This is a genomic window from Clostridium malenominatum, assembly GCF_039521365.1.
Lineage (GTDB): Bacteria > Bacillota > Clostridia > Clostridiales > Clostridiaceae > Clostridium_AW > Clostridium_AW malenominatum.
Map to the genome: position 1 here is coordinate 519,043 of NZ_BAAACF010000001.1, position 230,686 is coordinate 749,728.

225 protein-coding genes, 1 tRNA gene, 1 other RNA gene, 3 riboswitches and 1 other annotated feature (2 of these 231 running past the window's edge) are annotated in these 230,686 nt (G+C 30.8%); of the genes, 195 read left to right on the forward strand and 32 right to left on the reverse strand.

Annotation, left to right across the window (positions count from 1 at the left end):
* The 7 genes from pheT to ABDZ69_RS02660 all read left to right on the forward strand — a co-directional run.
* Positions 1 to 584: the 3' end of a phenylalanine--tRNA ligase subunit beta gene (pheT, locus tag ABDZ69_RS02630; protein WP_343766209.1), read on the forward strand. It extends 1,795 nt beyond the left edge of the window; the window shows 584 of its 2,379 coding nt (coding positions 1,796–2,379); its start codon lies beyond the left edge, outside the window; it ends in the stop codon at positions 582 to 584.
* A gap of 76 nt (positions 585 to 660) precedes the next feature.
* Positions 661 to 1,248 (forward strand): cell division protein ZapA, encoded by a 588-nt coding sequence (locus ABDZ69_RS02635; protein WP_343766212.1) that lies wholly within the window; start codon positions 661 to 663, stop codon positions 1,246 to 1,248.
* A 96-nt stretch (positions 1,249 to 1,344) separates the two neighbouring features.
* Positions 1,345 to 2,334, forward strand: coding sequence for a glycosyltransferase family 4 protein (locus ABDZ69_RS02640; protein ID WP_343766215.1), 990 nt, complete (start codon positions 1,345 to 1,347; stop codon positions 2,332 to 2,334).
* A gap of 81 nt (positions 2,335 to 2,415) precedes the next feature.
* On the forward strand, positions 2,416 to 4,770 hold the full coding sequence (locus tag ABDZ69_RS02645) for a U32 family peptidase (RefSeq protein WP_343766218.1): 2,355 nt from the start codon (positions 2,416 to 2,418) through the stop codon (positions 4,768 to 4,770).
* Entirely contained in the window at positions 4,770 to 7,127 is a 2,358-nt protein-coding gene (locus tag ABDZ69_RS02650) for an endonuclease MutS2 (protein ID WP_343766221.1), read from the forward strand. The genes ABDZ69_RS02645 and ABDZ69_RS02650 overlap by 1 nt, the downstream gene beginning before the upstream one ends.
* Positions 7,124 to 7,579, forward strand: a complete 456-nt coding sequence (locus ABDZ69_RS02655) for a 2-thiouracil desulfurase family protein (RefSeq protein ID WP_343766223.1) — start codon at positions 7,124 to 7,126, stop codon at positions 7,577 to 7,579. The genes ABDZ69_RS02650 and ABDZ69_RS02655 overlap by 4 nt, the downstream gene beginning before the upstream one ends.
* 11 nt (positions 7,580 to 7,590) lie before the next feature.
* On the forward strand, positions 7,591 to 8,418 hold the full coding sequence (locus tag ABDZ69_RS02660) for a hypothetical protein (RefSeq protein WP_343766226.1): 828 nt from the start codon (positions 7,591 to 7,593) through the stop codon (positions 8,416 to 8,418).
* A 20-nt stretch (positions 8,419 to 8,438) separates the two neighbouring features.
* Here ABDZ69_RS02660 and ABDZ69_RS02665 read toward each other — a convergent pair whose 3' ends face one another.
* Complete coding sequence (locus ABDZ69_RS02665) at positions 8,439 to 9,905, reverse strand: aminotransferase class I/II-fold pyridoxal phosphate-dependent enzyme (protein ID WP_343766229.1); 1,467 nt, start codon at positions 9,903 to 9,905, stop codon at positions 8,439 to 8,441.
* A gap of 283 nt (positions 9,906 to 10,188) precedes the next feature.
* On the opposite strand from ABDZ69_RS02665, the gene ABDZ69_RS02670 reads away from it, so the two are divergent.
* The 17 genes from ABDZ69_RS02670 (at position 10,189) to ABDZ69_RS02750 (ending at position 30,642) form a co-directional block, all read left to right on the forward strand.
* Entirely contained in the window at positions 10,189 to 11,265 is a 1,077-nt protein-coding gene (locus ABDZ69_RS02670) for a tetratricopeptide repeat protein (RefSeq protein ID WP_343766232.1), read from the forward strand.
* Positions 11,266 to 11,334: 69 nt separating this feature from the next.
* Complete coding sequence (gene galU, locus ABDZ69_RS02675; RefSeq protein ID WP_343766235.1) at positions 11,335 to 12,210, forward strand: UTP--glucose-1-phosphate uridylyltransferase GalU; 876 nt, start codon at positions 11,335 to 11,337, stop codon at positions 12,208 to 12,210.
* Between the two features lie 142 nt (positions 12,211 to 12,352).
* Entirely contained in the window at positions 12,353 to 14,194 is a 1,842-nt protein-coding gene (locus tag ABDZ69_RS02680) for a polysaccharide biosynthesis protein (RefSeq protein ID WP_343766238.1), read from the forward strand.
* A gap of 2 nt (positions 14,195 to 14,196) precedes the next feature.
* Entirely contained in the window at positions 14,197 to 15,375 is a 1,179-nt protein-coding gene (locus ABDZ69_RS02685; protein WP_343766241.1) for a glycosyltransferase, read from the forward strand.
* A gap of 117 nt (positions 15,376 to 15,492) precedes the next feature.
* Entirely contained in the window at positions 15,493 to 16,809 is a 1,317-nt protein-coding gene (locus ABDZ69_RS02690) for a nucleotide sugar dehydrogenase (protein ID WP_343766244.1), read from the forward strand.
* A 54-nt stretch (positions 16,810 to 16,863) separates the two neighbouring features.
* On the forward strand, positions 16,864 to 17,967 hold the full coding sequence (locus ABDZ69_RS02695) for a Gfo/Idh/MocA family protein (RefSeq protein ID WP_343766247.1): 1,104 nt from the start codon (positions 16,864 to 16,866) through the stop codon (positions 17,965 to 17,967).
* Between the two features lie 3 nt (positions 17,968 to 17,970).
* The gene (locus ABDZ69_RS02700; protein WP_343766249.1) at positions 17,971 to 18,711 is read left to right on the forward strand and encodes a DapH/DapD/GlmU-related protein; all 741 of its coding nucleotides are present in this window, start codon (positions 17,971 to 17,973) and stop codon (positions 18,709 to 18,711) included.
* A gap of 27 nt (positions 18,712 to 18,738) precedes the next feature.
* On the forward strand, positions 18,739 to 19,842 hold the full coding sequence (locus ABDZ69_RS02705; protein WP_343766252.1) for a glycosyltransferase: 1,104 nt from the start codon (positions 18,739 to 18,741) through the stop codon (positions 19,840 to 19,842).
* A 14-nt stretch (positions 19,843 to 19,856) separates the two neighbouring features.
* Entirely contained in the window at positions 19,857 to 21,401 is a 1,545-nt protein-coding gene (gene murJ, locus ABDZ69_RS02710; protein ID WP_343766254.1) for a murein biosynthesis integral membrane protein MurJ, read from the forward strand.
* A gap of 24 nt (positions 21,402 to 21,425) precedes the next feature.
* Positions 21,426 to 22,769: an ABC transporter substrate-binding protein gene (locus ABDZ69_RS02715; RefSeq protein ID WP_343766256.1), complete on the forward strand. Its 1,344-nt coding sequence runs from the start codon at positions 21,426 to 21,428 to the stop codon at positions 22,767 to 22,769.
* Positions 22,770 to 22,804: 35 nt separating this feature from the next.
* Entirely contained in the window at positions 22,805 to 24,208 is a 1,404-nt protein-coding gene (locus tag ABDZ69_RS02720) for an O-antigen ligase family protein (RefSeq protein WP_343766259.1), read from the forward strand.
* A 12-nt stretch (positions 24,209 to 24,220) separates the two neighbouring features.
* Positions 24,221 to 25,252, forward strand: a complete 1,032-nt coding sequence (locus tag ABDZ69_RS02725) for a glycosyltransferase family 2 protein (protein WP_343766262.1) — start codon at positions 24,221 to 24,223, stop codon at positions 25,250 to 25,252.
* A gap of 98 nt (positions 25,253 to 25,350) precedes the next feature.
* Positions 25,351 to 26,601 carry an O-antigen ligase family protein gene (locus ABDZ69_RS02730; RefSeq protein WP_343766264.1) on the forward strand — a complete coding sequence of 417 codons (1,251 nt, stop codon included), beginning with the start codon at positions 25,351 to 25,353 and terminating at the stop codon, positions 26,599 to 26,601.
* A complete protein-coding gene (locus tag ABDZ69_RS02735; RefSeq protein WP_343766266.1) occupies positions 26,588 to 27,706 on the forward strand; it encodes a glycosyltransferase family 4 protein in 1,119 nt (372 codons plus the stop codon). Before ABDZ69_RS02730 ends, ABDZ69_RS02735 begins: the two co-directional genes overlap by 14 nt.
* Positions 27,703 to 29,256 carry a murein biosynthesis integral membrane protein MurJ gene (gene murJ / locus ABDZ69_RS02740; protein WP_343766268.1) on the forward strand — a complete coding sequence of 518 codons (1,554 nt, stop codon included), beginning with the start codon at positions 27,703 to 27,705 and terminating at the stop codon, positions 29,254 to 29,256. The genes ABDZ69_RS02735 and murJ (ABDZ69_RS02740) overlap by 4 nt, the downstream gene beginning before the upstream one ends.
* A gap of 11 nt (positions 29,257 to 29,267) precedes the next feature.
* Positions 29,268 to 29,921, forward strand: a complete 654-nt coding sequence (locus ABDZ69_RS02745; RefSeq protein ID WP_343766270.1) for a sugar transferase — start codon at positions 29,268 to 29,270, stop codon at positions 29,919 to 29,921.
* A 1-nt stretch (position 29,922) separates the two neighbouring features.
* Entirely contained in the window at positions 29,923 to 30,642 is a 720-nt protein-coding gene (locus tag ABDZ69_RS02750; protein WP_343766273.1) for a WecB/TagA/CpsF family glycosyltransferase, read from the forward strand.
* Between the two features lie 51 nt (positions 30,643 to 30,693).
* On the opposite strand, the gene pdaA is transcribed toward ABDZ69_RS02750, so the two are convergent.
* Complete coding sequence (pdaA, locus tag ABDZ69_RS02755; protein WP_343766276.1) at positions 30,694 to 31,707, reverse strand: delta-lactam-biosynthetic de-N-acetylase; 1,014 nt, start codon at positions 31,705 to 31,707, stop codon at positions 30,694 to 30,696.
* A gap of 79 nt (positions 31,708 to 31,786) precedes the next feature.
* Between pdaA and ABDZ69_RS02760 the strand changes: the two genes are divergently transcribed.
* The 7 genes from ABDZ69_RS02760 (at position 31,787) to spoVAE (ending at position 37,183) form a co-directional block, all read left to right on the forward strand.
* Positions 31,787 to 33,547, forward strand: a complete 1,761-nt coding sequence (locus ABDZ69_RS02760) for an Eco57I restriction-modification methylase domain-containing protein (protein ID WP_343766279.1) — start codon at positions 31,787 to 31,789, stop codon at positions 33,545 to 33,547.
* 129 nt (positions 33,548 to 33,676) lie between these two features.
* Positions 33,677 to 34,012, forward strand: a complete 336-nt coding sequence (gene spoIIAA / locus ABDZ69_RS02765) for an anti-sigma F factor antagonist (protein WP_343766282.1) — start codon at positions 33,677 to 33,679, stop codon at positions 34,010 to 34,012.
* A 21-nt stretch (positions 34,013 to 34,033) separates the two neighbouring features.
* Positions 34,034 to 34,462 (forward strand): anti-sigma F factor, encoded by a 429-nt coding sequence (gene spoIIAB, locus ABDZ69_RS02770; RefSeq protein WP_343766284.1) that lies wholly within the window; start codon positions 34,034 to 34,036, stop codon positions 34,460 to 34,462.
* Positions 34,463 to 34,471: 9 nt separating this feature from the next.
* Positions 34,472 to 35,230 (forward strand): RNA polymerase sporulation sigma factor SigF, encoded by a 759-nt coding sequence (gene sigF, locus ABDZ69_RS02775; protein WP_343766286.1) that lies wholly within the window; start codon positions 34,472 to 34,474, stop codon positions 35,228 to 35,230.
* A gap of 78 nt (positions 35,231 to 35,308) precedes the next feature.
* Positions 35,309 to 35,764 (forward strand): stage V sporulation protein AC, encoded by a 456-nt coding sequence (gene spoVAC, locus ABDZ69_RS02780; protein ID WP_343766288.1) that lies wholly within the window; start codon positions 35,309 to 35,311, stop codon positions 35,762 to 35,764.
* A 30-nt stretch (positions 35,765 to 35,794) separates the two neighbouring features.
* Entirely contained in the window at positions 35,795 to 36,817 is a 1,023-nt protein-coding gene (spoVAD, locus tag ABDZ69_RS02785) for a stage V sporulation protein AD (protein ID WP_343766290.1), read from the forward strand.
* 3 nt (positions 36,818 to 36,820) lie between these two features.
* Entirely contained in the window at positions 36,821 to 37,183 is a 363-nt protein-coding gene (gene spoVAE, locus ABDZ69_RS02790) for a stage V sporulation protein AE (protein ID WP_343766292.1), read from the forward strand.
* Positions 37,184 to 37,211: 28 nt separating this feature from the next.
* Here spoVAE and ABDZ69_RS02795 read toward each other — a convergent pair whose 3' ends face one another.
* A complete protein-coding gene (locus ABDZ69_RS02795; RefSeq protein ID WP_343766295.1) occupies positions 37,212 to 39,560 on the reverse strand; it encodes a transglycosylase domain-containing protein in 2,349 nt (782 codons plus the stop codon).
* 197 nt (positions 39,561 to 39,757) lie between these two features.
* Between ABDZ69_RS02795 and yunB the strand changes: the two genes are divergently transcribed.
* Positions 39,758 to 40,432 (forward strand): sporulation protein YunB, encoded by a 675-nt coding sequence (yunB, locus tag ABDZ69_RS02800; protein WP_343766298.1) that lies wholly within the window; start codon positions 39,758 to 39,760, stop codon positions 40,430 to 40,432.
* A 32-nt stretch (positions 40,433 to 40,464) separates the two neighbouring features.
* Here the strand turns inward: yunB and hpt are convergent, their stop codons facing one another.
* Positions 40,465 to 40,992, reverse strand: a complete 528-nt coding sequence (gene hpt, locus ABDZ69_RS02805; protein WP_343766301.1) for a hypoxanthine phosphoribosyltransferase — start codon at positions 40,990 to 40,992, stop codon at positions 40,465 to 40,467.
* 159 nt (positions 40,993 to 41,151) lie between these two features.
* On the opposite strand from hpt, the gene hflX reads away from it, so the two are divergent.
* From hflX to ABDZ69_RS03035, 46 genes are all read left to right on the forward strand, one after another.
* Positions 41,152 to 42,930: a GTPase HflX gene (gene hflX, locus ABDZ69_RS02810; RefSeq protein WP_343766304.1), complete on the forward strand. Its 1,779-nt coding sequence runs from the start codon at positions 41,152 to 41,154 to the stop codon at positions 42,928 to 42,930.
* Positions 42,931 to 43,017: 87 nt separating this feature from the next.
* On the forward strand, positions 43,018 to 43,179 hold the full coding sequence (rd, locus tag ABDZ69_RS02815) for a rubredoxin (RefSeq protein ID WP_343766307.1): 162 nt from the start codon (positions 43,018 to 43,020) through the stop codon (positions 43,177 to 43,179).
* Between the two features lie 268 nt (positions 43,180 to 43,447).
* On the forward strand, positions 43,448 to 46,891 hold the full coding sequence (locus ABDZ69_RS02820) for a pyruvate carboxylase (RefSeq protein ID WP_343766310.1): 3,444 nt from the start codon (positions 43,448 to 43,450) through the stop codon (positions 46,889 to 46,891).
* A gap of 73 nt (positions 46,892 to 46,964) precedes the next feature.
* Complete coding sequence (locus ABDZ69_RS02825) at positions 46,965 to 47,183, forward strand: hypothetical protein (RefSeq protein ID WP_343766313.1); 219 nt, start codon at positions 46,965 to 46,967, stop codon at positions 47,181 to 47,183.
* A 126-nt stretch (positions 47,184 to 47,309) separates the two neighbouring features.
* On the forward strand, positions 47,310 to 48,206 hold the full coding sequence (locus ABDZ69_RS02830) for a nucleotidyltransferase domain-containing protein (protein ID WP_343766316.1): 897 nt from the start codon (positions 47,310 to 47,312) through the stop codon (positions 48,204 to 48,206).
* Between the two features lie 199 nt (positions 48,207 to 48,405).
* Positions 48,406 to 52,128, forward strand: coding sequence for a phosphoribosylformylglycinamidine synthase (locus ABDZ69_RS02835; protein ID WP_343766319.1), 3,723 nt, complete (start codon positions 48,406 to 48,408; stop codon positions 52,126 to 52,128).
* Positions 52,129 to 52,139: 11 nt separating this feature from the next.
* The gene (gene purE, locus ABDZ69_RS02840) at positions 52,140 to 52,619 is read left to right on the forward strand and encodes a 5-(carboxyamino)imidazole ribonucleotide mutase (RefSeq protein WP_343766322.1); all 480 of its coding nucleotides are present in this window, start codon (positions 52,140 to 52,142) and stop codon (positions 52,617 to 52,619) included.
* Complete coding sequence (gene purF / locus ABDZ69_RS02845; protein ID WP_343766324.1) at positions 52,619 to 54,028, forward strand: amidophosphoribosyltransferase; 1,410 nt, start codon at positions 52,619 to 52,621, stop codon at positions 54,026 to 54,028. Before purE ends, purF begins: the two co-directional genes overlap by 1 nt.
* 18 nt (positions 54,029 to 54,046) lie before the next feature.
* The gene (gene purM, locus ABDZ69_RS02850) at positions 54,047 to 55,045 is read left to right on the forward strand and encodes a phosphoribosylformylglycinamidine cyclo-ligase (protein WP_425544638.1); all 999 of its coding nucleotides are present in this window, start codon (positions 54,047 to 54,049) and stop codon (positions 55,043 to 55,045) included.
* The gene (purN, locus tag ABDZ69_RS02855) at positions 55,033 to 55,641 is read left to right on the forward strand and encodes a phosphoribosylglycinamide formyltransferase (RefSeq protein ID WP_343766330.1); all 609 of its coding nucleotides are present in this window, start codon (positions 55,033 to 55,035) and stop codon (positions 55,639 to 55,641) included. The genes purM and purN overlap by 13 nt, the downstream gene beginning before the upstream one ends.
* A gap of 12 nt (positions 55,642 to 55,653) precedes the next feature.
* Positions 55,654 to 57,153: a bifunctional phosphoribosylaminoimidazolecarboxamide formyltransferase/IMP cyclohydrolase gene (gene purH, locus ABDZ69_RS02860; RefSeq protein ID WP_343766333.1), complete on the forward strand. Its 1,500-nt coding sequence runs from the start codon at positions 55,654 to 55,656 to the stop codon at positions 57,151 to 57,153.
* Between the two features lie 13 nt (positions 57,154 to 57,166).
* Positions 57,167 to 58,417, forward strand: a complete 1,251-nt coding sequence (gene purD, locus ABDZ69_RS02865; RefSeq protein WP_343766336.1) for a phosphoribosylamine--glycine ligase — start codon at positions 57,167 to 57,169, stop codon at positions 58,415 to 58,417.
* Between the two features lie 105 nt (positions 58,418 to 58,522).
* Positions 58,523 to 59,929, forward strand: a complete 1,407-nt coding sequence (pdxR, locus tag ABDZ69_RS02870; protein WP_343766339.1) for a MocR-like pyridoxine biosynthesis transcription factor PdxR — start codon at positions 58,523 to 58,525, stop codon at positions 59,927 to 59,929.
* Between the two features lie 12 nt (positions 59,930 to 59,941).
* The gene (locus tag ABDZ69_RS02875; RefSeq protein ID WP_343766342.1) at positions 59,942 to 60,607 is read left to right on the forward strand and encodes a HEAT repeat domain-containing protein; all 666 of its coding nucleotides are present in this window, start codon (positions 59,942 to 59,944) and stop codon (positions 60,605 to 60,607) included.
* A complete protein-coding gene (locus tag ABDZ69_RS02880) occupies positions 60,595 to 61,239 on the forward strand; it encodes a YigZ family protein (protein WP_343766345.1) in 645 nt (214 codons plus the stop codon). The genes ABDZ69_RS02875 and ABDZ69_RS02880 overlap by 13 nt, the downstream gene beginning before the upstream one ends.
* 246 nt (positions 61,240 to 61,485) lie before the next feature.
* Positions 61,486 to 62,226, forward strand: a complete 741-nt coding sequence (locus ABDZ69_RS02885; protein WP_343766347.1) for a YebC/PmpR family DNA-binding transcriptional regulator — start codon at positions 61,486 to 61,488, stop codon at positions 62,224 to 62,226.
* A 105-nt stretch (positions 62,227 to 62,331) separates the two neighbouring features.
* On the forward strand, positions 62,332 to 62,838 hold the full coding sequence (locus ABDZ69_RS02890) for a GNAT family N-acetyltransferase (RefSeq protein ID WP_343766350.1): 507 nt from the start codon (positions 62,332 to 62,334) through the stop codon (positions 62,836 to 62,838).
* 16 nt (positions 62,839 to 62,854) lie between these two features.
* Entirely contained in the window at positions 62,855 to 63,496 is a 642-nt protein-coding gene (locus tag ABDZ69_RS02895; protein ID WP_343766352.1) for a lactate utilization protein, read from the forward strand.
* Between the two features lie 149 nt (positions 63,497 to 63,645).
* A riboswitch (cyclic di-AMP (ydaO/yuaA leader) is annotated at positions 63,646 to 63,794 on the forward strand.
* Between the two features lies 1 nt (position 63,795).
* Positions 63,796 to 64,407, forward strand: coding sequence for a C40 family peptidase (locus ABDZ69_RS02900; RefSeq protein ID WP_343766356.1), 612 nt, complete (start codon positions 63,796 to 63,798; stop codon positions 64,405 to 64,407).
* A gap of 98 nt (positions 64,408 to 64,505) precedes the next feature.
* The gene (locus tag ABDZ69_RS02905) at positions 64,506 to 65,216 is read left to right on the forward strand and encodes a hypothetical protein (protein ID WP_343766359.1); all 711 of its coding nucleotides are present in this window, start codon (positions 64,506 to 64,508) and stop codon (positions 65,214 to 65,216) included.
* Between the two features lie 184 nt (positions 65,217 to 65,400).
* Positions 65,401 to 65,979: a Maf-like protein gene (locus ABDZ69_RS02910; RefSeq protein WP_343766362.1), complete on the forward strand. Its 579-nt coding sequence runs from the start codon at positions 65,401 to 65,403 to the stop codon at positions 65,977 to 65,979.
* 14 nt (positions 65,980 to 65,993) lie between these two features.
* Entirely contained in the window at positions 65,994 to 66,680 is a 687-nt protein-coding gene (gene radC / locus ABDZ69_RS02915; protein ID WP_343766364.1) for a RadC family protein, read from the forward strand.
* Positions 66,681 to 66,698: 18 nt separating this feature from the next.
* Positions 66,699 to 67,715 carry a rod shape-determining protein gene (locus tag ABDZ69_RS02920; RefSeq protein ID WP_343766366.1) on the forward strand — a complete coding sequence of 339 codons (1,017 nt, stop codon included), beginning with the start codon at positions 66,699 to 66,701 and terminating at the stop codon, positions 67,713 to 67,715.
* Between the two features lie 2 nt (positions 67,716 to 67,717).
* Positions 67,718 to 68,560, forward strand: a complete 843-nt coding sequence (mreC, locus tag ABDZ69_RS02925) for a rod shape-determining protein MreC (RefSeq protein WP_343766368.1) — start codon at positions 67,718 to 67,720, stop codon at positions 68,558 to 68,560.
* A 9-nt stretch (positions 68,561 to 68,569) separates the two neighbouring features.
* Positions 68,570 to 69,061, forward strand: coding sequence for a rod shape-determining protein MreD (mreD, locus tag ABDZ69_RS02930; RefSeq protein WP_343766371.1), 492 nt, complete (start codon positions 68,570 to 68,572; stop codon positions 69,059 to 69,061).
* Between the two features lie 14 nt (positions 69,062 to 69,075).
* Positions 69,076 to 71,886, forward strand: coding sequence for a penicillin-binding transpeptidase domain-containing protein (locus ABDZ69_RS02935; RefSeq protein ID WP_343766374.1), 2,811 nt, complete (start codon positions 69,076 to 69,078; stop codon positions 71,884 to 71,886).
* Positions 71,887 to 72,005: 119 nt separating this feature from the next.
* Positions 72,006 to 72,638 (forward strand): septum site-determining protein MinC, encoded by a 633-nt coding sequence (minC, locus tag ABDZ69_RS02940; protein ID WP_343766377.1) that lies wholly within the window; start codon positions 72,006 to 72,008, stop codon positions 72,636 to 72,638.
* A gap of 14 nt (positions 72,639 to 72,652) precedes the next feature.
* Positions 72,653 to 73,450, forward strand: coding sequence for a septum site-determining protein MinD (gene minD, locus ABDZ69_RS02945; RefSeq protein ID WP_343766379.1), 798 nt, complete (start codon positions 72,653 to 72,655; stop codon positions 73,448 to 73,450).
* Between the two features lie 11 nt (positions 73,451 to 73,461).
* Positions 73,462 to 73,728, forward strand: coding sequence for a cell division topological specificity factor MinE (gene minE / locus ABDZ69_RS02950; RefSeq protein ID WP_343766381.1), 267 nt, complete (start codon positions 73,462 to 73,464; stop codon positions 73,726 to 73,728).
* 84 nt (positions 73,729 to 73,812) lie between these two features.
* Positions 73,813 to 74,934 (forward strand): rod shape-determining protein RodA, encoded by a 1,122-nt coding sequence (gene rodA / locus ABDZ69_RS02955; RefSeq protein WP_343766383.1) that lies wholly within the window; start codon positions 73,813 to 73,815, stop codon positions 74,932 to 74,934.
* An 11-nt stretch (positions 74,935 to 74,945) separates the two neighbouring features.
* On the forward strand, positions 74,946 to 75,320 hold the full coding sequence (gene mgsA / locus ABDZ69_RS02960) for a methylglyoxal synthase (RefSeq protein ID WP_343766385.1): 375 nt from the start codon (positions 74,946 to 74,948) through the stop codon (positions 75,318 to 75,320).
* 106 nt (positions 75,321 to 75,426) lie between these two features.
* On the forward strand, positions 75,427 to 76,194 hold the full coding sequence (locus tag ABDZ69_RS02965) for a M23 family metallopeptidase (protein WP_343766388.1): 768 nt from the start codon (positions 75,427 to 75,429) through the stop codon (positions 76,192 to 76,194).
* Between the two features lie 13 nt (positions 76,195 to 76,207).
* Positions 76,208 to 77,068, forward strand: coding sequence for a M50 family metallopeptidase (locus tag ABDZ69_RS02970; RefSeq protein WP_343766390.1), 861 nt, complete (start codon positions 76,208 to 76,210; stop codon positions 77,066 to 77,068).
* Positions 77,069 to 77,134: 66 nt separating this feature from the next.
* Positions 77,135 to 78,979 carry a TIGR03960 family B12-binding radical SAM protein gene (locus ABDZ69_RS02975; RefSeq protein ID WP_343766393.1) on the forward strand — a complete coding sequence of 615 codons (1,845 nt, stop codon included), beginning with the start codon at positions 77,135 to 77,137 and terminating at the stop codon, positions 78,977 to 78,979.
* The gene (locus ABDZ69_RS02980; protein ID WP_343766396.1) at positions 78,957 to 79,676 is read left to right on the forward strand and encodes a TIGR03936 family radical SAM-associated protein; all 720 of its coding nucleotides are present in this window, start codon (positions 78,957 to 78,959) and stop codon (positions 79,674 to 79,676) included. The genes ABDZ69_RS02975 and ABDZ69_RS02980 overlap by 23 nt, the downstream gene beginning before the upstream one ends.
* Before the next feature lie 28 nt (positions 79,677 to 79,704).
* Entirely contained in the window at positions 79,705 to 81,147 is a 1,443-nt protein-coding gene (locus ABDZ69_RS02985; RefSeq protein WP_343766398.1) for an Rne/Rng family ribonuclease, read from the forward strand.
* Positions 81,148 to 81,264: 117 nt separating this feature from the next.
* Positions 81,265 to 81,579 (forward strand): 50S ribosomal protein L21, encoded by a 315-nt coding sequence (rplU, locus tag ABDZ69_RS02990; RefSeq protein WP_343766401.1) that lies wholly within the window; start codon positions 81,265 to 81,267, stop codon positions 81,577 to 81,579.
* A gap of 5 nt (positions 81,580 to 81,584) precedes the next feature.
* Positions 81,585 to 81,914 carry a ribosomal-processing cysteine protease Prp gene (locus ABDZ69_RS02995; RefSeq protein WP_343766404.1) on the forward strand — a complete coding sequence of 110 codons (330 nt, stop codon included), beginning with the start codon at positions 81,585 to 81,587 and terminating at the stop codon, positions 81,912 to 81,914.
* A 1-nt stretch (position 81,915) separates the two neighbouring features.
* Entirely contained in the window at positions 81,916 to 82,224 is a 309-nt protein-coding gene (rpmA, locus tag ABDZ69_RS03000; protein WP_343766407.1) for a 50S ribosomal protein L27, read from the forward strand.
* Between the two features lie 57 nt (positions 82,225 to 82,281).
* Positions 82,282 to 82,824, forward strand: a complete 543-nt coding sequence (locus tag ABDZ69_RS03005) for a Spo0B domain-containing protein (protein ID WP_343766410.1) — start codon at positions 82,282 to 82,284, stop codon at positions 82,822 to 82,824.
* Between the two features lie 28 nt (positions 82,825 to 82,852).
* A complete protein-coding gene (gene obgE / locus ABDZ69_RS03010; protein WP_343766413.1) occupies positions 82,853 to 84,127 on the forward strand; it encodes a GTPase ObgE in 1,275 nt (424 codons plus the stop codon).
* Positions 84,128 to 84,152: 25 nt separating this feature from the next.
* Entirely contained in the window at positions 84,153 to 84,443 is a 291-nt protein-coding gene (yhbY, locus tag ABDZ69_RS03015) for a ribosome assembly RNA-binding protein YhbY (RefSeq protein ID WP_343769564.1), read from the forward strand.
* A gap of 25 nt (positions 84,444 to 84,468) precedes the next feature.
* On the forward strand, positions 84,469 to 85,071 hold the full coding sequence (nadD, locus tag ABDZ69_RS03020) for a nicotinate-nucleotide adenylyltransferase (RefSeq protein WP_343766416.1): 603 nt from the start codon (positions 84,469 to 84,471) through the stop codon (positions 85,069 to 85,071).
* Positions 85,072 to 85,100: 29 nt separating this feature from the next.
* Positions 85,101 to 85,673, forward strand: a complete 573-nt coding sequence (gene yqeK / locus ABDZ69_RS03025) for a bis(5'-nucleosyl)-tetraphosphatase (symmetrical) YqeK (RefSeq protein WP_343766419.1) — start codon at positions 85,101 to 85,103, stop codon at positions 85,671 to 85,673.
* 1 nt (position 85,674) lies between these two features.
* Positions 85,675 to 86,919, forward strand: a complete 1,245-nt coding sequence (locus tag ABDZ69_RS03030) for an LCP family protein (protein ID WP_343766423.1) — start codon at positions 85,675 to 85,677, stop codon at positions 86,917 to 86,919.
* A 16-nt stretch (positions 86,920 to 86,935) separates the two neighbouring features.
* Positions 86,936 to 87,838: an RluA family pseudouridine synthase gene (locus tag ABDZ69_RS03035; RefSeq protein ID WP_343766425.1), complete on the forward strand. Its 903-nt coding sequence runs from the start codon at positions 86,936 to 86,938 to the stop codon at positions 87,836 to 87,838.
* A gap of 38 nt (positions 87,839 to 87,876) precedes the next feature.
* On the opposite strand, the gene ABDZ69_RS03040 is transcribed toward ABDZ69_RS03035, so the two are convergent.
* Positions 87,877 to 89,100, reverse strand: a complete 1,224-nt coding sequence (locus ABDZ69_RS03040; RefSeq protein ID WP_343766428.1) for a D-alanyl-D-alanine carboxypeptidase family protein — start codon at positions 89,098 to 89,100, stop codon at positions 87,877 to 87,879.
* A gap of 132 nt (positions 89,101 to 89,232) precedes the next feature.
* Between ABDZ69_RS03040 and ABDZ69_RS03045 the strand changes: the two genes are divergently transcribed.
* The 6 genes from ABDZ69_RS03045 (at position 89,233) to ABDZ69_RS03070 (ending at position 96,786) form a co-directional block, all read left to right on the forward strand.
* Positions 89,233 to 89,805: a helix-hairpin-helix domain-containing protein gene (locus ABDZ69_RS03045; RefSeq protein ID WP_343766431.1), complete on the forward strand. Its 573-nt coding sequence runs from the start codon at positions 89,233 to 89,235 to the stop codon at positions 89,803 to 89,805.
* Positions 89,806 to 89,846: 41 nt separating this feature from the next.
* A complete protein-coding gene (selD, locus tag ABDZ69_RS03050; RefSeq protein ID WP_343766434.1) occupies positions 89,847 to 90,872 on the forward strand; it encodes a selenide, water dikinase SelD in 1,026 nt (341 codons plus the stop codon).
* Between the two features lie 11 nt (positions 90,873 to 90,883).
* Positions 90,884 to 92,281, forward strand: coding sequence for an L-seryl-tRNA(Sec) selenium transferase (gene selA / locus ABDZ69_RS03055; RefSeq protein WP_343766437.1), 1,398 nt, complete (start codon positions 90,884 to 90,886; stop codon positions 92,279 to 92,281).
* Entirely contained in the window at positions 92,282 to 94,189 is a 1,908-nt protein-coding gene (gene selB / locus ABDZ69_RS03060) for a selenocysteine-specific translation elongation factor (RefSeq protein WP_343766440.1), read from the forward strand.
* A 74-nt stretch (positions 94,190 to 94,263) separates the two neighbouring features.
* Positions 94,264 to 94,360: transfer RNA gene (locus tag ABDZ69_RS03065), tRNA-Sec, on the forward strand.
* Between the two features lie 251 nt (positions 94,361 to 94,611).
* Positions 94,612 to 96,786 (forward strand): type IA DNA topoisomerase, encoded by a 2,175-nt coding sequence (locus ABDZ69_RS03070; RefSeq protein ID WP_343766443.1) that lies wholly within the window; start codon positions 94,612 to 94,614, stop codon positions 96,784 to 96,786.
* Between the two features lie 320 nt (positions 96,787 to 97,106).
* Here ABDZ69_RS03070 and ABDZ69_RS03075 read toward each other — a convergent pair whose 3' ends face one another.
* A complete protein-coding gene (locus tag ABDZ69_RS03075) occupies positions 97,107 to 97,730 on the reverse strand; it encodes a phosphatase PAP2 family protein (RefSeq protein ID WP_343766446.1) in 624 nt (207 codons plus the stop codon).
* A 181-nt stretch (positions 97,731 to 97,911) separates the two neighbouring features.
* Here ABDZ69_RS03075 and ABDZ69_RS03080 point away from each other — a divergent pair, with 181 nt between their 5' ends.
* The 7 genes from ABDZ69_RS03080 to holA are packed head-to-tail and all read left to right on the forward strand — an operon-like array spanning position 97,912 to position 107,082.
* Entirely contained in the window at positions 97,912 to 99,036 is a 1,125-nt protein-coding gene (locus ABDZ69_RS03080) for a glucose-1-phosphate adenylyltransferase (protein WP_343766448.1), read from the forward strand.
* Between the two features lie 16 nt (positions 99,037 to 99,052).
* Positions 99,053 to 100,162: a glucose-1-phosphate adenylyltransferase subunit GlgD gene (gene glgD / locus ABDZ69_RS03085; protein WP_343766451.1), complete on the forward strand. Its 1,110-nt coding sequence runs from the start codon at positions 99,053 to 99,055 to the stop codon at positions 100,160 to 100,162.
* Between the two features lie 13 nt (positions 100,163 to 100,175).
* Positions 100,176 to 101,588, forward strand: a complete 1,413-nt coding sequence (gene glgA, locus ABDZ69_RS03090) for a glycogen synthase GlgA (RefSeq protein ID WP_343766453.1) — start codon at positions 100,176 to 100,178, stop codon at positions 101,586 to 101,588.
* A 35-nt stretch (positions 101,589 to 101,623) separates the two neighbouring features.
* Complete coding sequence (locus tag ABDZ69_RS03095; protein WP_343766456.1) at positions 101,624 to 101,905, forward strand: DUF503 domain-containing protein; 282 nt, start codon at positions 101,624 to 101,626, stop codon at positions 101,903 to 101,905.
* Positions 101,906 to 101,949: 44 nt separating this feature from the next.
* Entirely contained in the window at positions 101,950 to 104,331 is a 2,382-nt protein-coding gene (locus tag ABDZ69_RS03100) for a P-type ATPase actuator domain-containing protein (RefSeq protein WP_343766458.1), read from the forward strand.
* A gap of 50 nt (positions 104,332 to 104,381) precedes the next feature.
* Positions 104,382 to 106,055, forward strand: a complete 1,674-nt coding sequence (locus tag ABDZ69_RS03105) for a ComEC/Rec2 family competence protein (protein WP_343766460.1) — start codon at positions 104,382 to 104,384, stop codon at positions 106,053 to 106,055.
* A gap of 1 nt (position 106,056) precedes the next feature.
* On the forward strand, positions 106,057 to 107,082 hold the full coding sequence (gene holA, locus ABDZ69_RS03110; protein ID WP_343766462.1) for a DNA polymerase III subunit delta: 1,026 nt from the start codon (positions 106,057 to 106,059) through the stop codon (positions 107,080 to 107,082).
* A gap of 33 nt (positions 107,083 to 107,115) precedes the next feature.
* Here the strand turns inward: holA and rpsT are convergent, their stop codons facing one another.
* Positions 107,116 to 107,382 carry a 30S ribosomal protein S20 gene (gene rpsT / locus ABDZ69_RS03115; RefSeq protein WP_343766465.1) on the reverse strand — a complete coding sequence of 89 codons (267 nt, stop codon included), beginning with the start codon at positions 107,380 to 107,382 and terminating at the stop codon, positions 107,116 to 107,118.
* A 204-nt stretch (positions 107,383 to 107,586) separates the two neighbouring features.
* Here rpsT and gpr point away from each other — a divergent pair, with 204 nt between their 5' ends.
* The 28 genes from gpr to ABDZ69_RS03255 all read left to right on the forward strand — a co-directional run bounded on the left by gpr (position 107,587) and on the right by ABDZ69_RS03255 (position 136,011).
* The gene (gene gpr / locus ABDZ69_RS03120; protein WP_343766467.1) at positions 107,587 to 108,561 is read left to right on the forward strand and encodes a GPR endopeptidase; all 975 of its coding nucleotides are present in this window, start codon (positions 107,587 to 107,589) and stop codon (positions 108,559 to 108,561) included.
* 69 nt (positions 108,562 to 108,630) lie between these two features.
* On the forward strand, positions 108,631 to 109,698 hold the full coding sequence (locus ABDZ69_RS03125; RefSeq protein WP_343766469.1) for a stage II sporulation protein P: 1,068 nt from the start codon (positions 108,631 to 108,633) through the stop codon (positions 109,696 to 109,698).
* A gap of 66 nt (positions 109,699 to 109,764) precedes the next feature.
* Positions 109,765 to 110,091, forward strand: coding sequence for a hypothetical protein (locus ABDZ69_RS03130; protein ID WP_343766471.1), 327 nt, complete (start codon positions 109,765 to 109,767; stop codon positions 110,089 to 110,091).
* 62 nt (positions 110,092 to 110,153) lie between these two features.
* Positions 110,154 to 111,962 (forward strand): translation elongation factor 4, encoded by a 1,809-nt coding sequence (gene lepA, locus ABDZ69_RS03135; RefSeq protein ID WP_343766474.1) that lies wholly within the window; start codon positions 110,154 to 110,156, stop codon positions 111,960 to 111,962.
* 64 nt (positions 111,963 to 112,026) lie between these two features.
* Positions 112,027 to 113,151, forward strand: coding sequence for a radical SAM family heme chaperone HemW (gene hemW, locus ABDZ69_RS03140; RefSeq protein WP_343766477.1), 1,125 nt, complete (start codon positions 112,027 to 112,029; stop codon positions 113,149 to 113,151).
* A 261-nt stretch (positions 113,152 to 113,412) separates the two neighbouring features.
* Positions 113,413 to 114,429 carry a heat-inducible transcriptional repressor HrcA gene (gene hrcA / locus ABDZ69_RS03145; protein ID WP_425544639.1) on the forward strand — a complete coding sequence of 339 codons (1,017 nt, stop codon included), beginning with the start codon at positions 113,413 to 113,415 and terminating at the stop codon, positions 114,427 to 114,429.
* A 21-nt stretch (positions 114,430 to 114,450) separates the two neighbouring features.
* Entirely contained in the window at positions 114,451 to 114,996 is a 546-nt protein-coding gene (grpE, locus tag ABDZ69_RS03150; protein ID WP_343766482.1) for a nucleotide exchange factor GrpE, read from the forward strand.
* Between the two features lie 40 nt (positions 114,997 to 115,036).
* Entirely contained in the window at positions 115,037 to 116,884 is a 1,848-nt protein-coding gene (gene dnaK, locus ABDZ69_RS03155) for a molecular chaperone DnaK (protein ID WP_343766484.1), read from the forward strand.
* A gap of 71 nt (positions 116,885 to 116,955) precedes the next feature.
* Positions 116,956 to 118,077: a molecular chaperone DnaJ gene (gene dnaJ, locus ABDZ69_RS03160; RefSeq protein WP_343766487.1), complete on the forward strand. Its 1,122-nt coding sequence runs from the start codon at positions 116,956 to 116,958 to the stop codon at positions 118,075 to 118,077.
* Between the two features lie 90 nt (positions 118,078 to 118,167).
* On the forward strand, positions 118,168 to 119,109 hold the full coding sequence (prmA, locus tag ABDZ69_RS03165; protein WP_343766488.1) for a 50S ribosomal protein L11 methyltransferase: 942 nt from the start codon (positions 118,168 to 118,170) through the stop codon (positions 119,107 to 119,109).
* Positions 119,110 to 119,123: 14 nt separating this feature from the next.
* Entirely contained in the window at positions 119,124 to 119,876 is a 753-nt protein-coding gene (locus tag ABDZ69_RS03170) for a 16S rRNA (uracil(1498)-N(3))-methyltransferase (RefSeq protein ID WP_343766490.1), read from the forward strand.
* Positions 119,876 to 121,177 (forward strand): tRNA (N(6)-L-threonylcarbamoyladenosine(37)-C(2))-methylthiotransferase MtaB, encoded by a 1,302-nt coding sequence (gene mtaB / locus ABDZ69_RS03175; protein ID WP_343766492.1) that lies wholly within the window; start codon positions 119,876 to 119,878, stop codon positions 121,175 to 121,177. Before ABDZ69_RS03170 ends, mtaB begins: the two co-directional genes overlap by 1 nt.
* Positions 121,178 to 121,240: 63 nt before the next feature.
* Positions 121,241 to 121,585: a histidine triad nucleotide-binding protein gene (locus ABDZ69_RS03180; protein ID WP_343766494.1), complete on the forward strand. Its 345-nt coding sequence runs from the start codon at positions 121,241 to 121,243 to the stop codon at positions 121,583 to 121,585.
* 144 nt (positions 121,586 to 121,729) lie between these two features.
* Positions 121,730 to 121,906: a 30S ribosomal protein S21 gene (gene rpsU, locus ABDZ69_RS03185; protein WP_027625040.1), complete on the forward strand. Its 177-nt coding sequence runs from the start codon at positions 121,730 to 121,732 to the stop codon at positions 121,904 to 121,906.
* A gap of 22 nt (positions 121,907 to 121,928) precedes the next feature.
* Positions 121,929 to 122,381 (forward strand): GatB/YqeY domain-containing protein, encoded by a 453-nt coding sequence (locus ABDZ69_RS03190; protein WP_343766499.1) that lies wholly within the window; start codon positions 121,929 to 121,931, stop codon positions 122,379 to 122,381.
* Positions 122,382 to 122,508: 127 nt separating this feature from the next.
* The gene (gene yqfC / locus ABDZ69_RS03195) at positions 122,509 to 122,793 is read left to right on the forward strand and encodes a sporulation protein YqfC (RefSeq protein WP_343766501.1); all 285 of its coding nucleotides are present in this window, start codon (positions 122,509 to 122,511) and stop codon (positions 122,791 to 122,793) included.
* Positions 122,786 to 123,931, forward strand: a complete 1,146-nt coding sequence (yqfD, locus tag ABDZ69_RS03200) for a sporulation protein YqfD (protein WP_343766504.1) — start codon at positions 122,786 to 122,788, stop codon at positions 123,929 to 123,931. Before yqfC ends, yqfD begins: the two co-directional genes overlap by 8 nt.
* Before the next feature lie 33 nt (positions 123,932 to 123,964).
* A complete protein-coding gene (locus tag ABDZ69_RS03205) occupies positions 123,965 to 126,058 on the forward strand; it encodes an HD family phosphohydrolase (protein WP_343769566.1) in 2,094 nt (697 codons plus the stop codon).
* A complete protein-coding gene (gene ybeY, locus ABDZ69_RS03210) occupies positions 126,055 to 126,558 on the forward strand; it encodes an rRNA maturation RNase YbeY (protein ID WP_343766506.1) in 504 nt (167 codons plus the stop codon). Before ABDZ69_RS03205 ends, ybeY begins: the two co-directional genes overlap by 4 nt.
* 29 nt (positions 126,559 to 126,587) lie before the next feature.
* Positions 126,588 to 127,292, forward strand: a complete 705-nt coding sequence (locus tag ABDZ69_RS03215) for a diacylglycerol kinase (protein WP_343769568.1) — start codon at positions 126,588 to 126,590, stop codon at positions 127,290 to 127,292.
* A gap of 70 nt (positions 127,293 to 127,362) precedes the next feature.
* Complete coding sequence (locus tag ABDZ69_RS03220; RefSeq protein WP_425544623.1) at positions 127,363 to 127,770, forward strand: cytidine deaminase; 408 nt, start codon at positions 127,363 to 127,365, stop codon at positions 127,768 to 127,770.
* Between the two features lie 9 nt (positions 127,771 to 127,779).
* On the forward strand, positions 127,780 to 128,661 hold the full coding sequence (gene era / locus ABDZ69_RS03225) for a GTPase Era (protein WP_343766508.1): 882 nt from the start codon (positions 127,780 to 127,782) through the stop codon (positions 128,659 to 128,661).
* 27 nt (positions 128,662 to 128,688) lie between these two features.
* Complete coding sequence (gene recO, locus ABDZ69_RS03230) at positions 128,689 to 129,435, forward strand: DNA repair protein RecO (RefSeq protein WP_343769571.1); 747 nt, start codon at positions 128,689 to 128,691, stop codon at positions 129,433 to 129,435.
* Positions 129,436 to 129,975, forward strand: a complete 540-nt coding sequence (locus tag ABDZ69_RS03235) for a DUF4342 domain-containing protein (protein WP_343766510.1) — start codon at positions 129,436 to 129,438, stop codon at positions 129,973 to 129,975.
* Positions 129,976 to 130,175: 200 nt separating this feature from the next.
* Positions 130,176 to 130,817, forward strand: a complete 642-nt coding sequence (ccpN, locus tag ABDZ69_RS03240; protein WP_343766513.1) for a transcriptional regulator CcpN — start codon at positions 130,176 to 130,178, stop codon at positions 130,815 to 130,817.
* Positions 130,818 to 130,854: 37 nt separating this feature from the next.
* Entirely contained in the window at positions 130,855 to 133,494 is a 2,640-nt protein-coding gene (ppdK, locus tag ABDZ69_RS03245; RefSeq protein ID WP_343766516.1) for a pyruvate, phosphate dikinase, read from the forward strand.
* A 304-nt stretch (positions 133,495 to 133,798) separates the two neighbouring features.
* On the forward strand, positions 133,799 to 134,377 hold the full coding sequence (locus tag ABDZ69_RS03250; RefSeq protein WP_343766519.1) for a hypothetical protein: 579 nt from the start codon (positions 133,799 to 133,801) through the stop codon (positions 134,375 to 134,377).
* Between the two features lie 26 nt (positions 134,378 to 134,403).
* On the forward strand, positions 134,404 to 136,011 hold the full coding sequence (locus ABDZ69_RS03255) for a flotillin family protein (protein WP_343766522.1): 1,608 nt from the start codon (positions 134,404 to 134,406) through the stop codon (positions 136,009 to 136,011).
* A gap of 52 nt (positions 136,012 to 136,063) precedes the next feature.
* On the opposite strand, the gene ABDZ69_RS03260 is transcribed toward ABDZ69_RS03255, so the two are convergent.
* A complete protein-coding gene (locus tag ABDZ69_RS03260) occupies positions 136,064 to 137,128 on the reverse strand; it encodes a CotS family spore coat protein (protein WP_343766525.1) in 1,065 nt (354 codons plus the stop codon).
* Positions 137,129 to 137,277: 149 nt separating this feature from the next.
* Between ABDZ69_RS03260 and ABDZ69_RS03265 the strand changes: the two genes are divergently transcribed.
* The 7 genes from ABDZ69_RS03265 to rnpB all read left to right on the forward strand — a co-directional run bounded on the left by ABDZ69_RS03265 (position 137,278) and on the right by rnpB (position 144,255).
* On the forward strand, positions 137,278 to 138,306 hold the full coding sequence (locus tag ABDZ69_RS03265; RefSeq protein ID WP_343766528.1) for a deoxyguanosinetriphosphate triphosphohydrolase: 1,029 nt from the start codon (positions 137,278 to 137,280) through the stop codon (positions 138,304 to 138,306).
* A 228-nt stretch (positions 138,307 to 138,534) separates the two neighbouring features.
* A complete protein-coding gene (gene dnaG / locus ABDZ69_RS03270; protein WP_343766530.1) occupies positions 138,535 to 140,298 on the forward strand; it encodes a DNA primase in 1,764 nt (587 codons plus the stop codon).
* A gap of 22 nt (positions 140,299 to 140,320) precedes the next feature.
* Positions 140,321 to 141,385, forward strand: coding sequence for an RNA polymerase sigma factor RpoD (gene rpoD / locus ABDZ69_RS03275; protein WP_343766532.1), 1,065 nt, complete (start codon positions 140,321 to 140,323; stop codon positions 141,383 to 141,385).
* Positions 141,386 to 141,446: 61 nt separating this feature from the next.
* The gene (locus ABDZ69_RS03280; RefSeq protein WP_343766534.1) at positions 141,447 to 142,331 is read left to right on the forward strand and encodes a PH domain-containing protein; all 885 of its coding nucleotides are present in this window, start codon (positions 141,447 to 141,449) and stop codon (positions 142,329 to 142,331) included.
* A 19-nt stretch (positions 142,332 to 142,350) separates the two neighbouring features.
* Positions 142,351 to 143,031, forward strand: a complete 681-nt coding sequence (locus tag ABDZ69_RS03285; RefSeq protein ID WP_343766536.1) for a tRNA (adenine(22)-N(1))-methyltransferase — start codon at positions 142,351 to 142,353, stop codon at positions 143,029 to 143,031.
* Positions 143,031 to 143,834 carry a Nif3-like dinuclear metal center hexameric protein gene (locus ABDZ69_RS03290; protein ID WP_343766539.1) on the forward strand — a complete coding sequence of 268 codons (804 nt, stop codon included), beginning with the start codon at positions 143,031 to 143,033 and terminating at the stop codon, positions 143,832 to 143,834. Before ABDZ69_RS03285 ends, ABDZ69_RS03290 begins: the two co-directional genes overlap by 1 nt.
* 75 nt (positions 143,835 to 143,909) lie before the next feature.
* An RNA gene (rnpB, locus tag ABDZ69_RS03295) (RNase P RNA component class A) lies at positions 143,910 to 144,255 on the forward strand.
* A gap of 332 nt (positions 144,256 to 144,587) precedes the next feature.
* On the opposite strand, the gene ABDZ69_RS03300 is transcribed toward rnpB, so the two are convergent.
* The 3 genes from ABDZ69_RS03300 to ABDZ69_RS03310 all read right to left on the reverse strand — a co-directional run bounded on the left by ABDZ69_RS03300 (position 144,588) and on the right by ABDZ69_RS03310 (position 145,539).
* Positions 144,588 to 144,806 (reverse strand): hypothetical protein, encoded by a 219-nt coding sequence (locus tag ABDZ69_RS03300; protein ID WP_343766542.1) that lies wholly within the window; start codon positions 144,804 to 144,806, stop codon positions 144,588 to 144,590.
* A gap of 111 nt (positions 144,807 to 144,917) precedes the next feature.
* Positions 144,918 to 145,229, reverse strand: coding sequence for a hypothetical protein (locus tag ABDZ69_RS03305; RefSeq protein WP_343766544.1), 312 nt, complete (start codon positions 145,227 to 145,229; stop codon positions 144,918 to 144,920).
* Between the two features lie 70 nt (positions 145,230 to 145,299).
* Positions 145,300 to 145,539 (reverse strand): PF20097 family protein, encoded by a 240-nt coding sequence (locus ABDZ69_RS03310; protein WP_343766547.1) that lies wholly within the window; start codon positions 145,537 to 145,539, stop codon positions 145,300 to 145,302.
* A 223-nt stretch (positions 145,540 to 145,762) separates the two neighbouring features.
* Between ABDZ69_RS03310 and ABDZ69_RS03315 the strand changes: the two genes are divergently transcribed.
* Both ABDZ69_RS03315 and ABDZ69_RS03320 read left to right on the forward strand, forming a co-directional pair.
* Positions 145,763 to 146,305 (forward strand): RNA polymerase sigma factor, encoded by a 543-nt coding sequence (locus ABDZ69_RS03315; protein WP_343766549.1) that lies wholly within the window; start codon positions 145,763 to 145,765, stop codon positions 146,303 to 146,305.
* 108 nt (positions 146,306 to 146,413) lie between these two features.
* Positions 146,414 to 146,563 carry a YvrJ family protein gene (locus ABDZ69_RS03320; protein WP_343766552.1) on the forward strand — a complete coding sequence of 50 codons (150 nt, stop codon included), beginning with the start codon at positions 146,414 to 146,416 and terminating at the stop codon, positions 146,561 to 146,563.
* Between the two features lie 46 nt (positions 146,564 to 146,609).
* Here ABDZ69_RS03320 and ABDZ69_RS03325 read toward each other — a convergent pair whose 3' ends face one another.
* Positions 146,610 to 147,011 carry a helix-turn-helix domain-containing protein gene (locus tag ABDZ69_RS03325; RefSeq protein WP_343766555.1) on the reverse strand — a complete coding sequence of 134 codons (402 nt, stop codon included), beginning with the start codon at positions 147,009 to 147,011 and terminating at the stop codon, positions 146,610 to 146,612.
* A 107-nt stretch (positions 147,012 to 147,118) separates the two neighbouring features.
* On the opposite strand from ABDZ69_RS03325, the gene ABDZ69_RS03330 reads away from it, so the two are divergent.
* The 4 genes from ABDZ69_RS03330 (at position 147,119) to ABDZ69_RS03345 (ending at position 149,179) form a co-directional block, all read left to right on the forward strand.
* On the forward strand, positions 147,119 to 147,340 hold the full coding sequence (locus ABDZ69_RS03330) for a DUF1659 domain-containing protein (protein ID WP_343766558.1): 222 nt from the start codon (positions 147,119 to 147,121) through the stop codon (positions 147,338 to 147,340).
* A gap of 17 nt (positions 147,341 to 147,357) precedes the next feature.
* Positions 147,358 to 147,576: a DUF2922 domain-containing protein gene (locus ABDZ69_RS03335; protein ID WP_343766560.1), complete on the forward strand. Its 219-nt coding sequence runs from the start codon at positions 147,358 to 147,360 to the stop codon at positions 147,574 to 147,576.
* 310 nt (positions 147,577 to 147,886) lie between these two features.
* Positions 147,887 to 148,516, forward strand: a complete 630-nt coding sequence (locus tag ABDZ69_RS03340) for a peptidoglycan recognition protein family protein (RefSeq protein WP_343766561.1) — start codon at positions 147,887 to 147,889, stop codon at positions 148,514 to 148,516.
* A 264-nt stretch (positions 148,517 to 148,780) separates the two neighbouring features.
* The gene (locus ABDZ69_RS03345) at positions 148,781 to 149,179 is read left to right on the forward strand and encodes a hypothetical protein (protein WP_343766563.1); all 399 of its coding nucleotides are present in this window, start codon (positions 148,781 to 148,783) and stop codon (positions 149,177 to 149,179) included.
* A gap of 175 nt (positions 149,180 to 149,354) precedes the next feature.
* Here the strand turns inward: ABDZ69_RS03345 and ABDZ69_RS03350 are convergent, their stop codons facing one another.
* Together ABDZ69_RS03350 and ABDZ69_RS03355 are read right to left on the reverse strand one after the other, a co-directional pair.
* Positions 149,355 to 149,765 (reverse strand): hypothetical protein, encoded by a 411-nt coding sequence (locus tag ABDZ69_RS03350; RefSeq protein ID WP_343766565.1) that lies wholly within the window; start codon positions 149,763 to 149,765, stop codon positions 149,355 to 149,357.
* A gap of 101 nt (positions 149,766 to 149,866) precedes the next feature.
* Positions 149,867 to 150,103: a hypothetical protein gene (locus ABDZ69_RS03355; RefSeq protein WP_343766567.1), complete on the reverse strand. Its 237-nt coding sequence runs from the start codon at positions 150,101 to 150,103 to the stop codon at positions 149,867 to 149,869.
* A 1,131-nt stretch (positions 150,104 to 151,234) separates the two neighbouring features.
* Here ABDZ69_RS03355 and ABDZ69_RS03360 point away from each other — a divergent pair.
* Entirely contained in the window at positions 151,235 to 151,441 is a 207-nt protein-coding gene (locus tag ABDZ69_RS03360; RefSeq protein ID WP_343766570.1) for a DUF4177 domain-containing protein, read from the forward strand.
* A 1,471-nt stretch (positions 151,442 to 152,912) separates the two neighbouring features.
* Here the strand turns inward: ABDZ69_RS03360 and ABDZ69_RS03365 are convergent.
* Both ABDZ69_RS03365 and ABDZ69_RS03370 read right to left on the reverse strand, forming a co-directional pair.
* On the reverse strand, positions 152,913 to 153,788 hold the full coding sequence (locus tag ABDZ69_RS03365) for an alpha/beta hydrolase (RefSeq protein ID WP_343766572.1): 876 nt from the start codon (positions 153,786 to 153,788) through the stop codon (positions 152,913 to 152,915).
* Between the two features lie 88 nt (positions 153,789 to 153,876).
* Positions 153,877 to 154,461 carry a manganese efflux pump MntP gene (locus ABDZ69_RS03370; protein WP_343766575.1) on the reverse strand — a complete coding sequence of 195 codons (585 nt, stop codon included), beginning with the start codon at positions 154,459 to 154,461 and terminating at the stop codon, positions 153,877 to 153,879.
* Positions 154,462 to 154,842: 381 nt separating this feature from the next.
* Here ABDZ69_RS03370 and ABDZ69_RS03375 point away from each other — a divergent pair, with 381 nt between their 5' ends.
* Both ABDZ69_RS03375 and ABDZ69_RS03380 read left to right on the forward strand, forming a co-directional pair.
* Positions 154,843 to 155,760: a DUF2935 domain-containing protein gene (locus ABDZ69_RS03375; protein WP_343766578.1), complete on the forward strand. Its 918-nt coding sequence runs from the start codon at positions 154,843 to 154,845 to the stop codon at positions 155,758 to 155,760.
* A 63-nt stretch (positions 155,761 to 155,823) separates the two neighbouring features.
* A riboswitch (Fluoride riboswitch) is annotated at positions 155,824 to 155,883 on the forward strand.
* Between the two features lie 58 nt (positions 155,884 to 155,941).
* Positions 155,942 to 157,129 carry a cation:proton antiporter domain-containing protein gene (locus ABDZ69_RS03380; protein WP_343769573.1) on the forward strand — a complete coding sequence of 396 codons (1,188 nt, stop codon included), beginning with the start codon at positions 155,942 to 155,944 and terminating at the stop codon, positions 157,127 to 157,129.
* Between the two features lie 43 nt (positions 157,130 to 157,172).
* Here the strand turns inward: ABDZ69_RS03380 and ABDZ69_RS03385 are convergent, their stop codons facing one another.
* Entirely contained in the window at positions 157,173 to 157,766 is a 594-nt protein-coding gene (locus ABDZ69_RS03385; protein WP_343766580.1) for a TetR/AcrR family transcriptional regulator, read from the reverse strand.
* A gap of 285 nt (positions 157,767 to 158,051) precedes the next feature.
* Between ABDZ69_RS03385 and ABDZ69_RS03390 the strand changes: the two genes are divergently transcribed.
* On the forward strand, positions 158,052 to 159,854 hold the full coding sequence (locus ABDZ69_RS03390) for a flavocytochrome c (protein WP_343766583.1): 1,803 nt from the start codon (positions 158,052 to 158,054) through the stop codon (positions 159,852 to 159,854).
* A gap of 86 nt (positions 159,855 to 159,940) precedes the next feature.
* On the opposite strand, the gene ABDZ69_RS03395 is transcribed toward ABDZ69_RS03390, so the two are convergent.
* Positions 159,941 to 161,290, reverse strand: a complete 1,350-nt coding sequence (locus tag ABDZ69_RS03395; RefSeq protein ID WP_343766586.1) for an aspartate aminotransferase family protein — start codon at positions 161,288 to 161,290, stop codon at positions 159,941 to 159,943.
* 253 nt (positions 161,291 to 161,543) lie between these two features.
* Between ABDZ69_RS03395 and ABDZ69_RS03400 the strand changes: the two genes are divergently transcribed.
* From ABDZ69_RS03400 to ABDZ69_RS03415, 4 genes are all read left to right on the forward strand, one after another.
* Positions 161,544 to 162,245, forward strand: a complete 702-nt coding sequence (locus tag ABDZ69_RS03400; protein ID WP_343766588.1) for a response regulator transcription factor — start codon at positions 161,544 to 161,546, stop codon at positions 162,243 to 162,245.
* A gap of 12 nt (positions 162,246 to 162,257) precedes the next feature.
* The gene (locus ABDZ69_RS03405) at positions 162,258 to 163,802 is read left to right on the forward strand and encodes an ATP-binding protein (RefSeq protein ID WP_343766590.1); all 1,545 of its coding nucleotides are present in this window, start codon (positions 162,258 to 162,260) and stop codon (positions 163,800 to 163,802) included.
* Positions 163,803 to 163,989: 187 nt separating this feature from the next.
* Positions 163,990 to 164,799, forward strand: a complete 810-nt coding sequence (locus tag ABDZ69_RS03410; protein ID WP_343766592.1) for a sensor histidine kinase — start codon at positions 163,990 to 163,992, stop codon at positions 164,797 to 164,799.
* A gap of 26 nt (positions 164,800 to 164,825) precedes the next feature.
* Entirely contained in the window at positions 164,826 to 165,707 is an 882-nt protein-coding gene (locus tag ABDZ69_RS03415; RefSeq protein WP_343766594.1) for a DMT family transporter, read from the forward strand.
* Positions 165,708 to 165,727: 20 nt separating this feature from the next.
* Here the strand turns inward: ABDZ69_RS03415 and ABDZ69_RS03420 are convergent, their stop codons facing one another.
* Together ABDZ69_RS03420 and ABDZ69_RS03425 are read right to left on the reverse strand one after the other, a co-directional pair.
* Positions 165,728 to 166,081: a hypothetical protein gene (locus ABDZ69_RS03420; RefSeq protein ID WP_343766596.1), complete on the reverse strand. Its 354-nt coding sequence runs from the start codon at positions 166,079 to 166,081 to the stop codon at positions 165,728 to 165,730.
* Between the two features lie 70 nt (positions 166,082 to 166,151).
* Positions 166,152 to 166,397, reverse strand: coding sequence for an AbrB/MazE/SpoVT family DNA-binding domain-containing protein (locus tag ABDZ69_RS03425; RefSeq protein WP_343766598.1), 246 nt, complete (start codon positions 166,395 to 166,397; stop codon positions 166,152 to 166,154).
* Positions 166,398 to 166,618: 221 nt separating this feature from the next.
* On the opposite strand from ABDZ69_RS03425, the gene ABDZ69_RS03430 reads away from it, so the two are divergent.
* The 6 genes from ABDZ69_RS03430 (at position 166,619) to ABDZ69_RS03455 (ending at position 176,072) form a co-directional block, all read left to right on the forward strand.
* Positions 166,619 to 169,546 carry an insulinase family protein gene (locus ABDZ69_RS03430; protein ID WP_343766601.1) on the forward strand — a complete coding sequence of 976 codons (2,928 nt, stop codon included), beginning with the start codon at positions 166,619 to 166,621 and terminating at the stop codon, positions 169,544 to 169,546.
* Positions 169,547 to 169,733: 187 nt separating this feature from the next.
* Positions 169,734 to 171,488, forward strand: a complete 1,755-nt coding sequence (locus tag ABDZ69_RS03435) for a flavocytochrome c (protein WP_343766603.1) — start codon at positions 169,734 to 169,736, stop codon at positions 171,486 to 171,488.
* Between the two features lie 57 nt (positions 171,489 to 171,545).
* Positions 171,546 to 171,787, forward strand: a binding site (T-box leader).
* Positions 171,788 to 171,871: 84 nt separating this feature from the next.
* A complete protein-coding gene (locus ABDZ69_RS03440; protein WP_343766605.1) occupies positions 171,872 to 172,372 on the forward strand; it encodes a tryptophan transporter in 501 nt (166 codons plus the stop codon).
* 51 nt (positions 172,373 to 172,423) lie between these two features.
* Positions 172,424 to 173,728 (forward strand): M48 family metallopeptidase, encoded by a 1,305-nt coding sequence (locus tag ABDZ69_RS03445; protein ID WP_343766607.1) that lies wholly within the window; start codon positions 172,424 to 172,426, stop codon positions 173,726 to 173,728.
* A gap of 20 nt (positions 173,729 to 173,748) precedes the next feature.
* The gene (locus ABDZ69_RS03450) at positions 173,749 to 174,219 is read left to right on the forward strand and encodes a hypothetical protein (RefSeq protein ID WP_343766610.1); all 471 of its coding nucleotides are present in this window, start codon (positions 173,749 to 173,751) and stop codon (positions 174,217 to 174,219) included.
* Between the two features lie 86 nt (positions 174,220 to 174,305).
* Entirely contained in the window at positions 174,306 to 176,072 is a 1,767-nt protein-coding gene (locus ABDZ69_RS03455) for a putative bifunctional diguanylate cyclase/phosphodiesterase (RefSeq protein ID WP_343766612.1), read from the forward strand.
* 196 nt (positions 176,073 to 176,268) lie between these two features.
* Here ABDZ69_RS03455 and ABDZ69_RS03460 read toward each other — a convergent pair whose 3' ends face one another.
* Entirely contained in the window at positions 176,269 to 177,195 is a 927-nt protein-coding gene (locus ABDZ69_RS03460) for a DUF4349 domain-containing protein (protein WP_343766615.1), read from the reverse strand.
* A 112-nt stretch (positions 177,196 to 177,307) separates the two neighbouring features.
* Here ABDZ69_RS03460 and ABDZ69_RS03465 point away from each other — a divergent pair, with 112 nt between their 5' ends.
* The 15 genes from ABDZ69_RS03465 to ABDZ69_RS03535 all read left to right on the forward strand — a co-directional run bounded on the left by ABDZ69_RS03465 (position 177,308) and on the right by ABDZ69_RS03535 (position 192,698).
* Positions 177,308 to 178,468 (forward strand): amidohydrolase, encoded by a 1,161-nt coding sequence (locus ABDZ69_RS03465; protein ID WP_343766617.1) that lies wholly within the window; start codon positions 177,308 to 177,310, stop codon positions 178,466 to 178,468.
* Positions 178,468 to 179,157: a nucleotidyltransferase domain-containing protein gene (locus ABDZ69_RS03470; protein ID WP_343766620.1), complete on the forward strand. Its 690-nt coding sequence runs from the start codon at positions 178,468 to 178,470 to the stop codon at positions 179,155 to 179,157. Before ABDZ69_RS03465 ends, ABDZ69_RS03470 begins: the two co-directional genes overlap by 1 nt.
* A gap of 74 nt (positions 179,158 to 179,231) precedes the next feature.
* Positions 179,232 to 179,405, forward strand: a complete 174-nt coding sequence (locus ABDZ69_RS03475) for a MarR family transcriptional regulator (RefSeq protein ID WP_343766623.1) — start codon at positions 179,232 to 179,234, stop codon at positions 179,403 to 179,405.
* A gap of 48 nt (positions 179,406 to 179,453) precedes the next feature.
* Complete coding sequence (locus ABDZ69_RS03480; RefSeq protein WP_343766626.1) at positions 179,454 to 181,274, forward strand: MutS-related protein; 1,821 nt, start codon at positions 179,454 to 179,456, stop codon at positions 181,272 to 181,274.
* A gap of 7 nt (positions 181,275 to 181,281) precedes the next feature.
* Positions 181,282 to 181,887 carry an SOS response-associated peptidase gene (locus ABDZ69_RS03485; protein ID WP_343766629.1) on the forward strand — a complete coding sequence of 202 codons (606 nt, stop codon included), beginning with the start codon at positions 181,282 to 181,284 and terminating at the stop codon, positions 181,885 to 181,887.
* Between the two features lie 134 nt (positions 181,888 to 182,021).
* The gene (locus tag ABDZ69_RS03490) at positions 182,022 to 182,891 is read left to right on the forward strand and encodes a ComEC/Rec2 family competence protein (RefSeq protein WP_343766632.1); all 870 of its coding nucleotides are present in this window, start codon (positions 182,022 to 182,024) and stop codon (positions 182,889 to 182,891) included.
* Positions 182,892 to 182,897: 6 nt separating this feature from the next.
* A complete protein-coding gene (locus ABDZ69_RS03495; RefSeq protein WP_343766635.1) occupies positions 182,898 to 184,496 on the forward strand; it encodes an ATP-binding protein in 1,599 nt (532 codons plus the stop codon).
* On the forward strand, positions 184,489 to 185,166 hold the full coding sequence (locus ABDZ69_RS03500; protein WP_343766638.1) for a response regulator: 678 nt from the start codon (positions 184,489 to 184,491) through the stop codon (positions 185,164 to 185,166). Before ABDZ69_RS03495 ends, ABDZ69_RS03500 begins: the two co-directional genes overlap by 8 nt.
* Before the next feature lie 158 nt (positions 185,167 to 185,324).
* A complete protein-coding gene (locus ABDZ69_RS03505; RefSeq protein ID WP_343766641.1) occupies positions 185,325 to 186,497 on the forward strand; it encodes an NAD(P)-dependent malic enzyme in 1,173 nt (390 codons plus the stop codon).
* A gap of 30 nt (positions 186,498 to 186,527) precedes the next feature.
* On the forward strand, positions 186,528 to 187,781 hold the full coding sequence (locus ABDZ69_RS03510) for a dicarboxylate/amino acid:cation symporter (protein WP_343766644.1): 1,254 nt from the start codon (positions 186,528 to 186,530) through the stop codon (positions 187,779 to 187,781).
* Positions 187,782 to 187,803: 22 nt separating this feature from the next.
* Positions 187,804 to 188,496 carry a cysteate racemase gene (cuyB, locus tag ABDZ69_RS03515; RefSeq protein WP_343766646.1) on the forward strand — a complete coding sequence of 231 codons (693 nt, stop codon included), beginning with the start codon at positions 187,804 to 187,806 and terminating at the stop codon, positions 188,494 to 188,496.
* A gap of 46 nt (positions 188,497 to 188,542) precedes the next feature.
* Complete coding sequence (locus ABDZ69_RS03520) at positions 188,543 to 189,955, forward strand: aspartate ammonia-lyase (RefSeq protein ID WP_343766650.1); 1,413 nt, start codon at positions 188,543 to 188,545, stop codon at positions 189,953 to 189,955.
* A gap of 192 nt (positions 189,956 to 190,147) precedes the next feature.
* The gene (locus tag ABDZ69_RS03525) at positions 190,148 to 190,690 is read left to right on the forward strand and encodes an NADH peroxidase (protein ID WP_343766652.1); all 543 of its coding nucleotides are present in this window, start codon (positions 190,148 to 190,150) and stop codon (positions 190,688 to 190,690) included.
* A 188-nt stretch (positions 190,691 to 190,878) separates the two neighbouring features.
* Positions 190,879 to 190,985: riboswitch (TPP riboswitch) on the forward strand.
* Between the two features lie 103 nt (positions 190,986 to 191,088).
* Positions 191,089 to 192,402 (forward strand): phosphomethylpyrimidine synthase ThiC, encoded by a 1,314-nt coding sequence (gene thiC / locus ABDZ69_RS03530; protein WP_343766654.1) that lies wholly within the window; start codon positions 191,089 to 191,091, stop codon positions 192,400 to 192,402.
* Positions 192,403 to 192,497: 95 nt separating this feature from the next.
* The gene (locus tag ABDZ69_RS03535) at positions 192,498 to 192,698 is read left to right on the forward strand and encodes a DUF4177 domain-containing protein (RefSeq protein ID WP_343766657.1); all 201 of its coding nucleotides are present in this window, start codon (positions 192,498 to 192,500) and stop codon (positions 192,696 to 192,698) included.
* A 148-nt stretch (positions 192,699 to 192,846) separates the two neighbouring features.
* On the opposite strand, the gene ABDZ69_RS03540 is transcribed toward ABDZ69_RS03535, so the two are convergent.
* The 3 genes from ABDZ69_RS03540 to ABDZ69_RS03550 all read right to left on the reverse strand — a co-directional run bounded on the left by ABDZ69_RS03540 (position 192,847) and on the right by ABDZ69_RS03550 (position 195,698).
* Complete coding sequence (locus ABDZ69_RS03540; protein ID WP_343766658.1) at positions 192,847 to 193,179, reverse strand: HesB-like protein; 333 nt, start codon at positions 193,177 to 193,179, stop codon at positions 192,847 to 192,849.
* A 98-nt stretch (positions 193,180 to 193,277) separates the two neighbouring features.
* A complete protein-coding gene (locus tag ABDZ69_RS03545; protein WP_343766661.1) occupies positions 193,278 to 195,389 on the reverse strand; it encodes a methyl-accepting chemotaxis protein in 2,112 nt (703 codons plus the stop codon).
* Positions 195,390 to 195,539: 150 nt separating this feature from the next.
* Entirely contained in the window at positions 195,540 to 195,698 is a 159-nt protein-coding gene (locus ABDZ69_RS03550; RefSeq protein ID WP_343766664.1) for a hypothetical protein, read from the reverse strand.
* Positions 195,699 to 195,825: 127 nt separating this feature from the next.
* On the opposite strand from ABDZ69_RS03550, the gene ABDZ69_RS03555 reads away from it, so the two are divergent.
* The 18 genes from ABDZ69_RS03555 to ABDZ69_RS03640 all read left to right on the forward strand — a co-directional run bounded on the left by ABDZ69_RS03555 (position 195,826) and on the right by ABDZ69_RS03640 (position 211,071).
* Entirely contained in the window at positions 195,826 to 196,839 is a 1,014-nt protein-coding gene (locus tag ABDZ69_RS03555; protein ID WP_343766665.1) for a LacI family DNA-binding transcriptional regulator, read from the forward strand.
* 99 nt (positions 196,840 to 196,938) lie between these two features.
* Positions 196,939 to 197,955, forward strand: coding sequence for a LacI family DNA-binding transcriptional regulator (locus ABDZ69_RS03560; protein ID WP_343766668.1), 1,017 nt, complete (start codon positions 196,939 to 196,941; stop codon positions 197,953 to 197,955).
* A gap of 142 nt (positions 197,956 to 198,097) precedes the next feature.
* Positions 198,098 to 198,991, forward strand: a complete 894-nt coding sequence (locus tag ABDZ69_RS03565; protein ID WP_343766670.1) for a dihydrodipicolinate synthase family protein — start codon at positions 198,098 to 198,100, stop codon at positions 198,989 to 198,991.
* A gap of 3 nt (positions 198,992 to 198,994) precedes the next feature.
* Positions 198,995 to 199,984, forward strand: a complete 990-nt coding sequence (locus ABDZ69_RS03570; RefSeq protein ID WP_343766672.1) for a tripartite tricarboxylate transporter substrate binding protein — start codon at positions 198,995 to 198,997, stop codon at positions 199,982 to 199,984.
* A 66-nt stretch (positions 199,985 to 200,050) separates the two neighbouring features.
* Entirely contained in the window at positions 200,051 to 200,494 is a 444-nt protein-coding gene (locus tag ABDZ69_RS03575) for a tripartite tricarboxylate transporter TctB family protein (RefSeq protein WP_343766674.1), read from the forward strand.
* Positions 200,495 to 200,509: 15 nt separating this feature from the next.
* The gene (locus ABDZ69_RS03580) at positions 200,510 to 202,003 is read left to right on the forward strand and encodes a tripartite tricarboxylate transporter permease (RefSeq protein WP_343766677.1); all 1,494 of its coding nucleotides are present in this window, start codon (positions 200,510 to 200,512) and stop codon (positions 202,001 to 202,003) included.
* 6 nt (positions 202,004 to 202,009) lie between these two features.
* Positions 202,010 to 202,762 carry a fumarylacetoacetate hydrolase family protein gene (locus tag ABDZ69_RS03585; protein ID WP_343766680.1) on the forward strand — a complete coding sequence of 251 codons (753 nt, stop codon included), beginning with the start codon at positions 202,010 to 202,012 and terminating at the stop codon, positions 202,760 to 202,762.
* A 17-nt stretch (positions 202,763 to 202,779) separates the two neighbouring features.
* The gene (locus ABDZ69_RS03590; RefSeq protein WP_343766683.1) at positions 202,780 to 203,391 is read left to right on the forward strand and encodes a KpsF/GutQ family sugar-phosphate isomerase; all 612 of its coding nucleotides are present in this window, start codon (positions 202,780 to 202,782) and stop codon (positions 203,389 to 203,391) included.
* A complete protein-coding gene (rbsK, locus tag ABDZ69_RS03595) occupies positions 203,392 to 204,336 on the forward strand; it encodes a ribokinase (RefSeq protein ID WP_343766686.1) in 945 nt (314 codons plus the stop codon).
* Positions 204,333 to 204,728: a D-ribose pyranase gene (gene rbsD / locus ABDZ69_RS03600; RefSeq protein ID WP_343766689.1), complete on the forward strand. Its 396-nt coding sequence runs from the start codon at positions 204,333 to 204,335 to the stop codon at positions 204,726 to 204,728. The genes rbsK and rbsD overlap by 4 nt, the downstream gene beginning before the upstream one ends.
* Before the next feature lie 21 nt (positions 204,729 to 204,749).
* Positions 204,750 to 205,751 carry a dihydroxyacetone kinase subunit DhaK gene (gene dhaK, locus ABDZ69_RS03605; RefSeq protein ID WP_343766692.1) on the forward strand — a complete coding sequence of 334 codons (1,002 nt, stop codon included), beginning with the start codon at positions 204,750 to 204,752 and terminating at the stop codon, positions 205,749 to 205,751.
* Between the two features lie 10 nt (positions 205,752 to 205,761).
* Positions 205,762 to 206,400: a dihydroxyacetone kinase subunit DhaL gene (gene dhaL / locus ABDZ69_RS03610; RefSeq protein WP_343766694.1), complete on the forward strand. Its 639-nt coding sequence runs from the start codon at positions 205,762 to 205,764 to the stop codon at positions 206,398 to 206,400.
* Positions 206,401 to 206,483: 83 nt separating this feature from the next.
* The gene (locus ABDZ69_RS03615) at positions 206,484 to 207,284 is read left to right on the forward strand and encodes an inositol monophosphatase family protein (protein WP_343766697.1); all 801 of its coding nucleotides are present in this window, start codon (positions 206,484 to 206,486) and stop codon (positions 207,282 to 207,284) included.
* Positions 207,285 to 207,304: 20 nt separating this feature from the next.
* Positions 207,305 to 207,808 carry a GAF domain-containing protein gene (locus ABDZ69_RS03620; protein ID WP_343766699.1) on the forward strand — a complete coding sequence of 168 codons (504 nt, stop codon included), beginning with the start codon at positions 207,305 to 207,307 and terminating at the stop codon, positions 207,806 to 207,808.
* A gap of 253 nt (positions 207,809 to 208,061) precedes the next feature.
* Complete coding sequence (locus ABDZ69_RS03625; RefSeq protein WP_343766701.1) at positions 208,062 to 208,961, forward strand: HD domain-containing protein; 900 nt, start codon at positions 208,062 to 208,064, stop codon at positions 208,959 to 208,961.
* A 171-nt stretch (positions 208,962 to 209,132) separates the two neighbouring features.
* Positions 209,133 to 209,564, forward strand: coding sequence for a MarR family winged helix-turn-helix transcriptional regulator (locus ABDZ69_RS03630; RefSeq protein WP_343766703.1), 432 nt, complete (start codon positions 209,133 to 209,135; stop codon positions 209,562 to 209,564).
* 73 nt (positions 209,565 to 209,637) lie between these two features.
* Entirely contained in the window at positions 209,638 to 210,327 is a 690-nt protein-coding gene (locus tag ABDZ69_RS03635) for a hypothetical protein (protein WP_343766704.1), read from the forward strand.
* A 126-nt stretch (positions 210,328 to 210,453) separates the two neighbouring features.
* Complete coding sequence (locus ABDZ69_RS03640) at positions 210,454 to 211,071, forward strand: hypothetical protein (protein ID WP_343766706.1); 618 nt, start codon at positions 210,454 to 210,456, stop codon at positions 211,069 to 211,071.
* 151 nt (positions 211,072 to 211,222) lie between these two features.
* On the opposite strand, the gene ABDZ69_RS03645 is transcribed toward ABDZ69_RS03640, so the two are convergent.
* Positions 211,223 to 212,107 carry a nucleoside hydrolase gene (locus tag ABDZ69_RS03645; protein ID WP_343766708.1) on the reverse strand — a complete coding sequence of 295 codons (885 nt, stop codon included), beginning with the start codon at positions 212,105 to 212,107 and terminating at the stop codon, positions 211,223 to 211,225.
* Positions 212,108 to 212,308: 201 nt separating this feature from the next.
* Between ABDZ69_RS03645 and ABDZ69_RS03650 the strand changes: the two genes are divergently transcribed.
* Genes ABDZ69_RS03650 through ABDZ69_RS03695 form a run of 10 tightly spaced genes read left to right on the forward strand, consistent with a single transcriptional unit; the run spans position 212,309 to position 220,107 of the window.
* The gene (locus ABDZ69_RS03650; RefSeq protein WP_343766710.1) at positions 212,309 to 213,010 is read left to right on the forward strand and encodes a YeeE/YedE thiosulfate transporter family protein; all 702 of its coding nucleotides are present in this window, start codon (positions 212,309 to 212,311) and stop codon (positions 213,008 to 213,010) included.
* A 10-nt stretch (positions 213,011 to 213,020) separates the two neighbouring features.
* Positions 213,021 to 213,248 carry a sulfurtransferase TusA family protein gene (locus ABDZ69_RS03655; protein ID WP_343766712.1) on the forward strand — a complete coding sequence of 76 codons (228 nt, stop codon included), beginning with the start codon at positions 213,021 to 213,023 and terminating at the stop codon, positions 213,246 to 213,248.
* An 11-nt stretch (positions 213,249 to 213,259) separates the two neighbouring features.
* Entirely contained in the window at positions 213,260 to 213,781 is a 522-nt protein-coding gene (locus ABDZ69_RS03660) for a YeeE/YedE family protein (RefSeq protein WP_343766715.1), read from the forward strand.
* Between the two features lie 15 nt (positions 213,782 to 213,796).
* Positions 213,797 to 215,038, forward strand: a complete 1,242-nt coding sequence (locus tag ABDZ69_RS03665; protein WP_343766717.1) for an ABC transporter substrate-binding protein — start codon at positions 213,797 to 213,799, stop codon at positions 215,036 to 215,038.
* Positions 215,039 to 215,902 carry an ABC transporter permease gene (locus ABDZ69_RS03670; protein WP_343766719.1) on the forward strand — a complete coding sequence of 288 codons (864 nt, stop codon included), beginning with the start codon at positions 215,039 to 215,041 and terminating at the stop codon, positions 215,900 to 215,902.
* A gap of 4 nt (positions 215,903 to 215,906) precedes the next feature.
* A complete protein-coding gene (locus tag ABDZ69_RS03675) occupies positions 215,907 to 216,713 on the forward strand; it encodes an ABC transporter permease (RefSeq protein ID WP_343766721.1) in 807 nt (268 codons plus the stop codon).
* A 24-nt stretch (positions 216,714 to 216,737) separates the two neighbouring features.
* Positions 216,738 to 217,751 (forward strand): ABC transporter ATP-binding protein, encoded by a 1,014-nt coding sequence (locus tag ABDZ69_RS03680; RefSeq protein WP_343766723.1) that lies wholly within the window; start codon positions 216,738 to 216,740, stop codon positions 217,749 to 217,751.
* On the forward strand, positions 217,741 to 218,424 hold the full coding sequence (locus ABDZ69_RS03685) for a TIGR04283 family arsenosugar biosynthesis glycosyltransferase (protein WP_343766726.1): 684 nt from the start codon (positions 217,741 to 217,743) through the stop codon (positions 218,422 to 218,424). The genes ABDZ69_RS03680 and ABDZ69_RS03685 overlap by 11 nt, the downstream gene beginning before the upstream one ends.
* Entirely contained in the window at positions 218,424 to 219,128 is a 705-nt protein-coding gene (locus tag ABDZ69_RS03690; protein WP_343766728.1) for a TIGR04282 family arsenosugar biosynthesis glycosyltransferase, read from the forward strand. Before ABDZ69_RS03685 ends, ABDZ69_RS03690 begins: the two co-directional genes overlap by 1 nt.
* A complete protein-coding gene (locus ABDZ69_RS03695; protein ID WP_343766729.1) occupies positions 219,103 to 220,107 on the forward strand; it encodes a phosphotransferase in 1,005 nt (334 codons plus the stop codon). Before ABDZ69_RS03690 ends, ABDZ69_RS03695 begins: the two co-directional genes overlap by 26 nt.
* 39 nt (positions 220,108 to 220,146) lie before the next feature.
* Here the strand turns inward: ABDZ69_RS03695 and ABDZ69_RS03700 are convergent, their stop codons facing one another.
* The 7 genes from ABDZ69_RS03700 to ABDZ69_RS03730 all read right to left on the reverse strand — a co-directional run bounded on the left by ABDZ69_RS03700 (position 220,147) and on the right by ABDZ69_RS03730 (position 225,950).
* Positions 220,147 to 220,962, reverse strand: a complete 816-nt coding sequence (locus ABDZ69_RS03700; protein WP_343766731.1) for an ABC transporter permease subunit — start codon at positions 220,960 to 220,962, stop codon at positions 220,147 to 220,149.
* The gene (locus ABDZ69_RS03705; RefSeq protein ID WP_343766733.1) at positions 220,963 to 221,847 is read right to left on the reverse strand and encodes an ABC transporter ATP-binding protein; all 885 of its coding nucleotides are present in this window, start codon (positions 221,845 to 221,847) and stop codon (positions 220,963 to 220,965) included. It abuts the gene before it with no gap.
* Positions 221,844 to 222,299: a hypothetical protein gene (locus ABDZ69_RS03710; protein WP_343766735.1), complete on the reverse strand. Its 456-nt coding sequence runs from the start codon at positions 222,297 to 222,299 to the stop codon at positions 221,844 to 221,846. The genes ABDZ69_RS03705 and ABDZ69_RS03710 overlap by 4 nt, the downstream gene beginning before the upstream one ends.
* 12 nt (positions 222,300 to 222,311) lie before the next feature.
* Positions 222,312 to 222,749: a LytTR family DNA-binding domain-containing protein gene (locus ABDZ69_RS03715; protein ID WP_343766737.1), complete on the reverse strand. Its 438-nt coding sequence runs from the start codon at positions 222,747 to 222,749 to the stop codon at positions 222,312 to 222,314.
* A 164-nt stretch (positions 222,750 to 222,913) separates the two neighbouring features.
* Positions 222,914 to 223,963, reverse strand: coding sequence for an XdhC family protein (locus ABDZ69_RS03720; RefSeq protein WP_343766740.1), 1,050 nt, complete (start codon positions 223,961 to 223,963; stop codon positions 222,914 to 222,916).
* 19 nt (positions 223,964 to 223,982) lie between these two features.
* On the reverse strand, positions 223,983 to 224,657 hold the full coding sequence (locus ABDZ69_RS03725) for a uracil-DNA glycosylase (RefSeq protein ID WP_343766742.1): 675 nt from the start codon (positions 224,655 to 224,657) through the stop codon (positions 223,983 to 223,985).
* A gap of 102 nt (positions 224,658 to 224,759) precedes the next feature.
* A complete protein-coding gene (locus tag ABDZ69_RS03730; RefSeq protein WP_343766745.1) occupies positions 224,760 to 225,950 on the reverse strand; it encodes a coenzyme F420-0:L-glutamate ligase in 1,191 nt (396 codons plus the stop codon).
* A 134-nt stretch (positions 225,951 to 226,084) separates the two neighbouring features.
* Between ABDZ69_RS03730 and ABDZ69_RS03735 the strand changes: the two genes are divergently transcribed.
* From ABDZ69_RS03735 to ABDZ69_RS03760, 6 genes are all read left to right on the forward strand, one after another.
* Entirely contained in the window at positions 226,085 to 226,969 is an 885-nt protein-coding gene (locus ABDZ69_RS03735; protein ID WP_343766747.1) for a LysR family transcriptional regulator, read from the forward strand.
* A gap of 107 nt (positions 226,970 to 227,076) precedes the next feature.
* Entirely contained in the window at positions 227,077 to 227,841 is a 765-nt protein-coding gene (locus tag ABDZ69_RS03740) for a MerR family transcriptional regulator (protein WP_343766749.1), read from the forward strand.
* A gap of 51 nt (positions 227,842 to 227,892) precedes the next feature.
* A complete protein-coding gene (locus ABDZ69_RS03745; RefSeq protein ID WP_343766752.1) occupies positions 227,893 to 228,624 on the forward strand; it encodes an ABC transporter ATP-binding protein in 732 nt (243 codons plus the stop codon).
* Positions 228,611 to 229,354 carry an ABC transporter permease gene (locus ABDZ69_RS03750; protein ID WP_343769575.1) on the forward strand — a complete coding sequence of 248 codons (744 nt, stop codon included), beginning with the start codon at positions 228,611 to 228,613 and terminating at the stop codon, positions 229,352 to 229,354. Before ABDZ69_RS03745 ends, ABDZ69_RS03750 begins: the two co-directional genes overlap by 14 nt.
* Before the next feature lies 1 nt (position 229,355).
* On the forward strand, positions 229,356 to 229,481 hold the full coding sequence (locus ABDZ69_RS03755) for a hypothetical protein (RefSeq protein ID WP_343766754.1): 126 nt from the start codon (positions 229,356 to 229,358) through the stop codon (positions 229,479 to 229,481).
* 162 nt (positions 229,482 to 229,643) lie between these two features.
* Positions 229,644 to 230,686, forward strand: the 5' portion of a protein-coding gene (locus tag ABDZ69_RS03760) for a L,D-transpeptidase family protein (RefSeq protein WP_343766757.1). The gene runs 352 nt beyond the window's last position; only the first 1,043 of its 1,395 coding nucleotides appear in the window; it begins with the start codon at positions 229,644 to 229,646; its stop codon lies off the right edge, out of view.

A 230,686-nucleotide genomic window follows, 5' to 3' on the forward strand; every position in this document is an offset into this window, starting at 1 on the left:
TTCTTACCATAGGAATGTATGGAGGAGTAGACTACCTAGACTTAAAAGGTATTTTAGAAAATATAGTAGAAGCCTTAGGAATCAAAGGAGTAAGCTATAAGAGGGAAAGTGAAAATCCTTCTTATCATCCAGGAAAAACTGCTAAGGTATATATTGGAGAAAAATTACTAGGAACCTTAGGAGAAATTCATCCAGATTTAAGCGATAATTATGAAGTAGAAGAAAGATGTTATGTTGCCGAAATTAATTTAGATGTACTTTATAAAAATTCAAATATAAATAAAAAATATATTCCTCTTCCTAAATATCCAGCGGTGACTAGAGATATGGCAATGATAGTTGATGATGAAGTGTTAGTTCAAGACATCGAAGAAATAATAGTTAAACAAGGTGGAAAAATGGTAGAGAGCTTTAAATTATTTGATGTATATAAAGGAAAGCAAATACCTGAAGGTAAAAAGAGTATTGCATACTCAATAGTTTATAGAGTAGAGAATAAAACTTTAACAGACGATGAAGTAAATAAGGTCCACGATAAAATTGTTAGAACACTAGAAAATAGATTAGGAGCCAATCTTAGATAATCGGATAAATTCATATATTAACAAAGGAAAAAGTATGATAAAATATATATAAGAATTTATCTGAGAGGGTGTTTTCATGAACATAGTATCTGTTTGGATAAATGGTGTTGAATACAACTTAAAAGGGAATGAAAAAGAGGAGTATCTACACAGAGTAGCAAGTTATGTAGATAAAAAGCTTAAAAATATTATGGATAATAATAGTAAATTAAGCACCTCCTCAGCTGCCATATTAACTGCAGTTAATGCTGTTGACGATATGTTGAAATTTCAAGATAGTAATCAACAACTTTTGAATAAGTTATCTTTAATAGAAGAAAATGAAAAAAAACACATAAATAACATTGAGGATTTGAAAAGTAGAATTTTAGAATTAGAAAACCTAGTTCAAGAATTACAGGAAAAAAGTCAATTAAAGGAATATCAAGAAATACTTAAAAATAAGGAAATAATTTTAAGTAGTGTGGAAAAAGAAAAAGATGAGCTTAAAGGTTCCTGCAAAAAATACTTAGAAGAAAACAATAATTTAAAATTAAAGTGTAAAGAATATAGATTTGAACTACAATCCTCAAAATATAAGGTGTTAGATTTACAACATAAACTTATTGAAACAGAAGTTAAATTGGCAAAAGAAAAGAAAATCAATAATCCTTTGGTAAAGTAAGGTACATTAATTTGTACCTTATTTTATTTTATGGTGATAATAATATTTTAACTTGCATAATAATAATTTAAACATAGAGAAATTTAGGGGGATATTATGAGAGTTATTTATTGCATTAGAAATGATTATTTAAGAAATTTTGCAGGAGATTCTATGCAGGCTTTAAAATCTGCTGAACATTTAAGGAAAATGGGGGTTCACATAGATATTAATAATGGTCATATTGAGGACTATTCCTCTTATGATTTAGTTCACTTATTTAATTTAACTAGAACAGGAGAAACTTATAAATACTACAAAATTGGAAAGTACTACAAAAAGACTATATTATTATCTCCAATGTATTGGGATTTAAAAAAATACTATGACTATGAAAAAGATTTAGAAGGCATAAGAATGTGGGGAAAATGTGCTCACTACAGAAGTGAAATATTAAAGGGGTGCAGGATTATATATCCTAATAGTGAATCTGAGGGTGAGTTACTTAGAAAAGAATTCGGTAAATATATAAAGTATGAGGTCATACATGATGGAGTAGAAGTTGAGGATGATCAGGTACCATTATATAATTTTAAAGACAGATATAATCTTGAAAATTATATTCTTTGTGTAGGGAGAATATGCAAAATAAAAAATCAATTAACCTTGGCTAAGATATGCAATAATTTAAATTTAAGATTAGTTCTTATAGGTAATATTGATGATAAAGACTATTTTAATGAGTGTATGAAATATAAGAATGTAACTTACTTAGGATTTATGGATAGTTATAATATTTATAATGCCTATAGATTTGCAAAGCTTCATGCGTCCCCTTCCTTCATTGAAATTCCAGGCATATCTTCTCTTGAGGCTGCTGCCAGTGGGTGTAACATACTAACCACAAAAGAGGGAAGCGCCTATGAATATTTTGGAGATGAGGCTACGTATTGTAATCCTTTTCAAGAAGAGTCCATTACAAAAGGTGTATTAGAGGGAATTAATAAAAGAAAAGATAATAATCTAAAAAATCATATTTTAGATTATTATAATTGGAATAAATGTATAGAAAAATTATATGAAAGTTATAAGGCTATCCTTGGATAAAGGATGGCCTTAAATTATTATTAGTAACAATGGGCAATATATTGTATAATAAATCTAGATTAAATTAGGAGAGATGCGTTTATGAAAAAAATTGAACTACTAGCTCCGGCGGGTAGTATTGAAAGCTTATATGGGGCAGTTAATAGTGGAGCAGATGCGGTATACTTAGGAGGAAATAAATTTTCTGCAAGGGCATATGCTTCTAATTTTGATGAAGAAAATATGATTAAGGCAGTAGATTATTGCCATATATATGGAGTGAAAATTTATGTTACGGTAAACACTTTACTGAAAGAAGAAGAACTAGGAGAAGCTTTAGATTATACTAAGTTTTTATATGAAATAGGAGTAGATGGATTAATTATACAAGATGTGGGTTTGGCAAAGCTTATAAAAAGTGAGATGGCTGATTTTGAATTACATGCTTCAACCCAAATGACTGTACATAATTTTGAAGGAGCTAAACTTCTTCAAGATATAGGTTTTAAAAGAGTTGTTTTATCTAGGGAGTTATCTTTAGAAGAAATAAAGTATATATCAAACAATTTAGATATTGAAACGGAAATTTTTATACATGGAGCCTTATGTATTTGTTACTCTGGCCAATGTCTTATGAGTAGTTTAATTGGGGGAAGAAGTGGGAATAGAGGAAGATGTGCTCAACCCTGTAGATTGCCATACTATTTAATTGAAGAAGGTACTGAGAAAGAAAAAAAGGGATATTTACTAAGCCCTAAAGATATTTCAACCTTTAGTAGCATAGAGGATATAGTTTTAAGTGGAGCTACATCTTTAAAAATTGAGGGAAGAATGAAAAGACCAGAATATGTAGCAGGAGTGGTAGATACCTATAGAAGAGCTATAGATAAGGTACTGAGCAAAGATGACAAAATAGATTACACTTTAGAAAATAAAAAATTAATGCAATTATTTAATAGAGAAGGCTTTTCAAAAGCTTATTTATATGGGAATGAAGGAAAGGATATGATGGCCTATAATTTCCCTAAAAATACAGGTTTACTTCTTGGAAAAGTGGAAAAGGATTTAAATGTAATTTTAAAAGAAGATATATCATTAAAAGATGGAGTGAGAAATGGAGAGGGTGGTTTCACAATTTCCAAGATAATAAAAGGACATAAAGAGGTTGAAAAAGGACATATTGGGGAGAAGGTAAAGATACACCCAATTAATTATAAACCAGGGGATGTATTATTTAAAACTTCAGATGTGGAGCTATTAAAATCCTATGAAGGGTTTTATGAAACTTCTTATAGGAGAAAAGTAAAACTATCTTTAAGTGTAGATTTTAAAGTAAATTCTCCTATAATTATTTCTACTGAAATAAATGGCGAGAAGTTTCATGCAGAGGGAGAGATTGTACAAAAGGCTTTAAAAAGGCCCTTGGATAAAAATAAAATCCTAGAGAATTTAATAAAAACTGGAGATACTCCCTTTCAATTTGAAGAAATTGTATTTAATAGCTATGAAGAGGGATTTTTGCCACTATCATCAATTAACGAGGTTAGAAGGAGTTTATTAGATAAGGTATTAAGCAAAATTGCGGATTCTTATAAGAGGCAAATTAAAAGAGATAAAAGTAATAATAGAAAATATACTAACAATGCAAAAGAAAAGGAAATGCCAGAAGTTTTAGTGTTTTTAACTAAAAAAGAACAGTTGAAAGGGGCATTAGAACTAAAAGTTAAGGATATCGCTATAAATCCTTTCATAAGAAGCAATGAAATAGATATGGAAAATTTAAAAAATGAAAATATAAATATATACTTAAAAATACCTAATATTATTAAAGGAGAGTTTGAGTTTGTATGTAGTTTTATAGAAAAAAACCTTCCATATATTAAAGGAATAATAACAGGGAATTTGGGTATAGTAGGAAAATTTAAAGAAAAAATTTCTATTATAGGAGATTATAAGATAAATGTATTTAATAGTGAAAGTTTAAATTTTTACAATGATTTTATTCAAGGAAGCTGCATAAGTGTGGAATTAAATAAAAAAGAAATAGAAAAAAGCTTTAAGCAAAGCCATAATTCTCAAATTTTACTATATGGTAAAATTGAAGTTATGATAAGTGAATACTGTCCTATAGGAAGCACCTTCGGTGGGAAGAATAAGAACAGTGGATGTGATAATTATTGTAATAAAAAAGAGTTTAAATTGATGGATAGAATGGGAGAAAAGTTTTTAACTTGTACTGATAAATTTTGCAGAAGTTATATATATAACCCAGTTGCGTTAAACTTAATTCCTAATATAAATGAAATTAGTAAAATGGGTATAAATAATTTTAGATTAGATTTTATAGATGAAAATTATGAAGAAGTGGTAGAGGTAATAAAGTCTACCTTAAATAAAACCTGGAATAAAGAATTTAATAATTATACCAGGGGACATTACAAAAGAGGTGTAGAATAATGAATGATAGAGCTTTAAGAGTACTGGAATTTAATAAAATAAAGGAAATTTTAAAAGGCTTTACTCATACAAAGGCAGCTAAGGATATGATTGAGGATTTAAAACCGTATAGTAATTTGTATGAAGTAAGAGAGCATTTACAAGAAACTAAGGAAGCGTTAAGTCTACTCATGAAAAAAGGATCTCCTCCCTTTGAAGGAGTCTATGACGTAAGGGAGGAAATAGAAAAGGCTGGTAAGGGATTTACTTTATTTCCAGGGCAGTTGTTGAGAATTGCCAACATAATGAGAACTGGAAGAAAATTCAAAGACTATATTTCTCATAAAGAAGAGGAAGAAAGCTATAGAGTTATAGAAGATATATGTGAAGGTATTTACCCGTTAAAGGGGTTAGAGGACGCAATATATAATGCTATTATTGGAGAAGAAGAGGTTTCCGATAGGGCAAGTACTGCTCTTTATAATATAAGAAGGGCATTAAAGGATAAGAATTCATCTATTAGAGATAAGGTTAATTCTTTAATGAGAAGTTATTCCTCCTATCTTCAAGAAAGTCTTTATACTATGAGAGGAGATAGATATGTTTTGCCAGTGAAGGCTGAACATAAGGGAGCGGTGCCGGGACTAGTTCATGACCAAAGCTCTTCAGGAGCCACATTATTTATTGAGCCTATGAGCTTAGTAGATTTAAATAATGAGATAAAAGAGCTAATGCTGAAAGAAAAAGCTGAAGTGGAGAGGATATTAAAAGAATTATCCTCAAAGGTTGGGGACAATATAACTTATGTAAGAAATAATGCCAATATAGTTTGGGAACTAGACTTTATATTTGGTAAGGGAAAATTTGGGAGTAGTATGAATGGAATTTGCCCCCATGTAAATGAAGGGGGGTTTATAGATATTGTTCAGGGGAAGCATCCCTTAATAGATCCTAAAGTAGTTGTTCCAACTGATATTTATTTAGGAAAGGATTTTACATCCCTTGTTATAACAGGTCCAAATACGGGAGGAAAAACTGTAACTTTAAAAACTGTAGGACTTCTTCATATTATGGCAATGAGTGGACTTTTAATTCCTGCTAGAGAAAACTCTACAGTAAGTTATTTTAATGAAATATATGCAGACATCGGGGATGAACAAAGTATAGAGCAAAGTTTATCAACCTTCTCTTCTCATATGACAAATATAGTAAATATAATAGGGAAAGCAGATGAAAAATCATTAGTATTGTTCGATGAATTAGGAGCAGGAACAGATCCTACAGAAGGAGCGGCACTGGCTGTATCAATTTTAGAGCATTTAAGAAAAAAGAAGGTTAAAATTGTAGGGACTACACACTATAGCGAGTTAAAAGGATATGCTTTAAAAACTGAAGGAGTAGAAAATGCATCTGTGGAGTTTGATGTAGAAACTTTAAAACCAACTTATAGGCTGCTTATAGGAATACCTGGAAAGTCAAATGCTTTTGAAATATCTAAAAGATTAGGACTTCCAGATTTCATAATTGAGGAAGCTAAAAGTAGCATAGCTAGTGAGAGTCTAAGATTTGAGGATTTAATACAAAGCCTTCAAGAGAAAACCATTAAGGCAGCAGAAGATTGGAGAAAGGCAGAAATATTAAAAGAGGAAGCTAACAGATTAAAGGAAGGCTATGAAGAGAAACTATATAATTTAAATAAAGTAAGGGAAAAAGCTCTTATTGATGCTCAAAGGGAAGGTAAAAGTCTTATAAAAGAAGCAAAAGAAGAGGCGGATAATATCTTAAGAAATATTAGAGAGTTAGAAAGAATGGGTTATGCTTCTGATACAAGACAAAAGCTTGAGAATGAAAGAAAGAAATTAAAGGATAAGTTAGATAGATTAGAGGCGCAGGGAGAAAAATTAGAAACGGAAAAAGGAAAAAAGATAAAGGACGTAAAGCTAGGAGAAGAGGTTTATTTACCTAAGTTAAATCAAAATGTAATATTACTTACAAAGCCTGATAATAAAGGAGAAGTTCAAGTGCAGGCTGGAATAATGAAAATAAATGTGAAGCTAGAGGATTTAAGGGTATCAGAGAAGACTAAAGTAGAAAAAAAGGCAGTAAAAAGAGAAGCTAAGTTAAATTTAAAATCTGTAGCTACTTCCATTGATTTAAGAGGTATGGATTCAGAGGAAGCTATCTATTCCACGGATAAATATTTAGATGAAGCCTATATGGCAGGATTAAGTGAAGTAACGGTTATTCATGGAAAAGGCACAGGGATACTTAGAAAGTCTATAAATGATATGCTAAAAAAACACTCTCATGTAAAATCTTATAGATTAGGGGAATATGGAGAGGGCGGTACTGGAGTTACTGTGGTGGAGTTAAAATGATATTAATAAGTGCTTGTCTTTGTGGAGTTAATTGTAAATATAGTGGAGGCAATAATGAGCATAGAGAAATATTGGATTTGTTTAAAAATGAAGAAGTAGTTCTTGTATGTCCTGAACAATTAGGGGGAATGGAAACTCCGAGGTTGCCTCATGAAATAGTTGGAGGCACAGGGAAAGATGTAATAGAACATAGGGCGAAGGTACTTAGTAAAGAGGGCGATGATTCTACAGAAAAGTTTTTAAAAGGAGCATATGAAACTCTAAATATTGCTAAACTTTATAATGCTAAGGTAGCAATATTAAAGGCAAAAAGCCCTTCCTGTGGTGCGGGTAAAATATATGACGGTACATTTTCTAGTAATTCTATAAATGGAAATGGTGTGACAGCTGAGCTTTTAATCAAAAATGGTATAAAAGTTTATACAGAAGAAAACTTTAAGTTGATGAGGTGAAATATTAGTTTATGTATAAGGATATAGATAGAGCAACAGAGGAGATAATAAAACCTTTTTATCAAAAAGGAGAAGTAGCTAAAGCTGTGTGGGTACAGTATAAAGGTAAGATATATAAGGAAATTAATTTTAGAAAAAAAGGTTTTGGAAAAAATCATTATATTTTAAGGGGAATTTTATTTCTCACAGAAGAAAATGAAGTGGTAAAAGATAATATTCTTCTAGAAGAATTAGAAAAGCTAGTATATTACTATAAAATTATATTTAATAGTCAAAATAAAAATTCTATTATTTCTACTTATGAAGATAAAAGTAGTATTAATAGATATGAAGATGATAATAATAGAGCAGTAAGAGCCTTAGATTTCTTAAAGGAAGATGGATTTGAAGAAACTTTTAAAATAAAGGAAACCATGACTAGGGTTGTAGAGATGAGAAAAGAAAAAAACAGAAAGATAGAGGAAATAAAGAAATTAGAAGAGTTAATTAAAGCTAATGGAGATATTTTTAGTGATGATATATTGTCTAAAGCCTATGTGCAGTATGAGGAGGTTATAAAAGCTAACTTTCAAAGTATAAAGTTAATAAACTCACAGAGAGCCCATTATGAAGAGTTAATTAAGCTAGTGAAAAAGAAAAAAAGAAGTCTTACTGTTAGATTTAATAAAGATATATATGTGGGTATGTTAAAACTAGAATATATAAGTTCATATTTTAAAAGACTTTTAACCACTTGTGAATCAATAGTAGGAATGGACCAAAATTCTTACATGAAATATTTAAGAAATAGTCATAGAGAAATAATAAAGGAAAATTTAAAAGGATTAAGAGCAACATAAAAAATAGTACCCTAAGGGTACTATTTTTTATCTACAACTTTTATAAAGTTTACTTCAGGGTCTTCTGTTCCTTGTACATATAGGCCTGTAGCCTTAAGTCTTTGAACGTAATTGATTATTTCCTCAGTGATTATTTCCCCAGGGCATAATATAGGAATTCCTGGAGGATAAGCTAGTAAAAATTCTCCGCTAATTCTTCCAATGCTATCTTTTAAAGCTATACAAATTTTTTCGCTATTAAAAGCTTCTCTAGGAATTTGATATTGCTCGGGTATAGCCGGAATATCTATGAAGTCAGGCTTTGTATGTCCTTTACCATAGAAGTCTTCGCTAATTTCATTTAAAGCAGAAAGTAATTTATCAATACTTTCTTTAGTATCACCAAAAGATCCTACAGCCAAAACATTGTATAGATCTGAAAGTTCCATTTGTATGTGATATTTATTTGTTAGAATCATATCTAAATCATAACCAGTTATTCCAAGATCTCTGCAGGTTATAGTTAGCTTTGTTGGATCAATAGCATAGGCTCCTGGTCTATTTAATATTTCCTCTCCAAAACAATAAAAACCAGGTATTTTGTTTATTTCACCCCGTGCGTAACTTGCAAGTTCAATAGTGCTTTGTATTAGCTCCTTACCTCGTAAGGCTATTTGCTTTCTAGCACAATCTAAGGAAGCCATTAATATATAAGAAGGAGATGTGGTATGCAATAGGTTTAATATTTGTTGAACGCGATTAACATCAATTCTTTCTGAGCATACGTGTAATAATGAACATTGGGTTAAAGCACCAATTATTTTATGGGTACTCTGAGCACACATATCTGCACCCGCTTCAATGGCAGATATAGGCAAGTTGTTATTAAAACCAAGGTGTGGTCCGTGAGCCTCATCTACTATTAATGGAATATCATAGCTATGAACTATTTGAGCTATTTTTTTAATGTCTGTAGCAACCCCATAATAGGTTGGATTTATAATTAAAACAGCTTTAGCATCGGGATTTTCACTTAAAGTTCTCTCAACGGTTTCTGGAGCTACTCCGTGAGCGATTCCAATTTCTTTATCTAATTCTGGTTGCATATATACAGGAACTGCTCCACTAAGTATAATTCCAGCAGTAACAGATTTATGGACATTTCTAGGAATAAGTATTTTATCCCCTGATTTTACTACTGACATTATCATTGCTTGAATGGCACCGGAAGTTCCATGTATTGAGAAAAACGCCGCTTTGGATCCGTAAGCATCCGCAGCAAGTTGTTGAGCCTTTTTTATTGCTCCAGTGGGATGATGTAAGCTGTCCACTAATTTAAAAACAGTAACGTCAATTTTAAAGGGATTTTCGCCTATAAAACTTTTAAATTCCTCATCCATTCCAACGCCTTTTTTATGACCAGGCACGTGAAATGGTATTGTTTCTCTGTTTACATACTCTCTTAAAACATCAAATAATGGAGTTTCATTTTGATTTAATTTATACACCTTGATAAACACCTTCCTTCAATAAATACACCCGTGAAACTTTGAGGAATCAATGGTTTCCGTGGATTTACATAAAACAATATAATTATAAGATAAATGATAATCAAATGCAATATAAATAAAAATATTATTTTTTCATTTTTATTGTATGCAAAACTGAAATCTTTATAAGGGTATTTATAAAAAAAGAGAAAAGTTTCTAGACTTAAAAAAATTAAATGTTACAATTAATAATAGTATATTGTGTATAAAACAAAATGGCATAAGAAAGGATGAGTGAGATTTGGATATTAAATCTAGATTTTCAGAAAGACTTAGTAACATATTATTTTTAGAGATTAATAAAGAAAAATTAAGTAAAATATTTAAGATTGATGCAGATGATGAAGTTTACATGCCAATAAAATCAGAAGATATAATTAATAAGATAAAATCAGGTGAGGATATGGATAACATATCAGTAAACCATTTTATAGAAGCTATGTTCTTTGTTTTAGGAGCAGATGAGAATTTTAAATATAATAAATATTACATAGATTTTATTAAAAATATACCTCAGAGCATTAGTTTTATAAAGGGAAAAATATTTAAGGCAATAGATGAAAAGTTATATGAAGATGGCTATATAATGTTAAAAGGGCTTACTCTTATAGAAGAAAATAAGGAAAACTACGAAAGACTTTTGCTTCTTTGTGATAATTTAAGAGGTTTAGATAAAATATATAAAGATGAGGAAATGTTTCTTATAAACAAAACAAAAACTCTTTTTAAAGATTATTCATTACCTTATTTTTATGAAGCTTTAATTAAATGGGAAGAAGGCAGTTTTGAGGATGCTTTAATTTCTATCAATAATTATACTGCTGTAGGGGGAGAAGAAACAAAACAGGTCACAGATATAAAGGTTTCTTTAAAAGGAATAGTTAATTATGAAAAAGGGAAAGAGTTAATTTACGATGATCCTAAAACTGCTCTATCATACTTACTACCTCTAATAGAAATTTATAATGAGGATGGGGTAATGTTCTATTATATTGCTATAGCTTATAGAGTGTTAGAAAACTATGAAAAAGCTATATTTTATTTAAATGAGGCTTTAGCTATTGATAATAACATGCCTCAGGTGCTAAATGAATTAGGAATTTGCTACGCATCTTTAGGTGACTTTAAAAAATCTATAGAATATTTAAGAAAGGTTTTTGAAGTTACAAAATCCGTAGAAGTATGTACAAATTTAGTGGTAGGTTACTTAAATATGGGAGATATAGAAGGAGCTAAAAAACATTTGAAAATCGCAGAGAAGATAGATCCAAAAGATGAGCTTGTATTACAACTTAAGGATATACTAAAGCAGGTATAAATTTCTCTAATTTGTAAAGTATATAGTAATGATTATACAATAAGGAATGGGAGAAAGGAGATAGCTTTAATGAGGGTAAAAAAAGCTATAATACCTGCAGCGGGGTTAGGAACAAGGTTTTTACCTGCAACTAAGGCGCAACCAAAAGAAATGCTGCCAATAGTTGATAAACCAACTATTCAATATATAATTGAGGAAGCAGTAGCTTCAGGTATAGAAGAAATACTTATAATAACTGGAAGAAATAAAAGAGCTATAGAAGATCATTTTGATAAATCTGTAGAATTAGAACAACAACTAGAAAGCAAGGGAAATGAAGAATTATTAACTATGGTAAGGGACATATCGAATATGGCAGACATATACTACATAAGACAAAAGGAGCCTAAGGGGCTTGGTCATGCAATAAGCTGTGCTAAAACCTTTGTAGGAGATGAGCCTTTCGCAGTAATGCTTGGTGACGATGTAGTAGATAGTAAAGTTCCTTGCTTAAAGCAGCTAATAGATTGCTATAATGAATATAAAACCACTATATTAGGTGTTCAAGAAGTACCTTGGGAAGATGTACATAAATATGGAATCGTGAAGGGCATGCATATAGAGGACAGAGTGCATAAGGTTAAAGATTTAATTGAAAAACCTAAAAAAGAAGAAGTAACTTCTAACATTGCTATACTAGGAAGATATATTATAACCCCTCGAATATTTCAAATTCTAGAAAATACAATTCCGGGAAAAGGTGGAGAAATACAATTAACAGATGCTTTAAAAACTCTAGCTACAGGGGAAGCTATTTATGCTTATAATTTTGAAGGTAGAAGATATGACGTAGGAGATAAGCTAGGCTTTTTAGAAGCTACAGTAGAATTTGCTCTTAAAAGAGAAGAGTTAAAGGAAGGATTTATGAACTATTTGTTAAATATAACGAGTAATAAAAACATATAAAAGGTTAGAAAAGGCTTGTAGACAACTTTTACAAGCCTTTTCTATATAAATACAATTATAGATTGTATATTACAAAAACATACATCTTGTGGTATATTTAGAGTAGACAGCATAAAACTAATGAATCTAGGGTGTGATAAATATGAAAAAAGATAAGAAATTAATTATTGTGGATATTTTACTACTAATGTTTTCCCTATATTTTGCTTTACTACTAAGGTTAGATTTTAATATTACTAAGGAGTATATGTATTTCTTTAAAATTTCAATTATTCCAGTGATTATAATAACTTTAATTGTAAACAAAATATTCAACTTATATAATAACATTTGGAAATATGCTTCTATTGAAGAGTTGATGTCAATAATTTACTCTTTATCTTTATCCAATGTAATTTTTATAGTTTATAGTTATTTTATAAATTATAAGCTTTTAGAAAGCAGATATTTTAGGTTTCCTTTCACTGTGCACATAATTTTTTGGATTATATCTGTAGCTTCTCTAGGAGGAACTAGATTTATAGCTAGAGTTATAGAAGAAAAGTCTATGAGCAAGGATTGTGTTAAAAGTAAAAAGAGATTATTAATTATTGGTGCTGGAGATGCAGCGGCTTTATTAATAAAGGAAATAAAAAGAAGTAATAACTTGAATTATGAAACCATTGGATTAATAGACGATGACAGAAGTAAAATTGGAAAGCTTATTAGTGGAGCAAAGGTAATTGGAACTAGAGAGGACATTATACGATTATGTTTAGAGTTAAAGGTAGAAGAAATAATTTTAGCTATTCCTTCTGCTAGTGTTGAAACTAAAAGAAATATTATAAATATATGCAAAAATACTAATGCTAAATTAAAAACTCTTCCAGGAATTTATGAAATTATAGATAATAAGGTAAATGTAAGCAAAATTAGAGATGTAAATATTGAAGATTTGCTTGGAAGAGAAGAGGTAAGATTAAATAGTGAAAATATAAATAAATATATTAAAGATAAAGTAATATTAGTTACAGGTGGAGGAGGCTCCATAGGTTCTGAACTTTGCAGACAAATTGCTAAGTTTAATCCTAAAAAACTTTTAATTTTAGATATATATGAAAATAATGCATATGATCTTCAAATGGAATTAAATTACAATTTTCCAAACTTAAATAAGGAAGTAATTATTGCTTCCATAAGAGATGAAAAGAGATTAAAAGATATATTCCAAAAATATGAACCAGAGGTGGTTTTTCATGCGGCAGCACATAAACATGTGCCTCTTATGGAAAATAATCCTGGTGAAGCAATTAAAAACAATATAATAGGAACCTATAACGTGGCTAAGTGTAGTCATTTATATGGGGTTAAAAAGTTTGTTCAAATTAGCACGGATAAGGCAGTAAATCCAACCAATGTAATGGGTGCTACTAAAAGATTTAGTGAGATAATGATACAGGCTTTTGATAGTGTAAGCGAAACAGAGTATGTAGCTGTTAGGTTTGGGAATGTATTAGGAAGTAATGGTTCTGTTATACCATTATTTAAAAAACAGATTGCCCATGGGGGACCAGTTACAGTAACTCATCCTGAAATAAATAGATATTTCATGACTATACCAGAAGCTTCCCAGTTGGTTATTCAAGCTGGAGCTATGGCCAATGGTGGAGAGATATTTGTACTTGATATGGGTGAACCCGTAAAAATTGCAGATTTAGCCAAAGATTTAATAAGGCTCTCAGGTTATCAACCAGAGGTTGATATAAAAATAGAGTATACGGGATTAAGACCAGGAGAAAAGCTATATGAAGAACTTTTAATGGATGAGGTGGCTTTAACTTCCACTGATCACGATAAGATATATATAGAAAAACCGACAAATAATAGTATGGAATTCATAGAAAAGTCCATAGGGGAATTTAGAGAAGTTTTAGGAAAAGATAGAGAAATGATATTCAAATTAATAGAAGAAAAGGTTCCTACGTACCATAGAAAGGATTGTTAAGTATGAAGGTTTTAGTTATTTCACATATGTATCCTTCAACTTTTAATAAAATGTCTGGTATTTTTGTCCATCAGCAAGTAAAGGCTCTAGTAGAGCAGGGCTGTGAGGTAAAGGTTATAAGCCCTGTTCCTTGGGCACCTTTCCCTCTTAATAAAATAAGTAATAAGTGGGAGAAATACTCAAATATACCTAAGAAAACTATTATGGATGATATTGAAGTGTATTATCCAAGATATATTGAATTTCCTAAAGGGATGCTTTTCCATAAGTCTGGAGAATTCATGGGAAAGGGAATAGAAAATATTGTAGAAGAGGTTTATAAAGAATTTAAATTTGAAATAATTCATTCTCATGTAGCACTTCCAGATGGATATGCTGGGAATTCGATAAATAAAAAGTATAATTGCCCTCATATAGTAACTATTCACGGACAGGATTTTCAAAATACACTGCATAAAAATCTTAAATGTAAAAAGGCTTTATTTGAAACCTTGACAAAGGTAGATAAAATAATAACCGTTAGTAGTAAGCTAAAAAATATAGTTAAAGATGAGAGATTTTATAACAAAATTGAAGTCATAAATAACGCTATTGAAAAGAAGTATATATGTAGAGAAGATATGGATAATAATAGCAATAAAATTGAAGTTTTAAGCGTTTCTAATTTAAAGGAAGCAAAAGGAATTCAATTTAATATAAAAGCAGTGGGAGTATTAATAGAAAAATATCCTAATATACAATATAATATTGTAGGGGATGGTGAATATAAAGAGGAATTAGATAAGCTAATAAAAGAATTAGCATTAGAAGAGAATATTAAATTCCTTGGAAAACTCCCTTATGACGAAGTAATTGAAAATATGAGAAAATGTGATATTTTTTCTTTGCCTAGTTATAAAGAAGGTTTTGGTATGGTTTATATTGAAGCCATGGCACAAGGTAAACCAGTTATAGGGATAAAGGGTGAAGGCATAGCAGATGTAATAGATAATGGAGTCAATGGATTTTTGGTACAGGGTAAAAATATAGAGGAGCTAACAGAAACTTTAGATTATCTCATATGTAATGAAGAAAAAAGAAAAGAAATAGGGCATAATGCTAAGAATGAAGTAATAAACAATTATACTTGGGACATGAATGCAGAAAAACTTATAAATACATATAAATCTTTAATAAAATGAAAAGAATGTAAATAATTAAAAATTTAACATAAAAAAGTTTGACCAAAACTATTAACAAAGTGTATAATTTTAATGGTTAATGGTTGAAAATCTTAAAAACCTAGGAGGTTAATAGAAATGTCACAGATAAGAGACGTATTAATTAAAAAATTGGAAGATAAAACAGCTAAGTTAGGAGTAGTAGGATTAGGCTATGTAGGCTTACCTCTTGCTGTAGAAAAAGCAAAAGCAGGATATGAGGTAATAGGTTTTGATGTTCAAGATAGCAAAGTGCAAATGGTTAATGAAGGTCATAACTATATAGGCGACGTAGTTGATTCAGATTTAAAGGAAATAGTGGAAAATGGAAAGTTAAAAGCAACTACAGACTTTAGCTTTGTAAAAGATGTAGATGCTGTTTGCATAGCAGTGCCAACACCACTTGATATATATAAACAGCCAGATTTATCCTATGTTATAAAATCAACAAAGGATGTAGCTAAGTATTTACAAAAGGGAATGTTAATTGTACTTGAAAGTACCACATATCCAGGAACTACAGAGGAAGTATTAAAACCAATACTTGAAGAAACAGGACTTAAATGTGGAGAAGACTTTTTCTTAGCATTCTCCCCAGAGAGAGTTGACCCAGGTAATAAGAGTTTTAATACAAAAAATACTCCAAAAGTAGTTGGAGGATGTACTGAAGAATGTACAGAAGTAGCAGCAGCTCTTTATAAGAGTGTGCTTGAAGGAGAAATACATTCAGTGTCTTCCCCAGCAGTAGCTGAAATGGAAAAGATACTTGAAAATACCTTCAGAAATATAAATATAGCTTTAGCAAATGAAATTGCAATACTTTGTAATAAAATGAATATAGACGTTTGGGAAGTAATTGATGCAGCAAAGACTAAGCCTTATGGATTCATGGCATTTTACCCAGGACCAGGACTTGGAGGCCACTGCATACCACTAGACCCATTCTATTTAGAGTGGAAAGCAAAAGAGTATGATTTCCATACAAGTTTAATACAAACTTCAGGAAGAATAAACGACAGAATGCCTGAATATGTAGTAGAAAACATAATGAAATTATTGAATAGAGAAAAGAAAGCAATGAATGGTGCTAAGGTACTTTTAATGGGAGTAGCTTATAAAAATGATATAGACGACTTAAGAGAATCTCCAGCATTAAAAGTAATAGATGAATTAAATAAACATGATGCAGATATAACTTACTGCGATCCATTCATTCCTGAATTTGAACACAAAGGAAGAAAATATTATTCTGTTGATTGGAGAGAAGTAGCAGGAGATGCTGATGTAGTAGTTATCACAACTAATCATAGTGATATCAACTACGAAGAATTAGTAGGAAAAGCTAAATTAGTTTACGATACAAGAAATGCTACTAAAGAAGTTAAAAATGGTAGAGAAAAAATATATAAACTTTAATTAAGAGGATAAGCCATTTTGGCTTATCCTATAATATAATATGAGGTGATTTTGGTGAAGAAGTTAAGATTTGCTATAATAGGATGTGGAAGAATTTCTTACAAACACGTAGAAGCTTTAGTAAATAATAAAGAAGAAGCTCTACTAGTTGCAGTTTGTGATGTTATAGAAGAAAAAGCGAAAAAAGAAAAGGATGAGTACTTAAGCAAGATAGGTGCGCCATTGACTGTTGGAGTATACACAGATTATAAGGAAATGTTAGAAAAAGAAGATATAGATGTGGTTGCCATAGCTACAGAAAGTGGATATCATCCAGAAATAGCTATTTTCTCAATGAATAAAGGCAAACATGCTATAGTAGAAAAACCAATGGCTCTATCAATGAAGGACGCAGATGAAATGATTAAAGTGTCTAGAGAAAATAATGTAAAGCTTTGTGTAAGCCATCAAAATAGATTTAATGCTCCAATTCAAAAATTAAGAGAAGCAGTAGAGAAAGATAGATTCGGAAGATTAGTTAACGGCACAGCTAGAATACTTTGGAATAGAAATATGGGATATTATGAGCAAGCACCTTGGAGAGGTACTTGGGAACTAGATGGTGGAACACTTATGAATCAATGTATCCACAATATAGATTTACTGCAATGGATGCTTGGAGGAGAAATAGATACAGTATATGCTCAGTGCGATACTTTCTTAAGGGATATAGAAGGTGAAGACTTTGGAGCTATAATTATAAGATTTAAAAATGGGGCTATTGGTATGGTAGAAGGAAGTGCTTGTGTGTATCCAAAGAACTTGGAAGAAACATTAAGTATATTTGGAGAAAAAGGAACAGCTTGTATTGGTGGCCTTGCAGTTAATAAGATAGAAACTTGGAGATTTGCAGATGAATTAGATAATGAAGATGAAATATTAAAGGCTCAGGGAGAAGATCCAGATAGCGTGTATGGCTTTGGTCACACATATTTATTTAAGGATTTCATAGATGCAGTTAATGAAGATAGGGAACCATTAATAAATGGAGAACAGGGAAAAAGAGCTATGGCTATAATTCTTGCAGCCTACAAGTCAAGACTTACAGGAATGCCAGTTAAATTCCCGCTAGAAGATTTCTCCACAATGGAAATGGTAGGAATAGAAAGGAGAAAATAATTCATGAATTATGTATCTTCTAAAGCAGTAATAGGGAACAATGTAGAAATTGGAATGTTTACCATAATAGAAGATGATGCGGTTATAGGAGATAACTGCATCATCGCAAATAATGTAGTTATAAAAAAAGGAAGCAAAATAGGAGCTAGAATTAGAATAGATGACAATACTGTCATAGGAAAGGAACCTATGAGGGCAGTAAACAGCATTTTTAAAGATGAAAGAAAATTATCTCCTGCAATAATTGAAGATGAGTGTTTAATAGGAGCAGGAGTAATAATTTATGCAGGATGCCAAATAGGAAATAAAACTTTAGTGGCAGACTTAGCTGTAGTAAGAGAAGATGTAACTATAGGAGAAAGAACCATAATTGGTAAAGGAGCTACTATAGAAAATTTCTGTAAGGTAGGAGCTAATTGTAAAATCCAAACTAATGTATATTTAACTGCTTATTCAGAAGTGGAAGATTACGTTTTTGTTGGACCATGTGTAGTTACTTCAAATGACAATTACGCAGCTAGATCTAAAGAAAGATTTGGAAAATTTAAAGGAGTAACTATAAGAAAAGGCGGAAGGATTGGAGCTGGAGCAACTATACTTCCAGGAAAAACAATAGAGGAAGATGGTTTTGTGGCTGCAGGCAGTGTAGTGACGCGGGATGTAGCCTCAGAAATGGTGGTTGCAGGAAGTCCTGCAAAAGCTTTAAGAAAAGTTCCAGAAGATCAGCTATTAAAAAATCAATAATTAATAATAACCTATGAGGTGTAATAAATGAAAATATGTATGCTCACATCTGGCCATGATGTATATGACAACAGAATATATTATAAGGAAATATTATCACTGCAAAAGGTATATGATGAAATTTACATTGTAGCTCCTGGGGATAAGGATTTTATTACAGAGGATGGGGTTATAGTAAAATGTTTTCCTAAAAGAAAAAATTGGCGTGATAGATTCAGACCTATGAAGGATATGTATAATATTGCTAAAAAAATAGGAGCAGAGGTTTATCATGCCCATGAGCCAGATTCTTTTCAAGTGGCTGTGAAGCTGAAAAAAAACTTTGGAAGTAAGATAATTTATGATTCTCATGAATACTATCCCGAGGCTTTTTCAGAACATTTTCCAAAGATAAAAGGATTGATGGAGAAGGTTATATACACTTATGAAAAAACCTTAGCTAAAAAAGCAGATTGTATCATAACTGTAAATGATATATTAGTAGATAAATTTAAAAAATATCATTCTAATGTTCAATTATTACCTAACTATCCCGTATTGAAGGATAAAGAAATAGTAAAAGAGTATAATGATATTCCTACGTTTATTTATGTAGGAGGGCTAAGGGAAGATAGAGGTATCTATAAAACTTTAGAAGCTATTAAATTAGTAAAAGTGCCTTGTAAATATATATTTATAGGACCTTTTGAAAGTGAAATTTTTAAACTAAAATGTGAGGAATACATAAGGGAGAATTTAAATAATAAGGATATAGTATTCACTGGTAAGATACCTCATATAGAGGTTTTCGAATACTTAAAGTCTTCTCATGCGGGCTTTGTATTATTACAGCCTAATAATTGGAGATATGTAAATGCTGAACCTATTAAATTATTTGAATATATGATAACAAAAAATGTTGTCATAGGAAGTGATTTCCCAATGATAAGAAACATAATAGAGCCATCGGGGAGTGGGCTATTAGTTGATCCCTATTCTCCAGAGGATATAGCTTCTGCAATGGAAAGATTAGCAGAAAATATTGAAGAAACAAAGCTTATGGGAGAAAAGGGTTTTATAGAGGTTAATCATTCTTATAATTGGGCAGTATGTGAAGAAAGGCTACTTAGTGCATATAGTGCATTAAAATAGCGTTTGGAGGATTTATGGCTGAAATAAAGAAAGATGTAAAGAATGTGGCGAAGTATGGAATGATAATTACCCTTCTTTTAATACTAAGTAAACTTACTGGTTTTATAAGAGAATTTATTGTTGCAATACAATTAGGAACTACTAGAGAAGCGGATATATTTAAAACAGCAAGTACCATGCCACAGGTTTTTTTTAGTGCTGTAGCAGCGGCTTTAGTTACAACCTTCATTCCCATATTTTCAAATATCAAAAATGATAAGGAACAGGGGAATAAGTTCTTTAATAATGTATTAAATATTGTAACTATAGTATGTATAATATTGTCCGTAATCGCTATAATTGTTTCACCGCAGCTGGTATCATTATTTGCTAGTGGCTTTAAAGGAGAAGATTTTAAAACTACAGTAGCATTAACTCAAATACTTATGCCTTCCATAATATTTTTAGGGATGAGTGGGTTATATACGGGATACTTGCAATCTTATGGAAAGTTTGTTCAACCTGCTTTAACAGGTATAACAGCAAATATAGTTATAATTATAGGGCTTATAGTTTTTTATAATAAATATGGACTTACAGCGGCTATTATTTCTGTTTTTGTAGGAGCTATAGCTCAAGCCTTTACACAAAGGCCTTTCATGGGAAATGATTATAAGTATAAATTTTACATTGATTTTAAAGATGAAAATGTAAAAAAAATGATTGTATTATCCATACCTATACTCATAAGCAGTGCTGTATCTCAAATAAATTTAATGGTAGCAAGAAACTTTGCTTCTAATTTAGTGGAAGGAAGTATATCTGTAATAGACTATGCAAGTAAGTTTAGTACTATTATAAATCAAGTATTTATAGTATCTATAACCACAGTACTCTACCCAAAGCTAACAGAAAAATTTGCAGAGAAGGATTTGGAAGGCTTTAAAGAGCTATTTATTAAATCTGTTAATCTAGTTATTATGGTAGCAATACCTTTAATATTTGGACTTGCAGTTTTAAGTAAGCCTGTTATCCAGTTAGTATTAGAGAGAGGAAAATTTGATAGTACTTCAACGGAGCTAACCTCCATGTGTTTAAAATATTTAGCCTTTTCGGCCCTAGGATATTCCTTGATGGATATTCTTGGCAAGGTATTTTTTGCAATGAAAAACACTTTGACTCCAATGATTAATGGTTTTATTCTTGTGGTAGTAAATATAGTTTTTATCATAATTTTAGGACCAAGAATGGGTGTTAATGGGTTGGCCTTGGGAACCACTCTTTCTGTTACCATACTTGCTCTAATATTATTCATTGAAATAAAAGTTAGAATAAAGGGTGTAAATTACAGAAAAATCTTTATAAGCTTTATAAAGATGATGATATCAGGATTTATTATGGCTTTAGCAGTAGGAGGAGGCTTTAATGTTCTTTCCAAAATACTGCCTAAAGGGGATTTGTTTTTAGCTGTAAACATAATGATATCTACCATAATAGGTGTATGTGTATATACTATTATGCTTATAATATTAAAAGTAGATGAACTAAAAGAATTAATAAACTTAAAAAGGAAAAAATAAGAAGTGTTTAGGAGAGGAAGATAAATGAAAAATAAGAAAGTTATTTTTTATACTGGATTGGTAATTTTGTTCCTATTAGCTTCTTCAATTTATAGAATAAAATTCTATAAAAGCTATGCCTCTGACGAGGCAACATTACCACCAGAATTAAAAGATAAAACCATTGTTAGGCTATGGGCCAAAAAAAGTGTTATATCTCCTACTAGATCCTATCAAATAGATAAATTTAATATTGAAAATAAAGATAATATACATATTATCTTTGAAGAATATAAAGAGGATTACTATAATGCATTGAGAACTACCTTAGCAGCTGGACATGGGGCAGACTTGTTTGAATATGGTTATAGCACATTGATGAAGAATAATCAAATAGCAGATTTGAATTCATTGGGAATGAACCTAGAAAATATAGATAAATCCAATGTTGTTTATTATAAAGATATGGCGTTAGGTATAAAGCTATTTGAAAATAGTGGTAAGCTTATTTGGAATAAGGAGATTTTTAAGAAGGCAGGGATAGATCCAAACAAACCTCCGACCACGTGGGAAGAGGTAACAGACTATGCCTTAAAGATTAAGAAAGCTTTTCCAGAGGTGACTCCATTTGCATTTCCTATTAAGGAATATGAGGATATGAAGATTTCTATTGGAGAGCCTAGTGTCAATAATGGAAGTTTATACACAACCTTCTGGGATTATAAAAAGGGAGAATACAATTTTAATGGTGCAAAAGACATATTAAGTGTGTATAATAAGCTCTATGATTCAGGCTTTATTGATGAAGAGTTTGATAAAAAGAGTAAAAATCAATTAAGAGGAGAGTTTTATAGGGGAGAAATTGCTATGATGATAAGTACCTTTGAGGATAAGGGTTATTTCTCTAATATACTTCCTCTAAGTTTTGATATTGGAATTAAGGATATAATTCAAACCAATAAGGGAGAAAAAAATAAGTATTATTATACTACAAATTCTAATTTTTTAGTAGTGAATAGTGAAGCTATTAAAGAAAATAAAAAGAGAGAAGCGGTAAAAAAGGTATATGAGTTTTTAGTAAATGAAGATGCTAACAGAGAAATATTAGAAACAAGATATGCTATGCCTCTTAACTTAAAAAGTAAAGAAGTAAAAAATGATATATATAAAGAGTATAATAATTTAGAAAAATATTATAGTGAAAGCTATGACCCTACCTTATTTTTAAGCAGAAATTCTAGAGCTGAGATAAACTTAGTGTTAGAAGCTATAAGAGGAAATAAAACTGTAGATGCAGCAATAGAAGAACTAAATAAACAATATAAAAATTATTGCAAATTTGCCGTAGAAAAAGAAGGATTTGATTTTAAATATTATATAGAAAAATAGCTATAATGCTATTTATGATTGGAGAAGTGACACAGATGTTTGAATATATACATAAAAATTTAAAGGAATACTATAAACTGCTGTCTGTATCATTCTTGCTATCTGCCATAGTTTCAGTTCTTTTGATTAGCAGTATAGGAATGAGAACTGCAGCTATGCTTTTTGCAGCCTTATTTTTTTTAACAATGAATATATATTTAATTTTTAAAGATAGGAAAAAATCTATACTTTTATTTTTAGTATTGCTTCCTATTTATACAACAGTAAGAAGAATATGCTACTTTGATTTCTTTTTCATTAAGATTACCTTTGAAACTATATATGTAGCTATACTTTTTATCTTTAGTTTTAAGGATATAGTTAAAATCAAGTTAAACCGTAGCTTTTTATATTTGATACTGGTATTTTTAATACTGTGTATAAATAGTAGCTTTTTTTCATCAGATATAATGAGAAGCTTAAGGGAAGTCTATATAGGATTATTAACGCCAGTAATGCTTATGATGACTTTCATCACGTATTTTCATAAGGAAGATAAATATAAGGTATATTATTCAGTAATATCTGCAATGAACTTTAGTTGTATTTATGGATACTTGCAACTTTTAATGAAAGGAGCACGTAGCTTAAGTACAATAAAAAGTAATAGAATATTTCTTACTTTTGGATTTCACAATGTTAATATTTTTGCTGGTATACTTATTACCATATTACCATTATTATTAGAAATGATATTATATAAGAAAAATACAAAGAAAGAAAAACTATATATATATTTATCATTTTTAAATTATACTCTAGCAATAATATTAACCTTTACAAGGGGAGCATGGCTCACTTATATTATGGTTATATTTTTATCTTTAATGGGTAAAAAATATAGAAAAATACTGTATTTAGCTTCTATACCAGCAGTGTTTTTAGCTAAACCAGTGTTATCCTATATTATAAATAGAGGTACCTCTACTTCATTTTTGAATAACTCCTCTGCGGTGGCTAGGTTACAATCAATATTTACAGATATAATAATTATGAATAAATATCCCTTTGGTATAGGGGGAGGAAGCTTTGCCGAAGCATATAAAAGATTTTCTTTTGAAGGATATTTACTTATGCCAGAGAATATAAGATTTAATGCCATAGTAGCGCCTTATCCATTGGAGCATGCTCATAACTTACTACTTCAAATAGGAGTAGAGTTTGGTATAGTGGCTGCCATTATATTCGTATTAATTATAATTAATTGCATAAAGGCCTCGTGGGCGGATTTATCTTATAGTAGTGGAGCCCTTATCGGTATTGTTATATATTTTATATTTTCTGTAATAACAGGAAATGAGTTTAATCATAAAGGTGTTATTACAGGTACAGTAGTAATATTTATTTTATTTGGGATTGTTCATTTAGGATCTAAGAAGAATAAGTGTAAAGCTAATTAGGAGATTTTGATTATGAAAGAGAGAGAAAATTTAACAGTATCTATAGTTGTTCCTTGTAGAAATGAAATTAACTATATAAGAAAGTGCATAGATTCTTTTATTAATCAAACCTATCCTAAAGAATTGTATGAAATACTTATTTGTGATGGCATGTCTACAGATGGAACTAGAGAAATAGTAAAAGAATATGAAGTGATGCATGGGAATGTAAAGCTCCTTGATAATGTAGGTCTATCAGCCCCTAAAGGTATGAATTTAGGTATAAAAACTAGTAAATCAGAGGTTATAATAATTTTCGGTGCCCATGCCTATGCAAAAGAAGATTTTATTGAAGAAAACATAAAAGCTTTAATAAATAATGAAGTAGGATGTGTAGGTGGTCCTATAGAAACAATTAATGAGGATAGCAAGGGAAGAGCTATATCCATGGCTATGAGTTCGCCCTTTGGTGTAGGTAATGCACTTTTTAGATATGCTAAAGAAGAAACCTATGTAGATACGGTGGCCTTTGGATGCTATAGAAAATCTGTTTTAGATAAAATAGGATATTTTGATGAGGAACTAGTTAGAAATCAAGATGATGAATTAAATTTTAGGGTTATAAAGAACGGATATAGAATACTATTATCTCCTAAAATAGGCTCATATTATTATAGTCGTTCCTCTATAAGTAAGCTATGGAAACAATATTATCAATATGGATTTTGGAAGGTTAGAGTAATGCAAAAGCATGGGAAAACTGCGTCCATTAGGCATCTTGTTCCTGCAGCTTTTGTAATTACAAATGTTTTAGGGCTAACTTTGGGATTAATTTATAGATGGATATTATATTTATGGTTTTTAGAATTAGCCTTATATATAATTGGAGATGTTTTTTCATCAATAAAGCTAATTAAAAAGGATAAAACCATTTGGAAATATATATTTTTAATTTTTCCCATACTCCATTTTAGCTATGGATTAGGGTTTTTAAAGGGGTTATTTAATTTTTATATTTTAAAATCTCAAAAGGCTCTAGAGAAAAATACAAAGATGTCTAGATAAAAAATAGCACATGATTATTGAAAAAAACAATACTCCTGTGCTTTTTTATGTATAATTAATATTTAGATGGACTAAATAAAAGAAAGAAGGATGAAATTATGGAAATTGCAAGTAAAGTACTTAGTCTTTTATTATATTCCTATATTTTATTGCTACCTATATTACCTAGTAAATTTAATATTGGAGGAATTCCTTTAAATGGAGATATAATTTTAGCATTAATTATACTTGTTTACCTATTGATGGTAGTTATAATTAGTGATTATAGAAAAAGATTTTTTAAGGGACTTAAAGGATTTTTTTCTAACTATTTAGATTTGTTTATATTTGCACTAATAGCAGTGATGGTTCTTTCTATAAGTTATTCTACAGATAAAAAAATTGCTATAGGAGAAACAGCTAGATTTGGTACATATATTGCATTATACTTTATAATAAAGTATGAACTGAATGAAAAAAGAATTTTAGATAATATATTAAAACTTTATATTATCATAGGAACTATTATTAATATAATAGGAATAATAGAGTATTTTAAAGGAGTAGGATATATACAGCAAAGTGAACATGGAGTCATGGTTAGGATATTTTCAACCCTAGAAAACTCAAATAACTTAGGAGCCTTCATGGTTATTTACATTTTTCCTTTAATTATGCTTGCTTTAAGAGAGAAAGATAAGAGGAAGAAAACAATTTATTTTTTACTTTCTTTACTTCCTTTAGTGAATATAGTATTGAGTTTTTCAAGAAATGCTTGGGTTGGACTGGTTATAGGGTGTGTTATTTTAGCCCTTACTTATAATTGGAGAATAATCCTAGGGCTCTTTGGATTAGGAGGAGTATCTTTGTTTATACCACAAGTGTGGAATAGGGTAAGAGAAATAACTGATGTAAGTCAAAATCTATCTAGAATAAAGCTTTGGGATATAGCTTTAATGATGATAAAGGATCATCCAATTAAAGGTGTGGGAAATGGAAATTACAGAGCTTTGTATGAAAAATATAGAATACTATATAAAAATAAAATAGAATACTATCCAGGACAAAATTTTCATCCTCATAATATTTTTATAAAAATTCAAACGGAATTAGGGATTTTTGGAACTCTAGCTTTCCTAGCCATGGTTTTATCTATAATATATAGATTAATAAACTTTATAAAAAAATCTAGAGATGAATTTTATAAAAGTTTCTATAAAGGATTTTTAGCTTCCTTTGTAGCTTTTATTATCATGAATCTTATAGATAACTTCTTTTCGGCCCCTAAAGTTATAGCCTTCTTTTGGATATTAATAGCTGTGTTTGAAGGGAATAGGTATAGAGAAGAGGAAGTAGGTGTTTACTATTAATATACTACAAGTTATTTCAGGAAATGATAACGGTGGAGGAGGAAACCACGTATTAAATATATGCAAAAATAACATTGAAGACATGAAATGTGAAATAGCATGTATTGGTGATGGGCCATTATATAATAAAGCTAAGGAAGCAGGAATTTCTGTAGTTTCTATGGGATTAAAAGATATGATTAATGGAAAGTTACTACAGCTTATTGAAAAAAATAAAATAGATATAGTTAATTTTCATGGAGCTAAATCTAATTTTATATATATATTTATTAAAAATAAGATTAAAATACCTGCAGTAGCTACCATACATAGCGACTATAGATATGATTTTTTAAATAATAAAATAAAGAAATATTTATATACACCTTTATCTACTATGGGACTTAAGAAATTTAATAATTATATATGTGTATCAGATTATCTAAAAGATTTACTTAACAGTAAAAGTTTTGAAGGACAGAAATATGTAGTGCCAAATGGCATAGAATTAAAGGATTATATACAAGAGATAAGCGTAGAGGAATTAAAAAACAGATACAGTATTTCAAAAGAAGATTTTGTATATATAATGATTGGAAGAATGCATCCCATAAAAAATCATATAGGTTTAATTAATGCATTTTACAGGCTATCAAGAGAGTATGAAAATGTAAAACTTTTTTTACTTGGTGATGGAGAACTTAAAGAAGAATTGATGGAAGTTGTAAATAAATTAAATATTAAAGACAAAGTAATTTTTATAGGTTTTGTTCATAATGTATTAGATTATCTTAATGCTTCACATATAAGTGTATTGACCTCATTTAACGAAGGGGGAGCGCCACCACTGGTTGTATTAGAATCTGCTTTAGTAAGAAAAACTGTTATAAGTTCAGAGGTTGGAGACATGCCTTTTATAATAAAAAAAGATAATGGATTTTTAATAGACCCACGTTTAGAAGAGGATATTTATAATAAGATGAAAGAAGCTTATTTAATTAAAGACAAATTAGAAGAAATGGGTAAAAACCTTTATAATTTTGTATGGAAAAATTACTCTATAGAAAATTTTTGGGGAAATTATTATAGTGCATATAAGCATATATTGGCTGGAGAAAAGAAATGAGTAAGGATAAATTTGTTAAAAAATCTCTATGGGTAATGTTATTTATAATTTTAGGTAAAATTTTTGCAATTATAAGGGATGCTCTAGTGGCTGCAAAATTTGGAGCCACCTATACTGCAGATATATACAATTTTTCCATAGGTATAGTGTACTTGCTTACAACGGTGAGTTATGGTTTAACTACTACCTTTATTCCTTTAAATACAAATCATATTAGTAATTACGATAGAGAAAAGAGAAATAAGTTTGTACATAATGTAATAAATTCTTATAGTATATTTACTATACTTATAACTATAATTATGATGTTTTTATCAAGATATATAGTTATAACCTTTGGTGGAGGTTTTACTAATAATATAGAGAACTTTAATATATCAGTGAAGGTTATAAGAATAATGCTTTTATCGTTGATATTTATAAGCTTACAGAGTGTAATTACAGGAGTACTACAATCTCATAATGAATTTTATGAGCCAGCAGCTATGTCCTTAGTATCAAACCTAGTTTTTATCATATATTTAGTTTTTTTTACAGAAAAGTATGGAATATATGGTTTTGCATTTGCTACGGTAATAAGCTTTTTAGCCCAGTTAATTATAAACCTTCCTAAGTATAAAAGTTTAGAATATGGATATAAACCATATATAAACTTAAAAGATAGTGAACTTATAAAAATGGTCTCTCTTATGATGCCAGTAATAATAAGCACATCTTTAATTCAGTTGAACAACTTTATAAATAGAGCCTTCGCAGCAAACATATATGAAGGGGCAGTTACTACTTTAGATTTATCTAATAAGTTAAATACTTTGGCTTATGAAGTATTTGCTATAGGGATTGCTATGGTTATCTATCCTACCTTAGCAAAATATGCTGTAGGAGAAGATTTGTATCAGTATAAAAAAGCTTTGCTTAAGGGTATAAATGTAATATTTATAATAATGATACCGGCAGCGGTAGCTATTAGTATACTGAGAGTGCCTCTAACTACTTTATTGTTTAAAAGAGGAGCCTTTGATGAGAGAGCAGTAAATTTAACTTCCAATGCATTGTTGTTTTATGCTCCTGCAATGATAGCATATGGACTAAGAGATATTTTAAACAAAGCATTTTATTCAATAAATGATACAAAAAGCCCTATGATAAATAGTTTTATTGGGATAATAATAAATATAATTTTAAATGTATTTTTAGTAAAACTCATGGGAGTGTCAGGTTTAACTCTTGCCACATCTATATCATCAACTATAATTACAGTAGTTATGCTTTTAAAGTTACATAAAAAGCTAAAGGGGATAAATATTATATATATTCTTAAGAGTTTTTTAAAAATTTTATTTGCTGCTGCAGTAATGGGAGTTATAATATTTATTATTAATAATAGAATTATAATGTTTTTAGGTATGAATATGATGGGAAGCTTAATCTCCTTAGTAGCTTGCCTTATAGTTGGAAGTCTATCTTATTTTCTTATAATATATGTATTGAGAATTGAAGAAATTTTATATATTATTAATTTAGTAAAGGTCAGGGTGAATAAAAATTAGGGAGGAAAACTATGCAAAATAAAATTATAGAAATAGATATGAAAAAACATATTGATAATAAAAAGTGGCAATTTTTTATAAAAAGAATAATGGATTTACTTTTATCTACCATAGGAATAATAGTATTATCACCTGTTTATTTACTAATATGTTTAGCTATAAAATTAGACTCCAAGGGGCCTGCTATATTCAAACAAGTTAGAGTAGGGAAAAATGGTGAAGATTTTGTTATCTATAAATTTAGAACTATGGTGGTAGGTGCAGATAAAAAAAGAAGTTTAGAAATAAATCCTGAAGATATAGGAAATTTTGTTTTTCAAAGTAAATCAGATAGTAGAATAACAAAAACAGGAGAGTTTTTAAGAAAAACTAGTTTAGATGAAATCCCTCAACTTTTTAATGTTTTCCTGGGAAATATGAGCCTAGTAGGTCCTAGACCAGAGATACCAGATGTGGTTAAATATTATCCTCTAGAATATAGACAAAGATTATTAGTACCACCGGGAATAACTGGACTTGCACAGGTAAGCGGAAGAGGAGAAATTGAACTTGGGAAGACCATTTATTATGACTTAACTTATATTCAAAATTTCTCAGTATTTTATGATATAAAAATATTATTTAAAACTGTATTTTCAGTATTTAAAAGAGAAGGAGCATTTTAAATTGGGAAAAGAAACTTTTACTAAAATATTAGGATATAAGATATTTAATAAAAATAAAGAGGAACTTCTAAATTATATAAAAAGCTTTAATAAAGTTCATATAATATCTGGTAATCCTGAAGTATTGAGTAATGGTTTAAAAGATGAGTTGCTTTTTAATAATTTCACTGGAGAGTCTTCAGTAATAATACCAGATGGTGTAGGCACTGTTATAGCATCAAAGATAGTCAAATCTCCTGTAATGGAAAAGATTGCAGGAATTGAATTAATGGAAGAGATTATAAAAGAGTGTTCTAGGGAAGGTAAAGGGATATATTTATTAGGAACTAAAGAAGAAGTATTGAATAAATGTATAGGTAATTTAAAGATTAAATATCCTAGCTTAAAGATATTAGGATGTCACAATGGTTTTTTTGATTTGAATAATTGTGAAGAAATCCTAGAAGAAATTAATAATTTAAAGCCTCATGCCTTGTTTGTTGCAATGGGCTGCCCTAGACAAGAAATTTTTATTAGTAAATACATGAAAAGTATAAATTCTAGTATATTCATGGGAGTTGGGGGAAGCATTGATGTATTTGCTGGAGAAGTTAAAAGAGCTCCTAAATGGATGATAGATATAGGAATGGAATGGTTTTATAGAGTAAGTAAAGAACCTTGGAGAATAAAGAGATTATCTTCTATTCCTGAGTTTTTAATCAAAGTTATGAAAAATAAATAATTAATAAAAATTAAGAGGCTGTGCTTTTAAAAGCATAGCCTCTTAATATATTTAAGATAATTCTTCTAAGGATGCAAATCTATATCCCTTAGATTTAGCATCTTTGATAAACCAATCTAAAATTTCAGCGTTAGTTTTAGATACTGAATGTAATAGATATATTCCACCACTGTGAGCTCTTTCTAGTAGTACTTTTTTTGCATATTCATGAGTTGGTTGTTTATTAACATCCCAATCGTTATAAGCGAAACTCCAAAATATAGATTTATATCCTAGCTCTTTAGTGTATTCTAAGGATAATTCGCTATATTTACCCATAGGTGGTCTGAAAAACTTAGCCATTTTCTTTCCAGTTAAATCCTCAAAAGCTTTTTCAGTAGCAGTAAATTCTGCTTCAAAGGCTTCTTTGCCTTTTAAAGCCTTCTGAGCCATGGAAGGGTGAGTGTCAGAATGATTAGCTGCTATATGACCTTCATCTACCATTCTCTTTACTAAATCTTTGTTGCTAGTTATATAAGGCTTTACTAAAAAGAAGGTAGCCTTAACATCATTTTCCTTTAATGTATCTAGGATTTTTCCAGTATATCCATTTTCATAACCTTGGTCAAAGGTTAAGTATATAACTTTTTCCTCTGTATTACCTAAATAATAACCGCCATGTTTTTTTATTATTTGGGCTACATCATCAGGGATGCCAGAAGGAGTACCATCCTTTTTAATAATATAAAACCAATCACGTTCTTTTGTACCTAGATTAGCAGTTCCAGTAGTAGTTTTTGTATCTTGAGAAGTATCCTTCTTTTCCTCTGGTTTTTTATCCACTGGTTTCTTTTCCTCTACTTTAGGTTTCACGGGGGCTTTTTCAGGTTCTTTTACAAGAATAGCATCATTTTTAGCATCATCTTTTTTATCTGTAACAACTATGGATTTATCGTTATTATACTTATCAGTTCTGTTTCTAAATTGGTTTATTTTGCTGGTAAATGCCCCCAAGGCAGAAGCCGATATAAGCACTAATAAAACTAAACCAAGAGAAGATCTTTTCTTTTTTCTTTTTCTTTTCAACTTTAAATCACCTACCATTAATGTTATACTTTAGTTAATTTGCTAACTTATATACTTTAATACGATGGAGAGAGGAAAAATGTTAGATTTATTTATAAAAAAAATTGAGGAATTATATAATATTATTCTACAACCTATAGACTATATATTCAAGGAAATAGCTGTTATGAAATATAAACAATTATTTTATATGTCTAAAGAAGAGAACTTTGGTGAAAAATATTTAACTATATTAAAAGATAATAAAAATAATGGAGTTGTTTACACCCCTTTAGAAATATCAAATTATATGATAAAAAACACAATAAAATTAGAAGAAATAATAAATAATCCCTTCATTAAAATTTTAGACCCTTCTTGTGGCTGTGGTAATATTATAATTCCCTTATACAAGTGTTTATATGAGTTATATAAGGAAAACTTAGATGAAATAAATATAAAAAATAACATTAAATTAAATGATTCAAATTTAAAAGAACACATAATTAAAAATAATATATTTGGAATTGATATTGATGAAATTGCTATAAAGGTACTTTGCATTGATTTATACATGGTAAGCAATGTTGTTTTTCCTAGTAATTTTAAATGTGAGGACTTTTTAGAGAGAGAAGAAGAGGGGAAATTTAATATTATAATTGGAAATCCACCCTATGTTGGACATAAAACTATAGATAAAGAGTATTCAAAAAACCTTAAAGAAAAATATGGAGAGGTTTTCAAAGATAAAGGAGATTTAAGCTATACTTTTTTTAAAGGAGCTTTAATGAATTGTTCCTCAGATGGAAAAGTTACCTTTGTTACTTCAAGGTATTTCATTGAAGCACATAATGGAAAGGGACTTAGAAAGTACATAGTTGATAATTATAAAATAAATAAAATTATGGACTTTTATGGAATAAGACCCTTTAAAAATATTGGAGTAGATCCCGTTATATTATTTTTAGAGGTAAAAGGAAGAAAGATAGATTTAGATTATTCAATAAATATTATCAAACCTAAAAGTAGAAAAAGTAAAGAAGAGTTTATTAAATATCTATTCTTAGGAAAAGAGAAAAAATTTAATAGTTTTTATTTAACTAGCAAGGAATTAAATACTGAAAGATGGCTGCTAATAGAGAAAAATGAATTAAATATAGTGAAAAAGATTGAGAATAAATGTAACTTAAAGCTAAAAGAAATTTGTGAAAGCAACCAAGGTATAATTACAGGTTGCGATAAAGCTTTTATTGTAAATTCAGATTATATAGAAAAGAATAATTTAGAAAAAGATATAATAAAACCTTGGATAAAAAGTAGTAATATTGATAAATATAAAGTAGATAATGGGGTAAAATTTATAATTTATTTAGATAAAGAAGAAAATATTGAAAATTTTCCTAATATAAAAAAACATTTGGAACCATATAAAGAAATTTTAATAAAAAGAAGGGAATGTAAGAAGGGTGTTAGAAAATGGTATGAGCTTCAATGGGGAAGGAAATCATCTATATTTGAAGAAGAAAAAATAATATTCCCTTATAAGTCTAAGGAAAATAAGTTTGCTTTAGATTTAGGAAGTTATTATAGTGCAGATATATACTCTATAAAATTAAAAGATATTGACAAATATGATTATAACTTTCTTTTAAGGATTTTGAATAGCAGAACCTACCAGTTTTATTTTCAATGTTTTGGTAAAAAGTTAGGGGAAGATTTGTACGAATACTATCCCAATACTCTTATGGAATTATTTATTCCTGAAATTTTTCCTATAGAAAATAATAATGAAGAAGATATTTATAACTATTTCGATTTTAGCGAAGAAGAAATTAAAATAATTGGAGAAGATTATGTATAAAAATTATTTTATTGGTAATAATATCTAATGTAATTAATAAGGAAAAAGAGGAAAAATATGTAATATGTAGAATAGTTATATTATGCATATGAAAAATATGGACAAATAATATAAACTGGGGGGAAAAATATGTACTTAAAATTTGACAATAAAGAGGATAAGCTATTGGTTTATATGATGGGAGAACTAGACCATCACAGTGCAGAAGAAGTAAGAAATAAAATAGATGATAGGCTTAGCAGGGAAGATATAACCAAGCTTATAATGGATTTTTCTGATGTTTCTTTTATGGATAGTTCAGGTATAGGTGTAGTAATAGGTAGATACAAGAAACTAGCTAGTAAAAATGGTAAGGTATGTATAACAAATGTAAGTGATTCTGTAAAAAGAGTTTTTGAGTTATCGGGAATGTTTAAGATAATTCAACTATACAATACCAATAAAGAAGCATTAGAAAATATTTAATTTTAACGGGGGGAAAAGATAATGTACGATAACATGATGAAGGTAGAATTTCTTAGCAAATCTGAAAATGAAAGTTTTGCTAGAGTGGCAGTAGCAGCATTTGCATCACAATTAGATCCTACAATTGACGAGCTGACTGATGTTAAAACTGCTGTGTCTGAAGCAGTTACAAATTCAATAATTCATGGATATGAAAATAGAAGAGAAATAATAAAAGTGGAAGCCTATATAAAGGATAAAGAATTAACTGTGATAATTAGCGACAATGGGGCAGGTATTGATAATATAGATTTAGCTATGCAACCATTATACACTTCTAGGCCGGATTTAGAGAGATCGGGTATGGGGTTTACCGTTATGGAATCGTTTATGGATAGTTTAATTGTGGAATCAGAGAAAGGTAAGGGAACTAAGATCACAATGAAAAAAGTTTTTAAATCCTTAAGTTAGGTGGAAAAAATGAGTGAAGAAAGGGTAAAAAACGCAACTTACGATTATGATGATAACGTAGAGCTAATAAAAAAAGCTAGAAATGGAGATAAAGATGCTTTAAATTATTTAGTAGAGATGAATTTGCCTTTAGTCTCTTCTGTAAGTAAAAAGTTTTTAAACAGAGGGTATGAGTATGAGGATATTTATCAAATTGGTTCTATGGGATTAATTAAGGCTATTAATAATTTTGATTCCAGTTATGGTGTTAAATTCTCTACATATGCAGTTCCGATGATAATGGGAGAAATAAAAAGATTTATAAGAGATGATGGAATAATTAAAGTTAGCAGAAGTATAAAAAATACTGCAAGGAAATTACATTATGATAAAGAAGCACTTGCAAAAAAACTTAACAGAGAACCTACTATTGAGGAGCTTTCTGAATACTCAGGAGTTAAAACTGAAGATATAATATTTGCATCTGAATCAGTTAACAATATGCAGTATTTGTACGACACTATTCATCAAGATGACGGTTCTCCTATAATGCTCATGGATAAAATAAGTCAGGACTATGAAGAAGATACTGAGATAGTAAATAGAATTGCTTTAAAAGAAGCTTTAAGCAAGTTAGATATAAAGTCCAGGCAGATAATAATGTTAAGGTATTTTAAAGATAAAACCCAGGTAGAAGTGGCTAAAATGCTAGGAATAAGTCAAGTACAAGTATCTAGAATTGAAAAAAGAGTATTAAAATCTATGAAAGATAAGCTAAAAATAGGATAAAACATATATCCTATTTTTTTGCATTAAAAAAAGGTTTATGAGCAGAATATAAATAGTATTTGTTTAAGGGGTGAAATTATGAAAGCTAATGAAAAACAAATTAAAGAAAAGTTTAAACAACTATCCACAGAAATTGAACCTAAATATAGTACACTAAAAAATTGTTTTTTTGCTTTTATTGTAGGTGGGATCATTTGTTGTATTGGACAGTTTTTTAATAATTATTTTTTAAGTAAAGGAATACCTAAGGAGGAAGTTGGTACCTATGTATCAATAATAATGGTATTTATAGGAGCCCTTCTTACGGGACTTGGAGTATACGATAAAATTGCTACCTTTGCAGGAGCCGGAACTGTTGTACCTATTACGGGATTCTCTAATTCTATAGTATCCCCTGCTATAGAATTTAAAAAAGAAGGATATGTGTTTGGAGTAGGGGCTAAAATGTTTACCATAGCAGGGCCTGTACTGGTATATGGAATAAGTAGCTCTGTTATAGTTGGATTAGTATATTATTTTCTAAAAATGCTATAGAGTCGTAGAACTATTTGATGAGGTGGTAATGTGATTAAAAAAGTTGGAAAACAGACTATTAGAATAGATAGTAAACCAAGAATTATATCTGCATTTAGTATTGTTGGACCAAAGGAAGGAGAGGGGCCTTTAAAGGATTATTTCGATAAGGTAATAAGTGACGATTTAGCTGGAGAAGAAAGTTATGAAAAGGCAGAAAGTACGTTGCTTTATACAGCAGTAACTGAAAGTATAAAGAAGGCTAAATTAAAGGAAGAAGATATAGATTTTTTATTTGCAGGAGACTTATTAAATCAATTAACTTCGTCTAGTTTTGCGGCAAGGGATATGAATATTCCCTTTTTTGGCCTATATGGGGCATGTTCTACTATGACGGAATCTCTATCACTAGCTTCAATGGCTATGGATGGTGGCTTTGCAAACTATGTAGTTGCTGCTACGTCATCTCATTTTTCTTCAGCAGAAAGACAGTTTAGATATCCTTTAGAGTTTGGAAGTCAAAGACCTGCCACTGCTCAATGGACTGTAACAGGTTCAGGGTCTATAGTACTAGGTAGAGAAGGAAATTATCCCTATGTAACCTATGTCACCGTTGGTAAAGTAAAAGACTATGGCATAATTGATGCTAATAATATGGGAGCAGCCATGGCGCCAGCAGCTGTGTCCACCATATATAGTCATTTTAAAGATACAGGAAGAAACCCTAGTGATTATGATGTAATAGCAACTGGAGATTTAGGTAAGGTAGGAAAGCAAATAACCATAGAATTGTTAAAAGACTACGGTTATGACATTTCTAGCAATTACATAGATTGTGGAGAAGAAATATTCGATCATGAAAGACAGGGCACAGATTCAGGTGGAAGTGGATGTGGATGTTCTGCTGTTGTATACTGTGGATATCTTTATAAAAATATGTTAAGCGGTAAATTTAAAAGGATATTAGTTGTTTCTACAGGGGCGTTATTAAGTACTACGTCTTCCTTGCAAGGAGAAAGCATACCTGGAATAGCCCATGCAGTGGCAATAGAATATGGTACTGGAGGGGTGTAATTTATGATAGGAGACTATATAAATGCTTTTATTGTAGGAGGAATTATTTGTGTAATAGCTCAAATACTAATCGATAAAACAAAACTTACACCAGCAAGAATATTAGTAAGTTTTGTAACATTAGGAGTTATATTAGGAGCTCTTAATATTTATGATTATGTAGTAGATATAGGAAAAGCTGGAGCTACAGTACCTCTTCCGGGATTTGGATTTACTTTAGCTAAAGCAGCTATTAAGGAAGTGGACCAAAAGGGGTTAATTGGAGCTTTTACTGGAGGAATAAAAGGAGCTGCAGGCGGTATAACCGCAGCAATACTATTTGGATATATAATGGCATTGATTTTTGATCCAAAAACAAAAAAGTAATATACCCAAAATATGGGTATATTACTTTTTAATTAGTAGAAGCTTCACTATTAGTGTTTGAATCAGTATTATCTAAATCTTCATCATCTTCTAATAAATCATCTTCGTTTTTTTTTCCATTTCCCTTATCTTTGTTTTTATCCTTATCCTTATTTTCTTTATCCTTATCTTCAGAGTCATCCTCTTTTACAGGCTTTTCTTCTTCCTTATGAACGTCACATAATTCTGTTGGAACAGTGCCTTCCATAAACATTTCAGTCTTAATTGATTCTTTAGGGCAAAGGATATTAGGTGATTTTCCGGATATAGTACATATTTGAGCTTCTACTATTCCAGAAGGTTTAGCAATTTCTTTATAAGGTAAATCTTTATGAGCTTCCTTCATAAGTATTCCCCAGATTTTTGCAGCATCATTACTGCCTATATATCTTCCAAACTCATAATTGGCGTTAAAACTTGAGTGATCGTCTTTACCAATCCAAATTGCAGCAGAATAGTAAGGAGTAAGTCCAGTAAACCAAAGGTCTATAGAAGCATTTGTAGTTCCTGTTTTACCTCTTGCCATAGGACCAAAGTTTGCACTAGAACCTGTAGCACCAGGGGCATAGCTTACAGGACCTTTTAATAAATCATATACTATATAAGCTGCTTGTGGAGATATTACTTTAGAGGAAGTATATTTAGGCTCTAAAAGTACCTTTCCGGTTCTATCCACAACTTTTCTATATATAATTGGCTCAACTCTCATACCGCTATTTCCAAAAACTCCGAAGGCAGCAGCCATATCTAAGGTGTTAGTACCACTAACTCCAGCCTTTCCTGTTAACTGTCCTAAGGAAAGAGCAGACATACTGGTTTCATCAGAATTTTTTTCTAGCTTTAAACCAAATTTTCTTCCATAGCTAGCAGCGTTTTTTAGGCCAACTTGATGTTCTATTCTTACAGAAATTACGTTTTTAGATTTTAATAAAGCTTCTCTTAAAGTCATATTTCCTTCGTATACATTAGGGCTATTTATAGGACTATAAGGGGCTCCGTTTACAGGATAAAACTTTCCTATTTCTGCAGGTACAGGAGCATCTTGATAAATTGATGCAGCTGTAGCAATCTTCATATCAATTGCTGGTGCATAAACTGTAAGAGGTTTTATACTTGAACCAACGGCTCTATAAAACTCTGTAGCTCTGTTGAATGAAAGAGGGGGTTGAACTCCCCTTCCCCCAATCAATGCTTTAACTTCACCAGAATGGTAATCCATTATGGTAGCAGAGGACTGAGGTTGAGATATTTTATTATTAGTCTTAGACTTAATACCAAGTAGACTATCTAAGTTGTTAAGGGTAGTTTGTGTATAATCTTGAAGAGTTTTATCCATGGTTGTGTATATCTTCAAACCACCATAAGTTAACATCTTGTCAGCTTCTTCACTACTTATTTTATATTGAGCTATTAAATCTTTTTTTACTTGCTTTATAGCTTCCCTTGAGAACCATTCATATTTAAGCTTAGTACCCACAGCGGTATTAATATTAAATACTAATTTATTGTTATTTAAATCTTCTATGGCCTTATTATATTCATCACCTGTAATATATCCAAGATCATGCATTTTTCCTAGTACAGACTTTGTCCTATTCATGTAAGAAGAGGAGTTTTTTCCGGAAGTCACAGCAAAATAAAAAGTAGATGGACTTTGCGTAAGACCAGAAATAAACGCACTTTCAATTAAGTTTAAGTCCTTTACACTTTTATTAAAATACTGCCTTGCACCAGCTCCTATACCATGAGCAGGGCCTCCTAAAGGTATTGTGTTCATATAAGCTTCTAAAATTTGTTCTTTAGATAATACATCATCAAGCTGCAATGCTAAATATATTTCTTGTACTTTTCTTTTTATTTTAACTTCATTTGATAGCATAGTGTTTCTTACAAGCTGTTGAGTAATAGTGGATGCACCTTGCAATTTATTACTTCCACTTAGCTTATTCAAAACGTTTCTTACGGTAACTCCAAAAAGTCTTTTTATGTCTATACCATTGTGAGTTTTAAATCTTTCATCCTCAATACTTATAAAGGCATTTACTAAATTATTAGGTACATCTTTATAAGAAACCAAGGTTCTACTAGTATCAGACACAACGGTATCCATAAGTTTTTCTTTATCATCAAATATAACAGAGGGCTCGTTTAAACTTAATACCTTATTTACATCCAAAGGGGGAGCGGTTTTTATCATTGCAAGACCTACTCCAAGGAGTGCTACAGATGCAAACAAAAATACTAAAAACAAGCTTATTATAGTAGTTTTTATAATTTTACGTCGGTTTTTCTTTTTCTTTTTACCTGCCTTCGCTTTATTGTTATTATTATTATTCATAGTTATCCTCCTGAATATGAAAAAATGAAAAGGTCAATTTCTTTATTATTATAACATAAAATAGAGTTTTAATAAAATAGTTATAACAATATGTAATGTTTGGGAGATTCCGTTGAAATAAGAGCTTAAAGAATATTTTAATATGAGAATATTTCTTAGGAATCATAAATATATGTAATTAAACAGGTTTAAGAGGAGTGAGGAATATTAAAAGGGTAAGAGCTAAATATATAATTTTTTTTGTAATATCTTTTACGATTATATCCTTTGCAGTTTTTATATATGTTTTTGATAGTATAATAACTCCAATTGTATTAAATGTAGCAGACGGAGAAATGAGGGGAAAGGTAATTGACACTATAAATAGTACTACAATTAAAGTATGCTCCGATAATTTTAAATATGAAGATATAATAAATATAGAAAAAGATAATGAGGGCAATATATCATTAGTGAAAGCAGATACTTTGAAAATGAACAAGGTAGCTTGTGATGTTGCCATTGAATCACAAAAGGAATTAAGGGAAATAGGAATGATAGGAATAAAAATTCCATCAGGATTTGTATTTAAAAACAATTTACTTTCATATTTTGGACCGGATTTTACTGTGAAAATGAGACCTATAGGGTATATAGAAACAAAGTATAGTTCAGATTTTGAAAGTGCTGGAATAAATCAAACTAGGCATAAAATATATATAAAGGTTAGGAGCAACTTAAGAATAATGATGCCTGTAAGAAGTAAGGATGTGGAGGTATATAGTGAAATACCTATATCTGAAACTATTATTGTAGGAAAAGTTCCTCAAACAGCTATAGATTTGGGAATTGATAATGCAGGATTTAGACTAAAAGCAATAGAAGGCGATTAACTTTTAAAGGTTAATTGCCTTCTAAATTTTCTTTATTTATCTTCCCAGTTAAAAACATAAGGAATATTTCTGTAATAATCTCCATAGTTTAATCCATAGCCAACTACAAAAACATCTGGTATTTCGAAGCAGCAATAGTCAGGAGAAATAGAGGCAACTCTTCTTTCAGGCTTATCTAAAAGTACACAAGACTTTACAGAAGAAGCTCCTAAGCTTTTAACATGATTAATTACATGTTCCATAGTTATACCTGTATCTACAATATCGTCAACCACTAATACATCTAATCCTTCTACATTGTCAGGAATATCATTTACTATATTAACTTGGCCGCTAGAGTTTTCTAAGTGACCATAGCTAGAAGTTGTCATAAAACCTATTTGAGTTGGAATAGTTATAGCTCTTACCAAATCCGCAGTAAAAATAAAGCTTCCTCTTAATAGAGAAAGAACGTATAATTTCTTACCTTTATAATCCTCTGAAATTACTTTACCCATATCTTTGATTCTCGCGTTTATTTCCTCTGTAGAAATTAATATGTTTTCTTTTTTATCTTCCATATTAGACCTCCATCTAACAAATCTTTATGTTATTTTCAATATTGTTTTTATAGTATAAAATAATAGGAAGGTTGTCAAGGAGTTAGTGGATTATATTATAATGCAAAGGCTTTTGTAGTATAATAATCATATGGTGGAAGTTGAATAGGAGATGATGATATGATAAAAGGTAATGTTGATGGAGTAAAGAATATTTTTCTAGAAAGACTAGAAAGTTTATATGATTTTAAAATACCTAAAGATGAAGTTTTTAATTATGAGTTAATGTATGAAATTTCGGAAGTAACTCGTGAACTGGAAAGAGAAGTAAGCGTTGCTATTGATAGAAAAGGTAATGTTATTAGTATTGCTCTAGGGGATAGCACTTCTGTGGAAATGCCTATGATTGATATTAAAGAAAAAAGACTATCTGGTATAAGGGTGATCCATACTCATCCTAATGGTAATTCTAGATTATCAGCTTTAGATACCTCTGCTCTAATAAAACTAAAATTAGATTGTATTGTAGCAATAGGAGTAGATTCTTTTGGCACTACAGATATAACCTTTGGATTTTGCAACATAGAAAACAATGTTTTAACTTATGAAATGACAAAGAAATATTCACCAGAGGAAGCTATAGAATTTGATTTATTAGACAAAATAAAGTACATAGAAGAAATACTAGAAGTAAATAATATAGAAGAAGATGAAAGTGAAAGAGCTATTTTAGTTGGAGTTGAAACAGAGGAAAGTCTAGAGGAATTAGAGGAGTTGGCAAAGGCTTGTAATGTAGTTGTGGTAGATAAAATTTTGCAAAAGAGAATTAAAATTGACTCCGCCTTTTATGTGGGAAAAGGAAAGGTAGAAGAAATTGCTATGTTACGCCAAGCTAGAGCTGCGAACTTAGTAATATTTGACGATGAGTTAAGTTCCTCTCAAGTTAGAAATTTAGAGGATTTTATTGGAGTAAAGGTAATAGATAGAACTACTTTAATACTAGAGATATTTGCAAAGAGGGCAAAGAGTAAGGATGGTAAAATTCAAGTTGAGCTAGCTCAATTAAAGTATAGACTTCCTAGATTAATGGGACTTGGGACTGTTCTTTCAAGAATGGGAGGAGGAATAGGAACTAAAGGACCAGGAGAGAAGAAGCTAGAAACAGACAGAAGACATATAAAAGAAAGAATATATGATTTATCAAAAGAGCTGGAGAAAGCAAAAAAAGTTAGAGAAACTCAAAGGGAAAGTAGAAGCGAAATTCCTAACATTTCTCTTGTGGGGTATACTAATACAGGAAAGTCTACATTAAGAAATCTTATTTATAGTATGTTTCCAGCAAAAGAAGGAGCTCAAAAGGAAAAAGTTTTTGAAGCAAATATGCTTTTTGCAACCTTAGATACTACTACTAGAGCTATATTATTGTCAGATAACAGAGTAGCTACCCTTACAGATACCGTTGGATTTATAAGAAAACTTCCTCATGATTTAGTAGAAGCCTTTAAGTCCACATTAGAAGAAGTAATTTATGCAGATTTGCTCTTACACGTTATAGATATTTCATTAGAAAACTATGAAGAGCAAATAGAAGCGGTGAATAAAGTTTTAGAAGAGATAGAGGCTTTAAATAAAGAGACTTTATTAGTATTAAATAAGGTAGATAAGGTTAGTGAAGAGAAATTAACAGAAATAAGAGAAAAGTTCCAGGGAAAAAATTATATAGAGATTTCAGCAAAAGAGAGCATAAATATTAATGAATTAATTAAAAATATAGAAGATAAACTTCCAAATAAATTAACTAAGGTAGAGTACTTAATACCATATACGGATGGAGCAACAGTATCTTATCTTCATAACAATGCTAGAATAAACTTTGAAGAATATAGAGAAGAAGGTACTTACATAAATGCTGAAGTTAATGAAAAAACTTACAATAAATGTAAAAACTATCTAGTTTAGAATATTAATATTTTAATATATGGTTTTACAATCATAATAAGTATGGTAAAATTATTATACTAATATTATACATAGGAGGTAGAAATTATGGATAAGTATGTTTGTACAGTATGTGGATATGTTTATGACCCAGCTATAGGAGATCCAGATAACGGAGTAGCCGCTGGCACATCTTTCGAAGCAGTACAAGGAGATTGGGTATGCCCACTATGTGGAGTAGGAAAAGAAGATTTCGAAAAAGAAGCATAAAAAAAGGATGGTTGAACCATCCTTTTTTTATTTTTGCAAGTTATTCTTGTAATCCGTTTCAATATTAATTTTGATATTATTTTAACTAAATGAAAAATCCTTATAAAAGCTTATTTCTTGGAGAAAATAATAATAAAAATAACAATGAATTTATGAAAAATGAAATTGAAAAAAAAATTACTTTCATATATAATGGCTATATGGAACTTTAAACGTATATATAATAGTAAATATTAATTTATTAGTAAAAATTAAAGGGGCTGAAAATATGGTAAATAAATTTAAAAGAGTTCTTGTAGCAAATAGAGGGGAAATAGCAATAAGAGTATTTAGAGCCTGTCAAGAATTAGGCATAAGAACCGTAGCTATTTATTCAAATGAAGATAAATGCAGTCTTTTCAGAACGAAGGCTGATGAATCTTATCAAATTGGTAAAAATAAAGGGCCTGTAGAGGCCTATTTAAGCATAGACGAAATTATAAGCTTAGCAATTAAAAAGGGAGTAGATGCTATACATCCAGGTTATGGATTCTTATCTGAAAACCCTGAGTTTGCAAAAAAGTGCGCTGAAGCTGGCATTGAGTTTATAGGGCCAACTGCAGAAATGATGGAGTATTTGGGAGATAAAATCAACTCAAAAATTATTGCTAAAAAAGTAGGTGTTCCTACAATCCCTGGAGTTAATAGATCTATAGCTACCGAAGAGGAGGCATTGGACATAGCAAAGCTTTGTGGCTATCCTGTTATGATTAAGGCTTCAGCTGGTGGTGGTGGTAGAGGTATGAGAATTGCAAGGGATGAAGAGGATTTAATTAACACCTTTAGAAGTGCAAAAGAAGAAGCAAAAAAAGCTTTCGGAATAGATAGTTTGTTTATAGAAAAATATTTAGAGGGACCTAAGCATATAGAGGTACAGGTTTTAGGTGATAAGCAGGGAAATTTAGTACATCTGCATGAAAGAGATTGTTCAATCCAAAGAAGACACCAAAAGGTTATTGAATTTGCACCAGCTTTTTCAATACCAGAGGAAAAAAGAAGGGTAATTTGTGAAGATGCCTTGAAAATAGCTAAAGCAGTGGGATATGTAAATGCTGGAACTGTAGAGTTTTTAGTAGATAAGTATGGAAATCACTATTTTATAGAAATGAACCCAAGGGTGCAAGTAGAGCATACTATAACTGAAATGATAACAGGTATAGATATTGTCCAGAGCCAAATACTTATAGCTCAAGGATATTCATTAGACTGTGAAGAGATCGGGATAAAATCTCAAAGCGATATACAAACTAGAGGATACGCCATACAATGTAGAATTACTACAGAGGATCCTATGAATAACTTTGCTCCGGACACTGGAAGAATAGATGTTTACAGATCTGGTTCTGGATTTGGTATAAGACTTGATGGAGGAAGTGGATTTACTGGTGCTATCATCAGCCCTTATTATGATAGTCTTTTAGTAAAAACTACAGCTTGGTCTAGAAGTTTTTATGATTCAGCAAGAAAAGCTATTAGATCTATTAAAGAATTAACGGTTTCTGGGGTAAAAACCAACGTAGACTTCATTATAAATGTGTTAAACCATCCAACATTTTTAGATGGAGAGTGTACCACAACCTTCATAGTTGACAACCCAGAATTGTTTGAAATATCTCCTAAGGCTGATAAAGAACTAAGGCTTTTAAAGTATATAGGAGAAAAAGTAGTTAACGATACCCATGGTAACAAGTCAAGCTTTGACGTCCCAGTGGTTCCCAAACTGACCTTAGATTCTCCTTTAAGTGGGACTAAGCAAATACTTCAGGAAGAAGGAGCAGAAGGATTAGTTAACTGGATTAAAAATCAAAAGAAATTACTTATAACAGATACAACTATGAGAGATGCTCATCAATCCTTAATGGCAACTAGGATGAGAACTAAGGATATGGTTAAAATATCAAAGGCTCAATCCATACTAGCAAAGGATTTATTTTCTATGGAGATGTGGGGGGGAGCTACTTTTGATGTAGCTTATAGATTCTTAAAGGAAGACCCATGGGAAAGGTTAGAAAAAATTAGAGAAAAAGTTCCTAATATACTTCTTCAAATGCTTATTAGAGGATCAAATGGTGTTGGATATAAAAATTATCCTGACAATGTAATAAGAAGCTTCATAAGAGAGGCGGCCAGCTCAGGAGTAGATATGTTTAGAGTCTTTGATTCTTTAAACTGGATTAGAGGAATGGAAGTTGCCATAGATGAAGTGCTAAAGGCTGGCAAGGTAGTTGAAGGATGCATTTGCTATACTGGAGATATATTAGATAGTTCAAGGGATAAATATTCTCTTCAATATTATATAAATAAGGCTAAAGAAATTGAGAAAGCAGGAGTTCATATTCTTGCTATAAAAGATATGTCTGCACTATTAAAACCTTATGCAGCAGCAAAATTGATTAAAGCTCTTAAAGAAGAGATATCAATTCCAATACATCTTCATACCCATGATACTACTGGTAATGGAGTAGCTACCATATTAATGGCAGCGGATGCGGGAGTGGATATAGTGGATACTGCTTTTAGTAGTATGGCAGGATTAACAAGTCAGCCAGCATTAAATTCCCTAGTAGCAGCCCTAGAAAATACTGAAAGAGATACAGGGTTAAAACTAGATAACCTTCAAAAGATATCTGATTATTGGGGAGCAGTAAGACCGGTTTATGCGCAGTTTGAATCGGATTTAAAATCAGGATCGGCGGAAATTTATAAGTATGAAATTCCTGGAGGGCAATATTCAAATTTGAAACCCCAAATAGAGAGCTTCGGACTAGGTTATAGATTTAATGAGATTAAGGAAATGTATAGAAAAGTAAACTATATGTTAGGGGATATAGTGAAGGTTACTCCATCCTCTAAGATGGTAGGGGACTTAGCAATATTCATGGTGAAAAATGACTTAACTCCTGATAATATATATGAAAAGGCTTATGGCATGGCGTTCCCAGATTCAGTGGTAGCTTATTTTAAGGGGATGATGGGTCAGCCTGAGGGTGGATTCCCAGAAGATTTGCAAAGATTAGTGCTAAAGGGAGAAGATCCTATAAATGTGAGACCAGGTGAATTGCTTCCTGATGAAGATTTCTTAAAAATCAAACAACACCTTAAGGATAATTATAATAAAGAAGCTACAGATAAGGAAATATTAAGTTATGCTCTTTATCCAGAGGTTTATGAGGATTATTTAAAGTATTTAGATAAGTACGGAAATCTAAGTCACATGGGTAGTGATGTATTCTTTCATGGACTAGGAGAAGGAGAAACCAGTGAAATAGAAATTGGTGAAGGTAAAAAACTTATTGTAAAGCTATTACAAATAGGTAAACTAAGCAACACAGGTAAGAGAACCTTAGTATTTGAGGTTAATGGAAATAGAAGAGAAATAGAGGTAGAGGAAAAATCTAGTAAAATGTCTGCTTTGAAAGAAGAGAAAACTATCGAGTTTGTAAATAAAAAGGATAAACTACAAATTGGAGCTAGCATTCCTGGAACCATCGTAAAACTTTTAATTAAAGAGGGAGATATGCTAAAGGAAGGGCAAAATATAGCTGTAGTTGAAGCTATGAAAATGGAAACAAATATAGTGGCTTCTACAGCAGGAAAAGTCGAGAGAATTTATGTAAAGGAAGGTCAAATTGTAAAAGCTTCTCAGCTTATAGTAAAATTATCATCAATATAATATTTTTAGAGCTAGCAGTATATAATAATGCTAGCTCTATTTTTCATTAATGCTCAAAAAGGAGTAGATAGATATGATAGTATGTCCTATTTGTAATGAGGTGGATATGATAACTTATAAATGTAACGAGTGTAATGGAGAGATGGTAGATAAAGGAAGAGTTCAAGAGTTTATGGATCCTTATGGTCCCCAACATCCAGTAGTTGATACAGAGGGAAATTGTCTACATCTCTTTGAATGCTTAAATTGTAGAAAATTAGAAAGAAAAAACATTAAAAAAGTAAGTGTATAATGAAAAGTTGCATTAAATGAAGGAAAAAATTCATTTTTTCTGAAAAGGTATTGTATATGCAGTGGCTAATATTATATAATAGAATTTAATTTAGGTGGCATTAATAAAATATTAGGGGGGACAAATATGGAGAAAACCATAGTACAATATCAAAAGGCTTTTAATGGTCTTGTGGAAAAATTGAAGGGGAATAGCTCAATTTTAGCCGTTATGGTTTTTGGATCAGTGGTTACTGGGGATTTGTGGGATGAGTCAGACATAGATTTATTCGTAATTACAAAAGAAAAGATGTCTAGCATCAGAAACATATATACAGAGGAAAAGGGAGTACCTGTGCATATAAAGCTAATGAGCAAGTCTAAACTTATTCAAATGTACGATGAGGATTTGAAAGGAGGATATATGCATAGAATATTTGCCTCTTCTAGGTTGGTTTTTTCTAGAGACCAAGAAATAACTCATACCTATGATAATGGAAGATATTACCCAGATGTAGATAGAGAAAGATGGAATATGGTATATTTGGGAAATTTATTAAAAAGTATAGGTGTATGTAAAAAATATCTATATAATAATGGAGTATATACTGCGTATTCTTCCGCTATTAAAACTGCAGAGGAGTATGCAAAATTGTATGTAAACTCTGTAGGATATATGATAAGTAAAGACGCTATGATAATGGCTGTTAACTTAAATGATAAGTTTAAAGAAAAGGTAGATAATTTATTTTTTAATAAGGAAAAAGTAGATACTTCTATTGAGGACTTAATAAAATATGTAGAGGAAAATATTGATTTGAATTTAAAAAATTTAACTTCTATACTGCTAGAATATATAAAGGAAAAAGATGCCTTAGTAAGTGGTGAAGATATTAAGAAATCTACATTATTCAATAACTTTGACATACATATTGAGGCAATATTAGAGAAATTATGTGAAAAGGGTATATTGAAAAAGGATACTAGAGATTATAAAACTCTAGACGGAAAGGTTTTATTCAAAGAAAATGTATATTTTCTTTAATGATGAAAAGCTATCTTAGAAATAAGGTAGCTTTTTATTATCCTTAAAATAAGAAATATATAAAACGAACAAATGATTAATATTCGTTATAATATGAAATATATAGCTATAAATAAAATAAATATTCGTAAAAACTATTTATTTTATAGGTTTTTTATATTATAATCAAATTGAAGATATATTTTAGGGGTGATTTATAGTGAGTAACCATATAAGAACTCTCTTTGTAGAAAAAAAAGAAGGTTTTAATTTAGAAGGAGAACAACTATTACAAGACATAAGAGTAAATTTAAACATAGCAGAAGTAAAAAGTATAAGAATATTAAATCGTTACGACATGTCAGGAATGAATAACGAAGAATATGAAGTAGCTAAGAATGTAGTTTTTTCTGAGAGAAATGTGGACAATGTTTATGAAGAGAAATTCTCTTTTTCAAAAGAAGATAAAATCTTTGCTGTAAGCTATCTGCCAGGACAGTTTGATCAAAGGGCTGACTCTGCAATTCAATGTGTGAATTTATTAATTGGTAAAGAAATAGAAATTTTAAGCTCAAAGGTTATTATTTTAAATGGCTCTATTAGTGAAGAAGAATTTGCAAAAATTAAAAGTTATTATATAAATGCTGTAGACTCTGGTGAAATATCTATTCAAAAGCCAAAGACGTTGACAATGCCATGTAATTATGTGGAAGATGTTAAAGTCTTAGAAAATTTTATAGAATATAAACAAGAAGAATTATCAAATCTAAAAGAAACAGAGAACTTTTCCATGACCATAGAAGATTTTAAATTTGTTCATAATTATTTTAAGAATGAAGAAAAAAGAAATCCTACTATAACTGAAATGAAGGTTATAGATACTTATTGGTCAGACCACTGTCGTCACACTACCTTTCATACAATTTTCAAAAATGTAAAAATAGAAGATGGATTTTATACAACATCTATAAAAGATACCTATAATTACGATGAGGACAAGCCTGCTTGTCTGATGGATTTAGCTACAAAAGGAATGAAAGAGCTAAGAAAAAGAGGCTTATTAGATGATCTAGATCAATCAGAAGAAATAAATGCTTGTAGTATTAATATAAAAGTAGACGTGGATGGCGTGGAAGAAGATTGGCTTTTAATGTTTAAAAATGAAACTCATAACCATCCAACAGAAATTGAGCCCTTTGGAGGAGCAGCAACTTGTATTGGTGGAGCCATAAGAGATCCTCTTTCAGGAAGAGCGTATGTTTATCAAGCCATGAGGGTTACAGGTAGTGGAAATCCAAAGATGAAGGTAGAGGACACCATTGAAGGAAAACTTCCTCAAAGGAAAATAACATTAGGTGCTGCTAGCGGATATTCTTCATACGGAAATCAAATAGGACTTGCTACAGGACAAGTGACAGAAATTTATCACGAAGGATATGTGGCAAAAAGAATGGAAGTTGGTGCAGTTATAGGGGCAGCGCCAAAGGAGAATGTGGTAAGAAAAGCGCCAATGAAAGGGGATTTAATTCTTTTACTTGGTGGAAAAACAGGAAGAGATGGATGTGGAGGAGCTACAGGCTCTTCAAAGGAGCATACTGAAGAATCTATAAAGACTTGTAGTGCTGAAGTACAAAAGGGGAATGCTCCTATGGAGAGAAAAATTCAGAGATTATTTAGAAATCCAGAGGTAAGTAAAATCATAAAAAAATGCAATGATTTTGGAGCTGGTGGTGTATCTGTAGCTATTGGAGAACTATGCGACGGGGTAGAAATTAATTTAGATTTAGTTCCTAAAAAATATGAAGGATTAGATGGAACAGAGCTTGCTATATCTGAGTCCCAAGAAAGAATGGCAGTGGTTATAGAAAAAGAAAACCTTCAAAAGTTTTTATACTATGCCAATGAAGAAAATTTAGAGGCTACTGTAGTGGCAGAAGTTACCGATGATAACAGATTAAAAATGAGTTGGAGAGGAAACTATATAGTTGATTTAAGCAGGGATTTTTTAAACACCAATGGAGCGAGAGATTATGCTGATGTAAAAGTGACTTCACCAAAGAAAGAGAAAAATTTCTTTAATAATGTAACTAAAGAAAGAATTAGTGGAAACATTAAAGAAGATTGGATAAAGCTTTTAAGTGATCTAAATATATGCAGTCAAAGAGGATTGGTGGAAAGATTTGATTTTAGCATTGGAGGAGGAACGGTACTTGCTCCTCTAGGTGGTAAATATGGCAGAACTCCTATAGAAGGAATGGCGGCAAAAATTCCACTAATAAAAGGAGAAACAAATACAGGCTCTATAATGACATTTGGATTCAATCCAAGGCTTTCAAGTTGGAGCCCTTATCATGGAGCTATGTATGCAGTAGTAGAATCCTTAACTAAAATTGTGTGCTTAGGAGGGGACTATAAAAAAGCAAGGCTAAGTTTTCAAGAGTATTTTGAAAGATTAAATAAAGAACCTGAAAAATGGGGAAAACCTTTTGCGGCTCTACTTGGAGCGTTAAAAGCTCAAAGAGAATTTAACGTGGCTTCCATTGGAGGAAAGGATAGTATGTCAGGTACTTTTAAGGATATAGATGTACCACCAACTTTAATTTCCTTTGGTGTAACTACAGTGGATGTAAGAAAGGCACTGTCTCCAGAATTTAAAAAAGCAGGCAGTAAAGTAATTTGGTTGCCACATATTAGACTGGAAGATGAAACTGCAAACTTTAAATCCCTAATAAATAATTATGATAAGGTAAAGGATTTAATAGATAAGGGAGCAGTACTGGCAGCTTCAAGTATAAAATATGGTGGATTAGTAGAAGCTTTAAGTAAAATGAGCTTTGGAAATGAAATAGGTTTTAAATTTACATTAAATATCAGTGAAGAAGAGTTGTTTGCTCCAAGCTATGGAGGAATTCTTTTAGAAATAAAAGATGAATTTAATGCAGAGGATTTAGTGGTGATAGGAGAAACCATTGAAAATTTCCAAATTAAATTTAGAGATGTAAATATAGATTTAAAGGAAGTTTTAACTTCTTATGAAGAAACTCTAGAGAGTATATTCTCTACAAAAGCTAAGGAACCTAAAGGGGAGATAGAAGAAAAATTATATAAAGAGGGAATAAAGGTATCGCCGGTTATAAAAATAGCTAAGCCTAGAGTTTTCATCCCAGTATTTCCTGGTACAAACTGTGAATATGATTCTGCAAGAGCTTTTGAAAAAGCTGGAGGGGAAGTTTCTACATTAGTATTTAGAAATAAAAATTTAAAAGAAATAGAAGAATCAATTGAAGCTATGGTAAAACAGATACAAAAATCCAATATAATCATGATACCTGGAGGATTTAGCGCTGGGGATGAACCCGATGGTTCAGGAAAGTTCATTGTAGCAGTATTTAGAAATCCTAAAATTAAAGAAAGTGTAATGGAATTATTAAAGAATAGAGATGGATTAATGTTAGGAGTATGTAACGGCTTTCAGGCATTAATAAAGCTGGGGCTAGTACCTTATGGAGAAATAGTTGATATGGAAGAAAATTCTCCTACACTAACCTATAACAATATCGGAAGACATGTAGCTCAAACTGTAAGTACTAAGATTGTATCTAATCTTTCCCCTTGGTTTTCAAAGGTTAAGGTAGGGGATGTTCACACAATGGCCCTTTCTCATGGAGAAGGAAGATTTGTTGCTCCAGAGAAAATGATTAAAGAGCTTATTGAAAAGGGACAAGTAGCTACACAGTATGTAAATTTAAACAATAGTCCAAGTTATGATATAAAATTTAATCCAAACGGTTCTATGTATGCTGTGGAAGGATTAACTAGTCCAGACGGAAGAGTACTTGGGAAAATGGGTCACTCTGAAAGAAAAGGACAGGATATTTTAAAAAATATCTGGGGTGATAAAGAACAATTTATATTTGAATCTGGTATAGAGTATTTTAAATAGGAGGTAGTAATATGAAGGTTGCAATTATTTTTGGAAGTAAATCAGATATAGAAAAAATGAAGGGGGCTGCTGATGCCTTAAAGGAATTTGGTGTAGAGTATACTGCTCACGTTCTTTCAGCTCATAGAGTACCTGAAAAGTTAAGCGAAACTTTAAGTGAACTAGAAGTTAGTGGTGTGGAAGTAATTATTGCAGGAGCAGGTCTTGCAGCTCATTTACCAGGGGTAATAGCTTCTCAAACTATACTACCTGTAATTGGGGTACCAATAAAAGCTGCTTTAGATGGATTAGACTCACTTTTATCTATAGTACAAATGCCTAAATCCATACCAGTAGCTACTGTGGCTATTGATAATAGCTATAATGCAGGAATGTTAGCAGTAGAAATATTAAGCATCAAATATGATGATTTAAGAGAAAAGTTAAAAGCTTATAGAGTCAACATGAAAGAAAAGTTTATAAAAGAAAATGGTCAAGGAGTTGAGATATAATGATGTTCCTTGAAGATGATAAATTTAAAGATGAATGTGGAGTTTTTGGAATATATTCTAAGGATAATTTAGATGTGGCTACTATCACCTATTATGGCCTTTATGCTCTTCAGCATAGAGGTCAGGAAAGTGGTGGAATAGCAGTTTCAGATATGAACACTATTAAAATTGAAAAAGGTATGGGATTGGTTAGTGAAATATTTGATGAAAATAAATTAAATAAATTAAAAGGAAACATTGCTATAGGTCATGTAAGGTATTCTACTACAGGGGCAAGTAATATTTTAAATGCACAACCCCTGTTAAGTGAGTTCAAATTAGGATCCCTTGCTATAGCCCACAATGGAAATTTAGTTAATGCAGATATAATTAGGGACTTATTAGAAGATGGGGGATGTGTTTTTCAAACTGCTATAGACTCTGAAGTTGTTATTAATTTAATAGCTAGAGCATATAAAAAGGGAATTGAAAAAGCCTTATTAGATGCGGTGCAAGCTATTAAAGGATCTTATGCTATTGTGATTTTAACAGAAGATAAGTTAATAGGAATAAGAGATCCTTATGGAATTCGCCCATTATGTATAGGAAAAATTGGGGATAGTTATATATTATCTTCAGAAAGCTGTGCTTTAGATTCTATCGGAGGAGAGTTTATAAGAGATGTAGAACCTGGAGAAATGGTGGTAATAGATGAAGATGGATTAAAATCTATTAAATATCACGAAAAAACCAATTGTAAAACTTGTGCCTTTGAATATATATATTTTGCAAGACCAGATACTACTATCGATGGTATAGATGTATATGAGTCAAGAATTAGTGCAGGGCATGAACTATTTAAGGAACATCCTGTTGATGCAGATATAGTAATAGGTGTACCTGATTCAGGGTTGGTTGCTGCCATGGGATTTTCTCAAGCATCAGGAATTCCCTATGGTGTTGGGTTTATAAAAAATAGATATGTGGGTAGAACATTTATTGCTCCCACTCAAGAAATGAGGGAAAAAGCCGTTACTGTAAAACTAAATGTATTAAAGGTAAATGTTCAAGGTAAGAGGGTAGTATTAGTAGATGACTCCATAGTTAGGGGAACTACTAGTAGAAAATTGATATATCTTTTAAAAAGAGCAGGGGCAAAGGAAGTACATTTTAGAATTGCTGCTCCAGTGGTAGAATATCCTTGTTACTTTGGAATAGATACACCACATAGAGATGGACTTATAGGAGCTAGGATGAGCGTAGAAGAAATAAAAAATGAGATAGGCTGTGATTCCTTAGGATATTTAAGCAAGGAAGGTTTATTAAATAGCTTAGGAAAAGAAAAGGGATTTTGTCTTGGATGTTTCGATGGAATATATCCAGTATCGGTGCCTTTAGAAGTATCAAAAGACCATCTTGAAGAAAGGTAGGTATTAATTATGAGTAGTATGTATAGTGAAAGTGGAGTAAATATTGAAGAAGGCTATAAATCAGTTTCTATATACAAAGAACATACTAAAAAAACCATGATTCCTGGTGTTTTAAATGGATTAGGAAGCTTTGCTTCTATGTTTAGATTAAAGGATTTTAAGGATTATAAAGACCCGATTTTAGTATCTGGTACTGATGGAGTAGGTACTAAGCTTGATTTAGCTTTTAGATTAAATAAATATGACACTATTGGAATTGATGCCGTTGCCATGTGCGTTAATGATATATTATGCCATGGGGGTGAACCTATATTTTTTCTAGATTATTTAGCCTGTGGAAAGCTTAATGCAGAAGTGGCAGGAGAAATAGTAAAGGGAGTAACAGAAGGGTGCATTCAAGCCGGTTGCGCTTTAGTAGGTGGAGAAACTGCTGAAATGCCTGGTTTTTATAAAGAAGGAGAATACGATATAGCTGGTTTTGCTGTGGGAGTAGTAGAAAAAGAGGATGTAATTGATGGAAGTGAAATTAGAGAAGGGGACATTTTAATAGGGATAGAATCTTCCGGGGTACATTCCAATGGTTTTTCTTTAGTTAGAAAGTTAATTCCAGATTTAACTATTGATTTAAATGGTAGACCTATAGGAGAAGTTTTACTAACTCCAACTAAGATATATGTAAAGCCTATAATAAAATTAATAAATAACTTTAAGATAAAGGGCATGGCTCACATTACCGGCGGAGGGTTTTATGAAAATATTCCTAGAATGTTTAAAGGAAATTTTACAGCTATAATCCAAAAGGATAAATTACCTATTCCAGAAATCTTTAAGTATATACAAAGTCTAGGAGTACCAGAAAATGAAATGTTCAATACTTTCAATATGGGGACGGGTTTTGTTCTATGTGTAGAAGAGGATAGGGCTGATGACATTATAAACTTCTTAAGCGATGAAGGATTAAAGTCTTATAAAATAGGCCATGTTCAGGCTGGAGGAGAGGATGTATGTATAAAATAGCAGTACTTGTATCAGGCAGCGGTAGTAATCTTCAGGCTTTAATAGACAATATAGAAAGTGGATTTTTAAATTGCAAAATACAGTGTGTTATTAGTGATAAACCAGGGGTTTTTGCTTTAGAGAGAGCTAAAAAGGCTGGTATAGATACTTATGTAGCTGATAAAAAAGAATACAAGGATGAATTAAGCGATAAGATATTAAGCTTAATAGATGGAAAAGTAGATTTAATTGTGCTAGCGGGATATTTATCTATATTAAAAGGAAAGATTATTGAACAGTTTAAAAACAGAGTAATTAATATACATCCTTCTTTAATACCATCCTTTATGGGCAATGGTATGTATGGATTAAAGGTTCATAAAGCTGCCATTGAATATGGAGTAAAGGTTACGGGGTGTACCGTTCATATTGTAGATGAAGGGACAGACACAGGACCTATAATTCTTCAAAGAACAGTGACTGTATTAGAGGGCGACAGTGAAGAAACTCTTCAAAAGAGAGTTTTAGAGGAAGAACACAAAGCTTTATCGGAAGCGGTTAAACTTTATATAGAGGGAAAAATTAAGGTTCAGGGAAGAAAAATATTTGTTATTTAGTGGAGGTGCATTATGATAAAAAGAGCTTTGATAAGTGTTTATTATAAAGATGGAATATTAGAGCTTGGCAGTTTTCTACAGGAAAATAACGTGGAGATTATATCCACTGGAGGGACTTATAAATATTTAAAGGACAATGGAATAAAAGTAATAGACATAAGTGAAGTTACCAATTTCCCAGAGATGTTAGATGGAAGGGTAAAGACATTAAACCCATATATTCATGGGGGAATTCTTGCTATAAGAGATAATGTTAGCCATATGAAAACCATTGAGGAGCATAATATTACAACTATTGATATGGTAGTGGTAAATTTATATCCCTTCTTTGAAAAGGTTAAAGAGGATATAAGCTTTGAAGAAAAAGTAGAGTTTATAGACATTGGTGGACCTACTATGCTTAGAAGTGCGGGGAAAAACTTTAGAGATGTAATAGTTTTATCGGATACTAAGGATTATTCAAAAATAATAGAGGAATTAAGAGAAAAGGGAGAAGTAAATTACGAAACTAGAAAATATTTAGCTGGCAAGGTATTTAATCTAACCTCTGCCTATGATGCAGCCATTAGTAATTTCATGTTAGAAGAAGAATATCCTGAGTACTTAAATTTATCTTATAAAAAAGCTATGGATTTAAGATATGGAGAAAATGGTCATCAAACTGCATCTTATTATGTATCTACAGTAGAAGAGGGTGCTATGAAGGATTTTTGCCAGCTTAACGGAAAAGAACTATCCTATAACAATATTAAAGATATGGATATCGCTTGGAAGGTGGTAAATGAATTTGAAGAAGTAGCCTGCTGTGCGGTAAAACACAATACTCCTTGTGGTGTTGCTTTGGGAGAAAATGCTAGAGAAGCCTACCTGAAAGCTTTTGAGGGTGATCCTATATCCATATTTGGAGGAATAGTTTCCTTTAATAGGGAAGTGGATGAGGATACGGCAAAAGAATTATCAAAGATTTTTTTAGAAATAGTTATAGCACCTGGTTTTTCAGAGGAGGCATTAAAAGTATTAAGTGAAAAGAAAAACTTAAGGGTGATTAAGTGTAACTATAAACCAAAGGATAAATATGAGCTTTCTAAAGTAGATGGTGGAATTTTAGTTCAAAGCGTGGATAACAAGCTTATAGAAGATATAAAGATAGTAACTGAAAAAGCTCCTACAAAAGAGGAGTTAAAAGATATGATTTTTGGTATGAAGGTTGTGAAGTATGTAAAATCCAATGGCATAGTTGTAGTAGAAAAAGGGCAAACTCTTGGCATTGGTGGAGGACAAGTTAATAGGATTTGGGCAGCAAAAGAAGCTTTAGAAAGAGCAAAAGGAGGAGCAATTCTTGCCTCAGATGCATTCTTTCCTTTCAATGATGTAGTAGAAGAGGCCGCAAAATATGGAATTAAAGCTATTATACAACCAGGAGGAGCTATTAAAGACAAGGATTCCATAGATGAATGCAATAAGCTAGGAATTGCCATGGTATTTACAGGAATAAGGCATTTTAAACATTAGGAGGAATTTGATAATGAAGATTTTAATAATAGGTTCTGGTGGAAGAGAACATGCTATAGCTTGGAAGGTTTCACAAAATCCTTCTGTAGAAAAAATATACTGTGCACCTGGAAATGGGGGAACAGCTTTAGAAGAAAAATGTGAAAATATAAATTTAAGGGAAATAGAAGAATTACTCTCCTTTGCATTGGAGGAAAAAATAGATTTAACCATAGTAGGACCAGAAGTGTTTTTATGTGAGGGTATAGTGGATGAATTTAAAGATAAAGGACTTAAAATATTTGGACCTTCAAAAGAAGGAGCTAAACTTGAGGGAAGTAAAAGCTTTGCAAAAGACTTTATGAAAAAATATGGTGTAAAGACCGCAGCTTACGAAGTATTTACTGAGGTTGAAAAGGCTATTAGTTATTTAAAAGAATGTGACTACCCTGTGGTAATTAAGGCTGATGGATTGGCAGCAGGTAAAGGGGTTGTAATTGCTAGTACCTTAGAGGAAGCAGAAGATACAATAAACTCCTTTATACTAGACGATATATTTGAAGGCTCAGGGAAAACCGTAGTTATAGAAGAGTTTCTTCAAGGAGTGGAGGCGTCAATTTTATCCATAACCGATGGAGAAACCATAATACCTTTTATATCTGCTAAGGATCATAAAAAGATTTTTGATGGAGAAAAGGGGCCTAATACTGGTGGCATGGGAGTTATAGCACCAAATCCATATTGCAGCGAAGAGGTAATGAAGGAATTTGAGGAAAATATAATGAAATCTACCCTTAAGGGAATAAAAGAGGAAGGCATAGATTTCATAGGAATTATATTTTTCGGTTTAATGATTACCTCTAAAGGGGTATATCTACTAGAATACAATGTGAGAATGGGGGATCCTGAAACTCAAGGGGTTCTACCACTGATGGAAAGTGATTTTGTAGAATTAATAGAGAGAGCTTTAGATAAAAAACTAAAGGGTTTTAATGTAGAATGGAAAAATCTTAGTTCCTGTTGTGTTACGCTAGTTTCAGGAGGATATCCTGGAGAGTATAAAAAAGGCTTTCCTGTTACCTTAGAAGAGAGGGAAGATGGAGGTAAAAATTTTATTGCAGGAGCAGTATTTAAAGATGGAGAGTTAGTTACATCCGGTGGAAGAGTAGTAAATGTAACTGCTTTAGGAAAAAGCCTTGGAGAAGCTAGAGAGAGGGCTTATTCTAATATTCATAAGGTTCACTTTGAAGGAGCATATTTTAGAAAAGATATAGGGGAAATTTAAGTAAAAATACACGCCAAATTATGTTGTAGGCGTGTATTTTTGTTTTGAATATGCAATTATAGTGTATAATTAATGTAAGAATTAATAAGGATGGGAGGGAGAACTTTGAAAAAGTACCTAGTAAATTTAGAGGGAATTGGAATTCCTAAATACAAAAAAATTGCAATTCATATTAAAAAATTAATAGATGAAAATAAAATAAAAGATGGAGAGAAGCTTCCCCCTATAAGAAAATTAGCGGAAGAATTAAATGTAAACAATGTAACTATTGTTAATGCTTATAATAAATTAGAGAGTGAAGGATACGCTGTTCAGAAGATAGGAAGCGGTACCTATGCTAAGAGAAAAGAAGTGGCAATAAATTTCAAGAAGAAATATAGTAATGTGGTGAGAAGAATAAGCAGTGAAAAGCTTAGAAATTATATAGACTTTTCAGGGGAAGCTGCCAGTAGTGAGCTCTTTTCTGTATCTTCCTTTAAAGAAGTTATTAATAAAGTATTAGATAGAGATGGTACGGAGGCATTAGTTTATCAAGAGGCTCTAGGTTATGAAGGGCTTAGGGAAAGTATAGATAAATATTTTTGGAGAAATAGTGTAGATAGTGATAATATTTTAATTGTTTCAGGTGCACAGCAAGGGATTGATATAGTGTCTAAGGCTTTGATAAATGTAAATGATAATGTAGTAGTTGAAAAGCCAACTTATGGAGGGGCTTTAACAGTCTTTAAGTGGAGGAGAGCAAATGTTGTTGAAATAGAATTACAAGAAGATGGAATGGATTTAGATGAATTAGAAAAAGTTTTGAAGAAAAATAAGATAAAATGTGTTTATATAATGAGTTATTTTCAAAACCCCACAGGAATTAGCTATAGTAGCATTAAGAAAAGAAGATTATTAAATATGGCAGAAATTTATGATTTTTACATTATAGAAGATGATTACTTATCTGAACTAATATATAATGGTGATGAATATGTAAGCTTTAAGAGCATGGACACCAATGATAGGGTCATATATATAAAGAGTTTTTCTAAGATATTTCTTCCAGGTATAAGATTAGGTTATCTTATAAGTCCCCATGATTTTAAAGAAAATATACAAAATTCTAAGGTGAATACAGATATTGCCACCTCTAGCTTAATGCAAAGAGTTTTAGATATGTATATAAAGGACGGAATGTGGAAAGGGCATATAAAGAAGCTAAATGAAATTTACAGAGAGAGGTATGAATTTTTTAGAAATGCCTTAGAGGCTTTAGAAGAATATGTAGATTTTATACTTCCTGGTGGAGGGCTTCACTTTTATGTGAAAATTAAAGAGGGGCTTATAGATAGTATGGAATTGTTTTATCAGTGCGAAAAAGACGGGGTATTAATAACTCCAGGAATAATTTTTTACAAAAACCCTAAAGAAGGAAAAGAGTACTTTAGGCTTAGTTTTTCACAAACGGATTTATATTCTATTGAAAAGGGATTGGGAATAATTAAAAATATATTTAAACAGTGTAAATAGGGAGAGAGAATTTTGAATAAAGGTTTAATAAATTTACAATGGGATAAAATTGAAAGCTATTCTGAAGAAGAAATTACATACTTTTTATTTCTAGAAGGAAAAGGAATTGAAGCTATTTGCAAAATTAGAAATATAACAAAGGAAATAGCTCAAAGTCACATTATAGAAGGGAAAATAAAGTATGGCATATTAGCTAAAAGTGAAAATGAAAAAGAATTATTAAGAAATATTTCTAAAGCAGGTAAAAATGATAAACTAGAAATAATTAATTCTATTGGAGAAGGAATGAAAAATAACCTTATAAATTATATAAAAAATAACTATGTAGAAATGTATCCTAAGGAAAAGGAAACGGCTATATGGATTATTGGAGAATTAAAAGAAATAAGTTGCAAGGATATATTATTGAAGGCTTCTGTTCACAAATTTGTGAATGTAAGAAGAATGGCAATTTCAGCTATGAGTAAAATAGAAGATATAAGTTTAGAAATGCCTTTAATTAGGGCGTTAGAGGATGAAAACCCTCAGGTAGTGCTTTATGCAATAACTGGATTAAGCAAGTTAAATAGTGAAAAAGCCTATGATAAGATAAAAGTAATATTAGAAACTTCACCAAAGGAATATTTAAAAAGAGCGGCTTTAAAATACATGGAGGAATTTGAAAAATGGCGTATTTAACTATTAAAGATGAGGTAAGTTCACAATTTGAAGAAAAAAAATCAATATTTATAGGTCATGCTAAAAGAGTTTATACTGAAGATGAAGCTAAAGAATTTGTGAATAAAATAAAGAGTGAGCATAATCAAGCCACTCATAATGTCTATGCCTATATTATAGGAGAAAATATGGGAATTCAAAGATATAGTGATGATGGAGAACCCCAGGGAACAGCTGGAGTACCAGTATTAGATGTTATTAAGAAAAATGGCATAACTAATACCGCTGTGGTTGTTACAAGGTACTTTGGGGGGATTCTACTAGGAAAAGGAGGACTCGTTAGAGCCTATAGTAAAGGTGCAGCTGAAGCTATTAAGGATGCAGGCGTGGTAGAAAGAGTAAAAGGATATGCACTACATATTTTTATAGATTATGACCTTCTAGGAAAAATTCAGTATTTATGCGGACAAAATAACTGGCATATAGAAGACACTATATATACTGATAAGGTGGAAATCATAATCTTATGTACAGAAGATTCAGGAGAAATAATAAAAAAGGAAGTAGTTCAGTGTACTTCAGGAAAAGGTGAATTCACAAAAGATGAAGAGAGATATTATTTCAAAATTGAAAATAGATTATATGAAGAATAAAAATTTGAGTTTATATAGGGCAATATGGTATAATATTTTCGGTTTTTAGAAAAATTACGTAGTAATTTTTCAGATATCTAGATAACTAGATTTTTAGATTTATAGATATTGTGAAAACTCCTGAGGAGTTTTATTATTAAAGAAATTCCGTGAGAATTTCCCCATTATCTAATCATCTAAACATCTATGGATCTAAACATCTGAAAAGTTGCGTCGCAACTTTTAAAGTTTAAGGAGGAGAAAAATATGTCAGGACATTCTAAGTGGCATAATATACAAAATAAAAAGGGGAAAGCAGATGCTAAGAGAGGGAAGATATTCACTAAAATAGGGAAAGAATTAGCTCTTGCATCTAAAAATGGTGGTGCTAATCCTGAAACTAATAGTAAGTTAAGAGACGTTATTGCAAAAGCAAAAGCAAATAATATGCCTCAAGATACTATGATGAGAGCAATCAAAAAGGGCGCTGGAGAATTAGAAAACGTAAATTATGAAGAAATAACTTATGAAGGATATGGTCCTTTTGGAGTTGCAGTAATAGTAGCTGCTTTAACTGATAATAAAAATAGAACAGCAGGTAATGTAAGACCAGCTTTCACAAAATTCGGTGGAAACCTTGGAGCTAATGGTTGTGTAGGATGGATGTTCCAACAAAAAGGACAAATAGTAATTGAAAGAAAAGAAGATATGGATGAAGAAGAAATAATGATGGCAGCAATAGAAGCTGGAGCAGAAGACTTTCAACCATCAGAAGAAGTATTTGAAATAATAACTTCCGTTGAAGATTTTGGAGGGGTAAGAGAAACTTTAGAGGGAATGGGCTTTGAGTTCTTATCAGCGGAGTTTACAATGATTCCAGATACTACAGTTAGTCTTTCTATGGAAGAATCTGAAACTATACAAAAACTTATAGATAAACTAGAAGATGATGATGATGTTCAAAACGTTTGGCATAATGGAGAATTCCCAGAAGAATTCGAAGGGTAAGAAGTTCCTCAATGAGGAATTTCTTTTTTTTATTTAAAATTATTAAATAAAAAGGAATTTATTTATTTTTGTAGAATAAAAATAAATAAGGAATGAGGTGAAGCTATGTTAGACTTAAATGTACAGTGGCAGAATATAAAAGTTGTGAATATTCAAAAAAATGACGTAGATGATATAAAAAAATGGCTTTATAAACAGAGTGAATTTGCGGAAGAAAGTGTATATCCCATAGAAGTAAGCGAATTGTACGATAGATTTTTAGAATATTATATAAGTGAAAATGAATTTTTTAGTAAAATACAGTTTGAAAACAAGACCATAGGTATACTGAAAGGAAGAGTGGAATTTAAAAACCCCTCAGAGGCCTGGATATGGTGTTTAATGATAGATTATGAATATAGAGGAAAAGGTATTGGAAGTAGAGTAATTGATGAGGTTAATAGTTATTTAAATAGAGAATATAATATAGAGTATTTTTATACAACAGTTATGAGAGATAGTTTCAGAACCATAGAATTTCTTAAAAAAAACGGATACAAAATTAAAAGAGTTTCTAAAAATTATTATGACATAAATGGCAAACAAATGGATATGCTCATTTTAAAAAAATAATTTGGAGGGGATTTGAGTGGACAAGAATCTTTTATGGTATTTAGAGAAGAAAGTTCAAAGGACTATTGAAGGATTAAAGAAAAATAATATGGAAGGATATTATGTTAAAGATGAAGTAGAGTTAAAAGAAAAGTTAAAGGAATTGTTAAAACAAAATTCAACAGTTACAGTTGGTGGCTCAATGACTTTGTTTGAAACAGGAGTCATTGATTACTTAAGAAGTGGAGAATATAATTTTTTAGATAGATATGATGAGGAATTATCTCCAGCGGACCTAAAGAAACTATATAGGGATGCTATTTCAGCAGATACCTATATTTGTAGTACAAATGCTTTGACTGAATCAGGTGAGCTATATAACATTGATGGGAGAGGCAATAGAGTGGCAGCAATGATGTTTGGTCCTGATCAAGTAATTATAATAGCAGGAGTTAATAAGATAGTAAAAAATCTAGAGGAAGCAGAAACTAGAATTAAAACATTAGCTGCTCCTGTGAATGCAAGAAGACTTAATAAAAACACCACTTGCGCTAAGTTAGGATATTGTGCTGAATGCACTACAGACGAAAGAATATGCAGTGCCTATGTAGTTTTAAAAAGACAGCTAATTAAAGGAAGAATAAAAGTAATAATTGTTGGTAAAGAATTAGGGTATTAATTATAAGGGTATTAAGTGTACTGCTTAATACCCTCTTTTATGAAAATACATTGTTATACGATTAAAATACATAAAAGTTCTATAAATAAATAGATAATTCTTAAAAATTTCTTAAATATTGTTGACTTTATATTACAATTTCAATTATAATGGAAGAGGTGCTGAATCTTAAGATTATCTTAAGTACGGAGGAACCAGTTAAAAAGGGGTTAATCTTAGCAATATATTAATACTGCTAAGTAGGGTAACCTTTGCCCGAACCCGTCAGCTAACTTCGGAGGCAGGAAAGGTGGAAGAAAATGAATTTTTCAAGACAAAAGTTAAGTTCAATTGCAGTGTTTTTTCTATTATTTCTAGGATTGACAATAATAAGAGTAGATTTTGTAAAAGCAGATGCAACTATTGATTTAAACAGCAAAGGAATGGCAGTAAGATCAGCTACAGTGAAAACAGACAAAGTTATAATAGTTCCAAAGAAAAATGATGAGTCAAAGGGCTCTAATTCGGCGTCAGGAATGTCGGTTTCATACAGTAGAGGTGGAAGTGGAAGAAGTGATGTTGTGTCCTATGCCTATAATTTTTTAGGTAGACCCTATGTATGGGGAGCAGCAGGACCAAAAGCTTTCGACTGTTCAGGTTTCACTCAGTATGTTTACGCTGCATTTGGAGTAGGAATGGGTCACTATACAGGAACACAGTTCGGAGTTGGACAATCGGTTAAGAAAAGTGAATTGTTAGCAGGTGACTTAGTGTTTTTTAATACATATGGTAGTATATCCCATGTTGGTATATACATAGGGGGAGGACAATTTATTCATGCCTCTTCAGGAAGTGGAAAAGTTACCATAAGTGATCTTTCAGGAAGTTATTATGTTTCTAGATATGCAGGTGCTAGAAGAATACTTAGATAATTATTTGCCCCACAAATTATGTGGGGTTTATTTTTTAGTGTCATAAAAATCCCAAGTTATAAATATTATTTATAGAGATAATATTTTAAAACGGGGTGATGAAAATAAGATACACTAGATATGATATAAAAAGAAAAAAGAAAAACAAAGCTATTTCTTTTATTATTACGTTTATATTCATGATTTCATTAGTCTTCGCGGGAGGAGTTATTCTAAAAAATATAAAAGATAAGACTTCTACCACTGAAAAAGAAAATAAAATAGGAATTAATGATGATAAAAAGGATAAGGAAGTAGTTTTTACAAAGGGTGAGATTGTCAAATATGCTGCCGTTCAAGGCGGTATGTTCAAGAATGAAGAGTATGCAAAGGAAAATAAAAATAAATTAGTACCCTTTGGAAGTCCCTTTGTAGTAACGGAAGGGGAATTTAAAAGAGTAATTCTAGGAGTATATGGTGAGGAAGAAAGTAAAAAGATTATTGAAGAATTAGCAAAGGAAAAAATAGAGAGTTCTAGATTAATACTTCAAATAACATATAACGAGGCTTCTGATTTTCAAAGAGCTCAAATAGTAAATGCATATTTGCAGATATTAAGTAAATTAGGTGAAAAAAATGTTAAGTCTATACAAACAAAAGAGCTGAAGGCATGGGTTGCTTCATTGAATGGAATAGATAAGTCAGGCAAAAACATAGAAAAGTTAAATGAAATAAAAAATAAAGTACAATCTCTTCCAGAACAAATATATAAGGAGAATCTAGAAGAAAATTATATATTTCTATACAATTATTTGAATAAAGTAGATTAAAAGTAGACAGCCTATTGCTCATAAATTTGAGTGAAATGGCTGTTTTAATTTGCAAAAAAATTATTAACAATGTAGTATACATACTTGTTAATGAATTATATAAATGATAAACTATATAAGGTAAATGATATATTTTTTTATAATTTGGCAATAATAACTAAAAACTGATATAGGAAGTGGAAAAATGAGAATTATTTTAGCATCAGCTTCAGAAAGAAGAAAAGAGTTATTAAATAGAATACTATCAGACTTTGAGGTTATAGTAAGCCAATTCGATGAAGACTTAGTACCTTATGATGGAAATACTTCTTCTTATGTAGAGAAACTTGCAAAAGGAAAATGCATGAATGTAGCACATAGTACAGAAGAATATGATACTGTAATTATTGCATGTGATACAGTAGTGTCATTAAAGGACAAAGTTTTAGGAAAACCAAAAAACAAAGAAGAAGCTTTTCAAATGCTTAGAGAATTAAGTGGAAATGTTCATCATGTTTATTCAGGTCTTTGCGTTTATAATAAAAAAAATAACTCTATCATTACTAAAAGTGTATGTACGGAAGTTAAATTCTCTTCCCTTTCCGATGAACTAATAGAAAAATACATAGAAAGTGAAGAACCTTTCGATAAAGCAGGAGCCTATGGAATTCAAGGCTTTGCAGGAATATTTGTAGAAGAAATTAATGGGTGTTACTACAATGTGGTAGGGCTTCCCATAAATACTTTGTATTTCGTTTTAAAGGAGATGGGGGTAAATCTTTAAAAGGGAGTAGTTGAATGAAAGAGAACTTGAAATTAAAAGATTTACCAAAGAACGAAAGACCCAGGGAAAGGCTTTTAAGATATGGAAGCAAAAGTCTTTCTAATATTGAACTATTAGCAATTTTATTAAGAACTGGTAGTAAGAGTGAAAATATTTTAAATTTATGTGGAAGAATAATAGAAATTTCTGGAGGCTTAAACGGAGTTTTAGAATTATCTAGAGAAGAATTAATGCAAATTAATGGTGTTGGAGAGGCTAAAGTATGTCAACTTTTAGCTCTATCAGAGTTGTTTAAAAGATTTAAGTCTTTTAAGTCGGGAGATAGCTATAAAATAACTAAACCTAATGATGCGGCTTATTTAGTTATGGAAGAAATGAGATATTTAAAGCAAGAATATATTAAATTAATTATGTTAAACACGAAAAATGCTGTTATTAAAATTAAGGATATATTTATAGGAAGTCTCAATAGCTCTATTCTTCATCCAAGAGAAATATTTTCTGAAGCAATAAAAAATAATAGTTCATCAATAATAATTTGTCATAATCATCCTTCTGGTGATCCATTACCAAGTAATGAAGATATTAACATTACCAAGAGAATAAAGGAATGTGGTAAAATTATTGGTATAGACTTATTGGATCATATAATAATTGGAGATGGAGTTTATATAAGTTTAAAAGAAAAAGATATGATGTGATTGAAAGGAGAAATGTTAATGGGAATGTTTGGAATATCTAAAGATATGGGAATAGATTTAGGGACAGCTAATACTTTAATATATGTAAAAGGAAAAGGTGTTGTTTTAAGAGAGCCTTCTGTTGTTGCTATTAATAGTGATACAAAGAGAGTTTTAGCAGTAGGTGAGGAAGCGAAGCAAATGATAGGAAGAACACCTGGAAATATAGTGGCTATAAGACCTTTAAGAGATGGGGTAATTGCGGATTTTGATGTTACTCAGACAATGCTTAAGAAATTTATTGAAAAAGTAAGTGCAAAAAGTGCTTTTACAAGTCCAAGATTAGTAGTGTGTTTCCCGTCTGGAGTTACAGAGGTAGAAAAAAGAGCCATAGAAGCTGCTGCAAAGCAAGCAGGAGCTAGAGAGGTATTGCTTATGGAAGAACCTATGGCAGCGGCAATAGGAGCGGGACTTCCAGTTAATGAGCCTACAGGAAGCATGATAGTTGATATTGGAGGAGGTACTACAGAAGTTGCAATTATTTCCTTAGGGGGAATAGTAACTAGTAAATCCTTAAGAGTTGCAGGAGATGAATTTGACCAAGCAATAATAAGCTACATTAAAAAGAATTTTAATTTAATGGTTGGAGAAAGAACAGCTGAGAATGTAAAAATTCAATTAGGATCAGCGTATGATGTTGGAGAAAACGAAATAATTCAAATAAGAGGTAGAGACTTAATAAGTGGTTTGCCTAAGGTTATAGAGATTTCAGAAAATGAAGTAAGAGAAGCTTTATCAGAACCGATAGCTTCCATTATAGAAGCTATAAAAAGCACCTTAGAAAAAACACCACCAGAACTGGCTTCAGATATTATGGATAAAGGAATAATGCTTGCAGGTGGAGGAGCCTCACTTAAAGGATTAGATATACTTATTAATAAAGAAACCCACATGCCCGTTCACATAGCAGATGCTTCTATAGATTGTGTTGCCATAGGAGCAGGGAAAGCATTAGATACTTTAGACCAATTATTAGGTAGCAAGAGAAAAAGATAAATATGGGCTTTTTAAAAAACAAACTGGCAGTAACTATAATTGTACTGTCAGTTACATTTTTAAGTTTAATTAACTATAGTGCTAAGAAGAACAAGGTGTCTTTTGTGGAAAATGGTGTGGGAACTACTATAAATCCTGTGCAAGGATTTTTCTATAATTTTAATACTAAAATTAAAGGGTTTACTGGTTTTATAACTAACTTTTCTGAGGTTAAAAAAGAAAATGAAGAGTTAAAAAAAAGAAATTTAGAATTAGAAGATAAAGAAAAAGATTATGATGTACTAAAATCGGAAAATGAAAGACTTAGAGAAATGTTGAATTTTAAGAATCAAAATTCTCAATACAATTATATAGGCTGTGATATTATTGGTAAAAGCGGAGGAACATTTCTAGAAGAATTAATTATTAATAAAGGTAGAAAAGATGGAGTTGAAAAACAAATGGTGGTTCTCACAAAGGATGGACTAGTTGGTCAAGTGGCTTCCATAGGAGATAATTGGGCAATAATTCAAACCTTGTCTAGTGAGAATATAGCGGTTACAGGCATAGTACAAAGATCTAGGGAGAGCGTAGGAGTAGTTAAGGGATATAAGGATAGTAGGAATAAAAAACTAGCTAAACTTTATTATCTACCATTAGACTCTGATATTAAAGTTGGGGATTCCATATTGACATCAGGAAGTACTCTATATCCAAAAGGCATTAAAATAGGGAATGTTGTAGATGTGGAAGAAGATAAAGGTAAGGTTATGAAAAATGCTCTTATACAACCTTTTGTTGATTTTTCTAAATTAGAAGAGGTTTTTATAGTAATTCCTAAAAATAAATTAGATATAAAGTATTAGGTGATTGACATGAAAAAGATAGCAACATTATTTTTTATAACACTTATTCTTTTTATTGCAGACAATTCAATAATCCCTTTTTTATCTATTGGCGGGTATATTCCTAGTCTTGTTTTTGTATTTGTTATAAATTACTCAATTATAAATGGAAGTCATGAAGGCTTATGGCTTGGTGCTTATGCAGGTTTATTACAGGATGTTTATTTTAATAATGTTTTAGGAGTAAATGCTTTTGCCAATATGATTTGTTGTGTTATAGCAGGGTATATTGGTATAAATATATTTAAGGAAAAAATTTTAATTCCAGTGGTATCCACTTTTCTTTTAAGTATATTTAAAGGATTAATTCTATTTATATTATTATATATTGTTAAAGTAAATACTTCATTGAGAAGTATCTTAGTTAATTCTTTATATAATATGCTTTTGTCTATTGTAGCATATAGATTTATATTTAAGTTGTGTAGCAAAGATTTTATGGAGAAAAGATGGAAATTTTAAAGGAATGGTGAAGTATGAAAGATAAAAAAACAAAGTTTAATAGATTTACAGCCTTCTTTCTTATAATAGCTGTAATATACTCCATTCTGGTTACAAAATTGGGAATACTTCAAATAAAAAACACCGAATATTATAAGGAAAGGGCAAATGCTACGGCTATAACAGAAGTTCCTGATTCAGCTCCTAGAGGACCTATAATAGATAAGAAAGGTTCCCTATTAGCTACGAATATTCAAAGTTATATATTGGTATATAACGAAACTAGTGATAATAAAAAGTACTTTTTTGAAACTATGGATAAGGTGTTTAAACTTTTAGATGAAAATGGTGAAAAAATTCAAGATGATTTTGAACTGAAAATTAATCCTTTTAGATTTGAATTTAAAACAAATGATGCAGATGCAAGAAAAATATTAGAAGTTAGATTTAAGAGAGATAGAGGATTAAACGAAGCTATTGAGAAAAAGTTATTTCCAGATAAAAAAGATTCCTTTACTAATGAAGAGATAAAAAGAGTAAATGAAGAATTATTAAAAATTACTCCGGAAGAAACTTATAAATTATTGATAGAAGGATATAAAATTTATCCGAAAGAAGATTTTAAAAATCTTTTAGAACAATATAGAATTACTCCAGAAGAAGCTTACACTATAATGATTAAGAGGTTTAATATTAAGGATACTGCAGGGTTTAAAAAAAGGGCGGAAGAGTACAAAAGTAGTAAAGTTAAAGATAGACCAGAAATTTTACAAAGCATTATTATTGACTATAGTGTAGATAAAATTAAATATCCATTAGAAAAGGAGAGGAAGTATCTTATTATAAAAGATACAATGAAAATGCAGAGCTTTTCAGGATACAAGCCTGTGATTATAGGAAATAACATTAAAAAGGAAGCGGCTTTTGCTTTTTCAGAGAGATTAAATGATCTTCCAGGAATAGATGTTACTACTCAACCGGTAAGATATTACCCAAATGGAGAGTTAGGATCAGCATTTCTTGGGTATATTTCAAAAATTAGCGGAGAAGTAGAGAGATATAAAGAAAAAGGATATGATGTTAGTACGGATTATGTAGGAGTTGCAGGATTAGAATCAGTTTTTGAGGACAGATTAAAGGGTTCAAAGGGTGGAAGGATTGTTAAGCTAAATAAACAAGGAAGAATCATCGAAGAATTAGGAAGAAGAGAACCTTATCCAGGGCAGACTATGAAACTTACTATTGATAATGGGGTTCAGCTAGCTGCAGAAAAAACCTTGGATAAGGTAATGGAAAACTTAAGAAAAAATCCTAATCAAAGTTATGATGGGGTTATTACTGCCAATGCTACAAGAGGTGCAGCGGTAGTTGTGGATGTAAAGACTGGAGGAGTTATAGCACTAGCTAGTAGACCTGGTTTTGATCCTAACATTTTTTCCATACCAGGAAAGCTAACCAGTGATTTATACAATAAGTTTTTCAATCCTAATTATGAGGAGTTTGCTAAAAACTATATTAGTAATAGAGGACTAAATATTGAAGTAGATTCATTATTTCCCAGCGTAAAAACAAAGGACGGAAATTCTATGAGAAAAGATGAGTACGATATATATCCAAAGCCTTTTTTTAATTACGCAACTTCTTCCTTTACAGCACCAGGTTCTACTTTTAAACCATTAACGGCAATAGCAGGTCTAGAAGAGAATGTTTTAGGACCAAATGAAAGAATATATGACAATTTAGTTTATACTAAATACGGATACAGGGGTAGAAGCTGGAATGCCGTTAGTAAGGGAAATATTGATGTAGTGGAAGCACTAGCTTATTCTAACAACTATTTTTTCTATGAAGTGGGAGATAGATTGTATAATAAAGGATTAGATACTTTAGCGGAATATGCTTGGAAGTTTGGACTAGGAGCACCTCATGATGTTGATAAGCCTACTACGGGTATAGAGATACCAGAGTTGTTTGGCCAGGTATTTAATGTTCAAACAGAAAAAAATAAAGCTTCAAATATACTTATATGGTCTCTATACGATGAGCTATTTCAACTTAAAAAGAGCATTGATTTAAGAGTTAGAGCTGAGGATAGTAAAGAAATAGAAGACATGAAGAAAGATATTCAAAGTACTATAATAAAGCATATGAGATATAGAAATGTAACTAATTTTTCAGAGGTTTTAAAATCAAAGTTAAAGGAGTTAGTTCAAAAAGCCCCTACAATGAGTAGTAAGAACTTTACTGACGGAGATATATCTTCTGTAATGAGTAAGGTTTATAAATATGTTTATGCTGTAGAAGAGGAAGCTTTAAGACCAGGTAATGTATATAATGCTTCAATTGGTCAGGGTTCTAATAACTTTACACCATTACAATTGGCTAATTTTGCAGCAATGATAGCTAATGGAGGAACAAGATATAAATTACATCTTATAGATAAATTTTTAGACTCCGAGGGAAATGTAATTCAAGAAGTTAAACCAGAAATACTAGACAAAGTAACGCTTAAGCCTGAAACTCTTAAAGCTGTCAGGGAAGGCATGTTTGCGGTTACATCTTTTGATGAGGGTACAGGTTCTTCGGTACTTGGAGATTTCCCTATACCTACAGCAGGTAAAACAGGTTCGTCCACTTCTAGTGAAAATCAAGAAAGAGTAGGAAGAACGTCATCTGGCTTGTATATAGGATATGCCCCTTATGACAATCCGCAAATTGCTGTTTGTGTTATAGTCTTTGATGGTGGTCATGGAGGTTATGTTACTCCTGTAGCTAAGGCTATTTATGAGGCGTATTTTAAAGAAGAGTTAAGTAAAATAAACTATAAATTTGAACATGTTAATTGATGATAAAGGCGTATACTTTCTTTGTATATGCCTTTATTTAAAAAATAATATAATAAATAGAAGGAATTAGGCAATATTTGTTGAAATATAAACTTATACCTACTTTGGAGGAGAAAAGCATGTTAGATGATGGAATTATAATCAAAGGAAACAAAGAAGGAATAAATGCAATAATAAATATGAATAAATTTAAAGATTTTGAAGAAATGCTCGATTCTTTAATAGAGAGATTATCTAAAGGCAAGGTATTTTATAAGGGGTGTACTTTAAAAATTACTACAGAATTAAAATACATAAATGATAAAGATTTAAGAAAGCTTAGAGATGTGCTCTTTGACGAAATACTTATTAAAGATTGTATTTTTGAGAATGAAGAAGACAAAAATGATAAAGTTTTTTCAGGCATTTATGAGGGAAGAACAAAGTTTATTAGAAGAACAATAAGAAGTGGACAAGTTATTAACTATGTTGGCAACGTAGTTATAGTTGGAGACGTTAACTCGGGAGCAGAAATTTATGCAGGAGGCAATGTAATTGTTCTTGGAGCTTTAAGAGGACATGTCCATGCAGGTAAAGGTGGAAATGAAAAAGCCATAGTTGCAGCCTTTAGCTTAGAGCCTCAAATACTTCAAATTGGAGGGGTTGCTACAAGGGCCCCTGAAGAAAGTATAAAACCTCAATACCCTGAAGTAGCAAGAATTAAAGGAAGTACCATAGTCGTAGAACCTTATTTGCCTAACAAATTTATATAACGGAGGGAAATTATATGGGAGAAGCTATAGTAATAACATCAGGCAAAGGTGGAGTTGGTAAAACTACTACCACTGCCAATATAGGAACAGCTTTAGCCTCAATGGGTAAAAAAGTTGTTGTTGTAGATGGAGACACTGGATTAAGAAATTTAGATGTGTTAATGGGACTTGAAAATAGAATAGTTTTTACTCTTATGGATGTAATAGAAGAAAATTGTAAATTAAAGCAAGCGCTTATAAAAGATAAAAGATTTCCTAATCTATTTTTGCTTCCTACAGCTCAAACAAGAGATAAAGATGATATTAAAAAAGAAGATATGGTAAAAGTCATTTATGAACTAAAAGAAGACTTTGACTACGTATTAATTGATTGTCCAGCAGGTATTGAACAAGGCTTTGAAAATGCAGTAGCTGCTGCAGATAGAGCGCTAGTAGTTGTTAATCCAGAAGTCACTTCTGTTAGAGATGCAGATAGAGTAATTGGTAAATTAGAAGCTAAGGGGGTAGAAGATCCTCAGCTTATTGTTAATAGAATCAACAGTGATATGGTTAAAAATGGAGATATGTTAGATGTAGATGACATATTAGATAGTTTAGCTATAAGATTAATAGGAATTGTTCCAGATGATAAGAATATTACAATTTCAACAAACAAGGGAGAACCTATAGTTTTAAATGATAAGGCACTATCCGGAAAAGCATTTAGTAATATTGCCAGAAGAATTACAGGAGATCAAGTGCCATTTATAGCAATGGAAACTAGTGAAGGCGGTCTCATACATTCATTAAAAAAACTCTTTGGAATTAAGTAGGGGTGATATTAATGGATTTATTAGGGTTTTTCTCAAAGAAAGCTTCAAAGGATACAGCAAAGGAAAGATTAAAATTAATATTAATACATGATCGAGCTACTGTATCTCCTGAATTATTGGAAAATATTAAAGAAGAGATAATGAATGTAATATCTAAGTATGTTGAAATTGATAGGGAAGAGTTAGAAATAAAAATGACTACTTCCGATGAAGATGAGGGCAATTCTCCTGCCTTAGTTGCAAATATTCCTATTAGAAAAATGTTGAAAAGAAGATAATTTTTAAGGCTATGTGTAAATTTACACATAGCTTTTTTTGTTTTACATTGATATAATCATATTTGTATTGGAGGGATATTTGAGATGTTTGAAAAACTAAAGATTAATAGAAAATTGTTAAGAGAGTTAGATTTTGGATTGATATTTGTGGTTTTAATCATAGCTTTCTTTGGATCTTTAAATATATATAGTGCAACAAAAACCTGGGCGGGAATAGCTGTTTTTAAATCTCAAATAGTATGGATAGGCTTAGGATTATTTGTAATGTATTGCATTTTGCTAGTTGATTATTCTGTGATACAAGGTTATGTAAAAATAATATATTGGTTTGGAATAATACTGTTATTTTTAAATGATACAATTTTTAAATCTACTGTAAATGGAGCAAGTTCGTGGATGAAGATAGGCTCTGTCACTATTGGACAGCCTTCAGAATTTGCAAAGCTTGGTATGATACTTATGATAAGTAAACTGTTAAATGATATGGAAGGAGATATTAATGATTTTAATAATTTTATTAAATTAGCCTTTTATGCTATTCTTCCTATGATTTTGATAGTAATACAACCGGATATGGGAATGACAATGGTTTGTTTTTTTATAGTCCTGGGAATGTTTTTTGCCGCTGGACTAAACTTAAAAGTTATTGTGGGAGGTTTCGCCTCGGTGATTGGACTTATAGCTTTGATTTGGAATACTCCTTTAATGTATGGTTATTGGAAGGTTAGATTAATATCTTTAATAAATCCTGGAGCTGATGAACTGGGAGCAAATCTTCAACTTATACAATCGCAAATAGGTATAGGATCTGGTGGCATAATAGGTAAAGGATTCGGTAAAGGTACCCAAGTTGCTGGAGGATTTATACCAGAAGTTCATACGGATTTTATATTTTCTGTAGTTGGAGAAGAGTGGGGATTTATTGGAGCTATATTTTTATTATTAATGTATGGCATATTACTCTATAAATTTATTAATATAGCTAAAACATCAAAGGATATTTTTGGGTCAATGTTATGTATAGGAGTAACCTCTACTTTCATATTTGGTATACTTCAAAACATAGGCATGACAATTGGTGTTATGCCCATCACTGGAATAACGCTGCCCCTTATGAGTTACGGAGGAAGTTCGTTAACCTCTACCTTTATGTCTATAGCGCTGATTTTAAATGTTGGTATGAGAAGAAAAAAAATAAATTTTTAGGAGGAATTAATTTGAGAATTGCTTTAATAGCCCATGACAAGAAGAAAGAAGATATGATTGAATTTGTGAAAAGATACAAAGAAGTATTTGAGGAACATGAACTTTTTGCCACAGGCACAACAGGAAAGCTTATATCAGAAAATACTGGTTTAGAGGTTTATAGATTTTTATCCGGCCCCTTAGGTGGAGATCAACAAATAGGAGGAAAACTGGCAGAGGGTAAAATTGATTTTATTATATTTTTTAGAGATCCTCTTACAGCACAGCCACATGAACCTGATGTTACTGCACTAATAAGATTATGCGATGTGCATCATATACCGCTAGCTACCAATGTAGGCTCGGCAGAAATATTTATAAAGGCTTTAAAGGCTCATAACTTTTAAGAGTTTGTTATTTAGACAAGCTCTTTTTTTATTGAAGAAAAGGTTATATTTAAAAAAAATTTCAATATATATTTGATATATTGTATTTTGAAAAGGAGTGAAAAACATGGGGAGTTATAACTCACAGTATGAGGAATATTATAAAAATTTAAAGAAAAGAAAAGATGTAGGAAAAGTTTACTACAACAGAGGCAAGAAGGATAATTTTATTTTAAATTATATAAGTAAAAGAATAATAAGAGATTTAGCAGGAGCTACAATACTACTATTTCTAGTAGTTTTATGTAAGGTTATAGTAACACCCAAAACCCAAAGTTTATATAATTATTCAAAGGAAATTATGAATAAAAACACAGAAGTATCAGCTCTTTATGAAAAGGTAAAAATGTTCAGTATTGCAGGATTAGAAGAAAAGGTTACAAATTTTATTGAAGAGAGTAAAAGTAAAATAACAGGTAAAAAAACAATTACTCAAAAAATTAGCGAAGAATTCATTCCTCCAGTAAGTGGAACTATAACATCTAGCTATGGATATAGGTTAGACCCAATAGATAATAAAAATAAATTTCATCATGGAGTAGATATAGGGGTAGCCGAGGGTACAGACGTAAAATCCTCTTATGGTGGCAAGGTAAAAGAAGTTGGAGAAGATAGTGAACTAGGAAAATATATATTGATAGATCATGGGGATGGTATAGAAACAAAATATGGTCATCTTAGCTCTATAAATGTAGTGAAAGATCAAACTGTTAGTAAAGGAGAAGCAGTAGGCAAGAGTGGAAAGACTGGAAAAACCACTGGGGAGCATCTTCATTTTGAACTACTTTTTATGGGGGAAAGTAGAAATCCAGAAAACTATTTAGCAATAAAATAGGATGGGGAAAATCTTGATAAAAATTAATAAATACTTCATTCCGTATTTACTAATACTATTCTACATAGGATATGAAAAAAAGTTTATAATCTCATTGATTATTGTGTTTTTGCATGAAGGTATACACTATATAGTTGCTAGATATTTTGGATTCTCTGGGTTCCAAATAGAAATCTTGCCTGTGGGTACAGTGCTAAAGCTTAGAGATATAGAGGAAGCTTCCATTAAGGAAAATTTAATAATATCTCTCTCTGCACCCTTAACAAATCTTATTCTAGCAGCTATATTTTATGTGATTTTTAAATTCAAGCCCTCAATGAATATATATTTATTGCTATATGAATATAATTTAATTATAGGGTTATTTAATTTAATTCCAGCGTACCCTTTAGATGGAGGTCGGATAATAAGAGATCTATTAAATTGCAAATATATTTATAAGAGGGCAAATTTAATTACCATTTATATTAGTTTATTAATAGGTATATTGTTAATACTTACTTACCTATTTTTATTTTTTGGAGGTAAAATTAATATAAGTATAGGACTTATAGGATTATTTATTATTATTTCTTCTATAAAAGAACGAGAAAGGATAACTTATATAATTATGGGAGACATTATAAAAAAGAAAAATATATTCTTAAAAAGAGGCTATATTGAAAATAGAAGTATTTCTGTTAATTATAAAATAACTTTAGTTAGTATTTTAAGTATAGTTGAAAAAAATAAGTACAACATTTTTTATGTATTAGATGACGAAATGAAAGTAATAGATTTGATTTTTGAACAGGAAATTATAGAAGGGTTAAAATTATATGGTAACATAACCATAAGAGAATTCATGGATATTGAGGATAGAAACTATAGATAAACCATTTTCAATTTTAAAGTTAATATGGTATTATATTTAAATAAGAACTTAAGAGGAGGATTACTAATGAACTTAATTCCTGATGATATTCTTTTTAGAGTAGAGAAACCAGCAAGATATATAGGAGAAGAATTTAATTCATATAAAAAAAATAAGGATGAAATAGACATAAGATTTGCTTTTTGTTTTCCTGATGTTTATGAAGTAGGAATGTCTCATTTAGGCACGAAAATACTTTATTATATATTAAACGAGAGAAAAGACACTTATTGTGAAAGAGTTTTTGCACCTTGGCCAGATATGGAAAAACTAATAAGAGAGAAAAATATTCCGTTATATGGCTTAGAAAGTAAGGATTCTATTAAAGACTTTGATTTCTTAGGATTTACCCTTCAATATGAAATGAGTTATACTAATATATTAAATATGTTAGATATGGGTGGAGTAACTATAAGAGCATCAGAAAGAGGAGAAGAAGAACCAATTGTTATTTGTGGAGGGCCTTGTTCATATAATCCAGAACCTCTTTATGATATAGCAGATTTATTCATTTTAGGAGAAGGAGAAGAGGTTTTACATGAAGTTTTGGACCTTTATAAAGATTATAAAGGAAGAAAAAGTGAGTTTTTAAAAGAGGCATGCAAAATACGAGGAGTATACGTACCTTCTTTATATAAAGTAGATTATAAAGAAGATGGAACTATAAAAGAATTTACTCCTTTATATGAAGATGTTCCAAGCAAGGTAAGAAAAAGAATAGTAAGAAACTTTAATGAAGTGGCGTATCCTGATAAATTAATTGTACCTTATACAGAAATTGTTCACGATAGGATTAATTTAGAAACCTTTAGAGGATGTACAAGAGGATGCAGATTTTGCCAGGCAGGAATGATTTATAGACCCATAAGAGAAAAGAAAAAAGAAAAGCTTATGGAGTTAGGAGAAAAACTGCTTAAAAGCACGGGATACAATGAAATATCATTAACTTCCCTAAGTATTTGTGACTATTCAGATATACGAGGATTAATTACCTCCTTAATAGAAAAACATGGAGGGGAAAAAGTAGGAGTATCTCTTCCTTCCTTAAGAATTGATTCCTTTTCTGTTGACTTAATAAATGAAATTCAAAAGGTTAGAAAAACAGGGCTTACCTTTGCACCTGAAGCAGGAACTCAAAGAATGAGAGATGTTATAAACAAGGGGGTTAATGAGGAAAACTTATTGACGGCCACAAGAAGTGCTTTTGAATCAGGTTGGTCAACTATAAAGCTTTACTTCATGATAGGGCTTCCTTATGAAACGGAAGAAGATGCAAAGGGTATAGCACTATTATCAGAAAAAGTAGTTAATGAGTACTACCAAATACCTAAGGAAGTAAGGAAAAAGGGATTAAAGGTAACAGCGAGTGCATCTATATTTGTTCCAAAGCCATTCACTCCATTCCAGTGGGTACCTCAACTAAAGGAAGAAGAAGTAATGCAAAGGGTGTATACTGTAAAAGACAATATAAAGTCTAGGGCCATTTCATTTAATTATCATGCTTCCAAAGTAAGCTTTATGGAAGGAGTTTTTGCTAGAGGAGATAGAAGACTTTGTGATGTGCTTATAGATGCCTTTAAAAATGGAGCGAAATTTGATGGATGGTCAGAGTTTTTTAACTACGATATATGGATGAATGCTTTTAAAAATTGTAATGTAGATCCAGAGTATTATACTTATAGAGAAAGAAGCTATGATGAAATATTACCTTGGGACTTTATAGATATAGGTGTAAATAAAGAGTATTTAATTAAAGAAAATGAAAAAGCAAAGCTTGGAACTATAACTCCTGATTGTAGAGAAGGATGTAGCGCCTGCGGAATAAATAAGAATTTAGAAGGGAAGTGTTTTGAAGGTGAGATATTTAGTTAAGTTTACAAAAGGAAGCAATATAAAGTTTGTATCTCATTTGGATTTAATGAGAACCCTTCAAAAAATAATTAAAAGAGGAAATCTCCCCATTGAATATTCTCAAGGGTTTAATCCCCATATGAGTATTTCATTAGCTCAACCTCTTTCAGTAGGAATGTTTTCAAAGGGCGAATACATGGATATTAATCTTAGTGAAAACCTAGATACGTGGGTTGTTAAAGATAGATTAAATGAAAATTCATCTTCTAATATAAAGTTTATTAATGTAGTAAAGATAGACAAAGAAAGTAAAGATGGAAAGAAAATACCTCAAGCTATGGCAGCTATAGAAGCTGCTTCCTATTCCATAAATATTAAATATCATAGTTTAGATAAGATAGAAGAAGATATAAAAAACATATTTAAAATGGAAGAATGGAAGGTCTTGAAAAAAGGTAAAAGTGGAGAGAAAGAAGTAGATATAAAACCTATGCTAAAGAAGTTTAATCATAAAATAGAAAATAACTCTTTAATATTAGAGGTATTAGTTAGCGCGGGAAGTAGAGAAAATCTATCAGCAGACTTATTAAGTAAATTTATTTTGGATAATACTCATAATGGAGATAAAGAGGGATTTGTTCTAATAGAAAGACAGGAAATATACGGTGGAAATGAAGATAATCTTGTTTCTCTAGATAAGTACTTAGGAAATATGTAGTACTCTAAATTAGCTAGGGGTGTTGAAAATGAAGGAAATATTCGTAGAACGGAATGGTTCTGTACTAAGAATTGCTATAAAGAAAAATAACAAGCTAAAGGAATGCTTTATAGAAGAGGATTCAAAGGAACCTTTTCCAGGGGAGATATATAAAGGAATAGTAAAAAACATTATCCCTGGAATAAAGTGTGCCTTCATAGATATAGGACACAGAGAAAACTGTTATATGTATATAGATAGAAAATTTAAAAATACACATTTAAAAAAGGGCGACGAACTTTTAGTTGAAGTAGTAAAGGAAGCTATAGGTAAAAAGGGCCCTAAGGTTACCAATGCAGTAGCTATACCAGGTCGATACTGCGTGCTAAATACCCTTGATAATAATATAAGCTTCTCTCAAAAAATTAAAGATGAAAGAGTGAAAGATTATATAAAACAGGGAATAAAGAAACCAGAGGATGCTGGACTTATGATTAGAACCAATGCATCAAAGGTAACTTTAGAAATGATAAACGAAGAAGTAGATTTTCTAAATACCACATATAAGGATATAAAGAGAAAGGGAACATACTCTTTAAAACCAGGGTTGCTTTATAGAGCAGGAGGAATATTAGGTAAAATTTTAAGAGATAAGCTAGATGAAGTAACTACTAAGATTTATGTCAATAGCGAAGAAGACTATGAAGAAGTAAAAAACTACATAACAAACGCAAAGGATGTAAATGTTTTTCTTCAAATACATAGAGAAGAGTTGGACTTATTTCAATTTTATGGAATCGAAGGGGAAATATTAAAGCTTAGAAATAATAAAGTACAGTTAAATTGTGGTGGATATATTATAATTGAAAAGACTGAAGCCATGTATACAATAGATGTAAACTCAGGGAAAAATATAAAGGGTGAATCCATGAGGAAAACTGCCTTTATAACTAATATTCAAGCTGCTGAGGAAATAGCTAATCAAATAAGACTTAGAAATTTAAGTGGTATAATATTAGTAGATTTTATTGACATGCAGGATGAAGAAGACAAGGAAAATGTATTTTTGAAATTAAAAGAAGGCTTTGAAGAAGATAAAGTTAAAACTGTTATTTATCCTTTTACAGAGTTAAACCTTGTGCAAATTGCAAGAAGAAGAGTAGGAAAAGCAATAAATGAATACATGGAAGAGGCTTGTCATTGCTGTAATGGTAAAGGAAATAGATTAAAACTATCCTATATAAATTTACTAATTAGAAATGAAGTTAAAAAAGTAAAAGAAAATAATAATATTAAAAACATTTATATTGAAGTTAATGATGGTTACAAAAAACACATAACAGAAGATATAATTTCTTTTATTAAAGAAATAGACTCCTTAGATATATCTGTATACTTAAAGTTTACCCAGGGAGAAGAATATTACAAAGTAGAACCTTTATTATTTTCTAATCAACTAGAAAATTTAAAAATGTATAAAATATACGGGTAAAAAACTTTACAAAGCTAGCTGGATATGTTAAAATGGCTTTTGTAGACCGCACAGAAAAGGTTGAAACATGGAAACATGTACCTTAAATGGCGAGACTGGTTAGAGGAGGTGTGTTTAATGTACGCTATAGTTTTAACTGGAGGAAAACAGTATAAAGTTTCTGAAGGAGATGTAATCTTCGTTGAAAAGTTAGAAGCAGAAGTTGATGCTACTATAGAACTTGATAATGTTCTAGCAGTTAGCAAAGAAAACGGTGAGTTCGTTGTTGGAAGCCCAGCAGTTGAAGGAGCTAATATTACTGCTAAAGTTTTAGGTCAAGGAAAAGCTAAAAAAGTTGTTGTTTTCAAATATAAGCGTAAAAAGCATTATAGAAAAAAACAAGGTCACAGACAGCCATACACTAAACTTCAAATAGAAAAAATTAATGCTTAATTATCATGATTAAAGCAGTATTTGAAAAAAGAAAAGGCTGTATAGTTTCTTTTGATATTAAAGGACATGCAAATTCAGTTAGTGAAGGATATGACTTAGTTTGTGCAGCTGTTTCAGCAATATCAATTACTATGGCTAACGGAATTACTGAAGTTGCAAAAGTAAATGCAGATATTCAAACTATAGATGGTTTTTTAAGTTGTAACTTAAAGAAATTAAGTAGTGAGCAAATACATAAATGTCAATTATTATTAGAGACTATGTTAATTGGTTTAAGAAGTATAGAAAAAAGTTACGGTAAATATATAAAGGTTTTAGTAGAGGAGGTGGAGTAGTATGTTACTAATGAACCTTCAGTTATTTGCTACGAAAAAAGGTGTAGGTAGCTCAAAGAACGGAAGAGACAGTGAATCTAAGAGACTTGGAGTTAAATCTGCAGACGGTCAATTCGTTTTAGCAGGAAACATTTTAGTTAGACAAAGAGGAACTAAGATTCATCCAGGAAACAACGTTGGCAGAGGAAGCGACGATACTTTGTTTGCTAAAGTTGATGGAATAGTTAAATTCGAAAGAGTTGGAAAAACTAAAAAAAGAGCTTCTGTTTATCCATTAGAAATAATAGAAGATGTTGTTGTAGCTGAATAATATAAAGCACCCTGGTTTAGGGTGCTTTTTTTAAAATTAATGTGGTGAGGATTAACTATGGGGGAATTTGAGAAAACAATTGAAGTTTTAAGAAAACAAAGGCACGATTTCATGAATGACCTTCAAATTATATATGGATATCTCCAAGTAAATAAAGAAAATGAAGCTAAAAAATTTATAGATAAATTAAGCATACACAATGAAGTCATAAGTGAATTATACAATTTAGGGGATAGTTTATTAGCTTATAACTTAGAAAAAAATATTATAAGAATGTTTAGAAAAGATATTGGTATAACAGTAAATATTGAAATATCTAAATTTAAAAAAAGACTTTTACATAGTGAAAAAGATAAAAAAATTAATTTAGTAAATAATATATTTAATGAAATAGAAGAAAAAGAACATAAAAACATACATATATACATATTTGAGGATAAATTAGGAGAAAGTCTTTTTATATCTAATAATGAAGAATTAACAGATGAAATTAATTGGATGGAATCTTGGGATAAATTAAATATAGAAATAGAAGATATTTCGGTATATCGATGTATTTATGGGGATAATATTGCTTATAGAATTATATTTTGTAAGTAAAAACAAAGTTATTTAAGAGGTGAGAATATTGTTTATAGACAGAGCAAAAATATTTGTTAAATCGGGAGATGGTGGAAATGGTGCCATATCTTTTAGAAGAGAGAAGTATGTTCCATTAGGAGGACCAGACGGAGGAGACGGAGGTAAAGGTGGAGATGTTATATTATTAGTAGACCCAAATATGACAACTCTTTTGGACTTTACATATAAGAGAAAATATGTTGCAGAAAGAGGCAGTGATGGTTCTAGTGCAAAATGTTACGGTAAGGATGGCAAAACTTTAACAATAAAGGTACCAATGGGTACAGTAGTGAAAGATGAGCTTTCTGGAAAAATTATGGCTGATTTAGCTCATGCAGGAGATAAGTATGTAATAGCAAAAGGAGGAAAGGGTGGAAAAGGTAATGTAAAATTTGCTACACCTACAAGACAAACTCCTAGCTTTGCTGAGCCTGGAATGCCAGGAGAAGAAAGAAGTATAGTATTAGAACTTAAACTTCTTGCAGATGTAGGATTAATAGGGTTTCCAAATGTAGGAAAGTCAACAATGTTGTCAATTGTAAGTAATGCAAAACCTAAAATTGCAAATTATCATTTTACTACCTTAACTCCAAACTTAGGTGTGGTAGGACAGTCTGGAATAGAACCCTTTGTAATAGCTGATATACCAGGAATTATCGAAGGTGCGTCAGAAGGAGTAGGATTAGGGCTTGATTTTTTAAGACATATTGAGAGAACAAGACTATTAATTCACGTGGTTGATATATCAGGAATTGAAGGAAGAGATCCTTATGAAGATTTCCTTAAAATAAATGAAGAATTAAAAAAATACAGCGTAAAGTTATGGGATAGACCTCAGATAATAGCAGCAAACAAAAGTGATATGCTTATGGATGAAAAGGTTTATGAAGATTTTAAAGAAAAGGTTGAAAAGCTAGGATATAAAAGCATATTTAAAATTTCAGCAGCTACAAATTCGGGATTAACAGAGTTGATTAAGGAAGCGGCAAGGGTTTTATCTACTATACCTGTAATAGATTTGCAAATAGAAGAAAAGGATATGTTTGTACCAGAAGAAAAGAGATTCACTTATACTATTAAAATTGAGGATGGAATTTATGTTGTAGAAGGAAGTTTTGCAGATAGGCTTCTTCAAAGTGTTAATGTTAATGACCCAGACGGACTAAGATATTTTCATAACGTATTAAAGAATAAAGGTGTCATGAGCGAATTAATAGAAATGGGAATTGAAGATGGAGACACTGTAAGATTTAAAGATTTTGAATTTGATTTTATACTGTAGAATTGAAAGGATTGAGAGTAAAGTAATGATAACGTCAAAGCAAAGAAGCTATTTAAGGTCACTTGCCCATAATATAGACCCTATATTTCAAGTTGGCAAGGGTGGAGTAGAAGAAAACTTCCTAAAACAGGTAGATGATGCCTTGGAAGCTAGAGAACTTATTAAAATATCAGTATTGAATAATAGCGGTTTGGAAGCAAGAGAAGCTTCAGATATTATTTGTGAAGAATTAAAATGTGAAGGGGTTCAAGCAATAGGAAATAAATTTGTTCTTTATAGAAGATCAATGAAAAAACCTAAAATAGAGCTACCTTAAAACATGGTGAGAGGGTAAAGAGTATATGGAGAAAAAAGCTATATTTGGAGGAACCTTTGATCCAATTCATAATGGTCATCTTCATATAGCCTATGAGGCTTTATACAAATTAAATTTAGATAAGATTATTTTTGTTCCATCAGGAAATCCCCCTCATAAACAGGGGGGAGTTATTGTAAACTCAAATTTGAGATATGAAATGGTTTGTATGGCTATAAGAGAAGAGATCAATTTTGAAATAAGTGATTATGAAATAAATAAAAAAGATATTAGCTACACTTATGAAACTTTGACATATTTTAATGAAACATATCCACATACTCAGTGGCACTTTTTGACTGGTGTGGATTGTTTAATGGAATTAGAAACATGGAAAAACCTTAAGGATATTATGAAGATATGTAAATTCATCGTTTTTAATAGACCCGGGTACAATAAGAATGAAATAATGGAGCGAAAGTATATACTAGAAAAAAAGTATGGAAATGAAATAATATTTTTAGATATACCTTTGCTAGAAATATCATCTACTGAAATAAGAAAAGCCTTAAGGGAAAATAGAAATATAAGATACTTTTTACCTGAAGGGGTATATAATACTGCAAAAGAATTAAAGTTATATGAATAACTTTTATATTGTGTCTAGGAGTGATTTTAATGTGGAGCCAAGAGTCTATGGAGGTCTTTTTAAAGGAAAAATTAGACCCCAAAAGATATCAGCATAGTATAAGTGTGAAAGAAACAGCAAAAAGTATGGCAAAATATTTTAGAGTTAATGAAGATAAAGCAGCTATTGCAGGATTAATTCACGATTGTGCTAAAGGATTAAATAGCTATGAACTAATAAATTTAGTTAGAAAAAATGGATATAAGATAGATGAAGTTTCTGAAAGAAGTCCTCAGCTTTTACATGGATTAGCAGGGGCTATAATTGCTAGAGATACTATGGGAATTAGAGATGATGAAATTTTTAATGCCATAGCTTATCATACTACAGGAAGAAAAAACATGACAATGTTAGAAAAAATCATATATCTTGCCGATTATATAGAGCCGCTTAGAAGATATTCAGGTGTAGAAGAAATTAGAGAATTAACCTATAAAAATATAGATAAAGCCATGGTTAAATCCTTTGATTTGACCATAAAATATATAGTGGAAAGAGGGCAAATGTTGCATATTAACACTGTAGAAGGTAGAAACTATTTATTGAAAATTGTAGGTGAATAAAATGGGTAATAAGAAAAAAAGTAAAAAAAGTAGTAAAAAAGGTAGTAAAAGAAAATTTATACTACTGGGGTTACTGTTTATAGTAGCCTTTGTTTCTAGCTACTTATATTTTTACTTATTGAGCTTTAGTAATAATTCAATATCAGAAAATAAATTAGCTATAGTTGAAAGAAAAGAAACTACAAATAAACAGCCTATTAACATATTAGTTATGGGAGTGGATTATGGAGGACCTTATAGTAAAAACGATCCTAAAAGAACAGACACTATGATTTTGCTAAACTATAATCCAAAGAGTGATAAAATAAAAATGGTATCAATTCCTAGAGATACTAGAGTTTTAATAAATGGGAAGGTGCAAAAAATTAATGCAGCTCATGCTATTGGTGGGCCTGAGTATTCAATAAAAGCAGTAGAAAATTTGCTAAATATAAATGTTAATTACTACGCTAAATTGGACTATGAAGGGTTTAGAAAGGTAATTGATAGTATAGGTGGCATCGAAATGAAAATAGAGCAGAATATGTATTATGATGACCCTACACAAAATTTGCATATAAAATTTAAAAAGGGTGAAGTTGTTCAACTAAATGGTAAAAAAGCAGAAGAGTTTTTTAGATGGAGACAAAATAATGATGGTACGGGACTCTCAGAAGGAGATTTAGGAAGAATTAAAAATCAGCAAATGTTTATAGGAAAGGTTATTGATAAATTCAAAAGTCCGTCTATAATAACTAGATTACCTTCAATTATTTCTACCTTACCTAAATATATAGAAACTAATATGAAGCCTGATGAAATATTAAAATATGGATATACATTTATAAAAATTGATAAAGAGGATATGGATATTTTAACTGTTGGAGGAGAGGCTAAATATATCGGTGGGATTTCCTACTTTATATACGATGAAACTTTAAATAAAGATTTAGTTTCAGAACTACAAGGAATAACTGCTGAAGTTAAACTTCAAAGGGGAAAAATTAAAATACAGATTCTAAACTGCACAAATAAAAATGGAATAGCTTCAGAGTATTCTTCTTTATTAAAAAGTAAGGGCTATAGCAATATAGATATTGGCAATGGAGATAATTTAAAAAAATCTAAAATTATATTTAGGGGTATAAATAAAAGTTTGATTAAGGATATAACAAAAGAATTTAATATAGATAATATAGAAAATAATAGCTATAAAGAAGGGGATTATAATATTACCGTGCTATTAGGGGAAGATTATACTAAGTAGATAAAAGGAGTTATTGATGGGTAGTGAATTAAATTTTTCATTTGAAAAGGATGAGAGTATACTTCTAAATAAATATTTGAAAGACGTTTTAAAATTATCATCAAGGCTCATTAGAGGAGCAATTAGAGAAGATAGAATAATGGTAAACGGAAAAGTTGCTAGATTAAGATATGAGCTAAAAAAGGGAGACTTAATACAAGTTTTCATTCAAAAAGAAGAAGAACAAAACATTGAACCTGAAAAAATGGATTTAGATATAATCTATGAGGATGTAGACATTATTGTTATAAACAAAAGTCCGGGAATGGTTGTTCATCCAACTAAAAGATTTCAAAGTGGTACCCTAGCTAATGGACTACTATATTATTTTAAAAGCAAGGGTGAAAATTGTATAGTAAGATTAGTTAGTAGATTAGATATGGATACTTCAGGGCTGATATTAATCGCAAAGAATCAATACTCTCATATGGCTCTAGCAAGAGAAATGAGCGGAGAAAGCTTTAAAAAGGGGTATATGGCAGTGGCTCACAATAAGCTTTCACCTAATGAAGGCACAATGGATTATCCTATATATAGAGTAGGAGAAGGTACAATTAAGAGAGTTATAGATCCTAGGGGGCAGGAAAGCATTACTCATTATAAGGTGATAGAGGAATATGAAAAGGGTAGCTTAATTCAATTAAGGTTGGAAACCGGTAGAACTCATCAAATTAGGGTTCATTTAAGTCATATAGGAAATCCTTTATATGGAGATATACTTTACGGTGAAGCCTATGATGATAGTAGCTTAATAAGCAGGCAAGCACTTCATGCTAATACATTATCTTTTCCACATCCAAGGACAGGAAAGATAATAAATTTAGAATGCGGATTACCAAAGGATATAAAAAATTTAATAGAGAAATTAAAAAATAGCTAGCCTAAAAAGAGGGTAGCTATTTTTATATATTATTTTGATTATAATCTTAATTTGCGATTTCTAACAATTATTATTGAGGCTATAGTAATTAAAGTTATTAGTATAGACAAAATTGTAACTGTAGTTTTACTAAATTTAGACATGGCCTGGGCAGTTGCATCAGCTTTTATTATATGATCAGAATCACTTAAAAGAGGCAAGGTCCCTAGGTCTTTATCCTTATAAAAAATAGAAGCATTTAATACTTTTTCGTCTTTTATAAAGGATTGAGAACTTAAATCTTTATTTTCTAAGGTAAATATAGCATTATCACTACTAGTTTTTTCTTTAATGTAATAGAAATCTTCTGAAGCTTTTAGCTTAATATTTAAATTTTTTTCATTATACTCTGTAACTACATCACCTTTTTTAAACATTTTTATTAATGAAAAGTTATTGAAGCCGTAATTAAATAGGTTAATTGTATCTTCAAAGTAAGTTTTATTCTTATCATATATTAAAGCAGCTACAAGTCTATGACCGTTTCTCTGAGCACTTGCCACATAAGAGTGCTGAGATTGAACAGTGTACCCGGTTTTCCCACCTTCAATTCCATCATAATAATAACTAGAATATTTTTGAATTAATTTATTCTTATTCCAAAGGGGTCTACCTTCTTTAGATTTATTTGTAGGATCAATTTTATAGGATAATGAAGTAGCTATTTCTATATATTCTGGATATTTTACAAGCTCTCTCATTATAAGGGCTAAATCCTTAGCTGATGTTCGATGCTTACCATCATAAAGACCACTTGGGTTAACAAAGTTTGTATTTTCACAACCTAGCTCTTTGGCACGTTTATTCATAAGTTTTGAAAATTCCTCTACAGAGCCACTAATATGTTCTGCTAAAGCTTCAGCAGTATCATTGGCGGATTCTAATAGAAGTGCATATAGTAAATCTTTAACAATTATATTTTCTCCTTCAAAAATATATATTTTGCTACCGTCAGCAAAGGGAGGTTTTTTTCCAACTACCACCACATCATCCAGCTTTGTATTTTCAAAAGCAAGCAATGCTGTCATGATTTTTGTTGTGGAAGCAGGGGGGAAAGGCTTGTTTATATTTTTTTGAAAAAGTATTTCTCCAGTGGTAGCATCCATAAGAATTGCACCTTCAGCAGAAACAGTAGGCGGATTGGTTTTAGCTTTAGCGATATTCCAATTTGTAATTATTAAAAAAGACAAAATAAATAATAATAAATTACGTAACGTTCTCATTGTATCCTCCTTAGTTGTGCTTAAAGACAATTATATCAAAAAATACCCAAAACTGCGATATTAATTAATAAATTTGTCAATAATTATAACAAATTAAATTCTCTGTTATTTGTAAAAAAGGAGGTACTAAATGTGAAAAATAAAAAGAAAATAATAGGATCTACCGTAATTTTATTTTTATTTATATGTTGGTCAGCCATTGGGTACTTTAGAGATGGAGGTAATGATAGTAAAACTGAAGATATATTTATAGAAGCTACCAATGAAGCTACAGAAAGTTATATTACTATTTATGTAAATGGAGAAGTGGAAAATCCAGGAGTATATAAACTAAAAAGCAATAGCAGAATAGAAGACGCAATTAAAATTGCAGGAGGATTTACAGAAAAGGCAGATAAGGATAAACTAAATCTAGCTAAAAAAATTAAAGATGAAGATTATGTTTATGTTAGCGGAAAAGTTGATAAAGATAATATTGAAAGTGGAAAGCTAAATGTTTCTACAGGGGAAAAAAAGGTAAATATAAATGATGCCTCTAAGGAAGAGTTAAAAACTATTCCTGGCATAGGGGATGTGACAGCCCAAAATATTATAGATTATAGAGAAGAAAAGGGAGGATTTAATTCTATAGATGAAATTAAAAACATCAATAGAATTGGAGAAAAAACCTTCCAAAAATTAAAGGATAAATTAGATATAAGATGATATAATTAATAAGTATATAAGTGGAAAGGTAGGTGTTTTACATGGTAAGATTAACTACATTGTCAAAAACAGCTGGATGAGCAGCTAAAATAGAACCAGGAAAACTTTCGGAAATTTTAGGTAGGTTACCTAAGATGGAAGATAATAATTTAATTGTAGGAATAGAGACCTCAGATGATGCTGCAGTTTACAAATTAAACGATGATACGGCAATAATTCATACATTAGATTTCTTCACTCCAATAGTAGATGATCCTTATACCTTTGGACAAATAGCTGCAGCAAACGCTCTAAGCGATGTGTATGCCATGGGTGGAACCCCTATTACAGCTTTAAATATTGTATGTTTTCCTAGCTGTTTACCGTTAAATATATTAGAAGAAATTTTAAGGGGCGGTGCGGACAAAGTAATTGAGGCCGGTGCCATTATAGTTGGTGGACATTCTGTAGAGGATGACGAGCCTAAATATGGGTTATCTGTTACAGGAGTAGTTCACCCAAATAAGGTTTTAAAAAATTATGGATGTTTAGAGGGCGACCTTTTAATACTGACAAAACCTTTAGGCACTGGTGTTATAAGTACTGCATTAAAAGGAGATATAGCTTCTAAAGAAAGCTACGAAACCTCTGTAAAAGTAATGTCCACACTGAACAAATATGCCAGCGAGATAATAACTCCCTATCCAGTCACGGCTTGTACAGATATAACGGGCTTTGGTTTCATGGGCCACGGCTATGAGATGGCTAAGGCTTCAAATGTAACCTTTAGAATATATAAGGATCTTATCCCTTTTATACCTGAAAGCAAGGAATATGCTGAAATGGGTATAGTACCAGCTGGGACCTATAGAAATAAAGATTATTTAAAAGATAAATATGAACTTAAAAATGTTCCTACTTGGCTTGAAGATATATTATTTGACCCACAAACATCTGGTGGACTACTATTTTCTATTCCAAGGGAATATGGGGAAGAAATACTGGAAAAGTTAAATAAGCTTAGCTTAGAATGTTCTATAGTGGGAGAAGTAATTTCCCTAGAGGAGAGATTTATAATTGTGGAATAAGGTGAGAATGCGTGAAGAAAAATGAGTTGTTAAGAAATTTGCCAAAGATGGACGTTATGCTTAATGAAAAAAAAGTGATGGAATTAAGGGAGAAGTTTTCAGAGGAGCTAATCTATATTTCTATGAAAGAGAGTATAGATTATTTTAGAGAGAAAGCTTTAAGAGAAGAAATAATAAGTTTTTCAAAGGATGATATTTTTAATAAGTTCTACGACCTTGTTAAAAATAAAAACACACCAAATTTAAGAAGGGTTATAAATGCTACAGGAGCAATATTACATACTAATTTAGGAAGAGCACTTTTATCTAAAGAAGCTCTAGAGAGCGTACTCCAAGTAAGCATGGGATATAGTAATTTAGAATTTAATCTAAAAGATGGTTCTAGAGGTTCTAGATATGATCATGTGGAAAAACTTTTGATGGACTTAACAGGTAGTGAAGGGGCAGTGGTTGTAAACAATAATGCAGCGGCTGTACTTCTTGTTTTAAATACCTTATGTAAGGACAAAGAAGGGGTAGTTTCTAGAGGAGAGTTAGTAGAAATAGGAGGCTCCTTTAGAATACCTGAGGTAATGAGTTATAGTGGAGTAAAACTTGTAGAGGTGGGAACCACTAACAGAACTCATTTAAAGGATTATGAAAATGCCCTAGGAGAAAATACTGGTGCATTACTAAAAGTACATACTTCAAACTATAAGATATTGGGATTTACTAAGGAAGTCAATATAGAAGAGTTAGTAAAACTAGGAGAAGAAAAAAATATTCCTGTAATTTCAGACATTGGTAGCGGAACCTTAATAGATTTTTCAAAGTACGGGTTGAGATTTGAGCCTACAGTTCAAAGCTACGTGGAAAAGGGAGTAGACATAGTTACCTTTAGTGGAGATAAACTTCTTGGGGGGCCTCAGGGAGGAATTATTGTAGGGAAAAAGAAATGGATAGAAAAGATTAAAAACAATCAATTAACTAGGGCTTTAAGAGTAGATAAAATGACTCTAGCGGCACTAGAGGCCACTTTAAAATCCTATCAAGATGAAGAGAGAGCGATAAAAGACATACCTACTCTTAGTATGATGACAAGTTCAAAGGAAATACATAAAAAAAGAGGAGAAAAATTAAAAAGAAGCTTAAAAAGTAAGTTAAATAACTTTAATATAGAGCTTTGCGAGGATTATTCTGTGGTTGGTGGAGGGGCCATGCCAGAGGAAAAAATAGAAACCTATGTGATAAAGGTTAAAAGTGATTTGTATAGTTCGTGCCAAATTGAAGGAAAATTAAGAAATAATAAAATCCCTATAATTACAAGGATATATAAAGACTATGTAATTATGGATTTAAGAACAATAATGGATGGAGATTTTCCTGTAATAGTGGAAGCTTTTATGGAAATTGAAGGGGAGAAGATGTAAATGAAGCATATTATTGTGGGAACAGCAGGTCATATTGACCATGGTAAAACTACATTAATAAAGTATTTAACGGGAAGAGATACAGATAATTTAAGAGAAGAAAAGGAAAGAGGCATATCCATTGACTTGGGGTTTACATACTTTGATTTGCCTTCAAGAAAAAGAGTTGCCATAATTGATGTACCAGGCCATGAAAAATTTGTAAAAAACATGCTAGCTGGAGCTAGCGGCGTTGATTTAGTTTTAATGGTCGTTGCTGCAGATGAGGGGGTAATGCCTCAAACAGAAGAACATTTAAATATTTTAAACCTTTTAGCTATTAAAAAAGGTGCAATTGTGCTAACCAAAAAAGATTTAGTAGAAGAAGAATTATTAGAATTTAGAATGAAAGAAGTTAGAGAAGCCTTTAAAGATAGCTTTTTAAAAGACTCCACCATCTGCCCTGTTTCCTCTAAAACTGGGGAAGGTATGGAAGAGCTCATAAAAACCATTGAGAATTTAATAGAAGAAACACAAAGCAAGAATATAGAAATGCCATTTAGATGTTCAGTGGATAGGGTGTTTTCTATAAGTGGTTTTGGTACTGTAATAACAGGTACAGTGATTAGCGGAAGGGTTGAAGAGGGAGAAACGGTGGAGATATACCCTTCAAATATAAAGACTAGAATAAGAGGCATTAGAGTTCATGATGAAAAAGTAAAATTTGCTGAAGCCGGTGAAAGAGCTGCCATAAATCTACAAGGGGTTAAGGTAGAAGAGGTATCCAGGGGAGATGTAGTTGGTGAAATAGGAACCATGGAAAACTCTTTTATTGTGGATTGTAAGCTATACTACTTAAAAGAGGAAGAAAAATCTTTAAAAAATAGGCAGAGAGTAAGAATACATCATGGAGCAAAGGAAGTAATAGGAAGAGTTCACATTCTCTCTAAAGAGGAATTATTACCTGGAGAAGAGGTCTATGTACAGCTGAGATTAGAAAATCCTTTACCATGCAAAAGAGGGGATAGATTTATCATAAGAAGTTACTCTCCTGTGCATACCATAGGTGGAGGAGTTATTTTAGAGCCTTTAGCTAGGAAAGAAAAAAATATGAAAGAAGAATACATAAAGGATTTAGTACTTAAAGAAACAGGAGATACTAAAGCTCTAATAGAAAAAACAATTTTAAAATATAGCTCTCAATATCCAACAATTAATTTTATAAAGAAATATATAAATATAAAAGAAGAGATTTTAAAAAAGGAATTTAAGGTCTTAGAGGAAGAGGATAAAATTTTAGAATTAAATAAGGGTGGAGAAAGTGTATATCTACATAAAAATTATATTGAAGAGATTATATATTCAATAAAATTGATTTTAAAGGACTATCACGGAAAAAATCCACTGAAACCAGGGGTAAAAAAGGAAGAAATAAAAGGGAAGATCCTTAATAATGACACTAAACAAAAGATATATGATAGCATTTTAGAAGTTATAAAAGATATGGGAGTCATAGATATAAGAGAAAATTACATAAGCTTAAAGGAATTTACCATAAGCTATAATGAAAATGAAAGAAAAATTAAAGAGTATATACTAGAAGAACTTAATAAAAATCCATTCTCTCCACCCTCTTATGAAGAGTTAAGTAAAAGCGAAAAGAATTTAAGGGATTTCAAAGGGGTATTTGACTCATTGGTGGAAAAGGGTGAAATATGTAAAGTTAGCGATAATATATTTTTTTCAAGGGAAGCTATAGATAGGGGAAAAGAGATAATTAAAGCTCATATAGAGGAAAATGGAAATATAACCTTAGGACAGATAAGAGATTTATTTGGTACTACTAGAAAATATGCTTTCCCTCTAGCTGAATACTACGATTATATTAAATTTACTAAAAGATTGGGAGAGGGAAGGATTTTATATTAACAATATATTGACTTATAATAAAAAGTGTATTAAAATCTTAGAATATATACCTTAAAGATATATATTCTAAATATGGGAGTAGATAAGTGCTGGTGTGCTTGGTAGTCTTCAAAACTATACTGTGGGGCTAATACCCTCATGGGTGGGTTCGATTCCCACATATTCCCGCCAAATTTATTAGATATGAATAGAATTCCTATGGAATTTCTCTGAGTAAGAAAATTCTGTGGGAATTTTCTTTGATTTATGAGCTTTTATAATTTAATCACAATATACCTTTATGACTTATCGAATCTAGTATTTTTAGGAGTCACCTATGGTGTATATGAAAAATAGATAGTAGAATGATTAGAAAAAGAAGACACGATAATGTATAATAAAATATTAGAACAAGAAAAAACAAACAATAAGGGGCAAGTACATTGAAAAAAGTAATTATTGCAGAAAAACCCTCTGTTGCAAAAAATATTGCTGATGCTATGGGTATTAAGCAACGTAGAGAGGGATACTTCGACGGAGAAGATTATTTAGTAACTTGGGCATTTGGACACTTGTTGCAATTATATGATGCAAAAGATTATGATGAAAATATGAAAGGTTGGAGAATGGAGAAGTTTCCATTTATACCATCAGATTTTAAATATAAGATTAAGAGTGATAATTTAAATAGAAATGTTATAGACAAGGGTGCAGAAAAACAAATTAATATAATAAAGTACTTAATAGATAGAGAAGATGTGGATGGCGTAATATCTGCAACAGATTATGATCGAGAAGGGCAAGTTATTTCCGATGAGCTATTCATACATTTTCATATTAAAAAACCAATTTATAGGCTTTTACTTAATGAATGGACTGAAGATGAAGTAAAAAAAGGTATGAGCAATTTAAAACTTAATAGTGAAATGCAACCACTTCAAGATGCAGGAATAGGGAGGCAAATAGCAGATTGGGTAATTGGAATTAACTTAACATCAGTAGCAACCTTAAGATATGGTGCTAGTGAGAAAAAAATAATAAATATTGGCAGAGTATTATTACCAACACTAAAGATAATTTATGATCGTGATAAGGAAATAGAAAATTTTCAGTCTAGTTCATATCACAAGTTAATAATAAAAGTTAAATCCAAGGATAATATAGAGTTTGAAAGTTTATATTATGAAAATAATAGTGAGCAGTTTACAGATAAAGAATATTTAGAGGAAATAAGTGGGGATTTAGTTAATAAAAGAAGTGTAGTTGTTGATAAAGAAGTGGAAAAAAAGCGAGAATACCCTGGGCCTTTGTTTAATTTATCTAATTTGCAAGGATATATTACAAGTAAATATAAGGGATGGACATCAGATAAGGTGTTAAAAGTAGCTCAAAGTCTTTATGAAAAAAAATACATAACTTATCCAAGAACAGCTAGTGTGGTATTAGATGAGAGTTTAGAAGATAGAGCTAGAAAAGTATTAGAAAACCTAAAAAAAGGGTTGCCATATGAGAGTCAAGTTGAGTTTATTAAAAACAAAAGAGTATTTGATAGTTCAAAAGTAGAAAGTCATAGTGCTATAATACCAACATATGTTATTCCCAAGGGAATAAGTTTAGAAGAAGAACATGTTTATAATGCGATAAAAAATAGATTTATTATGCAATTTATGCCTGTAGCTGAATTCGAAGAAACTAAAATTACTCTTAAAGTTAATGATGAAAAATGTAGTGGAGAATTTATATCTAAAGGAAGAGTAGAAGTTATTAGAGGCTGGAGGGTAGTTGAGAAAATCGAAACAAAAGATACTATATTACCCTTAGTAGAAAAAGGTGAAAACCTTGATATTACTGATAGTAAGGTAAATACAGTTACAAAGAAACCACCGAAACACCACACAGAAAAAACCTTGCTAAGATTCATGGAGACTTGTGGAAAAGGTTTTAAAGAAGATAAAGAAGATGATGAAAATAGTTCTGATGAAATGATGCAAGCTATATTAAGTGGATTTAGTATAGGTACACCTGCAACTAGAGCGGAAACTATAAAAAGGTTAAAAGATATAGGATATATACAGTCAAAAGGAAAAAATCTAATAACAACAGAACTTGGAAGAACAATAGTTGAGATATTTCCAGCTAAGGAATTACTAGATTTAGAATATACAGGCAAACTTGAAAAAACTTTATCTGATATAGAAAAAGGTAAGTTTATGAAGAGTGACTTTTTAAACTTAATCTTTGATTTTATAAAAGCCTCCGTGGAAAAAATTAAGAAAGATGATTCTATTCTTAGTAAATTTAAAATTGAACCTCCAAAAGAAATTGAAATAATAGGAAAATGTCCTGTGTGTGAGAATGCTGTTATAGAAAGTGAAAAGGGCTTTGGATGTATTAATTGGAAGAATGGATGTAAGTTTACAATATGGAAAAGCGATAAATATATTTCTTCTTTTGGGAAAGTTGTTTCTAAAGAAATGGTTAAATTATTACTTCAAAACGGTAAAGTTGGATTTAGGAATCTAAAGAGTAAAAATGGAAAGATATTTAGTGCATATTTTAGATATGAAAAAAATGAAGAGTCAGGTTATTTTAATTGGAAAATAGAATTTATAAATTAATTGTTTTTCATACATAAATTATTAAAAAAAGGTAACAATACTATTATGATAACCTCTTCATTTTGTCCCCCTCATGGGGGATTTTTTTTATATAATTTATATAATATAGAAAGGAGATATATGTATGCATAGAGAAGGTAAGAAGGAAGCTAAAAAAGGGAGCAATAAGACCTCAAGTCCAGAGGTAATACATTCAGATGAAATCAAGAAGCATGATGCCAATAAAAAGAATTTAAAGTAGTAGTGTTTTAATGTAAAAAAGTCGTAAAAATGATATAATAAAATAAAAGAATAAGGAGTATGGAAATATCCATTACTCCTTATTCCATATCCGGAATGAACGGTACTCTTAATTTAACTTTACCCGCTAAAAAGAAAACAACCTCTCCCAATAAAATTGCTGATACTAAATCTAAAACTACGTGTTGCTTTACAAATAAAGTTGAAATTATTATTAGAGAAGATACTGTATATACAAAAACTTTTATAAGAAGATTATCTTCAAAGTTAATGCCTTTTATCATTAAATAAGAAGTTAATACATGTATGCTTGGAAAACAATTGAAGGGCTTATCAAAATAATATATAACTTTAGTCAGTTTAGTAAAGGTATCATCTCCATATAAAACTGGTCTTGGCACTGTAGTCTGAAAAACATAATAAGTTACATAGCACAACAGTAATCCTAAAATAATGCTAAATAAAGTTCTGTAATAAGTTTTTAAATTTTTCATACATAAGTAAAATAATGTAAATATAATAAAAGGATACCAGATTATATATGGAATAATGAATTCCTTAAGAAAAGGTATGTTCCTATCAAATTCAGTAATTATTGTATAAACACCTCTATTGGAATTGTTTAATAAAGTATAAAACACATTAACTATGGGTATGGAAATTAATGATAGCATATGAAAAATATTAGTTTTAAATTTTCTCATATTTACCTCCTTGGTTTATTATTCCATCTTCCATTATTTTAATACATATATATTAAAAATGTATATATTAAAAGCTTAAGAAAATCTTAACTTTATAAAATTAAGTTCTTCTTTTAGTAATATATACTACTAGTGCACAATAAGATTATATATAAATGATTAATAGGTAGGTGATTTTATCATGTATAAAAAAGAAATAATTGCTATGATACTAGCTGGTGGACAAGGTGCTAGACTAAAAAATTTAACAAAACATAATGCTAAACCAGCGGTTCCTTTTGGGGGGAAATATAGAATAATTGATTTTACTCTTAGTAACTGCTCTAATTCGGCTATAGATACTGTAGGAATACCCACTCAATATCAACCTTTAATATTAAACTCTCATATTGGGATAGGAAGTCCTTGGGATTTAGATAGAATACATGGGGGAGTAGCCCTGTTGCCACCTTATCAAAGTATCACCGGAGGAGATTGGTATAAAGGTACAGCTAATGCTATTTATCAAAATATTAATTTTATAGAGGAATATGAGCCTGAATATGTTTTGATATTGTCAGGAGATCATATTTATAAAATGGACTACTCTAAAATGTTAGATTTCCATAAAGAAAAAAAGGCTGATGCTACCATAGCTGTAATAAATGTTCCTATTGAAGAGGCTAGCAGGTTTGGTATTATGAATGCAGATGAAGATGGATTAATATATGAATTTGAAGAAAAGCCTGATAGTCCTAAAAGTACATTAGCATCCATGGGTATATACATATTTGATTGGAAGTTATTAAAGCAATTTTTAATAGAGGATGAGAATAATAAGGACTCCAGCAATGATTTTGGTAAAAATATTATACCAACCATGATTAATAGTGGGAAAAAACTATTTGCCTATTCCTTCGCAGGGTATTGGAAGGATGTAGGAACCATTGAAAGTTATTGGGAAGCTAATATGGATTTGATACAGGACAACAAAGATTTAAATATATATGATGATAAGTGGAAAATATATTCTTCTAATCCCATAAGACCTGCTCAATATATAGGGGATGGGGCGGAAATATCTAATTCTTTAATAACAGAAGGCTGTTCCATTTATGGACAAGTAATTAACTCTGTAGTTTTTCAGGGAGTTCATGTGGGGAAAAATGCTATAGTTAAAGATTCTGTTATAATGGCTAACAGCATAATCAATGAAGGAGCTTACATAGAAAAAGCAGTAGTTGGAGAAGGAGTAGTAGTAAATGAAGGTACAAGAATTGGAAATAAAAATACTATCACATTGATTAGCGAAGGAGAAACACTATAAAAAGGGGGCATTTTTAATGATTAAAGATTACATGGGGATTTTAAATTTAAATGAAAATGAAGACAATATAAAACCTCTTACGGTAGTAAGGCCGTTAGCTTCAATTCCAATTGGAGGAAGGTATAGAATTGTAGATTTTATCTTATCTAACATGGTAAATGCGGGTATAGAAAATGTAGGTATTTTTACTAAAACAAAATCTAGATCCCTATTAGATCATTTAGGCTCAGGCAAGCCATGGGATTTAGATAGAAAAATCAATGGTTTATTTATTTTTAATTTTGGCCAAATGTCTTCTTATAGTGAGGATGTAGATTTGTTAAAGACCAATATGGAATACTTTAATAGGAGCAAACAAAAATATGTAATTTTAGCTTCTTCAGATATGATATGTAATATAAACTTTAAGGAAGTAGCGCGCTCACACCAAAGTAGTGGCAAAGATGTTACTATGGTTTATAAAAACATAGATGATGGTATTTCAAATTTTATTGGATATGATTCATTGAATATGGACAAAGAAGGTAATTTAAGTAGTATAGGTAAAAATATAGGAAGAGAAGATAATATAAGCATATTTACTGGAATTTTAGTAATGAAAAAAGATTTTTTGGTAGAAATATTAGAAAAAGCTCTTCAGACGGGTTCAGCTAAGAATGTTAAAGGTTATGTGAAAAAAAACTTTAAGAAAATGAGTATAAATCTTTATAAGTTTGAGGGATATTTGCAATGTATAAACTCAATTACTACTTACTATAAGGCTAATATGGATATTCTTCATGAAGAAGTAAGAAAAGAGTTATTTTATAAAAATGGACTAATCTACACTAAGGTAAAGGATGAAGCTCCAACTAAATACGGGGAGGCTTCTAAGGTTAAAAACTCTTTAGTGGCAAATGGATGCATTATAGAAGGTGAAGTAAAAGATAGCATTATTGGTAGAAGAGTAAAGATAGGCAAGAGTGTAAGGATAGAAAACTGCATCATAATGCAAGGAAGTGAAGTAAGGGAAGGGGCAATATTAAAGAATGTAATTATTGATAAAAATAATATTATAGATATCAGTAAAGAACTCATTGGAGATAGAGAAAACCCACTAGTTATAGAGAAAAGAGTTTTAAAGTAGGAGGAGGGTTTTAATGAGAGTTTTATTTGTATCTTCTGAAGCCTATCCCTTTATAAAAACAGGGGGACTCGGTGATGTAGCTTATGCATTGCCAAAGGCTTTAAGGAAGCTAGGGATTGATGCTAGAGTGATTATACCTAACTATTCTAATATAAATGAGGAATATAAAAAAGATATGGTAGATATAGGGGAATTTAATCTTCAGCTGGGATGGAGAAATCAACATACTTCCCTATATTTTTTAGATGGAGAAGTACCGTGCTATTTTATAGACAATGAATATTATTTTAGTAGAAATGATTATTATGGATATTATGATGATGGTGAAAGATTTGCTTATTTTTCTAAAGCTGTATTAGAAAGCATCAAATACATAAAAGAATTTGCTCCAGATATAATTCATTGCAATGACTGGCATAGTGGCATTATACCAGTTTTATTAAAAGATAAGTATTACAATGAACAAGAATATAAAAATATAAAGACTGTTTATACCATACATAACTTAAGGTATCAGGGGATTTTTGGGAAAGAAGTTTTAGGAGATATTCTTTCCTTGGATGAAGAATATTACTCCGAAGATAAATTGAAATATTATGATGGAATTTCCTTTATGAAGGGTGGAATAATTTATGCAGATAAAGTTTCTACTGTGAGTAAAACCTATGCCGAGGAAATTAAAACAGAAGAGTATGGGGAAGGACTCCATGGACTATTAAGATATTATGAGGGAAAATTAAGAGGCATAGTAAATGGTATTGATTATGATTTGTATGATCCAGAGAAAGATGAAGAGCTCTTCGTAAACTATGGTTATGATAATTGTTATTTAAAAGAAGAAAATAAATTATCTCTTCAAAAGGAGTTAAATCTAAAAGTTGATAATACTATACCAATGATTGGGATGATAACCAGACTAGTAGATCAAAAGGGTTTAGATTTGGTATCTAAAATTATGGATGAATTAATTAAAAAGCCTATTCAACTAGTGGTTTTAGGAACTGGATTTAAAGAGTACGAAGATATGTTTAAAAGATATGCGTATATGAATCCTGAAAAAGTATCTATAAATCTATTTTTTAGTGAGGCTTTAGCAAAAAAAATATATGCGTCCTCAGATATATTTTTAATGCCGTCAAGATTTGAACCCTGTGGAATTGGCCAACTTCTAGCCATGAGATATGGAAGCATACCTGTGGTTAGAGAAACGGGAGGCTTAAAGGATACTGTAAATATAAATAATGGATTTACTTTTAAAAACTATTATGAATGGGATTTTTTCTACGTTTTAGATAAAGCTTTAGAAGCTTATTACGATAAAAGTAAATGGAAGGATAAGATTAAATCTGCCATGATTTCAGAGAATAGTTGGAGCAAATCAGCAAATGAGTACTTAGCTTTATATAATGAATGCCTTTGGGGATAATAAGTATATAATTTGTTTTGATAGGAGAATAGGATATGATTATTGGCACAGGGAGAATTTGCTTAAGAGCTAGCTGGGTACATTCCTTAAAGGAAAAAAGAATGATAGTACAAAGTCTTACTACAAGAGTTAAAAATAAATTTAATGTATCCATAGCCGAAATAGAAAATCAAGATATTCACCAAACTATAGTTTTAGGTGTAGCATGTGTAAGCAATGAAGTAAGGCATGCAAATAGCGTAATACAAAAGGTAATGGATTTTATAGAAGGTAGCACAGATGCAGAAGTAGATGATGTTTTTATTGAAATAATATAGAGAAATTGCGGTGCAATTTCTCTAGTTTTTTTGGAGGGTAACTTATGACAGAATGGTATAATTTAAGCTGGAGTGATGTGGTAGATCAGCTTCAAAGTGATGCATACAATGGATTAACTGAGGACAAGGTTGAGAAATTTAAAAAATTATATGGTAAAAATACTATTTCAATTCCTAAAGGAAAGAATATATTGTATACATTCATTAGTCAGTTTAAAAACCTATGGATACTTTATATGTTTATTATAATAGCTATACACGTTTATTTGGGATATATAAATGAGGGCATAACATTATTTGGCATTATAATGTTAAATATTATTTTAATTTCCTTTAGAGAAAACGAAAGAGAAAAAGAAATTATTGAACTACAAAAGCTTCAATCATCACATGCCACTGTCATACGAAGCGGGAAAAGAATGAAGATTTCATCAGAAGACTTAGTAGTAGGCGATATAGTGCTAATTAATGATGGGGATATTGTTCCAGCAGATATTAGAATAATTGAAGGAAATGACCTGATAGTGAAAGAAGGAGCAGTAACTGGTGAAGGTGACAGTGTAGAAAAATATAGTACAAAGATAGAAGAAAAAGAATTAGCATTAACAGAAATAAGAAATGTACTATTTAAGTCATCCGCTGTTATTCAAGGCGATGGTAGAGGTATAGTAATTGCGACGGGGCAACATACAGAAATTGCAGGTATCATTGGCCTTATACTAGATAGTACTATTGAGATAAATATGATTAATAGAAAATTGCATAATATATTAAATATTTTTACCACAGTTTCAATTATAATTTCAGCATTTTTAGCTATGATGAAATTATATGTATTAGAACATAACATAGAAAATATATTATATATATTTGGATGGATTCCTGCTACTTTTATACCTTTTAGTTTATTTATTCTTATTGAAATAATAGCATATTTTATAATTAAGGATTTTAAGGGAAAAGGAGTGGTTTTCAAAAATTTATCTGTTATTGAAAACCTATCAAAAACTAATATTGTATGCGAAGATAAGGTAGGAGTTTTTTCACAAAATGTTTACTATATAGATAAGATTTATGCTGATGAAGATATATTGGATATGCAAACCTTAAACATAAATGAAGAAAGGGTAAAAAACCATACATTAAAAAGAGTTATAGATATTGGATTAATGTGCAATGAAGAGGCTTTGTTAAAACTTTACAAAGAAAGTCCAGGTGAAAGAGTTTTTATAATTCCCTTTGATAAGGGAAGAAAATTGATGACTACTGTGAATAAAATAGATGGAAATTATAGGGCTGGCGTTAAAGGAGCTCCTGATTCGCTGCTAAATAGTTGTACTCATTTAATGAAAAATGGATTGGAAAAGGAGATTACAGAAGAGGATATAAGAAAAATTAAATATGCAGATGTGCAAATGTCAACAATGGGATTAAATGTTGTTGCCTATGGGTATAGAAATTATAATTATGAGCCAAGTATTAATGAAAACTTAGAAAGTAATTTAGTTTTTGCAGGATTAATTGGGTTTTACAACCCTCATATAGAGAATATTGGGGATATAATAAAAAGAGGTAAAAGCTTAAATGTATATCCTATTATATTTACTGAGGAAAATAAATTAACAGCGGAAACCTTTGGAAAAGAAATAGGATTAATTAATAGAGTAACTAGGGTTTTATCTGCAGTGGAAATGGATAATATGCCTGAGGAAGATTTATTAAAAACCCTTGGAAAAGTTCCTATATTTTCAAGACTTCAATCCAGTCATAAAACCACCATAGGTAAATATTATAAAAAATTGGCACAGAACACAGTAATGTCAGGAAAAAGGGTTTCGGATTTGCCGTACTTAAGAGTTTCAAAAGTTGGAGTATCTGTAGAGGGAAGAAATATAGTTAATAACTTATCAGATATAGTAATGAGTAAAAGAAGCTATGAGGACATTTTAAATTTAATAATTTCATCAAGAAAAATTATAAATTCTATTGTAAGTATAATAGTTTATATTTTGATTATATCTTTAGCTGGAGTTATGCTGAATATAGCTTATAATATATTAGGTTTTGGATATGTTTTAACCACTTACGGAGCATTATGGGTTAATAGCATTACCGCTATAATTTCTTCCATTGCCATAGCCTTGAATTATGAAAATGAAGATGAGTATAAAATAACTTCTATTGATAAAAAGTTATTTAAAGGCATAGCTTTAAAGTCTATTGTTAAAGCTATGATTCTAAGTGGAATAGTCATAGGCTCATTATTTTTAAATGAAAAAATACCATTTTTAATATTAAATTTAAGTTTAATATTATTAGCATTAGGAATAAATAAAAAACATACATTAAAAAGCAAATTATGTTTTTTAATAAACATAATAATACAAGTATCATATTTTATAATTAATATAAGACCTAATATATAGTTTAAACTCCATATTATTGGATAAGATGATAATATGGAGGTGGGATCAATTTGACGAAAAGACCTATAGTAATGTATAGTTTATCTTTTTTCATGGGTTGCCTTTCTTTTTTGTTTTACATAAATAATGTTTATTTGGGTGCAGTTTTAGCTGCATCTTTTTTATATATAATTTTTATTAAGAAAGAAATAATATATTTTTTAATAATTACATCTTTCTTTCTAACGGGTTTTTTTAGAATTACCACTTATTTTAATTATCATCCTAATGGGGAAGAAAGAATTAGAATAATAAAAGCTAATAATAACTATATAGTGGGAGAAGCAAGGGGAAGAAAGTTAAATATTACAGGAGAAATAAATGAATTAGAAGAAGGAAGATTAATCCTAGCAAGGGGTGAATTCTCTAAGGATATAAATTATAAAAGAGGTGTAATTGGAAGTTATAATATTACAAAATACAAAAATCTAAAGGAGGACTTAATATATAAATTTTCAAATTATAAAAGTAATGTTATAGAAAAGTTAAGTGAATACTTAGATGAAGATGAGCTTTCACTGGTGGTATCCTTATGTTTTGGCGACGTAGAAGGATTACATGAAATAGACAAATTCAAATTGCAAAAGTTAGGAGTAATACATGCTGTTAGTGTATCAGGTTTTCACATATCCATAGTTTATAAGTTTATAGAAATGCTAGTAGGTTCTGGGGGAGCATTACTCTGTACCTTGTTTTATGCAATATTTACAGGTCTTAGTTACTCAACCTTAAGAGCATTCATAATGATATTTGTACTATATCTTTCAAAGAGGGTGTATAAAAAATATGATGGGATATCTTCTTTATCACTAGCCTTTATATTGATTCTTTTACATAAACCATACTCTTTCATGGAGATGGGATTTGCATTATCATTTTTGGCAACCTTAGGGATAATATTGCATGATAAGCAGGTGAAAAGTTTTTTAAAAGGATTACCTAAAAAGCTTCAAGATTCTTTGAGCATCACCTTATCTGCTCAAATATTCACATTGCCTTACATAGCTTTTACCATAAATAGCTTTAGCTTAGGATTTTTACTAGGAAATATATTTTTAGTTCCTATATTTTCTTTTGTTGTAGTGCTAGGGAATATGTCTTTATTTTTAATTAAATTTCCTATATTGTTTAAATTTTTATCCTATATACTCTATGGTTTTTGTAATTTAATACAATATATTTCCTATCTGTTAATAAGGATAAGTCCTTCCATGTATTATTTAGGCTTCTATGAAGGGGTTTACTTTATGATTTTATACTTTAGTTATATAATGGTTAGAAAGGGAAGGGATAAGTTTAAATTCTTACCACTTATATCCTTCATTGTAATACTTTTTAATATAATTACTATTTTTCCAACCATAAACTTTATTAATAATGAATATGTAAAGGGAGCTATTATAAGGTATAATAGTGAATGTATTATGGTGTGTAATTATAATTTAGAGCAAGGCAAGGAACTAACAGATATAAAAGATAGATACAAAGTAGCTAAAGTTATAACAGATATAGAAAAAAATTTTGAGATAAATTTAAAAAAATATAAAGCTAATATCATATATGGACAAGAAGATATACTAGGAATTAAATTTAAAAAGAAAAATGACACATTATTTATACCTGCTGACAAGGGAGATAATACTTATAGAATAATTTTCGGAAGGATTTTTAGGTGGAGGGATTAGAGTGATTAATTTATCTGCATTTGAAGATAAAATTAAAAAAGGAATAATAGACAATTGTTATATATTTTGTGGATTAGATGAAGAGATGATTAAGGATAAAATAAAGTTATTACAAAAGAAAGTTTTGTCAGAGAACTTTATGGATTTAAATTTAGTAAGATTTGATGGAGACACTTTGACGAGCTTTGATCCAGTAATAAATGCCTGTGAAACACTGCCTTTTATGGAGGAGAGAAAAATTGTAGTGGTTTATAGGGGTAATTTTTTGGGAGATAAAGATGATGGAGGTAAAAAAACTTTATATAATGAACTAAATAATTATATAAAAAGCATTCCGACCACTTGTATTTTAATAGTTTATTATGTTTTTAAGGATAAAAGAGAGAAACCTAGTAGCAAAATTTATGCATTAGACAAGAAAACAATAGTTGTAAAAGGAGATAAAATTTATGGAAGGGAGCTAGAAAGCAAAGTTAAGAATATTTTTGCAAAAAAAGACAAGGATATTGGAAATGTAGAACTAAAACTATTTTGTTCGCTACTACCAACAGATATGGGAATAATAGAAAACGAAATAGAAAAACTCTGTTGCTATGTGTTAGACAGGGAAATAAAAAAAGAAGATATATACGCTCTTTTAAATAAAAAGGAAGATGATGATATATTTGATCTAGTAGATTTAATCGGAGATAAGAAGGTAAAAGAAGCTATTAATTCCCTAAATGAACTGATGTATAAAGGGGATAAGGCTAATGAAATATTGTTCATGGTGGAAAGACAGTTTAAACTTCTATATAAAGTTAAGTATTCTCTAGAAAGAAGAATGAGTAGAGAAGAAATTTGTGGGGAAATTAAACTTCCTTCTTTTATATGTGAAAAATTAATAAATCAAAGCAACAAATTTACTCTGTCTAAACTTCTAAGAGCATTAGAAATCTGTTTACATTGGGAAAAAACTATGAAAAGTTCATCTTTAGATAAAAAAATTCAGATGGAACTTTTAATAATAGAAACTATGACTGCGTAAAAAATAAAAACCGGTGTAATCACCGGTTTTTTTTTATGCGTTTAAACCATTAAGTTTTGAAGATAATCTTGATTTAACTCTTGCTGCTTTATTCTTATGTATAACTCCCTTAGAAGCAGCCATATCTAATGCTCTTGCGGAAGCCTTGAATTCAGCTTTAGCAGCTTCAAGATTGCCACCAGCAACAGCAGCTAAAAACTTCTTTATAGTTGTCTTTAAAGCTGACTTAACCATTCTATTTTGTAATGTTTTAGTTTCAATTACTTTTATTCTTTTCTTAGCTGATTTAATATTTGCCATTTGTTTTCACCCCCTTATAGATTTTAATAGGGTATCAGCAGTTTTTGGGGAAATCTGCGGATCAGTCCAAATTATTAACAAAAGTTATTATAACATTTATTTCGCATGACTTCAAGGGTATTTACTTATATTTTCATTAGAATATGAATGTTCATTAATGGAAAAGCTATATTGAAAATATAATTAATGAAAGGAAGAGGGTATATGATAAGTGTTAGAACGGATTTAGCTGTGGAAGCAAAAGAGCTTTATGAAGAGAAAAGTAATAGTAAAATACCTGGAGTAGAGGTAGATGAGTATAGAGAGGGAAGTATTAAAATAACAAATGTGAAAGTACTAGATGATTATGGTGAAAGGGCAATGAATAAGCCAAAGGGAACATATATAACCTTGGATATTCCTGAAGCTAGTATATATGATGAAGAAACTATGACTAATGTAAGTAAAACTCTAGCGAAAACTCTAGACCCTTTAATTAATTTAGATGAAAGTATGACTGCTTTAGTTATAGGACTTGGAAATTGGAATGTGACTCCTGATGCTTTAGGACCAAAGGTTGTGGAAAAATTAATGATAACAAGACATTTAAAACAGTTAATACCCAATGAAATAGATGAAGGAATTAGGCCTGTGTGTGCATTAGCACCTGGAGTTCTAGGACTTACTGGAATAGAAACAGGAGAAATAGTTAGCGCTGTAGCAAAAAAAATAAAGCCAAATTTAATAATATGCATTGATGCTTTAGCTTCAAGAAGGTTAGAGAGAATAAATAGAACAATACAAATAGGAAACACAGGTATTTCACCAGGGTCAGGTGTAGGAAACAAAAGAATGGAAATAAGTGAGAGAGTTTTAGGGATACCTGTAATAGCCATTGGAGTTCCAACGGTAGTAGATGCTGCAACTATTGCTAATGACACTATAGATTTAGTTGTAGACGCTATGATAAGTCAAGCAGAAAAAGATTCAGGATTTTATGAGATGTTAAAGTCAGTGGAAAAAAATGAAAGACAAAAACTTATTGAAGAGGTATTAAATCCTTATATAGGAAATCTTATGGTTACACCTAAGGAAGTAGACAGCGTTATTGATAGTATATCAAAAATAATCTCTACTGCAATTAACATAGCTCTTCAACCTGCCTTGGAATTAAAAGAAATTAATACTTATATAATGTAAATATCATATATAAGTTCATCCCCTCATATAATAGGAACATATAACTTTTTACATATGAGGGGGTGCATTATGGATATCAAAGGAGGAAGGGGAAGAAGCAATATACTTGCCTTTATATTAACGTTAACCTTAGTGTTTTTCATAGTACTACCTTTTGTAGCTAAAGCAAGCTCTAAAAGTGAAGGAATAAAGGAAAACTTTTTTTATGTACAAGTATTAAATAATACAATGCCATTAGTACAAGCTACAGTTTTTAATGAAGAGGATTTAGCGGAAAGCAGATTGTCTATTAAGGATAGTATTTTTCATTTCTTTAATTTAGATATTAAGAATCCTATATCCTTAATAAAAAGAGAGATAGCTTACATAACTCCAGAGGAAACGGGAGAAGAGGTGGGGGAAAACAAGGTAAATATCATATTCAACCCATTTAAGTTAAAGGATACAGATATATCTATTAATGACGATGATAATTTAGATATTCCAAATAAGAATGTAACGGTGCAAGAGCCAACTTTAAAAAAAACCTTAAACAAAGCAAAGCCTGAAATATTAATATATCATACTCATACCAGCGAAAGCTTTAAGCCTATAGGAAAAGACAGCTTGGATTTAACTAAAAATATTGCAGCTATAGGAGATTTATTAAAACGTGAACTTGAGGAAAATTATGGGATATCTGTAATACATGATAAAACTATTCACGACGCTACGGCATATATGCAAAGCTATGAAAGATCTGGAGCAACTTTGGATAAATATTTAAAACAATATGGTGATTTTAAGATGGTAATAGATTTGCATAGAGATGCAGTAGATAATAAAAAAGCTGTAACTACAAAAATGAACGGAGAAGAAGTAGCTAAAATTATGTTTGTTATGTCTAAGAAAAATCCCAATTATAAAAATAATTTAGCATTAGTAGAAAATTTAATAACTATATCAGATAAGTTATATCCTGGTTTTTCTAGGGGAATATTTTATTACAATACAGGTACTAGATATTTTAATCAAAATAAAAGTAAAAATGCAGTATTAATAGAAGTAGGAGCTCATACTAATACTTTAGATGAAGCTAAGAATTCAGCAAAATATTTAGCTAGAATAATTGCGGAACGGATTAATGGCAAAAAATGAATAAAATCATACATAAAGGACACCCTTATAATAGATATTTATTCCATTATTAAGGGGTGTTTTTTATTGAGAAAAAGTAAGTATGTAGTAATAATAGGTTTATCCTTAAGTATAATATTCTATGGTATTTTAAAGGTTAGTAGCACTTTACCTACCTTTGTAAAGAATAAATCAAATTTTAAAGTTTATTTTACTGAAAGGCCCTTTGATTTAACCTTTGAAACTAAGAATTATATTATATTTTTAAATGAAAAAGCAATAAATAATATTCAAAATAGTATAGGGGATGTATTTAACCATATAATGCAGTGGTCACAAGACAAGCTTGAAGAAAGTGTAGATGCCGTAGAAAGCAAGGGAGTAGAGGTAATTAGGAGATTTAAAAGGTATTGACATTTCCCCTTCGATTTATGCTATAATTTAGTTTGTACTATTTTACGATGGAGGTATAGTTAATGCAGAGCAAGAGACAAAAATATATAAGAAATTTTTCTATTATAGCACATATTGATCATGGCAAATCAACACTTGCAGATAGATTACTAGAAACAACAGGAACTCTTAAAGAAAGAGAAATGGAACAGCAAATATTAGATTCCATGGATTTAGAAAGAGAAAGAGGAATTACAATTAAGTCTAAGGCGGCTAGGCTAATTTATAAAAGAAAAGATGGAGAAGAGTATACATTAAATCTTATAGATACCCCAGGACACGTAGACTTTAATTATGAAGTTTCAAGAAGTCTTGCTGCCTGTGAAGGAGCAATACTAGTTGTAGATTCAACTCAAGGAATTCAAGCCCAAACCCTTGCAAACTGTTACCTTGCATTAGATAATGACTTGGAAATAGTACCTGTAATAAATAAAATTGATCTTCCTAGTGCTAGACCAGATGAAATAAAAAAGGAAATTGAAGACATTATAGGTATAGATGCATCATATGCACCAATGATTTCAGCAAAAACAGGATTAAATATAGAGGATGTTTTAGAGGCTGTTGTAGAACATGTCCCAGCACCAGAGGGTGATGAAGATGGACCATTAAAAGCTTTAATATTTGATTCATACTACGATACATACAGAGGAGTAGTTTGTCATATAAGAGTAAAGGAAGGAACAGTAAAGGCCGGTACAAAAATTAAATTAATGGCCACAGGAAAAGTTTACGAAGCTACAGAAGTGGGGGTATTTGTACCACAATACATGAAAGTAGATGAACTTAGAGCAGGAGATGTTGGATATTTAACTGCATCTATAAAAAATGTAAGAGATGCTCGTGTGGGAGATACTGTTACAGAGGCAAATAGACCAGCGGAGACATCACTTGAAGGATATAGACCAGCAGTTCCAATGGTGTTTAGTGGTATTTATCCAGTAGATGGAGCAAAGTATGAAGAGTTGAAAGAAACTCTTGAAAAGCTTCAGATAAATGACGCAGCCTTATCCTTTGAACCAGAAACTTCCCTTGCGTTAGGTTTTGGTTTTAGATGTGGATTTTTAGGACTATTACACATGGATGTAATTCAAGAAAGAATAGAAAGAGAATTTAATTTAGATATTATAACAACAGCGCCATCAGTTATATATAAAATAACTAAAACTGATGGAGAATATTTAGAAATTACTAATCCTACAAACCTTCCTGAGCCTACAGAAATAGCTGAGATGGAAGAACCAGTAGTAAAGGTAGGAATAATTACTCCTTCAGACTATGTGGGCCCAATAATGGATTTAGCTCAAAATAGAAGAGGAACTTTTAAAGACATGCAATACTTGGATACGGCTAGAGTATCTTTAAATTATGAAATTCCTTTAAATGAAATAATATATGACTTTTTTGACGTGTTAAAATCAAGAAGTAGGGGATATGCATCTCTAGACTATGATTTAATTGGCTATAAAACCACAGAATTAGTTAAGTTAGATATACTTTTAAATGGGGATGTAGTGGATGCTTTATCTATGATAGTTCCTAAAGAAAGAGCCTATGCGAGAGGTAGGTTCATGGCAGAAAAACTTAAGGAAATTATCCCAAGACAAATGTTTGAAATACCAATACAGGCAGCTGTAGGAGCAAAAGTAATAGCTAGAGAAACTGTAAAAGCTCTAAGAAAAGACGTTTTAGCTAAATGTTATGGTGGAGATATTTCAAGAAAGAAGAAGCTTTTAGAGAAACAAAAAGAAGGAAAGAAGAGAATGAGACAAGTAGGTACTGTTGAAATACCACAAGAAGCATTTATGGCAGTACTTAAAACGGAAGACTAATATAAAAAAGAAGAGTTAGCACTCTTCTTTTTTATAGTTTTTTAGATTTTATACGAGGTGTTTTATGAAAAAAGTTGCTTTATACATACACATTCCTTTCTGTAAACAAAAATGCTTATATTGCGATTTCCCATCCTATGGAGGAATGGATAATTTAATGGATGAATATACTAGAGCATTAGTAAAAGAAATTGGAACTATTCCTAAAGATGTTATTATAGGAAGTATTTTTATTGGCGGCGGAACCCCATCTTATTTAAAAATAGAAAATTTAAAGATTTTAAAAAAGGGCATACTAGGTTTAAATAGGGATAAAGACATGGAATTTACGGTAGAAGTAAATCCAGGGACTATTGACGAAGAAAAAATAAAAGAATTTAAAGATATGGGCGTAAATAGAGTTAGTATTGGTCTTCAAGCTTGGCAACAGGACTTATTAAAAAAAATTGGGAGAATTCATAGTTTAGAAGAATTTTTAAAAACCTATAACATGTTTAGGTCCCAGGGATTTAATAATATTAATGTTGATGTAATGTTTGGATTACCAAATCAAACTAAGGAGCAATGGGTAGAAACCTTAGAAAAAGTAGTGGAGTTAAATCCAGAACATCTATCCTGCTACAGTTTAATTATTGAAGAAGGTACTCCTTTTTATAATCTATATAAAGAAGGAAAATTAACTTTACCCAGTGAAGAGGTAGAAAGAGAGATGTATTCTTACTGCATAAAATTTTTAGAGGAAAAGGGATATAATCATTATGAAATATCAAACTTTACAAAACCTACTAAAGAATGTCAACATAACTTAGTTTACTGGAACTTGGAGGATTATATAGGATGTGGAGCGGGAGCACACTCTTATATTAATGGATTAAGATATAGACATGCAGAAGACCTTTCAGAATACATAAAAGCTTTAAAGGACGGAAAGAATATCAATTTAGATATGCATGAAAATTTATTAAAAGACGAAATGGAAGAGTTTATGTTCATGGGATTAAGAAAAAGAGAAGGAATAAGCATAAGAAAATTTGAAGATAGGTTTAATATAGATATAAATAAAGTTTATGGTGAAATATTAAAAAAATATTTACAATTAGGCCTGCTTGTTGAGAAAAATGGATATATTTCCTTGTCTATTAAAGGATTAGAGGTATCTAACGGCGTGATGTGCGAGTTTATATTATAGTAATTTAAATAGAAAACAAAAGTAATATAGAGATTTATTAAGAAAAACCTATGAATTTATTGAATAATTAGATATTAGGAGAAATAGTCAATATATTAATTAATATTTGCAGTTGACAAATGAGAGAGAGAATGATATTTTTTAATCATAGCAGTTAGCACTCAGTGAAGTTGAGTGCTAATAAAGTGGAACTTGATTCAGATGGAGTTGTAACTCTAACTGAATCTTAGTTATGGGATAAATCGAGGTGATAAGATGGAAATGGATGAAAGAAAAATTAGAATACTTCAGGCTATTATAAATGATTACATCGATACAGCTGAGCCTGTTGGGTCCAGGACCATAGCTAAAAAGTATGATTTAGGTGTTAGCTCTGCAACTATAAGAAATGAAATGGCAGATTTAGAGGAAATGGGTTATTTAGAACAACTTCATAGTTCATCAGGGAGAAAACCTTCTGATAAAGGGTATAGGCTCTATGTTGATAAACTAATGAGAGTTCAAAGCTTATCTCAATTAGAAGTGAATGCAATTAAAGCTCATATGATAAGTTCAGCTATTTATGAAATGGATAGGATTATAAAAGAAGCTACTACCATTCTTGCAGAACTAACAGGACTTACGTCAATAGTTAAATCACCTTCAGTAAAAAAGAGTTCAATAAGAGCTATACAATTAATTAATATAGACGGAACCAGTATATTATCTGTTATAATAACAGATTCTGGGATTATAAAAAATAATATAATTCGTCTTAAAAAAGCTGTTAATGTGGAAACTTTGGTTAAACTAAGCAATGTATTAAATGCAAGGCTTATAAATTTGACCGTAGAAGAAATTAATTTAGAGGTTATAAATAACCTTAAAAATGACTTAAAGGGATATGATGACATTTTTAATGCAATAATACCTGCTCTTTATGAGGGTTTAAATAATATAGATGCATCTGAAATATATATGGAGGGAACTACAAATATATTTAATTTCCCAGAATTTAATGATATTCAAAAGGCAAAAAGTTTTTTATCCTTAGTAGACAATAAAGATAAGATTAAAATTCTTATAAATAATAGTGACAATATAGCAATAAAGATAGGGGAAGAAAACTTTTTAGAAGATGCAAAGGATTGTACTGTAATATCGGCAGTGTACAAATTAGGAAGTAGGCCCCTTGGAACTATAGGTGTTATTGGACCTACAAGAATGCCTTATTCAAAGGTTATATCTATTTTAGGTGGAATAGTCAAAGAGATTAATAAGGCTATAAATGACAAATGATTTAGATTGGAGGAAGGGTTAATGGAGAGGGATGAAAGTTTAAAGGAGGAAACTCCAATTGAGGCAGAGGTAAAGGAAGATGAGGAATTTGAAAATATTTCTTTAGAAGAGGATGAGATTACTTTGCTTCAAAATGAAAATCTAAAGTTAAATAATGAGATAGAGGCTCTAAAGGAAAGATTGCTTAGAACAACAGCTGAATATGAAAATTATAGAAAAAGAACAGCAAAAGAAAAAGAAGGAATATATTCTGATGCTTGTGAAGATGTTTTAAAGGAAATGCTTCCTGTTTTAGATAATTTAGAAAGAGCAATGTCTGTTGAAGGTGAATTAGAAGACCTTAAAAAAGGGATCGATATGACCTTAAAACAGTTTAAAGATTCTTTTAATAAATTAGGAATAGAGGAAATATCTACAGAAAACGGATTCGATCCAAAATTACATGAAGCCGTAATGCATGTGCAAGATGAAAGTTTTGGACCAAATCAGGTAGTTGAAATATTCTTAAAGGGATATAAAAGAGGAGATAAAGTTATTAGATATTCAATGGTAAAAGTAGCTAACTAATTAAATAAAATTGAAGTTAACCATAAGGAGGTAATTTATAATGGCAAAAGTAATAGGTATTGATTTAGGTACCACAAACTCATGTGTATCAGTTATGGAAGGTGGAGAACCAGTTGTAATTACAAACTCTGAAGGAGCTAGAACAACACCATCAGTTGTATCCTTCCAAGCAAATGGAGAAAGACTTGTAGGTCAAGTTGCAAAAAGACAGGCAATAACAAATCCTGATAAAACAATAATGTCAATAAAAAGAGAGATGGGAACAAACCATCAAGTAAATATAGATGGAAAAGGCTTTTCACCACAGGAAATATCAGCAATGATACTTCAAAAACTTAAGGCTGACGCAGAAAGCTATCTTGGAGAAACTATAACTCAAGCAGTTATTACAGTTCCAGCATATTTTAATGATAGCCAAAGACAGGCTACAAAAGATGCTGGTAAGATAGCTGGTCTTGAAGTTTTAAGAATAATTAATGAACCAACAGCAGCATCTCTAGCTTATGGTTTAGATAAGAATCATGAAAATCACAAGATATTTGTTTATGACTTAGGTGGAGGTACTTTTGACGTATCAATACTTGAACTAGGAGACGGAGTATTTGAAGTTAAATCCACAAATGGTAATACAAAGCTAGGTGGAGATGACTTTGACCAAAGAATAATAGATTATATAGCAAGTACTTTTAAATCTGACACTGGTATAGATTTAAAAAATGATAAGATGGCTTTACAAAGATTAAAAGAAGCTGCTGAAAAGGCTAAAATTGAACTATCTTCATCGATGCAAACTAGTATTAATTTACCATTTATAACAGCAGATGCAACAGGACCAAAACATATAGATATAAACTTAAGTAGAGCTAAATTCAATGAATTAACTCATGACTTAGTTGAAGCTACAATTGAGCCAATGAAAAAAGCTTTAAAAGACGCAGGTCTTTCAATAAATGAAATAGACAAGGTTGTTTTAGTTGGTGGTTCCACAAGAATTCCAGCGGTTCAAGAAGCAGTTAAAAACTTTACAGGAAAAGATCCATCAAAGGGAGTTAATCCAGATGAATGTGTTGCTATGGGTGCAGCTATTCAAGCAGGAGTATTAACAGGAGACGTTAAAGACGTATTACTTCTTGATGTAAGCCCATTAACTCTTGGTATTGAAACTTTAGGAGGAGTTGCTACTGCATTAATTCCAAGAAATACAACTATTCCTACAAGAAAGAGTCAAGTGTTCTCCACAGCGGCAGATGGTCAGACTTCCGTTGAAATTCACGTAGTTCAAGGGGAAAGACCAATGGCTGGAGATAATAAGACATTAGGAAGATTTACTTTATCAGGAATAGCACCAGCTCCAAGAGGAATTCCACAGATAGAAGTAACTTTTGATATAGATGCTAATGGTATAGTAAATGTTTCTGCAAAGGATAAAGGAACAGGAAAAGAAGCTAACATTACAATCACAGCATCAACTAACCTTTCTGATGATGAAATCGAAAAGGCTGTAAATGAAGCTAAAAAATTCGAAGAACAAGATAAGAAGAGAAAAGAATCTATCGAAATAAAGAATAACGCGGATCAAGCTGTATACCAAACAGAAAAAACTTTAAAGGATTTAGGAGATAAGGTATCAGCTGAGGATAAAGCCACTATAGAAGAAAAAATGAAAGCAGTAAATGCAGTAAAAGATGGAGAAGATTTAGAAGCTATAAAGAAAGCTACTGAAGAATTAACTCAAGCTTTCTATGCGGTATCATCTAAGATGTACGAAGCTGCAGGCGGAGCGCCAGGAGCTGAGGGCTTTGATCCAAACAATATGGGTGGAGCAGGAACAGGCCCAGCAGATGACAATGTAGTAGATGCTGAATATAAGGTTGAAGAAGATAAATAATTATTTAGAATTAATTAAGGGATGAGTGGTCACTCCTCCCTTAATTTTAGTGAAAAAGAGGTGGTGAAGGGATGGCTAAAAAAGATTACTATGAGGTACTTGGGTTGCAAAAGGGAGCAAGTGAAGATGAAATAAAGAAAGCATTTAGAAAGCTTGCTATACAATACCATCCAGACAAAAATCAAGGGAACAAAGAAGCAGAGGAAAAGTTTAAAGAAATAAACGAAGCCTATCAGGTATTATCTGATCCTCAAAAGAAAGCCCAATATGATCAATTTGGAACAGCAGATTTCCAAGGATTTGAAGGCGGCGGCTTTGGAGGTTTTGATTTTTCTGATATGGGTGGTTTTGGAGATATATTTGATTCTTTCTTTGGTGGCGGTTTTGGCGGCGGAGGAAGAAGAAGAAATGGCCCTCAAAAGGGTGCTGATTTAGAATATACAATTAATTTAACCTTTGAAGAAGCCGTGTTTGGAGCAGAAAAAGAAATTAACTTAACTAGAAGTGAAACCTGTGAAACTTGTACAGGTTCTGGAGCTAAGCCAGGAACTCAACCTAAAGTTTGTCCGAAGTGTAATGGTTCAGGACAGGTTAAAGTACAGAGAAATACTCCTCTAGGAAGCTTTGTGAGTGTAAGCACTTGTGATACTTGTAGCGGAAAGGGAAATGTTGTATCAGATCCATGTCCAGAGTGTAGGGGTAAAGGAACTCTAAGAAAACAAAAGAAAATAAAAGTAAAGGTTCCAGCAGGTGTTGATAATGGCAATGCTATTCCAATTAGAGGTCAAGGAGAAGCAGGAACTAATGGAGGACCTTCAGGAGATTTATATGCTAGTATAAGGGTAGCTCCTCATCAATTCTTTAAGAGAAAAGGTTTTGATATTTATATAGATACTCATATTAGTTTCTCAAAAGCAGCTTTAGGAGCAGAACTTAAAATAGAAACCGTAGACGGAGAGGTTAAATATACTGTGCCTGCAGGTACTCAGCCAGGAACTGTATTTAGATTAAAAGGTAAGGGTGTACCCTTTGTTAATGGAAGGGGTAGGGGAGATCAATATATTAATGTAATTGTTGATATACCTAAAACACTCAATGCAAAGCAAAAAGAAGCACTACATGCTTTTATGGAAGCTAGTGGAGAAGTTGAAGAGACTGAAAAATGGGGTATCTTTGGGAAAAAGAAAAAATAACTGTAAATTAAATTGCGGAGCAATAAAAATTGCAACGCAATTTTTTATGTTGTATAATTGATAAAAAAGTCTCAGAAAGGAAGTTTACATATGAATGATAAGGATTGGTTGGAAGTAACTATATTAACTAGTAGTGAGGCTGTAGAAGCGGTTTCAGGTATATTATATAATACTGGAGTTCAAGGAGTTTCCATTGAAGATCCAGAAGATGTAGAGTATAAGAAGAAAAATCCAGGGGATTGGGATTATTTTGATGAAGATCTTCTTCAAGTTAAAGAAGGAGCTATAATAAAAGGATACTTTAAAGAAGATGAAAAATTTGAAGAGTATTTAAAATATATAAAAGAAAGCATAGATAATTTACAAGAATATGGCATCGATAAAGGCAAGGGAAATGTATTTGTAACTAAGGTTAATGAAGAGGATTGGGAAAATAACTGGAAAAAGTATTATAAGCCAACAAAAGTAGGAGATAAGGTTGTTGTAAGACCTATATGGGAGGAATATGAAGCCCTAGAAGGGGAAGTGATAATTGACTTAGACCCAGGAATGGCTTTTGGTACAGGAACTCATGAAACTACAAGAATGTGCATTAAAGCTTTAGAAAAGTATGTTAATCCTGAATCTATAATTTTTGATATAGGAACAGGCTCAGGAATACTTGCCATTGCTGCGGCAAAGCTTGGAGCAAAAAAGGTAATAGGGGTAGATTTAGATCCTGTAGCAGTTACATCAGCAAAAGAAAATGTAAGCTTTAATGATTTAGATAATATAGAAATACTTTATGGGAACCTTATGGAAGTTGTTAATGGAAAAGCTAACATAGTAGTAGCAAATATTATAGCAGATATTATAATATTACTTACAGAAGATATTAAGACCTTTATGGAGAAGGGTTCATATTTCATATCTTCAGGTATAATTAAGGAAAGAAAAGATGATGTAGCTAAAAAACTTGAAGAATGTGGATTGGATATTGTAGAGGTAAACTCAGAAGGTGAATGGGTTTGCATTGTATCAAAACTAAATTAAGGAGTGTTAATGGAGTGCATAAGTTTTTTGTTCCAGAAGAATTTATTTTTGAAGAGGAAGCAATTATAGAAGGTGATGATGTAAAACATATATATAAGGTTTTAAGATTATCATTGGGAGAAAAAGTTACAATAAATAATTGCAATGGACAGGAATATTTAGGAGTTATTAAAGAAATAACTAAAAAAGAAGTAAGAGTAGAGCTGAAAGAAAAACTCCATATAAATAATGAAAGTTCTGTAGAAATATATTTATTTCAAGGATTACCTAAGTCATCTAAAATGGATCTAATTGTTCAAAAGAATTGTGAGTTAGGCATAAGAGAAATTACTCCTATAATTACAGAAAGAGTTATAGTTAAAAGTGAAATTGGTGAATATAAGAAACTAGATAGATGGGTTAGGATAGCTCTAGAAGCTAGTAAACAATCAAAGCGAACCTTAATACCAAAAATAAATTCTCCTATAGAATTTGAAGAACTACTAGATAAATTAAAAGAGATGGATTTAATAGTAGTGCCTTATGAAAATGAAGAGGGCTTTGGAATTAAAAATCTTGTAGGTACACTAAGAGATAAAGAGATAAAAAAAGTAGGGGTTATAATTGGTCCTGAAGGTGGCTTTGAAGAAAAGGAAATACAGGTATTAAGAAGTATAGGAGCGCATATAGTAACCCTTGGTCCAAGGATATTACGAACTGAAACTGCAGGCTTTGTATGTACCTCTCTTATTATGTATGAATTAGGAGACTTAGGAGGAAAGATATAATGAAAGTTGCTTTTACCACGCTTGGTTGCAGAGTTAACCAATATGAAACAGAAGCTATGTCGGAAAAATTTACAAAGGCTGGCTATGAAATAGTAGATTATGAAGAATACGCAGATGTTTATGTTATAAATACCTGTACTGTTACTAATATGAGTGACAAGAAATCAAGACAGATGATAGGAAGAGGAAGAAGAATTAATGACAATGCAGTTATTGCAGTAGTAGGATGTTATTCTCAAATAGCCCCTGAGGCTGTAGCTGGAATTGAAGGAGTAGATGTAGTAGTAGGCACGAGAAATAAAGGGGATATTGTGCATTTAGTTCAAAAATATATGAATGAAAAAAATCAGATAGTTCAAGTGGAAGATGTGCTTAAAAATAATGTTTTTGAAGAATTAAACATAGAACAATATAGAGATAGAACTAGAGCTTTTATAAAAATACAAGATGGATGTAATAATTTTTGTTCTTACTGTGCTATTCCATATGCTAGAGGAGCGGTTTGTTCAAAAACACCAGAAAAAATTATCGAAGAAGCTAAGAAGTTAGCCTCCCACGGTTTTAAAGAAATTACACTTTCGGGAATTCAAATATCTTCTTATGGCGTAGATATAGAAGGGAATTGGGATTTACTTGCAATTCTCGAAGAATTAGATAAAATAGAAGGTATAGAAAGAGTTAGAATAGGCTCTATTAGTCCTAAGTTTTTTACTGAAGAGAGAAGAAATAGAATTTATAATTTGAAAAAACTGTGTCCACATTTTCACTTATCCCTTCAAAGTGGGTGTGATGTTACTTTAAAGAGAATGAATAGACATTACACTACTGAGGAATATAAGAGTGTAGTAGAGGGACTTAGAAATAATATAAAAGATGTATCCATTACAACGGATATAATAGTAGGGTTTCCAGGAGAAACAGAAGAAGAGTTTACTTCTACCTATAATTTCTTAAAAGAAATTAAGCTGTCAAAAATGCATGTATTTAAATACAGCCCTAGAGAAGGAACCAAGGCTTCTTCCATGAAAGAACAAATTCATGGAAATATTAAAGAAGAAAGAAGCAGTAAGCTTATAGAGTTAAACAAGGAATTAGAAAAAGAATTTATGAGTAAGTTTATTAATAAAACCTTTCCTGTATTATATGAAGAAAAATCTAAAAACAAACATAGTTCATGTGAAGGATATACTCCTAACTATATAAAGGTGATTTGTCATAGTGATAAAATAGTGGAAGGTGATATAATAAATACTACAATTGTTCACGTGGAAGAAGAACATTGTGTAGGAAATTTAATATAATATATAGAGGATATTAACATAAAATGTTGAATATTATTTATAGGCTAAATGGGAGGTGAAATTGTGGATAGTTGTATATTTTGCAAAATTATAAAGGGAGAAATACCTTGTAATAAAGTTTATGAAGATGAAAAAATTTTAGCATTTAAGGATATAAGTCCAGAAGCACCAGTACATATACTTATCATACCTAAAAAGCATATTGAAAGCCTGAGTACCCTTGAAGAAGATGATAAGGATGTAATTTCCCATATTTTTATAAAGGCCAAGGAAATAGGTGAAAAAATGGGTATAGCTCAAAGTGGTTATAGAATTGTAAATAACTGCGGTGTAGATGGAGGGCAAACAGTTTCCCATATGCACTTTCATATACTAGGTGGAAGAAGCCTACAGTGGCCACCTGGCTAAGATGCCTGAAATATAAAAGTAAAACAATTAATGAAATTGTTGACAGGGGCTAGAGTTGTATTATATAATAAGCTATGTGCTATGTCACCCATATTGCCTGTTTAATTTAGGAGTAAATTGAGCTAGCGGAGGGAGGGAGATCAAATGTCAGAAATCAGAGTTGGAGAAAACGAATCACTAGAAAATGCATTAAGAAGATTTAAGAAAAAATGTGCTAGAGCTGGGGTTCTTTCAGAAGTTAGAAAAAGAGAACACTATGAAAAACCAAGCGTAAAGAGAAAGAAAAAATCAGAAGCAGCAAGAAAGAGAAAATTCAAATAAACTTTGAAAGAAGGTACAGTATATGGCCCTTAAAGGAAGATTGCAAGAAGATTGGAAGCAAGCTTTAAAGGCAGGAGATAAGTTTAAAGCTACTACTCTTAGTACAGCCAGAGCAGCTATATTATTAGTAGAAAAAACTGATGGAAGAAAACTAGATGAAGATGATGAACAAATCATTGAAATCTTGGCTAAGGAAGTAAAGCAAAGACGTGAAGCTATCCTTGAGTTTGAAAAAGGAAACAGACAAGATTTAGTAGAACAAACAGAAAAAGAAATTGAGATCTTGTTAAGTTACCTTCCTCAGCAGTTAACAGAAGAAGAAATCGTTGAGATTGTCCGTCAGGCAATAGATAAAACGGGTGCTAGTAGCATAAAAGATATGGGCAAAATTATGGCTGTAGTTGTACCAATGACAAAAGGTAGAGCAGATGGAAAACTTGTTAGCGATATTGTAAAGAGAAATTTAAATAAATAAAAAAAGACTGACATAAAATCAGTCTTTTTTATTTATTTAAAGCCTCCTATTTAAATAGGAGGCTTTTGTCATTTTATTAATATTTACTTCATAAATTAATATGAAAGTACTTATAAAAGGTGAGAAAATGGAAAATAAAATTAATGAAGTAAAGAATAGTTTTGCAGACAAGTTAGATTTACCAAGAGATCTAGTGTTAGACTTACCTAAAATAGCTATAACGGGAGACAATGAAATAATAATTGAAAATCACAAAGGAATAATTATTTTTGATGAAAAACAAACTAAAATAAATACCAGGGTTGGACTAGTAACTATATATGGAGAAAATTTAGAAATACTGTTTTTAGGAGGAACCACCATAACTCTAAAAGGAAGATTTAGATCTGTGGTGTATGAGGGAGATGAGTAAAGTAAATTTAGGAAAATATGAGGGAAGTATTATTACCCTGGAAATACAATCTCTCATGCCAGAAAAGTTTTTAAACTTACTTTGGAGAAATGGCATACAAATCAAAAATATAAAAAGAAAGGATATAAGTACTTTTACCCTAGAAATGAGCTTAAAGGATTATAGGAAAATAGAAGGTTTAGCTAAAAAAACTGATAGTAAAATAAAAGTTATAAATAGAAAAGGATTAGGATTTTTTCTTTTAAAATTAAGAAGAAGAAGAGCATTGACTGTAGGAGTGTTTCTTTTTAGTGCAATAATATATGTTCTATCAACTTATATTTGGATAATTGATATAGAAACCGATAAAACTCTATCACCATATGAGGTAAGGAGAGAGCTTCTTTCCTATGGTATAAAAGAAGGTATAAAAAAAGATAGCTTTAATGTGATGTCTATTGAAGAAAAGCTAATAAAAAACAATGAAAACATCATGTGGGTAAGAGTAAGAGTGGAAGGTGCTATATTAAAGGTTAAAGCCACAGAAAGGCAGAGTCCACCTAAAATTATCCAAGAAGAAGAGCCTTGTAATTTGATAGCGAAAGCTGACGGCGAAGTGGTTAGGGTATTTACAACAGCTGGTACTGCGGTAGTGAAAAAAGGGGATATTGTAAAAAGAGGAGAACTGCTAGTTAAAGGAGAACAAGGGAAAGAGGGAAGTGTATATTTGGTACATGCTAAGGGAGAAGTTATTGCTAGAACTTTTTACGAAGAAGTTAAAAAGGTAAAGATTAGTGAGGTTAAAAGAGAGAGGACAGGTAATAAATCAAATAATATATATATAGAAATTGGTAAAAAGAAGTTGTTTTTAAAAAAATCTGTGAATAATTTTGATAAGTATGATAAAATAGAATCTAGAAAAGGACCTATAGTTTTCCAAGATTTCTTTGAGGTGAATGAGAAAGTACATTCTTTAGATAAAAATAAACTCATTGAAGAGACCTCAGAAGAATTGTTTAATAATATTAAAATTAATTTTGACAAGAGTATTACCATAGTTGACAAAATAGTAGATTACAGTGAAGAAAATGATACACTTAGTGTTAGGGTGTTAGTAGTTGCTGAACAAAATATTGCATTGCCTGAAAAAATTCAATAGAGAGCAGTAATGTGATGAAAAGGAAGGTTTTGTATTATGAATAATACTTTAGATAAAACTTTTAAGCAGGACAATTTTAAAAGATTTGCTTTGTTTGTATTTATATTTGTTTTTTTATATTCAGTACTTATAACTTCATTGGTAACTAAAAAATATAGCTTAAATGAAGGGGATATCCCTAAGATTGATATTAAAGCCCCGAGGGAGATAATCGATGATGCTGCAACAAAAGCAAAAATACAACAAGCTGTACAATCTGTTCCCTTGCAGTATAATAAAAATCCAGAAGTGAAAATAAATGTAATTGAAAATATAAACTTTTTGTTTTCAAAAGTAAAGGAATTAAAAAGTTCTACCTTATCAAAGGATGAAAGGCTTGAACAATTAAAGGCCTATCCTAAATTTAATATTATGGATGAAGAGTATGCATTTCTAATGAATCTTAATGAAGAGGAACTAGAGATGTTAAGTAATGTTTTGGTAAGTACCATGTCTCAAATGTATGATTCTATTAACATTGCAGATAGTGGAGAGAGTAAAAATGATGATATAAAAAAGTCTCAAGAATTTATAGGGACTAAAATTAACGCATCTAATCTCCCTAAAAAAGCTTTAAAAGATTTAGGCATATCTATAGGGTACTCTCAAATTAAAGCAAACTTTTTCTATGATGATGAAAAAACAGAGGAACTTAAAAGTGAAGCTAAAAAGAGAGCTCCAGTAATCATCAAAAAAGATCAGACCATTATAAAAGAAGGAGAACCTGTAACAAAAGGCCAGTTAGAATTATTAGAAAAGTTAGGTCTTTTAAATACAAAAGAAAACTTTCAATGGTATATTTATTTAGCTTTAGGAGGACTGATTTTTTCTATATTATCTTTGCAATGGTATTATATAAGGCGATATGACAGAGCAATTTATAACGATATAGGAAAATTGATATTAATTAATATATTAACCTGTATTTCCGTATTGTTAGCTAGAGTACTGAGTGGAGTTCCCTTCTTAATTCCTTTAGCTTGTGTTCCTATGCTATTTGCTTTATTAATTAGCAGTAGATTGTCTTTAATTATAAATGGTTTAAGTTGTATATTAATTACTTGTGCTGTTCAATTTAATGTAGAAATAACTATTTTGGCATTAGTAAATTCTGTAGCAGGATCAATAATATTGAAAAGAATGCAACAGAGAAATGATATTATTTACTCAGCCATGATCTTAGGATTGATAAATATTACTACTACTTTTTCAACAGGCTTTCTATTAAGCAACAATACCATGGATGTAGTAAAAAAAGCTTCCTATGCAGCTATAGGGTCATTTATATCTGGAATATTAACTACGGGCTTCCTACCTTTTTTTGAAAGTATATTTGATATTGTAACTACTATAAAATTGTTGGAATTGTCAAATCCCAATACTCCATTATTAAAGAGACTTCTTGTAGAGGCGCCAGGAACATATCATCATAGTGTTTTAGTGGGAAATCTTGCAGAGGTTGCAGCAGAAGAAGTAGGTGGAAATCCAGTGCTTGCAAGAGTAGCATCTTATTATCATGATATAGGTAAGATAAAAAGGCCTTATTTCTTTAAAGAAAACCAATTAGGCAATGATAATCCTCATGATAAAATTAATCCTGATTTAAGCACTCAGATAATAACTGCTCATATAAAAGAGGGTGTAGAATTAGGAGAGGAGTATAAGATTCCAAAAATAATAAGAGATGTAATTGAGCAACATCATGGTACTACTTTAGTGAAATATTTTTATATAACTATGAAAAATTCAAGTGATAATCCTGAAGAAATTAAGGAAGAAAATTTTAGATATCCGGGACCTAAACCAGTAACAAAAGAAGCGGCAATAATTATGCTTGCTGACAGTGTAGAGGCAGCAGTACGTTCTATAAATGATCCTACAAAAAGTAAAATTGAGGAAATGGTTAATAAGATAATTAAAGATCGATTAAACGAAGGTCAGTTAAATAATTGTGAATTAACCTTGAAGGATATTGATAAAATTAAAGATGCCTTTACAAAAGTATTTATGGGAATTTATCACCAAAGAATAGAGTATCCTACAGATAAATGGGAAAGCAAGGGAGAAGGAAAGGAAGATAAACTTTGATATATATAGAGGATGAGCAAGTAGTAATAAAAACAGATAAAGAATTAGAAATATTAATAGAAAAGTTAGTAGAGTATACCCTAAAGGAAGAGGGTGTAACCAAGGAATTTGAATTAAGCATTTTATTTGTGGATAATGAAAGAATTAAAGATATAAATAGAGAGGAAAGAGGAAAAGATATTGAAACAGATGTATTGTCTTTTCCAATGCTTCATTATCCAAAAGGCAAAGTATTTAAAGAAGTATATTTAAACTATGATTTTTTACCGGAGGATTTATATGAAGGAAGGTTAATTTTAGGAGATATTGTTTTATCCTTAGAAAAGGCCGAGGAGCAAAGAGGAGAGTTTGATCATTCCTTCAAAAGAGAAGTATGTTATTTGATAATACATTCAGTTTTACATCTTTTGGGATATGACCACATGGAAGAAGAAGAAAAAGCATTAATGAGAAAGAGGGAAGAGGAGATATTACAAAAATTTAATATAATTAGAGAATAAATACCTTTAAAGTTGGTGTTGTTATGAATATAAAAGTGAGAAAATTGATTGATAGCTTCAATTATGCAATAGAAGGATTATTATATGCAGTAAGAACTCAGAGAAATATGAGAATACATTTGATACTTACTCTTTTAGTTCTTACTGCTTGTTTCTTTTATGATATAAGTAAAATTGAACTTCTGATTTTATTTATAACAATAACTATAGTTATTGTTACAGAGCTTATTAATACAGCTATTGAGTTTGCAATTGACACCACTACAAATTACTATCATCCTCTAGCTAAAATAGCTAAAAACGTAGCAGCAGGTGCAGTTTTGGTTACCGCGTTAAATGCTATGGTGGTGGGATACATAATATTTTGGAATAAACTTGAATATGTGAATTTTATAGTGATAAATAAAATTAAAAATTCAAATCCTTATATGATATTTATAATATTATTTATTGTATCCATTATAACCTTGGTGATAAAGGCAATTTATGGAGAAGGTACACCTTTAAAAGGAGGTATGCCAAGTGGCCATAGTACCATAGCCTTTGCTATAGCAACTACAATAGCACTGCTTACAGAGGAGACTATAGCAATAATTTTAAGCTATTTATTAGCTTTAATAGTAGCTCAAAGCAGAGTGGATTCTAAAATACATTCTATTTTAGAAGTTATTGCAGGAGCTTTATTTGGAACTTTAATTACCATATTATTATTTAAATTTTTGGGCAAAATATAATATATTGAAATGAAAAAAATTAATGCTATAATTTATTTACGAGAGTAAACTTTGGAAGGGGAATTAAAGGATGGTAAATATAGATTATAATGCATTAGTTCTTGAAGCTTTAAAAGGAAGAGAGAGTGCCTATGTACCTTACTCAAATTTTAAAGTAGGAGCCGCTATTTTAACAGGTAGTGGAAAAATATATAATGGATGTAATATTGAAAATGCTTCCTATGGAGCTACTAACTGTGCTGAAAGAACTGCTATATTTAAAGCTGTTTCAGAAGGTGAAAAGGAAATTAAAGCTATAGCTGTAGTGGGAAGTTTAGAAGAGTATACTTTTCCATGTGGGATTTGCAGACAAGTGATAAGCGAATTTGGGAAGGAAGATACTCCTATAATAATCGCTAAAAATGAAAATGACTTTAATGTATATAGGTTAGATGAAATACTGCCAGGTGCATTCACAAAGAAAGATTTGAAAAAATAAGGAGGATATATGTACAAATCAGGATTCGTAACTATTATTGGAAGACCAAATGTAGGAAAATCAACACTATTAAATAAGATAATGAATGAAAAGTTATCTATAGTTTCAAACAAACCTCAAACTACAAGAAATAATATTCAAACCATATTAACTGGAGAGGATTATCAATTTGTATTTGTTGATACTCCAGGTATGCATAAGCCAAAACATAAACTTGGAGAATATATGGTAAAAAATGCGGAAAGCTCATTAAAAGAAGTGGATATAGTTCTTTTTTTAACTACACCAGAAATGGCTGCTGGTAAAGGAGATTTATATATAGTAGAGGAGCTGAAAAAAACAAAAACTCCAGTTTTCCTTGTAGTAAATAAAATAGATGAAAATACTCAGGAAAGAGTAGCAGAAACCTTAAAAAATTACTCAGATATAATGGAATTTAAAGAAATAATACCTATCTCGGCGATGAATGGGAAAAATGTTGATAAGTTAATAGAGCTTATGAAAAACTATATTCCAGAGGGTCCGCAATATTACCCTGAAGATATGATAACGGACCAGCAGGAAAGATTCATTGTAGGAGAAATAATAAGAGAAAAAGCTTTAAGATTATTAAACGAAGAGGTTCCACATGGAATAGCTATAGATATAATGACAATGAAAAAAGATGAAAAGGGAATATATCAAATAGAAGCTTATATGCTGTGTGAAAAAGACTCACATAAGGGAATAATAATTGGGAAAAATGGATCTATGCTTAAGAGAATTTCTCAATATGCAAGAGAGGATATTGAGAAGTTTTTAGGATGTAAAGTATATTTAAAAGTATGGGTTAAAGTAAAGAAAGATTGGAGAGATAGCCAATTTATACTTAAGGAATTAGGCTACAAATAGATTTGTTAAAGGTTAGGAGATGATCTTCTGTCTATCTTTGATACAAGAGCTGTAGTAATAAAGACTCAAGATTATAAGGAATCTGATAAGATAGTTTGGTTTTATAGCGAAAAATTAGGCAAAATTTCCACTATTGCAAAAGGTGCTAAAAAGAACAGAAGTAAGTTTTTCTCCTCTACCTTGTCCTTTTGTTTTGGTAACTATACTTTTTACAGAGGGAAGGGTATGTATACTTTGAATGAAGGTGAAGTAGTAGAGTCTTTTCAAGGACTATTAATGGATTTAGAAACCATAACCTATGCCTCTTATTTTTGTGAACTAATAGATATAGCTGTTGGTGAAGAAGAAAGTGATAGAGAGCTTTTTAAAGATATGATTACCGCCTTTTATTTTATGAAGAATAAAGTGGGAGATTTAGAAACCTTAGCTAGGATATTTGAGCTTAGAGTATTAAGAGCTACGGGATATAATTTAAATCTTCAAAATTGTACTCAGTGTAGAAGTAAAATATCTTCAGCAGATTATATAAGCTTACAGTATTTGGGTGGTATATGTAATGATTGTGAAAAGAAAAATGGAATAAAGATTACTAATGGTGTATACAACATATTAAAATATTTAAATGAAATTTCTTTAGAAAAAAGTTATAGAATTACCATTCCAGATAATTTAAAAGAAGGAATCTATGAAGTTTTAAACCAAATAATTTCCCAAAACTATTTCAGAAAACCTAAAAGTTTAGAAACCCTTAATTTATTAAAAGGAGTGAAATAAATGAGTGAAATTACTATCGAGAAAATTGATATTATAAGAGAAAGAACAAAAGTTAGCTATGCAGAGGCTAAGGAAGCATTAGAAATCTGCAATGGAAATGTGGTAGATGCCTTAATCTATGTAGAAGAAAATAAAAAGAAAAAAAGAGAAGAAATGTATATAGGAAAAGATGAATTTATTAATTGGATAAAAGATTTAATTAATAAAGGAAATGTTAATAGAATTAAAATTAAAAAAGGGGATAAGGTTATAGCAGATATTCCAGTAACGGCTGGAGTTGCAGTAACTATTGCAGGATTATGGGCATCACCTTTTATAGCTTTAGCTCTATTTGCAGCAGCATTAACTCAAATAACCATTGAAATTACTAAAACTGATGGTACTGTTGAAGTGATAAACAAAATAATAAAATCCACAGTGGATGATGTAAAAGATAAGGTTCAGAATAAGTTTAACAATGAAAATAAGGTTGATGAAGATACTGTTTATACTTACTCAGTAGATTTTGAGGAAGTAAAAGAAGAGGATGATAAGCAATAAAGTAAAATAAAGTCAGCAGTTAAGAGCTGCTGACTTTTATAATTATGTATTAATAATAAAAAACTTAAGTAAGGCTAAGAAAACGAGACATATTATATAGCATATTTGAAATAAATAAGCATAATAAGCTTAAAGTGATATACTATTTCCTTCTATATGATGATATAATAGATTATATGATGTAAAATACTTGGAAGAGGGTGAACAATATTAAACTATCGCAAAGACAGGAAGAGATTATTCAATTAGTAAAAGAAAATGAACCTATTACTAGCGAACAGTTAGCGGCGAAGTTAAATTTGACTAGAGCTGCATTAAGACCAGATTTATCTATACTTACTATGACAGGCATATTAGATGCAAAGCCAAAAGTAGGATACATATATTCACAAAAGCCCTCCTATAATGCAGTAAACGAATATATAAGAAAAATAAAAGTTGAAGACATAATGTCAAAACCTGTGATAGTTAGTGAATCAACTACTGTTTATGATGCCATAGTAGATTTATTTTTACATGATGCAGGAACTTTATTTGTAGAAAACAATGGAGTTCTAGTAGGAGCTACTTCAAGAAAGGATTTTCTCAAATTTGCCATGGGAGGTACAGACATGCATAAAGTACCTGTGGGAATTATTATGACGAGAATGCCAAATATAATTGTTGTAGATAAAGATGAATTAGCTTACGATGCAGCATGTAAAATAATAGAGCATGAAATAGATAGTTTGCCAGTAGTAGAAAAGGTAATAGATAATAATAAAGATGGATTAAAAATAATTGGAAAAGTATCAAAGACTAATATAACTAAGTTATTTGTTAAAATGGGAAAAAACATATAATCATAAAACTATTTTATCGGTGAAGGGATGTTTGACTATGGAAAATATTAAATATGTATATCTTTTTAATGAAGGTAATGCTTCAATGAAAAATTTACTAGGTGGAAAGGGTGCTAATTTAGCAGAAATGACTAATTTAGGAATACCTGTTCCAGAAGGATTTACTGTTAGTACAGAAGCATGTACTAAGTATTATAAAGACGGAAAAGTGATTTCAGAAGATGTGGTTGAGCAAATATACGAAGCTTTAAATAATTTAGAAGAAGTTACAGGGAAAAAACTTGGAAGTATAGAAAATCCATTATTAGTATCTGTTAGATCAGGAGCTAGGGCTTCAATGCCAGGCATGATGGATACAATACTTAATTTAGGTTTAAATGATGAAGTTGTAGCTACTTTAGGAAAGCTGACTAATAACGATAGATTCGCTTATGATTCTTATAGAAGATTTATTCATATGTTCTCAGACGTAGTAATGGGAATGGATAAAAGAAAATTTGAAGATATACTAGACGAAGTTAAAGAATCTGTAGGAGCAAAATTTGATACAGATTTAACAGCAAGTGATCTTAAAGAAGTAGTAAAAAGATATAAAGCTGCTTATAAAAAGGAAATGAGAGAAGAATTTCCACAGGATCCTAAAGTACAGTTAATAGAATCCATTAATGCAGTATTTAGATCTTGGGATAATCCAAGAGCAATAATATATAGAAGATTAAACGATATACCAGGAGAATGGGGAACAGCTGTAAATATTCAAAGCATGGTATTTGGAAACATGGGAGAAACTTCAGGTACAGGAGTTGCATTTACTAGAAACCCAGCTACTGGTGAAAAAGAAATGTTTGGAGAATACTTAATAAATGCTCAAGGTGAAGATGTAGTAGCAGGTATAAGAACACCTCAGTCAATATCAAGACTTGAAGAGGATTTACCAGAATGCTACAAGCAGTTTTTACAGATAGCTGATAGATTAGAAAAGCATTATAAAGACATGCAAGACATGGAATTTACTATAGAACAAGGAAAGTTATATTTCCTACAAACTAGAAATGGAAAAAGAACAGCGCAGGCTGCATTGAAAATTGCTGTTGATTTAGTAGAAGAAGGATTAATCAATAAAGAAGAAGCGATGCTTAAGGTTGACCCAAAGCAGTTAGATTCACTACTTCACCCAAACTTTGATGAAAATGGATTAGAAAATGCTAGAGTAATAGCAAAAGGACTTCCTGCTTCTCCAGGGGCTGCTTGTGGTAAGGTATACTTCAATGCTGAGGATGCAAAAGCTCATGGCGAACTAGGAGAAAAGGTAATACTTGTAAGAGCAGAAACTTCACCAGAAGACATAGAAGGAATGGTAGTTGCAGAAGGAGTTTTAACTGTTAGAGGAGGAATGACTTCACATGCTGCTGTTGTAGCAAGAGGAATGGGAAGATGCTGCGTTGTTGGATGCGGAGATATAAAGGTTAATGAAGATGAGAAAACTTTTGAAGTTAACGGTGAGATATTTAAAGAGGGAGATTATATTTCCTTAGATGGCAGCACTGGATTTGTTTATGGCGATGCAATAAAAACTGTTGAACCAGAAATAAGTGGACACTTTGGAATTTTCATGTCCTGGGCAGATGAAATAAGAAAATTAAAGGTTAGAACTAATGCAGATACTCCAAGAGATGCTGCTCAAGCAATAAAATTTGGAGCTGAAGGTATAGGATTATGTAGAACAGAGCATATGTTCTTTGATGAAGAGAGAATATTTGCAGTAAGAGAAATGATAGTAGCTGAAAATGAAAACCAAAGAAAAAGGGCCTTAGAAAAATTACTACCAATGCAAAGAGAAGACTTCGCAAGTATATATGAAGCAATGGAAGGAAGAGCAGTTACTATAAGACTTTTAGATCCACCACTACATGAATTCTTACCGACAGAAGATGAAGACATAGCAGAGCTTGCAAAGGACTTAGGAATAACTTTTCAAAGCTTAAGATTTAAAATTGAATCTTTAAAAGAAGTTAATCCAATGATGGGACATAGAGGGTGTAGATTAAGCATATCCTATCCTGAAATAGCTGAAATGCAAGGAAGAGCTATAATTGAAGCTGCTATTGATGTAAATAAGAGAAAAGGATTTAATATAGTTCCAGAAATAATGATTCCACTAATTGGCGATGTTAAAGAATTAGAATTTGTTAAAAATATAATTGTAAAAGTAGCCAATGAGGTAATTAAGGATTCAGGAGTAGAATTACAATATAAAATAGGAACCATGATAGAAGTACCAAGGGCTGCATTAACTGCAGACGAAGTTGCTAAAGAAGCTGAGTTCTTCTCCTTTGGAACAAATGATTTAACTCAAATGACTTTTGGATTTTCAAGAGATGATGCTGGTAAGTTCTTAAACAACTACTACGATAAGAAGATTTACGAAGCAGATCCTTTCCAAAAGCTAGATCAAAATGGTGTAGGTAAATTAATGGAGATGGCTACAAAGCTTGGAAGACAAACAAGAAAAGACTTAAAAGTTGGAATTTGTGGTGAGCACGGAGGAGATCCTTCTTCAGTTGAGTTTGCTCATAAATTAGGATTAGAATATGTGTCTTGTTCACCTTATAGAGTTCCTGTAGCAAGACTTGCTGCAGCTCAAGCAGAAGTTAAAAACCCAAGATCAACTAAATAATAATAGTACAAACGTAGATTAAAAGGCCTTATACAATGAGTATTTTAGGCTATGCATACTATAAAAAGTATAGGGTATTGTAATTTGAAATTATTATTAATTTTAATTACAATACCCTATTTTTATTAGAAATTCATATTTTTGAGCAAAAAGAGAATAAAAAGATGATTTTGATATTACTAACTTTACATACAATAATTGGGATGATATACTAGAATCAATATTTGAGAAACCAACTATTGAAGATGTAGGAGATATGGAGAGAATGGGTATTAAGAAATAAAATAGGTGGTGGGGATATTTGGTGAGCATGAATTTATTAAAAAGGATATTAGAGATATGTTTATTCATAGGTTTCATAATTCCTTTATTAGACATCTTATTAGGCACAACTACCTCATTAATTAATTTAGATTTCGATGTTGATGTAAATTTTGATGGACTTATTCCATTTAATATAATGTGTTTTTCATTTGCACTGATAGTATTTAGTTCATTTGGATTATTTTTAATGAAGTTTATGACTAATACTATAACAGTTGTATTACTACTAGGAGTATCTTTAATAGCTTCAATAATAGCATATACAGCTGTATATAAGTTTATAGTATGTAAATTAAAATCAAATAATCCCAGAGCATTAAAATCTAATGATTTAATAGGTATGGTAGGTATTGTAGTATTGAAAATAACACCTCTCAACGATGGTGTTATATCATTAACAGACAGTACAGGAGCTATTATAACTTATAGAGCAACATTAAGTCCTTATGCAGGTGTCCAAGGTGAATATGTTATAAACCAAGGACAAGAAGTAATAATATCAGATTTTGATAGTGAGAAAAAAATTTGTTTCGTTATATTACCGAAAGGTAAGCAATAAAAATCAAATAAATGGGGGTTATATCAATGGCAGACGTTATTTTTGGTTCAGTATTTGGAACAGTTGGACTTATAATAATTGGATTAATACTAGTCCTTGCTGGAATATTAAGTACATGGAAAAAGGTGCCTTCAGACAAGGCAGCAGTAATTGTAGGTTTTGGGAAACCTAAAGTAGTAACTGGTGGTGGAACAGTTGTAATACCAGTAGTACAGAGAATGGATATAATTACTTTGGAAAATATTATGTTTCCAGTGGAGATTAAGCAAACAAAGACAGCGTTAGGGGTTACCATTAACGCAGAAGGTGTAGTAGTTATAAAAGTAAAGAATGATGAGATTAGCATATTAGCGGCAGTACAGCAGTTTAATAGTAACAAAGAATCTGAAACGGTTAATACTATAAGAACACAAGCATCTGAGGTATGTAAAGGTAAACTTCGTGAAATTGTATCATCAATGAGTGTTGAGGATATATACAATGATAGAGAAAGTTTTGCGGCTAAAGTTCAGCAAGTAGCAGGAACTGAGCTTGGTGATATGGGATTAGAGTTAAAATCATTTACTATAAATGATATTACAGATGATGAGGGATATATAGAGGCATTAGGTAAAGAGCAAATAGCTAAGGTGAAATCAGCGGCGGCTATAGCTGAAGCTGAGGCAGATAAGGAAAGAGAAATAAAAACAGCTGAAGCGGCTAAAGAAAAGCAAATAAGAACAGCTGAAGCACGTAGAATAGGTAAGCAAGCAGAATTAGAGGCTGAAGCTCAGGTGGCAGAGGCAGAGAAAAATAAACAATTAAAAATTTTAGCATATAAGAAAGAGCAAGAAGGATTGAGAGCTGTATCTGACGCGGCTTATCAAATTCAATCTAATATAACATCCAAAGAAACAAAGAGTACTGAAATGGATGCTAAGCTTCTTGAGAAGCAACGTGATAAAGAAATAGCTGAAGCTGAAGTTCAAATAGAAATTGCATCTGAGCAAAGAAGAATAGAACTAGCGGAGAAAAAGGCAGAAAGAAAACAAGCAGAATTATTAGAAACAGTTGTTAAACCTGCTGAAGCAGAAAGAAAAAGAAGAGAATTAGAGGCAGAAGCTAATAAGTTTGAACAGTTAAAGAAAGCTGAGGCTGAAGCTGAGAAATTGAGATTAGAGGGAGAGGCACAAGCTAAAGTTATAGAGTCAAGAGGTTTAGCAGAAGCAGATGCTATAAGAGCTAAAGGTTTAGCTGAAGCAGAAGCTCTTGAAAAGAAAGCTGAAGCCCTTGCTAAAATGGATGAAGCAGGAAAATTACAGATGGTTATTGAAAAATTACCAGAGATTGCAAAAGCTGTTGCAGAGCCATTATCAAAGATTGGAAACATTACTATTATAGGTGGTTCTGGAGAGGGCTCAGACGGTGTATCTAATGTAACGGGTTATACAGTTGGAGCACTTAAAGCAGTTACTGAAGCAGTTAAAGAAACTATAGGATTTGATTTAACTGATGTTATGAGATCAAATACAATTAAAGCTAAAACTGATAAAGAGATTAAGATTGATATTCAAGGATTACCTAAAAACACCAATGAAGCTTTAGAAAAATATAATAATGCAATAAAAGATATGAAAGATGGTAGTGAAGAATAGAAAAACAATAAATAATAAGAGTAGGAATTCCATATTGAAATTCCTACTCTTATTATAACTTTGCAGAAAATCGTTCTTGTATATACTTACCAAATTGATACATGAATTCTAGCTGCTTATCATTATCTTCGACAGATTTTTGTAGAATTTTAATAAAGGATTTTTTATTGCACTTAGTAATGTTTTTGTAATAATCCCTAGAAATTTTCCAATATTTTTGAGGAAAGCTTAAGTATACTAAAAGGTATTTATATTCGTCTTCGTTTAGAGGTTTAATGCTTTCATAAGCATGAAGACATTCAAGGGCTAATTTTATGTTCCAAGCAGTATTATCTCTTCTTAAAAATCTTCTCATATAATATCCTATGTCATGTACACAATAATCAATTTTGCATTTATCAAAATCTATCACCCATATATCATTATTTTCATCTATTATCAAATTTTTATTAACATAATCTAGATGACATAAAGACCTTGATAGATTAGATTTATTAATGGTGGAGCCAAGAGTTAAAGAGCCTTGAGCTAATTTTATATTTGTATCGAAATTTTGTAAAAATATCTTAGAGAATTTGTCCTTATAGTTAAAAGCAAGGTTAGAACAGTTAAGTAGCTGATGAAAATGTTTTTGTATAGATTTATATATATCATCTTCATTGCTTCGCATTTCGCTTCCATCTATAGGAGAAAAACTTTCTCCGTATTTATGCATCTTAGCTAAGTTTATAGCAGACATTTTAACATGTAAGCTATTATCATAATCGCATTTGATTCCATCAATCCAAGGAGTCAATATGAATAACATATTATTAAAATGGACAAATCTATTTCTATCAGAGGTTGGCAGTATTTTTGGAACTTTAATACTATGTCTATAGAACCATTCTATAGCAGAATACACAAAAAGTAGTCCGTCCTCCTTAAAATATACTTTCTTTAAGCAATAGCTTTCATCTTCGAGATATACTTTGTAAACAGCTCTTTGTTTATCTGTATTTTTAAATTTAATTTGAGTTATAAAGTAATCATCTAGTCCATAGTAGGGTAGTATATATTTTTTAATATTTTCTTCAGCTAATATATCAATATTATATCCTTGAGCCAAATTAGGCATATAAACACTCCTTACTTAAGTTTTCTCTTTATAATCATATTATTTAATATTTAATAATATACATAGACTCATTAATATATTTATAATGGGAATGCTAAATAAAGGACTTTTTAATTAAAATATAGAATAGATAATATGGTGATGATTGTATGGAAATAAGAAAAAAAATTCAGTATAATGAAGAATTAAGCTTAATAAAAGAAGCCTCTCATTCAAAGTATTCTTTAGGAAGAACAGTAGAAGAAAAAGAGGATGAAATAAGGACTTATTATATGATTGACAGAGATAGAATAATTCATAGTAAGTCATTTAGAAGATTAAAGCATAAAACACAAGTATATATAAAAACTTCAGGAGATCACTATAGAACAAGGCTTACTCATACGCTAGAAGTTTCTCAAATAGGGAGAACTATTGGAAAGGGTATAGGGCTAAATGAAGATTTAATTGAAGCTATTGCATTAGGTCATGATATAGGCCATGTAGCCTTTGCTCATAATGGAGAAGAAGTTTTAAATGAATTGCTTCCAGAAGGCTTTAAACACAATGTAAACAGCGTTAGAGTGCTTACAAGGATAGAAAGACAAGGTAAGGGGCTAAATTTAACTAAGGAAGTTTTAGACGGTATATTAAATCATAGCGGATTTTCAAAAGATAATAAAAAAGCATTTACTTTAGAGGGTCAAATAGTTAAATATAGCGATAAAATTGCCTATGTAAACCACGACATAGATGATTCTATAAGAGCTGGTCTTTTGAAAAAAGAAGATATTCCAAATTATATATTAGAGATTTTAGGAAATACTCATGGAGAGAGAATTGATACATTAGTAAAGGACTGTGTATATACCAGTATAAAAAACATAAGTAGAGGAAAAATTGAAATATCTCTAAGCGATAATATAGAAAAGGCATTAAGGGATTTAAGAGACTTTATGTTTGTAAAGGTATATAAAGGTACAATATTAAAGGAAGAAAGAGATAAAGCTAAATTTGTTTTAAAACAGGTGTTTGAGTATTATTTAAAATACCCAGAAAAAATGCCTGAATTCTATAAAACCATAGTTAAAGAAGAGGGGCTTTATAGAGGAGTTGCAGATTATATTGCTGGAATGAGCGACGATTACTGTTTGCTTTTATTTAATAGCATATATGTGCCTAAAATTGTAATATATTAGAAAATTGTAGAATAAATATTGAGCTATTATGGCAAAATATAAGTATTATGTTATTTTATAAAATAACTATAACTTGAAGGATATTTTCGTTTTATAAAGAATATATATCCTATAAGATGATAATAAAAATAAGATTTTTTAAAATAAAAGAGGATTTATGAATTATTTGTCGAATAAAATAAAACTTGGCGAGTAATTATAATTATGAAGGATAGGTGAAATATACAATTGATATCGGAAGATGTCATTCTAAGAGTAAAAGAGTTAAATAATATAGTAGATGTTATTTCAGAAACGGTGAGACTAAAAAAATCTGGAAAATACTATACAGGATTATGCCCATTTCATAATGAGAAGACCCCATCCTTTACCGTTACTCAAGATAGACAAATCTATAAATGCTTTGGTTGTGGCGAAGCAGGAAATGTAATAACTTTTGTTATGAAGACCAAGAACTTGACTTATATAGATGCAATTAAAAACTTAGCAGAGAGAGCTAACATAGTTATAGACTATAATGAATCTTCTATTACTGATAATAGCGAAAAGCTATATAGAATTAATAGGGATGCGGCTAGATATTTCTATTATAATTTAAGAAAAGATAAAATAGCTATGAACTATTTACTAAAAAGGGGTTTAGCTCCTAATATAATTAATAAGTTTGGTCTAGGTTATGCATTGAATTCATGGGACGCCCTTTTAAAGTTTCTAAAGTCTAAAGGTTATACTGAACTAGATATGTTATCAGCAGGATTAATACTTAAAAATAATAATAATGGATACTATGATAGATTTAGAAACAGAATAATATTTCCTGTATTTGACTATAGGGGTAAGGTAATAGGTTTTGGAGGAAGAGTAATGGATAATTCCAATCCTAAGTATTTAAACTCTCCTGAAACCTCCATTTTTAAAAAGGGTACTAATCTTTATGGAATAAACTATGCAATACAAGATAACAAGGAAAAAATTTTTATAATAGTAGAAGGTTATATGGACTGTATTTCTCTTCATCAACATGGAATAAATATGGCTGTAGCTTCATTAGGTACTGCACTTACCACCAATCAGGCAAAATTACTAAAAAGATATGCTGACAAAGTAGTTATAGCATATGACGCTGATTCGGCTGGGGAAAAAGCTACCTTAAGAGGTTTAGATGTTTTGAAAGAAGAAGGATTTGATGTAAGAGTAATCTCCATACCAGAGGGTAAAGACCCTGATGACTATATAAAAAATAAGGGTAAGGATGGATTTTGGCATCTTGTAGAGGGGGCATTAGAACTTGAGGATTATAAAATACAAAAGGCAACAAAAGGATTAAATTTAAATAGCGCAAATGATGTTGCTAAATATGCTGATTTAACCGTAGATATTATTAAAGACTTACAACCAGTGGAAAAGGATATATATATAAATAAGCTTTCACAGCAAACAGGCATACAAAATCAGGCATTATATGATTTGATGAATAATAAGTTACAAAAAGATGGAAATAATGAGGAAAAAGTGAATAGAGATAGCTTTTTTGGAGATAAATACTATTTAGAACCAGTTTATGTAAAATGCGAAAGAGCTTTGATTAAAATGATAATTAACAGAGAAGATATGGAAGAGCATATCAATAAAACCTTAAAAGAAGAATATTTCATATCTGACAAAAGGAGAGAACTATATAAGTTTGTATGTGAAAATTTAGAGCTTAATGAAGAGGAAATTACGGGTTTAATAGAAAGTAAATTCATGGATTATGAAACCATAGAAGAATGGATAAAAATTAGAGAAATAAAAGTAATGGATAAAGATTGTGATAATAAAATATTATTAGATGATTATGTAAAAGAATTAAAAAGATTAAAACTAGATCAGAGTAAAAAGGAAATTATGGAGAAAATTAAAAACTACGAAGCACAAGGGAAACTAAGGGAATCTATAGAGTTAGCACAGCAGCTTTTTAATATACAAAAACAGTTGGATGGCATGCAGTAATAGCGTAAGGAGGCAATTATTAATGAAGGATAAAAGTGAAAAGATGCAACTAGTAAAAAAATTAATTGAAAAGGGTAAAAAGACTGGAACTCTTACATATAAAGAGATAATGGATGAATTAGATGAAGTAGATTTAAACCCGGAACAAATTGAAAAAATATATGAGGTTTTAGAATCTATGGGAATCGACGTTATAGGTGACATTCAAGATATGGAAGTTGCAGAAGAGGAATTAGATTTATCTATACCTGAAGGGATAGCTATAGATGACCCAGTAAGAATGTATTTGAAGGAAATAGGTAAAGTACCCTTATTATCTTCAGAAGAAGAAATTAAATTAGCAAATAGAATTGAAGAAGGTGACCCGGTAGCAAAGAAAAAATTAGCAGAAGCTAATTTAAGACTAGTTGTAAGTATTGCCAAAAGATACGTGGGTCGTGGAATGCTTTTTTTAGATTTAATTCAAGAAGGAAATTTAGGTTTAATTAAAGCTGTTGAAAAATTTGACTATAGAAAAGGATTTAAGTTTAGTACCTACGCTACTTGGTGGATAAGGCAGGCAATTACAAGAGCAATTGCAGACCAAGCAAGAACTATAAGAATACCAGTGCATATGGTAGAAACAATAAATAAACTAATTAGAGTATCAAGGCAACTTTTACAAGAACTTGGCAGAGAACCACTTCCAGAAGAAGTAGCAAAGCATATGGATATGCCAGTGGATAAGGTAAGAGAGATAATGAAGATTGCTCAAGAGCCAGTATCCCTAGAAACTCCTATAGGGGAAGAAGAGGATAGCCACTTAGGGGATTTTATTCCAGATGATGATGCCTTAGCTCCAGCAGAAGCTGCTGCTTTCACAATGTTAAAAGAGCAACTTATAAATGTGTTAGATACTTTAACTCCAAGGGAAGAAAAAGTTTTAAGGTTGAGATTTGGGTTAGATGATGGAAGAGCAAGAACTCTTGAGGAAGTTGGAAAAGAGTTTAATGTAACAAGAGAAAGAATAAGACAAATTGAAGCTAAAGCCCTAAGAAAGTTAAGACATCCAAGCAGAAGTAAAAAGTTAAAAGACTACTTAGACTAATAAAAGCACCTTTTGGTGCTTTATTCTATAAGGAGAATAGTAATTATATAAAGGTGATATTATGAAAAAATACAATCAAATTAAGGGTAAAGGCCTTCCCTACATTTTGGGGGAAGCGCTTCTTTATAATTTATTTATAATAATACTTATTTTTCTAGTTAATTCCTATGAATTGTCTAACTTGCTTAATGTTAGTCTAATTGTGGTAAATATATATGAACTTCATTATATTTTTCTATATACTACTTTGCATTATGTAATAGAAGGAGACAAAATCTATATTAGAGGCATATGGGGATTTAAAAATGATGTAATTAAAATAAGTTGCATAGAAGGCTACAGAAGAGGTTCAGGAGACATTAAAGGTGTAAAACTATATGGATATGGTAAGAATAATTTTGCATTGGGAAAATCAATAATAGATGATGTAGGAACTACTAAAATGTACGTAACCTCAAGTAAAGATATAATATATCTTAAAGTAGGAGATATATGTTATGCAGTATCTCCTGAAAACTGTAATGATTTTGAGGAAGAATTAATAAAGCAGGGAGTAAAATCCATGGCTTGGGAACTTTCTTTTAAGAAAAACATTAACCTATATAAAGACAAGAAATTTTTATTACCACTAATAATAGTTACCATAATTATATCCATATTAATCCTAAATCCATTTATTCTCTATTTATATGGGAAGCTACCAGCTGAGATGCCTTTAAGCTTTGATTCGGGATTTAATGCTGTGAAAATAGGTACAGGCAAGCAATTTGCCTTTAAGCAGATGGCTTATGGAGTATTAAATATGGCTCTTTTATTCTGCATGTATTATGCTTCTTATTTTTATGCTAAATATGATAAGAAGTCGGCCTATAAATTTATATATGTTTCATTAGTAGCATCAGTATTGTTTTTATTTATACAATTTAAAATACTAATTACTTTTTAATGTGGAGTTGTTTGAAAAAATGGATATAAGTATAAGATTAAAAACTATAGCCAGTATGATCGAATATTGTACTTGCTGTGCAGATATAGGTACAGACCACGGATATATTCCTATATATTTAATAAAAAATGGAGTGTGCAAGAGAGCCATAGCTTCAGATATAAATAAAGGCCCTATAGAAAAGGCTATTAAAAATATAGGAAGAGAAGGATTAAGCTCTTATGTGGAGTGTAGAATTGGAGGGGGAATGACTACTCTAAAGCCAGGAGAAGCAGAGGTTGGTGTCATAGCTGGCATGGGTGGAAATTTAATTAAAGATATAATAGAAGAGAGTATGGAAGTATTTAAAGCCTTAGATTATATAATACTCCAACCAGTTCAAAATCCTGAAGTTTTAAGAGAATATATATATTCTAAAGGATACGAGATATTAGAAGAAGAATTGTGTTTTGAAGAAGGAAAATATTATGAAATAATTAAAGTAAGATATGGTAATAATATAGAAGAAATAGATAGCATTTTTTATGAAGTTAGTAATTATCTTCTTCAGAAAAAACATCCTTTAGTAGAGGACTTCATTATAAGTAAAATAAACAAATGTCATAAAATACTTAACTTTATAACAGAAGATACTGAGGGAGCTAAGGAGAGAAGAATTCAGTTAAATCATAAAATAAATAAGCTAAGGGAGTTGATTTAATGTCTCTAAAAGTTAAAGACTTAATGAGAATAATGGAAGAGTATGCTCCTTTAAATTACAAGGAAGATTTTGATAATGTAGGGCTTATGGTAGGAGACGAAGAAAGCGAAGTAACTTCAATTTTAGTGTCTCTAGATTGTACCATGGATGTAGTGGAGGAGGGAAAGGAAAAGGGGTGTAATTTTATATTAACCCATCATCCTTTATTATTTCTGAAGCCTAAAACCATAACTAAGAGTACATTGCAGGGCAGAAAAATAATAGAATTGATAAAAAATGATATTAATCTTTATTCTAGTCATACAAATTTAGACTCAACCAAAGATGGAATTAATGATTTAATTACCAAGCTTTTAGACTTTGATAGTTGGGAAGTAATTGATGAAAAGCCCTACGAAGAAAAAGTTGGCATAGGAAGAATGGTAACTCTAAGCTCTCTAGTTACTCTAGAAGATTTGTGTAATAAGGTAAAGAGTGCCCTTAATATTCCTACTTTAAAATATTCAGGTGGAGAAAATACCATTATAAAAAAGGTTGCTATAATCAATGGTAGCGGTAATGATTTTTTATTTAAAGCTAAGGAGTTAGGAGCAGACTGCATTATTACAGGAGATACCACATATCACTATGTAAGCGACTTAAATGAAGAAGGGGTATGTGTTATTGACATAGGACATTTTGAAAGTGAATGGCCAGGAATGCAGTTAGTAGGAGTATGGCTACAAAATAAACTTAAATTGATGGGCTATGACAATAGAGTATATATATCTGAAAAATCCTTTTCGCCGTATAAATATAAATAAATTAACAAAAATTTCTACAAAATTTTTAGTTAATTTATTTGCAAATAGTCATATAATATGTTATTATATTCTCTGCGAGTAAGTCAGACAGTCGCTGCTGTGAAAACACAGGAGAGGAAAGTCCGAGCTCCGTAGGGCAGGGTGCTGGATAACACCCAGTCAGGGTGACCTGAAGGAAAGTGCAACAGAGAGATACCGCCTAAGGTAACTTAGGTAAGGGTGGAAAGGCGAGGTAAGAGCTCACCAGCGCAATGGCGACTTTGCGGCTATGTAAACCCCACTTGGAGCAAGATCGAATAGGGAAGCGTTAAAGGGGCTGCCCGTCCCGCTTCCGGGTAGTATCGCTTGAGCCCATTGGTAACAATGGGCCTAGATAGATGACTGTTTAATACAGAACTCGGCTTATAGATTTAGTCGCATATTGATTACACTACGTTTAGACGTGGTGTTTTTTGTTTTTCCCACCATTCTTCCACCGCTAATTTCGGTGAAGAAGATTTAATACTCGATTAAAATTGCCTGAATGTGGTATAATATTAGAGTTAAGGCTGTAGAAGATTATATAGAAAGAATAGGTTTTGTTGAAGAAGTTCTTAAAACAGGTATTGAGGTTAATATTAACTAAAGTTATATATTATTATAGAATGGATCGTGCTCTGGAAACCTTTGAGGCCCAGAGCCTTTTTATTTAGGTTTGTGATAATATATTCATACTTTTATTGTTTTGGTTCGTGAAATAAGAATATAATGAAATTACTTTATCAATAATTTATCTCTAAAATAGCCACCAATTAAAATGGTTGATAAAATTAGAAAATTAAATATCGGGAAGTATTTACCCCCTTTAACTAATATTACAATTCCCGTAAGTATTGCTAATACACCTATTAATATACCTATAATCTTGCTTCTTTTAATGTATTCTTCTGTATCTTTAACTCTACGAGAACGGATAGTCATTTTTTTATACATATTTTCTGGAAATAGTACTAAAATAATAGATATACCTCCTAATAATAAAAAACATATCCAAAAAATGATGAATTCATAATATACCTCCTGATTTATAATAATGTACTTGTTCTATTTAATACTAATATACTTCTTTGCTACCTTAGAAAAAATAATATTTATAAAAATAAAAAAAGATGGTAAACCAACAGCTGATACCCTCTTATATGTTATACATAAAACTCCTGCTAATAAAAACAATAGACATGACAATGTGTCTTGAATAAGCATGATTTTATTTAACTTTACCTTATTAATAACTTCGTAGTTTTCTTTATTTAATCCATGTATAGAAAGAGGAATATTATTTCGATTATTAAATATGAAAATCCCTCCCCAAATTGCTACAATAATATAAACTACGCCTACTATAGTTCTTGCCATAAAACTTTCCTCCCTCTATCCTAATCACAATATTTCATTAATACGTCTATAATGCAAACATGAATATTACTCATCTTTCTTGGTTAATATCACAACTACCATCTTTATAATCTATAATAATCTTTTCGCATTTACGGCAGCAGTTGGCTATCACTGCTGAACCTTCGAGCATAGATAACTTCGATAAAACAATTGACCCTTTATGAAATTTTGCTCTACCAATGTAAGACCTTTTATTTTTCCACGCGATTTCATGTGGGCTTTGTATAACGCCTTGTTCCATTTCTTCACCACAATACGGACATTTCATAAATACACCTCCTCTTTAAAGTATAAATAATTCTTACTACTAAACAATTGATATATATATTATACCACCATTTACCACATGGTTATATATTAAAGCATCTATCATTTAACCATATTGCTATGACTAAAGGAGTGTGGCTCTTTTGATATTTTGTCAACTTAACCGCAAAGACAATGTAACCCTTGTATAATAATGGTAAAGGGATAAAGGTGGTGCTTGGGTAATGGAAGAGCTTCTTTATAAGGTTAAGGAAGGAGATAAAAGGGCTTTAGGGGAGATAATAAATTCCTTCATGGCATTAATATTAAAAGAATCATCAAAGTACATAATAAAGTGTTACGACTATGAGGACTTAGTGCAGCATGGATACCTTTCTGTTATTAAGGCTATTAATATGTTTAAGGGAGAAAGTGAGGGCTTTACACCTTATTGTATTAAAGCTATTCAGTTAAACTATAAGGCTCTACTGAAGGGTCAGATAAAGCACCACAGGGAGATACCAGATGAATTTACTGAGGATAAGAGAGGCTATAGGTTTACCTTGGAAGATGAAATTCTAGCTTTTGAAAAGACAGAGGAGTTATATAGTGCATTAGATAAATTATCACCAGAGGAAAGAGATACAATAAATAGTTTTTATATAAAGGAAAAGAGCTTAGATGAAATAGCCGCTACCACTAATAAAACTTATAACAACGTTAGGTATTTGAAGAGCAAGGCGGTTAAAAAGCTGCAGAAGATACTTTGTAAGCATATAAATCAATGAAAAATTTACAGTTAATAATTAGCAATGATTGAGGAAATTCAAAGGAGTTTCAACCTAAATTGTCAATTGTTCATTCTTAATTATAACAATTGAATAGGTGGTGAAGCTATGTATGACGAATTAGTCAAGCTTATTAGCAACGTAGGATTCCCAGTAGCAGTTAGTGTGTATTTATTGGTAAGGCTTGATAAAAGGCTAGAGCAAATAATTATGCTGCTATCTGCTATGGAACACCGTGAAAGAGAGAGGCGACCTTGAGGAGGGAAGCCGCTCTTTTTTAGTTTTTGAGATTTAATTTTAGTCCTTATTTTTTTAAAAAGCCTTCATAAACATTCATTTTATAAATCTGAGTAAAAGTAGTTATCATATCCTCAATATTCTTTTTAGTTAGGTATTTAAAATCTTCAAGAGGACAATTTGATAATACTGACTTGAAAAACTCTTCAACTTCATTAACGTCACTTAACTTATATTCAGGTAAAGGTAAAGAAATTTTATCATTATCTTGTGATAAAAGCTCTGATAATTCTATACCAAATGCCTTGGACAAGCTATTTAAATTTGCAAAACTAGGTTCTCTATCTCCACGCTCATATTTCACTATGGATTGGAGAGATAGATTCAATTTCTTAGCTAGTTGTTTTTGAGTAAGTCCACACTTATTTCTATGTTGTTTTATTTTACTTCCTAAATTGATTTTATCCACAATCATCACCCCAACTGATATTGTATCACATTTAATTTAAAAACTATTTTTCAGTTTCCCTGTAAAAGCATATATATAGGTGAGATTAACAAAAAGGGGGGGTATAAATGGCAGTAGCAACCAGTAGGTATGATTCTGATTTAGTTTTGGTGATAGACCTTGGAGAAAATGATGATGGTAAGCAGGTATTTAAGACTAAATTTATTTCTAAAATTGATTCAGAGGCTTCAGATGATACTTTGTATGCAGTAGCTAGAACTATTGAAGCAGTACTTAAGTACCCAATAGATACTGTTAGAAGAATCAATAAAAACTATTTAATAGGTTAAGAAGGAGGGTGTAATTTATGGAAAATACATTAGTTATGAAGTTTGTAGATTCAGAGCTTAAGAAGTTTTCAATGTCTTTAACGGATATTAAAGATGACTTAACTTCTGTAGAAATTGAAACTCTTATGGATGCTATAATAGCTAATCAGGAAGCTTTTGAGCTTAAGAATGTTTTAGTTTCAAAGGATTCAGCAAACATTGTTGGGAAAACTGTTACAGAAGTATATAAAGCGTAAGGGAAAATAAAGGTTGTAAAATTATAGACTATTTCATTTCACAAGGCATTCTAAACTTTTGCAACATTTCTAGGTTCTAAAATTTTTAAACTCACTGCGTTCAAACATAAAAATTTCCGAGCGAACCTTTTATGCTGCAAAAGAAGAATACCAATTGCTTATTCAAATGACATATAATTTTACAATCCTTTATATTGGTTTAAATAAGGAAGAAAGTATAAAAATATACTTTCTTAATATCAGAAGGCTCTCACTTTGGTGGGAGCCTTTGCTATATATTAAAAAACTACATAGGGGGGAGAGATGGAACGTGAATATTATTAATTCAGATTTAAAGTTTCAAGGGCTTACTTATGGAAATAAGCCTAGGATGATCATAGCTCACCATGCAGCAGCGGTTGCTTGTAGTATAGAGGATATTCATAGATGGCATTTAAATAATGGGTGGTCCGGGTGTGGGTACCATTATTTTATTAGAAAAGATGGAAGGGTTTATGTGGGGCGAAATGAAAAGGCTCTTGGTGATCATTGTATTAATTATAATGCCATTTCTATAGGAGTTTATTTAGAAGGAGATTTTGAAAGGGAGAAGGTAGAGGAAGTACAGTATGGGGCTTTGGTGAAACTGTCCCGCTACCTTTGTAATAAATATGGTATTGATAAAATATATGGACATGGTGAGCTTAATGCTACTAGTTGTCCTGGAGAGAGTTTTCCTTTGGAGAGGTTGAGGAAAGACTTAGGGGATAGTGCGATTACGGGAGAAGTTAGTAATGGGACAAGTTATCCTGGATATTTAATTAGATTTAATCCTAGTGTGAAGGATAAAAATGTGGAGCTAGTGCAAAGAAAGCTTATGGAGAAAGGTTATAGTGTTGGAGCTTGTGGAGTGGATGGTTATTTTGGAGAGGGGACTTTGGTAGCGGTTAAGAGGTTTTAGAGGGACAGTGGATTATTGGTGGATGGGGTGGTGGGGGAGGATTTTTAAATAGGTATATGGGTGGAAATTAAAAATGCAGTAGGCTTTATTAAGCCCTACTACGTTTTGGTTGATTTATAAGATTTGCCGAAATAATAACTAAAACAAAGTTAAAAACTGAATGATGAGTCGTTATATGTTCTGAGAATGTATGTTATTATTGATATATAATAAGTTAGAAAGAGGTAGATTAACGTGTGTATTAATTGGATAGAAAGCAATACTTTGGCAGAAGAAAAGACTTTTTTATGGTCTTATGACGGTCAAAAAATTGTTGTTTTAAAAGAATTTAAAAGTGGAAAGGAATATAAATATGTTTTTTCTAATAGCGAAATCAATAAAATATTATCATATATTGAGAAAAGCGGAAAAGTGTCTCTGGCAAATAGTGTTAGTAAACTTCAAGATGGAACAGAGAAAGAAGGTATAGGAAAATATATATATGATAATATAAATAAAGATTCAGGTGTAGCGCAAACTGCCAGTCAGCTAGTAGCAATTTTTTATAATGCTAATGTATTATATTATAATAATAAAAAGAAAGGCATGGAATTTTGGATTAATAATATAAATTGGCAAGAAAGAATATTAAATTTTATGCATGAACGCAAATCAATCAAGTAATTTATAGATTTTAATATTATATAAACATTCCCCACACTATAAGATTAAATTATGTAAACAATAGGCTATGTTTTAAAATAGTATCGATAATATATTAATTTTTAAGGGAAGTCACTCAAACTCCCCTTAATTTACACTTTTAGAAGGTTGAGACATAATTGTAAGACTATTTAATTTAGTTATCTATCTTAACTTCTAATATTTTATCTTCTACAAGATATTTCATTAATAATTCCGTATCTGAATAAATTCCATTGACTGCAAACGGTTTTGTACACCCATCCAAACGACCTTTGATGCTTTTGTGAGAATTTAGCAGCCTCTCATCTATGGCATCATTTTTAATAAATTTTACTTTAATAGCTTCTCCGAGAGGGAGTAAACGGCCTATAGTACTCTTGGAGCTTACTTTAATATATCCATACTTTGATTCCCCAGCTGTTAATATATGTCTTTGCCATTGATTGACAACAACTTTTTCTGTATTACTTATTTTTGATGCACATCCAATAACCTCTACATCGCCTGTCTCAGAGTCCATAATTATATCTAGTGCTATATTCATGCTTAATTTAAATTTTCCCATAACTATACTATCCTCCTAATTATAATAGTTACTTTAATCTAGAGATAAGGAAGGGGGAAATCCCCCGTACTTGCTATTTTTGCAGACTTCTAATTGCTATTTTAATAAAAAACATAAAATCCCTTTGCTCCTTTTAAAATTGCAAGCCTTCCGTAGTTAACGGCGTTATTTATTGCGCTTCGCACTCTTCGCTCATTCTCTTTTCTACTATAGCCTTCGTAAAATCCTCCTAGCTGTTCCACTATATCAAAAATGTCTTTTGAAGTAAGTCGTTTCCCTATAGGAATTAGTCCTCCTATATTAGTTTTGAATAGATGGGTAATACTCTTTTTTTTCATAGCTAAAAACGCTCCTCATTTTAATTATTACTACATTATCAATATATGTATTACTTGCTTATTTGATACTATTTTTTACTTACATCAAGATTTTCAAATCATTATATTTCCAATTCTTTTTCTCATTGTTCCTTCTAGAATACTCGCCATTAAAGTATTCTAGTTTTTCAACTCTATCATAGAATGTTAAATATAAAGAAAGCTAACTTTGAAAAACAAAGTTAGCTTTCTAAAATATTATATAGACAAAATATTATCTTCTGGCCACAATCCGTGGAATGTTTCTAACATATAAAATTCTAATACTCAGGTTATTTCATATCTATAAGATGAATCTCTAATATATTCATTGGATACACAATAACTAGCTATTAAGTATTAATAATTATATTGCACCGCAGCAAATAGAAGCATAAATTAAAAATAATTAATACTGTAGCTTTGGACAAACTTCCTCACTGCAACAAGCAAGCCTCCCTATGGAGCAGCAGTCAGGAAACTAGTCCAAAGCTTTAATTATAATACCTAAAACCAGGCTATAAATTATCCAAATAAAAAGTTCCCCAACACATAATTCCAAAATAAACACCAAAGCCTCATTTTAGGTAAGCACCAAAAGGTATCCTTGTACAAGTTTATCTCTACTCTAAAGCCCTTGCATTCCTCTAGGAAGTAGAAAAAAGCTAGCTCAAGGATTAAAAATAAACAAATTCAAAAAAGGTACCGCTACAATAAATATAAATGATGCAGTTTTTTAACATGCACATTATCATAGGACAGAATATTTACTTAGATTTAATCCTAGCATGATATAGAATAATGTAGACTTAGTGGAAAGAATTCTTATTGAAAAAGGTTATGGTGTTGGAGCATGTGGAGCAGATGGGTATTATGAGGTAGGCTTTAGATAACTAGATATATGAAAGTTCCTTGTGGGAAATTAGTTAATTATAAAACTGCAGTTTAGTCACTTTATGAAAAAAATGCGACAGAAGTGTTCTTTGAAAATTGAATAATGCGGTATAAATAAGAAAATATAAAAACATCTTTACATTCATGGTAATATTAGGTAATATACGATGTTAAGAGGTAAAATTATTTATATAGTATGAATTTAGGGAGGAATATTGCATGTATGAATATAAATTTATAGAAGTTCCGATTGGAAGAAAGCTTTCAACAAAAATAGGCGATAGCTTTAAAGAGTGTCAAGATGTAATTATAAAAGAAGCTTCTAATGGTTGGCGTTTACTACAAGTTGTAATTCCGCCAAATGAAAAAATTGGTGTGACATCTGCTTATTCATATCAGATAATTTTTGAAAGAGAGAAAAAGTAAATTTTTAAAATACCGCATTATTCAGAAATGGATTTGCGGTATTTTTTACGTCACAATTCAACTAAATTATGTAGTAATCATTATAGTGTAGAGATTAACATTAGAAATAATTGATAGGTTGTAGCTTTGGACAATCTTCCTCACTGCCACAAGCAAGCCTTGTGCAAGCCTATCTCTACTCTAAAGCCTTAGTATTCCTCTAGTGAGTAGAAAAAAGCTAGTCCAAGGGCAAAATAATATAACGAAAAAAAACAAATGCTACAGAGAGGGTATTCCTATCAGGTAGCATTACTTTTCTTCTATACCAAAGAGGAAATGTTGTACAAGCTTTTAGTTGCTATGAGGTATTCCTCTAGGGGAGAAGCAAAAGAAAGCTAGTCCGACAGTAAAAAGCAAACTAGGTAAAAAATAAATAAATTTTAAGAGGGTCTCGCTCCTATAAATATAGATACAGATATTGTAGTTGTTCTAACACCTGCATTATTATAAGAAAAGTATAGTGTTAATGCTGTTATTGTCATATACACTGTACCTATAATATATAAAACATTGGGCACTATTCCCTGGACCCTAAAAAGTACAGGTTCCTACCTAGTAGCTCTAAGGAGCAAATAGTCTATCCTTTAGTTCCGATCCTTTTTTCTCCCAAGAGCTTCACGGTTTTAACTAGTCCTTTGTTAGGGTACCCGCAGGAGTGCAACTCTTGGGTCACTTCTTAAAAGCCTTACCGCTAGTCTACTTCGCTAAATAAGGGAAATTTAGCGGAAGTATTACAAGCCTTAGAGGGCATGCAAGACTTCGCTAAATTAATTGTTTAGCGAATTTGGATAAACCCTAGAGGAATACTTCTGGGCAATAGCTTGACCTTCCATTAGTTCTATGTTACTTTACAAACTTGTAATATAATATATATATAGGTATATAATTTACAATGTTTTACAGTTACTTAAAATAAATGAGCTTTTACTTAAAACAAATGCTTGATTATTTGAAAGTAATTAAATTATTATATATATGATAATTGATAAATTTTTAGATTTTCTTATAAATAAATAATAGTAGCTTATAATAAACGTAAATTTACTTGAAACTAATTTAGGTTTACTTAAAACAGAAAAATAAAGGTGGTAAAGTTTAATTTTTACCACCTTTATAAATTCAAACCTTCCACCCAACTTCCACCGAGCGGTAAAATACAGTAAGTTACCATAAAACACTATAAAACCTGTAAGTATTGATTTTGCTACATTTTATAAAATAAAATGATATAATAAAATATACTTTAATATGGAAAATTCCCATCAATTTGAAATACAGAACTCGGCTTATAGATTTAGTCGCATTTAATTAGAAAATAAATTAAAAATAATAAAGAACAGATATTGAAGAAATTACTTAAGAGAATTTCTTCAATATCTGTTCTTTATTTATTCTAACATTTCATCAATAAAAATTTTCAAGAAAAAATAGATTATATTACTCTATTTAAAAAGTTAATAACGGTTTTAATACTATCTACTGCCGCGGGATTATTCATATTGTAATCAAAAGTATGATCAGCATCTTTGATAGTAAGCAGCTCACATTCAACTCCATTATTACGAAGTTCATTATACATTCCTACTGATTCTTCATAAGGAACATCTGTATCTTTGTCTCCATGGATTAAAAGAGTAGTAGGATAATCATTAGATATATTGTTTATTGGGGAAAGAGAGAGTAACTTGTTTTTACCGAAAATAGTATCAAGGCCGCTAATTTCTCTTATCCAGTTTCCTTTTTGTCTACAATATAGATAGAATAAAAATCTATCTAATTTGCTTTCGCTTATTGGTTTGTTTCCAACAATGCTGTAAGCTTCATGCTTTGATATAATTGGTTTAGTATTGCAATAAAACTCATTAGGTTTTAAAGTCCAATCTCCAAGGATATTTGCGTAACCGTAAAAAGACACTATTGCATTAGGTTTTTCTTTAAAGGTTCCAGTGATTAAAGATAAAAACCCACCTGCAGAACTACCTACCACTGCAATTTTACTTGGATTAATTTGAAAAAGTGTTGGACCTTCATACTTAACCCACTTAACAGCATCTTTTATATCTTCAATTATAGATTCTAATTTTGTTTCAGGAGCCAATCTATAGTCTATAGAAACAACAGTAAAGCCTGCATCATTGTAAAGCTTCACTTGTTCAGGGATTATATCTTTCCTTGAACCCCAAATAAGTCCGCCACCATGTATAAATATTATTACAGGTGAATTTTCTATTTTTGCTTTATAAACATCAGCCTGAATGGAACAATCATTTGTTTTTTTATATTCAAAAGTATTTTTTGATAAATTCATCTAACGTAACTCCTTCTAAAATTTTTGCTTCGAATTTTATAACATAAAAATATTAAAATAAAAATTTCTATATGTCAAATATATTAACCTAATTAAATAATTTTATAGCAGATATGAAATTAGTATGATCTGCGAAAATTTTAATTCCTATGAATATAAGAACTATCCCTCCAAATACTTCTGCATTTTTTTGAAGTAGGCCCCCGCAGCTTTTACCAAGGAATACTCCAATAAAACATAGAATAAAGGTAACAGCTGCTATTATTATAACTGATTCTATGATTGAAACATTTAAAAAAGCAAAACTTATTCCTACTGCTAATGCATCTATGCTTGTTGCTATGGACAGCATTAGTAATGTTTTATTGCATAAGTTAACATTTTCACATGTATCATCCTTGGATTGTATAGCTTCATAAATCATTTTGCCACCTATAAAACCAAGAAATAAAAAAGCGATCCAGTGATCTATTTTTGTTATGTAGTTTTGAAATTTTATGCCTGCTAGCCACCCAATCAAAGGCATAATTCCTTGAAATAATCCAAAGAAGGTAGCTATTTTTAATGCATCTTTGATCTTAACCTGTCGTAGAGTTACACCACTTGTTACAGATACAGCAAAGGCATCCATAGATAAGCCAAAGGCAATTAGTAAGATAGTTAGTAAATTCAATTAAATTTCCTCCTCGTAAATATAATTTTATTTTTAAATTATGGGGAAAAATAAAAAAGACCCATGTATAACAAAAAAATGTTATACATGAGTCTCACTATTCAATGCAAGCCAGGCTTAAAGCCAATATGTTGACTATGCAACACAGTATACTGTGCTAATTACTCCCTCATAATATTGATTAAACTATTTAATTACATGTAAGATATTATATAATACAATTTAATAGATTTCAATTGAATTTTTGTAAAGATTATAAATCAAAATTATAGGAAAAAGTATATATAAATATGGAAAATAGCTAAGTAATGTTTGGGAATGGTACTAAGTTCAATCTGTTTAGCATATTATAAAACGTAATTAAGTTTAAAAGAGGTTGTAATGTTATCAAACAATGAATTTGTTAGACAATCCTTAGAGCTAAACCTGTTTTTTATGAGAATAGCAAAAGAGCACTCTATTTTTTTACAAGCTGGGTTTGTTACAAAAGATCATCCATTGGTGGCTCAAGCACATAGATTAAAGAACATATTTAGTCAATTGTTGATTGATACCATAAGAATGTCAGAGGGGATTATTAGCCCAGAAGTTGCAAACTCAGGAGAATTGGTAACAGATTTGACACTAGAAGCAGAGAAGGAAACTCAGTTCTATTCAGGTATTTCAATTGATTCTAACATAACGAAAATGGAACTAGCTTTAGTAAAAAGCCAAGAAAAGCAAATTACGGCAGATATGATAAGAAGGGTAGAAAATTTAAATAATAGGGCAATTATGGCTACTGAGCAAATAGCAATGTTTAAGAAAAGAGTTCTCCAAGATGTTTTAGCATGTAGAACTTTCACCAATAACTATCCACTGCTCATAGATCATATTCTTAGAGAGGCTAAATTATATTTAAGATTACTTAGAAAATTACAGAATAGAGAAGAGTTAAACTTAGCACTAGAGACTACCTTCCAAGAAGTCTTTTGGAACAGAATTATGGCTGAACATTCTAAATTTATTCGTGGTTTATTAGACCCTACTGAGGTGGAATTATTTAATACTGCAAATGATTTTGGAAGAAGGTTTGATGAACTCACCGCAGAGGCTAAAAACTTATCTAATAATCCTAATCTATTGCCAGTAGTAACTGAAAAGAGTCTTAAAAATACCATTGATATCAGAAATTTTAAGGTACAGGGAACGGAAGGACTTATACAGTGCAAAATTAAATCAACTATATACCCGCTACTTGGGGATCATGTAGTTAGAGAAGCAAATCACTATATTAGAATTCTAAAGAGTTTTAAATAATATCTCTTAATGGAACAATGTATTGAAAAAACAATTAATATATGATATTATATGACATGTGAAATTTAAACAGGTGATGGAGTTCACCTTAACTGCTATGATGCTAATGACTCCTACAGGTAATAGTTTTATTCCTGTAGGGGTTTTTTGTATTATAAAAGGATTAAAAGGAGATAATATCATGGCTACAAGCTTAGCGATTATTACATTATTAGGATTAGTTGCAAATACTATTTTTACAAAATTAAAACTACCTGGTCTCTTAGGGATGCTTCTTTTAGGGATTCTCATAGGACCCTATGGATTTAATTTACTTAGCTCAGATATAATGAGAGTTTCTGGAGATTTTCGTAAAATTGCTTTAATAATAATACTACTTAGAGCGGGTTTTGGAATAAGTAGAGAAGATTTAAAAAGGGTTGGGAAAACAGCACTTAAAATGAGTTTTATTCCAGGATTAATAGAAGGACTGTTTATTGCTTTTGCTTCAACAAAATTCCTAGGGTTTTCTTTTATTCAAGGGGGAATATTAGGGTTTATTATTGCAGCAGTATCCCCAGCGGTAGTAGTACCACAAATGATTAATTTCATAGAAAAGGGAATAGGTAAAGATAAAGGTATACCAACTCTAATACTAGCAGGTGCCTCCATTGATGATGTGTTTGCAATAACAATGTTTAGTACTTTTTTAGGGTTGTATAGTGGTAAACATATCAATATAGGTGTGCAGATTATAGGAATTCCAATTTCAGTTTTGTTAGGAATTTTATCAGGAATTATTATAGGGATAAGTCTTGTATGGATTTTCAAAAATTATCATATAAGGGATACTAAAAAAGTGTTGTTAATTATAGGGTCATCTATATTGCTTACAGCTTTAGAGAGCCTATTAAAAAATAAGGTGGAAATAGCAGGACTTTTAGGCGTAATGACTATTGGATTCATTATACTTGAAAAGATGCCTCATGTGGGAAAAAGATTAGCCCTTAAGTTAAATAAGATTTGGGTTTTTGCAGAAATATTACTCTTTGTACTTGTAGGTGCACAAGTAGATGTAAAGGTAGCTCTAGAAGCTGGGAAAGTAGGAATTGGAGTTATATTAATTGGCCTTTTAGGAAGAAGTATAGGGGTTATTTTATCAGTGATAGGCACAGAATTAAATTGGAAAGAAAGATTATTTTGTATTATTGCATACATTCCTAAAGCTACAGTACAGGCGGCAATGGGGGCAATACCCTTATCCTTTGGAGTAGCATCTGGGGATGTAATACTCGCAGTGGCAGTTTTATCGATTTTAATAACAGCACCTTTAGGGGCAATTGCTATAAGCTTATCTGCACCAAAACTTCTAAAGACAAGCGATGGGTAAAAGCGCTTGTCTTTTCATGTAAAGTATAGCGAATGTATATCTTCTATATAGTTACGATAAATATTTTAATCAAAGGTTTCATATATTCATACATATGTTCTACAAGGTCGTATTCTCCATTATGTAGGCACCAATCATAAACTAATCCTCTAGCAGCAATAAATAAGTACTCTACAATTCCCCTAGGGGACATGTGATTAGATATTTCTCCTGATGCTTGCCCTTCTTCAATGACATTTTCTAATACATTTTGCATATGTCTTCCTTTAGTGATGAACAATTTATTTTTAGAATTATATAAATGTCTCATGAAGGTAATGCCTCTAGAGAGATTGTATTGTGCATAATAGCTGAAGAATTTAGCTATTTTATCCTCCATATTGCCTTTCTTTAAATCACTAGCTACAGTATCTAAAAAATAGTCATCTGCTACTCTATATATTTCATTAAGAATGTCATTCTTTGATTTAAAGCAGTTATAAAAAGAACCGATAGATACACTAGCTGTTTTACATATTTCTTCTACAGTAATATTTTCAAATCCGTTTTTTTCTATTAATCTTAAAGCAGTAAGATATATTTTTTCTTTAGTCATTTGTGCTTGAACTTGTCTCTTGTTTAATTTATTGTTACACATGAAATCGCTCCCATTTTCTTTAATTCATATAGAGTATAGCAAAAAAAATATTTCAAGTAAATCATATAAAAGGATAAGTTACTATACTTGTTAATAAATTAGTGGTAATAAAATGCCAAAAGTATATTGACAAAATGTTAACAAAATTAGTATAATGAATTCATTCGGTGAATTGGTTCATCGAATATGTTATGGGTTATAGTTGGCGCCAAAAACCATATATGAAAACATTATCAAGTTGTAAAATATTAATAAGATAATATGTATAATAGGAGGCTATAAAAAGTGAAAAAATTAACGAAATTTAAGAGGATTGCTTATATTTTATTGTGTTTTGTATTAGCTATATCTGCATTTGGCTGTGGAAGTAAATCTACAGGCAATAAGTCAGCAAAATTTAAAGCAGGTACTTACAAAGCATCAGCAGCTGCACATAATGGTGATATAAAGGTTGAAGTAACTGTTGATGATAGCAGTATTAAAAGCATAAAGGTTCTCGAACATAAAGAAAGTCCAGGGATATCAGACCCAGCAATTGAAAGAATTCCTAAGGCGATAATTGATGGACAAACCTTAGCAGTTGATGCCATATCAGGGGCAACAGTAACAAGTAAGGCTATAATTGCAGCAGTTACTGAAGGGATTAAGTTAGCGGGTGGAGACATCAATGCACTTAGCGTTAAAAAGGAAGAAGGTTCTAAAGGTAAAGGTGAAGTAAAGGAATATAGCACTGACGTTGTAGTTATCGGTGGTGGTGGTGCAGGTCTTGCAGCAGCTGTATCTGCAAATCAAAATGGTGCAAAGGTAATCCTTCTTGAAAAAATGCCACGACTTGGAGGAAATACAATATTATCCGGTGGGGCATACAATGCAGTAGACCCTAAAAGACAGGAAGCACAGGGAATAAAAGACTCTGTAGAGAAACACATAACTCAAACTTATGAAGGTGGAGACAAGTTAGGTAAGCCTGAACTTATTAAAGTTTTTGCGGAAAATGCATATCCGGCTCTTCAATGGCTTGAAGGACTTGGTATGAAATTTAATGATGATGTATTCACCGTTTTAGGAGGACTATGGCCAAGAGCTCATAAACCTTCTACACCATTAGGAACAGGATTTATAGATACATATGTTAAATATATTGATGAACATAAAGATGTTCAAATACTTTTAGATACTGAAGCAACAGAACTTATAGTAGATGGAGATAAAGTAGTAGGAGTAAAAGCTAAAGGGATCGATGGAGAAGTAATTGTTAAAGCTAACAATGGGGTAGTTATAGCAGCAGGTGGTTTTGGTGCAAATGTTGAGATGAGAGATAAGTATAATAAAAACTGGCCTGCACTTACTAATATTAAAACTACTAATCATCCAGGTGCAACAGGGGATGGATTGGTTATTGCAGAAAAAGTTGGAGCTAACCTTATAGGAATGGAACACATTCAATTACTTCCAATGGGTGATCCTAAAACAGGAAGCCTTAGTGGAAACATTGAGCAGGGTGTAGAAAACCGTATTTTTGTAAATAAAGATGGCAATCGTTTTGTAGATGAAGGTGCACGTAGAGACGTTATGACAAAAGCTCTAATGGAACAAAAGGATGCCTCTATGTGGGTAATTTTAGATAAGCATTCCTATCCAACAGGAGATAAAAAAAATAACTTCAACGAATCTATAGACGAGCTTGTTAAGCAGGGAAGAGCTTATAAAGCTGATACATTAGAAGATTTAGCAAAGCAAATTGGTGTAAATGCTGATAACCTTGTTAAAGCAGTAAATGAGTTTAATAAGGCTGTAGAAAAGGGTGGAAAAGATGTCTTTGGAAGAACACTATTTGCAGATAAAATTGATACTGCTCCTTTCTATGCAGGTGCTCGTGTGCCAACAGTTCATCATACAATGGGTGGAGTAGAAATTAATGAAAGTGCACAAGTATTAGATAAAAACGGAAAGGCAATACCAGGATTATATGCAGCAGGCGAGGTTACAGGTGGTATCCACGGTAGCAATCGTTTAGGTGGTAATGCTTTAGCAGACATAACTGTATTTGGCAAAATTGCTGGAAAGAGTGCAGCGTTGAAGAAATAATAATATGATATTAAAAGCTCCTACAGGTAATAATCTCATTCCTGTAGGAGCTTTTGCAGACATAGGGTTAAAAACCTAGCAGTTTACTACCAACCTTTTACTACATTTAGAGCCTCATCAGAAATTTTACCTTCAACATACTCTTCTATAGTTTCTTCTATAATATCTAAAGCTGTGGAAGCTTCTTCTTTAGTGATTACTAGAGGTGGCTGTACTCTAAGAATGTTTTCAGCAAGGAATATTAAAATTACTCCTTTTTCCCAGCATCTATAACAAATTTTAATAGCTGCTTCAGTATCCTTTTCTTTTGTTATCCTATCTTTTACTAATTCTACTCCAATGGATAACCCTTCCCCCCTAATATCTCCTATTAATTCATGTCTTTTCTTTATCCTTTTAAATCGTTCTTTAATATACTCACCCATTACCATAGAATTTTCTATTAAATGTTCATTTTCTATAACTTCTATTGTTGCAATAGCCGCTTGTGCACAAGTAGAGTTGCCTTGAACAGTAAATAGATGAGCTGGCATTTCTAAGGCGTCTATTATTTCTTCCCTAGCTATAATGGCACTAAGAGGTAATCCAGAAGCAATAGATTTTCCCATAATTATTACATCAGGTATAATTGAAAAATGTTCAATAGAAAACCATTTTCCTGTGCGGCCAAAACCTTGTTGTACTTCATCAACTATAAACAATATGCCATTATTTTTACACAGACAATATAACTCTTCCATATATTTTTTAGGAGGTACAGCAAATCCAATATCTCCTGCCATAGGCTCAATTATAATTCCAGCAACTTCCTCTGGTGGTATATAGTTTCTAAAAGCCATTTTTATGTATTCAAGGCATTCTAAAGAACAGCTTTCTTTACTTTTTCCGAAAGCACAGCGATAACAATCTGCATAGGGCATGTGATAAATTTCTGGTAGCAAAGGCCCAATTTTTCTTCTCATATTTAAGCTAATAGCACTCAAAGAAATTGCGCCATAAGTAGAGCCATGATATGCACCTATAAAGGAAATGATTTTTGATCTTCCTGTATATGACCTTGCTAGTTTTATGGCACCATCATTTCCATCAGAACCAGATAATCCGAAACATACTTTTTTCTTAAAATCCCCAGGAGTTATTTTTGTAAGCATTTCCCCAAGTCGTACCTGTGGTTCAGCATACATATAGTCTGTAGAGAAATGTATATAATTATCTACTTGCTTTTTAATTGCTTCAACAATCTTAGGGTGGGAATGACATGTATTTAAAACTGCCGAACTGCTAAACATATCAATATACTTATTTCCATCCATATCTTCTATTATAGAGCCTCTACCGTTTTTTATAACTAAGGGGAAATAGGGTGCGCGAGATGCCTTTGAAATTATAGCGGTGTCTTTTTCTACAACATCCATACATTTATTAGTGTTTTTCATTAGGTTTATACCTCCTTATAAAATGTATTTTATAAGTAAAATTAGCAAAATTTATGACAACTTAATTAGCACTTTTATGTTCTATAAATGAGTAGGAAATTAATAAAGATGCATAATTTTTATGGAATGGCAAAATAATTTTTATGCACTTTAGTATATTGATTTTCAGAAATTCTTAAGAATATATGTAGCTTTATAATAATTAATATATGATAATATAAGGTATAATTGTTATAGAAGGAGGAGTTAGACTATGACAAGAGAAACCATATTAATAGTTGATGATGAAAAGGAAATAAGAGACCTTATTGGAATATATTTAGAAAATGAAGGTTATAAAGTTTTAAAGTGCATGAATGGATTAGAGGCATTAGATTATCTACAAAAGGAAGAAGTGGATTTAATTGTTTTAGACATAATGATGCCTAGAATGGATGGAATGGAAGCTTGTATGAAAATTAGAGAAGAAAAAAGCATGCCCATCATTATGTTATCGGCAAAAACTGAGGATATGGATAAGATATTAGGTCTTACCTCAGGAGCGGATGATTATGTTACAAAGCCTTTCAATCCATTAGAACTTATAGCAAGGATAAAGTCTCAATTAAGAAGATATAAAAAATTTACTAATAAATTAGTGGTACAAGATGAAAATATAATTGAAATAGATGAACTTTTAATAAACACTTCAACCCATGAAGTAAAAGTAGGAGATAGAGAGGTTAAGCTTACTCCTATAGAATTTTCCATATTAGAGCTTTTAGCTAGGAACAAGGGAATTGTTTTTAGCATAGAAAAGATATATGAAAGAGTTTGGAAGGAGGAGTTTTTTAAATCAGATAACACTGTAATGGTGCATATAAGGAAGCTTAGGGAAAAGATTGAGGAAGACTCAAGAAAACCTAAATATATAAAAACTGTTTGGGGAGTAGGATATAAAGTTGAAAGCTTATAGATGAGGTGAACTATGTTTTTAAAAAGAATTTTTAGGGGTTTATTTGGTGGACTATGGAGATTTTTTACTATGCCCTTTAGAGGAATTATAAGAAGATTGCTTAAAGTATACTATAATTTAAAGAGCAAAGTTAATAAAAATATTAGGTGGGAACTAATAGTTTTATTTGGTGTATGCCTATTTTTATCTTTTATCTTTTTTACTATTACTAATTCTTATTTCGCAAGGACAAGAACTTATTCTACTATAAATTATAGTAGTAGCATAAGGGAAATGTCCAGTTCAGTTTTAAATATTGGAGAGAAATTAAACGACAGTAATATAAGTATGTTAAATAAGGACGAAATACAAAGGGTTATAGATAATTACGGTAATAATTCAAATAAATTATTATTAGTAGATGAAGAGGGAAAGGTTTTATATAAGACAAGTAATGCTGAAGAAACTCACTTAGATATGCATGCGGTGATAAGAAATTCAATGAATTTAAAAAATAATTATGACGAAAGCAGAGTATACGACTCTAATATGGGGGAATTTATAACCTTTTATCCTATTGGTTTTTCAGATGGTAGGGCTTATATAGTGCTAAAAGGAACTCCTAGGGGAGATATAAGGGTAGAGAGTTATAATAATGAAAAATCATTTTTTGCATTGTTACTCTCAGTGATTTTTTTTATATTAGTTTTTTATTTCATAGCGGGAAGAAAAGTAAGTTATATACAGGAAATTGCTTTAGGTGTTATGTATATAGCTAAGGGACAATTGAATTTTAGAATAGAAGAAAAAGGGGAAGACGAGTTAGCAAATTTAGCGCAAAATATTAATTTTATGTCGGGAGAGTTAAGAAGCAAAATTGAGAAGGAAAGAGCAGTAGAAAAAACAAAAAGTGAACTTATAACCAATGTATCTCATGATTTAAGAACTCCGCTGACTTCTATACTAGGATATTTAAATTTAATAAAGGATAATAAATATAGTAGCTCTGAGGAAAGGTCGGAGTATATAAATATTGCTTACAATAAATCTGAAAAGTTAAAGCTATTAATTGAAGAACTATTTGAGTATACAAAGTTAACCAATGAAGGTATAAAACTGAATTTAAGGGACATTGCTTTAAATGAACTCGTTGAGCAATTGATAGAGGAGTTCGTTCCTGTGTTTGAAGAAAATAATATAAATACTATTAAGGATATTACTAGCGAAAATATAATGGTAAGTGCAGATGGAGATAAGCTAGTTAGAGTGTTTGAAAATCTAATAGCAAATGCTATAAGATATAGTCATAAACCAGGTCAGATAAAGATAGCTTTAGAAAAAACCAATAATTATGCTTTGTTTAGTATATGCAATAAAGGTGATAGCATAAAAGAAGAGGACTTAAATAAAATTTTTGATAGATTTTATAGAGTGGAAAAATCTAGAGCTGAAAGTACTGGAGGTAGTGGTTTAGGACTAGCAATTTCAAAAAGTATTATTGTTTTACATGGAGGAGAAATATGGGCAGAGTCTAAGGGGGACAATATTACTTTTTATGTAAAAATATCTACAAAATAAAACATAAAAAAGTCCATTTATATGTTTTTTTGTAGATAATTATGGGATGTTCGTTCGATACAAGATGGGATTTTTTTGATATAATATTTCTTGCTGGTGATTAAACTACAAAAAAATATGAATTAAATGTTAATTAATGTAAAATCATAAAGCTATAAGAAATAGATGTTTTAATTTGGAGGGAAAAATGGTAAATTGTAAAAATGGTGATTTAGAATACCAAAGGTTAAAAAAAGAATTGATATTAAATATATCTCATGAGCTAAAAACACCTATTAACGTAATACATACTGCATTACAAATGTGTAATTTAGTTCTAGATGATTCGGACAACAATAACGCAGCATTGCTTAAAACATATTTTAATATAATGAAAAAAAATTGCTATAGATTACTAAGAATAGCAGACAACACTATAGATATTTCTAGCATAGACTCCGGATGCTATGAGTTGAATATTGAGAATGCTAATATAGTAAGTATAATTGAAAATATAACTATGTATTCTGTTGAATATGCAAAGGCTAAGGGAATAGAATTAATTTTTGATACAAATGTAGAAGAGAGATACTTAGCCTGCGATAGAAATAAGATAGAAAAAATAATTTTAAATCTTCTTTCTAATGCATTAAAGTTTACAAAAAAAGGTGGACAAGTATTTGTTAAGATAAAAGATGAAAATGACTATATATATATATCAGTAAAGGATACGGGAATTGGAATTCATCCAGAAAAAATAGCTACCATATTTGAAACCTTTGAGCAAACGGATAGAACTTTAAATAGAAATAACGAGGGGAGTGGAATGGGGTTACCCCTGGTAAAAGCCTTGGCAGAAATTCATAATGGTGAAGTATGTGTAAATAGTGAATACGGAAAAGGCAGTGAGTTTATAATAAAATTGCCAATTAAGGATTGTGATAATGAATGTAATAATTTTATAGCTTTAACGGACTTAGATAAAGTCAATATTGAGTTTTCAGACATATACTTATAGTATATTAATTATTTAGGAGGACAAAATTGAGTGAACTAAATAATAAGAGCAAGGCCATATTATACATGATATTGTCATCCTTGTGTTTTGCCTTTATGGCTGCTCTAGTAAAAATGTCTGGTGACATACCAACAGTGGAGAAAACTTTTTTTAGAAATTTTGTAAGCTTAATAGTATCAGTTATCGTACTGTGTAAGAATAAAGAAACATTATGGGGCAAAAAAGAAAATAGAAAGTATCTTGTATTAAGAGGAATGCTGGGAACAGCAGGGATGATAACTTATTTTTACTGCATTGATAATATGCTTTTAGCAGATTCGTCCATGTTAAATAAAGTGCATCCGTTTTTCACTGTAATTTTTGCAGTATGGTTTTTAAAAGAAAACCTATCTAAAACACAAATTTCAGCTCTAATTTTTGCATTTGTAGGTATATTATTTGTTGTGAAGCCTAAATTTGATATGACTATTATACCAGCACTTATTGGTGTATCTTCCGCGGCTTTTGCGGGAGGAGCTTATACTGTAGTGAGATATTTAGGAGATAAGGAAGGCACTGAAGTTATTGTATTTTATTTTTCTTTTATTTCTACTTTAATTGCCATTGTATTAATGCCCTTTAATTATGTACCTTTGAAATTAAATCAACTAATTATGTTAATGGGATCGGGAATATTTGCCTCTATAGCTCAGTTTTCTTTGACTATATCTTATAAATATGCTAAAGCTTCAGAGGTGTCTATATATAATTACACAAATATAATATTCTCTCAAATTATTGCGTTTTTTATATGGAGAGAAATGCCAGATATATATAGTTTAGTGGGATATGTTTTAATTATAGGTTCATCATTGTTAGTATTTTTTCAAAAAGATAATAAGGAAATAGAGCCAATTAAAAGCATGTAGAAAATCTACATGCCTTCTATTTAGTGATGGCAGCTCTTGCCGCAGCCCCCACAACCTCCACTATTACAGCCTCCACAGTCCTTTTTATTTTCCAGGGAGGTTGTTTTTACCATAAAGCCTTTTTTGGTATAAATAAGCTGAATTTCCTTAATCTTTTCTATAAGTTCTTTATCATAAAGGATTTTCACATCCCCTACTTTATCTAATAAACCTTCATCCTCTTCTTTATGGAGAATAAGAGAAACCTTAGGTTCTTTGCAACACCCTTGGTTATATATAAATTTTATACAATTATAATTTTTATCGTAGTTAAATAGATTAATTAGCTCGTTGTAAGCATTATTTGATATTTTAACTTTAATTTTATCTTTCAAAGTAATTCACCTCAACTATTATTATAACAATAATAATAAAAAGCTTGCAAATTTTGCAAGCTCTTTTATATTATTTATCTTCTTTTAATTCTTTTAAACAGTTTTGGCAAACTATTTTTCCCTTATAGTGTATGATATCCTTTGCATCTCCACAGAAAATGCAAGAAGGGTTATATTTCTTTAGTATTATTTGCTCACCATCGACAAAAATTTCTAAGGAATCTTTTATCTCAATATCTAAAGTTCTTCTTAATTCTATAGGAATAACTATTCTTCCGAGTTCATCGACTTTTCTCACTATACCTGTTGATTTCATTAAAAAAATCCTCCTTAATACAATATTCGACTTATATTAATAAAATAATAACAGAAATAACATAATTAGTCAATAAGTTATTTTGTTATTTAAGCAAGTTCAATAAATACAATAAAAAATAAATTTATATAAAATTAATATTTTTTTGTGCATTAATTGCCTATAATATAGTTTATGAGGGATTAATTATTAATGTTAACGAATTTATAGGAGGAAAAGAAATGAATTTTGAAATTAACAATATTTATAGTGGGTTTAAGCTATTGAAAAAAGAAAGAGTTGAGGAAATTAATTCTCTAGCTCTTATTTTTCAACATGAAGGGACAGGAGCTAAATTATTAAAGCTAGAAAATGATGAGGATAACAAAGTTTTTTCCATAAGCTTTAGGACTCCACCCCATGATAGTACAGGAGTTGCGCATATATTGGAACACTCAGTTTTATGCGGTTCTAGAAAATTTCCTTCAAAGGAACCTTTTGTAGAATTAATAAAGGGTTCTTTAAATACTTTTTTAAACGCTATGACCTTTGCAGATAAAACTATGTATCCTGTGGCAAGCAAAAATAAAAAGGACTTTTATAATTTGATGGATGTATATTTAGATGCAGTACTTTATCCTAATATATATAAACATCCACAAATATTTATGCAGGAAGGATGGCATCACGAATTAGAGGATTTAAAGGGAGAAATAGCTTATAAGGGTGTAGTTTATAACGAAATGAAAGGAGCTTTCTCTTCGCCGGAATCAGTTTTAATGAGAAAAATACAAGAATCTCTATTTCCAGACAATACATATGGAGTAGAATCTGGAGGGGATCCAGACCATATACCTGAGCTAACCTATGAAGACTTTATAGGCTTCCATAAAAGATATTATCATCCATCTAATAGTTATATATTTTTATATGGAGACGGAGAAACTTTAGAAGAGTTAAATTTTATTAACGATAATTACTTAAAGGATTTTGAGAAAATAAATATAGATTCTTCAATTAGACTTCAAAAACCATTTAATGATATCCTTGAAAGAGTAGTAGAATATCCAGTTTCACAAAATGAAGGGGAAGAGGATAAAACTTTTTTAAGTCTAAACTTCGCTGTGGGAAAAGCTACGGATAGGGAGCTTTATTTATCCTTTGAAATATTAGAACACTTATTACTTGAAACCCCCGCAGCTCCACTTAAAAAAGCTTTACTTCAAAGTGGCATAGGAAAAGATGTATTCGGAAACTTTGATAATAGTATGCTGCAACCTGCTTTAAGTGTAATAGTAAAGAATTCAAATGAAAATAAAAAAGAAGAGTTTAAAAAATTAGTATTTAATACTTTAGAGGAATTAGCCACTAAAGGTATAGATAAAAAATTAATAGAATCCTCTTTAAATGTAAAAGAATTTTCATTAAGAGAAGCAGATTATGGTGGTTATCCTAAGGGACTTATATATGGTATAAAGTGTATGGATAGCTGGCTATATGATGAAGATCCATTAATGCATTTAAACTACGAGCCTCAACTAAACAGTATAAAGGAAAAAGCTGAGAAGGGATATTTCGAAAATCTTATAAAAGATTACTTATTAAATAGTAAACACAGTTCTCTTTTAGTAGTTAAACCTAAAAAAGGATTAGCAGATGAGAAGGAAAAAAATATAAAAGAAGAGTTGAAAAAGTATAAAGAAAGCCTAAATAAAGAAGAACTTCAGAAAATAATCCATGAAACAGAAGAATTAATAAAAAGACAAAATACTCCTGATTCTCAAGAGGACATAGAAAAAATTCCTCTATTATCAATAGAAGATATAAGTAGAACTGCTGAAAAGCTCCCTATTGAAGTTTTAGAAGAAGAAGGTATAAAAGTATTAAAACATAACATATTTACCAATAAAATAGCCTATGTAAATTTATATTTTAACACTTGTAATGTGCCCCAGGAGCTAATTCCATATATAGGGCTCTTAAGTGGAATATTAGGTAAGGTAAGTAGTGAAAACCTAGACTATGAAGAACTATCTAAGGAAGTAAACATAAACACAGGTGGAATATACTATTCATCAACTGTTTATTCTGATAACAATGAAATTGATGGATTTAAACCTATGTTTAAAGTTAAAGCTAAGTCATTAATATCTAAGCTGTCAAAGCTATTTGAATTGATAAGTGAGCAAGTTGCAAATAGCAAATTTGATGATTATGCAAGAATAAAAGAAATAATATCTGAGTTAAAATCAAGAATGGAAATGACTATTTTTGATAGAGGACATATGGTAGCAGCTGGAAGGGTAGCTTCTTATTTTTCATCTTCGGCAGCATATTCGGAGAGGGTATCGGGCATAAATTTATATCATTTCATAGTAGAGCTGGAAAAGAATTTTGAAAATAAGAAAAAAGAAATAGAGCTTAATTTAGTTAAAGTATCCCAGATAATATTTAATAAAAGTAACCTTACAGTGAGTGTTACCTTAGAAGAAGAGGATTATGAAGAGTTTAAGAAGGTGATGCCTAATTTAATAAAAGCTTTAGGAGATAACGCTTTTGATAAATGTTCCTATGATTTTAAATTAAAGGCTGAAAATGAAGGAATGATGACTTCGGGTAAAGTACAATATAATGCAAAAGGATACAATTTTAAAAAAGTAGGATATTGTTACTCTGGAACAATGCAAGTGCTTAAAACAATTATAAGTTTCGATTATCTTTGGAATAAAGTAAGGGTTAAGGGTGGAGCATATGGTTGTTTTGGAGGATTTAATAGAAATGGAAATATGTATTTTGTATCCTACAGAGATCCGCATCTATCAAATACATTAAAAGTTTATGATGAATCCGTAAGCTATATAGAAAACTTTACTGAAGATAAAAGAGGAATGACAAAATATATTATTGGAACAATAAGCGATATAGATTCACCACTAACTCCTTCCATGAAGGGTGAAAAAGCAGCAGCAAATTATTTTAGTGGAATCACACATGAAGACATGCAAAGAGAAAGAGAAGAAATACTGCATACAGATATAGAGGATATAAAAAATTTAGCTCCCATGGTTAAAGCATGTATGGAAGAAAAAAATATTTGTGTTCTGGGAAATGAAGAAAGAATAAAAGAAGAGAAAGAGTTATTTAATAATCTTATACATTTATTTGAATAATGTTAATAAAAAAACAAGCTATGGATAAAAATAATCTATAGCTTGTTTTTTATAGAGTTGAATTACCTCTTTAATCTCAACTATTATAGTGATATTTAAATTGTAGCCCTCGATACTTGACATATATTGTAAGGTGGTTGTATAATGATTGTGTAAAATATAACAAACTTTGAAGGGGATGTATTAAATGAAAAAGTTTAGAAAACTTGGGATGGTTATGGCTTTAATTTTCATGTTTTCACTAACAGGTTGTAGTGGAAGCAAAAATACTTCAGGGGATAAAGCAAAATTTAAAGCGGGAAAATATACCGCTGAAGCAAAAGGACATAATGGAAATATTAAGTTAGAGGTAGAAGTAGACTCAGAAAAGATAAAAGATATTAAAATACTAGAACATAAAGAAACTAAAGGACTTAGTGATCCAGCCCTAAACGATATACCGAAGTATATAATAGAGAAACAAAATTTAGCAGTAGATACTATTTCAGGTGCAACAGTTACAAGTGAGGGTGTTATAGAGGCTATAACTCTTGCATTAAAGAGTGCAGGAGGTAATATTGAAGAACTAAAAAAAGCTTCTGGTAGCGCTGATTCAACTAAAAGGGAGTTGGTAAAAAAAGAAGCTGACGTAATAGTTATTGGAGCTGGTGGAGCAGGAATGTCAGCTGCAGTTGCTGCTGCTGAAGAGGGAGCAAAGGTAATTGTAATAGAAAAAATGCCTATGATAGGTGGAAATACAATTAGATCTGGTGGAGCATATAATGCAGTAGATGTTGAAACTCAAAAGAAACAAGGTATTGAGGACTCAATTGAAAAGCATTTCAAACAAACCTATGAAGGTGGAGATAAAAAAGGGGACGAAAAATTAGTTAAAATACTTGTTGAGGAATCACTTAATGGAAAGAAGTGGCTACAATCTTATGGCATGAAGTTTAATGAAAAAATAGGCTCAGTTGTAGGTTCATTATGGACAAGAACTCATCAAGCTTCAGACCCAGCAGGAACAGGATATATGAACACATTAAAAGAGGCAGGAGACAAATTAGGAGTTGAGTTATTACTTAATACAAAAGCTACAGAACTTATAATTGAAGATGGTAGAGTAGTAGGGGTTAAAGGTGAGGATAAAGATAAGAATCCACTTGAATTTAGAGGTAAAAAAGGCATAGTTATTGCTACTGGTGGATTTGCTGCAAATGTAGAGATGAGAACAAAATATGTTCCAAGTCTAACAGCAGACAAGCCAACTACTAACCATCCAGGAGCAACTGGAGATGGCATAATTATGGGTGAAAAGGCAGGAGCTGATTTAGTTGGAATGGAATATATTCAACTACTTCCAATGGCTATAGAACTTACTGGACCAACTATAAATGTAGAGAACTCTATATTTATAAATAAAGAAGGTAAGAGATTTATAAATGAAGATAATAGAAGAGATAAATTATGTGAAGCAATCATGAAGCAAAAAGATGGACAATATTATATGATAAATGATTCTCAAATAGTAAAAGAAAAGAATGAACTAGGTGACAAGGTAGATGAATTAATAGAAAGAGGAATAGTTATAAAGGCTGACTCAATAAAAGAATTAGCAGAAAAAATTAAAGTTGATGAAAAAATATTGCAGGGAACCATTGATGAGTTTAATAAGGCTGTAGATAACAAAAAAGATTCCTTTAATCGTGCATTATGGAAAAATAAAATAAATAAGGCACCATACTATGCAACTTTAAGACATCCAGCAGTTCACCATACTATGGGTGGATTAAAAATTAATGAAAAAACTCAAGTTTTAAATAAATCAGGAGAAGTTATTCAAGGCTTATATGCAGCAGGAGAGGTAACTGGAGGAATACATGGTGGAAATAGATTAGGAGGAAATGCACTTCCTGATACTATAGTTTACGGTAAGATAGCAGGAAAAAATGTGGTTAAGTAAAAAAGCACTTGAAAATTTAGAAATAAAGTGGTAAACTTAAAAATAAATTTAACATATTTAAACTCGTTGACAAGGAAGAGTAATTAAAAATGATTATTTTCAGAGAGTGGAGGACGGTGTAATCTCCATAATATAAATTTTAATGAATGGACCTTGTAGAAGTAAACCGAAATCTTTTTAAGAGAGTAGTATTTACCGGAAACCCACCGTTAAAAGGGTCAGGATATGTTAGTATCTGGATTAGAGATATGTCTTTTGACATAATTTAGGTGGTACCGCGAATATACTTCGCCCTATTTTTATAGGGCGGAGTTTTTTTATTTTATTAAACAATAGCGCGCTTTTGTAATATAAAAAATTATTAATTGAAGGGAGTTTTTATTATGTCATTAAAAAAATTTGTTTTAAGTTCAGTTCTATTAGCGGTAGGTTTGCTGCTACATCAAGTGTCACCCAATTTTGTATTTGGTTTGAGACCAGATTTTCTTCTTATAATGATGTTTATTTCTTTATCTTTCGTGGAAGATTTTAAGTATGTGTTTGTAATTGGATTAGTTTCAGGAGTGTTAACAGCTCTTACCACTACCTTTCCAGGAGGACAACTTCCAAATATAATAGATAAAGTAATTACTGCGCCGGCGGTGTATATGTTGATGAGAGTTTTTAATACTAAATTAAATGGGAAAATTGGAACTATTATTATAGGCTTTTTGGGTACACTAATAAGTGGTACAATATTTTTGTTATCAGCTTTATATTTAGTAGGTTTGCCAGCTAGTTTAGGAGTACTATTTCCAACAGTTTTAGTTGCAGCTTTTTTGAACTCTATGTGTATATCTTTTATAACAAAAATATTAAATGTTACATTAAAATATTCTAACTAGATTATATATAAATCATGTTTATAATATAATAGTCATAAAGGGGGGAGAAGTTTGAGAAAATCTTTTTATTTAACCATAGGTATATTTTTTACCGTAATATTTTTATTTGTCTTTTCTGTGAGATATTTTGAAAATGCCAACATGGAAAAATTGAAAAATACTAGTGGGTATTCTATAGTACTAGATAATGGAGAAGAAATAACCTTATCAAAGGTATCGGATAAGGCTATAGAATATAGAAAGGTAAATCTAAATTTATGGTCAATTAATTTGGTTCTAGGTTTTGCTATACCAATTATATTTGTAATCAGTGGATTTGGTAAAAAACTAAGTGATTATTTGGGAAAAGTCAGTAATAATTATATTATTCAATTAGCATTATTTTTTATAATATACGTTACCATAAGTAATCTCATAACTTTTCCCTTAGATTATTATAGAAGTTTCGTTCATAGGCATAATTTTGGTTTATCAAATCAAAGTTTTTACAAATGGATAACGGATTATTTAAAGAATTTTGGATTAAATAACTTAGTAACTTCCGCCTTCATTTGGGTGCCGTATTTTATAATTATTAAAAGTCCTAAAAGATGGTGGTTATACAATGGAATTTTATTTATACCATTTTTAATGTTCGTAACCTTTATATCCCCCACCTATATAGACCCATTGTTTAATAAATATACCTCTATTCAAGACAAGGAATTGCAAAGAGGAATAGAGCATCAATTGAGTATGGCAGGTATTGGAGATAGTAAAGTTTATCAGGTAAATAAAAGCGTTGATACAAAAGAGATGAATGCTTATATGACGGGAGTTTTTGGTTCTAAGAGAATAGTTCTTTGGGACACCACTATTAATAATTTAACCAGAGGAGAAACCTTGTCCATAACTGCCCACGAAATTGCCCACTATGTGATGGGTCATGTATGGAAATCTATAGTTTTAGGAGGATTATTGTTTATACTAGTTTTATATTTGGTGAATAAAACTATCCTATGGATTTTGTTCCATTGGGGAGGGGTTCTGGGAGTGACTAAGATACATCATTTAGCCTTTATGCCTATGATGATTTTGGTAATAAACATATTTTTATTTCTCTCAAATCCTATAACAAATACTTTCTCTAGATATGTGGAAAGGCAAGCAGATATTTATGCTATAGAAATGACTAAAGATAATTCATCAGTTATTACCTCCACCATAAAACTTCATGAAAATAGTTTAGTATTGCCAAGGGCAAGCAAAATTTATGAGATTTGGTACTATTCACATCCGTCCTATTATGATAGAGTGGAATTGGCAAAAGAGTATAAACCTTGGAGGGAAAATAAGCCTCTAAAATATATCAAATAATATAAATTAGGAGGAATTTTATGTTTATAAATTCAGAGGAAAGCTTAAATCTAATAATAAGCAATAAGTTTGATGCCTTAGAAAATAGCGATAAAAAAGTAAAAGATGTTCTTCCAGAAGGTTTTGAAAATATATTAAAAGTGTATATATACAATAATAAAGATGGCATACTGAAATTTATAAAGAGCTTTACAGAAAAACAGGACTTTAAAGCTAATATACGAAAAGAAGTTAGTAAATTACTAGAAGGAGTCAACCCAGCCTTAAGAAAATTTATTAACTTAGACAATTTATGCAATAATATATTCGATGGAATAGATAAGTATATTGAAAACCCTGAAAATTCTATGAAGGTTCTAGAATTAATATATAAAGCTATGGACATAATTAAGGAAAAGAGCCTAAGAGATATTTTACCTTATATTCCCTATGAGGGTAAAAAAACCATAATAAACTTTATATCTAACAATATTTACAAAATTTTAAACTAAATATTATAAAATGTAACAAATTTATGGTAATATAGTATAATACGGGTGAAATATACATTGCATAATGTTGTAAGTGGGTGTTGGTTATGGAAATGACTAAAGACTTAAAATTAAGCGTATCTTTAGATGAATTTAAAACACAATACGAAAGATTAAAACAAAATGAGGAAGCCTTAAGGGTTAGCGAAGAAAGATATAGACTGGCTGTAGAAGGAGCAAATGATGGTCTTTGGGATTGGGATTTTGTTACTAACAAGTTTTTTATTTCAGAAAAGTGGAAGAGAGAACTACCAAATGAAATATTAAACCCCAAATTAAGCATTATGGGAAAATGGACGAGATTAATACATCCTGAAGATTTAAATGAGGCTTTAAATAGTTTTAAAGAATACTTAAAGGGAAATAGTGAGTATTTATTTTGTGAATATAGATTTAGGACTAAAGATGACTATAAATGGGTTCTAACTAGAGGAAAGATATTAAGAGATAAAGTTGGAAAACCTATTAGAATGGCAGGCTCTATTTCAGACATAACATATAGAAAAATATATGAAGAAAAAATAAAAGATTTAGCTTATTATGATAGGTTAACTAAGCTTCCTAATTTTCATTATTCAAAAGAAATAATAGGGGAAAAAATAAAAAATAATAATGGTATAAGAAAATTTGCGTTATTTTTAATTGATCTTGATAATTTTAGAAACATAAATGATACTTTAGGTCATCAATTTGGTGATGAGGTTTTAATTACTATAAAAGAAAAACTAAAGCTTATCATAAGTGATAATGATATATTATGTAAAACCGGTGAAGACGAATTTTTAATAATTAAAGATATTGACTATGGAAAATTAGAGGCGGAAAACTTTGCAAAAGAAATATTAAATTATTTTCAAGGTCCCTTGTCCATACATAATCATGAGATATACTCTACTATTAGTATAGGCATAGAAATTTATCCAGACAATGTGGAAGATGCTTTTGGACTACTGAGAAATGTAGATAGTGCTATGTATTCCGCCAAGGAAAAGGGAAGAAATACCTATGAGTTTTTTAATACAGACATATATAAAGATATTGTAAAGAAGATAAGCCTAGAGAGTGATCTAAGAAAAGCTATTAAAAATAATGAATTTGAACTTTATTATCAACCTCAAATGGATTTAAATACAGAGGAAATTATTGGAGTAGAAGCATTAATAAGATGGAATCACCCACATAAGGGATTGATTTCTCCGGTACAGTTCATTCCCTTGGCAGAAAATACAGGGCTCATAGTGAATATTGGTAAATGGGTAATAGAGACAGTGTGCAAGCAGAACATGAAGTGGCAGGATATGGGATATGAAGATGTGGTTATATCTATAAATGTTTCATCAATACAGCTTCAACAAAAGGATTTTATAAATTTTGTCAGCGATGCTCTAAAAAAATATAATATGAAAGCAGAACTGTTAAACATTGAAATAACTGAAAGCACTTTGATGAAATCCATAGATTCTGTTGTTATAAAGCTAAAGTCCTTAAAAGAATTAGGAGTAGGAATTTCTTTGGATGACTTTGGAACAGGTTATTCTTCCTTAAGTTACTTAAAAAAATTACCTATTGATACTCTCAAAATTGATAAGATTTTCATAGATGATGTAAATGAACATTCTATAGAGGATGCCATAACAGGAGAAATAATTCAATTAGCCCATAAAATGAAGATAGATGTTGTAGCAGAAGGGGTAGAGGAGAAGAATCAAATCCATCTATTAAAGTCTCAAAATTGTGACAAAATTCAAGGATATGTTTTAAGTAAACCTGTACCCAAAGAAGAAGTCATAAAATTTTTTAAAAGTAAACTATAACCCATATTAGTTTACTTTTTATTTTGTCCCATGACTAGCCGCTATTAGAAATCTGTTTATAAAAAAATAAAACGGAAGACGTATCTTCCGTTTAAAAGGGGGAGGTCTAATATTTAGTTAACAACTTAATTATATTATAAAGTGTAAATATTAAATTAAAATTATGAATATATGAATAAATCATAAACATTTAAATTTAGTTATCTTTTTCATCTTTTTTTAATAAATTTTTAACTTTTAAATTTTTATTTTTGTAAAAATATTTAATAACAAATAGTATAGGTATTAATACTACTAAATAAGGAATTGATGAAATGATAAATAGTATAATTAATTTAAACAAATATATTACATTTTCTATTGAAGAAACAAAGGCATAGTATGCTTTGTCTTTTAAAGATAAAGGATTAGCTTTTTTATATTTTTGTACTTCGTATAAATTTATATTTATGGTAGTGTAATCTATTAGGTTATTCCATTTCTTTAATGTTCCTGTTAAAGTTTCTATTTCATATCGAACTCTCTCTAGTTCTTTTTCTATTTCCAAAATATCCTTTAGTTCTCCAGATTTTTTTAATAACTCAAGGAGTCTTTCTTGCTGAATGGTTAAGGACTTAAGTCTAGCTTCTGTATCAAAGTATTGTGAAGTAATGTCATTGCTATTTATATTTTGGTTAACAACACTTCCTATGGATTCCATATCCTTTAGAAAGGCCTCAAAATTTTTCGCAGGTATTCTTGCTGAAATATTGGCATGCCTGTTTTGAATATTAGTATCGTTGTCTACTCTTTTGCCGCTTACATTAGAATTTTCTACATATCCGCCAATGGCCTTTATTTTATTTATTAAATCATTAGAACTTTTATCAAACTCTAAAGTTTGAATTTCAACGGTAGCATTTTGAATAATTTTTCTGTTTGAAAGTTGTATATTATTACTAGTTGAAGTATCTAATGGAGGTCCAATACCAGAAGTAGTTCCACCTTTGTCGGCTATAGAATACTCTGCCTTATTTTCTGTAGACGAATCTGCTACATGAGAAGCCTTCTTTGAAGAGCCACAAGCTGTAAATATCATTAAAGCCACCATTAATCCAGTAAAATATTTAAAATACTTTTTCATAAATTAAAACCCCCTTAAGTATTATAATAGCATATATAATATATACGTAAACATCATGGGAAAAGTATGGTAATATAAATATATAAAGTGAAACTTAGGGAGATGGTTTTTAGTGTTGTTAATTAAAAATGGTAAAGTATTTACTATGACTGGAGAGAACTATGAAAACGGAAGCATTTTAATTCACAATGGAAAAATATTAGAAGTTGGTTTAGATATAACTGTTCCAGAAGAATGTGAGATCATTGATGCAAAGGGAGGATGGGTTACTCCAGGTTTTATTGAAGCTCATTGTCATATAGGATTAATAGAAGAAGGAATGGGCTTTGAAGGAAATGATATAAATGAAAGTACGGATCCAATAACTCCTCATTTAAGGGCTATAGATGGAGTTAATCCTTTTGACACAGCCTTTCATGAAGCTATAAAAGGGGGAGTTACTACGGTAATGACAGGACCAGGTAGTGCTAATGTTATAGGAGGACAGTTCGCTATAATGAAGACTAATGGTATTTCTGTAGATAAAATGGTGATTAAGACTCCCAGCGCTGTAAAAGTTGCTTTTGGCGAAAATCCAAAGAGAGTATATAATTCTAAAGGGAAAATGCCAATTACTAGAATGGCCACAGCGGCATTACTTAGAGAAACTTTAGTTAAGGTTAAAAATTATAAAAGTAGAAAGGATACAGCTACTTTAAAGGGAGATAATTTTGATATAGATTTAAAAATGGAAGCTTTAATACCAGTTCTTCAAAAAAAAATACCACTAAAGGCACATGCACATAGAGGGGATGATATTTTAACTGCAATAAGAATTGCTAAGGAATTTGACATATTGATGACAATAGATCATTGTAGTGAAGGGGAATTGGTAGCAGACTATATAAGAGAATCAGGTTTTCCAGCAATAGTTGGCCCCACATTAACCTTTAAAAGTAAGATAGAGGTTAAGAATAAGAGTTTTACCACTCCGGGAGTGCTTAGTAATAAAGGGATAAAAGTAGCTATAACTACAGATCACCCTGTTGTACCTATTGAATATTTACCTATTTGTGCAGGATTTGCAGCCAAGGCAGGATGGAATGAGACAGAAGCTTTAAAAGCTATTACTATAAATGCAGCAGAAATACTAGGAGTAGAAGATAGAGTAGGAAGTATCGCCAAGGGGAAAGATGGTGATATAGTTATATTTAATGGCAACCCATTAGATAGTCTTACAAAAACTCTATATACAATAATTAATGGTGAAGTAGTTTATAAAGGTGATGTTTAATGGAACTTTATGAGAGGATTGAACACTTTAAGGATGAAATAGTTAAGGTATTTAGTTCTAGAGTAGAGTGTATATTGCTTACAGGAAGCGTTGCTAGAGAAGAAATAAGAGAAAAAAGTGATATTGATATATGGGTATTTTTAGATGAGATAAAGTTTGAAGATTTATACAAGGTTTCAGAAGTGGTAAAAAACTTCCCTAAAGAGCCTAAAATAAATCCTCAAGTAACTACTTTTAAGGAATGTCTTTTACCTAACTTTACAAGAGAATATTCGCCTATTCAATATAATACAGATGGTAAAGTTTTATATGGAAAGTTAAAAGTACCCTACCCAAAGAGAGAAGAATTTCTTGAAAGTAGTAAAAATTTAGCTGCTTATATTATTATGGGCATTAGACATTTTATAACTATTGATGAAAACGAGAAATCTCTTTTAAGTAAAAAACTATTGAAGAGAATTTTGAAACCTTTAACATGGGCTTTAAGATATAAATATGCAGGAATAAAAGGAAAGTATATTTTAGATTTAGAGAAACTGAAGGATGAGGCTAGTGAAGAAGAAATATATGTTATAGATATATTTCAAAATCTACTACTGGGCAATTATGATATATATGAAGGAAAAGTGAGTATAATATTAGAAAAAACATATAACTTATGTAAAAACTTAATGTACTCAGAATATTAATTAATATTGTTTTTTGTATAATAATTGTTTATTATATAAATAAAGGAAATTCATAAACATAGGAGGGAATTTTTATGGAATTAAAGGATAAAGTACTAGAACTATTAAAAAATTCAGATCCGTTAAAATCTGGTGAAATAGCAGAAAAACTTGAAATTGAAAAAGGTGAAGTAGATAAGGCCATAAAGGTTTTGAAAAAGGAAGAATTAATAGAATCTCCAAAGAGATGTTATTATAGTGCCAAATAAAAAGCCCTCTAAGGGCTTTTTTTAGTATTTTAGAGTAGGTGAAGAGTTTTGGAAAACATAAAATCTTTATATTTAAAAAGAATAGAAAAATACAGTAATTTATTAAAAAAGCAGAAGAAAATAATAAATTTAATTAGTATATGTAGGCTTATTACTTTTTTAGGTGCATGTATGTTCTCTATGTTTATATATAGCAAGAGTAAAAATTATTATTTTACAATTATATCTTTTTTGCTTTGGGGTGTTTTATTCATTGTATTAGCAACCATCCATGAAAAATTAAACCATAATAAGAACCTAGTAGAAAATATTATAGAGATAAATCATATGGGGATAAATAGAGCAGAAGGAAAGTGGAAAGATTTTGAGGATGATGGGAAAGAATATGTGAAAGAAGATCATCCATTTTCAGGAGATTTGGATATATTCGGAAGAGGATCTCTGTTTCAATATATTAATTGTACCACAACCTTTATGGGAAGAAATAAGTTAAAAGACACATTAGAAAATCCAAAATATAATATTGGAGATATATTGAATAGGCAAGAAGCTATTGAAGAATTGGGAAATAATATAAAATGGAGACAGAGATTTCAAGGGGAAGGATTTATAAAAGAGAATAAGGATAAAGAGAAGAGAAAAATTGAAGGTATCTGTGAATGGTGCGACGAGAGACATGATTTATATAAAAAAACAATCATTAAATCATTGATAAACCTATTTTCTTTATGTATTATAAGTTTCATAGTTCTAGCATTTTTGTTTTATGGAGTTTATAAATATTTAGCATTATTTTCAATTACTATAAGTATAATAGTGTTATTTTATGATAATAGCAATAGAAACCTTCTTCTAAATAATGTGTTTATATATAAAAAGTACATACAAAGTTATTATAAAATGATAAATCTAATTGAAAAAGAAAAATTTAATTCTTTTTATATGATTCAGTTAAAAGAAAAAATTATAAAATCTAAAGAAGAAAGCGCATCTATTGCTATAAAAGAGCTTATAGATATTACTAATAGTATTTCAGATAGAGCGAATTTTTTTTATATGATATTTAATATTTTGTTCCTTTTAGATTATAGACACATGATGAATTTAGAAAAATGGAAGGATAAATGGGGAGTCTATTTAAAGGATTGGTTAGAGGTTATAGGGGAGTTTGAAGCTTTATCAGCAATATCTATACTACGTTTTGAAAATCCTAGCTGGACTATGCCCGAGTTTGAAAAAGAAAGTTTATATATTAAAGGAAAAGAGTTAGGTCATCCATTATTAGGTGAAAAAGCCGTAAAAAATAACATTACTATAGGAGAGGGCCATAAGATATTGTTAATAACCGGTTCTAATATGTCAGGTAAAAGTACTTTTCTTAGAACAATAGGGATAAATCTTTTACTATCATATATAGGAGCTCCAGTTTACTCCAAGGAATTTAAGTGCTCTTTGATGGATATTTATACTTGCATGAGGATTAGCGATAATTTAGAAAAAAATATATCTTCATTTTATGGAGAGTTACTGAGAATTCGTAAGTTAATTGAAGGAATAAATGGGGGGAGACCTGTGTTCTTTTTATTAGATGAGATATTTAAAGGCACAAATTCCTTTGATAGACATACAGGTGCAAAGATTTTAATAAATAAATTAAGTAAGGAGAATTCTATAGGTTTAGTATCAACTCACGATTTGGAGTTGAGTAATTTAGAAAGCGAAAATTATAATGTTAAAAACTATCATTTTGAGGAACATTATAAAGATAACAATATATATTTTGATTATAAAATTAAAAAAGGAGTATCCACCACACGAAACGCTTTATATTTAATGAGGATAGCAGGTATAGATGTAAAGGAGGAATAAAAAATATATGTGCGGAAGATTTTTTTTAAATCATCAATTAGAAAAGGTAATTACTTCTTTCAATGTGCTGAATGTAGATTTAAAAGAGGATTATGTAGGTAAAGAAATATTTCCAAGTAACATAGCTGCAGTTATTAAAAATGATAATAAAATACATTATTTAAAATGGGGTTTTTCTATAAAAAGTAGTAATAGCCTAATAATTAATGCTAGAAGCGAAAGTATAGAGGAAAAATATTTATTCAAAAAGGCTCTTTCTAATAGATGCGTAATACCTGCTAGTGGATTTTATGATTGGAAAGAAGATAAAAGTAATAAAATTAAGTATAGAATATCTATGAAAGATGATGAAGTTTTTTCTATGGCAGGATTATATGATATCTTTATAGATGAAAAAGGAGAAGCATATGAAGCTTTTGTAATTATAACTACTGAAGCCAATGAAGAAATGAGTAAAATTCATCATAGAATGCCTGTGATGTTTAAATTAGGAGAAGAGAAGGCTTGGTTATCTGGAGATGAGAACCTACAAGAAATATTAAAATCTTATAAAAATGATTCATTAAAGATTATAGAAGATAGTGGATATGAACAGGTGTCACTCTTATTTTAATACTCTAAGCAATAAAAAAGCTACCTAACTTAAAGTTGAGTTAAGTAGCTTTTTATTGTTTCCATTAATACTGTACAATTGGAGTGGGAGTTAATATAATTAAACTATACAAGATTTTAATAGGAGGTTATAGTTTGAAAAAAAAATATGTTGTAAAATATGTAGTATTTGTATTATTAATGGTATTACTTTCAGCTCTATATGGTTGCGAAGGGTATAGTGTCCAAGTTTCTGTTAATAAAAGTAGTGAAACGAAGGATAAACTTAAAGTTCATTTTATAGATGTTGGACAAGGTGATAGCATATTGCTTCAAAATGGAGAGAGGTTCATGTTAATTGATGGAGGACCTAATTCCTCTACAGACAAAGTCTTAAGCTACTTGAAAAAAACTGGTGTCAAGAACCTTGATTATGTAGTGGCTACACATCCTCATGAAGACCATATAGGAGGAATAGATAAGGTTATTGACACTTTTCAAATTGAAACAGTTTATATGCCAAAGGTTACAGCTACCACAAAAACCTTTAAAGATGTAGTAGAAAGCATGAAAAAGAAAAACCTGAAGGCTAAGATACCAGTAGCTGGAGAGGAATTTAAATTTGGTGAGGCAAAGGTTACCATATTAGCTCCTAATAGTAGCACCTATGAAGATACCAATAATTACTCTATTGTTTTAAAAGTAGCATATGGGGAGAATTCATTTTTATTTACAGGAGATGCAGAAAGTCTATCAGAAAAGGAAATATTGAAGAAGGGATTAGACATAAAGGCAGATGTGATTAAACTAGGTCATCATGGTAGCAGAACCTCTAGTTCATCAGCTTTTTTAAAAGAGGTTAATCCTAAATATGGAGTAATAACTGTGGGTAAGGACAATGATTATGGACATCCTCATAAAGAAATTATGGAACGAGTGAAGGGGATGAATATTAAAATTTATAGAACAGATGAAAAAGGAGACATTGTAATTGTAAGTGATGGTAAGGATATAACATTGGAGTGATAAAATGTGGTTAACAACAACCTTAAATTAAAAACAAAAATTATATATTTAATTTTTACTGTGGTGTTTATATCATTAACTATTACAGTAGTGTTTATGAGTAAATTTAGAGCTTCCTGGGTAAAAAAGGAAATGGAAATTAATTTAATGAATACTACTAAGATGTTATCAAAATCTCCTATGGTAATAGATGTTTTGAAAAGCAAAGGAGAAAAGGAGTCTCTACAAAACTATGTAAAAGACATAGTTGTTTCCTCTAAAAACATAGATTATATAGCTATTATGGATCTAAGTGGAAATACCTATGCAAATTCTGATTTAAACAAGGTTCCAATTAGCAATGAAGTAACTATTGGAGAAGATGTGGCAATAACAAACAATGTTTATTTAGAGGATATGATTGAGAATTTTGGCAAGCTTATTATTACTTTTGTGCCTGTAAGGGATGATAAAAATCATCCCTTAGGGTATGTCACAGCTAAAGTGACTATGAAGAATATGGAGAAGTATAAATATGAAATTTTAGTTCTTATTACTTTAGTAGTGTCTTCAGGGTTAATGATAGGTGCTGTTGGAGCCTTAATAGTCTCTAATAGTGTAAAAAGTTCATTATTAGGATATGAAGCAGAGCAAATATCAAAACTATTTATACAAAAGCAGGAAGTTTTAGATTCTCTAGATGAAGGTATAATAGCTGTAGACGAAAAGCTTAATATTACATTATACAATAAGTCAGCTATTGATATTTTAGGAGGAAGGGAAGAGGTTATTGGAGAGAGCATTTTTACTCTTATTCCTAATTCCAATATTTCCAATGTAATTTTAAAGGGTGAAGCTGAATACAATAAGGAGATGATTATAAATAATACAATAATATTAACAAATAGGATACCCATATTAGATGGGAGCAAGGTTATAGGTGCTGTAACTATTTTTAGAGATAAAACTGAGCTTACCAGACTTGCGGAAGAGGTCACAGGAGTAAGGCAAGTAGTAGATGCATTGAGAGCCAGCAATCATGAATTTTTAAACAAGCTACATGTAATACTAGGGCTAATACATATAGGGGAAATAGACGAAGTTAAAAAATATATAATTAAGCAAACAAAAGTGCATCAACAAAAAACTACCATAGTAATGAATAAAATTAAAGATTCTACAGTGGCTGCTCTAATGCTTGGCAAAATTAGTCGTGCAAAGGAAATGGGAGTAGAACTAACCATAGATAAAAATAGCATATTAAATAGGTGCAAAGGTAAAATTAATAGCCATAACATGGTTACCATAGTAGGAAATCTATTAGAAAATGCTATTGAAGCTGTAAGCATTAGTGAAAAAGAAAATAAAAATGTACATATACTTATATTGGAAGAGGAGAAAAACATAACTATTAGGGTAAAAGATACTGGAGAGGGTATTGAAGAAGAAGACATTAAATACTTATTCAATAAAGGCTTTTCTACTAAAGGAGAAAATAGGGGAAGGGGACTTTTTATGATTAAGGAATTGGTGGAAAATTTAAAAGGTGAAATTAGTTTCTCTACGGAACTTACCAAAGGGTCGGAATTTATAGTAGTTATAGGAAAGGAGGATAAAAATGATTAAGGTTTTAATTGTAGAAGATGATCCAATGGTTGCTCAAATAAACAGAAAATATACTGAAAGTGTCGAAGCTTTTTCTGTAGTTGGAATTTGTAATAATGGCAAAGAAGCAGTGAATAAAATTAGAGAAGAAGAAGTAGATTTAATAATATTAGATCAGTATATGCCTAAATTAGATGGAATAAGTTTTTTAAAAGAAATAAGGGGTTTGGGTATAATGACTGATGTTATTATGGTTACCGCCGCTGATGATTCAGAAATATTAAATGAAGTATTAAAGCTAGGAGCTGTAGATTATCTTATAAAACCCTTTGAATATGAAAGATTTAGAGATGCTCTAAATAAATTTAAGATAAGATACAGTTTGCTTAATTCAAAGGCTACTATCAATCAAGATGATATAGATAGGATTACGAATTCTAATAACGTAATTTTTAATGAAGAAAATCAAAAGGGTATCAATGAAAGAACTTTAAACAGAATTAAAGTCTTTCTAAAAAAATATAAAGGTAGATACTTTACTTGCGAGGAGGTGGCTGAAGAAATTAAATTATCTAGAGTTACTATAAGAAGATATTTAGAACATTTAAGTTGTTTAGGAGAATTGTCTAGAGATGTGGAATATGGGGAGGTGGGAAGACCAAAAACTACATATAAAAATATGGAAAGGTAATTATCGAAATATTTTAAAAATTTCGTTATAAACTTAACAATAATAAATTTATTTACAAAAGGTTAATAATATTTACAGAATATTGGAATTTTAATTAATTTAATATATTATAGTGTTAATAGATGAGAAATTAATCTAATGAATGGAGAGATGAAATTATGGATTATAAAGAAATGAGTTTAAAACTACATGAAGAAAATTGTGGAAAGATAGAAGTTGTATCAAAGGTTTCTGTTAAGAATAAAACGGATTTAAGTTTAGCATATACCCCAGGAGTGGCAGAACCTTGCAGAAAAATTCATGAAAACGTTGACAATGCGTATAAGTACACAGCTAAAAAGAATTTAGTTGCTGTTGTTAGCGATGGAACAGCGGTACTAGGACTTGGAGATATAGGACCAGAAGCAGCTATGCCTGTTATGGAAGGAAAAGCAATATTGTTCAAAGAATTTGCTAATGTAGATGCTTTCCCAATTTGTTTAGCTACTAAAGATGTAGATGAAATAGTTAAGACAGTAAAATACTTATCACCAACCTTTGGAGGAATAAATCTAGAGGATATAGCAGCGCCAAGATGCTTTGAAATTGAAAGAAGATTAAAGGAAGAATTGGATATTCCTGTATTTCATGATGATCAACACGGTACAGCTATTGTAGTATTTGCAGGATTAATTAATGCTTTAAAAGTAGTAGGTAAGAAGATTGAAGAAGCAAAGATAGTAATTAATGGAGCAGGAGCAGCTGGAATATCCATATGCAAGTTGTTAATGGCTGGAGGAGCTAAAAATATAGTTATGGTTGACTTAAAGGGTGCTTTAGTAGAAGGAGCAGAATGGATGAATGAAGCACAAAAGGCAATTGCCAGCATAACAAATAGAGAATTTGAAAAGGGGGGATTAGGAGAGGTAATTGAAGGAAAAGACGTATTTATAGGAGTTTCAGCACCAAAGGTTTTAACAACTGAAATGGTTTCAAGGATGAATAAGGACGGTATAGTATTTGCTATGGCAAATCCAACACCAGAAATATTCCCAGAGGAAGCTAAGGCTGGAGGAGCTAGAGTAGTTGCAACAGGAAGATCAGATTTCCCAAATCAAATTAACAATGTATTAGTTTTCCCAGGAATCTTCAGGGGAGCTTTAGATGTAAGAGCTAAGGCAATTACAGAGGATATGAAACTAGCAGCTTCAAGAGCTATTGCAAGCATAGTAAAAGACCAGGAGTTAAATGAGGAATATATAATACCAGATCCTTTTAACAAGGAAGTAGCTCAAGTTGTTGCAAAGGCTGTGGGGGACATTGCAATTAAAACTGGTATGTCGAAATTATAATTGTAAATTAATAAATAGGGGGGCTTATATATGGAAAAGAAAAAAATGAGTCTTGTAACGAAGATTATGTTAGGACTTGTTCTTGGGGTTATTGTAGGTTTATTATTCGTATCTAATAAAGAAATTGCAAATACCTATATAAAACCATTCGGTACTTTATTCTTAAATTTAATCAAGATGACTATAGTTCCACTAGTATTTGCATCGTTAGTTGTTGGGGCAGCAAGTATTGGTGACGTTAAAAAGCTTGGAAGAATCGGTGGAAAAACCATGCTTTACTTCTTTGTTACAACAGCATTGGCTATATTAATAGGACTAGTAGCGGCTAATATATTCAAGCCAGGTGTTGGGGTTTCCTTAGCAGGAGCTGCTGCACAAAAAGCAACTGAGGCACCGTCAATAATTGATACTTTTTTAAGTATAATACCAACCAATCCAATTGATGCAATGGTAAAAGGAAATATGCTTCAAATTATATTCTTTGCTGTATTTAGTGGAGTTGCTGCTACCTACATTGGAGAAAAGGGTCAAGCGTATGTAAAAATATGTGATAGTATAGCAGAAATTATGTATAAGATTACTGAAGTTATAATGGGCCTTGCACCTTACGGTGTATTTGCTCTTATAGTTCCGGTTATCGCAAGTAATGGTCCTAAGGTATTATTGCCATTAATTAAAGTTATACTTGTTTGCTATGTAGCATTCTTCTTACATGCATTATTAACCTACTCCTTTGCAGTTAAGTTCTGGTCAAAAATTTCAATTGGCCAATTCTTTAAAGGTGCATCACCAGCAACAGCTATAGCTTTTAGTACAAGTAGTAGTTCAGGTACACTACCAGTTACTTTAAGAATAGTTCAGCAGGTATTTGGAGTATCAGAATCCATAGCTAGCTTTGTTCTTCCACTAGGAACTACAATTAACATGGATGGAACAGCTATTTATCAAGGTGTTTGTGCTGTGTTTATAGCTCAGGCTTACGGTATTCCACTAACGATAGGACAACAGGTAACGATACTACTTACAGCTACTTTAGCATCTATTGGTACAGCAGGGGTTCCTGGAGCAGGATTTATGATGCTTATGATGGTTTTATCCTCAGTAGGATTACCACTTGAAGGAGCTGCACTAATCGCTGGTATAGATAGAATATTAGATATGGGAAGAACAGCTGTTAACGTTACTGGTAACGTTTCTGCGGCCATAGTAGTTGGTGCCACAGAAGGGGAACTAGACTATGAAAAAGCCACAATAATGGGGAATGATAAATCATTAAAAGCTTAACTTAAAATAGGGGGAATTCATTATGGGAAAGACGGTAGGAATACTAGGAGGAATGGGTCCTAAGGCTACGGCAGATTTATTAAATAAAATAGTAGATTTAACGCCAGCCACAAAGGATCAAGATCATATCCATATTATAGTAGATAATAATCCTAAAATACCAGACAGAACTGGCTATATTATGGGGAAGGGTGAAAATCCCATTGGGGCCCTGGTAGAAACAGCTGTAAGACTTAGAAATAATGGGGTAGATTTTATAATAATCCCGTGCAACACTGCTCATTATTTCTATGATAAATTAGTTGAGGCTGTGGAAATACCGTTTGTAAACATGATAGAAGAAGTGGGTAAGCATATAGCTACAAACTTCGGAAAGTGTAGTGTTGGATTATTAGCTACAGTTGGAACCTATGAAGGTGGAGTCTATGAAAAGTATTTTCAAAAATACGGATTGGAAACAGTAGTACCTACTGAAGAGGTTAAAGATAGAATTTTAGATTTAATTTATAGGGTAAAATCGGGGGAAAGTTTTTTTGAAATAGAAGAATTGAACTATATTTTAAAGGATTTTAGAAAACAGGGCGTTAATGTCGTAATTTTAGGATGTACAGAATTACCATTAGTATTTGATCCTGTTAAAGAGAAATTTAAAGATTTTAATTTCATATCATCTACAGATATTTTAGCAGAGAAAACTGTGGAGTTAGCAAAATAAAATCATAACTAAGGTTAAATAATTATTATTATAGGGGGAATAGCATATGTTATTTAGAATTGAAAGTGACTCCGTTGGTGAAAAGCAGGTTCCAAAGAATGCTTATTATGGAGTACAAACACTAAGAGCTTATGAAAACTTTAATATTACAGGAAGAAAAATTCATCCTGAACTTATTAAGGCTTTGGCAGAAATTAAGAAAGCAGCGGCCATAACAAATATGGAGGTAGAACTGCTAAATAGAAAAAAAGGAGATGCCATAGTTAAAGCTTGCGACGAAATAATTGGAGGAAAGCTCCATGAAGAGTTTATAACAGACCCAATTCAAGGTGGAGCAGGAACTTCTATGAATATGAACATTAATGAAGTTGTTGCGAACCGTGCTACAGAAATCCTAGGTGGAGAGCTAGGAGATTATAGTGTTGTCCATCCAAATGATCATGTTAATTATGGACAATCAACAAATGATGTAATTCCAAGTGGTGGCAAAATTGCTACTATAAGGCTAATTGATAAAGCATTGATTCAACTACAGAACTTGGTAGATGCATTGTTAGAAAAGTCTGTAGAATTCGACCATGTTATAAAAATGGGAAGAACTCAAATGCAAGACGCTATTCCAATAAGACTTGGTCAAGAATTCCATGCTTATGCAAATGCTATAAAGAGAGACATAGTAAGAATTAAGAGAGCAGGGCAAGATTTAAAGCATATAAATATGGGAGCAACTGCTATAGGAACAGGGTTAAATGCTGATGAAATGTATGTTAAGCATATAGTTCCAAACATCGCTAAGGTTACAGGAATTGATTTGATTCAAAACGATGACCTAGTTGATGGTACTCAAAACTTAGATGGTTTTGCAGCGGTATCAAGTGCGCTTAAGGTTTGTGCAATAAGCCTTTCTAAGATGAGTAATGATTTAAGATTACTATCCTCAGGACCAAGAACAGGTTTTGGAGAAATAAATCTTCCATCAAAACAAAATGGTTCCTCTATAATGCCAGGGAAGGTAAACCCTGTTATCCCTGAGGTTATGAGTCAGGTTGCCTTCAACATAATTGGTAATGACTTAACTATAACTATGGCAGCTGAGGCAGGTCAATTAGAACTTAATGCTTTTGAACCAGTTTTATTCTACAATTTATTTGAATCCATAGAAACTCTTGCCCATGGAGTAGAAACCTTTATAGAAAACTGTGTAAAGGGTATTACTGCCAATGAAGAACATTGTAGAGAAATGGTTGAAAACAGCGTAGGTATAATAACAGCAATAGTTCCACACATTGGATATAAGGACTCTGCCAGACTGGCTAAAACCGCAATAAATAGTGGAGAGTCTGTAAAAGAATTAATTTTAAAAGAAGGATTATTAAAAGAAGCAGAATTAACTACTATATTAAATGCTTATGGAATGACTGAGCCAGGAATATCTGGTAAAGAACTGTTGAAAAAATAAATTATAAATTTTTTATTAAAAGTTAACGGTAAGATTTACCGTTAACTTTTAATGCTTTATAATATATGTGTAAACATTGGAAAAAAACCATAAAAACTTTTAAAAAACTATTGCAAATTAATAATTATTATTATATAATAATAATTGTAAATAAGAAATGAGAAAATTAAAGTTTTTAGGAGGAATTTAATAATGAAAAAATTTGTTTGTACAATATGTGGATATGTTCATGAAGGAGAAATGGCACCAGAAGCGTGTCCATTATGTAAAGCTCCTGCAACTAAATTTATAGAAAAAACTGAGGATATGGCTTGGGCTGACGAACATAGAATAGGTGTAGCTAAGGACGTAGATCCAGAAATTATAGAAGGATTAAGAGCAAACTTTATGGGAGAGTGTACAGAAGTAGGAATGTACTTAGCTATGAGCAGACAGGCTGATAGAGAGGGATATCCAGAAGTAGCTGAAGCTTATAAGAGAATAGCTTTTGAAGAAGCTGAGCACGCAGCAAAGTTTGCTGAATTATTAGGAGAAGTGGTTTGGGCGGATACTAAGAAGAACTTAGAAGCAAGAGTAGAAGCTGAACACGGAGCATGTCAAGGAAAGAAAGACTTAGCAACACTTGCTAAGAAGCTTAACCTAGATGCAATTCACGATACAGTACATGAAATGTGTAAAGATGAAGCTAGACACGGTCAAGCTTTCAAAGGATTATTAGGAAGATATTTTAAATAAGATTTCTAGATGACTAGATTTCTAATTAATAGTTAAAGTGAAAATTCCCAGGAGATTTTATAATAATAAAAATTTCTTGGGAATTTTGTCATTAACTAAATATCTAAACATTTAAAAAACTATCAATTTAAAAAAGTAAAATGTTGACAATCATTAATCATTATGTTAAATTTAAACTGAAGAAAATTGAATATTTCTAGGGGAGCCTATAAATAGGCTGAGAGTGAGATGTGATCTCAGACCCTCATAACCTGATTTGGATAATTCCAACGTAGGGAAGAGCTTTATATAATTTAACCACAATTTTTATATATAAAGTTGTGATTTTTTTATTATAAAAAGGTTATGAGGGAAGCATTTGCTTCCCTTTTATTTTTATTAAAAAGGAGATGGGATTAATGAATTATTCAACTCAAATGGATGCAGCTAAAAAAGGCATCATTACAAAAGAAATGGAAATTGTAGCAAAGAAAGAAAAGGTGAGAGTAGAAGATTTAATGGAGTTAGTTTCACAAGGAAAGGTTGCAATACCAGCAAATAAAAATCATCTAAGTATAGACCCAGAAGGAATAGGCAAGGGTCTTAGAACTAAAATTAATGTGAATTTGGGAATATCTAAGGATTGCTGTAATATAGAGATGGAATTAGAAAAAGTAAAAAAAGCAATAGAGATGAAAGCAGAAGCTATAATGGACTTGAGCTGTTTTGGAAAAACTCAAGAATTTAGACAAAGGCTTATACATATGTCACCAGCAATGATTGGAACCGTTCCTATGTACGACGCAGTAGGTTTTTATGATAAAGAATTAAAAGATTTAACTGCAGAGGACTTATTTAGAGTTGTTGAAACTCATGCTAAAGATGGTGTGGATTTTATGACAATACATGCAGGTATGAATAGAGAAACAGCAGAAATTTTCAAGAGAAATCCAAGACTTACTAACATAGTATCCAGGGGAGGCTCTCTTCTTTATGCTTGGATGGAATTAAATAATAAAGAAAATCCTTTTTATGAACAATATGATAGATTGTTAGATATTTGTGAAAAGTACGATGTTACTATAAGTCTAGGAGATGCATGTAGACCTGGATCCATAGCCGATTCTACAGATCCAAGTCAAATAAAAGAACTAATGACTTTAGGTGAACTAACTAAGAGAGCATGGGAAAGAAATGTACAGATTATGATAGAAGGACCAGGACATATGGCATTAAATGAAATTGAAGCAAACATGGTTTTAGAAAAGAAGCTTTGTTATGATGCACCTTTTTATGTATTAGGACCTATTGTAACAGACGTGGCGCCAGGATATGATCACATTACTAGTGCTATAGGGGGAGCTATTGCAGCAACCTATGGAGCAGACTTTCTATGCTATGTAACTCCAGCGGAGCATTTGAGGTTGCCAGATTTAGAAGATATGAAAGAAGGAATAATTGCTACTAAAATTGCTGCCCATGCAGCAGATATAGCTAAAGGAATAAAGGGAGCAAGAGATTGGGATAACAAGATGAGTAAAGCAAGAAAAGAACTAGATTGGGAAGGTATGTTTAATCTAGCAATAGATGAGGAAAAGGCTAGAAGATATAGAAAAAGTTCTATGCCAGAAGATGAGCATACATGTACTATGTGTGGAAAAATGTGTGCCGTAAGAAATATGAATAAAGTTATGGAAGGCAAAAATATTAACATATTAAGAGAAGATGATTAAAGAAATAAAATTTAAGGAATAACCCCAATATTTTTGTAGATAATAAGATTATTAGGAAAGCTAGAAAAATATTTAAAAGGGGTGAATGAACTTATATGAAGTGGGAATATAAGATGTTTACATTGGATCATTTTCTTAGTTCAGATAGCAACTTGACAATAGAGGAACAATTGAATAAATATGGTGAAGAAGGATGGGAACTTGTAGGAATTTTAGAAAAGCCATATACAACTTTGGGAATACAACCTAGGTTAGATAGTAACTCCATAGTGTTTAAAAAATCTGTTATAGATTAATTTACTAGTTAAATAATTTTTAGTATTTTAGTTATAGATAAAATTCCCGTGGAATTTTTTGTTATTATAAAATTCCACGGGAATTTTCATATTGATTATTAACTAAAAACTATTTAGCTAAAAGTCTTAAAAAGTATCCTTGCAATTTTTAGTGACAACCTGAACATGTGGAACATCCATCGCCATCGTCATCTTTTAATAATGGTTGAAGATTAAAGCCTCCAAGACCATTTTCTTCTCCACAAGTTAATTCAAACCCACCAAACTGTGCAACTAAGTCTTTGTCAACTAAGAAAGTTATGTCACCTATTTTAGTAACATCATCATTTTTGCCTTGTTCATCCAGAACAAGATTAAATACTGGGCCTCCTCAGCCATGGCCTGATAAATTGATTCTTATTGACTTTGATGGAACATTGCTGTCTTCAAGGAATTTTAAAAATTCTTTATAAGCTACTTCGCTCATTTGAAAAGCCTTCATAACTGTTACCTCCTTTGTTTTAATAGTTACATTTTAATATAATAAAATGTAATTATCAAACTATATTTATTATTGACAAGAGGTACTATAAATATTTCTTATATCTTAAACTTATTTATTTTTTCTACCATTTCCTTTGTCATTTCACTTAAGGAGTTGGCAGAAGATGCTACTTCTTCAGAAGACATGGTCATTTCCTCAGAAGAGGCAGATATTTCCTCGGAAGAAGCAGATATTTCTTCAGCTATAGATGAAGATGACTCTACTTTTGATATTATATCATTTTTTTCTGAATCTATGTTTTGGGTAAGGGTATTGACTTCTTCTATTTTTGGAATTATAAATTTTATTTTTTCAATAATATTTTTAAAGGATTCTATAGCAGTATTAACAGTAGAAAGCTGATTTTGAAATTCTAATTCCATAGTTTCACTAGTGGATACAATATTATTTGTGTCCTGTGATATAACTTTAATTAAATTATTAATTTCTAGAGAAGAACCTTTGCTTTGCTCGGCCAATTTTCGGACCTCATCGGCTACAACAGCAAATCCTCTTCCTGCTTCTCCAGCTCTAGCTGCTTCTATTGCTGCATTTAAAGCTAATAAGTTTGTTTGGTCAGATATATTATTTATCAAATTAGTAATTTCATTTATTTTTAATACGCTATGGTGAAGAGTATTTATGCGTAAAGAAAAATCCTTGAATGAACTATTTATTGTATTAATAGAGTTAATTAGGCTTATCATATTATCATTGCTATTATTTGCTGAACTATCTATTTCTTTTGAGGAACTATGTATTAATTCTATGGAGTGAATCATATTTTCAAGGGAAACTCCAAAATTACTAATTATAGAATTTATGCTTACCAAATCCTCTGCTTGATTACCTGTAGCTTTGGCTACATCCGTTATAGCTAAGGATACATTTTGAGAAGAAGTTGCCATCTCTTCAGATGTAGCAGACAAATTCTCACTTTCTTTATCTATGTTTTTTGAAGTTAATAAAATGCTATTAATAGTATCTTTTAACTCATATCTTAAATTGGATACTGCTTTTGCCATCTTGCCATTTTCATCTTTATACTTTAATAATTTATTAATATCATTAGTAAAGTCCCATGCCAAATCTAATTCAGCTGTTTTATCTATTATGTTAGTGGTTAATAATATTGGCTTAACAATTAAATTTGATAGTATCCATATCATGGCTCCTAATATTAATAGGCCAGCTAAACTTAAATAAAAGCCTTTTGTCATAATTTTATTAGATTCGGCCATAATTTCTTTAAGAGGAACGTAAAGTGCTAAGCTCCAAGGAGTTGTTGTTTTGCCCACTATGATTGGTGTATAAGCAGTAATTAGTGTATCTTTTAATTCCTTAGATTTTTCAGAATGAAGATATTCTTTTCCTTCAAATACTGATTGCTTTATTGTTTCAATGTTTTCTTTTTGGTTGCTATAGAAGTTAGTTCCTATGAGCTCTTTATTTTGATGAGCTACTACTTGTCCGTTATTAGAAATTATCATTGCACTACCAGTGTCGTAGATTTTAATTTTAGAATTTACATCATTCATATAATCAATGGATACGTCAACTCCTGTAACACCAAGAACTTTTCCATTTTGTATTATTGGAGCACAAAGTGAAATCATTGTTACTTTTGTACCTTGAACATCGAAAGCTTCAGGTTCTGTAATAAATTCATTTTTACTATCTCTTGGAATGGTATACCAATCTACATTATATTCATTAGGCATTGTAGCTAAAGCAGAGGAAATATTATTATTATAATTTGACCAGTACATATTAAATCTACCTGTGGAATCATAAACGCCTTTATTGGCATATTTTATATCTAAGCCATCTAAAGCGTTTGGTTCCCAAACAGTCCATGTGCTTAAAAAGCTAGGATTATTTTTTAAAAGATTTTGCATTGCTAAGTTTGCAACAGTTCTTCTTTCTTCAGGTTTAACTTCATTTAAGTTGCTAAAAACACTACTTAAAGTTCGTGCAGAATCTAAAGCTACTTCTAAATCAGCTTTCATAAGGGCAGAATATTCTTTAGCTTGAGATAGAAGATATTCTTTGGTATTGTTCTGAACCATTATTCCATTGGATATGGTTTGAAATGCTATTACAATAGAAAAAATTATAAGTACAGGTGTTAGAATAAATAGTAACATTTTTGATTTTATACTTTTCATATTAGATCATCCCTTTCTGCGTATAATGACATAATAATACATAATTTCTTGTATTATTATAATATCATGGCTAAATTCAAAGTTCAATTTGTTTGATAATCAAAATAACTGATTATCAAAATAAATAGAGGAACTACAAAGTAATTCCTCTTAATTTCCTTCATAAAACTTAATCATATTTGTAATAACTTCAAGTCTTGCTTGAACCTCTGGAAAGTCCATGTATTTTTCACCATATTGATATTTAAAACTCTCTTTAAGTTCTTTTAATTCTTCTTTTAAGAGAGCTATTTTAATTTCTCTATCCATGATTAGTACCTCCCTTTATTATATAAATAATATATCATATTAATTTTGTTAAATGGGAGACAGTTTGTCAATAAAATGATAAAATAATATTTACACTTATTACAAACATTATTGGTGGTGAAAATCAATGGTAAAAATAACAGTGAAAGATGTAGCAAAAAAAGCTGATGTTTCAACAGCAACGGTATCAAGAGTAATAAATGGAGATTATCCCGTTAGTGACGAGGTCAGGGAAAGAGTTTTAAGTGTCATAAAAGAACTAAACTATATACCTAATGCTGTAGCAAGAAGTCTTAAAGTAAAAAAGACAAATACAATAGGGATGGTAGTTCCAGATATATCAAATCCTTATTTTATGAAGATGGCAAAGGGAATAGAAGTGGTAGTCTCAAATAGTGGATATAGTCTCTTGATGGGAAGTAGTCATGATAATATTGAAAATGAATTAGAATTATTAGAACTATTTGAAGAAAGAAGAGTTGAAGCTATAGTTTTAGCTACTTGTCAAAATGAAAAGGATAATGTTGAAGATTTTTTACAAAAAGGTGTTAATATTGTATTAGTGGATAGAAATATTGAGGGGATTAAAACTTCATCTATTATATTAAATAACTTTGAAGCTTCATATAGCATTACAGAAAAGTTGATAAGAAAAGGTCATAAAGAAATTGCAATAATTAATGGAAATCCTAATATTTATACTGAAAAGGAAAGATATGAAGGGTTTTTAAAAGCAGTGAAGGATAATAACATAATACTAAAGGATGAACTTATTTTAAGAAATAGCATTTCAAAAGAAAATGCCTTTGAAGGCGTTATTAAATTATTAAAAAACAAAGATAAATCTCCAACCGCAATATATTGTACTAATCATTATTTGCAGGAAGGAGTATTACTTGGAATTAAAAAGTTTAATATGAGGGTACCGGAAGATATATCTTTAGTATGTTTTGGAGAAAGTAGCATACATAAGTTAATAAACCCTAAAATAACATCAGTATCTTATGATTCTTATAGGCTTGGAATAAAATGTGGTGATATTGTGTTAGATAAGATTAATAGGAACTTAAAAAATGAGGAAATTGAGTATATTGTCGATGTTGAGATTAAAGAAGGTAATTCGATAAAAGAAATAGTGTAAAATGCTTTTAAAATAATTTTGGGAAAAGATATTGAAATTATCTGAAAAATAGGTTATTATTAATATAGTAAACGTGTACTATAAATAAGGGGTATGAGAATGAAAAAAATTACTATAAAGGAAGTTGCAAAAAAAGCTGGGGTTTCTACAGCCACAGTTTCTAGGGTACTTAACAATAATTACCCCGTAAGTGATGAAGCGAGAGAAAGGGTATATACTGTAATCAAGGAACTTAACTATTCTCCTAACGCTATTGCAAGAAGCTTAAAAAACAATAAAACAAATTTAATTGGTTTTGTTGTTGGGGATATATCAAATCCTTATTTTATGAAAATAGCAAGGGTAATTGAAGATGATATGAGAGCTAGAGGTTATAACATAATAATGGCTGTAACCCATGAAGATGAAGAATTAGAAAAAAAGTTATTAAAGGTTTTATTTGAAAAAAGGGTTGATTCAGTTGTTATCGCACCAAGTGGTAACAACATTGAAGAACTATTAAACTTTATAAACAGTGGTGTAAATGTAATTGCTATTGATAGAAAAGTTGAGGGGTTAAATATTGACACTGTTATAGAGGATAATTTTGATGCAGCTTATGATTTAACTGAACTTTTAATAAAAAGTGGCCATAAAAAAATTGCCATAGTAAATGGTAGATTAGACGTTACAACAGGAGCTGAGAGATCAAAAGGCTTTAAGTCTGCTATGAATAATAATAACATCCCCATTAAAGATGAATATTTATTATATGGTAATTTTGACGAAGAGAAGGCTTACTTTGAAGTTAAAAAGCTTTTAATGAAAGAAAATGTAGAAAAGCCTACTGCTATATTTGCTACTAACAATAAAATGGCGGAAGGTGCTATGGTGGCTATACAAGAACTGGGCTATAAAATACCAGAGGATATATCTATGGTATCTTACGGAGAGTTAAGTGCTCCAGAGTTAGTAGAACCGAGACTTACAGTTGTTCAGCAGGACGCCTATGCTATTGGTAGAAAGGTTTCTAATATATTAATAGAAAAAGCTGAAAATGAAGTCAATAATAAAAACTTTAAAGAATATATATTATGTCCTAAAATCTACTTAGGTGAGTCGATAAAGAGAATTTAATTCTTTTTATTGTAGAATTATAGTAATCGATTACTGTTATTTTCGTAACATAGTAAATGAATTAATTAAATAAAAATTTTTAGATAAACAGTAATCGATTACTAAGGCTAAATAAATATAATATTTAAAGGAGGATTAATACATGAAATTTAAAGGAGTAGTTGCTGCCATTGTCACTCCCTTTGATGAGAATGGGAGGATTGACGAAAAAGCATTAAGAGAGTTATGTAAATTTGAGGTTAGAAAAAATGTAAATGGTGTATTTGCACTTGGAACTACAGGAGAAGGTACTTTACAAGATGTAGAAGAAAGAAAATTTGCCGCTGAAGTAATAATGGACGAGCTTAGAGGTAAATTGCCAGTGGTATTACATGTTGGTGATTTAAGTATTAGAAATGTTTGGGAGTTATCAAAGCATGCTGTAGATTTAAAAGTAGATGCAATAACATCTATTACTCCATACTACTATAGGTTAACAGATGGCCAGTTAAAAGATTACTACTTAGAACTTTCTAAAAATGTTCCAGAAGATTATCCAGTGTATATTTATAATTTCCCAGGTATAACAAATAACGATGTAAAAACTCATATAGTTAAAGAACTTATAGACGAAACTAAAAATATTGTAGGAATTAAATTTAGCTCATCAGATATGATAAGACTTCAAGAATATATAGCATTAAAATCAGATAGATTTTCAGTATTAAGCGGATGTGACCCATTATTCTATACTATGCTTTCTATGGGATGTGATGGATTAGTATCAGGTAACTCAAATGTAAATCCAGATATATTTGTGAAAATATATGGAGCTTATACCAATGGAGAATACAAAAAAGCTGAAGGTTTACAAGCATATGCTAGAGCTACAGCAGATCTTCTAAGAGATGGTAACATAGCTGTAATCAAGGCTGGTATGAAAGTAAACGGATTAAATGGAGGCTATGTAAGAAAACCTTTACAAAATTTAGATGTTGAAAGTACAGAAGTACTTTTACATAATCTTAAAAAATTAATGTGTAAGGTGGAGGGGTAAGTTATGAAAAAGAGTAAAATTATGGTGGCTTTAGGACTTGTGGCATCAATGGTTTTTATGACTGGCTGTGCTAGTAGTGGTGGAAGTACTGACAAAAAGGAAGCTAAATATCCTAATAAACAAATTAGCATGATTATTCAGGCAGCACCTGGTGGATTATCTGATACTGTTGCAAGAACAGTAGCTTCAGAATTACAAAAAACTTTAGGAGTTCCTGTGGTTTCAACTAATAAAACAGGAGCAGCAGGAGCAGTTGCCATGTCATTCTTACAGGGAAGCAATCCAGATGGATATACAATAGGATATGTACCAGTTGAATTAGCTATGGTTAAGGCATTAGGTTATGCAAATGATGTGGAACCAGATGGATTTACATTACTTGGAAGATCAAATATTTCACCAGCTACAGTTACTGTAAGAGCTGATTCTCCATGGAAGACAATAGAAGAATTTATAGATTACGCAAAGCAAAATCCATCAAAAATAAAGGTTGGTAACTCAGGAACAGGATCAATTTGGCATATAGCAGCAGCTACAGTTGAAAGTGCTACTAACACTAAGTTTAATCACGTTCCTTTTGATGGTGCAGCACCAGCTATAGCAGCTCTTATGGGATCACACATAGATGCAGTTACAGTAAGTGTTTCTGAAGTTAAATCAGGTGTTGAAAGTGGACAACTTCGTGTGCTTTCAGTAGTTGATGAAAATAAATCACCTTTCTTTCCAGAAGTTCCAACAATGAAAGAAAAAGGTTATGACATAGTTGTGGCTGCATGGGGGGGATTTGCAGCTCCAAAGAACCTTCCAAAGGAAGTTCAAGATGCACTAATTCCAGCTATTGAAAAAGCTATACAGTCTGAAAGTTTAAAGAAAATAGCAAATGAAAGAGCATTTACAGTTGCTTATCAAAATGGAGAAGAGTTCTATAAATTTGCAAAGAGTCAATTTGATTTCTATATGAAACAAATACCAGCAATGGGAATAAAAAAATAAGTAATTAAAATAAAGCTTGTATGTATGTTTACACACATACAAGCTCCTTTTAAAAGGAGGGTAAGCATGTTTAATGGTGATGTTGTATTTGGCATAATTACATCTTTGATAGGTGTTTGGTGGATATTCATGTCAAGAAATTTTCCAGGTGGTACAACTGATGGAGTACCAGGACCAGGATACTTTCCCAGAATTATAGGGACATGTCTTATTATAATGTCAGTAATTCTAATTTCTAAAGGGATGAAAAATAAAAATGTCTATTTCAATGTGAAAGAATGGCCAAAAGAAAACAAGAAAATATTTTTACTTACAATAGCTATTGTTATAGCTTTTATGGTTCTATGGATTAATGTATCTTATATAATTGCATGCTTTGTATTGTTATTTTTATTAGGTTACCTTTATGGGATGAAATTAACAAAAAACCTTATTTTGTCAGTATGCTTAACTGCAAGTACTTATTTAATTTTCAACAATGTGTTTAATGTAATGTTAAATTTAAGATGAGAGGAGTGAAGAGCATTGTTACTTGGTGCATTAAGAGATGTATTACAACCTAACGTTTTTCTTTATAACTTTATAGGAGTAGTGGTTGGAATGTTTATAGGTACTTTACCAGGGTTATCTGCGACTATGGGGGTTGCTCTACTTACTCCTCTTACATTTTGGTTAGAGCCTACTCAAGGACTAGCTATGTTACTTGGAGTTTATAACTCTGCAATATGGTCTGGAGGTATTTCTGCTATATTGGTTAATACTCCAGGTACTCCAGCATCAATAGCTCAGACCTTTGATGGATATAAAATGACTCAACAGGGTAAAGTTGGATTAGCATTAGGAATTAACACAATATACTCTGTTATAGGTGGATTATTCAGTACTTTTGTATTGATTGTTGCAGCTTTCCCAATTGCAAAGTTTGCACTAAAGTTTGGACCGCCTGAATATTTTGCTTTAGCTATTTTTGGTTTATCTATGATGATTAGTGTTTCAGGAAAAGAAATAGTAAAGGGATTAATTATAGGATTATTAGGACTTATTATTTCAACTATAGGATTAGATCCAATGTTTTCAGTTCAAAGATTTACATTTGGCAACATGAATCTTATGCAAGGAATATCATTTATACCAATAATGATAGGTATGTTTGGTATAGGAGAAATCCTTTATCAAATTATTGAGGATAAAAAAGATGATAGAAAAATAATGGATATAAAAGATTTAGGAAGGGTAGTTCCTACAGCTAAAGAATTTAAAACTACTGCATTTCCATCCTTTATATCAGCAATAATTTCAGTAATAATAGGAGCCATACCAGGGACAGGTGGAGATATAGCTTCAATCATATGTTGGCAACAGGCTAAGCAAATGTCCAAAAAACCTGAAGAATTCGGAAACGGATCAGTTGAAGGCCTTGCAGTTACATCCTTAGCAAATAATGGAGTTATAGGTGGAACCATGACAACTATGATGACTTTAGGAATTCCAGGAGACTCAGTTACAGCAATATTAATAGGATCCCTTATGATGTATGGAATGCAACCAGGACCGCAGATGTTTATATCAAATTCAAAGTTTGTTTATAATATCATGGCATTACTTATAGTTGCTAATCTTACTATATTAGTGCTAGGACTTTTAACTGCAAAGGGAAGTTCATATATTTTAAAAGTACAACCTAAAGTTATTTGGTTGGTAGTTATATTATTCTGCATAATTGGATCTTACGCATTAAATAATTCTTTATTTGATGTAGGAGTAATGCTTATATCTGGCTTTATAGGCTTCTTATTTAGAAGATTAGATATACCATTAGGACCATTTATATTAGCACTTTTATTAGGACCAATAGCTGAATCAAACTTTAGAAGAAGTTTAGCATTATCCTCAGGAACTTACTCAATATTTATAACAAGACCAATATCTATAGTGTTATTTATTCTTGCATTAGTTTCACTTCTATATATTCCTATAAAGAATATGCTAGGAAAGAAAAATCAGAGTGTAGCGGGGTAGGCTAATATGGCATTAATAATTAATAAAGCTATTTACAATAATGATGAAACATACGTTTATGAAAGATTAGGTCACCTATATAAAATAGATGGTGACCTTTACCAAAATTATTCCTTAACAGTTGAAAGAATAGATAAGGATAAGGTAAAACTTTTACCCCCTCACAATCCTAAAAATATTATAGGTGTAGGTACAAACTATAAGGCTATGATAAAAGATGAAAGTGATACCCCTAGGGAACCTATTATTTTTTTAAAGCCAGTTACCACCATAACCTATGAAGAAAACATACCTTATCCTAATCTATCTAATTTAGTTAAGGCAGAGGTTGAATTGGCAGTAGTAATGGGAAGAAAGTGCAAAGAAGTAAAAGAAGAAGAAGCAGAAAGTTATATATTAGGTTATACCACTGCTATGGATTTTACAGCTGTAGACAAGCTAGTACCCTCCGCGATTTGGAATGTTTCAAAAATGTTTGATGGATTTACTCCGTTAGGTACCTTTCTTGTGAAAGATATAGATATAAGCAATTTAAAAGTGACTTTAAATAAAAATTCTAAAACTGTTGTAAATTCCTCTACAGAAGGCATGATTTTTTCAATACCTTATCTTATAAGCTACATTTCTAAAATAATGACTTTAATGCCTGGAGATATCATTTTGACTGGTACTCCATGGGAAGCTATAGAAATTGTTAAAGGTGACTCTGTTAAAGCTGAAATTCAGGGCATTGGCAAAATTGTTGGAAAAATTGTTTAAGGGAAAGGAGAATGTTAATGGATGCGTTAAAAGTTGGTAAAAAGATTATAGAAGAAGAAATAAAAGCTATTGAAAGAGTCAGTAAGAATTTAGATGAAAATTTTGTTATAACAGTAGAGACAATAAAATCCTGTGAAGGCAAGGTAGTTTTCACAGGGTTAGGCAAATCAGGTCATATAGGTAAAAAACTAGCAGCTACTTTTTCAAGTACAGGGACTCCGGCCATATTTGTACATGCTACAGAAGCTTTACATGGAGATTTAGGAATGATAACAAAAGGCGATGTAGTAATTGCTATATCAAATAGTGGAGAGACAAAAGAGTTGATCCAAATGATACCTTCATTAAAAATTATAGGGACAAAAATTATATCAATTACCTCCAATGAAAATTCAACTTTAGCTAAGAAAAGTCATATACACATTAAAGTAGATGCAACAAGAGAAGCTGATCATCTTAATGTAGCACCTACATCCAGTACCACTGCAGTATTAGCCGTTGGAGATGCTATAGGAATTACTTTATCTATCTTAAAAGGATTTAAAGAAGATAATTTTGCGGTATTTCACCCAGGTGGAAGTTTAGGTAAAATGCTATTAGGTAAGATTAGTTTAGAGGAGACGGTTTAAATGGATAAGATTCTTGTAATTGGAAGCTTTATGATGGATTTAGTAGCTAAAACACCTAGGGCTCCTATTGAAGGAGAAACTATAAAGGGAATATCTTTTTCACAATTTACTGGAGGAAAAGGAGCTAATCAAGCTGTAGCAGCTGCAAAGCTAGGTGCGGATGTTGTTATGCTAGGCAAGCTAGGAAAGGATAGTTTTGGAGAATCTCATGTGAATAGTTTAAAAGAATATAATGTAGAATACAGCTACGTTATGATAGAAGAAAATCATAGTACTGGAGTAGGATTTATAACCCTTGAAGATAACGGGAAAAATAGAATAATAATAATACCTGGTGCGAATTTAAAAGTTACTCCTGAGGATATTGAGAGACATGAAGAGTTGATAAAAGAATGCCATATTTTAATTTTACAAATGGAGATTCCTATTGAAAGTATTTATAAGTCTATTGATATAGCGTGTAAACATAATAAAAATATTATCTTTAATCCAGCACCGTACATGGATTTTGATAAGAGATATTTAGATAAACTCACTTATATAGTACTAAATGAAGTAGAAGCAAAAGATTGCACAGGAATAGAAATTAATGATAAGGATAATGCAAGAAAAGCTGCTGAAAAGTTACTGGACTTAGGATGCAAAAATGTATTAATAACCATGGGTGAAAAAGGAGTATATTTCCTAAACCATAAAGAAGAGCATTTTCTAAAAAGCTTAGAGGTAGATGTGATAGATACTACTGCCGCAGGAGATGAATTTATAGGTTCCTTTGCATATGCATTAACAAGAGGGTGGAGTATATCAAATGCAATTAAATTTGCTAATGCATCAGCAGCTTTATCTGTAACAAAGATGGGATCGCAGCCGTCACTGCCTTATTATCATGAAGTTAAAGCTTTTATAGAGGAAAATGTCAATGAACTAAAGGAGTTAGTAAAATGAAAAAGACAGGTATACTACACAAAGATATATCAGAATTAGTAGCAGCTATAGGGCATACAGATTCTATAATAATATGTGATGCAGGATTTCCTATACCTTCAGGTGTAAAAAGAATAGACTTAGGTGTGGAGGAGAACCTACCAACTACCCTAGATTTAATAAGGGTTATACTAAAGGAATTACCTGTAGAAAAAATAATAGTTGCTAAAGAAACTGAAGAAGTAAGCCCTGAAAGGTATGATGAAATGGTAAGTTTTTTCCCAGGAGTAGAAAGGAAATTAATTCCACACATTGACTTTAAAGAAATATCGAAGAATGCAAAAGCAGTAATTAAAACAGGAGACTGCACTCCTTATTCAAATATAATACTCATTGCAGGAGTGCCATATTAATATAATTCTGGAGGTTTTAGTATGAAAAAAATAATAAATAACCCAGATAATTTTGTTATGGAAATGTTGGAAGGAATACTTCTTGCACATAGCAAAGAGGTGAAAATTGCTAATGATGATAAAAGAGCTCTTGTAAGGTACGATCGACCTGTAAAAGGTAAAGTAGCAATAGCTACAGGAGGAGGATCTGGTCATCTTCCAATATTTTTAGGCTATGTAGGAAAAGGTATGATTGACGGATGTGCGGTTGGAAATGTATTTGCTTCTCCAAGTGCTACTACTATGCTAAATGTTACTAAAGCTATAGATGGAGGAGAAGGTGTGTTATACATCTACGGAAACTATAGTGGAGATGTAATGAACTTTGATATGGCTGCTGAAATGAGCGAATTTGAAGATATTAGAGTGGAGACAGTTTTAGTTGCGGACGATGTAGCTTCAGCGCCAAAGGGAAGTGAAACCAAGAGAAGAGGGGTAGCAGGACTTTTTTATGCTTACAAGATAGCTGGTGCAGCTGCATCAGAAGGAAAATCTTTAGAGGACGTAAAGAGAGTAACTGAAAAAGCTTTAAGTGGTACTAGAACCATGGGAATGGCTATTTCACCATGTATTATTCCTTCTGCAGGTAAGCCAACCTTTACTATAGGGGAAGATGAAATGGAAATAGGTATGGGTATACACGGAGAACCAGGAATTAAAAGAGAAAAGCTAAAAACCGCTGATGAAATAACCGAGGAATTAGTAAATAGAATATTAGAGGATTTACCTTATGAAAATGGAGATGAGGTTTCTGTACTTATAAATGGATTGGGCTCCACGCCAAAGGAAGAACTATATATAGTTTATAGAAAAGTACATTTAATGCTAGAGGAAAAAGGAATTAAAATTTATAGGCCATATGTAGGAGAATATGCAACCTCCATGGAGATGGGAGGAATGTCCATAACTTTAATGAAATTAGATGAAGAATTAAAAGACTTCCTAGATAAACAAGCAGATACACCATTCTTTCAACAGGTATAGGAGAGGAACAATGGAACATATAAATATAGTTCAGGTAAAGGAAATATTAAAAAAAATAAGTGAAGTTATGGATGAGGCAAAAGATTATTTGATAGCATTAGATGGAGCTATGGGTGACGGAGATTTAGGATTGACTATGAGCGAAGGTTTTAGAGCTATAGTTAATGAAATGGACAAGGTGGAAGGTGAGGACATAGGAGCTTTAATTGGCAAGATGGGAATGGTTATGGCTAATACCGTTCCATCTACTATGGGAACTTTAATGGCAACGGCCCTTATGAAGGGTGGAAAAGCTATTAAAGGATTAAAGCAAATTACTTTAAAAGATATGATAGATTTTGGACAGGCAGGAATTGAAGGAATAAAAATGAGAGGAAAAGCTGAAGTAGGGGATAAAACTATTTTAGATTCCCTTCATCCAGCAGTAGAGAGTTTAAAAAAATCAAAAGAAAGTCAATTGGATTTTAGAGAAGCCTTTAAAGATGCTTATGAAGCAGCAGAAGTTGGAGCTATTATGACAAAAGATATAAAGTCAAAGTTCGGAAGAGCAGCTTATTATGGAGAAGGCTCCATTGGAAATCAAGACCCAGGAGCAACGGTTGGGATGTTCTTGTTTAAAGCAATATATGAATATTTCAAATGTAAATAGGGAAGTTTAAAATTAAAGGGAGCTACATAAGTTCCCTTTTCTTTATTTTTAGTATAAAATAAAAAAAGAGGATGGTGAGTTGTTTGGATTTACAAGAGATATTACATAATGTAATAGAATGGGCAAGAGAAGTAGGAAAAATACAATTAGACAAAATAGATAAGGAAATAGAGTATTCCAGCAAAAGTACCAACGTAGATATGGTAACAGAGGTGGATTTATTATCTGAAAAAATTATAATGGATAAAATAAAGCAGTATTACCCAGAACACTCTATTCTATCTGAAGAAAATGGTGAGCTAAACAAAGAGAGTGATTATGTTTGGGTTGTAGATCCATTAGATGGAACTAATAACTACCTTCATAGAATCCCAATATTTTGCATATCCATAGCATTAAAGCATCTAGGAGAAACTATACTTGGAGTAGTTTACGTTCCAAAGCTTGATGAGATGTTCTATTCCATAAAAGGGGAAGGAGCATACTTAAACGACACAAAGATAAAGGTTGGAGACAAGGATGCTTTAGACCAATGTATTTTAGCTACAGGATTTCCTTATGATAAAAAGGTTTCAGAACATAATAATGTAAATTTATTTTGCAATATAGTAAAAGAACTACAAGGAGTAAGAAGAACAGGAACTGCTGCTTTTGACTTATGTTCTGTAGCTTGTGGAAGATTCGATGGATACTGGGAATTAAAGTTAAGTCTTTGGGATATGGCAGCGGGAGAGCTTATAGTTAAAGAAGCAGGTGGAGAAGTTATTACATCTAAAATAAATAAGGAAGATGGTACCGAAGGAATAAATATAATTGCAGGTAATGAAAAGGTAGTAAGTTTAGTTAAAGAAAAAGTAAATGAAATACATAATTATTTTAATTAACAAAAGATGAGGTGTTAGTTTTGTTTGATATAAAAATTTTTGATGGATTAAGTAAAGAAGAAAAATACGAAAATATGGTGACCATGTTAGATGCTTTAATAAAAGATGAAGAGGATGCCGTTACTAATTTAGCTAATGCATCCGCGTTAATTAATGCTCTAATGGATAGAATAAATTGGGTAGGTTTTTATATTATGAAGAAGGGAGAGCTAGTACTGGGACCATTTCAAGGAATGCCTGCTTGTACTAGAATAAAGATTGGCAAGGGTGTATGTGGAACTTCTGTAAGTAGTAAAAGCATTATGCGAATAGAAGATGTACATAGTTTTGAGGGACACATAGCCTGCGATGCAGCTTCAAATTCAGAAATTGTACTACCTATAATAAAAAATGATAAAGTGTATGGAGTATTAGACATTGACAGCCCAGAAGTAGGTAGATTTACAGAAGTAGAGGAAAAGTACTTAGTACAGTACATGGAAATTTTGAATAAATACATTAACTGGGAAGATATAAGTTTATAAAAAGATATATAATGCGCAGTATACATTTGAGCAAAATTTAGCAATTCTTAATTTAGTTTTTATAGTTTTTGTAAAATGCTTTGCATGTTTGACCAAAGGGAGTTTGCAAAGCATTAGAAACTAGAAAAAACTAAATTTTAGAATTACTTATTGAAGCGAAGGTTACACAAGCAGTATATATCTTTTTTATTCTAATATTTTTGTGAAAATAGAACATAATAACTATGTAGTTTTTAGCAAAGGGGAGATATTGGTGAAAAGTGTATATGCAAAAGATATAAGAGGTGGAGATAAGGTAAATACTACCTTTATGATTATGAAAAAATTATATAAAGATAATGAGAATAACACTATAGCATATATTGGTGATAATAGTGGGGATATAAAGGCTGTAATACCCGATAAGGATGATGTCCTTAAAATAGGAGATGTAATAGAGTGTACAGCTTCCATGGAAACTTTATTAGTTATATCCAAATTTAAAAAGATGCATCATTTTTTAGTGGAGCAATTTCTTCCAACAATTAAAAGATCAGTAGAAGACATAATGAGAGAAATTGATGAAATGTCTGAGGAAGAGTTTAAAAGTAAAGAGATAAAGGCCTTAAATGATTATTTTTTTAAGGACGAAGAGTTTTTAAAGAGATTCAAAAGGGGAATAGGCGGGGTAAGTATGCATCATAATTATTTAGGTGGCTTAGCGGAGCATACTTTAAATGTAATGTATTTAGCTAGAACCTTTGCTTATAGATACGATTGCAGAAACAAAGAAATAGTAATACTCGGAGCAAAACTTCATGATATAGGTAAAATATATGAATTTAATTATGATGGACCTTTTTCGTACACATTAAGAGGAGAGATGGAAGGACATATTGTAATAGGAGTAACTATGTTAGAAGAGGCGTTTAGAAAGGAACCTAATCTTTATAATGAAGATTTTAAAGAGAGAATTAAAGGGTGTGTAGTCCAACATCATGGTAAGGTAGAATTTGGTTCTCCTAAGCCACCCAATATGGAAGAGTCTTACATAGTACATTATGCAGATTATGTGGATGCTACCATGAATAAAATATCTTTAATAAAAGAGGGAATAGAACCGGGAAATTGGTCGGCCTATGATAGGAGAATTGAAGGAAAGCTTTATGTTTAGTTTGGATGAATTAGAAAAATTTTATTTTTCTAATTCATATTGACTTTAATTATTTTATATAATAAAATAGTTTGCATAGGAACTATTTTATTATATTCACTTCTTTAATGAATTGACTTAATATATATACATGGGTTAGAATTATTTAAACAGTAAACTTGAGGTGATTTTATGAATTCAAATTTTGATAGCTTCAGAATAGCTATGTTAATAAAAGAAATATATTCTAAATCCATGCATGTAGTAGATGAAAATTTAAAGAATAGTGGTCTTACCCATCAGCAGATTATTGTAATTAAGCTTATAGCTCATAAAAAGGAGATGACTATTTCAGATATTTGTGAAGAAATGTCATTATCAAAGGGGACAATCTCTGGCATCGTCACAAGATTAGAGCAGTACGGATACTTAGAAAAGGTAAAGTATGATGACGATAGAAGAAATACTTATATAAGATTTTCCTCTGAGGGAATGGAATTTGCTAAAAGTTTCAGGGCAACTATTCAAGAAAGCTTTGACAATATATTCAAAGGTTGCAGTGAAGAAGAGTTAAAAGAATTTGTTAAGGTTTTGAGAAATATTTCGTCAAAAATTAACGGATAATTTATAAGGAAGATGTATTAGTATAATAACAAATAGTTCGCATACAAACTATACTAAATTAGGAGGGATATCAATGCAAGCTATATTTGAACCGATTTTCCATGTTGTGTATTTAACAACAGTGATTTCTCTTGGAATCACTATGATAAGAAAGAGTAAAAATAATAAATATTTTAAATTATTTGGGTATATGTCATTTTTATTAGGGCTAGGGGATGCTTTTCACCTTATACCTAGAATATACGCTTTATTAACTACCGGACTTGAAGCCAATGCTGCTGCTTTAGGTTTTGGAAAATTTATAACTTCTATAACAATGACTATTTTTTATGTTATCCTATATAAAATTTGGGGATTAAGATTTAATATTAAAAATTCTAAGGTGCTGGATACTTCAATTTATGTACTTGCTATTATTAGAATAGCCCTATGTTTTTTCCCTCAGAATCAATGGTTAAGTTATTACCCACCTGTAATTTGGGGAATTTATAGAAATATACCTTTTACAATCATGGGAATAACAATGATTTATATTATATACAGAGAAGCTGCTAAAAATGAAGACAAGGATTATAAATATATGGCTCTAGCTGTATTCTTATCCTTTGCTTTATACACTCCAGTTGTTCTTTGGGCTAATGCTAATAAATTAATTGGAATGTTGATGATACCAAAAACTTTAGCTTATGTATGGGTTGTGCTTATCGGATATAAACAATTTAAAAGTTCGTTAGTAGAAAATAATTTTACCGCTAATATTTAAGGTAGAAAAATAATATAAAACTGGATAATATTTTAATTATTTTAATATTCCGCAAAAGGCTATGAAGGGTGTTTTATAAGGTATAATAAAACTTGTTGTATTTTAAGAAAAAAAGGAGAAAATGTCGTGGAAATAAACAATTTTGTTTTACCTAAAAATGCCTTAGGAAATAGATTTAAATTTGGCATAAGATTTATACCTGATAGAGCCTTAAATAGATATTTAGATTATATACTATTCGTAGTTAAAAATGACTTTAAAGGGGAAGAATTGTACAACCTTTGTTTTAAAGCAGGAAGAAAATTTAATAATTTTATTTTTGACAAGAATAGTTTTGAAGGGTATTTATCTTTTCTTAAAACTATAGACGGCAGTGAATACTCTCCTGAAAATAAAATTAGTAAAGAATTCTTAATCAAAGGGGATGAGCAAAAGGTAATTATATCCTCTTTAAATGAAAAATATTTTAAAGTCCTCTCTGTAAAAGGAGAAGAAAAAGTATTCTTTGTATTAACAAAAGAAGAAATAATGCAACATTTACATGCCTTAAGCTCCTTATATAGAGAAAAGATTATGGCAGAAAAATTAAGCAAGCCTTTAAATAATTTTTTAAGAGAATACGAAAAGAAAGAAATCTATTTAGGTGCTTTAAATATACTTCTTAATGACGCCTTAGACAGAAATGATAAAGAGAAATTTATTATATTATCCAATGAAATAAATAAGATGAAAAAATCCCATTAAAATTATGGGATTTTTTTATTTGTGTGAATAAAGTATTTAGTTTTTGACAAGAATATAAAAGAAGTCAAGATATTGCGTGAAAGTTAAATTTAAATAATAGTCCCCTTTCAAAAAAGCATCCTAATTTGAGGATGCTTTTTTAATTCATCTACTATTGGAAAAGTTTATCACAATTTTTCCAGGTTTCTATAATAATCTCATTAAACTTATTTATATCCGTAATCTCTGTGGGCATATTTACTACATATCCATATTTATCACTGATATCTATTTTTAAGTAGCCTTTTTTTAAATCTTCTGGGATAGATACTAAATTTGCGTAATTATCTTTAAAAAGCTCAGGATTAGTTATGTACATGGCAGCAACTATATCCCAGTTATGAAAACCATCCATGGCGAATTTACCCATTACATGATCAAACCAAGGTAAGGTTTTTTTCTTAATATAATTAAATATAGGTATTGTATGATTTTCTACTATTTTATTCAAGTCATTTTTAGTAAATAATGCTTGAAGACAAATATGACCTGTCAGTATATGAACTTTTGCTCCCGAACTTAAAACCTTATGAGTAGCTTCTTCATCGCAGGCAAAATTAAGTTCATTTAGGTTATAACCATTTATTATAAGAGGTTCAGTAATTCCGCCCATAAGTACTATATCTTTAACTTTTGTAAAAAAGCTATTGTCTAGATTATATGCTCCGTATAAGTTTGTTAGAGAACCCGTAGCTAATATGGTGATTTCATTAGGGTATTTATTTACCATTTGGACTAAAAATTCACATGCCTCACTTTCCCTGTTTACTTTTGATGGGCATCCCTTATATAATGGAATATGGGAAAGTTTTAATTCATTAAACATATTTATTGTGTTAGTATGGACCTTATCAATAGTACTGTTTCCAAAAGTTGTGGTTACACCAAGTAGTTCCACATCTTCTCTTCCAAGTAGATATAATAGTGTCAAGCCGTCGTCTACATCACAACCTTCAAGGCCCATTGTATTATCACAATCAAATAAAATTTTATACATGCTTTATTTCTCCTTTTGCATAATTATTGAGTTAATTTTAACATAGTCATCTTTTTATATAAAGGATGAAAAGGGATTTTTGCTATAAGAAAGATTTATTAAGCATAACTAGAAAGTATAATTACCTTTTAAATACTAGTGTATAATAGTATGTAGAGGTTTGACTAATATTTAACATAGTGTTAAGTTAGGAGGTTTGCCATGTCTTCAGAAAGAATAGAAGAGTTAAAGATGAGAAGACAAAAAAAGAATGTTAAGAAAAAAAATCAACTTCCCTTAGGAATTATTTTAGCTATAGTGGCAATTATTATATACGTAATTATTTTAAGACATAATTTAAAATATAGTATATTTTGGGCTGTGGGAGTTTTAATAGGGTTTGTACTACAAAGATCCAGATTTTGTTTTACAGCAGGCTTTAGGGATCCAATAGTAGTTGGAAGTACCTCGGTTTTAAGGGGAATTATAATTGGACTTATAGTATGTACTATTGGTTTTGTGTTTATACAATGGCACTTCCTTCAAATCAATCCAAATGCTAATTTATCGGATATACCTGGGAGCATTTATCCTGTAGGTATGCATACTGTTATAGGAGCTTTTATTTTTGGAATAGGAATGGTCATTGCAGGGGGATGTGCTTCTGGTACTCTTATGAGAATAGGAGAGGGATTTCTACTACAGTTAGTTGTTTTGGTAGGGTTTATAATCGGAATCTTGCTGTCAGCAGGTGGATTTAGATTTTGGCATAATAAATTAATAGCAAATTCGCCTATTATATATTTTCCTAAATTTTTTAATCTAGATATTAGAGTTGTTGCATTACTACAAATAATAGTGTTAGTTATTATATATATAATAGCTTATGTTTATGATAAAAAGAAAAGTATCATGAAAAATTAGGAGGAAAATGATGAAAGAGATTAAACTAGATTGTTTAGATGAGATATGCCCTATACCTCTTTTAAAAGCTAATAAGGAATTAGAAAGATTAAGGATTGGGGATATATTGATTCTTCATACAAATCATAGTTGTTCTATTGCTAATGTGGTTGAATGGGCAAAGAAACATAGCTACCCAGTGGATTATATAGAAATTGGTGATGGTGAATGGGAAATATTTATTGAAAAAATAAAGTAAGGGAGATTTATATGAAATGGTTTAATAAAATATTTAAAAATCCCTGGCCCTATTGGATAGGTGGAACATTACTTGCATTTTTAAATATAATACTGCTTTGGACAGCAGGACAAGCATGGAGAGTTACCTCAGGATTTTTATATTGGGGTTGCCACATTTTAGAGCTTTGTGGTTTTAATCCAAGTAGTTGGTATTATTTTCAGCTTCATAAAAGAAGTAGTGTTTATAAATATGACACCTTTTTTAATAATGAATATACATTTATTAACCTAGGAATAATTTTAGGAGCTTTGATTGCTTCTTTAATCGCTTCTCAATTTTCTATAAAAAAAATAAAGAACAAAAAGCAGTTTGTTTTTGCATTAGTTGGTGGAATTATTATGGGTTATGGTACAAGGCTCGCTTTTGGATGTAATATTGGAGCTTTATTTAGCGCAATACCTTCGCTGTCATTGCATGGGTGGATATTTGGAGTATTTATGTTTCTAGGCGCAGGTGTAGGCTCTATTATACTTATAAAATATATACTTTAAGGAGAGATATACATTATGAAAAAATTATTATCAAAGGTACTAATTTTCTTATTGTCATTTACTTTAATGGCATGTTCTAGTCAAAAGCCTGCTGTTGACAATAAAAAAGCAGGAGAAAAGAGTTGGGATGATGTAGTAGCTGCATCAAAAGGAACCACTGTAACTTTTTATGGTTGGGGTGGAAGTGAAAAAACGAATAAATGGATTGACGACGTATTAGCTAAAGATGTAAAAGAGAAATACAATATAACATTAAAAAGAGTTCCAATGAACATTGATGAAATTTTAAATAAATTATTAGGAGAAAAACAATTAAACTCAGATAAAGGAACTATAGATGTAGTTTGGATAAATGGAGAGAATTTCTACACAGCTAAAAATGCTGGGCTTTTACATGGAGCATTTTTAGATAAGCTTCCTAATGGCGATAAATATCTAGACAAGGAATCACCTGAAATAAAATACGATTTTGGATTCCCAGTAGAGGGATATGAAGCACCATATGGAAAAGCGCAATTTGTAATGATATATGATAAAGATAAAGTGGCAAAAGCACCAAAAAACTACAAGGAACTTTTAGAGTTTGCTAAAGCAAACCCAGGTAAATTTACTTATCCAGCGCCACCAGACTTTACTGCTAGCGCATTTGTTAGAAATGTAATTTATGATATAGTAGGATATGAAAAATTCCTTACAATGAAAGCAGATGAAGAAGTAGTAAGAAAAGAAATACAACCAGCAATTGATTATTTAAAGGAATTAAAACCATACTTATGGAAAGAAGGAAAGACTTATCCTGCAACAATAGCGCAATTAGATAACATGTATTCAGACAATGAAGTTTACATGACTATGGCATATAATCCTTTCTCTGTAAGTGGTAGAATCAATGATGGAATATTCCCTAAAAATACAAGCTCTTTTGTATTTGACAAAGGAACTATAGGAAATACTCACTTTTTATCAATTCCATTCAATTCAACAAATAAAGATGGTGCTATGGCAGTTATAAATGAAGTATTATCCTTTGAAATGCAACTATCTAAGTCAGAGCCAAAAAACTGGGGAGACATGCCAGTACTAGATGTTAAGAAATTATCTGACGAACAGAAAAAGCAATTAAACAGTGTGGATTTTGGAAAAGGAGTATTAACTCAAGAAGAATTATTAACACATAGAGTACCAGAAATGCCAGCTAATTTAGTACCAATTATAGAAAAGATTTGGCAAGAAAACATACCAGAGGGTGGGAAATAATTGATTAAAAAATATAAACCATATATATTGCTGTTACCTGTTACAATAGTTCTTTTAAGCATCTTTGTGTATGGACTATTTACAGGATTTATGCAAAGTTTAGGATACTTTCCTGAAGTAGGATTGAAGGAAGTAACTTTTAAATATTATATAGAGGTTTTAAAAAGTAATAGTTTTGCTGCTTCATTAAATTTTAGTATATTTATAGCAGTAGTTTCCTCAGTTTTAGCTACGGTTCTAGGAGTACTACTGGCATATTGTTTAATGACAAGCAAAGGGAATAAAAGGATAAAGGAAGCTCTATACAAGCTTCCTATTATCGTTCCTCATTCTGTAGTAGCTCTTTTAGCTTATAATTTATTATCTCAATATGGGATACTTCCAAGAATATTATATTTTACTGGACTACTTAAGGATCAAAGCTTATTTCCTTCAATGATAGGAGATAGAAATGGAATAGGGATAATAGTTTCTTATTTATGGAAGGAAATCCCTTTTGTGGCTATGGTTACTTATTCAGTATTTGCTAATATGAATGATAAATTGGAGGAAGTGGCGCTAAATTTAGGAGCCAGCAAAAAACAAGTATTTTGGCATGTACTCCTTCCGCTTTCCATGCCAACTATATTTTCTTCTTTTATAATAATTTTTGCCTATGCATTTGGGGCCTTTGAAGCTCCTTACCTGTTAGGACCAACAGCTCCAAAAACCTTACCAGTTAAGGCTTATGTTGAGTATATAAATCCTAATTTAACTAATAGACCTTATTCCATGGTTTATAACATGATTGTTAGTTTTATTGCAGTAATATTAGTGGGATTTTATTATAAGATATTTAGCAAAATAAATAAGAACAATAGGTGAAATTATGAAAAAGTTTAACCGTTTAATTTTTAATTTAATAACATATATATTTGTTTTTTTACTATCCTTTCCTTTAGTTAATTTAATAATATGGATGTTTGCTAAAAGATGGGAATGGCCTTATCTTTTCCCCAATGAATTTTCTTTAAGAGGATTGAAATACTTCATAGGAAGTAGTGATTCTGTGCAGTTATTACTATATAGTATTTGGTTATCCTTGGTTGTAACTATTGTTACAGTAATAATTAGTATACCAGCATCAAAGGCTCTAGGAGTATATAACTTTAAGGGAAAAAAGATATTTGAATTTTTTATCATATCTCCACTTTTAGTTCCTACAGTATCTGTGGCTATGGGAATACATATAGTTTTTATAAAGCTAGGCATTGCTAATACATTCTTAGGAGTGGTGCTAGTACATTTAATACCGTGCATTCCCTATGGAGTAAGAATACTTACAGATGTATTTGCTATAGTAGGAGAGTCTATGGAAATTCAGGCAAGGGTGCTGGGAGCCAGTAGCATTAAAGCATTTTTCTATGTTACACTTCCTATGATAATGCCTGGCATTTTATCCGCAGCTAGCATGGTGTTCATAGTTTCCTTTAGTCAGTATTTCCTCACCTTTTTAATTGGAGGAGGAAGGGTAATAACCTTTGCTATGGCTATGTTTCCCTTTATAGAAAGCGGAGATAGAATGATGGCTTCACTATATAGTATTGTTTTCATATTAACTAGTCTTCTTTTCTTAGTTCTAATCGAGAGACTTGTGAAATCATATTATAAGTTGGAAAATAATTATTTTGTATAAGTAGTATAGAAGGAGCAGTATAATATGTGTTCGATAGAAATAAAAAACATATCAAAATCCTTTGATGAAAAAAAGGTATTAAATAATGTAAGTTTTAGCTTAAAAGAAGGAGAGTTTATGTCTCTACTAGGACCTTCAGGCTGTGGGAAAAGTACTACTTTAAAGGTTATAGCAGGAATTTTAACTCCAGATGAGGGAGATATAGTTTTCAATGGAGAGTCCATGTTAAAAGTTCCTATAGAAAAAAGGGGAGCAATAATAGTATTTCAGGACTATCTACTGTTTCCACATATGACTGTTAAGGAAAATATAGAGTTTGGGCTAAAGATGAGCAAAGTTAATAAAAAGATAAGAGAAGAAAAGGTAAAGGGTATTCTTGAACTTATACAGCTAAATGGGTATGAGAATATGTATCCAAGAGAGCTTTCAGGAGGACAAAAACAAAGGGTAGCTATAGCTAGAGCCGTAGCGGTAGAACCTAGATTATTGTTACTGGATGAACCTTTTTCTAATTTAGATATAAGACTTAAAGATTCTATGAGAGAATTTGTTAGCAATATACAAAAGAAATTAAATATCTCCACTATACTGGTTACCCATGACAAAGAAGAGGCATTGATGATGTCCCATAATGTAGGGGTAATGCTGGATGGAAGTATAAAGCAATATGGGGTTCCCTATGAATTATATGAAAGACCAACTTCAAAGGAAGTTGCGGATTATTTTGGAGAGAAAAATTACTTGAATGGAGAAGTAAAGGGAGGAATTTTTAAAAACTCATTAGGAGAATTTAAAATATCTTCTACCCTAGAGGGTAAGGTCTTAGGAATGATATCTCCAGAGAAGATAAAGATAGTAGAACAAGGCTTAAAAGCTAAAATTATAGCTAAGAAATACGCTGGAGATAGGATATATTACAATATTATTTGTCAGGACATTGAATTTAAGTGCATGGCATCTTACGTTGATAATTACTCAGTTGGAGATGAAATAGATATTTTTATTAATTTTGAAGAGGTAATGTTATATGAAAAGTAACATATCTATAATTATTCCTATTCTTAATGAAGAAAAAGTAATCGAGAGCTTTTTAAGAGAATTAAGTACCTTAAAAGGAGAGAAGGAAATAATTTTAGTTGATGGAGGAAGTACTGATAATACAGTAGAGATAGCTTCTAAATATGGAAAAGTCGTTAAGAGCAAGAAGGGAAGAGCTTTCCAAATGAATGCAGGTGCTAAAGCTGCTACGGGAGAGGTTTTTTGGTTTCTTCATTGCGACTCTAAGATAGAAGAAGATTCTTTAAATAGAATAGAAAAAGCCATAAATGAGGGATATGTTGGTGGGGGATTTTCTTTAAACTTTTATGATTTGAATAGTAAATTCATGAAGTTTGTATCCATAACTTCCAATTGGAGAGCAAAATATTTAGGATATTATTTTGGCGACCAGGCTATTTTTGTGAAAAAAGAAATTTTTGAAGCTATGGGTGGTTTTAAAGAGATAGATATAATGGAGGATTGGGATTTTTCATGTAAACTTAAAAAAATTGGCAAAATGAAGATGATAAAGTCAACTGTAGGGACTTCTGCAAGAAGATTTAAACAAGGTGGACAACTTAAAACCCTTCTACTAATGCATAAAATAAAGATTTTGTATATGCTAGGAGTATCCCCTTCCAAACTAAATAAAATATATAGGGAGGCGAGGTAATGAAGGCTCTTATATTGATGACAAGAGTTCCAGTGCCGGGAAAAACAAAAACTAGGCTTATGAAAATTCTATCTGGAGAGCAGTGTGCAGAAATTCATAAGGCATTCTTAAAAGATATATTTAATGTATATGAACATATTAAAGATGATGTAGATATTTATCTAACCTATGCATCAGAAGGCTGTTTTACTTTGCTTGAACATATGATTCCAAGTTATATTCAATGTTTTCCACAAGTAGGGGAAGATTTAGGAGTGAGAATGTTAAATAGTATGTCATATATTTTTAATAAGGGATATTCTAAAGTACTCCTTATGGGATGCGATATTCCTCAAATTCAACCGGAACATATAAGGGAAGCTTTTGAACTCCTTGAAAATAATGAGTTGTGTTTGTGCCCAACCTTTGATGGAGGATATTACTTAGTAGGAATGAGTAAACTATGTCCTCAAATATTTAATAATAATTTGAAGTGGGGAAATAAATCTGTTCTTGAAGGAACTATAGACATATGTAATAGATTAGAGATAAATGTAGCCCTAGGACATAAATGTAGAGATATAGATACAAAGGAAGATTTCTTATATTTAACAGAAAAAATTAGACAAGATGAGTTAGAAGGAAGCATGAAATATATAAACACTATGGAATTTATTGATAGATATTGGAGGAAAGATTGTGCTAAGAGTTACATTGGAAAATGATATTCATAAGTATATTGAAGATAGAAATGTAAGAGGAAGCATACCTCTTAGTGGTGATTTTAAAGTTAGTTTTTTAGCTCAAGGAGAGTATAACATAAATTTTGTAGTAGAAGATAACCAAAATAAATATGTTTTTAGAGTAAATACTAGAAGCCAAATACAGGTAGATAATCAAATAAAGTATGAATATGATGCTTTGAAAGTTCTGGAGGTTACTGGAGTGACTCCCGAGGTGTTTTATCTTGACGACAGTAAAGAATATCTTCCCTATGGGATTTTAATAATGGAATTTTTAAAGGGAAGACCTTTAGAATATGATAAAGACTTAAGAAAAGCGGGTAAAATATTTGGTGGAATTCACTCCTTAGACATAAATAAAATTCCTAGTTCAAATTTTATAGTAGAAAGCAATATATTAAGTGACAGAATAAAAGAAGGGGAAAGATTACTAGTTGAATTTTTAAAATCTCCAATTATGGATAAAGAATTAAAGGACTTTTTTTATAAATTTTTAAATTGGTGTTATAAAAATAAAGATAAAGAAAAATATTTTATAGATAATAAGTGGCATGTTATAAATAATACAGAGGTTAACTCCCACAATTTTATAATTGGAGAGGAACATAGTTACTTAATAGATTGGGAAAAGCCGGTTATAAGTGACCCTTGTCAGGATATAACTCAGTTTTTAGCTCCCACTACAACCCTTTGGAAAGCTAATTATATTTTAAGCGAAGAAGAGAAAAATAGTTTTTATGGTGAATATACAAAAAGTCTTAAGGGTGGAGATAGAAACATAAAAGAAAGAGTACACATATACAATCCATACTTATATTTAAGAGCTCTTTCCTGGTGTGCATATGCTTATTTAGAATATCAAAATCCAGATAAGGATATAAAAAATATGGATACTTATAGTAAGATAAAAGAGTATTTAGATATGGATTTTATGAAAAAATTATTGAGAGAATACTTTTAGCATAGGATATAAAAATAAAGTTGCTTTGCAACTTTATTTTTATATCCTAAAATCTTTCTTATTATATATAAAGTAAGTAGTTAATAAAGATACTATAATTATTAATAAAGCAAGAACTATATTAACTACATCAAAGCCATTTCTAATTATCTCCGATGGAACTGCATAATTAAAAGGAGAAAAGTACTTTAAAAATTCCAGTTTGTCTATCATACTAGAAAAAATACCCAAAAGATAGGTAACAAAGAATGTGCCAATAGATGCAGTTGTTGCTAGTCTTAAGTGAGGAACTAAAACAGAGGTTAAAAAGCCTAGACACATAAACACTAATCCAACTAGAAAGAATCCAGAAAAAAGCATTTTGATATCTATAAGTATATCAAAAATTTTCAAATCTGATGGTTTTACTACTAAAGACATTAATATAGAAGCTATGGCCATTATCATAACGAATAAATAAAATAAGGAGAATGAGGATAAAATTTTAGTGGTAACAATTTTACCTCTGCTCACAGGGTGGGCATATAGGAATTCTATAGTTCCTTCACTTTCTTCTTTAATAAGGGATTTAGAACCTAGAATTCCAGCGTAAATTGAGCCAGCGATAACGATATATTGAAAAACATAACTGAAGTATTCATTTAACTTTGAAAAATCAGGAACATCTTTTAAATTAAAAGCTTCCAGTAGTGCAGGGGGCATAGCATCCATTTTTGTATTTACTAACTCTTGCATTCCACTATCTTTCATAGAAGGGAACATAGACATAAATAGAATAATTAATAAAATACAAACTACACTCCATATAGCTAAAGATTTTAGTCCTTTTTTAACTTCCATCTTAAAAATATTCATTTATTTACCCTCCATATCATAATAACTCATGAAAACTTCAGATAATTTCTTTTCTTCTATTATCAAATCTTCAAGTTTATATTTTGTGATTAAAGAAAGAAGTTTATTTATATCTCCATTATAGTTAAAAGAAATAGTATTTTTATTGACTTCTAAGTTTTCTGCACCTAAAGAAGTTAATTTTTCTCTTATATCTTCTGAAAGTTTTAAAGTAATTCTTTTAACTTTTTTATTAGCAAAATCTAAAATGTTTTTTACTTCTATGATTTTACCTTCTCTAATAATAGCAACTCTATCGCAGAATTCTTCCACTTCTGTAAGATTGTGGCTGGATAGGAATATGGTTACTCCATCTTCTTTCAGTTGTAGCAGAGTATTAAAAAGTTTTTGTTGAATTAATGGATCTAAGCCATTGGTAGGTTCATCTAGTATTAATAATTTGGGTTTATGAAGAAGAGCCTGTATAATGGCAACCTTCTTTTTATTTCCTAAAGAAAGCTCAGAAATATTTTTTTTAACTTCCACATCAAAGGTTTTACATAGTTCTTCAACATATTCCTTATCAACATGAGTATGAAAAGATTTAGCGTAGTTAATAAGTTCTTGTACGGTCATATTATCATAATATCTTACTTCGCTAGGAACATATCCTATATTTTGTTTAATTTCTGTGGTGTCGGTAACACAATGGAGACCAAAAATTTTTGCCTCACCAGAAGTAGGGAAAATAAGGTTTAGTAAAAGCTTGATAGTTGTAGATTTTCCTGCTCCATTAGGACCTATAAAGCCGAAGATTTCACCTTCTTTAATGCTTAAATTTACATCCTCTATTCCACGATTTTTTCCATAGGTTTTAGTTAAGTTTTTAATTTCTATAATACTCATTTTTCCACCTCGCCATAATTCTTTTTTTGTTTATACATTGCTAATTTATCATTCAATATCTCTCCAGTTACTTTATAATAAACATACAATGAAAAGCTTAATGATAAGTATAGTAAGGTATAACCTACTGTAAAGACCAATACAGAATAGATTTTTGAAATATGAGTCCATGCCAGTGCATTTGAAAATAAAAGCAATATTATATAACATAATATAAAATGAATAGTAATCTTATGCTTTGATGAAAGGGAAGTTAATATAAACTCACCAAAAACAAGGTAATGAATAAATACTAGAATCAGAGTTATGCCTGCAAATTGCCATATAAGAATAAAATCCATAGAACTATAACCTAGAATCATACTTACTAAAGAATATAAAAGTATTGATGCAGTAAAAAATAATCCCCAAACAAATTTAAATTGAACTATCAATTCTATATACTTTTTCATAAAAATCCTCCTTTATAAACCAAGAATATTTTTAATAACAGGCACATATTGTCTTGAAATAATAAGTTTTTCATGGTTTTCCAGTAACGCTTCTAGCTTACCATTAAATCGAGGAGATAAGTTTTTGATTTTAGAAATATTAATTATAGTTGATTTATTTGCTCTAAAAAAATCATATTGAGCCAGTTTTTCTTCAAGTTCATATAATCTTAGAGGTATTTCAAATATTTGAGCTTTTGTATAAGCAAAGGTTTTTTTGTCTACACTCTCAAAATAAAAAATATCTTTAGGGTCAAGAAAATAGGTAGATCCATCAAGTATTCCATGAATTTTTTCATCAGAGCCTTTAATAAAAGAAATTAACCTTTGTATTTCATCATTTATTTCGTTACATTTAATTGTTATCTCTGCTTCAGAGTGATTAGGAGATTCATCTATAATAATTTTCACCGGAGCACCTCCTAAGAAAAATTTATTTTATAATAATACTATAATATAGTATCCTTAATTTAGTAAATAACTATATGACTAAGTTGCATGATAGGGATACTAAGTTGCTTATAAAATAAAAGACATGCAAATATAAAAATTTACATGTCTTAAAAGATTATTATTTAAAAGACCTCTACAAGAACCTCCATAACTCCGCCGCATACCATGCCTTCAGATTCAGCAACTTCTCCTGTCATATCAACATGTTCAATTAAAAAGCCTTTACTACGCATAACCTCTCTTGCTTTTAGAATTACACTAGCTTCACTACATCCTCCACCTATACTACCAAGGGTTCTACCATCAAAATAAGCTATCATTTTGGCTCCTGATTTTCTAGGAACAGATCCTTTTGATGATAATATTGTTATAAGAGCCTTAGGGAGTGAGGATTCCTCACAAATGTTTTCTAATACATCTCTATCAAATTCAGGGAAAGTGAAAGAAGCTCCTTTGTTTTTATAACTTATAAGCTGTGCTATTATGGAAATTGCTATTTCATCTGGAGTAATACCACCTATATCTAAGCCTATAGGTGCATTGAGTAAATCCAGCTTATCCTTAGAAAATCCTTCGTTTAATAATTCTTCTCTCATACCTTTTACTCTGCGTTTTGAACCAATCATGCCCATATAGCTAAAGTCATATTTTAAAACTTCACGTAAAACCACTCCATCGTATCTATGCCCTCTTGTTATTATAACCACATAATCAGACTTTTTAAAGTTAATTAATCCAAAGGAATTTTCAAAGCTTTCGCAAATAACCTTTTCAGCTTCAGGAAAACGTGCTGAATTAGCAAAGAAAGGTCTATCATCGACAACAGTAACAGAGAAGCCTATTCTTGCTGCAAATTCTACTAAAGGTTTCGCTATGTGACCACCGCCAAAGACAATCAATCTAAGTTTAGGCATAAAAGGCTCTATTAAAAGTAGTTTATTATCTTCTACATTAAAAATTTGAAGCTTGCCACTATTTGAAGAAAGCTTTATTTTCTCGCAAATATCATCTGAAAGGGAAGCAGATTTTTTTTCTATATCTTCACTGGTTAAAAGAACCTTCTCTAATATAGAGCCATTTTTATCTCCATGTAAATTTAGATAGGTTAACATTATGCAGTGGTTTCCTTCATTAACTTTTTTTAATAGGGATTTATATAAGTCTTTTACCATTGTATCCATCCTTTATAGTTTATATATTTTCAATTTGCCAATCTATAGCTTCTTTGCCCGTTGAGGTAAGAAAATTATTGGCTTTAGAAAAAGGTTTACTTCCGAAGAAACCTCTATGGGCAGATAATGGGCTTGGATGAACAGATTTTATTATATAATGATTTGGATTGTTTATTATATTAAGTTTTGATTGAGCATTACTTCCCCATAATATGAAAACTATAGGATCTTCTCTATAATTTAATAAACTAATTATTTTATCGGTAAATTGTTCCCAGCCCATAGATTTATGAGAGTTCGCTTGCCCTGCTCTAACAGTTAAAACAGTATTAAGAAGCATGATTCCCTGATCAGTCCATTTCTTTAAGTGACCATTATTAGGGATATAACAACCTAAATCACTATTAAGTTCTTTATAGATATTAATAAGAGAAGGTGGAGCTGGTACACCTGGTTTTACAGAAAAACTTAAACCGTGTGCTTGATTAGGGCCATGATAGGGGTCTTGCCCTAATATAACTACTTTCACATCTTTATACGGCGTATAGTGTAGAGCGTTAAATATATCATACATATTTGGATATATAGTTTTTGATTTATATTCGTTTATTAAAAACTGTCTAAGCTTTAAATAGTAATCTTTTTTAAATTCGTCTTCTAATAAATTTTGCCAATCATTTTTTAATATTTGCATAAAATCACCCTAATAAATTATATCATATAAAATTTGTGAATCAAATTCTGTAGATAATAGAAAAGAGAATAGGTAATGCTATACTCTATTCTCTATAATTTATTATTTTGTATAATTATCGAAATAACCTTGAATGAATATAATAGGTGTACCTTTATCTCCACTTCCTGAAGTTAAGTCAGAAAGGGATCCTATAAGGTCAGTAAGTTGTCTTGGAGTTGTACCTTGTGATTCCATAGCTCCTACAAGGTCGGACTCTTTATTTGTAATATATTCTGAAATAGCTTTTTTAAGTTCTTCTCCTCTTAAATTAGCAAAGTTATTATCTGCAAGGTATTTTAATTTAACTTCGCTAGGTGTACCATCAAGTCCTGGTGTGTAAGCAGGTGATACAACAGGGTCAGCTAACTCCCAAATCTTGCCTACTGGATCTTTGAAAGCTCCGTCTCCATAAACCATAACTTCTACAGTTTTACCGGTTTTTTCCTTGATTTCAGCTTGTATTGAGTCAACTACAGGTTGACAATTACGTGGGAAAAGCTTAACGCTTTGTTCTGTTGCTTTATTTGAACCTAAAAGACCATAGTTATCGTTATATCCACTTCCATCAATAGGTGTAGATAAAATATCGTCAAGACCATAAACTTTCTCTGCACCATTTGCTTTTAATATTCTTTTTGTTCTAAATCTTGAGTGAATATCACAAGTAAGAACGCTCTTTGTATAATCTAAAATAGTTTTTGGATTGTTTGAGAAGATAACTTCACATTCAACACCGTATTCTTCAACTAAAGATTTATAATAATCAATGTAGTCCACACCTGTAAAAGTATGCTTGTTATATCCAAAGTGACCACGGAATTCTTCTTCTGTTAAAACATCTGTCCAAGGATTTACTCCCTTTTCATCAAGCATATCTATAGATACTAAATGATTTCCAACTTCATCAGATGGATAACTGAACATTAAAACAATTTTCTTAGCGCCTTTTGCAATACCACGAAGGCAAATAGCAAAGCGGTTACGGCTTAATATTGGAAATATTACTCCAATAGTATCATCACCAAATTTTCCTTTAACATCGGCAGCAATATTATCAATTGTTGCATAGTTTCCTTGTGAACGAGCAACTACAGATTCTGTTACAGTAACAATGTCTTTATCGTTAATTGAAAATCCTTCTACTTCTGAAGCTTTTAATACGCTATTTACAACTATTTCTGCTATATTATCTCCCTGGTTGATAATTGGGGCACGTAGACCTCTTACGACAGTTCCAACTACTCTTTCCATGTTATCTCTCCTTAATTTTTAAAAATTACATTAAGTGCATAATTTATGCTTTGCACTTTATACTTGAAGTATACACTATTTTTATGGTATAAGTAAAATAAATAGTTTTAATAATATATATAAGGAGTGCTTATATGATAAACAAATTAGATTTATATAAAGTGTTTTGTGAGGTAGGCAAATGTGAAAGTTTTTCAAAAGCGGCAAAAGAGCTTTACATGACACAGCCTGCTGTAAGTCAATCTATAATGCAGCTTGAAATGGAATTAGATATACGTCTTTTTACGAGAACAGCTAAGGGAGCGACTCTTACTAATGAAGGTAAGCTTTTATTTGAATATGCAAATTCTGCAATAAATTTAATTAGTGCAGGGGAAAAGAAGCTTTTAGAATCTAGAAATTTAATGTTGGGAGAGTTAAAAATAGGGGTAGGAGATACTATTTCCAGATATTTTTTACTGCCATACCTTGAAGAATTTCATAATCAGTATCCCAATATTAAGCTGAAGATTGTAAACAAAACTAGCTTAGAACTTTGCCCTATGTTAAAGTCGGGAGAAATTGATATTGCAATTTGTAATTTTCCTATTGAAGATTCCTCTTTAGAAATAAGGAAGTGCATAGATGTGCAAGATATTTTTGTTTGTGGAGAAAGTTATAAAAATAAATTGTCTGCACCTTTAAACTTTGAAGATTTAGTAAATTTTCCACTAATACTATTGGATCCAAAGTCAAATTCTAGGCAGTATGTAGAAAAACACATCTTATCAAAAGGGGTTAAAATCACGCCAGAGATTGAACTCGGTTCCCACGACTTATTATTAGAATTTGCAAAAATTAATTTGGGCATAGCCTGTGTTGTTAAAGAGTTTTCTAAAGAATATTTGGAAAAGGGTATATTACACGAATTACAGATGAGTGAGGAAATACCTAAAAGAAGTATGGGGTATTGCTTTTTAAAGAGTGTTTCGCTATCCCCTGCATCTACTAGGTTTATTGAGATATTAGAGGGAAGATAAGGAGTATTTAGAATTAGGTGTGGCGAACCATATCATAAATAAAACTCTCCATTATATCACCAGACTTACTATAAGTGTTATGATAATAACATGGAGGTGCAAATAGTATGGATAAGATATATAAAACAGCAGAAGTAGCTAAAAGAGTTGGGGTACATTCCAACACTGTACGCTTGTACGAAAAGCTTGAATTAATGCCAAAGGTGAATAGATTACCAAATGGTTATAGAGTATTTACTGACTATCATATAGAGCAGTTTAACCTTGCTAGAACTGCCTTTAAAGTAGAGGTTCTACAAAATGGACTTAGAAAGAAGATAATCAATGTCGTTAAGCTATCGGCCAAGGGGGAGCTTCAAGAAGCAATTAACTGTACAAATGATTATATAAATCAGATAAAGCAAGAGCGAAAAAATGCAGAGGAAGCCATAGAGCTTTCAAAGAAGCTTTTATTAGGGGTAGATGCTAAAGATAATTATATATTTTTTACAAGAAAGCAAACTGCAGACTATCTTCAAGTCACAATGGACACATTAAGAAATTGGGAGATGAATGGTTTACTTACTGTTAAGAGAAAGCAAAATGGATATCGAGTTTATACTGAAAGTGATATTAATAGATTGAAAATAATACGTACCTTACGTTGTGCGAACTATTCCCTTTCAGCAATTTTAAGAATGATTAATGCCATATCAGAAAGTAAGGAAATTGATATTAGAGAGGTAATCAATAAACCAAAAGAGAATGAGGACATTGTTACAGCATGTGATAAGCTTCTTACTTCCTTAAGTGATGCAGAAAAAAATGCAAATAGTATATTGAAGCAATTAGAATTTATGAAAAACAAATTTAATACAAACTCTACACTTTAACACCAGACTTTGAGATGGTGTTATTCTTTTATTAAAAGGGGGGAATAACACATGGAAGTAATAAAAGTTCATAATCTTTATAAATCTTATGGGGATGTTCAAGTGGTGAAGGATGTTAGTTTAACGGTAAAGAAAGGTGAGGTATTTGGATTGCTAGGGGCCAATGGAGCAGGGAAAAGTACTACCATAGAGTGTATTTTAGGTACAAAGAATTTTGATTATGGGCAGGTATCTATCCTAGATATGAATCCTCAAAAAGAAAGAAAACAGCTATTTCAGAAAGTTGGGGTTCAGTTTCAAGAATCTAATTATCAAGATAAGATTACAGTGAAAGAGTTGTGTGAAATAACTGAAGTTCTTTATAAAAATCCATTAGATTTCAATAAATTATTAGAGCAATTTAACCTTCAAGATAAGGTTGAAAATCTAGTAAGCGAACTATCAGGAGGTGAAAAGCAACGATTATTTATTATCTTAGCGTTAATTCCGAGTCCAGAGGTAGTATTCCTAGACGAGCTCACAACAGGGCTAGATGTAAAGGCTAGAAGAGATGTGTGGAAGTGCTTATTAAATTTAAAGAAGCAAGGACTCACAATCTTTTTAACATCTCATTTCATGGATGAGATTGAAGCTTTGTGCGATAAAATATGTATTTTAAAAAATGGGGTAATAGATTTTTATGGAACAGTTGAAGAAGCAGTAGCACTGAGTCCATATGAAAAATTTGAGGATGCTTACTTATGGTTTGTAGATGAGGAGGAATTGGATGATGAAAGTATTTAGAACAATGTTAAAAACTGAATTAAAGTTATCACTAAGAGGCATGGATATGTTCATATTTGCAATTTGTATGCCAGTGTTGGTAACTGTTATTTTAGGTATTATTTACAGCAATAAACCCGCATTTCATGGAGTGGATTTTACATTTATGGAACAATCCTTTGCAGCTGTATCAACCATTGCAATATGTGCAGGTGGCGTCATGGGGTTACCATTAGTATTATCTGAGTATCGTCATAGAAAGATATTAAAAAGATTTAGAGTAACACCAGTTAGCCCAGTTATGATTTTAGTAGTTCAAGGAGTAATCTATGCTTTATATGCTATTGTTTCATTAATACTGGTTTATTTAACCGCAAAAATATTTTTCAAGTTTCAATTTAGAGGTTCATGGATAAACTTTTTAGGAGCATATACATTGGTAATGGCATCAATGTTCAGCATTGGATTTATGGTGGGGGGAATAGCGAAAAATATTAAAATGGCAGGTGTTATTGCCAGTATTCTATACTTTCCTATGCTTATATTCTCAGGAGCAACATTACCATATGAAGTTATGCCAACAGCGCTTCAAAAAGTGGCAGATATATTACCCTTAACTCAGGGGATAAAGCTTTTAAAAAGTGCATCACTTAATTTAAGCATAGATAATAAAATACTACCAATTTTAGTTGTAAGTATACTTGCTGTGATATGTACTGGGGTATCTATTAAGTTTTTTAGGTGGGAGTAATTTGAAACTTATAAATAAATTCTTGAAAGCAGGAATCATAGAGAATGGGGTTGTAGAAGCAACAGAGTTGGGAATTTCTCAAGGTTCAATAATTTCAGCAACTCTAGCAAATATATATTTGATTTAACAAATCAAAAGCTCAATGGGCATTATTAATACTATGGGATTAGAGATAATTCATAAGTTGTGGTTTTTTATATATTATTTACATATTAAGTTTTAAAATCAAAAATACAAACATATTATAGATTAGTTAATATGTTGTATTTTTGATGAAAGGTATAATCAGATGAAGAGTATTAATATAAAAAATCTTTTTAAGAGTGAGGTTACAGGAAATGTTATTATTTTAATAGCTTCAATTGTACTAATATATTTACTTATTTCATTATACTTTGTTAATCATTTCTTTTTTAATACAACAATAAATGGAGTTAATGTCTCATTAAAAGCACATAATAATGTAAATCATGTAATTATAAGTTATGTTAAAGATTATAAGCTACAGTTGATTGAAAGAAATGGAGAAATAGAAGAAATAATAGGACAAGATATTGAAATGGAGTACAGTGAAAAAAATAGTATTTCTAAAATTTATCAAATGCAAAATTCATTTAAATGGATAAGTTCATTATTAAAGAAGGAGAAATATTATGTAGATGATTTATTTGTTTATAATAAAGATAATTTAACAAATAAAATAAATGAATTAAATTGTTTAAATAAAGATATTATAGAACCCCAAAATGTAAGTTTTAAGTATTCAAATGGTTCATATGAAGCGATTGAAGAAGTATATGGAAATAAGATATATAAAAATAAATTAAATGAAGCAATAGAAATGAATATCTTAAAAGGAGAAAGGAAATTAGATTTAAATGAAAATCTTTGTTATGAAAATCCAAAGTACATATTAAGTTCTGATAAAACTCATGAAACTAAGAGTTTACTAAATAAGCATGTGGGAGCAAAAATCACCTATATATTTGGAAGTGAAAACGAAATATTAGATGGAAATATAATAAATCAATGGCTTAGTGTTAATGAAAATTTAGAAGTAGTAATAAATGAAAAAGCAGTTTTGGAATATGTACAAGGATTGGGTAAAAAATATGATACAGCTGGAGCAACAAGAAATTTTAAAACATCCATAGGTAAAATATTAGAAGTTAAGGGCGGATTTTATGGATGGAAAATTAACTCAGCTGTTGAAACAAAAGCATTATTAAAAAATATAAAACTGGGTGAAGTGCTTGAAAAAGAGCCTATATATACTCAAAAGGCTTTATATAGGGGAGAAGATGAAATAGGAAATACTTATGTAGAAATTAA

Bases quoted from the DNA above. Each gene is read 5' to 3' on its own strand.
- ABDZ69_RS02635 (WP_343766212.1), top strand. From the start codon at position 661: ATGAACATAGTATCTGTTTGGATAAATGGTGTTGAATACAACTTAAAA.
- ABDZ69_RS02640 (WP_343766215.1), top strand. From the start codon at position 1,345: ATGAGAGTTATTTATTGCATTAGAAATGATTATTTAAGAAATTTTGCA.
- ABDZ69_RS02645 (WP_343766218.1), top strand. From the start codon at position 2,416: ATGAAAAAAATTGAACTACTAGCTCCGGCGGGTAGTATTGAAAGCTTA.
- ABDZ69_RS02650 (WP_343766221.1), top strand. From the start codon at position 4,770: ATGAATGATAGAGCTTTAAGAGTACTGGAATTTAATAAAATAAAGGAA.
- ABDZ69_RS02655 (WP_343766223.1), top strand. From the start codon at position 7,124: ATGATATTAATAAGTGCTTGTCTTTGTGGAGTTAATTGTAAATATAGT.
- ABDZ69_RS02660 (WP_343766226.1), top strand. From the start codon at position 7,591: ATGTATAAGGATATAGATAGAGCAACAGAGGAGATAATAAAACCTTTT.
- galU (WP_343766235.1), top strand. From the start codon at position 11,335: ATGAGGGTAAAAAAAGCTATAATACCTGCAGCGGGGTTAGGAACAAGG.
- ABDZ69_RS02680 (WP_343766238.1), top strand. From the start codon at position 12,353: ATGAAAAAAGATAAGAAATTAATTATTGTGGATATTTTACTACTAATG.
- ABDZ69_RS02685 (WP_343766241.1), top strand. From the start codon at position 14,197: ATGAAGGTTTTAGTTATTTCACATATGTATCCTTCAACTTTTAATAAA.
- ABDZ69_RS02690 (WP_343766244.1), top strand. From the start codon at position 15,493: ATGTCACAGATAAGAGACGTATTAATTAAAAAATTGGAAGATAAAACA.
- ABDZ69_RS02700 (WP_343766249.1), top strand. From the start codon at position 17,971: ATGAATTATGTATCTTCTAAAGCAGTAATAGGGAACAATGTAGAAATT.
- ABDZ69_RS02705 (WP_343766252.1), top strand. From the start codon at position 18,739: ATGAAAATATGTATGCTCACATCTGGCCATGATGTATATGACAACAGA.
- murJ (WP_343766254.1), top strand. From the start codon at position 19,857: ATGGCTGAAATAAAGAAAGATGTAAAGAATGTGGCGAAGTATGGAATG.
- ABDZ69_RS02715 (WP_343766256.1), top strand. From the start codon at position 21,426: ATGAAAAATAAGAAAGTTATTTTTTATACTGGATTGGTAATTTTGTTC.
- ABDZ69_RS02720 (WP_343766259.1), top strand. From the start codon at position 22,805: ATGTTTGAATATATACATAAAAATTTAAAGGAATACTATAAACTGCTG.
- ABDZ69_RS02725 (WP_343766262.1), top strand. From the start codon at position 24,221: ATGAAAGAGAGAGAAAATTTAACAGTATCTATAGTTGTTCCTTGTAGA.
- ABDZ69_RS02730 (WP_343766264.1), top strand. From the start codon at position 25,351: ATGGAAATTGCAAGTAAAGTACTTAGTCTTTTATTATATTCCTATATT.
- murJ (WP_343766268.1), top strand. From the start codon at position 27,703: ATGAGTAAGGATAAATTTGTTAAAAAATCTCTATGGGTAATGTTATTT.
- ABDZ69_RS02745 (WP_343766270.1), top strand. From the start codon at position 29,268: ATGCAAAATAAAATTATAGAAATAGATATGAAAAAACATATTGATAAT.
- ABDZ69_RS02760 (WP_343766279.1), top strand. From the start codon at position 31,787: ATGTTAGATTTATTTATAAAAAAAATTGAGGAATTATATAATATTATT.
- spoIIAA (WP_343766282.1), top strand. From the start codon at position 33,677: ATGTACTTAAAATTTGACAATAAAGAGGATAAGCTATTGGTTTATATG.
- spoIIAB (WP_343766284.1), top strand. From the start codon at position 34,034: ATGTACGATAACATGATGAAGGTAGAATTTCTTAGCAAATCTGAAAAT.
- sigF (WP_343766286.1), top strand. From the start codon at position 34,472: ATGAGTGAAGAAAGGGTAAAAAACGCAACTTACGATTATGATGATAAC.
- spoVAC (WP_343766288.1), top strand. From the start codon at position 35,309: ATGAAAGCTAATGAAAAACAAATTAAAGAAAAGTTTAAACAACTATCC.
- spoVAE (WP_343766292.1), top strand. From the start codon at position 36,821: ATGATAGGAGACTATATAAATGCTTTTATTGTAGGAGGAATTATTTGT.
- ABDZ69_RS02795 (WP_343766295.1), bottom strand. From the start codon at position 39,560: ATGAATAATAATAATAACAATAAAGCGAAGGCAGGTAAAAAGAAAAAG.
- hpt (WP_343766301.1), bottom strand. From the start codon at position 40,992: ATGGAAGATAAAAAAGAAAACATATTAATTTCTACAGAGGAAATAAAC.
- hflX (WP_343766304.1), top strand. From the start codon at position 41,152: ATGATAAAAGGTAATGTTGATGGAGTAAAGAATATTTTTCTAGAAAGA.
- rd (WP_343766307.1), top strand. From the start codon at position 43,018: ATGGATAAGTATGTTTGTACAGTATGTGGATATGTTTATGACCCAGCT.
- ABDZ69_RS02820 (WP_343766310.1), top strand. From the start codon at position 43,448: ATGGTAAATAAATTTAAAAGAGTTCTTGTAGCAAATAGAGGGGAAATA.
- ABDZ69_RS02825 (WP_343766313.1), top strand. From the start codon at position 46,965: ATGATAGTATGTCCTATTTGTAATGAGGTGGATATGATAACTTATAAA.
- ABDZ69_RS02830 (WP_343766316.1), top strand. From the start codon at position 47,310: ATGGAGAAAACCATAGTACAATATCAAAAGGCTTTTAATGGTCTTGTG.
- purE (WP_343766322.1), top strand. From the start codon at position 52,140: ATGAAGGTTGCAATTATTTTTGGAAGTAAATCAGATATAGAAAAAATG.
- purF (WP_343766324.1), top strand. From the start codon at position 52,619: ATGATGTTCCTTGAAGATGATAAATTTAAAGATGAATGTGGAGTTTTT.
- purM (WP_425544638.1), top strand. From the start codon at position 54,047: ATGTATAGTGAAAGTGGAGTAAATATTGAAGAAGGCTATAAATCAGTT.
- purN (WP_343766330.1), top strand. From the start codon at position 55,033: ATGTATAAAATAGCAGTACTTGTATCAGGCAGCGGTAGTAATCTTCAG.
- purH (WP_343766333.1), top strand. From the start codon at position 55,654: ATGATAAAAAGAGCTTTGATAAGTGTTTATTATAAAGATGGAATATTA.
- purD (WP_343766336.1), top strand. From the start codon at position 57,167: ATGAAGATTTTAATAATAGGTTCTGGTGGAAGAGAACATGCTATAGCT.
- ABDZ69_RS02880 (WP_343766345.1), top strand. From the start codon at position 60,595: ATGGCGTATTTAACTATTAAAGATGAGGTAAGTTCACAATTTGAAGAA.
- ABDZ69_RS02885 (WP_343766347.1), top strand. From the start codon at position 61,486: ATGTCAGGACATTCTAAGTGGCATAATATACAAAATAAAAAGGGGAAA.
- ABDZ69_RS02890 (WP_343766350.1), top strand. From the start codon at position 62,332: ATGTTAGACTTAAATGTACAGTGGCAGAATATAAAAGTTGTGAATATT.
- ABDZ69_RS02900 (WP_343766356.1), top strand. From the start codon at position 63,796: ATGAATTTTTCAAGACAAAAGTTAAGTTCAATTGCAGTGTTTTTTCTA.
- ABDZ69_RS02905 (WP_343766359.1), top strand. From the start codon at position 64,506: ATGAAAATAAGATACACTAGATATGATATAAAAAGAAAAAAGAAAAAC.
- ABDZ69_RS02910 (WP_343766362.1), top strand. From the start codon at position 65,401: ATGAGAATTATTTTAGCATCAGCTTCAGAAAGAAGAAAAGAGTTATTA.
- radC (WP_343766364.1), top strand. From the start codon at position 65,994: ATGAAAGAGAACTTGAAATTAAAAGATTTACCAAAGAACGAAAGACCC.
- ABDZ69_RS02920 (WP_343766366.1), top strand. From the start codon at position 66,699: ATGGGAATGTTTGGAATATCTAAAGATATGGGAATAGATTTAGGGACA.
- mreC (WP_343766368.1), top strand. From the start codon at position 67,718: ATGGGCTTTTTAAAAAACAAACTGGCAGTAACTATAATTGTACTGTCA.
- mreD (WP_343766371.1), top strand. From the start codon at position 68,570: ATGAAAAAGATAGCAACATTATTTTTTATAACACTTATTCTTTTTATT.
- ABDZ69_RS02935 (WP_343766374.1), top strand. From the start codon at position 69,076: ATGAAAGATAAAAAAACAAAGTTTAATAGATTTACAGCCTTCTTTCTT.
- minC (WP_343766377.1), top strand. From the start codon at position 72,006: ATGTTAGATGATGGAATTATAATCAAAGGAAACAAAGAAGGAATAAAT.
- minD (WP_343766379.1), top strand. From the start codon at position 72,653: ATGGGAGAAGCTATAGTAATAACATCAGGCAAAGGTGGAGTTGGTAAA.
- minE (WP_343766381.1), top strand. From the start codon at position 73,462: ATGGATTTATTAGGGTTTTTCTCAAAGAAAGCTTCAAAGGATACAGCA.
- rodA (WP_343766383.1), top strand. From the start codon at position 73,813: ATGTTTGAAAAACTAAAGATTAATAGAAAATTGTTAAGAGAGTTAGAT.
- ABDZ69_RS02965 (WP_343766388.1), top strand. From the start codon at position 75,427: ATGGGGAGTTATAACTCACAGTATGAGGAATATTATAAAAATTTAAAG.
- ABDZ69_RS02975 (WP_343766393.1), top strand. From the start codon at position 77,135: ATGAACTTAATTCCTGATGATATTCTTTTTAGAGTAGAGAAACCAGCA.
- ABDZ69_RS02985 (WP_343766398.1), top strand. From the start codon at position 79,705: ATGAAGGAAATATTCGTAGAACGGAATGGTTCTGTACTAAGAATTGCT.
- rplU (WP_343766401.1), top strand. From the start codon at position 81,265: ATGTACGCTATAGTTTTAACTGGAGGAAAACAGTATAAAGTTTCTGAA.
- ABDZ69_RS02995 (WP_343766404.1), top strand. From the start codon at position 81,585: ATGATTAAAGCAGTATTTGAAAAAAGAAAAGGCTGTATAGTTTCTTTT.
- rpmA (WP_343766407.1), top strand. From the start codon at position 81,916: ATGTTACTAATGAACCTTCAGTTATTTGCTACGAAAAAAGGTGTAGGT.
- ABDZ69_RS03005 (WP_343766410.1), top strand. From the start codon at position 82,282: ATGGGGGAATTTGAGAAAACAATTGAAGTTTTAAGAAAACAAAGGCAC.
- yhbY (WP_343769564.1), top strand. From the start codon at position 84,153: ATGATAACGTCAAAGCAAAGAAGCTATTTAAGGTCACTTGCCCATAAT.
- nadD (WP_343766416.1), top strand. From the start codon at position 84,469: ATGGAGAAAAAAGCTATATTTGGAGGAACCTTTGATCCAATTCATAAT.
- yqeK (WP_343766419.1), top strand. From the start codon at position 85,101: ATGTGGAGCCAAGAGTCTATGGAGGTCTTTTTAAAGGAAAAATTAGAC.
- ABDZ69_RS03030 (WP_343766423.1), top strand. From the start codon at position 85,675: ATGGGTAATAAGAAAAAAAGTAAAAAAAGTAGTAAAAAAGGTAGTAAA.
- ABDZ69_RS03035 (WP_343766425.1), top strand. From the start codon at position 86,936: ATGGGTAGTGAATTAAATTTTTCATTTGAAAAGGATGAGAGTATACTT.
- ABDZ69_RS03040 (WP_343766428.1), bottom strand. From the start codon at position 89,100: ATGAGAACGTTACGTAATTTATTATTATTTATTTTGTCTTTTTTAATA.
- selB (WP_343766440.1), top strand. From the start codon at position 92,282: ATGAAGCATATTATTGTGGGAACAGCAGGTCATATTGACCATGGTAAA.
- ABDZ69_RS03075 (WP_343766446.1), bottom strand. From the start codon at position 97,730: ATGAGAAAATTTAAAACTAATATTTTTCATATGCTATCATTAATTTCC.
- ABDZ69_RS03080 (WP_343766448.1), top strand. From the start codon at position 97,912: ATGTATAAAAAAGAAATAATTGCTATGATACTAGCTGGTGGACAAGGT.
- glgD (WP_343766451.1), top strand. From the start codon at position 99,053: ATGATTAAAGATTACATGGGGATTTTAAATTTAAATGAAAATGAAGAC.
- glgA (WP_343766453.1), top strand. From the start codon at position 100,176: ATGAGAGTTTTATTTGTATCTTCTGAAGCCTATCCCTTTATAAAAACA.
- ABDZ69_RS03095 (WP_343766456.1), top strand. From the start codon at position 101,624: ATGATTATTGGCACAGGGAGAATTTGCTTAAGAGCTAGCTGGGTACAT.
- ABDZ69_RS03100 (WP_343766458.1), top strand. From the start codon at position 101,950: ATGACAGAATGGTATAATTTAAGCTGGAGTGATGTGGTAGATCAGCTT.
- rpsT (WP_343766465.1), bottom strand. From the start codon at position 107,382: ATGGCAAATATTAAATCAGCTAAGAAAAGAATAAAAGTAATTGAAACT.
- gpr (WP_343766467.1), top strand. From the start codon at position 107,587: ATGATAAGTGTTAGAACGGATTTAGCTGTGGAAGCAAAAGAGCTTTAT.
- ABDZ69_RS03125 (WP_343766469.1), top strand. From the start codon at position 108,631: ATGGATATCAAAGGAGGAAGGGGAAGAAGCAATATACTTGCCTTTATA.
- lepA (WP_343766474.1), top strand. From the start codon at position 110,154: ATGCAGAGCAAGAGACAAAAATATATAAGAAATTTTTCTATTATAGCA.
- hemW (WP_343766477.1), top strand. From the start codon at position 112,027: ATGAAAAAAGTTGCTTTATACATACACATTCCTTTCTGTAAACAAAAA.
- hrcA (WP_425544639.1), top strand. From the start codon at position 113,413: ATGGATGAAAGAAAAATTAGAATACTTCAGGCTATTATAAATGATTAC.
- grpE (WP_343766482.1), top strand. From the start codon at position 114,451: ATGGAGAGGGATGAAAGTTTAAAGGAGGAAACTCCAATTGAGGCAGAG.
- dnaK (WP_343766484.1), top strand. From the start codon at position 115,037: ATGGCAAAAGTAATAGGTATTGATTTAGGTACCACAAACTCATGTGTA.
- dnaJ (WP_343766487.1), top strand. From the start codon at position 116,956: ATGGCTAAAAAAGATTACTATGAGGTACTTGGGTTGCAAAAGGGAGCA.
- prmA (WP_343766488.1), top strand. From the start codon at position 118,168: ATGAATGATAAGGATTGGTTGGAAGTAACTATATTAACTAGTAGTGAG.
- mtaB (WP_343766492.1), top strand. From the start codon at position 119,876: ATGAAAGTTGCTTTTACCACGCTTGGTTGCAGAGTTAACCAATATGAA.
- rpsU (WP_027625040.1), top strand. From the start codon at position 121,730: ATGTCAGAAATCAGAGTTGGAGAAAACGAATCACTAGAAAATGCATTA.
- ABDZ69_RS03190 (WP_343766499.1), top strand. From the start codon at position 121,929: ATGGCCCTTAAAGGAAGATTGCAAGAAGATTGGAAGCAAGCTTTAAAG.
- yqfC (WP_343766501.1), top strand. From the start codon at position 122,509: ATGGAAAATAAAATTAATGAAGTAAAGAATAGTTTTGCAGACAAGTTA.
- yqfD (WP_343766504.1), top strand. From the start codon at position 122,786: ATGAGTAAAGTAAATTTAGGAAAATATGAGGGAAGTATTATTACCCTG.
- ABDZ69_RS03220 (WP_425544623.1), top strand. From the start codon at position 127,363: ATGGTAAATATAGATTATAATGCATTAGTTCTTGAAGCTTTAAAAGGA.
- era (WP_343766508.1), top strand. From the start codon at position 127,780: ATGTACAAATCAGGATTCGTAACTATTATTGGAAGACCAAATGTAGGA.
- ABDZ69_RS03235 (WP_343766510.1), top strand. From the start codon at position 129,436: ATGAGTGAAATTACTATCGAGAAAATTGATATTATAAGAGAAAGAACA.
- ppdK (WP_343766516.1), top strand. From the start codon at position 130,855: ATGGAAAATATTAAATATGTATATCTTTTTAATGAAGGTAATGCTTCA.
- ABDZ69_RS03255 (WP_343766522.1), top strand. From the start codon at position 134,404: ATGGCAGACGTTATTTTTGGTTCAGTATTTGGAACAGTTGGACTTATA.
- ABDZ69_RS03260 (WP_343766525.1), bottom strand. From the start codon at position 137,128: ATGCCTAATTTGGCTCAAGGATATAATATTGATATATTAGCTGAAGAA.
- ABDZ69_RS03265 (WP_343766528.1), top strand. From the start codon at position 137,278: ATGGAAATAAGAAAAAAAATTCAGTATAATGAAGAATTAAGCTTAATA.
- rpoD (WP_343766532.1), top strand. From the start codon at position 140,321: ATGAAGGATAAAAGTGAAAAGATGCAACTAGTAAAAAAATTAATTGAA.
- ABDZ69_RS03280 (WP_343766534.1), top strand. From the start codon at position 141,447: ATGAAAAAATACAATCAAATTAAGGGTAAAGGCCTTCCCTACATTTTG.
- ABDZ69_RS03285 (WP_343766536.1), top strand. From the start codon at position 142,351: ATGGATATAAGTATAAGATTAAAAACTATAGCCAGTATGATCGAATAT.
- ABDZ69_RS03290 (WP_343766539.1), top strand. From the start codon at position 143,031: ATGTCTCTAAAAGTTAAAGACTTAATGAGAATAATGGAAGAGTATGCT.
- ABDZ69_RS03300 (WP_343766542.1), bottom strand. From the start codon at position 144,806: ATGTATAAAAAAATGACTATCCGTTCTCGTAGAGTTAAAGATACAGAA.
- ABDZ69_RS03305 (WP_343766544.1), bottom strand. From the start codon at position 145,229: ATGGCAAGAACTATAGTAGGCGTAGTTTATATTATTGTAGCAATTTGG.
- ABDZ69_RS03310 (WP_343766547.1), bottom strand. From the start codon at position 145,539: ATGAAATGTCCGTATTGTGGTGAAGAAATGGAACAAGGCGTTATACAA.
- ABDZ69_RS03315 (WP_343766549.1), top strand. From the start codon at position 145,763: ATGGAAGAGCTTCTTTATAAGGTTAAGGAAGGAGATAAAAGGGCTTTA.
- ABDZ69_RS03320 (WP_343766552.1), top strand. From the start codon at position 146,414: ATGTATGACGAATTAGTCAAGCTTATTAGCAACGTAGGATTCCCAGTA.
- ABDZ69_RS03330 (WP_343766558.1), top strand. From the start codon at position 147,119: ATGGCAGTAGCAACCAGTAGGTATGATTCTGATTTAGTTTTGGTGATA.
- ABDZ69_RS03335 (WP_343766560.1), top strand. From the start codon at position 147,358: ATGGAAAATACATTAGTTATGAAGTTTGTAGATTCAGAGCTTAAGAAG.
- ABDZ69_RS03350 (WP_343766565.1), bottom strand. From the start codon at position 149,765: ATGGGAAAATTTAAATTAAGCATGAATATAGCACTAGATATAATTATG.
- ABDZ69_RS03355 (WP_343766567.1), bottom strand. From the start codon at position 150,103: ATGAAAAAAAAGAGTATTACCCATCTATTCAAAACTAATATAGGAGGA.
- ABDZ69_RS03360 (WP_343766570.1), top strand. From the start codon at position 151,235: ATGTATGAATATAAATTTATAGAAGTTCCGATTGGAAGAAAGCTTTCA.
- ABDZ69_RS03365 (WP_343766572.1), bottom strand. From the start codon at position 153,788: ATGAATTTATCAAAAAATACTTTTGAATATAAAAAAACAAATGATTGT.
- ABDZ69_RS03375 (WP_343766578.1), top strand. From the start codon at position 154,843: ATGTTATCAAACAATGAATTTGTTAGACAATCCTTAGAGCTAAACCTG.
- ABDZ69_RS03380 (WP_343769573.1), top strand. From the start codon at position 155,942: ATGGCTACAAGCTTAGCGATTATTACATTATTAGGATTAGTTGCAAAT.
- ABDZ69_RS03385 (WP_343766580.1), bottom strand. From the start codon at position 157,766: ATGTGTAACAATAAATTAAACAAGAGACAAGTTCAAGCACAAATGACT.
- ABDZ69_RS03395 (WP_343766586.1), bottom strand. From the start codon at position 161,290: ATGAAAAACACTAATAAATGTATGGATGTTGTAGAAAAAGACACCGCT.
- ABDZ69_RS03400 (WP_343766588.1), top strand. From the start codon at position 161,544: ATGACAAGAGAAACCATATTAATAGTTGATGATGAAAAGGAAATAAGA.
- ABDZ69_RS03405 (WP_343766590.1), top strand. From the start codon at position 162,258: ATGTTTTTAAAAAGAATTTTTAGGGGTTTATTTGGTGGACTATGGAGA.
- ABDZ69_RS03410 (WP_343766592.1), top strand. From the start codon at position 163,990: ATGGTAAATTGTAAAAATGGTGATTTAGAATACCAAAGGTTAAAAAAA.
- ABDZ69_RS03425 (WP_343766598.1), bottom strand. From the start codon at position 166,397: ATGAAATCAACAGGTATAGTGAGAAAAGTCGATGAACTCGGAAGAATA.
- ABDZ69_RS03430 (WP_343766601.1), top strand. From the start codon at position 166,619: ATGAATTTTGAAATTAACAATATTTATAGTGGGTTTAAGCTATTGAAA.
- ABDZ69_RS03435 (WP_343766603.1), top strand. From the start codon at position 169,734: ATGAAAAAGTTTAGAAAACTTGGGATGGTTATGGCTTTAATTTTCATG.
- ABDZ69_RS03440 (WP_343766605.1), top strand. From the start codon at position 171,872: ATGTCATTAAAAAAATTTGTTTTAAGTTCAGTTCTATTAGCGGTAGGT.
- ABDZ69_RS03450 (WP_343766610.1), top strand. From the start codon at position 173,749: ATGTTTATAAATTCAGAGGAAAGCTTAAATCTAATAATAAGCAATAAG.
- ABDZ69_RS03455 (WP_343766612.1), top strand. From the start codon at position 174,306: ATGGAAATGACTAAAGACTTAAAATTAAGCGTATCTTTAGATGAATTT.
- ABDZ69_RS03460 (WP_343766615.1), bottom strand. From the start codon at position 177,195: ATGAAAAAGTATTTTAAATATTTTACTGGATTAATGGTGGCTTTAATG.
- ABDZ69_RS03470 (WP_343766620.1), top strand. From the start codon at position 178,468: ATGGAACTTTATGAGAGGATTGAACACTTTAAGGATGAAATAGTTAAG.
- ABDZ69_RS03475 (WP_343766623.1), top strand. From the start codon at position 179,232: ATGGAATTAAAGGATAAAGTACTAGAACTATTAAAAAATTCAGATCCG.
- ABDZ69_RS03485 (WP_343766629.1), top strand. From the start codon at position 181,282: ATGTGCGGAAGATTTTTTTTAAATCATCAATTAGAAAAGGTAATTACT.
- ABDZ69_RS03500 (WP_343766638.1), top strand. From the start codon at position 184,489: ATGATTAAGGTTTTAATTGTAGAAGATGATCCAATGGTTGCTCAAATA.
- ABDZ69_RS03505 (WP_343766641.1), top strand. From the start codon at position 185,325: ATGGATTATAAAGAAATGAGTTTAAAACTACATGAAGAAAATTGTGGA.
- ABDZ69_RS03510 (WP_343766644.1), top strand. From the start codon at position 186,528: ATGGAAAAGAAAAAAATGAGTCTTGTAACGAAGATTATGTTAGGACTT.
- cuyB (WP_343766646.1), top strand. From the start codon at position 187,804: ATGGGAAAGACGGTAGGAATACTAGGAGGAATGGGTCCTAAGGCTACG.
- ABDZ69_RS03520 (WP_343766650.1), top strand. From the start codon at position 188,543: ATGTTATTTAGAATTGAAAGTGACTCCGTTGGTGAAAAGCAGGTTCCA.
- ABDZ69_RS03525 (WP_343766652.1), top strand. From the start codon at position 190,148: ATGAAAAAATTTGTTTGTACAATATGTGGATATGTTCATGAAGGAGAA.
- thiC (WP_343766654.1), top strand. From the start codon at position 191,089: ATGAATTATTCAACTCAAATGGATGCAGCTAAAAAAGGCATCATTACA.
- ABDZ69_RS03535 (WP_343766657.1), top strand. From the start codon at position 192,498: ATGAAGTGGGAATATAAGATGTTTACATTGGATCATTTTCTTAGTTCA.
- ABDZ69_RS03545 (WP_343766661.1), bottom strand. From the start codon at position 195,389: ATGAAAAGTATAAAATCAAAAATGTTACTATTTATTCTAACACCTGTA.
- ABDZ69_RS03550 (WP_343766664.1), bottom strand. From the start codon at position 195,698: ATGGATAGAGAAATTAAAATAGCTCTCTTAAAAGAAGAATTAAAAGAA.
- ABDZ69_RS03555 (WP_343766665.1), top strand. From the start codon at position 195,826: ATGGTAAAAATAACAGTGAAAGATGTAGCAAAAAAAGCTGATGTTTCA.
- ABDZ69_RS03560 (WP_343766668.1), top strand. From the start codon at position 196,939: ATGAAAAAAATTACTATAAAGGAAGTTGCAAAAAAAGCTGGGGTTTCT.
- ABDZ69_RS03565 (WP_343766670.1), top strand. From the start codon at position 198,098: ATGAAATTTAAAGGAGTAGTTGCTGCCATTGTCACTCCCTTTGATGAG.
- ABDZ69_RS03570 (WP_343766672.1), top strand. From the start codon at position 198,995: ATGAAAAAGAGTAAAATTATGGTGGCTTTAGGACTTGTGGCATCAATG.
- ABDZ69_RS03575 (WP_343766674.1), top strand. From the start codon at position 200,051: ATGTTTAATGGTGATGTTGTATTTGGCATAATTACATCTTTGATAGGT.
- ABDZ69_RS03585 (WP_343766680.1), top strand. From the start codon at position 202,010: ATGGCATTAATAATTAATAAAGCTATTTACAATAATGATGAAACATAC.
- ABDZ69_RS03590 (WP_343766683.1), top strand. From the start codon at position 202,780: ATGGATGCGTTAAAAGTTGGTAAAAAGATTATAGAAGAAGAAATAAAA.
- rbsK (WP_343766686.1), top strand. From the start codon at position 203,392: ATGGATAAGATTCTTGTAATTGGAAGCTTTATGATGGATTTAGTAGCT.
- rbsD (WP_343766689.1), top strand. From the start codon at position 204,333: ATGAAAAAGACAGGTATACTACACAAAGATATATCAGAATTAGTAGCA.
- dhaK (WP_343766692.1), top strand. From the start codon at position 204,750: ATGAAAAAAATAATAAATAACCCAGATAATTTTGTTATGGAAATGTTG.
- dhaL (WP_343766694.1), top strand. From the start codon at position 205,762: ATGGAACATATAAATATAGTTCAGGTAAAGGAAATATTAAAAAAAATA.
- ABDZ69_RS03630 (WP_343766703.1), top strand. From the start codon at position 209,133: ATGAATTCAAATTTTGATAGCTTCAGAATAGCTATGTTAATAAAAGAA.
- ABDZ69_RS03635 (WP_343766704.1), top strand. From the start codon at position 209,638: ATGCAAGCTATATTTGAACCGATTTTCCATGTTGTGTATTTAACAACA.
- ABDZ69_RS03645 (WP_343766708.1), bottom strand. From the start codon at position 212,107: ATGTATAAAATTTTATTTGATTGTGATAATACAATGGGCCTTGAAGGT.
- ABDZ69_RS03650 (WP_343766710.1), top strand. From the start codon at position 212,309: ATGTCTTCAGAAAGAATAGAAGAGTTAAAGATGAGAAGACAAAAAAAG.
- ABDZ69_RS03655 (WP_343766712.1), top strand. From the start codon at position 213,021: ATGAAAGAGATTAAACTAGATTGTTTAGATGAGATATGCCCTATACCT.
- ABDZ69_RS03660 (WP_343766715.1), top strand. From the start codon at position 213,260: ATGAAATGGTTTAATAAAATATTTAAAAATCCCTGGCCCTATTGGATA.
- ABDZ69_RS03665 (WP_343766717.1), top strand. From the start codon at position 213,797: ATGAAAAAATTATTATCAAAGGTACTAATTTTCTTATTGTCATTTACT.
- ABDZ69_RS03675 (WP_343766721.1), top strand. From the start codon at position 215,907: ATGAAAAAGTTTAACCGTTTAATTTTTAATTTAATAACATATATATTT.
- ABDZ69_RS03680 (WP_343766723.1), top strand. From the start codon at position 216,738: ATGTGTTCGATAGAAATAAAAAACATATCAAAATCCTTTGATGAAAAA.
- ABDZ69_RS03685 (WP_343766726.1), top strand. From the start codon at position 217,741: ATGAAAAGTAACATATCTATAATTATTCCTATTCTTAATGAAGAAAAA.
- ABDZ69_RS03690 (WP_343766728.1), top strand. From the start codon at position 218,424: ATGAAGGCTCTTATATTGATGACAAGAGTTCCAGTGCCGGGAAAAACA.
- ABDZ69_RS03700 (WP_343766731.1), bottom strand. From the start codon at position 220,962: ATGAATATTTTTAAGATGGAAGTTAAAAAAGGACTAAAATCTTTAGCT.
- ABDZ69_RS03705 (WP_343766733.1), bottom strand. From the start codon at position 221,847: ATGAGTATTATAGAAATTAAAAACTTAACTAAAACCTATGGAAAAAAT.
- ABDZ69_RS03710 (WP_343766735.1), bottom strand. From the start codon at position 222,299: ATGAAAAAGTATATAGAATTGATAGTTCAATTTAAATTTGTTTGGGGA.
- ABDZ69_RS03720 (WP_343766740.1), bottom strand. From the start codon at position 223,963: ATGGTAAAAGACTTATATAAATCCCTATTAAAAAAAGTTAATGAAGGA.
- ABDZ69_RS03725 (WP_343766742.1), bottom strand. From the start codon at position 224,657: ATGCAAATATTAAAAAATGATTGGCAAAATTTATTAGAAGACGAATTT.
- ABDZ69_RS03730 (WP_343766745.1), bottom strand. From the start codon at position 225,950: ATGGAAAGAGTAGTTGGAACTGTCGTAAGAGGTCTACGTGCCCCAATT.
- ABDZ69_RS03735 (WP_343766747.1), top strand. From the start codon at position 226,085: ATGATAAACAAATTAGATTTATATAAAGTGTTTTGTGAGGTAGGCAAA.
- ABDZ69_RS03740 (WP_343766749.1), top strand. From the start codon at position 227,077: ATGGATAAGATATATAAAACAGCAGAAGTAGCTAAAAGAGTTGGGGTA.
- ABDZ69_RS03745 (WP_343766752.1), top strand. From the start codon at position 227,893: ATGGAAGTAATAAAAGTTCATAATCTTTATAAATCTTATGGGGATGTT.
- ABDZ69_RS03750 (WP_343769575.1), top strand. From the start codon at position 228,611: ATGAAAGTATTTAGAACAATGTTAAAAACTGAATTAAAGTTATCACTA.